The organism is Actinokineospora diospyrosa, from assembly GCF_024171925.1.
GTDB lineage: Bacteria > Actinomycetota > Actinomycetes > Mycobacteriales > Pseudonocardiaceae > Actinokineospora > Actinokineospora diospyrosa.
Genome location: NZ_JAMTCO010000002.1, coordinates 321366 through 504344, shown reverse-complemented (window position 1 = coordinate 504344; position 182979 = coordinate 321366). Strand labels below are relative to the sequence as shown.

148 protein-coding genes and 4 pseudogenes (1 of these 152 cut by a window edge) are annotated in these 182979 nt (G+C 71.5%); 56 read left to right on the top strand and 96 right to left on the bottom strand.

Features of this window, described 5'->3' with window-relative positions:
- Positions 1-320: 320 nt before the first annotated feature.
- Both LV75_RS04745 and LV75_RS04740 read right to left on the bottom strand, forming a co-directional pair.
- Entirely contained in the window at positions 321-725 is a 405-nt protein-coding gene (locus tag LV75_RS04745; protein WP_253885370.1) for a DUF6114 domain-containing protein, read from the bottom strand.
- A 57-nt stretch (positions 726-782) separates the two neighbouring features.
- Complete coding sequence (locus LV75_RS04740) at positions 783-1388, bottom strand: DUF6230 family protein (RefSeq protein WP_253885369.1); 606 nt, start codon at positions 1386-1388, stop codon at positions 783-785.
- 502 nt (positions 1389-1890) lie between these two features.
- Between LV75_RS04740 and lepB the strand changes: the two genes are divergently transcribed.
- Positions 1891-2505, top strand: coding sequence for a signal peptidase I (lepB, locus tag LV75_RS04735; protein ID WP_253885368.1), 615 nt, complete (start codon positions 1891-1893; stop codon positions 2503-2505).
- Positions 2506-2555: 50 nt separating this feature from the next.
- Here lepB and LV75_RS04730 read toward each other — a convergent pair whose 3' ends face one another.
- Complete coding sequence (locus LV75_RS04730; RefSeq protein ID WP_253885367.1) at positions 2556-3359, bottom strand: CbtA family protein; 804 nt, start codon at positions 3357-3359, stop codon at positions 2556-2558.
- Positions 3350-3553, bottom strand: coding sequence for a CbtB domain-containing protein (locus LV75_RS04725; RefSeq protein WP_253885366.1), 204 nt, complete (start codon positions 3551-3553; stop codon positions 3350-3352). The genes LV75_RS04730 and LV75_RS04725 overlap by 10 nt, the downstream gene beginning before the upstream one ends.
- Before the next feature lie 226 nt (positions 3554-3779).
- Here LV75_RS04725 and LV75_RS04720 point away from each other — a divergent pair, with 226 nt between their 5' ends.
- The 6 genes from LV75_RS04720 (at position 3780) to LV75_RS04695 (ending at position 12142) form a co-directional block, all read left to right on the top strand.
- Entirely contained in the window at positions 3780-4355 is a 576-nt protein-coding gene (locus LV75_RS04720; protein WP_253885365.1) for a histidine phosphatase family protein, read from the top strand.
- A 359-nt stretch (positions 4356-4714) separates the two neighbouring features.
- On the top strand, positions 4715-6613 hold the full coding sequence (locus tag LV75_RS04715; RefSeq protein WP_253885364.1) for a sensor histidine kinase: 1899 nt from the start codon (positions 4715-4717) through the stop codon (positions 6611-6613).
- Complete coding sequence (locus LV75_RS04710) at positions 6610-7257, top strand: response regulator (protein ID WP_253885363.1); 648 nt, start codon at positions 6610-6612, stop codon at positions 7255-7257. Before LV75_RS04715 ends, LV75_RS04710 begins: the two co-directional genes overlap by 4 nt.
- A 167-nt stretch (positions 7258-7424) precedes the next feature.
- Positions 7425-8633 carry a UDP-N-acetylglucosamine 2-epimerase gene (locus tag LV75_RS04705; RefSeq protein WP_253885362.1) on the top strand — a complete coding sequence of 403 codons (1209 nt, stop codon included), beginning with the start codon at positions 7425-7427 and terminating at the stop codon, positions 8631-8633.
- Between the two features lie 1067 nt (positions 8634-9700).
- A complete protein-coding gene (locus LV75_RS04700; protein ID WP_253885361.1) occupies positions 9701-10762 on the top strand; it encodes an MFS transporter in 1062 nt (353 codons plus the stop codon).
- 9 nt (positions 10763-10771) lie between these two features.
- Positions 10772-12142, top strand: a complete 1371-nt coding sequence (locus LV75_RS04695; protein ID WP_253885360.1) for a GH1 family beta-glucosidase — start codon at positions 10772-10774, stop codon at positions 12140-12142.
- Here LV75_RS04695 and LV75_RS04690 read toward each other — a convergent pair.
- The 3 genes from LV75_RS04690 to LV75_RS04680 form a co-directional block, all read right to left on the bottom strand.
- Positions 12139-13131, bottom strand: coding sequence for a beta-ketoacyl-ACP synthase 3 (locus tag LV75_RS04690; protein ID WP_253885359.1), 993 nt, complete (start codon positions 13129-13131; stop codon positions 12139-12141). The genes LV75_RS04695 and LV75_RS04690 overlap by 4 nt on opposite strands.
- A 135-nt stretch (positions 13132-13266) precedes the next feature.
- Positions 13267-14637 carry a CoA transferase gene (locus LV75_RS04685; RefSeq protein ID WP_253885358.1) on the bottom strand — a complete coding sequence of 457 codons (1371 nt, stop codon included), beginning with the start codon at positions 14635-14637 and terminating at the stop codon, positions 13267-13269.
- A gap of 407 nt (positions 14638-15044) precedes the next feature.
- Complete coding sequence (locus LV75_RS04680; RefSeq protein ID WP_253885357.1) at positions 15045-15527, bottom strand: hypothetical protein; 483 nt, start codon at positions 15525-15527, stop codon at positions 15045-15047.
- A 138-nt stretch (positions 15528-15665) separates the two neighbouring features.
- On the opposite strand from LV75_RS04680, the gene LV75_RS04675 reads away from it, so the two are divergent.
- Together LV75_RS04675 and LV75_RS04670 are read left to right on the top strand one after the other, a co-directional pair.
- Positions 15666-16451, top strand: coding sequence for a metallophosphoesterase (locus LV75_RS04675; RefSeq protein ID WP_253885356.1), 786 nt, complete (start codon positions 15666-15668; stop codon positions 16449-16451).
- Positions 16452-16458: 7 nt separating this feature from the next.
- Entirely contained in the window at positions 16459-17019 is a 561-nt protein-coding gene (locus LV75_RS04670) for a cadmium resistance transporter (protein WP_253885355.1), read from the top strand.
- Positions 17020-17365: 346 nt separating this feature from the next.
- Here LV75_RS04670 and LV75_RS04665 read toward each other — a convergent pair whose 3' ends face one another.
- On the bottom strand, positions 17366-18223 hold the full coding sequence (locus LV75_RS04665) for a 3-hydroxybutyryl-CoA dehydrogenase (RefSeq protein WP_308210854.1): 858 nt from the start codon (positions 18221-18223) through the stop codon (positions 17366-17368).
- Between the two features lie 38 nt (positions 18224-18261).
- Complete coding sequence (gene icmF / locus LV75_RS04660) at positions 18262-21498, bottom strand: fused isobutyryl-CoA mutase/GTPase IcmF (protein ID WP_253885354.1); 3237 nt, start codon at positions 21496-21498, stop codon at positions 18262-18264.
- A gap of 122 nt (positions 21499-21620) precedes the next feature.
- Here icmF and paaI point away from each other — a divergent pair, with 122 nt between their 5' ends.
- Positions 21621-21986 carry a hydroxyphenylacetyl-CoA thioesterase PaaI gene (gene paaI, locus LV75_RS04655; RefSeq protein WP_253885482.1) on the top strand — a complete coding sequence of 122 codons (366 nt, stop codon included), beginning with the start codon at positions 21621-21623 and terminating at the stop codon, positions 21984-21986.
- Positions 21983-22450, top strand: coding sequence for a nucleoside deaminase (locus LV75_RS04650; protein ID WP_253885353.1), 468 nt, complete (start codon positions 21983-21985; stop codon positions 22448-22450). The genes paaI and LV75_RS04650 overlap by 4 nt, the downstream gene beginning before the upstream one ends.
- A gap of 1 nt (position 22451) precedes the next feature.
- Here LV75_RS04650 and LV75_RS04645 read toward each other — a convergent pair whose 3' ends face one another.
- The 3 genes from LV75_RS04645 to LV75_RS04635 form a co-directional block, all read right to left on the bottom strand.
- The gene (locus LV75_RS04645; RefSeq protein WP_253885352.1) at positions 22452-25064 is read right to left on the bottom strand and encodes a P-loop NTPase fold protein; all 2613 of its coding nucleotides are present in this window, start codon (positions 25062-25064) and stop codon (positions 22452-22454) included.
- A 22-nt stretch (positions 25065-25086) separates the two neighbouring features.
- Complete coding sequence (locus tag LV75_RS04640; RefSeq protein ID WP_253885351.1) at positions 25087-27189, bottom strand: GAF domain-containing sensor histidine kinase; 2103 nt, start codon at positions 27187-27189, stop codon at positions 25087-25089.
- A gap of 81 nt (positions 27190-27270) precedes the next feature.
- Positions 27271-27888, bottom strand: coding sequence for a hypothetical protein (locus LV75_RS04635; protein WP_253885350.1), 618 nt, complete (start codon positions 27886-27888; stop codon positions 27271-27273).
- A gap of 71 nt (positions 27889-27959) precedes the next feature.
- Here LV75_RS04635 and LV75_RS04630 point away from each other — a divergent pair, with 71 nt between their 5' ends.
- The 3 genes from LV75_RS04630 to LV75_RS04620 are packed head-to-tail and all read left to right on the top strand — an operon-like array spanning position 27960 to position 30474.
- Entirely contained in the window at positions 27960-29246 is a 1287-nt protein-coding gene (locus tag LV75_RS04630; RefSeq protein WP_253885349.1) for a class I SAM-dependent methyltransferase, read from the top strand.
- Positions 29243-30013 (top strand): DUF1295 domain-containing protein, encoded by a 771-nt coding sequence (locus LV75_RS04625; protein WP_253885348.1) that lies wholly within the window; start codon positions 29243-29245, stop codon positions 30011-30013. Before LV75_RS04630 ends, LV75_RS04625 begins: the two co-directional genes overlap by 4 nt.
- On the top strand, positions 30010-30474 hold the full coding sequence (locus tag LV75_RS04620; RefSeq protein WP_253885347.1) for a peroxiredoxin: 465 nt from the start codon (positions 30010-30012) through the stop codon (positions 30472-30474). Before LV75_RS04625 ends, LV75_RS04620 begins: the two co-directional genes overlap by 4 nt.
- Here LV75_RS04620 and LV75_RS04615 read toward each other — a convergent pair.
- The 7 genes from LV75_RS04615 to LV75_RS04585 all read right to left on the bottom strand — a co-directional run bounded on the left by LV75_RS04615 (position 30471) and on the right by LV75_RS04585 (position 38174).
- The gene (locus LV75_RS04615; RefSeq protein WP_253885346.1) at positions 30471-31790 is read right to left on the bottom strand and encodes a helix-turn-helix transcriptional regulator; all 1320 of its coding nucleotides are present in this window, start codon (positions 31788-31790) and stop codon (positions 30471-30473) included. The genes LV75_RS04620 and LV75_RS04615 overlap by 4 nt on opposite strands.
- Before the next feature lie 148 nt (positions 31791-31938).
- The gene (locus tag LV75_RS04610) at positions 31939-32631 is read right to left on the bottom strand and encodes a peptidylprolyl isomerase (RefSeq protein ID WP_253885481.1); all 693 of its coding nucleotides are present in this window, start codon (positions 32629-32631) and stop codon (positions 31939-31941) included.
- A gap of 177 nt (positions 32632-32808) precedes the next feature.
- The gene (locus tag LV75_RS04605) at positions 32809-34041 is read right to left on the bottom strand and encodes an LCP family protein (RefSeq protein WP_253885345.1); all 1233 of its coding nucleotides are present in this window, start codon (positions 34039-34041) and stop codon (positions 32809-32811) included.
- A gap of 178 nt (positions 34042-34219) precedes the next feature.
- Positions 34220-35455 (bottom strand): class I SAM-dependent methyltransferase, encoded by a 1236-nt coding sequence (locus LV75_RS04600; RefSeq protein ID WP_372504133.1) that lies wholly within the window; start codon positions 35453-35455, stop codon positions 34220-34222.
- The gene (locus LV75_RS04595) at positions 35452-36174 is read right to left on the bottom strand and encodes a DUF1365 domain-containing protein (protein WP_253885344.1); all 723 of its coding nucleotides are present in this window, start codon (positions 36172-36174) and stop codon (positions 35452-35454) included. The genes LV75_RS04600 and LV75_RS04595 overlap by 4 nt, the downstream gene beginning before the upstream one ends.
- On the bottom strand, positions 36171-37445 hold the full coding sequence (locus LV75_RS04590) for an NAD(P)/FAD-dependent oxidoreductase (RefSeq protein ID WP_253885343.1): 1275 nt from the start codon (positions 37443-37445) through the stop codon (positions 36171-36173). Before LV75_RS04590 ends, LV75_RS04595 begins: the two co-directional genes overlap by 4 nt.
- Positions 37446-37469: 24 nt before the next feature.
- Entirely contained in the window at positions 37470-38174 is a 705-nt protein-coding gene (locus tag LV75_RS04585; RefSeq protein ID WP_253885342.1) for an alpha/beta hydrolase, read from the bottom strand.
- Between the two features lie 156 nt (positions 38175-38330).
- On the opposite strand from LV75_RS04585, the gene LV75_RS04580 reads away from it, so the two are divergent.
- The 3 genes from LV75_RS04580 to LV75_RS04570 are packed head-to-tail and all read left to right on the top strand — an operon-like array spanning position 38331 to position 40483.
- A complete protein-coding gene (locus LV75_RS04580) occupies positions 38331-39155 on the top strand; it encodes an alpha/beta fold hydrolase (RefSeq protein ID WP_253885341.1) in 825 nt (274 codons plus the stop codon).
- A gap of 19 nt (positions 39156-39174) precedes the next feature.
- Positions 39175-39738 (top strand): nucleotidyltransferase family protein, encoded by a 564-nt coding sequence (locus tag LV75_RS04575; protein ID WP_253885340.1) that lies wholly within the window; start codon positions 39175-39177, stop codon positions 39736-39738.
- Positions 39739-39757: 19 nt separating this feature from the next.
- A complete protein-coding gene (locus tag LV75_RS04570) occupies positions 39758-40483 on the top strand; it encodes a sugar isomerase domain-containing protein (protein ID WP_253885339.1) in 726 nt (241 codons plus the stop codon).
- A gap of 96 nt (positions 40484-40579) precedes the next feature.
- On the opposite strand, the gene LV75_RS04565 is transcribed toward LV75_RS04570, so the two are convergent.
- Positions 40580-41263, bottom strand: a complete 684-nt coding sequence (locus tag LV75_RS04565; protein ID WP_253885338.1) for a hypothetical protein — start codon at positions 41261-41263, stop codon at positions 40580-40582.
- Positions 41260-42171, bottom strand: coding sequence for an ABC transporter ATP-binding protein (locus tag LV75_RS04560; protein WP_253885337.1), 912 nt, complete (start codon positions 42169-42171; stop codon positions 41260-41262). The genes LV75_RS04565 and LV75_RS04560 overlap by 4 nt, the downstream gene beginning before the upstream one ends.
- Positions 42172-42318: 147 nt before the next feature.
- Here LV75_RS04560 and LV75_RS04555 point away from each other — a divergent pair, with 147 nt between their 5' ends.
- Both LV75_RS04555 and LV75_RS04550 read left to right on the top strand, forming a co-directional pair.
- On the top strand, positions 42319-43476 hold the full coding sequence (locus tag LV75_RS04555; RefSeq protein ID WP_253885336.1) for a sensor histidine kinase: 1158 nt from the start codon (positions 42319-42321) through the stop codon (positions 43474-43476).
- Positions 43473-44069, top strand: a complete 597-nt coding sequence (locus tag LV75_RS04550) for a response regulator transcription factor (protein WP_253885335.1) — start codon at positions 43473-43475, stop codon at positions 44067-44069. The genes LV75_RS04555 and LV75_RS04550 overlap by 4 nt, the downstream gene beginning before the upstream one ends.
- Here the strand turns inward: LV75_RS04550 and LV75_RS04545 are convergent.
- Positions 44022-45896: an ABC transporter ATP-binding protein gene (locus LV75_RS04545; protein ID WP_301318710.1), complete on the bottom strand. Its 1875-nt coding sequence runs from the start codon at positions 45894-45896 to the stop codon at positions 44022-44024. The genes LV75_RS04550 and LV75_RS04545 overlap by 48 nt on opposite strands.
- A 167-nt stretch (positions 45897-46063) precedes the next feature.
- Here LV75_RS04545 and LV75_RS04540 point away from each other — a divergent pair, with 167 nt between their 5' ends.
- The gene (locus tag LV75_RS04540) at positions 46064-47359 is read left to right on the top strand and encodes a glycosyltransferase 87 family protein (protein WP_253885333.1); all 1296 of its coding nucleotides are present in this window, start codon (positions 46064-46066) and stop codon (positions 47357-47359) included.
- 26 nt (positions 47360-47385) lie between these two features.
- Here the strand turns inward: LV75_RS04540 and LV75_RS04535 are convergent, their stop codons facing one another.
- Positions 47386-47595 carry a helix-turn-helix domain-containing protein gene (locus LV75_RS04535; RefSeq protein WP_092780245.1) on the bottom strand — a complete coding sequence of 70 codons (210 nt, stop codon included), beginning with the start codon at positions 47593-47595 and terminating at the stop codon, positions 47386-47388.
- Between the two features lie 187 nt (positions 47596-47782).
- The gene (locus LV75_RS04530; protein WP_253885332.1) at positions 47783-49411 is read right to left on the bottom strand and encodes an ABC-F family ATP-binding cassette domain-containing protein; all 1629 of its coding nucleotides are present in this window, start codon (positions 49409-49411) and stop codon (positions 47783-47785) included.
- Between the two features lie 183 nt (positions 49412-49594).
- On the opposite strand from LV75_RS04530, the gene LV75_RS04525 reads away from it, so the two are divergent.
- Positions 49595-50365: an SDR family oxidoreductase gene (locus LV75_RS04525; RefSeq protein WP_253885331.1), complete on the top strand. Its 771-nt coding sequence runs from the start codon at positions 49595-49597 to the stop codon at positions 50363-50365.
- Between the two features lie 184 nt (positions 50366-50549).
- Here LV75_RS04525 and LV75_RS04520 read toward each other — a convergent pair whose 3' ends face one another.
- From LV75_RS04520 to LV75_RS04505, 4 genes are all read right to left on the bottom strand, one after another.
- Positions 50550-50813: a hypothetical protein gene (locus tag LV75_RS04520; protein WP_253885330.1), complete on the bottom strand. Its 264-nt coding sequence runs from the start codon at positions 50811-50813 to the stop codon at positions 50550-50552.
- Between the two features lie 44 nt (positions 50814-50857).
- Positions 50858-51526 (bottom strand): acVLRF1 family peptidyl-tRNA hydrolase, encoded by a 669-nt coding sequence (locus LV75_RS04515; protein ID WP_253885329.1) that lies wholly within the window; start codon positions 51524-51526, stop codon positions 50858-50860.
- A gap of 1098 nt (positions 51527-52624) precedes the next feature.
- Complete coding sequence (locus tag LV75_RS04510) at positions 52625-55393, bottom strand: S8 family serine peptidase (protein ID WP_372504139.1); 2769 nt, start codon at positions 55391-55393, stop codon at positions 52625-52627.
- Positions 55394-55628: 235 nt separating this feature from the next.
- Positions 55629-57212 (bottom strand): deoxyguanosinetriphosphate triphosphohydrolase family protein, encoded by a 1584-nt coding sequence (locus LV75_RS04505; protein WP_253885328.1) that lies wholly within the window; start codon positions 57210-57212, stop codon positions 55629-55631.
- A 435-nt stretch (positions 57213-57647) separates the two neighbouring features.
- Between LV75_RS04505 and LV75_RS04495 the strand changes: the two genes are divergently transcribed.
- The gene (locus tag LV75_RS04495; protein WP_253885327.1) at positions 57648-58766 is read left to right on the top strand and encodes a lycopene cyclase family protein; all 1119 of its coding nucleotides are present in this window, start codon (positions 57648-57650) and stop codon (positions 58764-58766) included.
- A 108-nt stretch (positions 58767-58874) separates the two neighbouring features.
- Positions 58875-60560 carry a GGDEF domain-containing protein gene (locus tag LV75_RS04490; RefSeq protein ID WP_253885326.1) on the top strand — a complete coding sequence of 562 codons (1686 nt, stop codon included), beginning with the start codon at positions 58875-58877 and terminating at the stop codon, positions 60558-60560.
- 958 nt (positions 60561-61518) lie between these two features.
- Here LV75_RS04490 and LV75_RS04485 read toward each other — a convergent pair.
- Entirely contained in the window at positions 61519-64191 is a 2673-nt protein-coding gene (locus tag LV75_RS04485) for an AAA family ATPase (protein ID WP_253885325.1), read from the bottom strand.
- Positions 64192-64398: 207 nt separating this feature from the next.
- Here LV75_RS04485 and LV75_RS04480 point away from each other — a divergent pair, with 207 nt between their 5' ends.
- Positions 64399-67251 carry a polysaccharide lyase family 8 super-sandwich domain-containing protein gene (locus LV75_RS04480; protein WP_253885324.1) on the top strand — a complete coding sequence of 951 codons (2853 nt, stop codon included), beginning with the start codon at positions 64399-64401 and terminating at the stop codon, positions 67249-67251.
- A 68-nt stretch (positions 67252-67319) separates the two neighbouring features.
- A complete protein-coding gene (locus LV75_RS04475) occupies positions 67320-68276 on the top strand; it encodes a CE1 family esterase (RefSeq protein WP_253885323.1) in 957 nt (318 codons plus the stop codon).
- Between the two features lie 140 nt (positions 68277-68416).
- Here LV75_RS04475 and LV75_RS04470 read toward each other — a convergent pair whose 3' ends face one another.
- The 13 genes from LV75_RS04470 to LV75_RS04410 all read right to left on the bottom strand — a co-directional run bounded on the left by LV75_RS04470 (position 68417) and on the right by LV75_RS04410 (position 82201).
- Positions 68417-70594, bottom strand: coding sequence for a M4 family metallopeptidase (locus LV75_RS04470; protein WP_253885322.1), 2178 nt, complete (start codon positions 70592-70594; stop codon positions 68417-68419).
- A 165-nt stretch (positions 70595-70759) separates the two neighbouring features.
- Complete coding sequence (glmS, locus tag LV75_RS04465; protein ID WP_253885321.1) at positions 70760-72574, bottom strand: glutamine--fructose-6-phosphate transaminase (isomerizing); 1815 nt, start codon at positions 72572-72574, stop codon at positions 70760-70762.
- A gap of 13 nt (positions 72575-72587) precedes the next feature.
- On the bottom strand, positions 72588-72854 hold the full coding sequence (locus LV75_RS04460; RefSeq protein ID WP_253885320.1) for a hypothetical protein: 267 nt from the start codon (positions 72852-72854) through the stop codon (positions 72588-72590).
- Between the two features lie 61 nt (positions 72855-72915).
- Positions 72916-73458 (bottom strand): G/U mismatch-specific DNA glycosylase, encoded by a 543-nt coding sequence (gene mug, locus LV75_RS04455; protein ID WP_253885319.1) that lies wholly within the window; start codon positions 73456-73458, stop codon positions 72916-72918.
- A gap of 275 nt (positions 73459-73733) precedes the next feature.
- The gene (locus LV75_RS04450) at positions 73734-74111 is read right to left on the bottom strand and encodes a metal-sulfur cluster assembly factor (protein ID WP_253885318.1); all 378 of its coding nucleotides are present in this window, start codon (positions 74109-74111) and stop codon (positions 73734-73736) included.
- Positions 74108-74548, bottom strand: a complete 441-nt coding sequence (gene sufU, locus LV75_RS04445) for a Fe-S cluster assembly sulfur transfer protein SufU (RefSeq protein ID WP_253885317.1) — start codon at positions 74546-74548, stop codon at positions 74108-74110. The genes LV75_RS04450 and sufU overlap by 4 nt, the downstream gene beginning before the upstream one ends.
- Positions 74548-75825: a cysteine desulfurase gene (locus tag LV75_RS04440; RefSeq protein ID WP_253885316.1), complete on the bottom strand. Its 1278-nt coding sequence runs from the start codon at positions 75823-75825 to the stop codon at positions 74548-74550. Before LV75_RS04440 ends, sufU begins: the two co-directional genes overlap by 1 nt.
- A 46-nt stretch (positions 75826-75871) precedes the next feature.
- Complete coding sequence (gene sufC, locus LV75_RS04435) at positions 75872-76642, bottom strand: Fe-S cluster assembly ATPase SufC (protein WP_253885315.1); 771 nt, start codon at positions 76640-76642, stop codon at positions 75872-75874.
- Between the two features lie 36 nt (positions 76643-76678).
- On the bottom strand, positions 76679-77005 hold the full coding sequence (locus LV75_RS04430) for a non-heme iron oxygenase ferredoxin subunit (protein ID WP_253885314.1): 327 nt from the start codon (positions 77003-77005) through the stop codon (positions 76679-76681).
- A complete protein-coding gene (sufD, locus tag LV75_RS04425) occupies positions 77002-78162 on the bottom strand; it encodes a Fe-S cluster assembly protein SufD (RefSeq protein ID WP_253885313.1) in 1161 nt (386 codons plus the stop codon). Before sufD ends, LV75_RS04430 begins: the two co-directional genes overlap by 4 nt.
- Positions 78162-79610 (bottom strand): Fe-S cluster assembly protein SufB, encoded by a 1449-nt coding sequence (sufB, locus tag LV75_RS04420; protein ID WP_253885312.1) that lies wholly within the window; start codon positions 79608-79610, stop codon positions 78162-78164. The genes sufD and sufB overlap by 1 nt, the downstream gene beginning before the upstream one ends.
- Before the next feature lie 22 nt (positions 79611-79632).
- Entirely contained in the window at positions 79633-80358 is a 726-nt protein-coding gene (locus LV75_RS04415; RefSeq protein ID WP_372504132.1) for a helix-turn-helix transcriptional regulator, read from the bottom strand.
- A gap of 136 nt (positions 80359-80494) precedes the next feature.
- Positions 80495-82201 (bottom strand): hypothetical protein, encoded by a 1707-nt coding sequence (locus LV75_RS04410; RefSeq protein WP_253885311.1) that lies wholly within the window; start codon positions 82199-82201, stop codon positions 80495-80497.
- Positions 82202-82317: 116 nt separating this feature from the next.
- Between LV75_RS04410 and mptB the strand changes: the two genes are divergently transcribed.
- From mptB to LV75_RS04395, 3 genes are read left to right on the top strand one after another with little or no spacing between them, the layout of a single operon-like run.
- Positions 82318-83934 carry a polyprenol phosphomannose-dependent alpha 1,6 mannosyltransferase MptB gene (gene mptB / locus LV75_RS04405; RefSeq protein WP_253885310.1) on the top strand — a complete coding sequence of 539 codons (1617 nt, stop codon included), beginning with the start codon at positions 82318-82320 and terminating at the stop codon, positions 83932-83934.
- Positions 83935-83945: 11 nt separating this feature from the next.
- Entirely contained in the window at positions 83946-84872 is a 927-nt protein-coding gene (locus tag LV75_RS04400; protein ID WP_253885309.1) for an ABC transporter ATP-binding protein, read from the top strand.
- Positions 84869-85648 (top strand): ABC transporter permease, encoded by a 780-nt coding sequence (locus LV75_RS04395; protein WP_253885308.1) that lies wholly within the window; start codon positions 84869-84871, stop codon positions 85646-85648. The genes LV75_RS04400 and LV75_RS04395 overlap by 4 nt, the downstream gene beginning before the upstream one ends.
- A 1028-nt stretch (positions 85649-86676) precedes the next feature.
- Here LV75_RS04395 and LV75_RS04390 read toward each other — a convergent pair.
- Positions 86677-87648 carry a quinone oxidoreductase family protein gene (locus tag LV75_RS04390; RefSeq protein WP_253885307.1) on the bottom strand — a complete coding sequence of 324 codons (972 nt, stop codon included), beginning with the start codon at positions 87646-87648 and terminating at the stop codon, positions 86677-86679.
- A 134-nt stretch (positions 87649-87782) separates the two neighbouring features.
- Between LV75_RS04390 and LV75_RS04385 the strand changes: the two genes are divergently transcribed.
- The gene (locus LV75_RS04385; RefSeq protein WP_253885306.1) at positions 87783-88091 is read left to right on the top strand and encodes a hypothetical protein; all 309 of its coding nucleotides are present in this window, start codon (positions 87783-87785) and stop codon (positions 88089-88091) included.
- Here LV75_RS04385 and LV75_RS04380 read toward each other — a convergent pair.
- Both LV75_RS04380 and LV75_RS04375 read right to left on the bottom strand, forming a co-directional pair.
- Positions 88088-89038: a COX15/CtaA family protein gene (locus LV75_RS04380; protein ID WP_253885305.1), complete on the bottom strand. Its 951-nt coding sequence runs from the start codon at positions 89036-89038 to the stop codon at positions 88088-88090. The two genes, LV75_RS04385 and LV75_RS04380, sit on opposite strands and share 4 nt — an antisense overlap.
- 155 nt (positions 89039-89193) lie before the next feature.
- The gene (locus LV75_RS04375; RefSeq protein ID WP_253885304.1) at positions 89194-89637 is read right to left on the bottom strand and encodes a MarR family winged helix-turn-helix transcriptional regulator; all 444 of its coding nucleotides are present in this window, start codon (positions 89635-89637) and stop codon (positions 89194-89196) included.
- A gap of 102 nt (positions 89638-89739) precedes the next feature.
- Here LV75_RS04375 and LV75_RS04370 point away from each other — a divergent pair, with 102 nt between their 5' ends.
- Positions 89740-91788: an MMPL family transporter gene (locus tag LV75_RS04370; protein ID WP_253885303.1), complete on the top strand. Its 2049-nt coding sequence runs from the start codon at positions 89740-89742 to the stop codon at positions 91786-91788.
- Between the two features lie 60 nt (positions 91789-91848).
- Here LV75_RS04370 and LV75_RS04365 read toward each other — a convergent pair whose 3' ends face one another.
- Entirely contained in the window at positions 91849-92457 is a 609-nt protein-coding gene (locus LV75_RS04365) for an FKBP-type peptidyl-prolyl cis-trans isomerase (protein ID WP_253885302.1), read from the bottom strand.
- Between the two features lie 157 nt (positions 92458-92614).
- On the opposite strand from LV75_RS04365, the gene LV75_RS04360 reads away from it, so the two are divergent.
- From LV75_RS04360 to LV75_RS04350, 3 genes are all read left to right on the top strand, one after another.
- Entirely contained in the window at positions 92615-93619 is a 1005-nt protein-coding gene (locus LV75_RS04360; RefSeq protein WP_253885301.1) for a hypothetical protein, read from the top strand.
- Complete coding sequence (locus LV75_RS04355; protein ID WP_253885300.1) at positions 93619-94302, top strand: hypothetical protein; 684 nt, start codon at positions 93619-93621, stop codon at positions 94300-94302. The genes LV75_RS04360 and LV75_RS04355 overlap by 1 nt, the downstream gene beginning before the upstream one ends.
- A 127-nt stretch (positions 94303-94429) precedes the next feature.
- A complete protein-coding gene (locus LV75_RS04350; protein WP_253885477.1) occupies positions 94430-95086 on the top strand; it encodes an HD domain-containing protein in 657 nt (218 codons plus the stop codon).
- Positions 95087-95221: 135 nt separating this feature from the next.
- Here LV75_RS04350 and LV75_RS04345 read toward each other — a convergent pair whose 3' ends face one another.
- The gene (locus tag LV75_RS04345) at positions 95222-96205 is read right to left on the bottom strand and encodes a heme o synthase (protein WP_253885299.1); all 984 of its coding nucleotides are present in this window, start codon (positions 96203-96205) and stop codon (positions 95222-95224) included.
- 328 nt (positions 96206-96533) lie between these two features.
- On the opposite strand from LV75_RS04345, the gene tkt reads away from it, so the two are divergent.
- From tkt to pgl, 6 genes are all read left to right on the top strand, one after another.
- Positions 96534-98651, top strand: coding sequence for a transketolase (tkt, locus tag LV75_RS04340; RefSeq protein ID WP_372504131.1), 2118 nt, complete (start codon positions 96534-96536; stop codon positions 98649-98651).
- Complete coding sequence (tal, locus tag LV75_RS04335; protein WP_253885298.1) at positions 98648-99757, top strand: transaldolase; 1110 nt, start codon at positions 98648-98650, stop codon at positions 99755-99757. Before tkt ends, tal begins: the two co-directional genes overlap by 4 nt.
- A 26-nt stretch (positions 99758-99783) precedes the next feature.
- Positions 99784-101409: a phosphoglucose isomerase-related protein gene (locus tag LV75_RS04330; RefSeq protein ID WP_253885297.1), complete on the top strand. Its 1626-nt coding sequence runs from the start codon at positions 99784-99786 to the stop codon at positions 101407-101409.
- Positions 101406-102938 (top strand): glucose-6-phosphate dehydrogenase, encoded by a 1533-nt coding sequence (zwf, locus tag LV75_RS04325; protein WP_253885296.1) that lies wholly within the window; start codon positions 101406-101408, stop codon positions 102936-102938. Before LV75_RS04330 ends, zwf begins: the two co-directional genes overlap by 4 nt.
- A gap of 111 nt (positions 102939-103049) precedes the next feature.
- Positions 103050-104144 carry a glucose-6-phosphate dehydrogenase assembly protein OpcA gene (opcA, locus tag LV75_RS04320; protein WP_253885295.1) on the top strand — a complete coding sequence of 365 codons (1095 nt, stop codon included), beginning with the start codon at positions 103050-103052 and terminating at the stop codon, positions 104142-104144.
- Entirely contained in the window at positions 104141-104854 is a 714-nt protein-coding gene (pgl, locus tag LV75_RS04315) for a 6-phosphogluconolactonase (protein ID WP_253885294.1), read from the top strand. The genes opcA and pgl overlap by 4 nt, the downstream gene beginning before the upstream one ends.
- An 87-nt stretch (positions 104855-104941) precedes the next feature.
- Here the strand turns inward: pgl and LV75_RS04310 are convergent.
- The 3 genes and pseudogenes from LV75_RS04310 to pabB form a co-directional block, all read right to left on the bottom strand.
- Positions 104942-105898: pseudogene (locus LV75_RS04310) on the bottom strand (glycerophosphodiester phosphodiesterase family protein); the annotation flags it as partial.
- 36 nt (positions 105899-105934) lie between these two features.
- Positions 105935-106972, bottom strand: a pseudogene (locus LV75_RS04305) (glycerophosphodiester phosphodiesterase family protein); the annotation flags it as partial.
- Positions 106973-107023: 51 nt separating this feature from the next.
- Positions 107024-109111 carry an aminodeoxychorismate synthase component I gene (gene pabB / locus LV75_RS04300; RefSeq protein ID WP_253885293.1) on the bottom strand — a complete coding sequence of 696 codons (2088 nt, stop codon included), beginning with the start codon at positions 109109-109111 and terminating at the stop codon, positions 107024-107026.
- A gap of 155 nt (positions 109112-109266) precedes the next feature.
- On the opposite strand from pabB, the gene LV75_RS04295 reads away from it, so the two are divergent.
- Together LV75_RS04295 and LV75_RS04290 are read left to right on the top strand one after the other, a co-directional pair.
- A complete protein-coding gene (locus LV75_RS04295) occupies positions 109267-110685 on the top strand; it encodes a sensor histidine kinase (protein WP_253885292.1) in 1419 nt (472 codons plus the stop codon).
- A gap of 123 nt (positions 110686-110808) precedes the next feature.
- Entirely contained in the window at positions 110809-112422 is a 1614-nt protein-coding gene (locus LV75_RS04290) for a methyl-accepting chemotaxis protein (protein ID WP_253885291.1), read from the top strand.
- 1041 nt (positions 112423-113463) lie between these two features.
- On the opposite strand, the gene LV75_RS04285 is transcribed toward LV75_RS04290, so the two are convergent.
- The 20 genes from LV75_RS04285 to LV75_RS04190 form a co-directional block, all read right to left on the bottom strand.
- On the bottom strand, positions 113464-113805 hold the full coding sequence (locus tag LV75_RS04285; RefSeq protein ID WP_026316873.1) for an RNA polymerase-binding protein RbpA: 342 nt from the start codon (positions 113803-113805) through the stop codon (positions 113464-113466).
- A gap of 87 nt (positions 113806-113892) precedes the next feature.
- Entirely contained in the window at positions 113893-114126 is a 234-nt protein-coding gene (gene secG / locus LV75_RS04280; RefSeq protein ID WP_204454681.1) for a preprotein translocase subunit SecG, read from the bottom strand.
- Between the two features lie 200 nt (positions 114127-114326).
- On the bottom strand, positions 114327-115112 hold the full coding sequence (tpiA, locus tag LV75_RS04275; RefSeq protein ID WP_253885290.1) for a triose-phosphate isomerase: 786 nt from the start codon (positions 115110-115112) through the stop codon (positions 114327-114329).
- Positions 115112-116299 carry a phosphoglycerate kinase gene (locus LV75_RS04270; protein WP_253885289.1) on the bottom strand — a complete coding sequence of 396 codons (1188 nt, stop codon included), beginning with the start codon at positions 116297-116299 and terminating at the stop codon, positions 115112-115114. The genes tpiA and LV75_RS04270 overlap by 1 nt, the downstream gene beginning before the upstream one ends.
- An 11-nt stretch (positions 116300-116310) precedes the next feature.
- Positions 116311-117315: a type I glyceraldehyde-3-phosphate dehydrogenase gene (gene gap / locus LV75_RS04265; protein WP_253885288.1), complete on the bottom strand. Its 1005-nt coding sequence runs from the start codon at positions 117313-117315 to the stop codon at positions 116311-116313.
- 1511 nt (positions 117316-118826) lie between these two features.
- Positions 118827-119813 carry a DNA-binding protein WhiA gene (gene whiA, locus LV75_RS04260; RefSeq protein ID WP_253885287.1) on the bottom strand — a complete coding sequence of 329 codons (987 nt, stop codon included), beginning with the start codon at positions 119811-119813 and terminating at the stop codon, positions 118827-118829.
- Between the two features lie 64 nt (positions 119814-119877).
- On the bottom strand, positions 119878-120825 hold the full coding sequence (locus tag LV75_RS04255) for a gluconeogenesis factor YvcK family protein (protein WP_253885474.1): 948 nt from the start codon (positions 120823-120825) through the stop codon (positions 119878-119880).
- Positions 120826-120869: 44 nt separating this feature from the next.
- Positions 120870-121754 carry an RNase adapter RapZ gene (gene rapZ, locus LV75_RS04250; RefSeq protein WP_253885286.1) on the bottom strand — a complete coding sequence of 295 codons (885 nt, stop codon included), beginning with the start codon at positions 121752-121754 and terminating at the stop codon, positions 120870-120872.
- On the bottom strand, positions 121751-123877 hold the full coding sequence (gene uvrC / locus LV75_RS04245; protein WP_253885285.1) for an excinuclease ABC subunit UvrC: 2127 nt from the start codon (positions 123875-123877) through the stop codon (positions 121751-121753). Before uvrC ends, rapZ begins: the two co-directional genes overlap by 4 nt.
- 73 nt (positions 123878-123950) lie before the next feature.
- A complete protein-coding gene (locus tag LV75_RS04240) occupies positions 123951-124976 on the bottom strand; it encodes a GDSL-type esterase/lipase family protein (RefSeq protein WP_253885284.1) in 1026 nt (341 codons plus the stop codon).
- A 422-nt stretch (positions 124977-125398) separates the two neighbouring features.
- The gene (locus LV75_RS04235) at positions 125399-125938 is read right to left on the bottom strand and encodes a Rieske (2Fe-2S) protein (RefSeq protein ID WP_253885283.1); all 540 of its coding nucleotides are present in this window, start codon (positions 125936-125938) and stop codon (positions 125399-125401) included.
- A gap of 106 nt (positions 125939-126044) precedes the next feature.
- A complete protein-coding gene (locus LV75_RS04230) occupies positions 126045-126392 on the bottom strand; it encodes a type II toxin-antitoxin system PemK/MazF family toxin (protein WP_253885282.1) in 348 nt (115 codons plus the stop codon).
- Complete coding sequence (locus LV75_RS04225) at positions 126379-126597, bottom strand: antitoxin (protein ID WP_253885281.1); 219 nt, start codon at positions 126595-126597, stop codon at positions 126379-126381. The genes LV75_RS04230 and LV75_RS04225 overlap by 14 nt, the downstream gene beginning before the upstream one ends.
- Before the next feature lie 41 nt (positions 126598-126638).
- Positions 126639-127034, bottom strand: coding sequence for a PH domain-containing protein (locus LV75_RS04220; protein ID WP_253885280.1), 396 nt, complete (start codon positions 127032-127034; stop codon positions 126639-126641).
- 26 nt (positions 127035-127060) lie between these two features.
- Positions 127061-127558: a 6,7-dimethyl-8-ribityllumazine synthase gene (ribH, locus tag LV75_RS04215; protein ID WP_253885279.1), complete on the bottom strand. Its 498-nt coding sequence runs from the start codon at positions 127556-127558 to the stop codon at positions 127061-127063.
- On the bottom strand, positions 127555-128823 hold the full coding sequence (locus LV75_RS04210) for a bifunctional 3,4-dihydroxy-2-butanone-4-phosphate synthase/GTP cyclohydrolase II (RefSeq protein ID WP_253885278.1): 1269 nt from the start codon (positions 128821-128823) through the stop codon (positions 127555-127557). Before LV75_RS04210 ends, ribH begins: the two co-directional genes overlap by 4 nt.
- On the bottom strand, positions 128820-129437 hold the full coding sequence (locus tag LV75_RS04205) for a riboflavin synthase (RefSeq protein WP_253885277.1): 618 nt from the start codon (positions 129435-129437) through the stop codon (positions 128820-128822). The genes LV75_RS04210 and LV75_RS04205 overlap by 4 nt, the downstream gene beginning before the upstream one ends.
- A gap of 13 nt (positions 129438-129450) precedes the next feature.
- Positions 129451-130446, bottom strand: a complete 996-nt coding sequence (gene ribD / locus LV75_RS04200; protein ID WP_253885473.1) for a bifunctional diaminohydroxyphosphoribosylaminopyrimidine deaminase/5-amino-6-(5-phosphoribosylamino)uracil reductase RibD — start codon at positions 130444-130446, stop codon at positions 129451-129453.
- Positions 130447-131155: 709 nt separating this feature from the next.
- Positions 131156-131824: a ribulose-phosphate 3-epimerase gene (gene rpe, locus LV75_RS04195; protein WP_253885472.1), complete on the bottom strand. Its 669-nt coding sequence runs from the start codon at positions 131822-131824 to the stop codon at positions 131156-131158.
- Between the two features lie 31 nt (positions 131825-131855).
- The gene (locus LV75_RS04190; protein ID WP_253885276.1) at positions 131856-132776 is read right to left on the bottom strand and encodes an FAD-dependent oxidoreductase; all 921 of its coding nucleotides are present in this window, start codon (positions 132774-132776) and stop codon (positions 131856-131858) included.
- Between the two features lie 49 nt (positions 132777-132825).
- Here LV75_RS04190 and LV75_RS04185 point away from each other — a divergent pair, with 49 nt between their 5' ends.
- The 3 genes from LV75_RS04185 (at position 132826) to LV75_RS04175 (ending at position 135876) form a co-directional block, all read left to right on the top strand.
- Positions 132826-133305, top strand: coding sequence for an NUDIX hydrolase (locus LV75_RS04185; RefSeq protein WP_253885275.1), 480 nt, complete (start codon positions 132826-132828; stop codon positions 133303-133305).
- Positions 133306-133510: 205 nt separating this feature from the next.
- Positions 133511-135157: a peroxidase family protein gene (locus LV75_RS04180; protein WP_253885274.1), complete on the top strand. Its 1647-nt coding sequence runs from the start codon at positions 133511-133513 to the stop codon at positions 135155-135157.
- Positions 135158-135213: 56 nt separating this feature from the next.
- The gene (locus LV75_RS04175) at positions 135214-135876 is read left to right on the top strand and encodes a DNA alkylation repair protein (protein ID WP_253885273.1); all 663 of its coding nucleotides are present in this window, start codon (positions 135214-135216) and stop codon (positions 135874-135876) included.
- A 1155-nt stretch (positions 135877-137031) separates the two neighbouring features.
- Here LV75_RS04175 and LV75_RS04170 read toward each other — a convergent pair.
- Both LV75_RS04170 and LV75_RS04165 read right to left on the bottom strand, forming a co-directional pair.
- Positions 137032-139809 carry a tetratricopeptide repeat protein gene (locus tag LV75_RS04170; RefSeq protein ID WP_253885272.1) on the bottom strand — a complete coding sequence of 926 codons (2778 nt, stop codon included), beginning with the start codon at positions 139807-139809 and terminating at the stop codon, positions 137032-137034.
- Between the two features lie 14 nt (positions 139810-139823).
- Positions 139824-141620 carry an HSP90 family protein gene (locus tag LV75_RS04165; RefSeq protein WP_253885271.1) on the bottom strand — a complete coding sequence of 599 codons (1797 nt, stop codon included), beginning with the start codon at positions 141618-141620 and terminating at the stop codon, positions 139824-139826.
- A gap of 270 nt (positions 141621-141890) precedes the next feature.
- Between LV75_RS04165 and pheS the strand changes: the two genes are divergently transcribed.
- The 3 genes from pheS (at position 141891) to LV75_RS04150 (ending at position 147386) form a co-directional block, all read left to right on the top strand.
- Positions 141891-142958 (top strand): phenylalanine--tRNA ligase subunit alpha, encoded by a 1068-nt coding sequence (gene pheS, locus LV75_RS04160; protein ID WP_253885270.1) that lies wholly within the window; start codon positions 141891-141893, stop codon positions 142956-142958.
- Positions 142958-145489: a phenylalanine--tRNA ligase subunit beta gene (gene pheT, locus LV75_RS04155; protein WP_253885269.1), complete on the top strand. Its 2532-nt coding sequence runs from the start codon at positions 142958-142960 to the stop codon at positions 145487-145489. The genes pheS and pheT overlap by 1 nt, the downstream gene beginning before the upstream one ends.
- Positions 145490-145763: 274 nt before the next feature.
- Complete coding sequence (locus LV75_RS04150; RefSeq protein ID WP_253885268.1) at positions 145764-147386, top strand: alpha/beta hydrolase; 1623 nt, start codon at positions 145764-145766, stop codon at positions 147384-147386.
- A gap of 1500 nt (positions 147387-148886) precedes the next feature.
- Here LV75_RS04150 and LV75_RS04145 read toward each other — a convergent pair.
- The 15 genes from LV75_RS04145 to infC form a co-directional block, all read right to left on the bottom strand.
- Entirely contained in the window at positions 148887-149411 is a 525-nt protein-coding gene (locus LV75_RS04145) for a GNAT family N-acetyltransferase (RefSeq protein WP_253885267.1), read from the bottom strand.
- Positions 149408-150790, bottom strand: a complete 1383-nt coding sequence (locus tag LV75_RS04140) for an ABC transporter ATP-binding protein (protein WP_253885266.1) — start codon at positions 150788-150790, stop codon at positions 149408-149410. The genes LV75_RS04145 and LV75_RS04140 overlap by 4 nt, the downstream gene beginning before the upstream one ends.
- Positions 150787-151554, bottom strand: a complete 768-nt coding sequence (locus LV75_RS04135; protein ID WP_253885265.1) for an ABC transporter permease — start codon at positions 151552-151554, stop codon at positions 150787-150789. The genes LV75_RS04140 and LV75_RS04135 overlap by 4 nt, the downstream gene beginning before the upstream one ends.
- Entirely contained in the window at positions 151551-152504 is a 954-nt protein-coding gene (locus tag LV75_RS04130) for an ABC transporter permease (RefSeq protein WP_253885264.1), read from the bottom strand. The genes LV75_RS04135 and LV75_RS04130 overlap by 4 nt, the downstream gene beginning before the upstream one ends.
- Entirely contained in the window at positions 152492-154024 is a 1533-nt protein-coding gene (locus LV75_RS04125; protein WP_253885263.1) for an ABC transporter substrate-binding protein, read from the bottom strand. Before LV75_RS04125 ends, LV75_RS04130 begins: the two co-directional genes overlap by 13 nt.
- A gap of 17 nt (positions 154025-154041) precedes the next feature.
- Complete coding sequence (locus LV75_RS04120) at positions 154042-154821, bottom strand: class I SAM-dependent methyltransferase (RefSeq protein ID WP_253885262.1); 780 nt, start codon at positions 154819-154821, stop codon at positions 154042-154044.
- The gene (locus LV75_RS04115; protein WP_253885261.1) at positions 154806-155981 is read right to left on the bottom strand and encodes an MFS transporter; all 1176 of its coding nucleotides are present in this window, start codon (positions 155979-155981) and stop codon (positions 154806-154808) included. The genes LV75_RS04120 and LV75_RS04115 overlap by 16 nt, the downstream gene beginning before the upstream one ends.
- On the bottom strand, positions 155978-156976 hold the full coding sequence (locus LV75_RS04110; protein ID WP_253885260.1) for an enolase C-terminal domain-like protein: 999 nt from the start codon (positions 156974-156976) through the stop codon (positions 155978-155980). The genes LV75_RS04115 and LV75_RS04110 overlap by 4 nt, the downstream gene beginning before the upstream one ends.
- On the bottom strand, positions 156973-158013 hold the full coding sequence (locus LV75_RS04105) for a PLP-dependent cysteine synthase family protein (protein WP_253885259.1): 1041 nt from the start codon (positions 158011-158013) through the stop codon (positions 156973-156975). The genes LV75_RS04110 and LV75_RS04105 overlap by 4 nt, the downstream gene beginning before the upstream one ends.
- Positions 158010-158795 (bottom strand): Rossmann-like domain-containing protein, encoded by a 786-nt coding sequence (locus tag LV75_RS04100; protein ID WP_253885258.1) that lies wholly within the window; start codon positions 158793-158795, stop codon positions 158010-158012. The genes LV75_RS04105 and LV75_RS04100 overlap by 4 nt, the downstream gene beginning before the upstream one ends.
- Entirely contained in the window at positions 158792-160036 is a 1245-nt protein-coding gene (locus LV75_RS04095; RefSeq protein WP_253885257.1) for an ATP-grasp domain-containing protein, read from the bottom strand. The genes LV75_RS04100 and LV75_RS04095 overlap by 4 nt, the downstream gene beginning before the upstream one ends.
- Positions 160037-160187: 151 nt before the next feature.
- Positions 160188-160973, bottom strand: coding sequence for a TrmH family RNA methyltransferase (locus LV75_RS04090; protein ID WP_253885256.1), 786 nt, complete (start codon positions 160971-160973; stop codon positions 160188-160190).
- Between the two features lie 26 nt (positions 160974-160999).
- Entirely contained in the window at positions 161000-161377 is a 378-nt protein-coding gene (rplT, locus tag LV75_RS04085; RefSeq protein WP_253885255.1) for a 50S ribosomal protein L20, read from the bottom strand.
- Positions 161378-161441: 64 nt separating this feature from the next.
- Positions 161442-161636, bottom strand: coding sequence for a 50S ribosomal protein L35 (gene rpmI, locus LV75_RS04080; protein ID WP_204454736.1), 195 nt, complete (start codon positions 161634-161636; stop codon positions 161442-161444).
- A gap of 91 nt (positions 161637-161727) precedes the next feature.
- Entirely contained in the window at positions 161728-162405 is a 678-nt protein-coding gene (gene infC / locus LV75_RS04075; RefSeq protein WP_253885254.1) for a translation initiation factor IF-3, read from the bottom strand.
- 285 nt (positions 162406-162690) lie between these two features.
- Here infC and LV75_RS04070 point away from each other — a divergent pair, with 285 nt between their 5' ends.
- The 3 genes from LV75_RS04070 to LV75_RS04060 all read left to right on the top strand — a co-directional run bounded on the left by LV75_RS04070 (position 162691) and on the right by LV75_RS04060 (position 165901).
- Positions 162691-163065 (top strand): DUF1844 domain-containing protein, encoded by a 375-nt coding sequence (locus LV75_RS04070; RefSeq protein ID WP_253885253.1) that lies wholly within the window; start codon positions 162691-162693, stop codon positions 163063-163065.
- A gap of 81 nt (positions 163066-163146) precedes the next feature.
- On the top strand, positions 163147-164571 hold the full coding sequence (locus tag LV75_RS04065; protein WP_253885252.1) for a cation:dicarboxylate symporter family transporter: 1425 nt from the start codon (positions 163147-163149) through the stop codon (positions 164569-164571).
- A 115-nt stretch (positions 164572-164686) separates the two neighbouring features.
- Complete coding sequence (locus LV75_RS04060) at positions 164687-165901, top strand: hypothetical protein (RefSeq protein ID WP_253885251.1); 1215 nt, start codon at positions 164687-164689, stop codon at positions 165899-165901.
- A gap of 245 nt (positions 165902-166146) precedes the next feature.
- On the opposite strand, the gene LV75_RS04055 is transcribed toward LV75_RS04060, so the two are convergent.
- The 5 genes and pseudogenes from LV75_RS04055 to uvrA form a co-directional block, all read right to left on the bottom strand.
- Positions 166147-167394 (bottom strand): phytase, encoded by a 1248-nt coding sequence (locus LV75_RS04055; RefSeq protein WP_253885250.1) that lies wholly within the window; start codon positions 167392-167394, stop codon positions 166147-166149.
- A 47-nt stretch (positions 167395-167441) separates the two neighbouring features.
- Positions 167442-168539 (bottom strand): YcaO-like family protein, encoded by a 1098-nt coding sequence (locus LV75_RS35810; protein ID WP_372504138.1) that lies wholly within the window; start codon positions 168537-168539, stop codon positions 167442-167444.
- Positions 168540-168788: 249 nt separating this feature from the next.
- Positions 168789-169853 (bottom strand): annotated as a pseudogene (locus LV75_RS35805) (hypothetical protein); the annotation flags it as partial.
- 191 nt (positions 169854-170044) lie between these two features.
- Positions 170045-170260 carry a hypothetical protein gene (locus LV75_RS04045; RefSeq protein WP_253885248.1) on the bottom strand — a complete coding sequence of 72 codons (216 nt, stop codon included), beginning with the start codon at positions 170258-170260 and terminating at the stop codon, positions 170045-170047.
- 176 nt (positions 170261-170436) lie between these two features.
- Positions 170437-173289, bottom strand: coding sequence for an excinuclease ABC subunit UvrA (uvrA, locus tag LV75_RS04040; RefSeq protein ID WP_253885247.1), 2853 nt, complete (start codon positions 173287-173289; stop codon positions 170437-170439).
- A 493-nt stretch (positions 173290-173782) separates the two neighbouring features.
- Between uvrA and LV75_RS04035 the strand changes: the two are divergent.
- Positions 173783-174484, top strand: a pseudogene (locus tag LV75_RS04035) (maleylpyruvate isomerase N-terminal domain-containing protein); the annotation flags it as partial.
- Here the strand turns inward: LV75_RS04035 and LV75_RS04030 are convergent.
- A complete protein-coding gene (locus LV75_RS04030) occupies positions 174448-175674 on the bottom strand; it encodes an acyltransferase family protein (RefSeq protein ID WP_253885246.1) in 1227 nt (408 codons plus the stop codon). The pseudogene LV75_RS04035 and the gene LV75_RS04030 sit on opposite strands and share 37 nt — an antisense overlap.
- 103 nt (positions 175675-175777) lie before the next feature.
- On the opposite strand from LV75_RS04030, the gene LV75_RS04025 reads away from it, so the two are divergent.
- Together LV75_RS04025 and LV75_RS04020 are read left to right on the top strand one after the other, a co-directional pair.
- Positions 175778-176452 (top strand): MBL fold metallo-hydrolase, encoded by a 675-nt coding sequence (locus LV75_RS04025; protein WP_253885245.1) that lies wholly within the window; start codon positions 175778-175780, stop codon positions 176450-176452.
- An 89-nt stretch (positions 176453-176541) separates the two neighbouring features.
- Complete coding sequence (locus tag LV75_RS04020; protein WP_253885244.1) at positions 176542-177483, top strand: GIY-YIG nuclease family protein; 942 nt, start codon at positions 176542-176544, stop codon at positions 177481-177483.
- Here LV75_RS04020 and LV75_RS04015 read toward each other — a convergent pair.
- Complete coding sequence (locus LV75_RS04015; RefSeq protein WP_253885243.1) at positions 177445-178245, bottom strand: class I SAM-dependent methyltransferase; 801 nt, start codon at positions 178243-178245, stop codon at positions 177445-177447. The two genes, LV75_RS04020 and LV75_RS04015, sit on opposite strands and share 39 nt — an antisense overlap.
- Positions 178246-178344: 99 nt before the next feature.
- On the opposite strand from LV75_RS04015, the gene LV75_RS04010 reads away from it, so the two are divergent.
- From LV75_RS04010 to LV75_RS04000, 3 genes are read left to right on the top strand one after another with little or no spacing between them, the layout of a single operon-like run.
- Positions 178345-179373 (top strand): beta family protein, encoded by a 1029-nt coding sequence (locus tag LV75_RS04010; protein WP_253885242.1) that lies wholly within the window; start codon positions 178345-178347, stop codon positions 179371-179373.
- A 55-nt stretch (positions 179374-179428) separates the two neighbouring features.
- Entirely contained in the window at positions 179429-180265 is an 837-nt protein-coding gene (locus LV75_RS04005; protein WP_253885241.1) for a DUF4262 domain-containing protein, read from the top strand.
- Positions 180241-181521: an alpha/beta fold hydrolase gene (locus LV75_RS04000; protein WP_253885240.1), complete on the top strand. Its 1281-nt coding sequence runs from the start codon at positions 180241-180243 to the stop codon at positions 181519-181521. Before LV75_RS04005 ends, LV75_RS04000 begins: the two co-directional genes overlap by 25 nt.
- Here LV75_RS04000 and LV75_RS03995 read toward each other — a convergent pair.
- On the bottom strand, positions 181487-182542 hold the full coding sequence (locus tag LV75_RS03995; RefSeq protein WP_253885239.1) for a DUF4429 domain-containing protein: 1056 nt from the start codon (positions 182540-182542) through the stop codon (positions 181487-181489). The genes LV75_RS04000 and LV75_RS03995 overlap by 35 nt on opposite strands.
- A gap of 63 nt (positions 182543-182605) precedes the next feature.
- Positions 182606-182979, bottom strand: the 3' end of a protein-coding gene (locus tag LV75_RS03990) for an ATP-binding cassette domain-containing protein (protein WP_253885238.1). Its footprint extends 1912 nt past the window's final position; 374 of the gene's 2286 nt are visible here — the last part of the coding sequence; the start codon falls outside the window, past its right edge — the gene reads right to left on this strand; its stop codon occupies positions 182606-182608.

Here is a 182979-nt window from a genome sequence, read left to right as displayed (position 1 = left end):
CCCCCCCCCCCCCCCCCCCCCCCCCCCCCCCCCCCCCCCCCCCCCCCCCCCCCCCCCCCCCCCCCCCCCCCCCCCCCCCCCCCCCCCCCCCCCCCGCCCCCCCCCCCCCCCCGCAGGCCCCACACCCGATAGACTGGCACCGGGGACGCCCCCCGTGGCGTGGTGGGGGCTGGGGCCCCACGGGGAGGGCCTCCGGAAGGCCGTGTGGGCCGGATTCGTGGCGGGCTGCGCAGCAGCAACCTGGCGGGGCAGGGCAGGCGAGGCGGGGTGTCGTCGAGGCGTCTGCGCGACCCAGGGGCTGGTCGGGGTGTGGCCTGGGGTCAGTCGCTTGCGGTGGAGGTCGGGGGCTTGGGTTTGCGCGGGGCCCAAGAGGCCGCCATCGCGCCGCCGAGGATGCCTAGGAGGGAGCCGATGAAGAAGCCGCCCAGGTTGGTCAGGGGGAAGGCCGCGACCGAGACCAGGACGGTGATCAGGCCCGCGATCACCCTGGTGTGCGGGGTGAACCACAGGCTGAGCGCCAGGACCGCCATGATCGAGCCGAGCAGGAGGCCGGACACGCCCGCGATGCCGCTGGCCACCAGGACCTTGATCGGGGCCAGGGGCAGCACGAAGATCGGCACCGCGCCGAGCAGTACGAGGACGCCGCCCCAGAACGGGCGGGTTTTGCGCCATTCGCCAAAGGTCCGCCAGGTGCGGCGGACCGCGTTCGCCTCGACAACGCTCACACTGACCTCCTGGGAGTGGGGGCCCGGCGGCGGGTCGCCGCCGGGCCGGTGGGGGGACTAGCAGCCCGCCGCGCCGGGGACGACGCTGAGGCTGAGGTTGTCGAGCTTGAAGCTGCCCGCGATCTGCGCGGACAGGGCGTCCGCGCGCAGGTTGGCGATGTTCGCGGTGTTGGCCTGCAGGCCGAAGTCGCCAGCGCCCTTGCGCACCTCGGCGGGACCCTTGGACAGCGAGTTGCTGGCCACGCCGAGGTCGAGGCCGGTGAACTCGCCGTTGCCGGTGAGGTTCTTGGCGTCGAGCAGCAGGTTGGACGCCTGCAGCTCCTTGGTCGCCGGGTCCGCGTCACCGGCGGTGATCTTGAAGGTGACCTGGCCGACGATCGGGACGTTGGGGATCACCCCGGCGCACAGCTTGCTCAGCTGGGCCGAGCTGAAGCCCGCGTAGGCGACGCCCTGGTCGCCCGCGTTGTAGACGGTGCCCGCGAACCCGGTGCCCGCCACGCTCTCCGAGGTCAGCGTGATCGGCACCCCGGACACCGCGAACGAGGCGGCGAGCAGGCCCTGGGCCATCGCGACGGTGATGGCGCCGATCGCGCCGAGCGCCGGGACCGCGGTCAGGGCCGTGCGGCCCCACCGGGTCCGGCCCCGCTTGGCTTCCTCTGTCATGGACACGAGCCTCCCTGGATCGTCGGGACCGGACGCCGTGCGCGACCGGCCACCCCGGCGCCGCCCCGCCCGTGGCCGGGCAGCCGCCAGCCGCGTTCGTCGTGAGCGAACGCCCAGGTGGGGGCTGCCGCGCGCCGTGCCGCGGGCGGGAATCGGGTGCGCCGTACTGCGTGGGTGGGCAGATGGTGCCCGGGTGTGCGCCAGCCCACAAGCACCCGTCCGAGCCGCCGCGGCGGTCGGGTCGAGCCCGTGTGTGACGGCGGGTAACAGGTACCGTGACGCACGTTAGCGACCACCCGCAATCTGACCGATTTCGACCACCGACCGTGGCGACGACCTCACTGACACGAGTCACGCTCACGTTCATGGTCGACGGAGAGTTACCTTTGACGACAGGTAACAGTTACGCAACATCGCAGCTTCATGGTGTTCACCTGAGCCACTTGGCCGGGTTTTGTTACGGCCAACCGGCCGAAGCGGCCAGAACTTGAGGGGACGGCGCATGGACCGGACAACCCGCGCTCGGGTGATCAGGGCCGTGCTGGTCACGCTCTGCGTCGTGATCGCGCTCACCCTGACGGCCGCCGGTCTCGGGTACGGCCTGTCGATGCGGGTGGACGGCCGGAGCATGGCGCCGACGCTGGCCGACGGCGAGCGGGTGCTGACCAACCCGTTCGAGGGCGACTACACCCCCGCCCGGCTCGACGTCGTCGTGCTGGCACCGCCCGGCCGCGAGGCCCCGGTCGTCAAGCGGGTCATCGGGCTGCCCGGGGACCAGGTGCGCGCCTCGGCCGGGCGGATCATGGTGCGCCCCGGCGGCAGCGGGCCGTGGCTGGCGGTGGTGACCACCGCGACCGACCCGTGGGGCCGCCCGCCACGCGAGTGCTGCGACGCCTCCGGCCGCGGCGGGAAAGAGAACGGGACGGCAGATGGGGAGGAGACTGCAGCGACCGTCCCACCTGGACAGCTGTGGGTGGTCGGCGACAACCCGGGCGTCTCCGAGGACTCGCGCGAGTACGGCTGGGTTCCCGTCGAGCGGGTCAAGGCCCGGCTGTGGGTGCGGCTGTGGCCGCTGGGCGAGGTGAACGCGGAGCCGGAATTGCGCCCCCTGGAATGACTTCGGCCCCACCCTCCACAGTGGAGAGCGGGGCCGAGGCGACGAACGTGTTAGACCGTGCGGCCCTTGGTGAGCCCGCGGTGCAGCAGCGCCGCGAACGTCAAGCCGATGCCCGTCCACAACACCGCGGACGTGCCGAGCGAAGCGACGCGGAACTGCCAGATGAGGTCACCGGGGAAACCGTCCGGCACCTCCTGGAAACCGGGCAGCAGCTTCGCCACGACGGTCACCAGGACCGCGTAGCCGAGCCCAGCGGCCACAGTGGACCACCAGCCGCCGAGCTTCGGCGCCAGCGCCCGCGCCGCGGCGATCGCGGTGACGAGCAGCGCCAGCGAGATGACGATCATCCCGAAGAACAGCGCGGTGCGCTGGCCGATGGTGTCGGGGTTGCCCACCGCGGGCGGGTTCGCCGGGTAGGTCAAGAACGGCACCAGGACCACGGCCAGGTAGCCCAAGCCCGCGACGGCGAGCGCGGTGGCGCGCGGGCTCAGCGAACCGACCCGGCCGTAAGCGAAGGCGAAAGCGAGGCTGAACAACTCGCCGAGGCCCAGGCCGTACGCGACCGCGCCGATGCCGAGGCCGCCGGTGGACTGGAAGGCGCGGGAGACGACCTCTTCCTCCTCGGCCTCGCCGTGGCTGTGCTCGGCGGGCTGCTCACCCGCGTGCGCGTGGCCGGTGCCGGTCTCCTCGATCGAGATGGCGCGTTCGACCGCGGGCTCGCCGAACGCGTAGGCGAACCCGAACGCGAGCAGCCCGCCGACGAGGCCCGCGAGCAGGCCCCAGACGAGCAGTGAGCGCACGGTCAGGGTGGCGGCGGTCGCCGCCGGGGTGCTCTCGGTCTCGGTCAGTGGCACGGGAAGCCCAGCAGGTGCCGCGCGTCGTGGACGAACTCGTGCACGGTGGTGCCCTCGAACACCGCGAGGGCGCCCTGCTCGGCGCCGACGAAGTACAGGACGATCAGCGAGATGATCCCGGCGAACACCGCGTACGGCAGGATCTGCCGAACCGGGATGCTCACGGGTGTGGGGATCGCGACGGCATGCGTCATGAGAGCCTCCTCAGGGCTTCACGCGGCCCGGTGGGTGGAGCGGGTAGACGGCGGAGGGTCTGACTGCGGCACCCGCTTGGTCTAGCGGGACCGGTCACAGTGGCGCGGCCGTGCCGGATTCACACCGGCTTCCTCCTACCATCAGGGTCGATTCGGCAACGTAGGTCAGCGCGCGACGCGGTGTCAACGCGGTCCAAGATCAACGAGAGCTCACGGTGGGTGGGATATGTCATCGTTGCGGGTGGTGCTGCTCTGCCACGGCGCGACCACGGCGACCAGGCAAGCCGCCTTCCCCGCCGACGAACCGCTGCTCGACTCGGCGCTCGCCGCCGCGGCGGGTGCCGACCCCTCGGCGCTCGGCCGGGTCGACCGCGCCCTGCGCTCCCCCGCGGCGCGCTGCGCGCAGACCGCGGCCGCGCTCGGCCTCGACGCCGAACCGGACGAGCGGCTGCGCGAGCTCGACCACGGCTCGTGGCGCGGCCGCGCCCTCGACGAGGTGGCCGCGGCCGACCCCGAGGGCATGGCGCGCTGGCTCACCGACCCCGACGCCGCCCCGCACGGCGGCGAGTCGATCACCGACCTGACCCGGCGGGTGGGCGGCTGGCTCGACGACCGGTCCGCGGCCGAACCGCGCACCGTCGCGGTGACCCACCCGGCGGTCGTGCGGGCCGCGATCGCGCACGCGCTCGGCGCCGGGTCCGCCGCGTTCTGGCGGGTCGACATCGCGCCGTTGTCGCGAACCGTGCTGCGCGGCGGACCCGGCCGCTGGACGTTGCGCTGGATTGTCGCCGGAGCCGACTGATCCCATTTCCGCAATGCGCTGATGTGATTCGGTGGAATTGCGCGACGGGATTCCTCTGCGCCATTTGGGCCGAACAGGCCATCAGCCGCGCGTATCGGTGGTGACGCTGCGGAACCACCCGCCCCGCCGCCCGGGGGCGCGGGACTCCGTTGCCGGAGCGATATCCCCACCGGGGGTCGCCGGGCGCACACCCACGGTGATCGCGAGCCATAAGGTCACCAACAACCCCCGCGCCGCGCGAGCGGGTAACACCCGACTGGTCAATTCGGGGGCTTCGCCTGCCCGCCCTTGCGCGGTGCGCGAATGTCGTGGACGCTCAACGCACCGATCACTCCCGAGGGATTCCCCGGCGTGCCGCCGTGCGGGCGCCACCGGGTGCGGGGTATCGGGCGCACACGAAACCGGACGGGCTCGCGGAGGAGAGCGGTGACGCCGTGATGGAGGCTGGTGCGGGCCCCTCGGGCGGTCCGGACAGGGCCGCCGACGCCGCGTCGACCGGGGCGGGACTCGCCGAGATGCTGTCCTCGGCGCACCGGGACAACCTCTTCCGGGGGCTGGTCGACCGCGCCGCGGCCGCGGAGGTGTCGCAGGAGCGGGTGCGCCACCTGCTCGACGCCGTGCTGTCGGTGGCCAGCGACCTGTCGCTGCCCGATGTGCTGCGCCGCATCGTGACCGCGGGCTGCGAGCTGGCCGGTGCCCGCTACGGGGCGCTGGGCGTGCTGGGCCAGGACGGGCACCTCGTGGAGTTCACCCACACCGGGATGAGCGAGCCGGTCCAGACCGCCATCGGCGCGCCGCCGGTCGGCAAGGGCGTGCTGGGGCAGGTGATCAAGCACCCGGCGCCGCTGCGCGTGCCGGACCTGGCGCGCCACCCCGACGCGGCCGGGTTCCCGCCCAACCACCCGCCGATGAGCTCGTTCCTCGGCGTGCCGATCCGGGTGCGCGGGGAGGTGTTCGGCAACCTCTACCTCACCGAGAAGCTCGACGGCCGCGCCTTCACCCAGGAGGACGAGGACGTCGTGGTCGCGCTGGCGGCCGCTGCGGGCATGGCGGTGGAGAACGCCAGGCACTTCGACCGCAGCCACCGGCGGGAGAGCTGGCTGCGCGCGACCACCGAGGTCACGGCCGTGCTGCGGACCAGCCAGTGCAACTCGACCGGGATGGTGCTGCTGGCCAAGCGCGCCAGGGAGACCGCGGGCGCGGTGATGGCGTTCGTCGCGGTGCCCGCCGGGCCGGAGCACCTGCGGATGACCGCGGTCGACGGGCTGCTGGCCGACGAGCTCACCGGCGAGCGCCTGTGCACGCTCGACAGCATCACCGGCGACGTCTTCGTGACCGGTCGGGGCAGGCTGCTCACCGAGGTCGCCAAGGCGACGCTGACCCGCTCCCCCGCGCTGTTCCAGCAGCTGCCCGCCGGGATCAGCGATCTCGGACCCGCGATGTTCGTGCCGCTGAACGCGGGGGCGCGCCCGTGCGGGGTGCTGATGGTGGCCCGCGAGCTCGGCGGCGCCCGCTTCGACGCCGACGACCTGCGGATGATCACCGACTACGGCACGCACGCCGCGCTGGCCATCGACTTCGCCGAGGCGCAGCAGGACCGGCAGCGGCTGGCGCTCTACGAGGAGCGCGACCGCATCGCCCGCGACCTGCACGACCTGGTGATCCAGCGGCTGTTCGCGATCGGCCTCGGCCTGCAGGGGCTCAAGCGGGTGCCCGACACCGCCGACGCGCCGCAGCGGCTGGGCGGGTTCATCGCCGAGATCGACCAGACCATCCGGGAGATCCGGCGCAGCATCTTCTCCCTGCAGCAGCCCACCGGCGGCCCCTACAGCCTGCGCGGCGAGGTGTTGCGGGCGATCTCCGAGGCGACGGTGACCCTCGGGTTCGAGCCGACCGTGCGGTTGGAGGGCCCGCTGGACTCGGTGGTGCCCGCCGACGTGGCGCTGGACCTGATGGCGACGTTGCGCGAGGCGCTGTCGAACGTGGTGCGCCACGCCGGGGCGGGCAGCGTGGCGCTGACGGTGTCGGTCGACCGGCACGCGCGGCGGCTGCGGCTGCTGGTGCAGGACGACGGCGGCGGGCTGCCCGCCGACATCGCCCACCGCGGCGGGCTGGCGAACATGGTGCAGCGGGCCCGCCGCTGGGACGGGGACTGTGTGATCGACTCGCCCGCGGTGGGCGGGACCAGGGTCGACTGGGACGTGCCGCTGGCCAGGCACGCCGGGTCGGCGTCACGAGGCCAGGAGGCGCGTGGATGAGCATTTCCGTGTTCGTGCTCGACGACCACGAGGTGGTCCGGCGGGGGCTGCGGCAGCTGCTGGAGGTCGAGCCGGACATCGAGGTGGTCGGTGAGGCGGCGACCGCGGCGCAGGCGCTGGCCAGGATCCCGGCGGTGCGGCCGCGGGTGGCCATCCTGGACGTGCGGCTGCCCGACGGCGAGGGCGTGTCGGTGTGCCGCGACGTGCGGTCCTCGGTGGAGCCGCCGCCCGCGTGCCTGATGCTCACCTCGTTCTCCGACGACGAGGCCCTCTTCGGCGCGATCATGGCGGGCGCGGCGGGGTACATGCTCAAGCAGGTCAGCGGGGACGACCTGGTGTCGGCGGTGCGCACGCTGGCCGACGGCGGGTCGCTGCTCGACGCCGGGGTGACCGCGACGGTGCTGGACCGGTTGCGCGCGGGGCGGATCGAGGACCCCAGGTACGCGACGCTGAGCCCGCAGGAGCGCAAGATCCTGGACCTGATCGCCGAGGGCATGACCAACCGGCAGATCGCGGGCGCGCTGTACCTGGCGGAGAAGACCGTCAAGAACTACGTCTCCACGCTGCTGCACAAGCTCGGCTTCGACCGGCGCACCGAGGCCGCGGTCTACGCGACCCGGCTGCAGCGCGGCCTCGACCGCTGACCCCGCCAGGACCCCCGCCGCGCCCGCGAGGGGCGCGGCGGTCCCGGCGTGTCAGCGGGTCGGCGGGAACTACGGGCGGTAACGTCGCGGGGGTCCAGCGCTATACCGCATGCAGGAGACGGGGACGCGACCGGGGGTGTCCGCCGAGCAGTGGAAGGGGGCACCCCGTGCCGTACACGCTGGTGCCGCTGCCCACGCCGCCGCGGGCCGGGCGCGCTCCCGAGGTGTGCCTGGTCGCCGGGGACGCCGCCGCCGCGGTGAAGTTGGCGCCGCTGGCCGCGGCGATGCGGGCGCGCAAACAGGTCCGACCGGTGCTGCTGGCCTGCGGTGACCAGGCGCGCGCGGCCACCGAGGTGCTGTCCGGGTTCGGCCTGGCCACCGACGTGCTGGTGGAGTTGGCCCGCGACGGCCAACCGACGACCTGCGCCGCGGCGCAACTGCTCACCGGGCTCGACCACGCCTTCGCCGACCGCCCACCCGCCGCCGTGGTCGTCCAGGGCGACTCGGCGACGGCGTTCAGCGCGGCCATGGCGGCCTTCTGGCGGCAGGTGCCGGTGGTCCACTTGGACGCGGGCGTGCGCTCTTTCGACCTGACAGCACCGTTTCCGCAAGAGGGCCACCGCAGGCTGATCGCCCAGGTCTCCTCGTTGCACCTGGCCGCCACCCCCGACGCGTCGGCGAACCTGGCCCTGGAACGCCACGGCGGCCCCAAGGTCGTGACCGTCGGGTCGACCGCGGTGGACGCCGGGTTCGACGCGCTGGACCGCTACGTGCGGCACAACGACGAGCGCGTGCAGGCGGTGGAGAACGCGGTGGTGGCCGGGGAGGTCCGGCTGGCGCTGGTGGTGCTCGACGCCGCGCGGGTGCCCGACGAGCGGGCGGCGCAGGTGCTGCACGGGATCGCGGACCTGGTGCTGGCCTGCCCGGACCTGGAGGTCGTGCTCCCGGTCGCGCGGGGCGCGCTGCGCCACCTCGCCTACGACATGCTCGGGCGGCTGGTCCGGGTGACGATCACCGACCCGCTGCCGCAGCCGGAACTGGTGTGCCTGCTGTCGGTCTCCGCAGCGGTCGTCACCGACTCGGCGACCCTGGCCGAACAGGCCCCCAGCTTCGGCGTCCCGGCCCTGGTCCTCGGCGGCGAACCCGGCACCTGGACCGAACCCCCCGCCGTCGGCCACCCGTGGACCGCCGGCCCCGACCGCGCCGCGATCGCCCGCATAGCCGAGAAACTCGTCCTCACCCACGTGGAACGCCGCTGCGCCACCCCCACCGACAACCCCTTCGGCGACGGCTTCGCCGCCGTCCGCTGCGAACAAGCCGTCCAGTGGCTCCTCGGCCTGCGCGACCGCCCGTCCGAGTTCACACCGAACCCTTGACCGGTGGTGCCCCGCCCCTGATCCTCACGTGACCCGCGCTCGCGTTCCAGGAGGCCCCGTGGTCACCCCGCCCATCCCGCAGGCCCCTGTTCAAGTCTTACCGGGCCCCCTTGCTCCGCGCCCCTCTCTTGCCGCGCCCCGCCTGCTTCGCCCCCGCCTGCTTCGCGCCCGGCCACCGCGCCTCTCACTCGCCGCGACCAGCCACCGCTCCCACCCCCACACGCCCAAGCCCCTCGCGCCGCAACCACCCCTTGCCGCACCCCGCGCCCACTTACCCCGCACCCGCTCGCGTCCCCATCCACTCGACGCGAGCGGCCCCCTTTCCACCCCCCACGCACCCAAACCTCTTACGCCGCAACCACCTCTTACCGCGCACCGCCTACTTCGCCACTACCTTCTTAGCGCACGCCCACCCCGCCTCTCACTCACCCCGAGCAGCCACCGCTCCACCCCTCACACGCCCAAGCCCCTTGCCCCGACCCACTCAATTCGCACCAACGCACTTCGCACCCGACCTCTTCGCGCCCGCTCTCGTCCCCGTCCACTCATCGCGAGTGGCCCACTTTCCAGTCCCCACGCACCCAAACCTCTTACCATGCCCCGCACACTTCGCCCCTACCTTCTTGCCTCCGCTCACCACGCCCCTCGCCCGCCGCGAGCAGCCACCACCCCACACACGCTCAATCCTCTTGCCCCGCAACCACCTCTTACCCCAGACCACCCTCTTAGAGCCCACCCTCGCCGCCCTCTTCGCGCCCGCGCGACCGAGTCCAGCCCGGCCCCCACCCTCTCCGGGGGGCGGCCCCGGTGCCAGTCTACTAGGTGGGGCCGACAAAACGGCCGTTGTGGATCTTGGGGAGGGGCTGCCTGTGGATAACTCCGTCCCCCGACTAGGCGAAGATTTCTCCCACGCACCAAGGGAAACGCCAGGCCGGAACCAAGAGGGCATTACCGGTGAGGGGCCCCAGAAGCGGCCGGCCCGAAGTCATCCGGGGAGCCGGTGGATCGCTGCTTTCAGCCTCGCCACGGCGGCGACGTTCATCGGTTGGTATGGGCCGCTGCAGATCTTGCTCGCCAAGCAGGCCGATCTGGTCGATCCCACCCGCAAGGAGCACATTCTCGCGTTGGTCGCGGGCATAGGCGCCGCCTGTTCGCTGGTCGCCAATCCGCTTTGGGGCGCGCTGTCGGACCGCACCCGTCGCCGGGTTCCCTGGGTGCTCGGTGGCGCGGTGGGCGGCGCGGGCGGGCTGCTTCTGCTGGCGACCGCAACCAGCACCACCACGATGGTCTTGGGCTGGGCCGCGGTCCAGATCGCACTGAACGCGCCGTTTGCCGCACTCAGCGCGGTCATCCCCGACCAGGTCCCGACGGAGCGGCGGGGCACGGTCGGCGGGTGGTTCGGGCTCGCCCAGACCGTCGGCATCATGGGCGGTACCGGTCTCGCGCTCACCGGCGGCACTGTCCTCAGTGGATACATCGCCTGCGCGGTCGCGGTCGTCCTCGGGTCGATCCCCTTCGCCGTCGTCGCCACCGATGACGTGCCCCGGCGGCAGGCTGTGAGGTCCCGGGTGACGCCGGACTTCCGGTGGGCGTGGGTGACCCGGTTCCTGATCAACCTCGGCAACGGCCTCGCCCTGCTGTACCTGCTGTTCTACCTCAAGGACGAGGTCGGCGTCGCCGATCCCGAGGCTGGTGTGTTCGTGCTGACCGCCGTCTACGCCGTCGCGCTGCTGACCACGGTGCTCACCGGCGGCGTGCTGTCGGACCGGGTCGGCAAGCGGCGGGTCTTCGTCTGCGCGGCCGGGGTGATCATGGCGGTGGCCGCGGGGCTGCTCGCGGTGTGGCCGACCTGGCCGGGGGCGGTGACCGCGGCGGTCGTGCTGGGCATCGGGTTCGGCGCCTACACCTCGGTCGACTTCGCGCTGGTCACCGAGGTGTTGCCCGCGGCGGCCGATCGGGGGAAGGATCTCGGGGTGATCAACGTGGCGAACGCGCTCCCCCAGGTGCTGGCGCCCGTGGTCGCCGCGCCGATCGTGGCCGGCAGCGGCTACCCCGCGCTCTACTTCGTGGCCGCGGCGGTCGGGCTGGCAGGCGCGGTGCTGGTGTTCCGGATCAAGACCGTCCACTGAGGAGTGCGCATGCCGTTCCCGGGTATCCCCGACGACTTCCTGTGGGGTGTCGCCTCGGCGGCCTACCAGGTCGAGGGCGCCGTCGCCGAGGACGGGCGGGCGCCGTCGGTGTGGGACACCTTCTGCGCCGAACCCGGCCGGATCCGCGACGGCGACACCGGCGCGGTGGCGACCGACCACTACCACCGCTACCGCGAGGACGTCGCCCTCCTGCGCGACCTCGGCGTCGGTGCGTACCGCTTCTCCGTGTCCTGGCCGAGAGTCATGCCCGGCGGCGAGGTCAACCCGGCTGGCCTGGATTTCTACGACCGCCTCGTGGACGAGTTGGTCGCGGCGGGGATCGCGCCCGCCGTCACCCTCTTCCACTGGGACACCCCGCAAGCCGTCGAGGACGCGGGCGGCTGGCTCGAGCGCGACACCGCGGAGCGGTTCGCCGAGTACGCGAGCGTTGTCGCCGACCGGCTCAAGGACCGCGTGCGGCTCTGGATGCCGCTCAACGAACCCGTTGTGGTCACGATGTTCGGCTACGCGCTGGGCAACCACGCGCCCGGCAAGACGCTCGGCTTCGGCGCGTTGCCGATCGTGCACCACCTGCTGCTCGGGCACGGCCGCGCGGTGCAGGCACTACGGGCGGCGGGCTGCACCGGGATCGGGATCGCGAACAACCACGGTCCAGTGTGGCCTGCCAGTGAGTCTGAAGTGGATAGAAATGCCGCGCAAACCTACGACACCCTGGTCAATCGGCTGTTCGCCGACCCGGTCCTGCTCGGCAAGTACCCGGTTCCCGAGTTGGCGGCCGCCATGCCCGGTCCGATCCTCGAGGACCTCAAGGTGATCTCCGAGCCGCTGGACTTCTACGGGATCAACTACTACCAGTCGACCCTGGTCGGAGAGTCCACAACAGACTCCGCTCAGGTGGTCGAGGGCGCACTGCTCCCGCCAGGGCTCCCCTTCGCGCCGCAGCCGATCACCGGCTACCCGACCACCGACTTCGGCTGGCCGGTAGTCCCAGATGGACTGCGCGAGACGGTGGCGACCTTCGTCGAACGCTACGGTGACGCGCTACCGCCGATCTACATCACCGAGAGCGGGTGCTCCTACCACGACCCGGACCCCGTGGCCGGTCGCGTCGCCGACCCGGAGCGCATCGCCTACCACGAGGGCCACCTCACCGCGCTGGCAGCGGCCATCGCGGCGGGCGCGGACGTGCGCGGCTACTTCGCCTGGTCGGCGACCGACAACTTCGAGTGGGCCGCGGGCTACCGCGAGCGCTTCGGCCTCGTGCACGTCGACTACGCCACCCAGCGGCGGACCCCGAAGGACTCCTACCACTGGTACCGGCGGGTGGTGGGCCAGCGGCTCGACCCAGACAAGCCCTAGACGATCGCGGGCACCCGGGCGGGCAGCCGGACCACCTGCGCCGCGTAGGTCAACCCGGCGCCGAACCCGACGAGCAGCGCCAGCCCGCCCGGCTCGACCTGCCCCTCGGCCAGCAGCCGCTCCATGGCCATCGGGATCGAGGCCGCCGAGGTGTTGCCCGCCTCGACGACGTCGCGGGCGATCACCGCGTTCGGCGCGTCGAGCTTGCGGGCGATGGCCTCGATGATCCGCAGGTTCGCCTGGTGCGGCACGATCGCGGCGAGGTCGGCCGGGGTGATGCCCGCGCGCTCGCAGGCCAGCCGGGCGATCGGGTGGATCTCGGTGGTCGCCCAGCGGAACACCGCCTGGCCCTGCATGCGCATCCGGCCGCCGCGGGGGATCTCGATCAGCTCGGCGGCCTCCCCGGCGCCGTCGCTGCCCCACACGATCGGCCCGATGCCCGGCTCGTCGGCCGCCACGACCACCGCGGCGCCCGCGCCGTCGGCGAAGATGATCGAGGTGCCCAGGTCGGTCGGGTCCACCCAGGCGGACATCGCCTCGGTGCCGATCACCAGCACCCGGGCCGCCGACCCGGCGCGCACCACGTCGGCGGCGACCGCGAGGGCGTAGCAGAACCCGGAGCAGGCGGCGTTGAGGTCGAACGCGGCGGCGGCCGAGGACCCCAGCGCCTTGGCCACGGTCGCGGCGCGCACCGGGACCGGGCTGCCCGCGCTGCAGGTGGCCACGACGACCAGGTCGACCTCGCTCGCGTGCAGGCCAGCCTGGGTCAGCGCCCTGGTGCCCGCGGTGACCGCCATCAGCTCCAGGCCCTCGCCCTTGGCGACGCGGCGGGAGACGATGCCGGTCCGCTCGCGGATCCACTCACCGGTGCGGCCGAAGCGGGCGGCGATCTCCGCGCTGCCCACGGCGGTGCTCGGGCGGTAGGCGCCGAGGCCGACCACCCGGGCACCCGCCGCCCCCTGGCGCTGGCGCAAACCGATGACTGTCACCGGGTCACTGTGGTCAACTACCCCCGGGTAGCACGGGGCCTGTGATGGATTTCTCACCGAAAGTGTTACGTGCCAGCGAGTTCCCACCAGGACAACCGCTCAGTAGCACCCGCCGGTAACCGTCGCGTGTGGACGCTAGTGGAAGGTCCACGGGCTCACCGGGACCACACACCCGTCCCGGGTCAGCGCCTTGGCGAACCTCGGGTCGGCGGCCAGCGCGGTGAGGTCGGTGCACACCGGCACCGACAGCGGCGCGGCGCACGCGCTGCGGCGCGCGTTGAGCCGGGCGGCGGCCGCGGCCAACGAGGATTCGACCCGGTGGCCGCAACCTTGCTCCGCCCGTCGCACCAGTGCGGTGGTGATGGCCCGGGTGAGCACGACCCCGGCGTAAACGGCAACGACGGGCAGCAGGGTCGGCGGCACCCCCGCGTAGGCCTGCACGACCGGGTCGGTACCCGGCGGCGGCCACCGGCCGAGCGCGGCACCCCAGTCGGTGGCGTGCGCGTGCACGACCCCGGGGCGGACCCCGGTCACGGCCGCCGCGTCCAGCGACCACGCCTGCGCCTTGTCCGGCGGCCAGTCATGGGTGAACACGTCCGCCCCCGCGATCAACTCCCGCAGCACCCGCCGCCCGGCCGCCGACGCCGGGTCCGCTGCGACGACCGCCTTGCCCCGGTCGAGCACGCTGTCGTCCGGCACGCTGTCGTCGAGCAGGCCGTCACCGCGCGGCTCCGGCACGACCCTGGTCACGGTCGCGCCGAGGAAGCCCAGCAGGTGCCCGGCCATCACCCCGTGGTCGCGGCGGCAGCACTCGACCACCCGCAACCCCGCCAGCGGCAGCGGCCCGGCCACCGGCGGGAGCCGCGCGGCGGTCGCCCCGGTCGGCCGCGCGCTGTAGGGCGCGAGGTCGTCGATCGGCGGGTGCGCGACCCGCACCAGGCCCATCCCCGTGTCGCGCGCGCACCGCTCGGTCACCTCGATCGCCGTCCGCGCGGCAACCCACCCCAACTCCGCGGGCAACGGGCACGCCGCCGTCCGCACCCGCCGGTGGAACACCGGCCACCCCGCGGCCACGGCGTCGGCCCCCGCGCCCATCGCGACCCAGAACCGCCGCCACACCGCCGCGTCCACGGCCTCGACCTCGTACCCGATCCCCTCCACCGAGACCAGCGGCGCCCCGCCCGGCCCCGGGATGTCCTCGGGCCCCGCCGCCGTGGCCGCCGCGAGGTAGCGCGACACCGCCAGCAGCCCGGCCTGCGCGGCCGAGGTGCTCATCCCCCGCAACGCCATCCCCCGCGCCCGCCCCAAAGCGACCGCCGCGGCCCCCGTCTCCCCCAACTCGGTGGCCAACATGCAGGTGTAGTTCAGGTCCAACCGCCGCGGCCGCCCAAACCGCCGCCCGTGCACGTGCATCACCCCGCACGCCGCCTGCACATCGATCTCCCCCGCCAGCGGCAGGTCCACCGGCCCAGCCCACGACACCCCCTCCGGCAAACCAGCCGTCACCCTCGCCAGCACCCCACTTCAGCGTGAACCCCTCCGCGCAACGGCAACCACCTTCCCCACTCACCCCCCGATCCCGCGATACGAGGACCAGTAGTTCACGCGAAAGAGAAGAGAGCGCTCCCGCCACTCTCACGGAGAGTCACTGCCCGGCAGTCACCCGACAGTCGACGAACGACCCCCGCACCGACGACAACCAAGCACGGCGGCACGGTTCTCCGGTCGACAGGCCGGTTTGCTGTCAGCGGCGGCCGCGGGTCTCACCGCGTCGGTCACGGTCCCTGAACTCGTGATCAACCATCATCGGCTCCGGCCAGACGCGAGGGTCAGCCCGCGGTGGTTTGGGCGGCTCATTGGCCGACCCAGCGGGCGCCTCGGGTGACGGGGTGGTTGCCTCCTGCTCAGCCATGTCACCCATTCAACAGCACACAGGCCACGGAACACGCAAAACCCATCGAAAGCAGACCTGCAGAAAGCCGCCACAGATGTGCGCGGTCCGCGTTCTTCTCATTGTTCTCCCGATATACGACAGCCTTGCTTGCGATCAACTGCTGGACGACGTGTCCCCTACCTTTTTGCAGGTCTCGGGCGAGTTCCTCGAGGTAGCTCCCGTTCATGTCGGAGCCACGAGAGACGCGGTTCACGACTGCGGCGCATCCCACGGTCGCCACGTAGCTGGCGAACGCCAGCAAGGCGACCAGCGTGGTCAGCACCGTCTCGAAGGGCTTGATGAGGGCCAAGAACGGCATGGCCGTGAGAGCGAGAGCCCCGACACCGTTCGCCTTCGCCTCGATCCGAGCTAGCACTTGGTCTTGGCGAGTGAGCCGAGCGCTCAACTCCGCGTTGATCAGCTCCCACTTTGCTTCGTGCGAGTTGTCGTCCAGTTCAGCCACATGCGAAGCGTAATCCCGCCTGCACGTCGGAGAAGTGTGACCGCGTGGCAGCGGAGCACATGCCACCCGTGGGCGGGCGGGCAGCGGCTCGGCCGGGGCAGGACGCCGCCTTGGGTACTTTGGCGGGTGGAGGTGGTCATGGGGCGAGTTGCCATCGTGGGGGATGTTGGTGGGCACGCGGAGCAGTTGCGGTGGGCGTTGGGGTGGTTGGGGGCCCGGGAGTCGCGGTTGCCCGCGGACCTGACGGTCGTCCAGGTGGGGGATCTTGTCGACCGGGGGCCGGACAGCGTGGCCGTGTTGGACGAGGTGGAGCGGGTCGCGGGGCGGTGGGTGCAGTTGGTGGGCAACCACGAGGCGCAGTACCTGCCCGGGCGCACCGTGTTCTGGCCGGACCCGCTGGCCGCGGCCGGGGTGGCGCGGCTGCGTGAGTGGTGGTCGGTGGGGCGGTTCGGGGTGGCCTCGGCGGTACGGACGGCCGAGGGGGATGAACTGCTGGTGACGCACGCCGGGCTGACGGTGGCGGCGTGGCAGGCGTTGGGCGAGCCGGGGTCGGCTGTCGAGGCGGCGGCGTTGTTGAACGAGCGGCCCGCGCTGATCTGGGAGGTCGGCGCGCACGGCAGGGACGAGCGGGCCGGGCCGCTGTGGGCGGAGTCGGGGGCCGCGTTGCACGAGCCGTGGATGGCCTACCCCGGGGTCGTGCCGTTCGGGCAGGTCCACGGGCATTCGGCGCTCGTGCGCTACACCGACCGGCAGTGGCGCTGCGCGGGTCGGGTCCGCCAGCGCGCCACGGTCGACTGGGACGCGCGCCATGTGCGGGTCCGCGTCGGTGGTCGGGTGTTCCTCGGTGTGGACCCCTGCCACGGCAAGAGCGGGGCCGAGACGTGGGAGCCGCTCGTGTTGGAGGGCGCGACCGTCCTGGCATGATCCGGATGTGGACTTGGGCGTCGTGGGTCAGGCCTTGGTGATGTTCGCGGTGACCAATGTGGACGACATCGTGTTGTTGGCGTTGTTCTTCGGGCAGGCCAAGGGCAGGCCGCTCGGCGTGGTGGTGGGGCAGTACCTGGGGTTCGCGGGGATCCTGGTGGCGTCGGTGGTGGCCGCGTTGGGGGCGGGGTTGCTGCCGGACGGGGCGATTCCGCTGCTGGGGTTGGTCCCGCTGACCCTCGGCCTGAAAGCCGCGTGGCAGCTCAGGAAGGGGCAGGACGAGCCATCTGTCCACACCGGACCCGGGGTGCTCGCCGTCGCCGGGGTGACGCTGGCCAACGGCGGGGACAACATCGGGGTGTACGCGCCGGTGTTCGCCGCGGGCGGGGGCGGCGACATGGTCGTCTACTCGGTGGTGTTCCTGGCACTGGTCGGCGTCTGGTGCCTGCTGGGGTGGTTCGCGGCGACCAGGCCGGGGATCAGCGGCGCGCTGTCCCGATGGGGCCACGTCGTGCTGCCCGTGGTCCTCATCGGGATCGGCGTGCTGATCCTCACTAGCGCGCTCTAGTGGCTCGACTCAGAACGTCGGCCGTGTATCGGCGTGGCAGGCAATGCGCCGGAACGCCCTCGTACCGCGCGTACTCGGGCGCTCCCGGCAACAACGCCGAGCCGCCCCCCAAAGTCCGGAACAACGCCGAGCCTGCCCCCCAAGTCGGGAACGACGCCGAGCCTGCCCCCCAAGTCGGGAACGACGCCGAACCTGCCCCCAATCCGGGAACGCCACCGGGCCGCCCCCCAAGTCGGGAACGATGCCGAGCCTGCCCCCCCAAGTCGGGAACGATGCCGAACCTGCCCCCCCAAGTCGGGAACGATGCCGGGCGGGGAAGAGGGGGCGGGCGGCGGGAGAAATACAACTAGTACTGGTAGAAGCCGCGCTTGCTCTTCTTGCCGAGCAGGCCCGCGTCGACCATGCGCAGCAGCAGCGGCGGGGCCGAGTAGAGCTGCTCCTTGAACTCCGCGTACAGCGAGTCGGCGATGGCCTTGGTGGTGTCGAGGCCGATGAGGTCGGTCAGCCGCAGCGGGCCCATCGGGTGCGCGCAGCCCAGGACCATGCCGTTGTCGATGTCCTCGGCGGAGGCGAAGCCGGACTCCATCATCCGGATCGCGGAGAGCAGGTACGGGATGAGCAGGGCGTTGACCACGAACCCGGCCCGGTCCTGCGACAGGATGACCTGCTTGCCCAGCACGTCCTCGACGAACACCTTGGCCCGGTCGCGGGTCTCGTCCCCGGTCAGCAGCGACGGCACCAGCTCCACCAGCTTCAGGACCGGCACGGGGTTGAAGAAGTGCACCCCGATCACCGCCTGCGGCCGAGCGGTCGCCATGCCCAGCTTCATGATCGGGATGGACGAGGTGTTGGACGCGAAGATCGCGTCCGGGTCCTCGACCACCTTGTCCAGCGTGCTGAACACCTCGGTCTTGATCTGCTCGTTCTCCGCGACCGCCTCGATGGTGAGCTGGCGGTCGGCGAACTCCCCGAGGTCGGTGCTGAACCGCAACCTGCTCAGCGCGGCGTCGCGCGCGTCCTCGGCGAGCTTGCCGTTGCGCACGCCCCTGGCCAGCGACGCCTCGATGCGCGCCCGACCCGCCTCCAGCGCCCCGGCGCCGACCTCGGCGACCACCACGTCCAAGCCCGCCCGCGCGCACACCTCCGCGATGCCCGAGCCCATCAGGCCCGCCCCGACCACACCGACCCGGTTGATCTCACTCACCCGCACTACCCCTTCCCTCACCGCACCGAGCCCCAGGATCACACATTGCGCCGGTACTGCCCACCGACCTCGAAGAAGGCCTCGGTGATCTGACCCAGGGTGCACACCCGGGCGGCGGCCATCAGCACGTCGAACACGTTGCCGTCGGAGGCGGCGACCTCGCGCAGCCGCGCCAGGGCCGCGGTGGCCTCGTCGCGGTGGCGCTGCTGGTAGTCGCGGGTGCGCTCGACCTGCGAGCGCTTCTCGTCCTCGGTGGCCCTGGCCAGCTCGATCTCCACGACCTCGTCCTCCTCGCCCTTGGCGGGCAGGAAGGTGTTGACGCCGATCAGCGGGAGGGTGCCGTCGTGCTTGCGGTGCTCGTAGAGCATCGACTCGTCCTGGATGCGGCCGCGCTGGTAGCCGGTCTCCATCGCACCCAGCACGCCACCGCGGTCGGAGATGCGGTCGAACTCGGTGAGCACCGCCTCTTCTACCAGGTCGGTCAGCTCGTCGATGACGAAGGAACCCTGCAGCGGGTTCTCGTTCATCGACAGGCCCCACTCCTTGTTGATGATGAGCTGGATCGCCATCGCGCGGCGCACCGAGGACTCCGTCGGCGTGGTGATCGCCTCGTCGAAAGCGTTGGTGTGCAACGAGTTCGCGTTGTCGTAGAGCGCGCACAGGGCCTGCAGCGTGGTGCGGATGTCGTTGAAGTTCATCTCCTGCGCGTGCAGCGAGCGCCCGGAGGTCTGCACGTGGTACTTGAGCTTCTGCGACCGCTCGGCGGCGCCGTAGCGCTGCTTCATCGCCACCGCCCAGATCCGGCGGGCGACCCGGCCGATCACCGAGTACTCGGCGTCCATGCCGTTGGAGAAGAAGAACGACAGGTTCGGCGCGAAGTCGTCGATGTCCATGCCGCGGGCCAGGTACGACTCGACGTAGGTGAACCCGTTGGCCAGCGTGAAGGCGAGCTGGCTGATCGGGTTCGCCCCGGCCTCGGCGATGTGGTAGCCGGAGATGGACACCGAGTAGAAGTTGCGGACCTTGTTGCGGATGAACCACTCCTGGATGTCGGCCATCATCCGCAGGCTGAACTCGGTGGAGAAGATGCAGGTGTTCTGGCCCTGGTCCTCCTTGAGGATGTCGGCCTGCACCGTGCCGCGCACGTTGGCCAGCGCCCACGCGGTCAGCGCGGCGCGCTCGTCCTCGGTTGGCTGCCTGCCCTCGGCCGCGACGAAGGTGTCGATCCGCTTGTCGATGGCGGTGTTGAGGAAGTAGGCCAGGATCGTCGGCGCCGGGCCGTTGATCGTCATCGACACCGAGGTGGTCGGCGCGGTGAGGTCGAAGCCGTCGTAGAGGGCCTTCATGTCCTCGAGCGAGGCGATCGAGACGCCGGAGGTGCCGATCTTGCCGTAGACGTCCGGCGGGGTGTCGGGGTCGCGGCCGTAGAGGGTCACCGAGTCGAACGCGGTGGACAGCCGGGTGGCCGGGTTGCCCTCCGACAGCAGCTTGAACCGCCGGTTGGTGCGGAACGCGTCGCCCTCGCCGGCGAACATGCGGGCCGGGTCCTCGCCCTCGCGCTTGAACGGGAACACCCCGGCGGTGAACGGGAACGAGCCGGGCAGGTTCTCCTTGCGCAGGAACCGGGTCAGCGACGCCTGGTCGTCGAAGCGGGGCAGCGCGACGCGCGGGACCTTGTTGCCGGACAGGGTCTCCCGCCACAGCTGGGTGTGCAGCTCCTTGTCGCGGACCTTGACCACGAGCTCCTCGGCCCGGTACTGCTCCACTGTGGACGGCCACTGGGCGAGCAGGTCCTCGGTGTCGCGCTCCACCCGGCGGGCGGCCTCGGCGGCGAGCTTCTCGATGTCCTCTGTGGACGCGCCTGCTGACTCGAGGGCCTTGTGCGCCAGGGTGAGCGCCGAGTGCTCGCGGACGGCATCGACCTGCTGGTCGGTCTTGCGGTGGTAGCCGCGGACGGTGTCGGCGATGTCGGACAGGTAGCGGGCGCGCTGGGCCGGGACGACGGTGGCGGCCGAGGTGGAGACCTTGCCGTCCACGTGCGGCAGGACGCCCTCGGTGAACTGGACGCCCTTGTCGGCCAACAGGGTGCGCAGCAGCTGGTAGAGGGCGGTGACGCCGTCGTCGTTGAAGGTGGCGGCGCTGGTGCCGTAGACCGGCATGTCCTCCCAGGACTTGCCGAACGCCTCCCGGTTGCGCACCAGCTGGCGGGCCACGTCGCGGCGGGCGTCCTCGGCGCCGCGGCGCTCGAACTTGTTGATCGCCACCACGTCGGCGAAGTCGAGCATGTCGATCTTCTCCAGCTGCGAGGCGGCGCCGAACTCCGGCGTCATCACGTACAGCGAGACGTCGACGTAGGGCACGATCGCGGCGTCGCCCTGGCCGATGCCGGGGGTCTCGACGATGACCAGGTCGTTGCCCGCGGCCTTGGCGGCGGCGATCGAGTCGGCGAGGCCCTCGGGGACCTCGGACCCGGCACCGCGGGTGGCCAGCGAGCGGAAGAACACCCGGTCGCCCTCCAGCGAGTTCATCCGGATGCGGTCGCCGAGCAGCGCGCCACCGCCGCGGCGGCGGGTCGGGTCGACGGCGATGACCGCGATCCGCAGCTTGTCCTGCTGGTCCAGCCGCAGCCTGCGGACGATCTCGTCGGTCAGCGAGGACTTGCCGGAGCCGCCGGTGCCGGTGATGCCCAGCACGGGGACGGCCCTGGCGGCCTGCGCGCCGGGGTCCAGGGCGGCGCGGACGTCCGCGGGGAGGGTGCCCGCCTCGATCCGGGTGATGGCCTTGGCGAGGGCGGCGTGGTCGCCTGCCAGCAGCGCCTCGCGGGTGAGCTCGCCGGGCGGGGTGAAGTCGCAGGCCTCGACCATCGAGTTGATCATCTTGGCCAGGCCGAGCCGCTGGCCGTCCTCCGGGGAGAAGATGCGCGCCACGCCGCGCGAGTGCAGCAGCCGGATCTCCTCGGGGACGATGACGCCGCCGCCCCCGCCGAAGACCTTGACGTGGCCGGCGCCGCTCTCGGCGAGCAGTTCGACCAGGTAGCTGAAGTACTCGACGTGCCCGCCCTGGTAGGCGCTGATGGCCACGCCCTGCGCATCCTCCTGGACGGCGGCGGCGACCACCTCCCGCACCGAGCGGTTGTGCCCGAGGTGGATGACCTCGGCGCCCTGCGACTGCAGGATCCGGCGCATGATGTTGATGGCCGCGTCGTGGCCGTCGAACAGGCTGGCCGCGGTGACGAACCGGACCGGGTTGGCCGGTCGGTACAGCTCGGCGGACATGGGGCCTCCCGGGTGTGGGACGTACCAGAATAGTTTGACGTCCTACTTTCGGACGGGCAAGTACCGTGTGGCTGAGCTTACGGTCATAGGATGGTTCGGTGATACCTGAGTCGGTGGTCCGGATGCTCGCGGACGACCTCGCCTCGACCGCGGCGGGGATCCGGCTGCTCAGCGCGGGGCCGGGTCGGGCGAGCGCGGCCATGCGGATCACCGAGACCATGGTCAACGGGCACGGCATCGGCCACGGCGGGTACGTGTTCCTGCTGGCCGACACCGCGTTCGCCTGCGCGTGCAACAGCCACGGGCCGGTGACCGTCGCCGCGGGCGCCGACATCACCTTCGTCGCCGCGGTCCGCCTCGGTGACGAACTGGTGGCCACCGCGACCGAACGCACGGTGTACGGCCGAAGCGGCGTCTACGACGTCACCGTCACCCGGGAGGATGAAGTCGTGGCCGAGTTCCGCGGGCGCAGCCGGACGCTGCGATGAGCACCGAGCGCTGGCTGGCCGAGGCCATCGACCTCGCCACCGCCAACGTCGCCACCGGCGGCGGCCCGTTCGGCGCCCTGGTCGTGCGCGGCGACGAGGTCATCGCCCGGGGCGTGAACCGGGTGACCGCCGACACCGACCCCACCGCGCACGCCGAGGTCGTCGCCATCCGCGCCGCCTGCCAGGCCCTTGGCGACTTCCGGCTGCACGGGTGCCTGCTGGTCTCCTCCTGCGAACCGTGCCCGCTGTGCCTCTCGGCCTCCCTGTGGGCCCGCCTGGACCAGGTCATCTACGCCGCCGACCGCGACGACGCCGAGAAAGCGGGCTTCGCCGACCGCGAGTTCTACGACGTCCTCAGCCGCCCCCGCGACACCTGGCCGCTGAAGATCGACCAACTCCGCCCCGGCACCGAATCGGACCCGTTCACCGCCTGGACCACCCGGCTGGACCGCACGGACTACTAGGTCAGGCGTAGCTGAACCGCCGCACGTGCGGTGCCCAGACGTGGAACCTCTCCACCGTGGGCAGGGTGACCAGTTCGGTCACCAGGCGGAGGCCGGTGTGCAGGCGCGTCCACAGCTCCACCCGTTCGGGCGGCAGAACACCGGCGACCGCGCAGACACCGTCCACCGGGCGCAGGTCAGCGACGAAGTCGCGCCACCGGCTCGTCGGATCGCGGTGCAGCAGCCCGCCCCCGCCGGGCCCTGGTGGCCGCGCGGACAACACCTCGTCGACCAGGGACGGGACGGCGGCGACTATGCCGAGCAGCACGATGACCGCCTGGTGGTCACCTGGTGCCGCCTCGTCCCCGAGGAAGGTCGCCGCGTCGGCGAGGTCCCTGGTCGCGCGGACCATCCGGTAGGTGTTGAGCAGCCGCTTGGCCGCCCGCGGGGTGGTGATCAGCGGGTCGAGCGCGGTGAGCAGGACCAGTTCACGCTCGGTGAGGGCCAGCGCAGGGCTGCCGGGGTCGTCCGCGCCGAGCTCGGACCCCGGCTCCGCGGTGAGCTCGGCCGCGGTCACCGACGGGGTGGGCTCGACATCGGTGCGCGCTCCGCTGGCCGCGCCCCCGGCGGGTGCCGCCTCGACGGGGACCATGGAGCGCAGCAGGGTGCCCAGGCTGCCGTCGGGCATCGGCGGCAGGGTGAACGGGATGTTGATGATCTTCTCGAGGTAGTCGGCCGGGGTGGCCGCGCCGAGCACATCGGCGTAGTGCGTTTCGACGCAGCGCCGCAGCCACCCGGGGTCGACACCGATCACGACGGCGAACAGGTCCATGGCGAGCAGGATGTGCACGGCTTCGAGCACCTGGACGACCTGCCGCGGCGGACACCGGTCCAGGTCGTCGATGTAGAGCACGACCCGGTCGACCGGCCGCTGCGCACCCACCGGGGTGGCCCGCCACTGGGCGAGCAGCGCCACCAACTGCTCGAAGTCCTTGCGCAGCGTGGAAACGACGCCGAGACCGCGGGTGTAGGTGTCGCCGTCCGCCCGGTCGGCGACGAACGCCGCCACCCGCCGCCCCGGGTCGGTGTCGACCAGGTGCCTGCCCAGCTCGCCGATCCGCGCGACCACCTCGTCGAGGCGGGCGGTGGCGACCTCCTGCTCCGCCTCGGCCACGCGCAGGTTGTCCATCAGCGCCGTGGATTCGGGCGTGGCCAGACCCGCCCGGAGGTCCTCGCCGAGCCTGCGCAGTTCGCTGAGCCCCTTCCGGGCTCGGGCCAGCGCACCGATGCCGAAGGCCGCGATCACGGCGCTGACCGCACCGCCGAGCATCGTCGCGACCGGGACGAGCAGCGCCGCGCCCGCGCTGACACCGAGGACGACGGCGGCCACCCACAACGCCGTCCTGCCCCGACGGGTGCGGGCGAGTTCGCGCACCGCCGTCACATCGCCGTGAACGTCGCGCAGTTGCGCCGACAGCAGCCGGGCCCGCTCGACCTCGTCGGCGACCCCGAGGTGCCGCCAGGTGGCGTCGGCCCTCTCCTTCACGAGCTCGGATCGGCCCAACGCGGCCAGCACCTCGCGGGCGCCCACCACGTGGTCGGCGTCCGCCCGGTCTATCTCGGCCTTCAACCGGGCCACCTCGGCCTGCGCCCGGCTGCTCGTGGCCGCCAAGCCCTCGCGCAGGCGATCGGCTTTGGCGAGCTCCCGGCTCAACTCGTCCCGGTGTGGTCCGGTGCCCGCGAGACCCGCGAAGATGACGTCGGCAAGGCTCGCCCAGAGGTTGGCCTCCGCGTAGTGCCAGGCGTTGAAGCCGATCTGCGCGACGGTGGCGCAGTAGCGGTCCGAACCGTCCCGCGACAGCGCGACGATCCGGCCGTGCACGAGCCCCATGAGGAAGCTCTTGCCGCTGCCCCAAGGCCCGAACACCCCTACCGACAGCGGGGTCTCGGTGGCGCGGTCGGCGATCACGGCGGCGAGCATGGCCGCGTAGGTGCCGACGCCGAGGCGGTCGCGCTCGAGCGGGATCGGCTGGTTCGGGTCGACCAGGTCGGTGCTGGCCCCTCCGGCCAGGTCGGCGGGCACCGGACCCGGCTCGGCCGGGTAGTCGGCGCCCGCGCGGTAGGCGAACTCGTCGACCCAGTGCTCCCGGCCGAACAACACCACCTCGAGCAGCCGTCCGGTGAGCTTGGTCGACACGGCTTCGCGCACCGCCCGCACCACGGCGTCGGTGACGTCCTCCGGTGCCATGCCCACATCACCGGTCGCCATGAACGGCAGCGCGACCTCCAGCGCGTCGTTCAGGGCGGCCTCGCGGATCGCGGCCCGGGTGGCCAACGCGACCGACTTCACCGACACCCGCCCGGAAGGGCCGTGCGGCGTCGCCAAGATCACCATCCGGACGCGCCCCAAGGTCCGCACCCGGAGGGTGATCGGCTGGTCCACCTCGACGGCCTCCAGGACGACCGGCCGCACCAGCCGTTCGAACTCCTGGCTGTGCCCGGCGAGCGCGACGCCCACTTGCCCGAGCCCGCTGCCGACCGAGACGACCAGCGCGTCCACGTCGAGGTCCCACGGTCGCTCGGTGCGCTCCACCGAGATCGTCACCTGCCCGACCGAGGAGATCCGCCTGCGCACGACGGAACCGTACACCAGACGGTCAGGAGCGGTGGGCCGCCTGGCGGTCGCCGCCTGCGCGTTGTGGTGGGGCCGAGTGGCTGCGCGACGGGATGGTGAAGCAGACCGAGGTGCCGCCGCCGGGGGCTGGTTCTATCCAGATGCGGCCGCCGTGGCGGTCGATGATGCGTTTGCAGGTGCTGAGGCCGATTCCGGTGCCCTGGTAGCCCGCGCCCGCGTGTTCGCGGTGGAAGAGGGCGAACACCTTGTCCCTGGCGTCCTGGCTGATGCCGATCCCGTTGTCGGTGGTGCGGATGGTGACCCACCCGTCGGTCGTCTCGGCGCTGACGTGCACGCGCGGGTCGACGCCGGGGGCGACGTACTTCACCGCGTTGCCCAGCAGGTTGGCCATGACCTGGCGCAGCAGGGTCGACTGGGCGGGGACGGCGGGCAGCCGGTCGCGGGTGATGGTGACGTGGTCGCGCGCGGCGCGCAGCTCACCGGCCAGGTCGTCGACGACGGTGTCCAGGTCGAGCGACTGCAGGCGCAGCGGCTCGTGGCAGGCGCGGGCGTGGTCGAGCAGGTCGTCGATCATGGACGTCATGCGGTGCGCGGCGCGGGTGATCGCGGCGATCGCCTTGGTCTCGCCGGGGCCGCGCTCGCCGGAGTCGGCGAACACCTCGGCGTAGGCGGAGATCGCGGTCAGCGGGCTCTTGAGGTCGTGGGCGACCATCGCGGTGAACCGGTCGAGCTCGTCGTTGGCGGCGGCCAGTTCGCTGTTGGCCATCGCCAGCCGCTCGCGGGCCGCCTCGCGCTCGGTGACGTCGCGCAGGAACGCGTGGAAGCGCTTCTCGCCCTGCCAGGTGAACGGGGCCAGGCTCAGCTCGACCAGCAGCCCGGTGCCGTCGCGGCGGCGGGCCGGGACGCGGACCAGGCGGGTGCTGCCCAGGGCCGCGCGGGCGAGCAGGCTCTCGCCGTCGGTGCGCTGCGGGAAGACCAGTTCCTCCAGCCGCCTGCCGACCGCCTCGATCGAGGACCAGCCGAACATCGCCTCGGCCGCCGGGTTCCAGCGGGTGACCACCCCGTCGGGGTCGGTGACCACGAACGCGTCCTGGGCGGTGTCGAGCACGGTGGTGAGCAGCCGCTCGCGGTCGGCCAGTTCGCGGCGCTGGGCGCGTTCCACCGTCACGTCGCTCATCGCCACGACCGCGCCGAGCAGGCCGCCGTCGTGGCGGCGCATCGCGCGGCCGGTGCACACCACCCGCACCGGCGGGCGGCCGACCCGGGCGATGACGATCTCCTGATCGACGACCTTGCCCTCGTGCAGCGCGCGGAACAGCGGGATCTCCGGCACGGCGAGCGGGGTGCGGCCGTCGCGGGCGAAGAGGCTGTAGCGGCCCGCCCAGTCCGCCGAGTCCAGGCCAGCGTCCGGGTCGAGGCCGTGCCACTCGCGCGCGGCGCGGTTGAACATGCTCAGCCGCCCGGACTCGTCGCAGACCACGATCGCCACGTCGATCGACTCGTGCACGGCGTCGGTCAGCTGCTGGCGGGCCTCAACCTGTCGGGCGTAGCCCTCGGCGAGGGCCCGCGCCGACTCGGCCTCGGCGGCGAACGCGGCGGTGACCCTGGCCTGCTTGCGCCGCTCGAACAGGGCGAGCACGACGGTGGCCAGCTCCTCCAGCGCGGTGATCTGGGTGTCGGTGAACTCGCGGGTGGCGCTGTCGAACGCGCACAGGGTGCCCAGCACGTGCCCGTCGGGGGTGGTCAGCGGGACCGAGGCGTAGCCGCGCACCCTGGCCAACTGCCCGGTGACCCACGGGTTGGCGGCGAACCGGTGGTCGAGGCTGGCGTCGGCGACGTGCACCGGCGCACCGGTGGCGACCACGACCTCGCACATCGAGTCCGAGCGGGCGGAGTCGGCGCCCTCGAAGCCGACGGTGGTCAACTGGCACTGGCGGTGCTCGTCGAGCAGGTTCAGCGTCGCCGTCGGCACCCCGGCCAGCACCGCCGCGACCCGCACGACCGCGGCCAGTTCCGCGTCCGCCGGGGTGTCGAGCACCCCGTACTCGTGCAACGCGGCCAGCCGCGCGGACTCGTCACCCAAGAACGCCTCCCGGATCCGCCGAGACCCCCACTGGTATCCCATCGACCACTCCGGCGGAACCTGAAGCTTCCTCAGCCGATACCCGCCATTCGAGTGAGGGCGGCCCGGTCACTCCACTCAGCGTCACGTGATGGCGAGGAACACCAGCCCGCCCACCAGCGGCCCCAGCAGGGCACCGACCACGACCTGCGCGACGGTGTGGTCGCCGAGCACCACCCTCGACCAGCAGACGAGGGCGACGAGCGCGGCCAGCAGCAGCGACCACGGCCCGTGCAGCAGAGCCACCATGGCGACCGCTCCCCCGGCCACGGCGGCGTGCAGCGAGACCTTCCAGCGCTGGGTGATCGCCACGCACACGGCGAGGGTCGCGAACATCGCCACGGACAGCGCGAGCACCTGGCGCGGCGCGTCGGCGAGGACGAGGATCCCGATGCCCACCGCGGTGGAGGCCAGCCCGACGGCGAGCGGGACGAGGCGGTGCTCGCGGTCGCGCACGTGGTGGGTGTCCCAGCGGCCGGAGCGGGCGCCGCGGATGATGAAGACCATCGGCAGCACGCTCGAGAACAGCGCGACCTCCAGGCCCCACAGCAGCGTCAGCGCCGGGTCGTGCGCGGTGGCCGTCCAGGCCACCACCAGCGGGAGGACGAGCACGACCACCGCGGGCGAGAGCACCTCGGTGATCACCTTGGCGAGCCGGTTCCCCCGGGCGGCGGCGGTGTCCACGCCACCGGATGCTGCCACGCCGACCCATCCCCGGCGTCGCCGAGTCCGAATGACCCGTGGTCGGTTTCACCTGAAGATGGGAGTCGCGCGTGGCCACATCCCCAGTCGCCCCGGTGCTCGTTGAGGTCGCCGAGCGGGTGCTCGGCGGGGCGCTGCCGATCCGGTTGCGCGCGTGGGACGGCAGCGAGGCCGGTCCCTCGGGCGGCCCGGTCGCCGTGGTGCGGGACCGGCGGGCGCTGCGGCGGTTGCTGTGGAACCCCGACGAGCTGGGGCTGGCGCGGGCGTACGTGTCCGGCGAGCTGGACGTCGAGGGCGACCTCGGCGAGGCGCTGGGCCGGTTCTGGGCGCTGACCCGCGAGGGCGCGCTGCGGAAGCTGTCCACCAAGGACAAGGTGGCGCTGGTCGCGGCCGGGTTCCGGTTGGGGCTGGTCGGGCCGCGACCCAAGCCGCCCGCGGAGGAGGCCCGGCTGTCGGGCCGCAAGCACACCCGCGACCGCGATCAAGCGGCGATCGCCCACCACTACGACATGTCCAACGCGTTCTACGAGCGCATCCTCGACCCCAACATGGCCTACTCGTGCGGCTACTGGACCTCGGACGCCCCCGACTACACCGTTGAGGATGCCCAGCGCGACAAGCTGGAGCTGGTCTGCGTGAAGCTGGGGTTGCGGCGGGGGACGCGGATGCTGGACGTGGGGTGCGGGTGGGGCTCCTTGGCGATCCACGCCGCTAAGCACCACGGCGCGCACGTCACCGCGATCACGCTGTCGAAGGAGCAGCGGGAGTTCGTGCTGGCGCGGATCGCGGCCGAGGGGCTCGCGGACCAGGTCGAGGTGCGGCTGCAGGACTACCGCGAGCTGGCTGACGAGCCGTTCGACGCGATCGGGACCCTGGAGATGGGCGAGCACGTCGGCGCCGAGAACTACCCGCTGTATGCGGCGACGCTGTTCCGGATGCTTAAGCCGCAGGGGCGGTTGCTGCTCCAGCAGATGTCGCGGGGCGCCGTGGAGCAGGGTGGCGGTTCGTTCATCGAGACCTATATCGCGCCGGACATGAACATGCGCCCGGTAGGGCAGACTGTGGATCTGCTGGAGCAGGCGGGTCTGGAGGTCCGCGACGTGGAGGCGTTCCGCGAGCACTACGTGTGGACGTGCCAGGCGTGGGGCAGGACGCTGGAGTCGAAGTGGGACGAGTTGGTCGCGTTGGCCGGTGAGACCACCGCGCGGGTGTGGCGGCTCTATATGGCCGGTAGCGCTCTTGCGTTCGCTGAGAACCGGGTCGGGGTGCATCAGGTGTTGGCGGTAAGGCCAACGGTGTCGGGTATCGCGGGGGTACCTCGGACGCGCTCGGAGCTGCTTGCGTCGGAGTCGGTGTGATCCTGCTTCTTACGCTGGCGACCGTCGTGGTCGTCGTTGGCGCTACCTTTGCTGTCAGCGCTGCCCGAGGGCGGTACGACACGATCGACTCTATTTGGGGCCTGGGTTTCGCCGCGATCGCGGTCGTGACGTTCTTTGTGTCCACAGGGGACTTGGCTCTGCGGTTGACGGTAACGGCCATGGTCGTGGTCTGGGGTGTTCGGCTTTCAGCGCACATCCACCGGCGCAATCGCGGCAAGCCTGAGGACCGCCGGTACGTCAAGATCCTCAGCGACGCCAAGGGCGATCCGCGACTGCACATGCTGCGGCGGGTCTTCCTTCCGCAGGCAGCCATCATGTGGTTCGTGTCGTTGCCTTTGCAGGCGGCGCAGTACGGCACCTTTACCCTCTTGAGCTACCTGGGCGTGGTGGTGTGGCTGATCGGCTTCGGTTTCGAGGCCGTGGGAGACTGGCAGCTGGCCCGCTTCGCCGCCGACCCGGCGAACAAGGGGACCGTTCTCGACACCGGGCTCTGGCGCTACACCCGCCACCCCAACTACTTCGGCGACGCGTGCGTGTGGTGGGGCGTGTACCTCACCGCGTGCCACTCGTGGCTCGGCGCCGCCACCCTGGCGTCACCGGTGCTCATGACCTACCTGCTCGCCAAGGGCACCGGCAAACCCCTGACCGAACAACACCTGTCGTCGAGTCGGCCCGGTTACGCCGACTACGTGGCACGCACCAGCGGGTTCTTCCCGCTACCGCCGAAGAGAGGACCCCGCACATGAAGACGGGCGACACCGCACCGGATTTCACCCTGTCCGACGAGACCGGCACCGCGCGCACGCTGAGCGAGTGGCTGGAGACGGGCCCGGTCGTCCTCTTCTTCTACCCGGCCGCGATGACCGGTGGCTGCACCGCCGAGAGCTGCCACTTCCGGGACTTGGCGGCCGAATTCGCGGAGGTGGGCGCCCACCGGGTGGGGATCAGCCCGGACAGCATCGCCAAGCAGGCCCAGTTCTCGGAGATCAACTCCTTCGACTTCCCGCTCCTGGCCGACCCGGACGGCACGGTAGCCACCGAGTTCGGCGTCCGGCGCCGCTTCGGCCCCCTGCTGACCAAGCGGATGACCTTCGTCATCGACACCGACCGCACGGTGCTGGCCGCTATTAAGAGCGAACTGCGAATGGCCGTGCACGCGGACAAGGCCCTAGAAGTCCTACGCGAACGCCTCGCGCGAACGGCCTAAAGCAACGTCTTGCGGTCCCGCCAGGCGAGGCGGAGCAGGGTCAGCGCGCTGCCGGACAACCGGGGCTCCAGCCGGGAGATGGTGTCCCCGGTGAAAGCGTGCCGCACGGCGGTGCCCTCATCATTGACGATCTCGCCGTGCCCGAACACCGAGTCGAACTCGTCCCCGTCGACCACGGCGACGGTCAACTGGCTCGCGCCCAGCTCCAGCGGCTCCATGATCAGCCCGTAGTGCCAGACCGTGAGATCACCCCGGTCGCGCAGCTCGGTGAGCTCGCGGAACGGTGACGCGGCGGCGTAGTCGACCGGACCCGAGGCGCTGCCGTCGTGCTCGGGGTTGCCGAGGAACTCCTCGGAGAACTCCCGCATGATGTTGCGCCACAGCGAGAAGTCCACCTCGGGATCGGACACCGGCTGGAACTCGCCCGCGGGCATGACGTGCGCGAGCCCACCGCCGTCGGCGACCTTGGCCCCGTCCCGCTCGTGGAGCACGAACTGGTGCGCCCCACGGCTGTCCCGCCGCACCGTGAGCGTCGAGATCCCGGGCGACATCAACCACCGCGCCGGGTCGAACGGATCGCCGATCCCGCTGCGGATCGGCAGTTCACCCCAGGACGGCAGGGCGCGGCCGCCGCGCGTCCACGCCGCCTTGAACTCGTGGGCCACCGCTTGTTTCGCGTCGAAAGCGGCGAAGAAGGTGGTGAGCCCGAAGTCGAGGGCGAGTCCGGCCGAGGTGTCGATCCCGGTCAACCGGTAGCTGGGGCGGTTCTCCATGAGCCGCGGCCGCACGAGGTCGCGCACCGCCCGGCTGTAGTCGCCGTAGGGCGTTCCCCGATCGGTGAGCGGCAGCACGTGCTCCACCACCGGCCCGGGCGGCGGCGGTGTCTCGGCCCACCCCAGCCGAACACCATCCAGTTCGACCGGCTCGTCGAGCAGCCAACCGGGCCCACGCAGGACGTGGCCGCCGGGGCCGCGCGCGGACTCCGGGTAGAGCCAGGCGGCCAGTTCGCTCAGTTCCCGCCCCCGAGCGCCTTCCGCTCGCCGTGTCCGCAGCCACTCCTGCTGGCTCCGGCGGATCTCCGCCGAGCCGCCGCTCGACCGCACAACTCCGTTCGCCTCGTCGGGGATGTCGGTGAGTTCGCGGCGTGAGACAGCCAGCAGGCTGCCCAGTCCCGGCCGCAGGTGCGGGGACGGTTCGTGGCTCCCCGCCTCCCAGGTGCTGACCGTGGTGCGGTCCACGCCCAGCGCCTCGGCGAGGCTCTCCTGGGTGTAGCCGGAGGCTTTTCGCAGGCGTGCCAACCGGATCCGCTTGGCCATGCGCACCCCCGAGGTCGACACTGTGACGGAAAGCGACCGTAGCAGGGGTTTCGCGTGGCGGGCTTACCTGAGCGCGCGGGCCACCCGATGCGGCAAGGGCATTCCAGCCGGGGCGGGCCGGGCCTGGAGGGACCGGCCCGCCGACGAGTTAGCAGGGGACGTGGACTCGGAGGATCTTGGTGGTTTTCACCGGGGTGCCGTCGACGGGGGTCGGGTTGTCGGGGGTGGGCTGGATGCCGCCTGCGACGACCTTGTCGAGGGTGGTGAGGCCGCGGGTGTCGACGGAGCCGAAGACCGTGTAGTTGGGCAGGAGGCGGGAGTCGCCGTAGACGAGGAAGAACTGGCTGCCGTTGGTGGCGGGGCCTGCGTTGGCCATGGCCAGGACGCCACGGGCGTAGACCTTGCGGGTGCCGGTGGTGTCACCGGGCCAGTTCGGCAGGTCGGTGGGGAGTTCGTCCTTGTACTTGTAGCCGGGGCCGCCCTCGCCGTTGCCCTTGGGGTCGCCGCACTGCAGGACCTTGAGGGTGGGGTACGTGGTGAGCCGGTGGCAGGTGGTGAAGTCGTAGAACCGGTGCTCGGCCAAGTGCAGGAAGCTCTGCACCGTGCACGGCGCCTTGGCCCGGTCCAGGGTCAGGCCGAGGTGGCCCTGGCTGGTGGGCAGGTCGACCTTGACCGTGCCGCGGTTGGGGGTGCGCTTGGGGTCCCTGGGCAGCGGCACCGGCCGCGCGGCCGGGTCCTCCGGGGTCTCGGTGTACTGGCACGGGCCTTTGGTCACCTTGGGCGGCGGCTCGGTGGCGGCCGAGGCCGCACCGGGGACCACCACGGCGGCGCAGACCGCCAGCGCCGCGGCGACGATGCCGCGGGTGAGCAGGGACTTCACAGGTTCCTCCTAGTCGGCGACCGGGTCTCGGTCGCCGACGGCGAGGGTAGGGCAGCCCTCCGTCACCAGAACAGGTGCGCGGGACGTCACCCGGACACGGCCGAACGGCCCAGTCCGGCCGTCCCGGCGCGGCGCGGACTACTTCGGCGGGGCCACGATGACGTCCGCGGGCACCTCGGCGTCGGTGCGCAGCGCCTGGAACAGCTTGGTGGACTTGGCCTTGTCCCACAGGATCGCCGACCCGACGCCCTTGACGCTCTTCGAGCCGCTGAAGGGCACCGTCGTGGTGACCAGCCCGTCGCCCGCGCCCATCGCGAACGCCAGGCTGGGCAGGTTGTGCAGGTGGTCGCCCTCGTCGAGGGTGACCGCGTCCGGGGCGCTGGACAGCAGCGGGAACAGCCGGAACGGGTTGACCAGGGTGCCGAAGCTGGTGGCCTTGTCGGTGAGCGCGCCGATGAACTCGCGCTGGCGGATCACCCGGTCCAGGTCGGCGCGCGGCCCCTTGCGGGTGCGGACGTAGCCGAGCGCGTTGGCGCCGTCCAGCTCCTGGCAGCCAGCCGGGAGGTTGATGCCCGCGAGCGGGTCCTCGATCGGCGCGGCGAGGCACATCTCGACCCCGCCGACGGCGTCGACCACGTTGGCGAAGCCGCCGAAGCCGATCTCGATGTAGTGGTCGAGGCGCAGGCCGGTCGAGAGCTCGACGGTCTTGGCCAGCAGCGGCGCGCCACCGAAGGCGAACGCGGCGTTGAGCTTGTTCTGGCCCTTGCCGGGGATCTCCACGAGCGAGTCGCGCAGCAGCGACACCAGCGTCGGCTTGGTCCCGTTGTCCGGCAGGTGCATCAGCATGATCGTGTCGGTGCGCTTGCCCTTGGCGTCACCGGTGGCCAGCCGCGCCTCGTCCTCGGCGGAGAGCTCCTCGCGGCTGTCGGACCCGACGATCAGCCAGTTGGTGCCCGCGCCCGCGGCGGGGCGGCCCTCGTAGTCGGTGAGCGCCTCCACCCGGTTCAGCGCGTTCTCCAGGTAGATCCACAGCCCGCCCAGCAGCGCGACGACGACCGCCAGCGCGATCAGCGCGATGCGGCCCTTGCGCCTGCGCCGACGCGGGGGCGGCGGGGTGCCGTACGGCTTGTGCCCGGACGAACCCGGCGGCTGGGGTGGCTGGGGCGGCTGAGGTGGCTGGGACCGACCAGCCGGGCGGGCGGGTCGCGCGGGCGGCTGGTTGCGCGGCACCTGGAAGGCCCCGGCGTGGTCGGGCTGATACTGCGGGACCGCGGGCTCCGGCCGGTAGGGCGGGGGCCTGCGGTCGGAGCCAGGCTGCTCCATCTTCCGGGTCGGGTTGTAGCGCCGCTCCGGTTGCTGCCCGTAGCTCATCGCGTCCCACCCACCAGTAGCAGCCTACGAACCTGGCCCGTCACAGACCGTCCCCCCACCGTGGGATTCTCCCACCTCGCCGACCGCACACCTAAATACCCGTACAGCTACCTGGACGCGGGACGACCACGCCGGGTTGCCACGCGCCGACAAGGTACGGGCACGGACCCGACCAAGATCACCCCGGGTCGGCGGCCAGCGACAGCTGTCGGACGCCGAGGTAGCCGGAGGCGAACCCGGCCTCGCAGTAGGCCAGGTAGAACTCCCACATCCGGCGGAACGTCGCGTCGAACCCGAGCGCGGCGACCCCGGCCCAGTTGGCCAGGAACCGCTCCCGCCACTGCCGCAGCGTCTCGGCGTAGTCGGTGCCGAAGTCGCGGTGCCGCTGGACCCGCAGCCCGGTCCCGGCCAGTGAGCGCTCGATGGCCTCGGGCGAGGGGATGATGCCGCCGGGGAAGACGTACTTGTGGATCCAGGTGTAAGTGCCCCGGGTGGCGCGCAGCCGGTCGTCGGCGATGGTGATCGACTGCAGGCCGAAGCGGCCGCCGGGGCGCAGCAACCGGGCCACCGACTGGAAGTAGGTCGGCCAGTACCGCTCCCCCACCGCCTCGATCATCTCGACGCTGACCACGGCGTCGTAGCTGCCGTGGGCCTCGCGGTAGTCGCGCAGCAGCACCTGCACCCGGTCGGACAGGCCAGCCTCGGCGACCCGCCGCTCGGCGAGGGCCTTCTGCTCGGCGGAGATGGTCAGCGAGGTGACCCGGGCCCCGCGCTGGGCGGCGCGCACGGCGAGCGCGCCCCAGCCGGTGCCGATCTCCAGCACGTGCGCGCCGGGGCGGACACCGGCGTAGTCGAGCACGCCGTCGATCTTGCGCAGCTGACCGGCGACCAGGTCGGTGCTGCCCGGCTCGAACCAGGCCGAGGAGTAGGTCATGGTCTCGTCGAGGAACAGCTCGAACAGCTCGTTGGACAGGTCGTAGTGCCGGTGGATGTTGCGCCGCGACCCGGTGAGCGTGTTCTCCTCGGCGGCGGGCTGGCTGCGGTCGACCAGGCCGCGGAACACCTGCAGCGGCTTGGGGATCAACCTGGCCATCCGCGCGGAGAACACGGTGAGCAGCTCCGCCAGCCGGGTGCTGGTCCAGTCGCCGACCATGTACGCCTCGCCGAAGCCGATCTTGGCGTCGACGCCGAGGCGGTGGAAGAACGCCGAGGGCCGGTGCACCCGCATGACCGGCGAGTCGGGGCCGCCCGCGCCGAGCCTGCGCCCGCCGGGGAAGACGACCCGGACCGGCAGCCCGCGCACGGCGTGCCGGAACAGGGCCTGGGCGATGCGCGCGCGGGTGGGGTCGCACGGCGGGGTGAACAGGTCGCCCCAGTCGTGGGCGGGGGCGGGGCGGGTCGTCAGCTCGGTCACTGGACTCCTTCTTGCCTGGCGTGGCGGGGGCGGCGGACCACCGGGATCCGGCGCAGCCACAGCGCGATGCCGTGCGCGCGGATGAGCGCGGTGACCCGCAGGGTCATCAGGGGGCGGCGGGCGACCATGCGCGCGACCTCGGCCGTGGTCGCCGGGCGGTGGGTGCCGGTGAGGGTCGCGGTGAACGGGACGGTGCCGTTCTGCCGCAACGTGACCGTGAGCGACAGGCGTTGGCCGGGTCGGGGTAACCGCATCTGGTAGTGCCCACCCATCTCGAGGAAAGGTGAGACGTAGAACTCTTTGTCGGTGTCAGCGCGGCCCGTTTCGTCTGTCCGCAGCAGATAGCAGTGCCGTTCGCCGTAGGTGTTGTGGACTTCGGCAACCACGCACTCAAGAGCACCGGCGGCGTCGTGCACCCAGTAGACGGTAAGAGGGTTGAACACGTGCCCGAGGACGCGAGCGTTGGTGAGCATCAGCACCCGGCCGGTGACGGCAACCCCTTGGCCTGCCAGCCATAGAGTCACGTTGTCCTTGATGGACCTGTTGGGGTCGCCGAGGTGATCACGGGCCTGGAAGCGCGCGAACGGTTGGAGCCACCTGGGCAACCGGGGCAGGTCGTCGAGGTCGACGTACCAGAGGTAGACGGGGTGCTCGAAGGTGTTGTCGATCCGCTCCATGCGGACGTGGCGCACCCGCGCGTCATAGAGCGCCGGGGTCATTCGTCCCAACCAGATCCGAGCGACGCCGCTGCCCGGACACCGGCAGCGCAACCGTCCTCGTGGAAGCCCCAACCGTGGTAGGCACCGGCGTAGGCGACGATGCCGTCGTTGAGACTGGGCAGCTTGCGTTGCGCCTCAAGCATTTCCGGCGTGTAGATCGGGTGGTGGTAGGTCATCCTCCGCAGCACGGCCTTGTCGGGAACAAGGTCGGCAGCGTTAAGAGTGACCACGTAGTCTTCTGGCTCTACTAGGCCCATCAGCCGGTTCATGTGGTAGCTGACCCGGACAGGCCCATCGTCGGAGGCGCAGGCGGGCTTGAGGTAGTTCCACGAGGCCCTTGCCCTCTCCGAGCGCGGTAGCACTGACGGGTCGGTGTGCAGGATCGTCTCGTTCGTCGAGTACTCGATCGCGCCGAGCACCTCGCGTTCGGCCGTGGTGGGGGCGGCGAGGATGCGCAGCGCCTGGTCGGGGTGGGTCGCGATCACGGCGCGGTCGAACCGGTGGCCCTGGTCGGCGTCGTCGCGGACCTCGACGTGGTCGCTGTGGCGGCGCAACACGCGGACCGGGGTGCCGGTGAGCACCGTGGTCAGCTGCTTGGCCACCAGGTCCACATAGGTCCGCGACCCGCCGACGACCGTGCGCCAGGTCGGCGACCCGCTCACCGACAGCAGCCCGTGGTGGTCGAGGAAGCGGAACAGGTACTTGGCCGGGTAGCGCATGCTCAGCTCGGGACCGGCCGACCAGACGGCCGACACCAGCGGCACCAGGAAGTGGTCGACGAAGTACCGGGAGTAACCGCCGACCACGACGAACCCGCGCAGCGTGATCTCGTCCAGGTCGGCGCGCAGGACCCGGCGGGCGTGCAGGTGGAACCGCTTGACCTCGGCGAGCATCGCCAGGTACCGGGGGCGCGCCAGGTTGCGCGGCTGGGCGAACACGCCCGCCAAGCCGCGGGCGCCCGCGTACTCCAGGCCGCAGCCGTCGCAGCGCACGCTCATCGACATCTCGGTGTCGCGGGTGGCCACGCCGAGCTCGCCGAACAGCCGCAGCAGGTTCGGGTAGGTGCGCTCGTTGTGCACGATGAACCCGCTGTCGACCTGGGTGATCCCGCCGTCGGGCGTGGTCAGCTCGTGGGTGTGCGCGTGCCCGCCGAGGCGCTCGTCGGCCTCGAACAGGGTCACGTCGTAGCGGCGTTGGAGCAGGTGGGCGGCGGTGAGCCCCGCGACACCGCTCCCGATGACCGCCACCCGCCGTCTGTCGCCACCGGTCACTGCGCTCCTCCTCCCGGCAGCCGCCTAGAGCGGCACCCGCAGCCCTTCCGGTGAGGGCTGACGCATGGCATTCGTAATCCGGGGGTCCCCCGGTTGGGTGGTGAAGGCACCGAGCACGAAGCCCGTCACCAGCCGGGTCCACTGGTCGGCGCGGCGGAGCATGGCGTGCCGTTCACCGTGCACGTCGAAGCGGGCGACCCGGTCGGTGACGGCCTTGGCGCGGCGCGCGTAGTCGTAGGACAGTCGAGGGTCGGTCATCCGGTCGAGCACCCCGTGCGCGATAAGCACCTCACGGTCGGCGAGCTGCTCGACCGGTTCCCCCTGGGGAGTCCACGGGGCCAGCGCGCAGACCGCGATCACCGACGGGTCGTCGGCCACCCGTAGCGCGACCCGCCCGCCCATGGAATGCCCGACCAGCACCACCGGGACGTCACCGTGGACCCGGCGGACCTCGTCGAGGGCCCACCGGGCGTCGTGGACCGGGTCGAGATCGGGGGCGTTCCAGCCGCGGAGGCGGTCGCGCAGCAACCAGGTCGCGATGCCGTGCCCGGCGCCGCGGCGGGCGATGGCCTTAGCGAAGGGCACCATCCGCAGGTAGGCGAGCTGGAAGCGGGACGTCGGGGCGTGGCTGTGCTCGCGGCCGCCGTGCAGCACGAGGGCCACGGCACGCGCGGGGCTGGGTTCGCCGTACACCGAGATCGTCGGCCGCGGCCCGGTCGATGGGGTCACACCACAATCTTCGCGCAAACGGCCGATTCGGCTTGGTGGAGTGATGTCCGTCGCCGGTCCGGTGCTGCCGGTCATCCGGCTGCGCGGAAGGCTGGATGAGGCGAGGACACGGCTTCCTGCGCGTCCCGCCGCGAGGGGCCTCGGTAACCTGCCGCGGTGAGCGAGTACCGGCAGATCAGCACCGAGGCGGGCACCTTCGACGCGGTGAGCGCGGGTCCGCCGGACGGGCAACCGGTGCTGTTGTTGCACGGGTTCCCGCAGGCGGCCGTGGCGTGGGAGCACCAGGTGGACGTGCTGGGGCACGCCGGGCTGCACGCGGTGGCCTTCGACCAGCGCGGCTACTCGCCGTCGGTGCGGCCGGACGAGGTGGCCGACTACCAGGTGGACGCCCTGGTCGGCGACGTGCTCGCGGTGGCGGACGCGCTGGGGTGGACCGAGTTCGACCTCGTCGGGCACGACTGGGGCGCCGTGGTCGCCTGGCACACCGCGGCCGCGCACCCGGGGCGGCTGCGCACGCTGACCGCGGTGTCCACCCCGCACCCCTCGGCGCTGGCCGCCGCGCTGCGCGAGGACGAGGACCAGCGGTTGCGCTCGCAGCACGTGCCGGTGCTCAAGGAGCGCTCGGCGGAGCGGCGGCTGCTGGCCGACGGCGCCGCCGCGCTGCGGCAGATGTTCGAGTACCGGATCCCCCAGTCCGCCGTGGACGAGTACGTGTCCCGGCTCGCCGAGCCGGGCGCGCTGACCGCCGCGCTCAACTGGTTCCGGGCCGAACGGTGGAATGTGGCACCGGACCCGGTGACCGTGCCGACGATGTACGTGTGGGGTGGCGAGGACGTCGCGATCGGGTCGACAGCGGCCCTGAGCTGCGGCAAATGGGTTAATGGTCCATACCGGTTCGAGCTGGTCGACGAGGTGTCGCACTGGGTGCCGCAGGAGGCTCCGGACCTGATGACGGGCTTGCTACTCGATCATCTGCGGTAGCTGCCTCTAGGCTGCCGCCATGGCGGTTCCCGACGGCGTGCGCACGGCGGGCCTGCTGCTCGCGGCGGGCGGCGGCAGGCGCTTCGGCATGCCCAAGGCGCTGGTGCCCTACCGCGGCGGGCTGCTCGTCGAGCACGCGCTCGCCGCGCTGGCGGATTGTCACCCCAGGGTCGTGGTGCTCGGCGCCGGGGCCGAGCGGGTGCCGCCGCTGCCCGCGGTCGTCGTGCGCAACGAGGTCTGGACCACCGGGATGGGCTCGTCGCTGCGGGTCGGGCTCGGCGCGCTGGTGGACAGCGACGCCGAGGCCGTGGTCGTGCTGCCGGTCGACACCCCCGGGGTCACCGCGGCCGCGGTCGCCCGCCTCTCCGCCCTCGCCGCGCCGGACGCGCTGGCCAGGGCCTCCTACGCCGGGGTGCCCGGGCACCCCGTCCTGCTCGGGCGCGCGCACTGGGCGGGGGTCGCCGAGCTGGCCGTCGGCGACACCGGCGCGCGGCCCTACCTGGCCAGGCACCCGGTCACCGACGTCCCGTGCGGGGACGTGGCCGACGGCGCCGACGCGGACCGTCCCGAGGAACTCAGCTGATTCAGACAAAGGAGGCACCATGCCGGTAGACGTCTACGGCGACCAGGTCCTGTCGCACCTGGCCAGGGTCGGCGAGCACAACGCGGACGCCCTCGACGACGTGTCCGACCTCGTGCTCGCGGGCATCCGGGCCGACGGGCTGGTGCTGACCGCCGGGGCGGGGCACTCGCTGGCCGCGGTGGCCGAGACGTTCTTCCGCGCGGGCGGGCTCGCCAACGTGCGGCCGCTGTTCACCGAGGACCTGCAGGTCTTCGGTGGGGCGCGCCGGGCGACGGCGGCGGAGCGGCGGCCCGGTCTGGCCCGCTCGGTGTTCGGGCTGGTCACCCGCTCCGGGCACGAGGTGCTGTTCATCTTCTCCAACTCCGGGATCAACCACTACCCGGTGGAGTTGGCGCTGACCGCCCTGGAGGCCGGGGTCCCGGTGGTGGCGGTGACCTCGCCCGCGGCGTCGGCCGACACCCCGCCGCGGGCGGGCACCAAGTTGTCGCTCAACGCCACGATCATCCTGGACACGCTGACCGGCCCGGGGGACGTGAGCTACCCGGCGGAGTCCCCGGTCACCGCGTCGCTGTCCACTTTGAGCAACGCGTTCCTGTGGAACCAGGTGCTGGCCCGGGTGTTCGACAAGGCCACCGCGGCGGGGGTGGAGCTACCGCTGTGGCGCAGCTCCAACGTCGAGGGCGGCGACGCGGCGAACGCCGGTCTGCTGGAGCGCTTCGGCGACCGGGTCCCCCAGCTGGGTTAGCGGCGGTCAGGTGCTGTCCTTCGCGGGACAGCACCTGACCGGACAGCACCTGAACAGGACGGCGCTTGAGCAGGACGGCGCTTGATCGGACAGCGCCTAGTTCCGGCGGTCCCACTTGGCGTACCGCAGGCCGAGCAGTGCGGCCACGACGGTCCAGAGCACCATCGACGCGAGTGGCGGCAGCACCTCGCCGCCGCGGACCAACGTGGTGACGGCGCCGCCGGGGAGCGCGGCCACCCAGGGGCTCTGCGCCGACAGGGCCCAGATGGAGCCGCCGAGGGCGAGGAAGAAGAACGGCGCGGTGGTGATCTGGGCCGCCTCGGCCGAAGCGGTGAACGCGGCGGTGAGCAACCCGACCGCCGCGTTCACCGCCACACCCCCGGTGATGGCGATGACCAGCCCGGCCGGGTTCGCCGGAGCCGGGGCACCCGCGGCGAACGCGATGCCGGTCAGCAGCAGGCACTGGGCCAGCCCCAACAGCAGGCAGGGCGCCAGCACGCCCACGATGATCGCCAAGTCGGACAGCTCACCGGAGCGCAGCCGCTTGAGGGAGAGGTCCTGCCGCCGCGCGGCGAAGGTCGCGGTCGTGCTGACGTAGACGGTCAACCCTTGTGCTGTGACCAACTGCAACGACAACGCGAACGTCCAGTCGGGCTCACCGGTCGCGAAGAGGAACATGGCGCCTAGTGCCAACGGCAGCACCAACGCCATGGCGGCAGTGGTCTTGTTCCGCAGCAACTGGTTCAGCTCGGCGCGCGATAGGGCCAACACCGGGTTCATGCCGCCACCCCCTGGGCGTTGTGGAAAACCTCGGCGAGCGAGGCGTGACTCGCCCGCAGCCGGGCCAGTTGCAGATCACGGGCCGCTGCCCAACTGAGCAGGGCCGCTAGATCGTCCTGGAGAGCCCTAGTGCGGATCTCGACGCGACCCGCCGCGAACGCGGCAGGGTCAAGGGTGCCGACGAGCACCGGTAGATCTGCCGCGACAACCCCGGGCGGGACAACGAACGCGATGCGGGATGCCTCGCGTTCGAGCACGTCGACCAGGGTCCCGGTGACCGCGACCGCCCCGTCGTGCAGGATCGCGAGCCGGTGCGCGAGGTGTTCGGCTTCCTCGAGGTAGTGCGTGGTCAGCAGCACGGTGGTGCCGCGGGCGACCATGCCGCGCAGCAGGTCCCAGGTTCGCCGCCGCGACTCGGGGTCGAGGCCGGTGGTCGGTTCGTCGAGGAACAGCAGTTCCGGCTCACCCAGGGTGGCGACAGCGAGGTCGAGGCGCCTGCGCTCACCCCCGGAGAGCTTGCTCGTGCGGACGTCGGCGCGGCGCTCGAGACCGGCCTGGGCGAGCGCGGCGTCCACTTCGGATGGTCGGGAGGTGAGCGACCGCCACAGCCGCAGGGTCTCCAGCACGGTCAGCTCGGCACCCGGGCCGCTGTCCTGCAGCAGGACCCCGGTGCGCGGGCGGATCCGGGCCCGGTCGGCGTCCGGGCGCAAGCCGAACACCCGGACCGTGCCCTCGCTCGGCGCGCGGTGCCCCTCGAGGACCTCCAGCGCCGTCGTCTTCCCGGCGCCGTTGGTGCCCAGCAACGCGAACAGCTCCCCCTGAGCCACGTCGAGGTCGATGCCCCGCACGGCCTCGAACGCGCCGTGCCGGTAGCGCAGCCCGCGCACCTCGATGATTGGTTCCCTCATGGACCGAAGTGTGCGCCGGCATGGGTGCGCCCGGTAGGACTACCGGTCAGCGCTCGTCGGGTGATCCGCACGGCCACGGCGTGACAAATGTCAGCAGTCCGCCGCGCCCCCACCACGCTCGCCGCGCTTTCCCCCTACATTCACCCCGTGGACCGACTGGCGCACAACCTCCTCGACCGGGTCCGGCGCTACATCGTGGTCACCCTGGTGTTCACCGCGTCGATGACCGCGCTGGTCCTGTTGCTGGACCTGATGAGCCTGCGCTACGGCGGCACCACGACCGCGGTGCTGGTCCCGGCGGGGGTGCTCGGGCTCGTCCAGTACGTGCGGATCAGCGGGTTCAGCATGCCGGACCTGCGCACGGCCACCCGGCGGCGCGGGGAGGTCGCGGCGACGGTGGTGATCACGACGGCCGCGTGGTGGCTGGCGCAGTGGCAGGCACCGCTGGGCATCGGCTGGGCGCTGCCGTGCAGCATGGTGATCGGCGCGTACCTGCCGGTGGTCAGCGGCTGGTGGCGGTGGCCGCTGGCGGTGGCCAGCGGGCTGGCGGTCGGGCTGTCCGGCTACGGGGTGGAGCAGCTGTCGGGGCAACCGAGCGGCGCCGCTTCGGAGGCTTGGGTGCTGGTGCTGGCGTTGCTGGTGCCGTTCGTCTTGTTCTGCAACGTCCTGCAGGTGTGGCTGTGGTCCATGGTTCGCCAACTCGACAGCGCCCGTCGGGTCGCGGGCGAGCTCGCCGTGGCCGAGGAGCGCTTGCGGTTCGCCGCGGAACTACACGACATCCAGGGCCACCACCTCCAGGCGATCGCGCTTAAAGGCGAGCTGGCGGCGCGATTGATCGGGCACGACGACGAGGCTGCCCGAGTGCAGGCGACCGAGGTGGGCGAGTTGGCCAGGACCGCACTTAAAGAGACCCGCGCAGTCGTTCATGGCTACCGCAGGTCGAGTCTCTCCACGGAGATAGGCAACGCGGTCGACATCCTGCGCGCGGCAGGCATCAACGCGACTGTGCGCGGTAGCGCTACCGAGGTCCCGCCGCCGCTGCAGCCTTTGTTCGGGATCCTCGTGCGAGAAGGGACGACGAACATCCTCCGGCACAGTGCTGCGGCGGAGTGCTCATTGACCGTCGAGGTCGACGCGGGCCGGGTGCGGGTCGAGTTGACCAACGACGGCGTGGAGGAGCGCGACACCGAACCCGGGAGCGGCTTGCAGGGGCTGCGGGAGCGGTTCGCCGTGGTCGGCGGTTCCGTGCGGACCCACCGCGAGCCGGGCGGCTTCCACCTGGTCGGCGAGGCGGGGATCCCGTGATCCGGGTGGTACTGGCCGACGACGAGGACCTCATCCGCGGCGCGCTGGCGGCCCTGCTGGAGCTGGAACCGGACATCTCGGTCGTCGCCCAGGCCAGCGACGGGAACGCGGCGGTGGCCGCGGTCGCCACCCACCGCCCCGACATCGCCCTGCTGGACCTGGAGATGCCCGGCCGGGACGGGATCGCGGCCGCGGGGGCGATCGGCCCGGGCACCGCCGTGGTGATCGTGACCCGGCACGCCCGCCCCGGGGTGCTGCGCCGCGCGCTCGCCGCCGGGGTGCGCGGGTTCGTCCCCAAGACGACCCCGGCCGCCCGGCTCGCCGCGATCCTGCGCGACGTGCACGCGGGTGCCCGCTACGTCGACTCCGAGATCGCCGCGAGCGCGCTCACCGAGGACGCCTGCCCGTTGACCGCCCGCGAACTGGAGGTCTTGCGGCACACCAGGGCGGGCGGTTCGGTGCTCGACATCGCCACCGCCGTGCACCTGGCCCACGGGACGGTCCGCAACTACCTGTCCTCGGCGATGACGAAGCTGGGCGTCACCTCACGCCACGACGCCGCCCGCATCGCCTGGGAGGAGGGCTGGATCTGAGCGGGTGAACTGGGTGCGGTGCAGGTCGGCGTACCGGCCACCGGCGGCCAGCAGCGCGTCGTGGGTCCCGCGCTCGGTGATCTCGCCGTCCTCGACGACCAGGATCAGGTCAGCCGCGCGGATCGTCGACAGCCGGTGCGCGATCACCAGGGCCGTCCGGCCGCGCAGCGCGTCGGCGAGGGCCTCTTGGACCGCGACCTCCGACTCGGAGTCGAGGTGCGCGGTGGCCTCGTCGAGGATCACCACCGCGGGCTGGGCCAGCAGCAGCCGGGCGATGGTCAGCCGTTGGCGTTCACCGCCGGAGAGCCGGTAACCGCGCTCGCCGACCACGGTGTCCAGGCCGTCGGGCAGCGAGTCCACCACAGTGGACAGTCGGGACTGCTCGATCGCGGTCCGCACCTCGGCGTCGGTCGCGTCGGGCCGGGCGTAGCGCAGGTTGGCGAGGATGGTGTCGTGGAACAGGTGCCCGTCCTGGGTGACGACGCCGACCGCGGTACGCAAGTCGGCGAACGAGAGATCCCGCACGTCCACACCAGACAACTTCACTGCGCCGGACTCGACGTCGTAGAGCCGTGGGACCAAGCTGGCGATGGTGGACTTACCGGCGCCTGATGGCCCTACCAGCGCGATCATCTGCCCGGGTTCTGCACGGAAAGACACCCCGTGCAGCACCTCATGCCCACCGCGCCTATCGAGCACAGCGACGTCCTCCAGCGAGGCCAGCGACACCTTGTCCGCCGCCGGGTAACCGAACCGCACGTCGGCGAACTCAACCGACACCGGCCCCGTGGGGAGCGGCGTCGGATCCGCCTTCTGCGCGACCATTGGTTCCAGGTCGAGCACCTCGAAGACCCGTTCGAACGACACCAACGCCGTCATCACGTCCACCCGGACGTTCGCCAACGCGGTCAGCGGCGAGTAGAGCCGGGTCAGCAGCAGCGCCAGCGCCACGACCGTGCCCGGCGCGATGCGCCCCGTCAGCGCCAGATAGCCGCCCAGGCCGTAGACCAGCGCCTGCGCCAAGGCCGACACCAACTGCAGCCCGGTCATGAACCAACGGCTCGCCATGGCCGTGCGCACCCCGATGTCGCGCACCCGGGCGGCCCGCGCGCCGAACTCGGCCGACTCGGCGTCCGGCCGCCCGAACAGCTTCACCAGGGTCGCCCCCGGCGCGGAGAACCGCTCGGTCATCTGCGTGGTCATCGACGCGCTCAGCCCCGCCGACTCGCGCTGCAGGTCCGCCATCCGCCGCCCCATCCGCCGGGTCGGCAGCACGAACACCGGCAGCAGGACCAGCGCGAGCACGGTCACCTGCCAGGACAGCGTCAACATCACCCCGAGCGAGAGGATCAGCTGGATGAGGTTGCCGACCAGCCCGGACAGTGTCGAGGTGAAGGTCCGCTGGGCACCGATCACGTCGTTGTTGAGCCTGCTGACCAGCGCGCCAGTCCTGGTCCGGGTGAAGAACGCCACCGGCATCCGCTGCACGTGCGCGTAGACCGCGCACCGCAGGTCGTAGATCAGGCCCTCGCCCACGACCGACGACTGGGCGCGCTCGGCCAGCCCCAGCGCGGCGCCCACCACGGCGAGCGCCGCGATCAGCACGGCCAACCACACCACCGTGCCCACCGGCGCCCGGCCCACGATCGCGTCGACCACCCGACCGGCCAGCAGCGGGGTCGTCACGCCGAGCGCGGCGATCGCCACGGTCAACGCCAGGAACAGCGCCAGCCGGGGCCGGTGCCGCGCGCTGAACCGCCACACCCGCCGCACGGTCCCGCGGCGCACCCCCTTGGGCGCGTCGGCCGCCCGCACCGCCCCGGCCATCAACCTGCGCGGACTGTCCACGGTTCCCCCTCCCCACCATCCAGCACACCCAGCCGAGGACATCCAACGCCGTGGGTGGTCCAGACGTTCCCACCACGCCCCCGCGGCAGGGCCAATCGGGGGATCGGTAGCCTGGGTCCGACGCGAACTAGGAGGACGGCGGAGGAATGCAGGGCGCTCCCGCACGTCGTTCGCTCTCGCTGGACCTCGCCGTCTACGGCGGTTTCCTCGCCTTCGCCCTCGTCTCCGCGTTCGGCTCGGAGTTCTACGGCTACCGCGTGTGGGGCAACTTCGCCACCGCCGGTTACCTCGCCGCCCTGCTGCTCACCACGCGGATCGCGCTCACCGGGCGCGGTTCCCGCTGGCTGCCGGTGTGGGTGGTGACCGTGGTCGCGACCGTGGCGCCCTTGCTCTACCTGGCGTGGCGCCGCTCGCCGACGTTCACCTGGGGTCCGTGGCCGTGGTCGTTCCCGGCGCAGCCCGAGGTGTGGGTAATTGAGCGGTCGGCGCGGGCGCTGGTCACGCACGGCACCCCGTACCTGGACCTCAGCACGCTGGGCCGGGCACCGCACCCCGACGACTACACCCCTTACGGCCCGTCGATGACCGTCTTCGGGTTCCCGCGCGCGCTGCTGGGCGAGCACCCGCTGACCGACTCCCGGGTGGCGTTCCTGGTGGTCACCGCGGTCGCCCTGCTGCTGGCCTGGCGCGCGCTGGGCAGGCCGGACGTGCCGGTGCGGGCCGCGCACCTGGTGCTGGCCTGCCCGTTGACCGCGCTCACCCTCGCCGTGGCCGGGGACGACGTCGCGGTGATCGCGCTGGTCGTGCTGGCCACCGCGCTCGCCTACCGCGCCGGTCCCGCCACGCCGCTGTGGGCTGGCGCGCTCGGCGCGGTGGTGGTGACGATGAAGTTGACCGCGTTGCCCGCGGTGGCGGTGCTCGCCGTCGGGATCGCCGCCACCCGGGGGTGGCGGGCGCTGGGCGCGTTCACCGCCGCGCTCGCCGCGGTCGGTTCGGCCCTGGTGCTACCCGTGCTGCTGGCCGACCCGACGTCGTTCGTCGAGCACGTCATCAAGTTCCCGGTCGGCCTCGGCCAGGCGTCCTCGCCCGCGTCCAGTCCCCTGCCCGGGCACCTGGTCGCGGGGTTGGGTCCCGCCGGTCACGCCGCCGCTCTGGTCCTGTTGGGACTGGCCGCCGCCGCCACGACGACCTGGGTCCTGGTCCGTCCACCGAGGACGGCACGGGACGCGCTGACGCGCACCGCGGTCGGCCTCGGCCTGGCCATCCTGCTCGCGCCCGCGACCCGCTGGGGCTACTTGGTGTACCCCGTGGTGTTGGCGGGCGCCGCGATCGCCCTCGGCCTGGGCGGCCGGGGTGGACAGGTCCTGGTGGGAACCGGGGTGTCCGCACCGGCCGATGACTCCGGTGTGGACAGCCCGCCGGGCGGACCGCGCGCGGCCTGAGCCGCCGCCGCCGCGCCCCGGCGGGGTTACTTCTTCTTCGTCCGGGTCGCCCCGCCCCGCCCGCGCAGCGTCACACCCGACTCGGAGAGCACTCTGTGCACGAATCCATAGGAACGGCCGGTGCTTTCCGCGAGCGCCCTGATGCTGGCGCCCTTCTCGTACTTCTTCTTCAAGTCGGTGGCGAGCTTGTCGCGCAGGGCGCCGGTGATCCTGGCGCCTTTCTTGAGGTCAGCCACGTTGTCCGCCTTCCATCGCGAGTGGCTGGGGCCACGGGTGGCCCCCACCGCCGCAATGATCGAACACCGCCGCGCGAAATGCCAGACGAGACGAGCAAATGGTTGCCCGAACCGGTGATCACCGCCGATGCCGAAGGCGGGACTCAGCGTGATCTCTGAATACAAGATCCCAGCAAAACGGCCAATTTCAGGCGAGCTGAACGAGTTCGAGGTACTCCGCGGACCAGTGGTCCTCCGACCCGTCTGGGAGCAGGATCACCCGCTCGGGTTCCAACGCCTCGACCGCGCCGGGGTCGTGGGTGACCAGCACGACCGCCCCGCTGTAGCGGCGCAGCGCGTCGAGCACCTGCTCGCGGCTGGCCGGGTCGAGGTTGTTGGTCGGCTCGTCGAGCAGCAGCACGTTGGCGGCGCTGGAGACCAGCCCGGCCAGCGCGAGCCGGGTCTTCTCGCCGCCCGAGAGAGTTCCGGCGGGCTGGTCGAGCTGCTCACCGCTGAACAGGAACGTGCCGAGCAGCGACCGCAACTGCTGCTCACCGGTGTCGGGCGCGGCGTGCCGGATGTTGGACCACACGCTGGCGGCGTGGTCCAGCGTCTCGTGTTCCTGGGCGTAGTAGCCCAGCCGCAGCCCGTGCCCGGCGATGACCTCGCCCGAGTCGGCGGTCTCCATGCCGCCGAGCAACCGCAGCAGGGTGGTCTTGCCCGCGCCGTTGAGGCCGAGGATGACGACCCGCGACCCCTTGTCGATGGCCAGGTCGACGCCGGTGAAGATCTCCAGCGAGCCGTAGGACTTGCTCAACCCCTCGGCCAGCAGCGGGGTCTTGCCGCACGGGGCCGGTTCCGGGAAGCGGATCTTGGCGACCCGGTCGGACTGGCGGACCTCGTCCAGGCCCGCGACCAGCTTCTCGGCCCGCTTGATCATGTTCTGCGCGGCGACCGCCTTGGTGGCCTTGGCGCGCATCTTGTTGGCCTGGTCCATCAGGACCCCGGCCTTCTTCTCGGCGTTGGCCCGCTCGCGGCGGCGGCGCTTCTCGTCGGCGGCGCGCGCGTCGAGGTAGCGCTTCCAGCCCATGTTGTAGATGTCGACCTCGCCGCGCATGGCGTCGAGGAACCAGACCTTGTTGACCACGTCGCCGAGCAGCTCCACGTCGTGGCTGATGACCACCAGGCCGCCGCTGTGGCCCTTGAGGAACCCGCGCAGCCAGGTGATGGAGTCCGCGTCGAGGTGGTTGGTCGGCTCGTCGAGCAGCAGGATCGTGCCGGAGCCGCCGCCTGCGCCCGCCTCGGAGGCGGCGAACAGGATCCTGGCCAGCTCGACCCGGCGGCGCTGACCACCGGAGAGGGTGCTCAGCGGCTGGGTGAGGACCCGGTCGGCCAGGCCCAGGTTGGAGCAGATCCGCGCGGCCTCGCTCTCGGCGGCGTACCCGCCGAGCCCGGCGAAGCGCTCCTCCAGCCGCCCGTACTTGCGGACCGCCTTGTCCCGGACGGAGTCGTCGGCGTGCTCGGCCATGGCCGTCTGCGCCTTCTCCATCTCGCGCAGCAGCTCGTCGAGCCCGCGCGCGGAGAGCACCCGGTCCTTCGCGGTGACCGACAGGTCGCCCTCGCGCGGGTCCTGCGGCAGGTAGCCGAGCTCGCCGGTGCGGCGCAGGTCGCCGCCGTAGGGCTCGCCCTCGCCCGCCAGCACGCGCAGGGTGGTGGTCTTGCCCGCGCCGTTGCGGCCGACGAGCCCGATCCGGTCCCCCGCCTGGATGCGCAACGAGGCGTCGGAGAGCAGGATGCGCGAGCCCGCGCGCAGTTCGAGGTCAGTTGCGGTGATCAAGGCGAAGCTCCGTGGGTGGGGTGGTCGTGGGCAGGGGTGATCCGCTCGCGTGCCGTGACCCGCGAGCCCGCCTGCCCATCAGTCGATGAGCACAGCCCAGACTTCCTGCAACCCTGCGGCGAGAACCACGGGTCCAGTCTAACCGTGGCGCGCCACCCCGATTCCGCCGGCTACAGTCGGGTCATGGAGACCGCGGAGTTCACCGGCAAGGCCGCACTGGTCACCGGCGCGAGCAGGGGGATCGGCCTGGCCATCGCCACCGAGCTCGCCAGGCGGGGGGCGGCGGTGGCGATCAGCTCGCGCACCCAGGCCGACCTGGACCGGGCCGCCGAGTCGATCGCGGCCGAGGTGCCCGGCGCGCGGGTGCTGGCCGTGGCGGGCAACACCGGGGTGGGCGAGGACCGCGCCGAGGTCGTGGCCAGGACCGTGGCCGAGCTGGGCGGGCTGGACGTGCTGGTGAACAACACCGGCATCAACCCGGTGTACGGCCCGCTGATGGACGCCGACCTGGACGCGGTGCGCAAGGTCTTCGACACCAACGTGGTCGCGGCCCTGGGGTTCACCCAGCTGGCCTACCACGCGTGGCTGGCCGAGCACGGCGGCTCCGTGATCAACATCGCCTCGGTGGCCGGGCTGCGCTCGACCGGGGTGATCGGGGCGTACGGGGCGAGCAAGGCGGCCCTGGTGCGGCTCACCGAGGAGCTGGCGTGGCAACTGGGCCCGGGGATCCGGGTGAACGCGATCGCGCCGGGCGTGGTCAAGACGAGGTTCGCCACGGCCCTGTACGCCACCCGCGAAGAAGAAGCCGCGGCCGTCTACCCGATGAAACGCCTCGGCACCCCCCAGGACGTCGCCGACCTGGTCGCCTTCCTGGCCTCGCCGAACGCGTCCTGGATCACCGGCGAGACCATCCGCGTGGACGGCGGCCTGCTCGCGACCGGAACCCTGGGCTAGCCGCCCGGCGCCTGACTGCCGGGGTCTGACCACTCGGCGCCCAGCTGGATGGATCCAGCCCAAGGCAGGCCCGCCGGATCAAGACTCCGGGCACTCGGAGTCCAGCTGGCGGGTCTGCTGGGTGTGGCCCGCCGGGTCAGGCCCTGAAGGGCTGGGCGATGGTCTGGAACTGGTCCCCGGGGGTCTAGCTGGTGGGGGTCTGGGTGGTCGGCGTCGGCAGCGGGACGCTGGTCGGGGTTTGGCTGGGTGGGCTGTGCGGGCGCTGGCCGCGCGGCTGTGCGTCTCGCGGCATGGGCGGGCGGTCGTGCCGTGAGTGTCCGGGCCGGTCCGGCCCCGCGTCGTGGCCGATCGCGTACCCGACGATGCCACCGACGAGCAGCAGGACGGCCCCCGCGAGCCCCGCCACCACCAAGCTGACGCTCCGACCCGTCGCAGGTGTCTCTGTCACGCCCCCACTGTGCGCCACGAACCTGTGCGTCCGCTGTGAGCCCCTCAGGCGTCCCACACCACGATCTCCACCGCGAACACCCGCTCCCCCGCATCCTCCAAAACGGATCGGCGGGGTTCGGCCACATCCAACACCCGCTCCTGCGCGATCGCGAAGACCGCCTCAAGCCGCCGATCACCCCGCAACACCTCTACCGCCTGCCGATCACCCCCCACCACAACCGCGTCAAGCTCACCAATGCGCGGCAACAACACCTCCACAATGTCCTTCGCCGCCGCCTCTAGCGCCTGCCGCGCTTGCCCTTCCCTCCGCCTGGCGAACCGCTGCTGAGACCAGCCCCCTGCCGCACTACGCCCTTGCACGTGGTGACGGTCGGTTCGGGACAACAGGACCTTGCCAGGCTCCACCACTCCCAAGCTGTGGCCGCCGCGCCTTACGAGGATCAACCCAACCTTGCGTGGAACGGCGAGATGCTCGAGCAGAGGCTCTATGGCAAGCCCCGGCAGCTGTCCTGTTGCCACTAGAGGCGGAAAGGGCACCTTGACGCTCGCAGTCGCCCCATCGGCGGCGGTGCACACAACCTCAGTCTCCCCAAGCCGCGTCCCCACAACCCCACCATGCCGATCACCGAAGCGAGCGAACCACCCACCAACCCGCCCCACCTCAACCTCAACCGCCCGCCCTCCCCCCGGGACGGTCCAAGTCCTACTCATCGCCCACCTCCCCAACCTCTCCGTTTGTCCTCATCCCACCACGCCCCAGCCCCTGGACACTCAGACCCAGCGGTGCCACTGACCTTCCGTCAGGTCCGCCCCAACCCACAGTGCCAACCACTGGACACTCGGACCCGCCGGTGCCATCCCGTCCCCCGTCAGGTCCGCCCCAACCCACAGTGCCAACCACTGGACAGTCGGACCCGTCGGTGCCATCTCAGCCCGCTCTCGGCTGCCCTGCCAACCCAGCGCCTGGACAGTCGGACTCGCTGGTGCCAAATGCTCGATGGGGTGGACCTGTTTTGCGTGGGGGGACAACACCCGTAGCCTCGTTGGCGGCTGGCTGGGCCGGCTCTTTGGCCCCCAGCTTTTAGGCCCAGCACGGGTGTTGTAGGGGCCCCGCGCAAAACAGGTCCACCCCATCGAGCTCTTCGCATTGTCGCGGATCGGGCCCGAGGTTGCCGCCAGGCAACGAGGCGTCCGATCCCGGTGGCCGAGCTCGCCGCCAGGCGACGAGGCCGACCACCGGAGCCGAAGGCGGAGGCCCGAATCCCTTGCCCCGCACTCCCAACCACGGCTGACGTCAAGATCAACCTGATCGAAAGCCCCCAAATACACAGCCTACCGCCGCACCCCGACACACCGGCAGCAGCGAACGACGCCCTGTGGACAACAGAAGACGTTGTGGACAAACAACAACCAGCCCCGCAAGATCATCTGACGCAAGAGCCCCCGATACACAGCCTACCGGCGGGCACCTACAGAACGGCAGCAGCGACGGAAGCCTGTGGACAACCAGAACCGTTGTAGACAAACAACCCCCGCAGCCGACAACTCAAGATCAACCGTGCGAAAGACCCCCCAATACACAGCTTACCGAGACACACCAACAGAACAACAGCGCCGACCAGCGTCTGTGGACAACCAGGCCCATTGTGGATAACCAGAGCTCAGCAGCGATAGATCCGACACGAACACCGCCAACCGCAGCCACCACAAGCAACAACCCAAAGCAGCGGCAACGGCAAGAACACCATGAGGCACAACGGGCACGGCCGCCCGGCACATAGTGCCGAGCGGCCGTTCCACCCCCCTTGATCAGCCGCCAGGCGGCGGCGTCAAGTATCCGTTCACGTGCAGCGACACCGCCCGAATCGCACCGGCGTCACCGCCTGCGGCGTCTACTACCTTGTACGTCCACACGCCATCCGCTGCCACAGCTGCGAATCCGCTTAGCGCCGTCACCGGGCGCCAGGCTCCTGTGAACGGTGCGTTGGCCGAGGTCACCGTTGAGAACGCGGCGGTGGCGGAGTCGGCGAACACGACCTGGCAGAAGTTGTTGCCGCCGCCACCACTGCGGCTGTGCAGGGTCGCTACCGCACCGTTGGGCGCGGTTAGTGTCCCCACCAGGTCACCCACGAACGTGTGGTCCAGGCCCACGGTCGTGGCCCCGGTAGCGGTGCTGCAAGTGGCCCCGTCCACCGAGAACGTCACCCGTGACGCGCGGCCAACCCCGCTGACCGGGATCGAGACGCTGGCGCCGAGTGGGTTGTTGTCCGGGATGGCGACCGGCGCGCCGGAGTACGCGAAGTCCTGTGCCACCGGCGAAGGACGTCCGACGGAGAAGCTGAACGACGCTCGGGTCGGGGACGCGGCGGCCGCGAAGGTGACTCGGGCGTCGAGGACGACCGGGGTGCCGACCGGGTGGCTCAGCGGGACGCGGACGGTGAAGACGCGGCTGACGGTCTGTCCCTTCGGGATGGTGCCGTAGTTCTGCGACCGCGGGGTCACCACGACGTTGGCCGTCGGGGAGGTGAGGACCACGCTGGTCGAGACCGCGTCGGCGTCGCCGGTGTTGGCGACCGGGAGGGTCACCGAGACGGTGTCGCCCGGGTCGACCAGGTCGCCGCCGTCGGTGGGGGCGATGGTCGGGTTCTGGGCCAGGGCCCGCGGTTGCGGGCTGGCGCCGGTGTAGGCGAGCACCCGGTCGGCGAGGATGATCCCGGCGCCGGTGCGGCCGTCGAAGCCCGCCGGACCGAGGTCGAGCGCGGTGTTGACCAGCGCCTCCCGCACCTCCGCCGGGGCGATGCCCGGGTTGCCGGAGAGCACGAGGCCCGCGATCGCGGCGGCGTGCGGGGCCGCGGCCGAGGTGCCGAAGAACGGGTCGAAGCCGTCGACGCTGGTGAGGACGCCGTCGGCGGCGGTGATGTCGGGCTTGGCGCGGACCTCGCCGCCGGTGGAGCCGACGTTGCCGGGGGTGATCGGGGTGCCGTTGGCGTGGTAGAAGACCCGGCGGGGGCCGTCGGAGGAGAAGCGCTCCAGCGCGGAGCTCGCGCTGAACGAGCCCGGGTACGGGCCGCGCGGGTTGGCCGGGTCGCCCGGCTCCAGGTCGAAGGGCAGCGGACCGGCCGCGGGCGCGGCGGCGACGCTGAAGGCCTGCTTGGCCGCGGAGTGCCCGACGGTCACACCGGGGGTGTTGAACGCCTTGAGGCCGTCGGCGGAGTCGGTGAACCGGCCGCGCAGCGCCGAGAGCGACAGGTAGCGGTTCTCGCCGTGGAACTTCACGACCGCCAGCCGCAGGCCGGTGCCGCCGAAGGTCGGCGTCTGCAGGATCTCGTACGGGTCCTGCTCGCCGTCCTGCACGTCCTGGCTGAAGGTCACGACGTTGCCGGTGCGGTCGAACAGGTACAGGTCGTAGTCGTTGGCCGAGGCGCCCAACGGGTCCGACCAGTGCAGCGTCACCGGCACCTGCGCCGAGGACGCGTTGGAGATCGGCTGGAACACCTGCGTGGTGGCCGAGGGGTCCCAGTCGTGCGCGGTGCCCGCGAACTTGCCGACGATGCGGCCGGAGTCGCGGAAGTCGCCCTCCCAGTGGCCCGCGGTGCCGTCGGCGACGTTGCCCTCGTTGCCCGCGGAGGAGAAGTAGAGCGCGCCGTCGGCGGTGACGTCGTTGACCGCGCGGGCGATCAGGCCGTCCTGGAACGGCGACTCGACGAAGTAGAGCACGTCGTCGACGATGATGTCGCAGTGCAACTGCTGGCGCAGGGCGCGGATGTTGTCGGCGAAGCTGGCCTCGCTGTTGAACGCCGACGCGAAACCGAGCGCGGCGCCGGGGGCGAGGTCGTGCAGGATCTCCAGCATCGCGGTGCCCTCGTCGCCGTCGCCCTCCTGGGTGGGCAGCACGTCGACGGCGGGCAGCTCACCCGCGGCCTGGGAGGCGGCGAGGGAGTCGACACCGTCGGACAGGGCGCAGATCTTCACCCCGACGCCGGTGACCCCGAACTCGGCCCGGGCGGTGTCGGCGTTGTGCGCGCGGTCGCCCTCGCTGGTGACCAGCGCGGCCGAACCGCGCTGCGCGACGGCGGACTGGACGGCCGCGGCGACCCTGGCCTCCTTCTGCTCCTTGGTTTCCTGCCGCGCCGGGGCCTTGCTCGACCGGGCGGAGGCGGTGATGGCGCCGCTCGCGGTGTCGACCCGGCGCACGTCGGCGCGGCCGGAGATGCCGGTGAGGGCGGCGAAGGGCACGTCGGCGCGGATCTCGCCCAGACCGGTGGACACCGCGCGGATGCCCGCGCCGGACTTGGTCAGCGCGCCGAGCAGGTCGTCAGTGACCTTGTCGACACTGATGTCGACCAAGACGCTGCCGGTCGCGGAGAGCTTGACGCCGCTGCGCAGCTGCGGGAGGGCAGCCGCTGCGGCGCGGTCGGTGCGCAGCCGCTGCTCAACGGCGAGCTTGCTGTCCAATTTGGACTCGGCCTTGCTCTGGTTCTGCTTGAGCCGCTGCAGTGCGCTGATCTGGCGGGCCGCGGTGTCCTGCGCGGCGGGTTGCCCCGCGGGCAGGGCCTGCGCCGCGGCGGGCGTGGTCATGCCCGCGACGAGCGCGAGCGCCGACATCCCCGCGATCAAGCCGGTCGAGGCGCGTTTGGATAAGAACGAGCGATCGGACGAACGCACGGGTCCTCCCCCGCTAGTGCGTGCCCCGACCCACGCCGCCCAACGCCGGGAGTACTCCCGACCTGGTGAACGTATGGTTCACACCAACGAGGTGACATCTACCGTTCGAGTGATAGTCACCGTCCAGTTGTAACGCTCGGTATTTTTCTTACAGCACAAAAGCGTCCGACCAGAACTGTCCGGTCCGGCCGGACAACGCCTCCAGCAGGCTCGCCGCCTGGCCGTCGCCGAGCGAGGCGGCGAAGTCGATGACGGCCCGGCCGCGGGCGAGCGCGAGCACCGTCGCGGCGCCCTCGGGCCACTCCCCGGTCGCGCCGACCAGCGCCGCCGGGTTGTCCTGGGCCAACCGCCCGTACTCGACGCGGGCCAACTCGACCAGGTCGTGCAGCCTGCGCGGCAACCGGTCCGCCTCGTAGCGGTCGCCGAGCCACTGCTCCAGCGCCTCGACCAGTTTGGTCAGCAGCCGGGCCTGGCCGCGCTGGTGCAGCGCCAGGTCCGGGCGCAGCAGCACGAACCGGCGGTGCACGAACTTGAGCACCTGCACCTCGTGCCACTGCTGGGGTCCGAGCAGCACGTGCCCCGAGCGGGTCGGCGGGTCGGCCACCACGTGCACGCCCGCGACCAGTCGCGCGGTCCACCCGGAGGAGAACCGGCCGAAGGCCTGCTCGGCGGCGACGGACCCGTCGAAGGGCATGGACAGCAGGTCGTCCACCAGTTCCGCGCGCACCCGCGACACCGCGGCGGCGAACGCGTCGTCGTCGACCACCCAGGAGTCGCGCGCGTGCAGCCGCCTGCGCAGCCGCTCCAGCGACTGCCCCGGGCGGCGGCTCGCGTCCAGCTCATCGGCGTCGAGCTTGGCGAACTCGGCGCGGTCGGCCTCCCACAGGCCCAACTCGGCCGACACCGGCGCGTGCTGCAGGACGCCGATGCGGTGGAAGTCCTCCAGGTCGTGGATCGCGTAGGCGATGTCGTCGGCGTTGTCCATCACGGACGCCTCCACGGTCTGCTGCCACGGCGGCACCAGCCCGTCGAACACCGCGCGCGCCTGCCACAGGTCGTCGAGTTCGGTGACGTAGGCGGAGAACTTGCTCGACCCGGTCGCGGGCGAGTCCGGCGGCTCGGCGGCGCCGCGCGGCGGGTCGGCCATGTGCCGGGGGTGCTCGGCGGGGTGCGACAGCCTGGTCCACGGGTACTTCAGGGTCGCGGCGCGCACCGCGGCGGTGAGGTCGAGCCCGGCGGCGGCGGGCCCCCTGGTGTCGGTGGTGGTGATGATCCGGAAGCTCTGCGCGTTGCCCTCGAACCCGTCCGGCAGGCCGAACCGGTGCCGGGCGAGCCGGTCGAGGACCTGCTCGCCGAGGTGGCCGAACGGCGGGTGGCCCAGGTCGTGCGCGAGCGCGGCCGCCTCCACCACGTCGGGGTCGCACCCGCCGAGCCGGTCGAGCAGACCGGCCGAGGTGGCGTCGGCGGTCAGCCGCTCGGCGATCGCGCGGGCGATCTGGGCCACCTTGAGGCTGTGCGTGAGCCGGTTGTGCAGGACCCCGGACCCACCCGCGCTGACCACCTGGGTGACCCCGCCGAGCCGGGCGAAGAACGGCGAGGCGACGATCCGGTCCCGGTCGGCGCGGAACGGGTTGGTGGTCAGATCCCCGCTGCCCTTGACCCCGACACCCTGGCCCCCGACACCCTGGACCCCGTCGCGCCGCTCGACCCGGCGCCGGTGAAGATCGGACATGCCAGCGAGCCTAGGCCACCCGGCCCACCCCGACCCACTCCCCCGATGCGCCCCGGAAATGCCCCGCCACCAGCACAAACCCGACCGCGCGCTCCGCGCCCCGCCGGACCCCAGCCCCCACCCTCTCCGGGGGGCGTCCCCAGGCCCAGTCTACCAGCGGGGGCGGACAGTTGATCTTGACCGGGGAAGCGGGGAGGGTCTTCTGTGGATAACTTCTGTCGCTGGACCGGGTGAATCGGCAGCCGATCAAGATAACGGTGCCGGTCGGCGGAGAGGACCCGGAGCGGGCTGGACGGGGAGCCGGTGACCGGAGCAGCTCGCGCAGATGGGCAGGCACAGCGGCAGCCGTGCCAGGTCGAGCAGGTGGCCGCAGGTGATGGGCACGATCTCGTAGAAGTAGGTCGCCCGCGACGGCGAGCGGCGGAGAGGAGGGCCATGCGGCGGGTTGACGTGGTGGTCGTCGGGGGTGGGCCTGCGGGGTGGGCGATTGGGGACGCTTGCGCACGGGTCGGGCTGAGCACGGCGGTGGTCGCACCGGGCGGGAAGCGGGTGTGGCCCGCGACGTACGGGGTGTGGGTCGATCAATTGCCGGGGCGGTTCCCCGGGGCGGTGAGCACCCGGGTGTTCGGGAGCGGTCACGAGTTGGGCCGGGACTACGCGGTCTTGGACAACGCGGCGGTGTGCGCCGAGCTGTGGGCCGGGCCCGCGGTCGCGGTGGACGACGAGGCGGTGGGGGCCGAGTTCGGCCGACGCGGGGCGACGGTGCGGCTGGGCTCCGGTCGGCGGGTGGCGTGCGCGGTGGTGGTGGACGCGAGCGGGCCGCGGCGGGTGGTGTCCGGAGGACCCCTCCGGAGGATGTGCGTGGAGCAGACGGCCTACGGGGTTGTGGTGCCTTCGGCCGCCGCCGACGGGATTGTCCGATCGGGTGACGCGGTGCTGATGGACTGGGGGCGCCCGCCGACGTTCCTCTACGCCGTCGGGGTGTCGGCCGACCGGGTGTTGCTCGAGGAGACGTCGTTGGCGGCGCGCCCCGGGGTCGGGTGGGACGTTCTGCGGCGGCGGTTGCACCAGCGGTTGGGACGCGAGCCGGAGGCATTGGCCGTCGAGCGGGTGCGGTTCCCGGTAGACCTACCCGCGACCCCGTTGTGGCACCGGGGATCGATCCCGTTCGGCGCGGCGGCCGGGATGGTCCACCCGGCGACGGGCTACAGCGTGGGCGACGCGCTGACTCTCGCACCCGTTGTGGCCGAGGCGATCAGCGACGCGTGGCCGCGCGGCCCGGTCGCAGCGGCGGCGGCGGGGCGGGCGGCGGTGTGGTCGCCCCGCGCACGGGTGGTGCACAGCATGCGGATGCACGGCCTGCACGCACTGTTGGCTCTACCGCCAGATCGACTGCCGGAGTTCTTCGAGGCGTTCTTTACCCTGCCCCCTGACCTGCGGTGGGCTTACCTGAGCGGCCGGGAGGACGTCGCGGGGACGGCGGCCGCGATGGCCCGGGTGTTCCGCGGCGCCTCGTGGGAGATTCGCCGGAAATTGGTCCTATCGCGGTATTGACCACCGGGATGACCGGTGCTGAGCCAGGTTTCATTCTTCCGGGTACAGCTGGGTGAACAGATGGTGACCAACTATCACCTGAGCTGGTGGACCAGGCACGATGTCAGGGTGACCGTCGCGCCGGACGTCAGGTTCGCTTTCCAGCCGTTGCTCAGCACCCGTACCGGTGAGCCAATAGCCGTCGAGGCCCTGGCCCGACCGCGCACCGGCGACATCTACGACCTGCTCCGCGCCGCAGGCAAGGCGGGAAGGCTGGTGCAGACCGACATCTCGCTGGCCAGCCGCGCCGTGTTGGCGTCCGTGCGGCAGGACCCGCCACTGCCGTTGCACGTCAACATCGTCGCCGCCACCGCGACGGCCCCCGAGGAACTGCTGCGGTTCCTGCGCCCCGCGCTCAACCAGACCGGGCGCAAGCCGCGCGACATCGTCCTGGAGATCACCCCGCCGTTCAGCCGGGTGCACCGGGCCGAGCTGATCAACGGCCTCGGGGTGCTGCGGGAGGCGGGCTACGGGATCGCCTTCGACGCCATCGGGGACGGGGACCTGCCGCTGTCGCTGCTGACCGACGTCGGCCCGGACCTGATCAAGCTGGACGCGCACCTGATCGCCGGGCTGCCCGAGGACGCCGCGTGCCTGGCGGTGGTCGAGTGCCTGGCCCAGTACTGCACCCGCACCGGGACCCGGCTCGCCGCGGTGGGCGTGGAGTCCGAGGAGCAGCTGCTGTGCCTCAACCGCGTCGGGGTGCGGTTGGCGCAGGGGAACCTGCTCGCCGGGGCGAGCCAGGAGGGCGGGATAGCGCTGCCGCTGCCCCGGCCGGTCGCCGAGATCATCGAGCTCAACGCGACCACCGGCGCGGCGCCGATCCCGGTGGTGTCGGACTACCTGCGGCCCGCGACGACGATGGCGCAGGACGCGATCGCCGAGGAGGTCCGCGACACCTTCGCCGAGAGCCCGACGATCAGCGGCGTGGTGCTGGTCGACGTCGAGGGCAGACCGGTGAGCACGTTGCCGCGCAGCCGTTTCCTGCTCGCCGTCACCGGTCCCTACGGCCACGCCCTCAACGCCAAGAAGCCCGCGGTCCGCCACGGCGACATCCCGCGCACCATCCGCGCCGACGCGACCTGCCTGCAGCTGCTCGACCTGGTCGGCGACACCGACTGGGACCGCCACGGCGACGAGGTGGTCGTCGTCGACGCCGACCGCGTCTGCATCGGCGTCGTCCGCCTCTCCGAGGTCGTCCGCGGCGTCGCCGAGGCCAAGATCGAGCAGGCCGCCGCCCTCAACCCGCTGACCCGCCTGCCCGGCAGCGACGTCGTCGACCGCGACATCGACCGCCGCATCCACAACGCCGAGATGTTCGTCGTCGCCTGGCTCGACGTCGACTCGTTCAAACTCGTCAACGACACCGTGGGTTTCGCCGCGGGCGACGACCTGATCCGCCACATCGGGCGCGAACTCGCTGACGCTGAACGGGATCTGCCTAGCACGCGGGTAGCGCACGTTGGTGGGGACGACTTCCTGGTGGTCACCGATCTGGATGAGGTCAGCGCGCTGGCCGCGCGGCTGGTCGACCGGCAGTGGGTGACCGAGGGGATGTCGGTGAGCGTGTCACTGGCGTCGCTGGTGTGCGCGGTGGGATCGGTGGGGTCGTACCGGGAGGCATCGCGGTTGTTGGCGCCGTTGAAGAAGCGGGCCAAGGGGGTGCCTGGGTCGAGCTGGGTGCTGGGGCGGCCGGGGAGTGATCGGGTGGAGGTGTTGAGGGGGGTTCGGGGGGCTCATGCGCGGGTTGGGTGAGTTTCGCGCGTTGGGTGAGCTTGGCGCTGGTGTGGTGAGTTGTCCACAATGCTGTTGGTTGTCCACAGGCTCTGGTTGCTGCTGCCGGTTTGTCGGTGCGCATCGGTAGGCTGTATATCGGGGGCTCTTGTGGCAGATGATCTTGTGGGGCTGGTTGTTGGTTGTCCACAACGGTTCTGGGTGTCCACAGGGCGTTGGTCGCTGCTGCCGGATTGTCGGGGTGCGGCGGTAGGCTGTGTATTTGGGGGCTTTCGATCAGGTTGATCTTGGCGTAGGCCGTTGCTGGGAGTGCGGGGCAAGGGATTCGGGCCTCCGCCTTCGGCTCCGGTGGTCGGCCTCGTCGCCTGGCGGCGACCTCGGGCCCGATCCGCGACAATGCGAAAAGCTCGATGCGGTGGACCTGTTTTGCGCGGGGCCCCTACGACACCCGTGGCAGAACCGCAAAGCAGGGGCCCAAAAGCAGGCCCTGCCGCTGAACGACGCTACGGCTGCCGTCCCCCCACACAAAACAGGTCCACCCCATCGAGCATTTGGCACCAGCGAGTCCGACTGTCCAGGCGCTGGATTGGCAGGGCAGCCGAGAGCGGGGCTGGGTTGGCACCGGCCGTTCCGAGTGTCCAGGTGCTGGGTGGGTGAGTTGGGGCGGACCTGACGGCAGCCGAGTTGGCACCGCTAAGTCCGAATGTCCACGAGCTAGGCAGGTGGATTGGGGCGAACCCGACGGGGGCAGGCTGACACCGCCGGGTTCGAGTGTCCAGGGGTTGGCAGGGGTGGGTCGGCGGGTTGGGATGGCGGCGACTGGTCCGAGTGTCCAGGGGCCGGGTGGGTTGGGGCGGGAGCTGGCGGAAGTCCAGTTGGCACTGCTGGGGTTCGAGTGTTTAATGGTCGGCCGGGCAGGTGGGGCGGACCTGACGGGAGCCGGGGAGTTCCGGGGGCCAGTGGTCACCGGGCGAAGTGGCTATGTGGACAGTTCGGCGCGGTTGCGGATGCCTAGTTTGCGGTAGATGCGAGTCAAGTTGGCCTCCACCGCCTTCACCGACAAGTGCAGAGCCGTGGCGATCTGCCGGTTTGTGGCGCCCTCGCGCAGTTGTGCGACGATCTGGTGTTCCAGGTCGGTGAGTGGCGCGTCCTGGGTGTCCAGTTTGGACAGCTCGATCTCTGCTCGGTCGGACCAGGGGACGCAGCCCGCGGTGCTGAAGCGGCGGAGGGATTCGGTTAGGGCTTCTCGGGCGGCGGCTTTGCGGCGGGCGCGGCGTTCCAGGAGGCCTAGGGTGAACCAGGATTTGGCCAGTTCCAGGGGGTACGGGTGGGTTGGGGGCAGGCTGGAGCGCAGGGTGTCGGCGGCGCCCCTGGGGTCGCCTGCGGTGGCGGCGATCACGGCGGCGGCGCGGTCGAGGCCGAGCGTCACCACGGGTCTGCCCTGGGCGACTACGCGGGTGCGGGCGTCGCGCAGGACGGCTTCCGCTTGGTCGGGTTGTCCTGCCCAGGCAAGGGATTCCGCCAAGTCGGCGTCCACTAGGAACATTGCCGGGTCGGTGTAGCCGACTTCGCGCAGGGTGGCCAGGCAGCTGCCGAACAGGCGGGCGGCGGCCCGGTGTTCGCCGCGCAGGGCGGCGACGCGGGCTCGCAGGCCGCTGGCGTAGGCGGCCCATTCGGCGTCCCTGGCTTGTTCGTCGGCGCGTTCGGCCTGTTCGAGCAGGGTGGTCGCCTCGGTGAGGCTGCCGGTGTTGAGTTCGGCCACCGCGCGCAGGGTCAGGCCGATACCGGGGTTCTGGTCGACGTCCACGCGCAGGTGGGCGCCGCGCAGGGCGGTGCGGCGGGCGTCGGCGCAGCGGCCCGCGCGTTCGTAGGCGGAGGTGAGCGAGTACAGGACCATGATCAGGTCGCGGATGCGGCCCGCCGCCTCGGTTTCGTGGCGCAGGCGGTCGAGCATGTCGACGGCCTCGGTGGTGTCGCCGCGGCGCAGGCTGATCACCGCGAGGTAGACGCGGGCGTAGACCACCGGTTCCGACAGCGGCAGGCCCGCGGCGTGCCGGGTCAGCCTGCGGCACAGGTCGGTCTCGGTGTCGGGTCCGGACGCCGCGGCGAACGGGATGCGCATGATCAGCGACCGGATCAGCAGGGTCGGGTCGTCGGCGCGGGCGGCGAGCGCGTCGGCCTGGTCGAGGTGGACCAGGGCCTCGGCGGTGCGGCCGAGGTGGGTGGCGAGTTCGGCGCGGCGCAGCACCAGCGCGCAGCGCAGCCCCGGGTCCTCCCCCGCGTCGGCGGCGACCTCGTCGAGCAGCCCGGCGAAGGCCACGATGTCGCGCCCGGCCAGGTCGAACAGCAGCAGCCTGGCCCACGCCCTGGTCGGACCGACGGCGATGCGCACGACGGCGCGGCACAGGTCGGCGGCCGAAGCCGTCAACCCGGCCTCCGCAGCGGCGCGGGCGGCGCCGAGCAGGCGTTCGGCGCGGATGCTCGGCGCGGGCGTGCGGTGCGCGGCCAGCCGCAGCAGGTCGGCCGCGGTCGCGGGGGCGCCTCGGGTGGTGGCCAGCCGGGCCGCCTCCACCAGCTCCGCGGCGATCGACGCGTCCGGTCGGGGGGTGGCCAGCGCGCGGTGCCGCGCGCGTTCGATCGGGTCGGTGACCAGGGCGGCCATCCTGGCGTGCGCCGCGGTCCACTGCGCGGCCGTCGCCTCGGCGGCGACCACCTCGGCGACCAGCGCGTGGCTGAAGCGCAGCGCCCCGTCCTCGTCGGCGACCAGTACCCCCGCGGCCACCGCGGGGTCGAGCCCGGGGTCGCCCAGGGGCAGCAGGTCCAGCCCCGGTCGGACCGCGACGGTCACCAGCCTGAGCACGTCCCAGGCGGCCGCGGGCAGCGGCGCGAGCCGGGCGAGCACCAGGCCGCGCAGCTTGTCCGGCACCGGCAGCGGTTCGTCCACACCGACCGAACCGCCGTGCCGGGCCAGCGCGCGCCCCAGCTCCAGCGCGTAGAACGGGTTCCCGCCGCTGGCGGCGACGACGCGGCCGACCGTCGCCGACGACAGCGGGCGGACCAACCGGGTGCGCAGCAGCTCCGCGACCGACTCGGCGTCGATCCCGGTGACCTCCACCTCGACCACCGACGGGGCGAGGCCCGCGCAGGTGGGTGGCCCGTCGGTCCGCTCGGCGATCAGCACCCGCACCCGGTGCCCGGTCATCCTGCGCGCCGCGAACGCCAGCACCTCGGCGCTGGCCGGGTCGACCCACTGCGCGTCGTCGAGCACCAGCAGCACCGAGTGCCGTTCGGCGAGGCCGCGCAGCAGTTCGACCACCGCCAGCCGCAGCGCGAGCGGGTCGACCGGGTGCTCGGGCGCGGCGCGCAGCAGCGCGGTGTCCAGCGCGGCCCGCAGGTGCGCTGGCAGCTCGACCAGCGGCAGCACCTTGGCGAACAGGTCGTAGAGCGCGACGTGCGGCAGGTTCCGGTCGGCCGAGGCCGGTCCGGTCCGCAGCACCTGCTCGGCCCCGGCCTCGGCGACCAGCGAGTCGAGCAACAGGGATTTGCCGATCCCGGCGGGCCCGTGCAGCAGCACGCCACCGCCGTCGGCGAGCGCGCCCCGGCACCGGGCGATCACCTGTGCCCGGCCCAGTACCGGGGGGACGGTCGCCATACACAGAACTTACCCAACCCCGCGACGATCCGGCGAGACCGAAGTACGTCATCGGCGGAACTGGGACATGGCGCTCGCGCCGCGGAGCGGCTGGAGCACCAGCTCGGCGGCGGTGGTGGTGGTCACAAACAAGATCCTTATGTGCTGCAACCCCGGCCGGGGGACCCCGCGTGTTAGCGGTGGCAGGCGTTGATCATGGGCGCGGCGGTGGGTGAGCGTGAGGCGGAGCGCATGGCGGTGTCCCGACGGGATTTCCTGGTCATCGGATCGGCAGCAATGGGATCAGCAGCAGTGCTCGCGGTGGGATTCGAACTGCCCGCTGGGGCCGCGGCGCCCTACGACGCGATGCGCGGGCGGTGGCGGGACCTGCTCACCGGCGTCGGGTACGACCCGGGTGCCGCTCCCTTCACCGGCGCGCTGGCCGCGACCGGCGCCTCGGCGACGAGGTACCTCGACGACATGACGCCCGGGGGCGACGCGCTCTGGGACGACCACCCGATCGACGGGGATTCGGGCAACGTGACGGCTTGCTTCACGCGGTTGCGCACGATGGCGCTGGCCTGGGCGCAGCCGGGGACGGGGCACACCGGCTCGTCGACCACGGCCACCGCGGTGCTCGACGGGCTGCGGTGGATGCTGGACAACGCGTACAGCGCGACCGGGGAACCGTACGACAACTGGTGGGACTGGGAGATCGGCTCACCGCAGCGGTTGCTCGACATCTGCTGCTTGGTGACCGTGCCCGCCGCGGAGTTGTCGGACGCCCTCGCCGCGGTGGACAACCACGTGCCGCTCTCGCGATTGGCGGCGTACAAGGACACGAGCACCGGCGCGAACCGGGTGGACCTGTGCCAGGTGATCGCGCTGCGCGGGGTGCTGGGCGCTCAGTCCGCGAGCATCGCCGCCGCCCGCGACGGGCTGTCGCCGGTGTTCCCCCCGGTCCTCACCGGGGACGGGCTCTACGCCGACGGCTCGTTCCTGCAGCACACCTGCGTGCCCTACGCGGGCGGCTACGGCGCCGTGCTGCTCGGCGGGTTGGCCGAGGTGTTGCACCTGCTGTCCGGGTCGGCGTGGGCGGTGACCGACCCGAACCGTCAGGTGCTCTTCGACTCGGTCGACACGGCGTTCGCCCCGTTCCTCCACAACGGACTGGTGGTGGACGCCGTCTCGGGGCGCGGGATCGCCCGCGAGGACCAGGACGACCACCAGCGCGGGCACAACATCATGGCCTCGACCCTGCTGCTGGCGACCACCGGGCTGGCCACGGCGACCGAGGCGGACCGCTGGCGCGGGCTGGTGAAGGGCTGGATCACCCGCGACACCCACGCGCCGTACCTGGCCGACATGCCGGTACCGGACCTGGCGCGCGCGGTGGCGCTGCTCGCCGACGCGGGAGTGCCCGCTGCGGCGCAATCGCCGACGAGCCGGGTGTTCGCGGCGATGGACCGGTCCGTGCACAGACGTCCACTGTGGACGATGGCGGTGGCGATGCACTCCGCGCGGACCACGTTCTACGAGACCGGCAACGGCGAGAACCTGCGCGGCTGGCACACCGGCAGCGGCATGACGTACTGGTGGGGCGGCGACTACGGCCTCGACCAGTACACCGACGGGTTCTGGCCCACGGTCGACCCCTACCGGCTGCCGGGGGTCACCGCTTCGCGCAAGCCGCTGGCCGACGCGGCGGGCGGCACCTGGAACGCGACCCGGCCGACCAGCACCTGGGCGGGCGGCGCCTGCGACGGCGTCGCGTCCGCCGTCGGCCAGCACGTCACCGGGTTGCAGTCGACCCTCACCGGCCGCAAGTCGTGGTTCTTCCTCGACGACGCCGTGGTGTGCCTCGGCGCGGGCATCACCGCCACCGACGGCTCGTCCGTCGATTCCGTTGTGGACAACCGCAACCTCGGCGCGGCGGGCACGCACGCGCTGGTGGTGGACGGCACGACCCAACCCGCGTCGCTGCCCTGGTCGAAGAAGTTCGTCGGGGCGCACTGGGCGGCGATCGCCGGGTTCGGCGGGTACGTGTTCCTCGGCGGGGCGACCGTCACCGCGTCCCGCGCCGCGCGCACGGGTTCGTGGAGCGCCATCGACAGCTCCGGCTCGAGCGACGCGATCACCCGCCGCTACCTCGCGCTGTGGTACGACCACGGCACCAACCCCGTCGACGCGTCCTACGCCTACCTGCTCCTGCCCGGCGCGTCCGCGGCCACCACCTCCGCTCGAAGCGCGTCGCCCGGTGTGACGGTGGTGGCGAACACGGCAACGGTGCAGGGAGTCACAGCGGGGCAGGTGCGCGGAGCGAACTTCTTCGCCGCGGGTGCCTGCGGGGCGATCAGCGCGAACGGCCCGTGTTCGGTGCTGGCCCGCCAGGACGGACCGGTGCTGTCGGTCACCGTCGCCGACCCGACCCGATCGGCGCCGACGGTGCTCGTCACCCTGCCGGACAGCGGTTTCACCGCGGCGGCGGCCGATCCGGGTGTGACGGTGCTGCGCACCTCGCCCACCACCGCACTGCTGGTCGAGGTCGGCGGCTCGCTGGGCGGCAGTCGGACGGTCCGCCTCGGCATCGGGTCTACGGTGTCGCCGCGGACGGCCTGGGCACTGGCCCCGGTCGCCGACGCCTACGTGCGCGACGGCGCCTCCTCGAACCAGAACTTCGGCACCGGAGCGCTCACGGTCAAGACAGCGGCGACCGGGTACAACCGGCGGGCGTTCGTCCGGTTCGACCTCGCCCTGCCCAGCGCGCCGAAGCGGGCGGTGCTGTGGTTGCACGGCAGGGTCAACGACGACGACAACGTCCACTCGACGGTGACCGCGCACCGGGTCACCGGGTCGTGGACCGAGACCGGCGTGACGTGGGACAACCAGCCCACCCTCGGCTCGGCGCTGGCCACCGCCCGGATCAGCCGCACACCGGACTGGATCGGGCTCGACGTCACCGCCGCGCTGACCGCGAACCCGGCCGTGGCGACCTTCGGGCTGTCCGCGGGCCAGTTCGCCGTCCAGCTGGACAGCCGCGAGGCCGCCGCGAACCAACCGGTGCTGCAGGTCGTGACCTGACCGCACCGGTCCAACCAGGACGCTCCCGACCGGGGGCGCCCACCGCAGGTCCATTCCCATGAGGTGCCATGAGATCGCTCACCACCACGCTCGTCACCACGCTCTGCGCGGCCACCGCGCTGGCCTTTCCGCACACCGCGGCCGCTGACGCCCCGCACAACTCCGCCATCCCCTCGACGGGGTGCCAGTACACCTCGACCACCCTGCCGCTCGGCCAGTCGGTGGCGCGGACCATCGTCTCGGGTGGACTGACCCGCCAGTACCTGATCCACCTGCCCACCACCTACCAGCCGGGTCAGCTCAAGCCGCTGGTGCTGGCGTTCCACGGGCGCAAGGGGGACGGCCACGACATCGAGGCCTACTCGGAGATCGACGACCTCAACACCATCGCGGTGTACCCGGTGGGCGCCAAGGGCGAGGACGACGAGCGCGCCTGGCAGGGCGCGCCGTACGCGGCCGCGGTCGACGACGTCCAGTTCGTCCGCGACCTGCTCGACTCGCTGCAGGCGACGCTGTGCGTCGACCCGAACCGGATCTTCGCGGTCGGCAAGTCCAACGGCGGTGGGTTCGTGTCCCTGCTCGCTTGCCAACTCCCCCAGCGCATCGCGGCCTTCGGTGTCGTCGCGGGGGCCTTCTACCCGGGCACCCTCTCCGCCTGCGGCAACCCGACCGCGCCGGTGCCGATCATCGACTTCCACGGCACCGCGGACTCGGTCATCGCCTACACCGGCGACAGCAGCAACCACGGGCAGCCGCTGCCCACGGTCATGAGTTGGGCGCAGGCCTGGGCCAACCGCGCCTCGTGCGCGCCGACGCCGGTCACCGCGCAGCTCAGCAGCGAGGTCGTCGGGGTCACCTGGGGGTCGTGCCTGCCGCACAAGGACGTCCTGCACCTGAAGATCGTCACCGGTGACCACACCTGGCCGGGCGCCCCGGTGTCCAGCGGCCCCGGCAAGACCACCCAGCAGATCGGGGCGACCACCACGATCTGGAGCTTCTTGAGCAACCACCCGCTCATCCCCTGAGCGGCCCGTGTCCACAGTGGCCCACCGGCCACTGTGGACACGGCGATGACCTCGGCGACCCAGCGCAGTGGTCCTGGGTCGCCGAGGTCGGCTCCTCCCCGGCGGGGGCCAACACGCCGGGGAGGAGGTTCGCGGACGGGTCAGCTCACGCTGACGTCGTCGAGGAGGAAGTTGGTCGCGAGGTAGGCGTCCTCCACGCCGGAGAAGCGGATCGTGACGGTCTGGCCCCGGTACGCCGAGAGGTCCACCGTCCGCTGGACGTAGGCGGTGCCCGCGTTGGCGTTCGAGTAGGTGACCGCCGTGGTGCCGTTGAGCTGGACCCGCAGGACGTCGTAGGCGGTGCTGCCGGTCTCCTGGGTGGTGACCTTCAGCCAGAACCGCAGCGCGGGGGCACCGGTGCTGGGCACCCGGACCTGCTGGCTGATCGCCTCACTGGCGGCGCGCCCGTTGCCGAGCAGCCACGCGTAGTACGAGCCGGAGCGCGGCGCCTGCTGGGTGCCGTTGGTGACCACGGCGGACTCGCTCCACCCGGTCTGGCCGGACTCGAAGCCGCCGTTGGTGACCGCGTTGCCCGACGGCGGATTCGTCGTCGTGGTGGGCGGCGTCGTGGTGGGCGGCGTGGTCGTGGTCGGCCGGGTCGTGGTGGTCGGACCGGTCGGGCTGGTCGTCGTGGTGGGGCGGGTGGTGGTCGTGCTGGGCGGCGGCAGGGCGGTGCCGACGCTGACCGCGGCCCAGGCGACGCTGACCAGGTAGCGCTCCTGGCTGTTGGTGCCGTACAGGTCCGCGGCGGCCTGCAGGGTCGCGGTGCGCGCCCCGGCGTAGTTGGTCGTCGAGGTCATGTACGTGCTCAGCGCCCGGTAGAAGACCGCGGCGGCCTTGTCCCGGCCGATGCCTGCGAAGGTGGTGCTGTTGCAGGTGCCGCCGGAGTGCGCGAGGCCGCCGATGGTCTTGTTGCCGGTGCCCTCGGAAGCCAGGTAGAACCAGTGGTTGCCGATGCCCGAGGAGTAGTGCACGTCGACCTGGCCCGCGGTGGAGCGCCAGCAGCTCAGCGAGTTGCCGTCGGCGGCGGGGTTGTCCATCCGGCGGAAGTAGCCGGTGGGCATGCGCAGCTTCTCGCCGATGTAGTAGTCGGCGGGGTCGTTGGCGTTGTTCGCGGAGAACTCGACCATGGTGCCGAAGATGTCGCTCGCGGACTCGTTGAGACCGCCCGACTCCCCGGAGTAGTTGAGGTTCGCGGTGGCCGCGGTGACGCCGTGGGTCATCTCGTGGCCGACGACGTCGAGCTGGGTCAGCGGGGTGTTCTGGTTGGTGGAGCTGCCGTCGCCGAAGACCATGCAGAAGCAGCTGTCGTCGTAGAAGGCGTTGAGCAGGCCGGATCCGATGTGGACGTACATCGTGTGGCCCTGGCCGTTGTTGCGGATGCCGTTGCGGCCGTAGGCGTTCTTGTAGAAGTCCCAGGTCTTGGCCAGGCCGTAGTAGGCGTCGACGGCGATGGTCTGCCGGTTGCTGAGCTGGCCGGTGCCCCACACGTTGTCGGCGTCGGTGTAGGCGGTCGCGCGGGCGGCGGGGCTGTTCTCGGAGCCGCCGTTGCCGTCGAGCACGCGGGTGTTGCCCCGGGTGGTGTCGGTGAGGGTGTAGCCGCCGGAGGCGGAGCTGGTGGAGATGTCGACGGTGCCGACGTGGTAGCCGTTGCCGGTCGCCTTGTGCCGCTTCTCGTAGCGGTCGAGCAGGGAGCCGGTGCCCGCGTCGGTGACGACGACCTCGGCGCCGCCGCCCTCGACGGTGGTGCGGTAGGCCAGGACCGGCTTGCGGTTGATCGCGTAGATGACTAATTCCGGCTTGGCCGCGCCGTCCTTGTTCTCCGCGGTGAGCGCGGGCGCGAGCGCGGCGGCCTTGGTCGAGGCGATCGTGGGGGTGACCGACGGGACGGTGATTGCCTCGGTGGTCGCCTTGTCGACGGCGGTGATCCGGCCGTCGGCGTTGCGGTGCACCACCAGGTCGCCGCCGACGACCGGCAGCTTGTCGAACGTGCGGTCGTAGCGCACGTGGCGGCTGCCGTTGTTGTCGACGACGACGTCCTTGGCGACCAGCTTCTCCTTGGCGCCCAGGCCGAGTTCCTTGGCGGCCGAGGTGGCCTCGGCACCGGCCCGGTCGAGCTCGGCGGTGCGCTGCTGCGGGCTCAGCGCCCGGGCGCCGGGGGCGAACTGGTCCTGCGCGGCACCGGCCTGGGTGGCGGTGACCGCGATGACCGTCGCGCCGACGGCCGTCGCCGCGGCGACGGCCGCGGCGACGAGAGCCTTGCGACCCTTGCGTGACATGACGTCTCCTCCACCGGCCCGGGAGGACAGGGACCCACTGTCCACGGTGGAGTGGACGAGGGCTAGCGGACCGGTGGGCGGAAAACTAGGTGTCACATCCGCGTGAATGAATACGTGGATTGCCCGGCAAGGGGTCGGCAAGGGGTGCTCAAGGGGCCGCGGAGATCACTCCACGGTGACGCTTTTGGCCAGATTGCGCGGTTTGTCGATGTCGCGGCCGAGCGCCGACGCGGTGTGGTAGGCCAGCAGCTGCAGCGGGATGGTGAGCAGGATCGGGTCCAGCTCCGGTTCCCCGCGCGGAACCCGGATGACCTCGTCGGCCAGTCCACTCGGGAGCTCGGCGTTGGTGATCGCGATGACGGGGCCGCCGCGGGCCTTGACCTGCTCGATGGTGGCCAGGTTCTTGGCCAGCAGGTCGTCGGCCGGGACGATGACCACGCTGGGCATGTTCGCGTCGACCAGGGCGAGCGGGCCGTGCTTGAGCTCCGCGGACTGGTAGGCCTCCGCGTGCACGTAGGAGATCTCCTTGAGCTTCTGCGCGCCTTCGCGGGCCACCGGCCAGCCGCGCACCCGGCCGAGGAAGAACATGTGCTCGGCGTGCGCGAAGCGCTTGGCGATCCGGGCGATGTCGGCGTCGTCGGCCAGGACGCGCTCCACGTGCCCGGGCAGCGCGCGCAACCCGGTCACGATCCGTTGCCCGGCGGACGCGCTGAGGTCGCGCACGCGGCCCAGCAGCAGGGCGAGCATCGCGAACGAGACGGTCATGTTCGTCAGCGCCTTGGTGGAGGCCACCGACACCTCCGGGCCTGCGTGCAGGAACAGCCCGCTGCCGCACTCGCGGGCGATCGCGCTGCCGACGACGTTGACCGCGCCGATGACCCGGCCGCCCTTGCGCCTGAGCTCCTGCACGGCGGCGAGGGTGTCCAGGGTCTCGCCGGACTGGCTCACCGCGACGTAGAGCGCGTCCGGGTCCACCACCGGGTTGCGGTAGCGGAACTCCGAGGCGGGCTCGGCGTCGGCGGGGATGCGCGCCAACTCCTCGACCAGGGTCGCGCCCATCTGGCCCGCGTAGTAGGCCGAGCCGCAGCCGAGGAACTTGACCCGCTTGACCGCCCGCAGCGCCATCGGGTCCAGACCCAGCCCGCCCAGGTGCGCGGTGGCGAACCGCTCGTCGAGGCGGCCGCGCAGCGCCCTGGCGATCGCCTCGGGCTGCTCGGCCATCTCCTTGCGCATGAAGTCGGTGTGGCCGCCGAGTTCGTAGTCGTCGGCGGCGAGGTCGACGGTGGTGGGGGTCTTGTTGGTGAGCCGGGCCTCCAAAGTGGACGTCCGGAAGCCCGCGGCGGTCACCGTGGCGAGCTCGCCGTCGTCGAGGAACACGACCTGCTGGGTGTGGTGCACCAGCGCGGCGACGTCGGAGGCGATGAACATCTCGCCGTCCCCGATGCCCAGCACGATGGGGCTGCCGTTGCGGGCGACCACCAGCTCGCCGGGCCGGGCGCGGTCGAGGACGACGAGGCCGTAGGTGCCCTCCACCCCGCGCAGGGCGGCGCGGACGGCGTCCTCCAGGGTGGCGGCGTCCTGGCGGGCGATGAGGTGCGCCAGGGCCTCGGTGTCGGTCTCGGAGGCGAACTCGACCCCCTCGGCGGTGAGCTGGGCGCGCAACTGCTCGGCGTTCTCGATGATCCCGTTGTGCACCACCGCGATGCGCAGGTCCGCGTCCAGGTGCGGGTGCGCGTTGCGGTCCGACGGCTCACCGTGGGTGGCCCACCTGGTGTGCGCGATGCCGACCGTGGCCGGGTCGTCGGTGAGCTTGTCGCGCAGGTCGCGCACCCGGCCCGCGGTCTTGGTCACCGCGATCTTGCCCGCGCGCAGCACCGCGACCCCGGCGGAGTCGTACCCCCGGTACTCCAGCCGGAGCAACCCCTCCACCAGCACCGGCGTCGCCGGTCGGGCCCCCAGGTAGCCCACGATTCCGCACATAGCCCGTCTCTCCCTAGCCGTAGATGATCCGGCGCAGCTGGCGTTCGCTCAGCGCGGGCGCGCGCACCGGCCGCGCCGCGAGCTCAGCGCCGATGCGCACCCAGATGTCGGCGTTGCGCACCTGCTTGCGCCGCAACTCGCCGTGCCTGCGCCGCACGAACTCCTCGACGCTCTCGCCGAAGTACGCCACCACGTCCGCCACGAGCCTGGCCGCGACCCCGGCGGGCAACCCGGTGGTGCCCACGACGTAGCGGACCAGCTCGGCGGGTGGTTCGGTCACGCACGACCCTGGCATTGACTCGACGGCCGAGGCAACTCCTGTGCCCGATATCGGGCAGGGTTCAGCCGAGCGAGGCCCGGAGGTGGCCGAACTCGGCGGCGAGGTCGTCGAGTTGGTAGTGCGCGTTGAGGCCGCTGGGGTTGGGCAGCACCCAGACCCGCACCGACTCGACCAGCTCCGCCTGGGGGCCGACCACCGCCTTCGGCGCGGTGAACGCGGTCCGGTAGGCGGTGATCCCGACGACCGCGACCACCTTCGGCGCGTACTCGGCCACCAGCCCGCGCAACCGGTCGCCGCCGACCTTGAGCTCGTGGTCGTCGAGCTCGTCGGCCCGGGCGGTGGCCCTGGCGACCAGGTTGGTGATGCCGAGCCCGTGGTCGGGCAGCAGGTGCTGCTCGTGCGGGGCGAGCAGCCGGGGGGTGAACCCGGACAGGTGCAGGGCGGGCCAGAAACGGTTGCCCGGGCGGGCGAAGTGGTGGCCGGTGGCACCGGAGTACAGGCTGGGGTTGATCCCGCAGAACAGGACCTCGAGGCCGGGGCCGAGGACATCGGCGATGGTCCGGTCGTTGGCCGCCGCGAGCTCGGCGCGAGTGGGTCGGGGCACGCGACCATGGGAACAGAAGTCGATCACCGCCGCCACCGACGAACGTCGATGTGCCCGCAGCACACCACCGGGACTTTCGGCCCGGATCCGTTGCCCACCAGGCATTCCCCGCCGCCCGAGCGGCCTGACCCGGTCCCGGTCGCGGTGCTCGGCGGTGCTCGGGCCACCCCGCTAACCACCAGTTGCCGACCGCCCCCACCGGGCGCGACCGCCGTGCCCGCACAGCACGGCGGCCCGCCCCCGGAGTGGGGGCGGGCCGCCGGGAAAACGCGGGGTCAGACGGTGAAACCGAGGGCGCGCAACTGCTCGCGCCCGTCCTCGGTGATCTTCTCCGGACCCCAGGGCGGCATCCACACCCAGTTGATCCGGAAGTCGTCCACCAGTCCGCCGCCGGTCAGCGCGGCGCGCGTCTGGTCCTCGATCACATCGGTCAGCGGGCACGCCGCCGACGTCAGGGTCATGTCCAGCGTCGCGGTGTTGTCCGCCTCCACCCGGATGTCGTAGACCAGGCCCAGGTCCACGACGTTGATGCCGAGTTCCGGGTCGACCACGTCGCGCATGGCCTCCTCGAGGTCGTCCAAGGAGGCGACATCGGCGCGGGGGGCCTGGGTGGGCATCCCGGCGGCGCCGCGCTGGATTTCTGGCTCGGTCATGTCGATCCTCCGGTGCGGGCGACGGCGTCCTTGAAAGCCATCCAGCCGAGTAGGGCGCACTTCACTCTAGCGGGGTACTTGGCCACGCCCGCGAAAGCGATGCCGTCCTCCAGGACGTCCTCGTCCGGCTCGACGGTGCCGCGGCCGTGCATCAGCTCCACGAAGGCCTCGAACTTGGTCAGCGCCTCGGCCAGCGGGCGGCCGACCACCAGGTCGGTCAGCACCGAGGTGGACGCCTGGCTGATGGAGCAGCCCTGCCCGTCGTAGGAGACGTCGGCGACCTGGTCGCCGTCGAGCTTGACCCGCAGGGTCACCTCGTCGCCGCAGGTCGGGTTGACCTGGAAGGACTCGGCGTCGAACGGGTCGCGCAAGCCGCGCCCGTGCGGGTTCTTGTAGTGGTCCAGGATGATCTCCTGGTACATCTGCTGCAGCTGCATCAGGCCACCCCGAAGAAGCGCTTCGTCTCCCGCACCCCGGCCAGGAACGCGTCCACGTCCGCGAGGTCGTTGTACAGGTAGAAGCTGGCCCGCACCGACGCCGGGACACCGAGCCTGCGGTGCAGCGGCCACGCGCAGTGGTGCCCGACCCGCACCGCGATGCCCTGGTCGTCGAGGACCTGGCCGACGTCGTGCGGGTGGATGCCCGCCACCACGAACGACACCGCGCCGCCGCGGGCGTGGCCGTCGGCCGGGCCGATGACCCGGATGCCCGGGATCTCGGCGAGGCCGTCGAGCGCGGCGACGGTGAGCAGGTGCTCGTGCGCGGCGACCCGGTCCATGCCGATGGCCGACAGGTAGTCCACGGCCGCGCCGAGGGCCACCGCCTGCGAGGTCATCGGGGTGCCCGCCTCGAACCGCTGCGGCGGCGGCGCGAAGGTCGAGCGCGCCATCTCCACCATCTCGATCATCGACCCGCCGGTGAGGAACGGCGGCATGGCCGCGAGCAGCTCCTGGCGGCCGTAGAGCACACCGAGCCCGTACGGGCCGAGCATCTTGTGGCTGGAGAACACCGCGAAGTCCACGTCGAGCGCGCGCAGGTCGACCACCGAGTGCGGCACCGACTGGCACGCGTCGAGCACGACCAGCGCGCCGACCTCGCGGGCCCGCGCCACCAGCGGCTCGACCGGGTTGACCGTGCCCAACACGTTGGACTGGTGGGTGAACGCCAGCACCTTGGTGCGCGGGGTCACCACGGAGTCCAAGTTGGACAGGTCGAGCCTGCCGTCGTCGGTCACCCCGAGCCAGCGCAGGGTCGCCCCGGTGCGCTGCGCCAATTGCTGCCAGGGCACCAGGTTCGCGTGGTGCTCCATCTCGGTGGTGACGATCTCGTCGCCCGGGCCGAGGACGAACCGGGCCGCCTCGGGACCCGCGGTGGACGCGTTGCCCATGGCGTAGGCGATGAGGTTGATGCCCTCGGTGGCGTTCTTGGTGAACACCAGCTCACCCGGCGTCGCGCCGACGAACGCCGCGATGCGGGCGCGCGCCGACTCGTAGGCGTCGGTGGCCTCCTCGGCGAGCTGGTGCGCGCCGCGGTGCACGGCGGCGTTGTGCTCGGTGAGGAAGGCCCGCTCGGCCTCGATCACCTGGACCGGGTGCTGCGCGGTGGCCCCGGAGTCCAGGTACACCAACCGCTTGCCGTCGCGCACGGTGCGGCCGAGGATGGGGAAGTCGGCGCGCAGGGCGTCGACGTCCAGTGCTGCGGTCACTGCGGTCACCTGACCGGTACCCCCTTCTTGCTTGCCTCTACCGGGTGCAACGCCCTCAGACGCCCGCTGCTTCCTGGGCGCCGGTGTACTTCACGTAACCCTCGGCCTCCAGCACGTTCGCCAGCTCCGAACCGCCGGACTCGACGATGCGCCCGCCCGCGAAGACGTGCACGAAGTCCGGGGTGATGTGGCGCAGGATCCGGGTGTAGTGCGTGATCAGCAGGACGCCGGTCTCCCCGGAGGCCTTGAACCGGTTCACCCCGTCGGACACCACGCGCAGCGCGTCCACGTCGAGGCCGGAGTCGGTCTCGTCCAGGATGGCGATCTTCGGGCTGAGCAGGGCCAGCTGCAGGATCTCGTGCCGCTTCTTCTCGCCGCCGGAGAAGCCCTCGTTCACGCTGCGCTCGGCGAAGGCGGGGTCGATCTCCAGCTCGGACATCGCCGCCTTCACCTCCTTGACCCAGGTGCGCAGCTTCGGCGCCTCACCGCGCACGGCGGTGGCCGCGGTGCGCAGGAAGTTCGACATCGACACGCCGGGGACCTCGACCGGGTACTGCATGGCCAGGAACAGGCCCGCGCGGGCCCGCTCGTCCACGCTCATCTCGAGGACGTTCTCGCCGTCGAGGGTGACCGAGCCGGAGGTCACCTCGTACTTGGGGTGACCGGCGACGGCGTAGGACAGGGTGGACTTGCCGGACCCGTTGGGGCCCATGATCGCGTGGGTCTCGCCTGCCTTCACGGTCAGGTCGACGCCCTTGAGGATCTCCTTGGCGCCGTCGTCGGTCGCGACCGAGACGTGCAGGTCCTTGATCTCCAGGGTGGCCATGGTGGTTCTTCTTCTCCTGTGCGGGAAAGAGCTCAGTCAGTTCGGGGGGTGGTTCACGGCGCGGGTGACGTCGACGAGCACGTCGTCACCGGTGATGGTCACCGCGTACACGTCGACCGGTTCGGTGGCCGGTGGCGCGGAGGGGGCGCCGGTGCGCAGGTCGAAGCACGACCCGTGCAGCCAGCACTCCAGCCCCTTGCGGGACAGTTCGCCCTCCGACAGCGCCACCGCGGCGTGCGAGCACTCGTCGCGCAGCGCGTGGACCTCGTCGCCGCGGCGCACCAGCACCACGGCGACGTCGTCGACCTCGACGGCGAACGGCTTGTCGTCGTCCAAATCGGACAGCGCACAAGCCCGTCTCATACGCCTACGGCTTCCAGTTCGGCCTCGATGGCCGCCTCGAGGCGCTCGCGCACCTCGGGGACCTGGATCTTCATCAGCAGCTCGTGGAAGAAGCCGCGCACCACCAAGCGGCGGGCCTGGTCCTCGGGGATCCCGCGGGCCTGCAAGTAGAACAGCTGCTCGTCGTCGAAGCGGCCCGTCGCGCTGGCGTGACCGGCACCGGCGATCTCGCCGGTCTCGATCTCCAGGTTCGGCACCGAGTCGGCGCGGGCGCCGTCGGTCAGCAGCAGGTTCCGGTTCAGCTCGTAGGTCTGCGTTCCCTCGGCCGCCGCGCGGATCAGCACATCGCCGATCCACACCGTGTGCGCGTCGTTCCCCTGCAGCGCACCCTTGTAGACCACATTGGACGTACAGTTCGCCTGCGAGTGGTCGACGAAGGTGCGGTGCTCGAAGTGCTGCCCCGCGTCGGCGAAGTAGAGCCCGTTGAGCTCGACCTCACCGCCCTTGTCGGCGAACGCCGCCGTCGGCGACACCCGGACCAGGTCGCCGCCGAGGGTGACCACCGTGTGCCGCAACAGCGCGTCGCGACCGATGCTGGCGTGCTGCGCGGAGACGTGCACCGCGTCGTCCGCCCAGTCCTGGATGGACACCACGGTCAGCTTCGCGCCGTCGGCCAGCACGAACTCCACGTTGTCGGCGTACACGCCGGACCCGCGGTGGTCGAGCACGACGACGGCCTCGGCGAACCGCTCGGCGCGGACCTGCAGGTGCCCGTAGGCGACCTGCCCCGCGCCCGGCCCGGTCACGGTGACCAGGACCGGCGCGGACGCCTGGGTCTCCTTGGCCACGGTGAGGACCGTGGCCGCGGTGAACGAGCTGTACGCCTGGGCCGCGACCCGGTCGGCGGGCGTGCCCGCCGCGCCGAGCCGGGCATCCCCGCGCTCGACGGTCTCCACGGTGACCTCGGCGGGCGCGTCGACCTCGACGGTCGCCGAGCCGGTCGCCTCGACCCCGGTGTGCAGACCGGCGAGCCGCTTCATCGGGGTGAAGCGCCAGATCTCCTCGCGCCCGGACGGCACCTCGAACGCGTTCACGTCGAAGGACGTGAACCACTCCGCTCGAGACGACTCGGGCACCACAGCCCCGTGCGAGTGGGGCTTGTCAACAGCCGCGGTCATTAACCGACCGCTCCTTCCATCTGAAGCTCGATCAGCCGGTTGAGTTCAAGCGCGTACTCCATGGGCAGCTCACGCGCGATGGGTTCGACGAACCCGCGCACGATCATGGCCATGGCCTCGTCCTCGGTCAGGCCGCGCGACATCAGGTAGAACAGCTGGTCGTCGCTGACCTTGGACACCGTCGCCTCGTGGCCCATCGCCACGTCGTCCTCGCGGACGTCGACGTAGGGGTAGGTGTCGGACCGGCTGATCTGGTCGACCAGCAGCGCGTCGCACTTCACCGTGGACTTCGAGTGGTGCGCCCGCTTGTTGACCTGCACGAGACCGCGGTAGGAGGTGCGGCCACCGCCGCGCGCCACCGACTTGGAGATGATCGTCGAGGAGGTGTGCGGTGCCATGTGGACCATCTTGGCGCCCGCGTCCTGGTGCTGGCCCTCACCGGCGAAGGCGATGGAGAGCACCTCCCCCTTGGCGTGCTCGCCCATCAGGAACACCGCCGGGTACTTCATGGTCACCTTGGAGCCGATGTTGCCGTCGACCCACTCCATGGTCGCGCCCGCCTCGGCCTTGGCCCGCTTGGTGACCAGGTTGTACACGTTGTTCGACCAGTTCTGGATGGTCGTGTACCGGCAGCGCGCGCCCTTCTTGACCACGATCTCCACGACCGCCGAGTGCAGCGAGTCCGAGGAGTAGATCGGGGCGGTGCAGCCCTCGACGTAGTGCACGTAGGCGTCTTCGTCGACGATGATCAGGGTGCGCTCGAACTGGCCCATGTTCTCGGTGTTGATCCGGAAGTAGGCCTGCAGCGGGATCTCGACGTGCACGCCCTTGGGGACGTAGATGAACGAGCCACCCGACCACACCGCGCCGTTGAGCGCGGAGAACTTGTTGTCCCCGTGCGGGATCACCGAGCCGTAGTACTCCTCGAACAGCTCCGGGTGCTCCTTGAGCGCGGTGTCGGTGTCGAGGAAGATGACACCCTGCTTCTCGAGCTCCTCGTTGATCTTGTGGTAGACCACTTCGGACTCGTACTGCGCGGCGACCCCGGCGACCAGGCGGGCCTTCTCCGCCTCCGGGATGCCCAGCCGGTCGTAGGTGTTCTTGATGTCCTCCGGCAGGTCCTCCCAGGACTGGGCCTGCTTCTCGGTGGAGCGCACGAAGTACTTGATGTTGTCGAAGTCGATGCCGGAGAGGTCGGCGCCCCAGCTGGGCATCGGCTTGCGGTCGAACAGGCGCAGCGCCTTGAGCCGGGACTCGAGCATCCAGGCGGGCTCGTTCTTCTTGGCCGAGATGTCCCGGACCACGGCCTCCGACAAACCGCGCTGGGCGCTGGCGCCCGCGCTGTCGGAGTCGGCCCAGCCGTACTCGTACCGCCCGAGCGTCGCCAGGGTCTCGTCCTGGGTGAGCGGCTGGGGTGTGGTGGTGCGCTGCTGCGCAGCGGCAGTCATGGGGACTTCCCTCCGTCCGGATCTAACTCGTCTTGGTGCCGGGTGCGTGGGGCTGGTGCGGGACGTGCGTGGTGCACGCCGCGTCGCCCCTGGCGATCGTGGCCAGCCGCTGCACGTGGGTGCCGAGCAGGTCGGCGAACGCCGCCGTCTCGACCTCGCACAGCTGGGGGAACTCCGCCGCGACGTGCGCCACCGGGCAGTGGTGCTGGCACAGCTGCTCCCCCGCCCCGACGCTGCGCGTCGAGGAGGCGTAGCCCTCCCTGGTCAGCGCCGCGGCCAGGGCCTCGGCTCGACCGGCGGGATCCACCGGCGCGGTGACCGCGTCGCGGTGCCGGTCGACCAGGGTGGCCACCCGGCGCTCGGCGAACGCGCGCACCGCCTGCTCCCCCCCGCTCTCAGCGAGGAAGCGCAGAGCGGAGATCGCGAGGTCGTCGTAGGCGTGCCCGAACCGCGACCGCCCGGTCTCGGTGAGCAGGAAGAGCTTCGCCGGTCGGCCGCGGCCCCGGGCACCGAGGCGGGGCGCGTCACGGGTGTACGCCTCCCCGTCGGCGACCAGTGCGTCCAAGTGCCTGCGGACGGCGGTCGAGCTCAACCCCAGCGCCTCGGCGATCGCGACCGCCGCGACCGGTCCCCGTTCCAGCAGCAGCCTGGCCACACCCTCGCGGGTGCGGCGCTCGGCCTGCTGCCCGGCCGAGGCGGGGGCGTCGGCCTCCGCAGCGGCCCGCGGAGCGGGAGCGGTCTTTTTCACAACACAAGTGTGTCTTATTTCCCGGCGCCTGGCAAAGACGGGGGTCAGTAGCGGTGAGCCGAGTCACAAGACCCGTTCGAGTGACCCTCGACCGGACTACGCCGATCGGCAGCGCCACCGCGATCGGCCCGCCCGGCTAACCGGGCGGCAGGGCGAGCGCGACCCGGCGCTCGACCATGATCATCATGCCGCACAGCTCGCGCGGGGTGGCGCCGAAGTGCACCCGGTCGGCGCGCATGGCCGACGTGACGGCGGCGACACCACCGGCCAGGGCGACCGCGCGCTGCAGGTGGTCGCGGGCCGAGGCCGGGTCGGCCCGGTCGAGCGCGGCCCTGGCCGCGGACCCGAGCACGTGCCGGTGGGCGGCGGTGGGCAGCTCGTGCGCGGCGATCCAGCCGTCGATCTCGGCCACCGGGTCGAGGTCGGGGTCGGCCCCCGCATGGTCGACGATGGCCGACCAGGCCAGCGCCGTGGCGAACGGCGCGCCGAGGGACTCGAAGGCGGCCAGCGCGTCCTTGGCCGCCGCGAGCGCCGCCGCCGGGTCGTCCCGCTCGCCGCTGATCTTGGCCTGCCACAGGGCGAGGTCGCCGCGGGCGGCGCGGCGGGCCCGGTCGAGCCGCTCGTCGGTGACCGCCGCGGCGACGACCCGCCGGTCGACCGCGTCGAGCAGGACCTCGGCGACGCCGAGCGCCCCGGCGGTGTTCGGCCGCCAGGGCGGGGCGGGCTGCTCCTTGTGCAGCGTCTGGTAGGCCAGCGCGCCCGCCACGTCCGACAGGGACAGGTCCGGCGGCGAGGCGGTCGCGGTGTCGGTGACCCAGTCGTCGATCAGCCGGTTCCTGGTCGCGTCGTCGAGCGCGACCAGCATGCCGACGTCGCCGAACTGGCGGTTGATCAGGCCGAGCCGGGTGGACCGGGTGGCGACCAGCGCCGCCGGGAGCCCACCGACGGCCGCCATGACCAGCAGGTCGTGGTGCGGGTGGAACAGGGAGACGCACGCGGTGAGCAGCAGCGCGGCGAGCATCACGAGCCTGGTGGCGAAGGCACCGATGACCGCGAGCGCCATCAGCGGACCCCGCACGACCTGGTTGGCGATCAACCAGGCCAGCGCCACGAACACCACGGCGGCGCCCAGGACGACCCGGTAGTACCCCCACCCGGCCAAGCCGGGGGTCTCCGCCCACCACAGCGCGGCCCGCTCCCCCGCCGGGCTCGCCGCGAACGCGGTGTAGGCGAGGACCATCGAGATCTCCGCCGCCCTGGTGGTCCACCGGCGCGGCCGCAGCAGCGCGTACCTGGTCCGCTCGGCGTCCACCAGGTAGGTGGTGACCATGGCGGCGCCCATGATCCGCACCGCGGTGTCGCCGTAGTCGCCGCCGGGCAGCGGGACGGCCAGCACGCAGACCATGGGCAGGTAGGGCAGCACCACGGCGGCGAGGCCCCAGCGCTTGTCCGGCCGCCGGCCGTCCTTGGCCGCCGCCGCGACCGGCAGGTCGCTGCCCCGGGTGGTCCGCAGGAAGTAGCCGAAGGCGAACCCGATCAGCAGCGGCACGACGACCCAGGACAGGAACCCGGGGTCGGGCAGCCGCAGGACGGTCAGCGCGGCGGCGCCCGCCAGGAAGCCGAACCCGCAGAACCCGAGCACGAGCGCGGCCGCGACGACCCACCAGCCCGCCTCGTCGAGGGTGTCGGCCAGCGCGTCGGCGAAGATCCCCAGCACCACGGCCGCGGCGAGGTCGAGCCAGGGCGGCAGGCCGGTCCAGTCCGCGCGCCAGAGCCTGCGGCCGATCGAGAGCAGACCCGCGGCGGCGGCCAGGACGATCGACAACGTTGTGGGCTCAGGCATCGGTGCCCCTAGGAGCGGTCGCCGGCCCCGGTGGCACGGTTGATCATGACGGTAGCGCTAGCGCCCCGCGCCCAGGTCCGGTTCCGCCGGATCGGCCTGCCGCTACCCTTCCCGACGTGGTGGCGGGAGACACGACGCGGGTGACGCGCGCGCGGGACGAGCCGGGTCGGGCTGAGTCCGGCCCGCTCGACGAGCGCGAGCGGCGGCAACTGGACGTGGTGCGCCGGTTCGGCACGGTCGGGTCGCTGCTGCTGACCATCGGCTCGCTCGGCGCGGGCGCGGCGCCGGTGTTCAACCCGGTGTTCCGCATCCCGGTGCTCGGGCTGTTCAGCCGGATGACCACGGTGGCGCTGGCGTTCGCGTTCACCGGCGTCTTCATGATCGTGCTGGCCTGGCTGGCGCTGGGCAGGCTGTCGCGGCCGGGCCGGGCGCGCGCGGTGTCGGTGCCGCAGATGGCCCGCACGCTGGTGATGTGGATCGCGCCGCTGGTGTTCACCGTGCCCAGCTTCAGCCGCGACGTCTACAGCTACCTGGCGCAGAGCGAGATCGTGGCGATGGGCCAGGACCCGTACACGGTCGGCCCGGCGCAGGCGCTGGGGGTCAACCACCCGCTCACCCAGGGCGTGCCGACGATGTGGCGGGAGACGCCGTCGCCGTACGGGCCGCTGTTCCTCACCCTGGGCAAGGCGATCAACTGGCTCACCGGCGACCACGTGGTGCTCGGCGTGGCCGCGCACCGGGCGCTGGCGCTGCTGGGCCTGGCGATGGTCATCTGGGCGCTGCCGCGGCTGGCGCGCCGCTTCGGGGTGAGCCCGGTCAGCGCGCTGTGGCTGGGCGCGGCGAACCCGCTGGTGCTGTTCCACCTGGTCGTCGGCGTGCACAACGAGGCGCTGGCGATCGGGCTGATGCTGGTCGGGTTCGAGTTGGCGCTGCGCGGGATGCCGCGGGTCACCCCGGACGGGCCGTTCCCGCCGTGGCAGCGCGGTGAGCTGCTCTGGTACGCCACCGGCGCCGCGGTGATCACCCTGGGCGCGGCGGTGAAGATCCCGGCCGCGCTGGCGCTGGGCTTCCTCGGGGTGATGATCGCGCGCCGGATGGGCGGGTCCTACAAGCACCTGTTCCTGGTGGCGGGCGGGCTCGGCGTGGTCTTCGGCGTCGTGCTGACCGCGACCTCGCTGGGCAGCGGCCTGGGCTACGGCTGGGTGGCGACGCTGAACACGGCGGCGACCATCAAGAGCTGGATGGCGCCGATGACCGCGCTCGGTTTCGGCGCGGGCTGGCTGGGCATCGTGCTCGGCCTGGGCAACCACATCGAGGCGGCGATCACCGCCGGTCGGCTGGTCGGCGCGGTGATCGGCCCGCTGATCGCGGCGAAGCTGCTGATGGACAGCTTCCGCTGGAAGCTGCGGCCGCTGACCGGGCTCGGGGTCGGCCTGGGCGCGGTGCTGGTGTTCGGCGCGACGGTGCAGCCGTGGTACCTGCTGTGGGCCGCCGTCCCGCTGGCCGCGGGCGCCGGGAACACCCGGTTCCGCACCGCGGCGATGGTCGTCAGCGCGGCGCTGGCGGTGGCACTCGGCCCCACCGGCGCGACCTTCGACGGCCGGGTGTTCGTGCTGCCCTACGCCTACATCGGGGCGATCACGGTGACCCTGGTCGCGGTGACCCTGGTCCGCAAGCACATCCCGCGTACCGAGTGGACGCCCGCCGGGGCCGTGACGGCGCCCACGCCCTAGGCTTGGCCGCTGTGAACACGCCCGCCGTCGAGGTGTCCGACCTGGTCAAGACCTACGGGTCCAGCACGGCCGTCGACGGCATCGGCTTCGCGATGGCGCCCGGCTCGGTGCTGGCGCTGCTCGGCCCCAACGGCGCGGGCAAGACGACCACGGTCGAGATCTGCGAGGGCTTCCGGCGCGCGGACGCCGGGACGGTGCGGGTGCTGGGGCTCGACCCGCACACCGACGGCGCCCGGCTGCGACCCCGGATCGGCGTGATGCCCCAGGGCGGCGGCGCCTACCCCGGCGTGCGCGCTGGCGAGATGCTGCGGCTGGTAGCGGCCTGCGCGGCGAACCCGCTGGACCCGGCGTGGCTGATCGACACCCTGGGGTTGGGCTCGTGCGCGCGGACCCCGTACAAGCGGCTCTCCGGCGGCCAGCAGCAGCGGCTGTCGCTGGCCTGCGCCCTGGTCGGCCGCCCGGAGCTGGTGTTCCTCGACGAACCGACCGCGGGCATGGACCCGCAGGCGCGGCGGCTGGTGTGGGAACTGGTGGCCGCGCTGCGCGCCGACGGCGTCGCGGTGCTGCTGACCACGCACCTGATGGAGGAGGCCGAGGCGCTGGCCGACCAGGTGGTGATCGTCGACGGCGGTCGGGTGGTGGCCGAGGGCACCCCGGCGCAGCTGACCGAGGAGCGCCCGGAGACGCAGGCGCTGCGGTTCCGGGCCAAGTCGGGCATGGACACGGGTTTACTGGTCGCGGCGCTGCCCGAGGGCTGCGCGGTGTCGGAGCCCTCCCCCGGCGGCTACCTGGTGACCGGGACGGTGGACCCGCAGGTGGTGTCCACGGTGACGGCGTGGTGCGCGCAGCAGGGCGTGCTCGCCGAGGAGCTGCGGGTGGGTCGACGCAGCCTCGAAGACGTCTTCCTCGACCTGACCGGACGGGAGTTGCGCTCATGAGCGGGCGGTTCGCCCCCGGCACGTTCACCCCGGCACCCGGCGCGGGCGCCCCGGCGCGGATGCTGCTGACCCACGCGCGCACCGAGGCGATGCTGACGCTGCGCAACGGCGAGCAGGTGCTGCTCACCCTGTTGATCCCGTTGGCCCTGCTGATCGGCCTGACCTACGTGACGGTCGTCGACCTGCCGGAGCCGAGGGTCGACTCGCTGGTACCGCGGGTGTTCGCGCTCGCGGTGATGTCGACGGCGTTCACCGGGCAGGCGATCGCCCTCGGGTTCGACCGCCGCTACGGGGTGCTCAAGCGGCTGGCCGCCACGGCACTGCCCCGGTGGCTGCTGGTCGCCGGCCGGGTCGTGGGCTGCCTCGCGGTGGTGGCGCTGCAACTGGTCGTGCTCGGCGTGACCGGAGCGCTGCTGGGGTGGACCCCCACCGTGGGCGCTCTGGTGTGGACGGTCGTGCTGGTGGTGCTCGGCACACTGGTGTTCGGGGCGCTCGGCGTGCTGCTCGGCGGGTCGCTCAAGGCCGAGGTCGTGCTGGCGCTGGCGAACGTCATCTGGCTGGTACTGCTGCTCGCCGGTGGCGTCGTGTTGACCGTGGACGCGCTGCCCGCCGGGATGGCCGAAGTGGTGCGACTGCTGCCCTCGGCGGCGCTGACCGAGGGGCTCACCGACGCGCTGGTGCGCGGGACGGCACCCGCACTGTCCACAGTGGTCACACTGCTCGGCTGGGGCGCGGCGGCGGGACTGCTCGCGACGCGAACCACGAAACTCGTCTGACGCTGGCCTTCGTCCTCTCGGCTGGCGGGGGGCTCGTCTGATGCGGTCCCTGGTCTGACGCGGTCCCTGCTCTGCCCCCGCCATCGACGTCTGGCGCGGGCGGGGGTGGCTGCCGCCGGACGGTCGTGGGGGATTAACCGGTCCGACGGCAGCCGGGAAGGCGGTGGGGGAGTCCACCTTCCGCGACGGAGTGTAGTTCGCCGTGATCACTGCGTGGGGTCCTTTCGCGAGCATGCCCACACTTTCGCCGATTGGGCATCGGTGGGGGGCGGGGCGCGATAGGGCTCGGGTGGTGGGTCGGGGGCTCGCCTGCGGCATCGCGACCCAGAACGGTCGGCCTCGTCGCCTGGCGGCGAGCTCGGCGACCCCGGGATCGGACGCCTCGTTGCCTGGCGGCAACATCGGGCCCGATCCGCGATTTTCGAGCTTTGCTCGATGGGGTGGACCTGTTTTGCGCGGGGCCCCTACGACACCCGTGGCAGAACCGCAAAGCAGGGGCCCAAAAGCAGGCCCTGCCGCGTGAACAACGCTACGGGTGCCGTCCCCCCACGCAAAACAGGTCCACCCCATCGAGCACTTGGCACCAGCGACTCCGACGGCCGCCGGGCTGGGTTGGCAGGGCAGCCGAGAGCGGGCTGGGATGGCACCGGACCTTCCGACTGTCCACGGGCTGGGAAGGTGGGCTGAGGCGGACCTGACGGCAGCCGGGTTGGCACCGGCGGGTCCGACTGTCGAGGGGCTGGCACTGTGGGTCGGGGCGGACCTGACGGGGGGCAGGTTGGCACCGCCAGCTTCCGAGTGTCCACGGGCTGGCGCTGTGGGTTGGGGCGAGCCTGACGGGGGGCGGGTTGGCACCGCCGGGCCGGGTGGGTCGGCGGGTGGTTGTCCACAACGTGTTCTGTTGTCCACAGGCCCTGATCGCTGCCCCGGATCTGTCGGGATCCGTCAATAGGCTGTATATCGGGGGCTCTTGCGGCAGATGATCTTGCCCGGGGGGTGGAGCTGGGGGATCCAGCGGCGGGTAAGGGCTAGGGAAGTAGGAGGAGCTTTCCTGTGGTCTTCCGGCTTTCCAGGTCCTCATGCGCCTGCCGAGCGTCTGATAGGGCGTAGCGGCCGGTGATGCTCACTCGCAGATCACCGCTGGCTACTGCCCCGAATACCTCGTCCACTCGCCACCGGTTTTCCTCCGGTGTGGCCAGGTGGTGGGCCAGCGTCGGTCGGGTTAGGAACACCGATCCCGCTGCGTTCAGTCGTTGTGGGTCGACCGGGGGTACGGGGCCGCTGGAGCCGCCGAAGAGGGCTAGGACGCCTCGGGGTTTGAGGACGGCGAGGCTTCCGTCGAAGGTGGTGGCTCCTACGCCGTCGTACACGGCTGCTACGCCGGTGCCGTCGGTGAGGGCTTTGGTGCGGGTGACGAAGTCTTCCTCGGTGTAGCGGATCACCTCGTCGGCGCCTGCCTCGCGGGCCAGGCGTTCCTTGTCCGGTGTGGACACCGTGCCGATCACCCGGGCGCCGCGGGACTTCGCCAGTTGGACCAGGAGCAGACCGACGCCGCCTGCCGCGGCGTGCACCAAGACCGTGTCGCCTTCGCGGACGGGGTGGGTGGAGGTCACGAGGTAGTGGGCGGTGAGGCCCTGCAGGAGGGTGGCCGCCGCGGTTTCGTCGGTCACGGCGGCGGGGACGGGGACCGCCCACGCGGCTGGGACGATGACCTGGTCGGCGTAGCTGCCGATCGACTGGGCCCAGGCGACGCGGTCGCCGACGGCGAGGGTGGTGACCTCCGGGCCGACGGCCTCGACGGTGCCCGCGCCCTCCAGGCCGGGGGTGAACGGCAGCGGGACCTTGTAGACGCCGCCGCGCTGGTAGGTGTCGATGAAGTTGACGCCTGCCGCGGCGACGCGGACCAGGACCTCGCCCGCGCCGGGTTCGCGCGAGGGGACTTCGGTGGGCACGAGTACCTCGGGTCCACCGTTCACCGAGACCACGATCGCCTGGGGCACGGGCGTTCTCCTTACTGCGTCGAGAGTCCTGTCTTATCACCCGCGAGCCTGCCCGGGCCGCCCGCTCCCGTCATCCGGGAGTGCGCCCGCTCACCGCCAGCGGGTGTGCTACCCGGCCCACTAGGCTCCTGCCCATGGCGAACTCTGAGGAGAACCCGCAGGTCCCGGCCGCCGCGCTGCGTGCGGCCACGGCCTTCGTCGCGGCGCACGGGCAGCCCTCGCGCGCCGTGGTCGAGGCTATCGGTCGGGCGGGGGCCCGGGTGGTGCTCGTCGGCGAGGACGGCTCGATGGGGGACGTGGTCGTCCCCAGCACCGAGGTCGGCGCGGCCTTGGTCGAGCAGGTCGAGGGCTTGGAGCAGACCGAGTGGGACCGCGAGACCGTGGCGGCCACCCGCATCGGCGCCGGTCACCGGGCCAAGATGGCGGCCAGGGCCCGGGGCTAGGCGGACACGCGCTCACCCGGGGCGGCGACCAGCGCGCGGTCCCGGGTGCCGCACCACAAAGCCGACGTCGCCACGATCACGGCGGTGGCGCCGAGGACGTGCAGCGACACCAGCAGTTCCGGGACCCCGGTCCAGAACTGCACGAACCCGAGCGCGCCCTGCGCCAGCACGACGGCGACCAGCACCCAGTACCGCCGCCACAGCCGCCGGTCGACGCCGCCGGTGCGCAGCAGGACACCGGCCGCCAGCACCATCCCCAGGTACACGAACAGGAACGCCGCGTGCACGTGCGCCAACGTCTCCACCGGTAGGGCCAACCGCGGCGTCTCCGGGTCGCCCGCGTGCGGACCGGCGCCGGTCACCATCGTCCCGGCGACCAGCAGGCCCACGAGCACGACCACCGACCCGGTCAGCAGCCCGGGCAGCGCCGCCGGGACCAGGCTCCCGGGCTCCGGCTCCGGGTCCACCGCGTCGACCAGCATCACCGACAGCCAGATCATCACCGCCGACACCATGAAGTGCACCGCGACGGTCCACCACAGCAGGTCCAGCCGGACCGTGATGCCGCCGAGGACCGCCTGCACGACCACCCCGAGCGGCATGGCCAGCGCCAATCGCACGTAGTGCCGCCGCCGGGGCCGGGCCAGGTAGGCCAAGGCGAACGCGGCGACCGCGGCGATGCCCACCACGCCGGTCAGCAGCCGGTTGCCGAACTCGATCCACTGGTTGAGCGCCGCGAACTCCGGGTGCGACACCGGCACCAGACTTCCCGGCTGGCACTGCGGCCACGTCGTGCAGCCCAGCCCGGACCCGGTCACCCGCACGACCGACCCGGTGACCGCGATCAGCGCCTGCGTCACCACGACCGCGATCGCGACCGCCCGCTGCAACCGGATCCCCGGGGTCGGCAGGGCGTCAATACGGGCTCTCAGCGTCTCCAGCGGCACCCGCCGATGGTAGGCCCGCGTCACTGAGAGTCGTGACCACCCCTCGACTACCGGCTCGCCCCAGAACCCCGCTCGCCCTTGGCTGCACTGCTAGCCCACCCAACTGGTCGCCAGCGGTGTCGCAGTCCACGATCGCCCGCTCCGGGGGACCAAGCTCACCGCTCGGGTCGTACCGCCCGGTCGATCCCCAACGTCGTCACCAGTTCCACCAACTGCAACCGGAACCCCTCGTAATCCCGCACCGCCCCCAACACCCCCGGCGCTTCCCGCTCCGCCCGCAACGCCTCCCCGTGCACGCCCCGCCCGGCTTCCGTCAGCGTGACCAGCGTCCGGCGCCGGTCCGACGGATCCGTGCCGCGCTCGACGAACCCAGCGCGGTGCAACCGCTCCACCGTTCGGCTCATCGTCTGGTCGGTGACCTTCGCGCCGTGCGCGAGTGCCCGCTGGGTGCGCGGGCCGTCCAGCAGCAGGTGCAGCGCGATCAGCCCGGCGTGGGTGAGGCCCCGGGTGGCGAGGAACTCCTGCCAGGAGTGCTCGACCAACCGCGCCGCGACCGAGAGCAGGCGGCCGGTCGGCCAGGAGGCCACCGGGTCGGGCATGTCCATCCTCCTCAGCGGGTCTGACCACCCGAGTTGCGTTGTTCAGCGTGCTGAACAATCATGTGTCGCGACCCCACTCCGGTACCCGTAACTAGGGACGCGATGACAGACAACCGTACCCGCGCCACGGCGGCGCGCTGGATCCTGCCCGCCCTGCTCATCGTCGCCTGGTTGGTGGTCGGCGGGATAGGCGGGCCCCTGCAGGGGCAGCTGAGCACCGTCCAGCGCAACGACAACGCCGCCTTCCTGCCCGAGTCGGCGGAGTCGACCAGGGTGGCCGAGCTGCAGAAGGGGTTCGCCGAGCAGAGCTCGCTGCCCGCGGTGCTGGTGTTCGAACGCCCCGGCGGGCTGACCGGCGAGGACCAGCGGGCCATCACGGCCGCGCTCGCCGAGGTGGCGAAGGTGCCCGGGGTCGGCCCGGTGACCCCGCTGAAGCTCTCCACACAGGACAAGGACGCCGCCCAGTCGGTCGCGCTGCTGCCGACCGGCGGGGAGAAGCCGCGCGAGGTGGTCGCCGACATCCGGGCGGAGCTCGCCGGGTTGCCCGCCGGGCTGGCCGCGCACGTGACCGGTCCCGGGGGCCTGATCGCGGACTTCACGGCGGCCTTCGGCGGGATCGACGGGCTGCTGCTCGGGGTGACCGCGGCGGTCGTCGCGCTGATCCTGGTGGTGGTCTACCGCAGTCCGCTGCTGCCGTTCGTGGTGCTGCTGACCGCCGGGCTCGCGCTGTGCCTGGCGGTGGCGGTCGTGTACGCGCTGGCCAAGGCCGAGGTGCTGACGCTCAACGGGCAGAGCCAGGGCATCCTGTTCATCCTGGTTTTCGGCGCGGCCACCGATTACGCGCTGCTGCTCATCGCCCGCCTGCGCGAGGAATTGCGCCGCCACGAGTCCAAGGTGGCGGCGACCAAGGCCGCGTTGCGGGCGGCGGCGGGGCCGATCGCCGCGTCGGCGGGGACGGTGATCGCCGGGTTGCTCTGCCTGCTGATCTCCGACCTGCGGTCCAACTCGAGCCTGGGTCCGGTCGCCGCGATCGGTATCGCAGCCTCGCTGGCGGCGGCGCTGACGTTCCTGCCCGCGGTGCTGGTGTTGTTGGGGCGGGCCGCTTTCTGGCCGTCGCGCCCCCGGTACGGGACGGCCGACGAGGAGCAGCCCGAGCGCGGGGTGTGGCCGAAGGTCGCCGGTCTGGTCGGCAGGCGCCCGCGCGCGGTCTGGCTGCTGAGCACGCTGCTGCTCGCGATCGGCGTCGGGTTCCTGCCGCAGCTGCGCTCCGAGGGGGTGGCGCAGAGCGAGCTGTTCCTCACCGAGGTCGACTCGGTGACCGGTCAGCAGGTGCTGGCCCGCCACTTCCCGGCGGGCACCGGCTCCCCCGCCATCCTGATCACCGCGGCGGACTCGGCGGAGGAGGTCGTGCGGCTGGCCAAGGGCACCGAGGGGGTGGCCGACGCGGGACCGCGCACGGCCCGCATCGTGGACGGCCGGATCGAGATCACCGCGCTGCTCAAGGACGCGGCCGACAGCCCCACCGCGCTCGACACCGTGCAGCGGCTGCGCGAGCGGACCCACGGGGTCGGCGGCACCCTGGTCGGCGGGCCGAGCGCCAGCCAGCTCGACGTGCGCACCAGCTCGCTGCACGACCGCAAGATCATCATCCCGGTGGTGCTCGCGGTGATCTTCGCCATCCTGGCGCTGCTGCTGCGCGCGCTGCTGGCCCCGCTGCTGCTGATCGCCACCGTGGTGCTCTCGTTCGCCGCGACGCTGGGGGTGAGCGCGCTGGTGTTCAACAACCTGTTCGACTTCCCCGGCGCGGACCCGAGCGTGCCGCTGTTCGCGTTCGTGTTCCTGGTGGCCCTGGGCATCGACTACAACATCTTCCTGATGACCCGGGTCCGCGAGGAGGCGCTGGCGCACGGCACCCGCGACGGCGCGTTGCGCGGGCTCACCGTCACCGGCGGCGTGATCACCTCGGCGGGGGTGGTGCTGGCGGCCACCTTCGCCGCGCTCGCGGTGCTGCCGATCCTGTTCCTGGCGCAGATCGCGTTCCTGGTCGCCTTCGGGGTCCTGCTCGACACGCTGCTGGTGCGGTCGCTGCTGGTGCCCGCGCTGACCGTCGACATAGGACGCAAGATCTGGTGGCCTAGCAAGGTGGGCTAGCGGCCAGGAAAGCACGAGGGGCGCGCCCGGATCGGGCGCGCCCCTGGGGAAGTCGAGTTGTCAGGAGACCTTCACCGCGTCGATGACGAACACCAGGGTCTCGTTGGGCACGATGCCGGAGTTGCCCTGCGCGCCGTAGCCCTTCTCCGGCGGGACGATGAGCAGCCTGCGGCCACCCTGCTTCATCCCGAGCAGGCCCTCGTTCCAGCCGTCGATGACCTGGGCCTTGCCCACGTTCTCCAGCGGGTACGGCTCACCGCGGTCCCACGAGGAGTCCTTCTGCTGCTTGTCCGACCAGGCCACCAGCACGTAGTGGGTGTCGAGGGTGACCCCGGCCTTGACGTCCGGGCCGGTGCCCTCGATGAGGTCCTTGCTCTGCAGGCCCTTGGGTGCCCCGCACGCGGGCGGGATGGTGATCTTCGGCTTGCTGCCAGCGGCACCCTCGACCAGCACGTCGTCGACCGAGCACTCCTGGCCGCCGCCACCCTGGGGCTGGGTCGCCGAGGGGGCGACCGTGGTGGTGGGTGCGGCGCTGCTGCTGGTGGGGCGCGCTTTGGCGCTCACAGTGGCGTCACCGGGGCCCTGGGTCGAGGCCTGCTCGGAGTTGGCGCAGGCGGTGAGGCTGACCCCCACGGCTACCGCGATCATGAACTTGCCGACGTTGCGCATGGCCGGCAGCTTAGGTGGGGCTGGCGCACCCGGCGCGAGGCACCTCCCTCACCCGATGTTCGCAATCCACTTACCGGCCGGTAGGCGTAAAGTGACCGTGAGCGCCCGTTCGGATACCCATCGCGGCCGTGCGGGTACGCCTAGGAGGTGACCTGCCGTGCCCGCGGACGCCAAGGGCATCCGCACCCATCCCATCCAGGACCTGTTCTGGACCCGCACCGGCCTGCTGCTGCTCGTGCTGCTCGTCGTGTCCGGGCTATCGATGTGGGTGTCCAGCGAGCTAGACCCCGGCCTGGCCAAGAACCTGCTCACCGCCCTGGGCACCGGAACCCTGGTCTCCTCGGTGGTCGGCTTCGGCCAGACCCTGATCACCGCCTCCGCCGCCCAGCGCGCCATGGTCACCCCGGTGATCGAGGAGAGCCGCAAGGCCCTGCGCGAGCTGTCCGCGGAGTACCGGTCGCTGAACCAGGAGTTCTTCCCCACGCACGTGTTCGAGGCGAGCACCGAGCCCGATCCCGCGTTCAACGCGCTGATCATGTCGGACCTGCGGCAGACCAGGCAGCTGTGGTTCCGCGGCTTCTCCGGCCGCTACGCCGCGGCCAGGATGCTGCTCTCCCCCGCCCAGTGGGAGGTGCGCGCGGTGCTGGCCGACCCGCGCGAGCGCGGCGCGATCAGCGGCCGGGCCCGGCACCTGGCCCGCCACCAGGGCGCGAGCGCGGACTACGAGGAGATCCAGCGGACCCTGCACCAGGAGATCCGGATCGGCCTGGTGGGGCTGTACCTGGCGCGCGGGCGCTGCGCGGGCATCGACGTCACCGTCATCGCCGACCCGCCGCTGGACCGGGTGGAGCTGTTCGACGACTGCGTGTGGATCACCCTCTACAGCGCGGTCGCGGGCGCGCCGTCGCTGTACCCGCGCACGCTGCGCTTCTCCGAGGGGTCCTTCATCTACGACATGCAGCGCGCCGAGTTCGCCAGGGTGCACGCCGCCCGCGACGCGCACCGCTTCACCCTCACCCCCGACACCAGCCGCGCCGAGTTCCGCGAGCACGTCGGCGCGATCACCGGCTCCGCGCTGTCGGACACCGAGTTCGCCGAACTGGAAGCCGGGTTCCACCGCTTCCGCCACGAGTTCTCCACCAAAGCCGAGCTTGGGAGCTGATGCCCGTGTCCCCCGCGGTGCCCGCGCTGTCGCAACTGGCACAGCGCATGCGCGCGATCGATCTCCGCCCCCCGACCGCCCACCCCCCGAGATCCGACGCCCTCGCGCGGCCGCTCGGCTGGGCCCAGGTGCACTCCGGCGTCAAGTCCTGGGTGGACGGAGCAGCACTGCGCACCGTGCTGCGCCGCCACTTCGCCGACCTCGACCCGGTCCGCGCCGACGCGCTGGTCGCCCGGTCGCGGGAGACCACCACGCACTTCGCCTGGTGCCTGCGCGACGACCCCGGCGAGCCGTTCACCTTCTGGCTGCACGAGTACAAGCCCCGGCACGAGTGGCGGCCGGGCTACGCGGACTCGGTGCACAACCACCGCTACCACTTCTGCACGGTGATCCTGCAGGGCGGCTACCGGCACGAGCGCTACCGCACCAGCACCGACCCGGAGACCGGGTTGATCACCGCGGTGCGGCTCACCCGGCGCACCGAGTGCCGCGCGGGCGACTCCGGTTTCCTCACCGCGGCGGACTTCCACCGGATCCCGCGCGCGGCGGACGGCACGATGACCTTCCTGGTCAAGTCGCGCCCGGTGCGGCGGTCGAGCCTGTCCTGGGACCCGGCGACCGGGACCGGGCACCGGCACGTGCCGGTCGAGTCGCGGCTGGAGGAGCTCACCCGGCGACTGTGACGAAGGCGACCGCGTCCGCTCGCGGCGGCCACTACCATCGCCCCACCCGTTTGTCCAACGGAAGGGGAAGGTCGCCATGTCCACGCCCACCAGGCCCACCAGGCCCACCACGTCCGCCATGTCCGCAATGTCCACGCCCGGGCTGCCCAGCACGGTCGAGCGGTCCGCGGTCACCTACGTCGAGCACCGGGTGCGCACCCTGTGCGAGCGGCACGCGAAGCGGTTGCAGTTCCACGGCTGGCACCACGTCAGCTTCGTGCGCGACAAGGCGGTGGAGTTCGCCGCGGTGAACGGCTCCGACGTGTCCGTGGTGGAGGTCGCCGCCCTGGTGCACGACGTCAACTACCTGGTGCGGCGCAACTCCACCGCGGCGGCGGGCAGCGGTCTGCGGATGGCGATCCTGGCCGACGCCGGCGTGCCGGACCCGGTGGCCGAGTGGGTCGACGCGCTCGTCGACGAGGCCGAGATGCGCACCCGCCACCGCGACATCTCCCGCGAGGCGCAGGCGCTCAGCGACGCGGACACCCTGTTCAAGGCGCTGCCGGTGACCCCGGTGGTGCTGGCGCACCGCTACCTGGCGGAGAACGGGGTGAGCCTGCGCGAACTGGCCGACAAGATCGTCGGCGAGCAGCGCGACCCGCACGACGAGGGCTTCTACTTCTACTCCCCCGCCGCGGCCGCCGCCTACTCCCGCTGGGCGACGGCGAACCTGGAGCTGTGGCAGTGCATCAAGGAGTCCCTCGACGACCCCACGGTGGAACGGCTGCTCACCGCGGTCGCCTAGCGGTCACCCGCCGAACGCCACCCTCGCGGCGCCAAGCCCGCCGAGTTGTCCACAGGCCGCCTTTGGCGGCACCAGAAACGTCCGCCCCGCTCGGTAAGCTGTATATCGGGGGCTGCTCGGTTCGGTTTGATCTTGTTAGAACGGCCAGCCGGTGACCGGCAGGGACAGGGCCGAGTCGACCGCGAGCGCCACGAACACGGCGGTGAGGTACGTGTTGGACATGTGGAACAACTTCATCGGGTTCGCGGGTTCGTCGCGGCGCACCGAGCCGTACAGCCGGTGGGCGAACACCAGGAACCAGCCACCCGCCAGGAGGGCGAACGCGGTGTAGACCCACCCGGTCGCCGGGATCAGCAGGGCGGTCCAGACGACCATGACCCAGGAGTAGACGACGATCTGCTTGGCCACGTGCGCCGCGGTGGCCACCACGGGCAGCATCGGCACGCCCGCCTTGGCGTAGTCGTCGCGGAACTTCATGGCCAGCGCCCAGAAGTGCGGCGGGGTCCAGAAGAAGATCACCCCGAACATGACCAGCGCCTGCCAGCCGACGTCGCCGGTGACCGCGGACCAGCCGATGACCACCGGCATGCAGCCAGCCGCGCCGCCCCACACGATGTTCTGCGACGTCCGTCGCTTGAGGAGCATCGTGTAGACCAGCACGTAGAACAGGATCGCGCCGACGGCCATGGCCGCGGCGAGCAGGTTCGTGGTGGCGTAGAGCCAGCCGAAGGACAGGATCCCGAGCACCACCCCGAACACCAGGGCGTTGCGGGTGGGCACGGCGTGGCGGGCCAGCGGGCGGGCCGAGGTGCGCTTCATCACCGCGTCGATGTCGGCGTCGACCACGCAGTTGAGCGCGTTGGCGCTGCCCGCGGCCATGGTGCCGCCGATGAGGGTGTTGAGCACCAGCCACGGCGACGGGATCCCGCGCGCGGCCAGCAGCATCGCGGGCACGGTGGTGACCAGCAGGAGCTCGATGATGCGCGGCTTGGTCAGCGCCACGTAGGCCCGGACCACCGCGCCCGCGTCGCGGCGCGGGGAGGTGCGGGTGGACGTGCCGCCGGAGGGCGTGGGGTCGGCGGGTACGGCGTCGGCGGGCACGGGGGTCACCGACGACATCTCGCTCCTCTTGGTCCGCGGGACCCGGCCGGACCTGGTGTTACCCGGGTCACGGCGGTCACCGCTGCCGCTCGTCCGCCGCCGCGGGACGGCCGCGGCACCGAGGGAAATGTTAACCGCGCGGGATCGGGGTACCCGTATCGGGTGGCCGGGTGTCGACGGGAGGCCCTCGGAGATCACACCGCCGTGCCACGCCGACTAGGCTGGTCACCGGACCAGGGATGACACGCGGACCCGCCACGTCGCCGGTTTCCGGGATCGATCCAGCCCGGGAGCGGGAGACCGTGGGTGCGGAGTCCGCCAGACGTGGAAGTGGGAGCCTAAGTCCGTGTCCGCCAGTAGTGAACTACCCGCCGACCTGACCGAACTGACCCGAGCGACGCTGCCGGAGGACTGGACGGACCTCGACCGCCGCGCCGTCGACACGCTCCGGGTGCTGGCCGCGGACGCGGTGCAGAACGTCGGCAACGGCCACCCGGGTACGGCCATGAGCCTCGCCCCGGTCGCGTACGCGCTCTACCAGCGCGTCCTGCGGCACGACCCGACCGACCCGCACTGGATCGGCCGCGACCGGTTCGTGCTCTCCGCCGGGCACTCGAGCCTCACCCAGTACCTGCAGCTGTTCTTCTCCGGCTACGGCCTGGAGATCGAGGACATCAAGGCGCTGCGCACCTGGGGCTCCAAGACCCCGGGTCACCCGGAGGTGAACCACACCAAGGGGGTGGAGATCACCACCGGCCCGCTCGGCCAGGGCCTGGCCTCGGCGGTGGGCATGGCGATGGCGGCGCGGCGCGAGCGCGGCCTGTTCGACCCGGACACCGCGCCGGGCGAGAGCGTGTTCGACCACCACGTCTTCGTGATCGCCTCCGACGGCGACATCGAGGAGGGCGTCACCTCCGAGGCCTCGTCGCTGGCGGGCCGCCAGGAGCTGGGCAACCTCACGGTCATCTACGACGACAACAAGATCTCGATCGAGGACGACACGGCCGTCGCCCTGTCGGAGGACACCGCCAAGCGGTACGAGTCCTACGGCTGGCACGTGCAGGTCGTCGTGGGCGGCGAGAACGTCACCGGGATCCTGGCCGCGCTGGAGGCCGCGAAGGCCGAGACCGAGCGGCCGTCGTTCATCCTGCTGCGCACGGTGATCGGCTTCCCGGCGCCCACGCTGCAGAACACCGGCAAGGCGCACGGCGCCGCGCTGGGTGTCGACGAGGTCGCCGCGGTCAAGAAGATCCTGGGCTTCGACCCGGAGCAGAACTTCGCGGTGGAGCCCGAGGTGCTCGCGCACGCCCGCGAGGTCGTCAAGCGCGGCGAGGCGGCGCACGGCGAGTGGCAGAAGGCGTTCGACGCCTGGAAGGCGGCCAACCCGGAGCGCAACGCGCTGCTGGAGCGGGCCCAGGCCTACCGGCTGCCGGAGGGCTTCGACGAGGCGCTGCCCAGCTGGGACCCGGACCCCAAGGGCGTCGCGACCCGCAAGGCCTCCGGCGACGTGCTCAACGCCATCGGCGCTCTGCTGCCGGAGCTGTGGGGCGGCTCGGCCGACCTGGCCGAGAGCAACAACACCACGATCAAGGGCGCCGACTCGTTCGGCCCGCCCTCGGCCAAGACCGCGCACTGGAACACCACCCCGTACGGCCGCACGCTGCACTTCGGGGTCCGCGAGCACGCGATGGGCTCGATCCTCAACGGCATCGTGCTGCACGGCCCGACCCGGCCCTACGGCGGCACGTTCCTGGTGTTCAGCGACTACATGCGACCCGCGGTCCGGTTGGCCGCGCTGAGCAAGCTGCCGGTCACCTACGTGTGGACGCACGACTCGATCGGGCTCGGCGAGGACGGTCCGACCCACCAGCCGGTGGAGCACCTGGCCGCGCTGCGCGCGATCCCGGGTCTGGTCGTCCTGCGCCCGGGTGACGCGAACGAGACCGCCGCGGCGTGGCGCGCGACCCTGTCGCAGCACGACGCCCCGGTCGGCCTGGCGCTGACCCGCCAGAACCTGCCGGTGCTGGAAGGCACCAAGGAGAAGGCCCGCGAGGGCGTCGCCAAGGGTGCCTACGTGCTGTACGACACCGAGGGCACTCCGGACATCGTGCTGATCGGCACCGGCTCCGAGTTGCAGATCGCGGCCGAGGCGCGCGAGGTGCTGGCCAAGGACGGCGTGGCCGCCCGGGTGGTCTCGGTTCCCTCGATCGAGCTGTTCGACGCGCAGGACCAGTCCTACCGGGACTCGGTGCTGCCGCCGTCGGTCAAGGCGCGCGTGGTCGTCGAGGCCGGGATCGCCCAGCCGTGGCACCGGTTCACCGGCGACGCGGGCGAGATCGTGTCCCTGGAGCACTTCGGCGCCTCGGCGGACTACCAGACCCTGTACCGCGAGTTCGGCATCACCACCGAGGCCGTCGTGGCCGCGGCCAAGCGCTCCATCGACAAGGCTGGAGGCGACAAGTGACCGATCCCCTCAAGCAGCTCTCCGACGCCGGGGTGTCCGTCTGGCTGGACGACCTGTCCCGCGAGCGGCTGACCTCCGGCAACCTCGCCGAGCTGATCCGCGACAAGCACGTGGTGGGCGTCACCACCAACCCGACGATCTTCGCGGGCGCGCTGTCGGACGGGCAGGCCTACGACGCGCAGGTCCGCGAGCTCGCCGCGCGCGGGGCGTCGCTCTCGGAGGTGGTCCGCGAGCTGACCACCACCGACGTGCGCAACGCGTGCGACCTGTTCCGCGAGGTGCACCAGCGCAGCGGGGGCGTCGACGGCCGGGTGTCCATCGAGGTCGACCCGGGCCTGGCCCGCGACACCGACGCCACCACGGCCGAGGCGCTGGACCTGTGGAAGACCGTGGACCGGCCGAACCTGCTGGTGAAGATCCCGGCGACCGAGGAGGGCCTGCCCTCGATCACCAGCACCCTCGCCGAGGGGGTCAGCGTGAACGTGACGCTGATCTTCTCCGTCGAGCGGTACCGGGCGGTCATGGACGCCTACCTGGCCGGGTTGGAGCAGGCGAAGGCCAACGGGCACGACCTGCGCTCGATCCACTCGGTCGCGTCCTTCTTCGTGTCCCGTGTGGACTCCGAGGTGGACGGGCGGCTGGACGCGATCGGCACCGATGAGGCGAAGGCGCTGCGCGGCCAGGCGGCCGTGGCCAACGCCCGGCTCGCCTACGCGGCGTTCCTGGAGGTCTTCCGGGGCCCCCGCTGGGACGCCCTCGCCGCGGACGGCGCCAACCGGCAGCGTCCACTGTGGGCGTCCACCGGGGTGAAGAACCCGGACTACTCCCCCACCCTGTACGTCGACGAGCTGGTGGTGGCCGACACGGTCAACACGATGCCCGAGAAGACGCTGCACGCGGTGGCCGAACACGGCAAGATCACCGGTGACACGGTCACGGGCACCGCCGACGCTGCCCAGTCCGTCTACGACCGCCTCAGCGCGGTCGGGATCGACATCGACGATGTCTACCGCGTCCTCGAGACCGAGGGCGTGGAGAAGTTCGACAAGTCGTGGGCCGAACTGCTTGAGACGGTCCAGGGCCAGATAGACGCAGCGAAGAGCTAGGGACCCAGGAGAGGCTGACGCCGCAGATGGCAGCGCACCCCGGAGAAGTCGCAATTTCCATCGTTGACGAGCGGCTCGCCGAGGAGGCGTCGCCGCTCGTGCACCAACTGGTCGAGGACCGGGTGGCGTCCCGGCTCGCCGCTCAAGACCCCGCGCTGTGGGGACCTGAGGCCGAGTCGGAGGCGCGCGTCCGCCTCTCCTGGACCGCCCTCGCGACCACGTCGCGCCCGCTGCTCGCCGAGATCGATGCCCTCCGCGCGGAATTGGCCGCCGAGGGCATCGATCGGGTGGTGCTGGCGGGCATGGGCGGGTCGTCGCTGGCCCCGGAGGTCATCACCGCCACCGCCGGGGTCCCCCTGGTCGTGCTGGACACGACCGATCCCGGTCAGGTCGCCGACGCGCTGGCGGGCGAGCTTGCCCGTACCGTGCTGGTGGTGTCGTCCAAGTCCGGGTCCACTGTGGAGACCGACAGCCACCGGCGGGTCTTCGCGGCGGCGTTCGCCGAGGAGGGCTTGGACCCGGCCGCGCACATCGTCGTGGTCACCGACCCGGGCTCACCCCTGGAGCGGACCGCCGTCGAGGCGGGCTACCGCAGGGTGTTCCAGGCCGACCCCGACGTGGGTGGCCGCTACTCCGCGCTGACCGCGTTCGGCCTGGTGCCCGCCGGGTTGGCCGGTGCCGACGTGGCCGCGCTGCTCGACGACGCCGAGAGCGCCGCCGCGGTGCTGGGCGCGGACTCCCCCGACAACCCGGCCCTGCTGCTGGCGTCCGCCCTGGGCGCGGCGCACGCGCGGGGCGCGGAGAAGGTCGTGCTGGCCGACACCGGTTCGGGCATCAAGGGGTTCGGCGACTGGGCCGAGCAGTTGGTGGCCGAGTCGACCGGCAAGAACGGCACCGGTCTGCTGCCGGTGGTCGTGGAGAGCCCGCAGTCGCCCGGTTTCGCGAACGCCGGTGACGACGCGACCGCGGTGTCCATCGGCCCGCCGTCCGACGGCGCGAAGCTGGGCACCACGGGTCCGCTGGGCGGGCTGATCCTGCTGTGGGAGTACGCCACGGCGGTGGCGGGCCGGTTGCTCGCGATCAACCCGTTCGACCAGCCCGACGTGGAGGCGGCGAAGAAGGCGGCGCGGGCGCTGCTGGATTCCACCGACGCGCCGGTGCCGGTGCCCGCGTTCGTGTCCGGCCCGATCGAGGTTCACCCGTCCGAGGGTTTCTTGCCGGAGGGGACGGACTCGGTGGCGGGCGCGGTGCACGCGCTGCTGGCCGCGGCCCCGGCGGCCGGGTACCTCTCGATCCAGGTCTACCTCGACCGGCTCGACGACGCGTCCGCGGTGCTGCTGCGGACCGGGTTGGCCCGGGTGTCCGGGCTGCAGACCACGTTCGGCTGGGGGCCGCGGTTCCTGCACTCCACCGGGCAGTACCACAAGGGCGGCCACCAGAACGGCGTGTTCCTGCAGATCACCGGCGCGGTGGAGCAGGACCTCGCGGTACCGGACCGCCCGTACACCCTGGGCGGGTTGCAGGTCGCGCAGGCGCTGGGCGACGGGCAGGTGCTCGTCGAGCACGGCAGGCCCGTGCTGCGGCTGCACTTCACCGACCGCGCCGCCGGGTTGGCCCGGTTGGTCGAGGCCCTCGCCGAGGTGGGCTCGTGACCAGGTCCTGGGCGAACCCGCTGCGCGACGAGCGGGACAAGCGGCTGCCGCGCATCGCGGGGCCGTGCGGGCTGGTGATCTTCGGCGTGACCGGTGACCTGTCGCGCAAGAAGCTGATGCCCGCGATCTACGACCTGGCCAACCGGGGGCTGCTGCCGCCGGGCTTCTCGCTGGTCGGGTTCGCCCGCCGGGAGTGGGAGGACCAGGACTTCGGCCAGGTCGTCTACGAGGCGGTCAAGCAGCACGCCCGCACCCCGTTCCGGGAGCAGGTGTGGGACCGCCTCGCCGAGGGTTTCCGGTTCGTGCAGGGCACTTTCGACGACGACACCGCGTTCGACAAGCTGGCCGAGACGGTGGCCGAGCTCGACGAGCTGCGCGGCACCAGCGGCAACCACGCGTTCTACCTGTCGATCCCGCCCGGCGCGTTCCCGGTGGTGACCCAGCAGCTGGCCCGCTCCGGGCTGGCCAAGCCGACGCACCCGGACCAGTGGCGGCGGGTGGTGATCGAGAAGCCGTTCGGCCACGACCTGGCCAGCGCGCGGCAGCTGAACAAGGTCCTCAACGACGTGTTCCCCGAGGACTCGGTGTTCCGCATCGACCACTACCTGGGCAAGGAGACGGTGCAGAACCTGTTGGCGCTGCGCTTCGCCAACCAGCTGTTCGAGCCGATCTGGAACGCCAACTACGTCGACCACGTGCAGATCACCATGGCCGAGGACATCGGCCTCGGCGGCCGCGCGGGCTACTACGACGGCATCGGCGCCGCGCGCGACGTCATCCAGAACCACCTGCTGCAGTTGCTGGCGCTGACGGCGATGGAGGAGCCGGTCTCCTTCCGCCCCAAGGCGTTGCGCACCGAGAAGATCAAGGTGCTGGAGGCGACCAAGGTGATCGGGCCGTGCGCCGAGACCACCGCGCGCGGGCAGTACCTGGGCGGCTGGCAGGGCGGGCAGAAGGTGCCGGGTCTGCTGGAGGAGGCCGGGTTCGACAAGAACTCGACCACCGAGACCTACGCGGCGATCACCCTGGAGGTGAACACCCGCCGCTGGGCCGGGGTGCCGTTCTTCCTGCGCACCGGCAAGCGGTTGGGGCGGCGGGTCACCGAGATCGCGGTGGTGTTCAAGCGGGCGCCGCACCTGCCCTTCGACGACACCGCGACCGAGGAGCTGGGGCAGAACGCCCTGGTGGTGCGGGTGCAGCCGGACGAGGGCGTGACGCTGCGGTTCGGCTCGAAGGTGCCCGGCAACCAGATGGAGGTCCGGGACGTGTCCATGGACTTCAGCTACGGGCACGCGTTCACCGAGTCCTCGCCGGAGGCCTACGAGCGGCTGCTGCTGGACGTGCTGCTCGGCGAGCCGTCGCTGTTCCCGGTGAACGAGGAGGTCGAGCTGTCGTGGGAGATCCTCGACCCGGTGCTCAAGCACTGGCAGACCGCGGGCAAGCCCGAAGGCTACCCGGCCGGGACCTGGGGTCCTGAAGCCGCTGACAAGATGCTGTCCCGGACCGGTCGGCATTGGCGGCGCCCGTGAGCGCCGCCCACGCCCCCCACCACGGCTGCCGACCGGGTGCGGGTGCCCCGCAAGCGCACAGGAGGCGCCCGTGAGCGCCGCTCGAACCCCGCGATCGCACAGGAGGCGACCGTGATCATCGACCTGCCCTCGACCACCACCTCGCAGGTCAACTCGAAGTTGGTGCACCTGCGCGAGCAGGGCGGCGCGACCGCCCTTGGCCGGGTGCTCACGCTGGTGATCGTCACCGACGACGGCGCCAAGACCGAGGACGCGATAGACGCCGCGAACGACGCGAGCCGCGAGCACCCGTGCCGGGTGATCGTGGTCGCCCGGGGGGCGCGCAAGGCGGCTGCCCGGTTGGACGCGCAGATCCGGGTCGGCGGCGACGCCGGCGCCAGCGAGGTCGTGGTGCTGCGGCTCTACGGCCCGCTCGCCGACGAGGGTGCCAGCTGCGTGATCCCGCTGCTGCTGCCCGACGCCCCGGTCGTGGCGTGGTGGCCCTTCGAGGCGCCCGCCAAGCCCGCGGACGACCCGATCGGCCGCCTCGCCCAGCGCCGCATCACCGACTCCGCCGCCGAGCGCAACCCGATCAAGGCGCTGGAGGTGCGCCAGAAGCACTACGCGGCAGGCGACACCGACCTCGCCTGGACCCGGTTGACGCTGTGGCGCGCGGTGCTGGCCGCGTCCCTGGACCTGCCCCCGTACGAGAAGATCACCGACGCCACCGTCACCGGCGAGGGCGACTCCCCGTCGACCGACCTGCTGGCAGGCTGGCTCGCCGCCCGGCTGAAGATCCCGGTCCGGCGGGCGAAGGCGGTCAACGGCCAGGGGATCATCTCGGTCGTGCTGGAGCGCAAGTCCGGCCCGGTGGAGCTGCTGCGCCCGGACGGCAAGGTGGGCACCCTGACCCAACCCGGTCAGCCCGCCCGCCGGGTGGCGCTGCAGCGCCGCGCGAACCGGGACTGCCTGGCCGAGGAGCTGCGCAGGCTGGACCCGGACGAGCCGTTCGAGGAGACCCTCAAGGGCCTCACCAAGATCGTGCGCGGCCGCACCCCGGTCAAGACCCCGACCAAGGCCCCCGCCGCCCCCGACGACACCCCGGTGGTCTCGGCGGCCGAGGCGGAGGCCGTGCTGTCCAAGAAGGACGGTCCGAAGGCCAAGACCGCGGCCACCGCGAAGAAACCCCGTGCGACATCGCGGCAACCAGCCAAGGGGAAGTCATGAAGCGGGTCATCGTCTACACCGATCCCCCACTGCTGGCCAGCGCCACCGCGGCCAGGTTGGTCACGGCCATCACCGACCTGCAGGCGACCCAGCCCAGGGTCGCCATCGCGCTGACCGGCGGCCGCACCGGCACCGCGGTGCTGGAGCACCTGCGGGTCAACACCGCGGCCACCGCCATCGACTGGTCCACAGTGGACGTCTTCTGGGGCGACGAGCGGTTCCTGCCGGGCAAGCACCCGGACCGCAACGAGACCCAGGCCAGGGCGGCGCTGCTCGACCACATCACCATCCCCAAGGCCAACATCCACGCCATCCCCCCGTCCGACGGCCCCTTCGGTGACGACCCGGAACTGGCCGCCGCGGCGTACGCCAAGGAGCTGTTCGGCACGACCTTGGACATCCTGCTGGCCGGGGTGGGGGAAGAGGGCCACACCCTGTCGGTGTTCCCGGACTCCCCCGCCGTCCACGAGGTGGAGGCGACGGTGGTCGCGGTGCACGACTGCCCCAAGCCGCCGCCCACCCGGATCAGCCTGACCCTGCCCGCGGCCCGCGAGGCCCGGCAGGTCTGGCTGCTGACCACCGGCGCCGCCAAAGCGGAAGCCGTCACCACAGCCCTGTCCGGCGCGTCCGAAGTGGACCTCCCGGCGGCCGGGGCACGGGGGTCGGAGTTGACGTTGTGGCTGCTCGACAAGGCGGCCGCCGGGCGATAGCCCGACAAGGTGAATAGCGATAAGCCCGTAAGGCAGCTTCGGCCGCGTCCCGTTCCCGGGACGCGGCCGAAGTCGTTGCGGGGAGACCTACCGGAGGCCGTTGCGCTTGGCCACGGCGATCAGCAGGTCCGGGTCGTCGGAGATGATGCCGTCGACGCCCAAGGCGATGACGCGCTCGAGGGTCGGCTCGTCGTTCACGGTGTAGGGGACGACCTTGAGGCCCTTGCGGTGCAGACCCGCGACGTCGGGGCCGTGGAAGTAGGTCGGGTCTTGGCGGAGGTACCAGTCCGGGTTGGACACCGTCGTCTGGGCCGGGTCGTGGACCTGCCAGTTGGCGGACACGGTCGAGGCGCCGGACTGGCGGACGAGGCGGGCCAGGTCGCGGGTCTTCCACCAGTCCAGGCCGCCGGTCCACGGGGACTTGACCGACGGGTTGCCGTAGACGGCTTGTAGCGAGCACTCGTCGGCGACGGTGGCGCACTCGGCCGGGCCGTACTGCCACACCAGGGCGACCGTCTCCAGGCGGGGCTGGATGCGCTTGGACAGCTGGATGGTGCGCCAGTCGAAGGACTGCAGGGTGGTGCGCCCGACGACGCCCGCGCGGGTGATCTCGGACACGACCTCGCGGGTGAACACCTCGTACGGCGCGGTGTCCGCGGCGGTGGGGCTGATCTTGGTCTCGATGTTGAAGCGGATGTCCTTGCGGACCCGGGCCGCGGCGAACACCTCGGCCAGCGTGGGGATGCGCTCGCCGGGAACGGCCACCTGGCGCGGGAACTCGGCCAGCGTCTTCGAGCCGCAGTCGAGCGTCTTCACCTGCGCCAGCGTCAGGTCGCGCACCCGCTTGCCCACGTACGGGAACTCCGGGTCACCGGGGCGCACCGGCGCGGTGTCGACGCAGTGCGAGCCGTTGATCGTGCGGTCGTGGATCACCACGACCGCGCCGTCCTCGGTGATCCCGGTGTCCAATTCCAAAGTGGACACCGCGGGAACCGAGAGCGCGTAGCGGAAAGCGGCCAGGGTGTTCTCCGGCCGGACCGCGCGGGCGCCGCGGTGGCCCTGGACGTCGAACGGGGACGCGTACGCGCGGGGCAGCCGGTAGCCGCGCTGGGCCAGCAGTGCGCGCAACCGGTCCGGGTAGTCGGTGATCAGGCCGTCCACACCGTCGTCGATCAGCTTGGCCATGGTCGCGACGTCGTCCACGGTCCACGGGATGACCTTGACGCCGTTGCGGTGGGCGTGGCGCACGAGCTCGGCGGTGACGTACGGGCGGTAGCCGGGGTCGTTGACCGTGCCGCCCTGGGGGAAGCCGTGCACCGGGGAGAACGCGGTGGCGCCGAAGGTCTTGATGGCCTTGATCGGGTCGCCGCCGAAGTCGTCGATGTCGAGGCCGCCCAGCCAGGGGGACTTGCCGGGCTGGCCGGTCTGCAGGAAGTCGTAGTTGGTCAGCGCGACGACCGGCAGCCGGGGCGCGACCTGGCGCATCCGGATCAGCGCGCCCCAGTCGAAGCTCTGGATGCTCACCCGGCGGCCGACCCCGGCCGCGTCGATCTCGCGCGCGGTGATCTGGACGAACTCCTCCCGGGGCGCGGTCTCCTGCGGTGCGCCCGCCTCGACCTTGGTCTCGATGTTGAACCGGACGTCGTCGGCCCGGTACCGCTTGGCCAGGGCGAAGACCTCGCGCAGCAGCGGGATCCGGGACCCGGGGGTGATCTCCTGCCGCGGGTACCCGGCGAGCTGGGTCGAGCCGCAGTCCAGGGTGCGGACCTGGGCGAGGGTCAGCGTGTGCACGTACTTGCCGACGTATGGGAACTCGGGGTCGCCCGGGGTGGCCGCGCCGGTGTCGCGGCACTTGCGGCCGTCCACGCGGCGGTCGTGGGTGACCACGGCCTGGTCGTCCTCGGTGATCTGGACGTCGAGCTCCAGCGTGGAGACACCCAGGCGCAGGGCGTTGCCGAAGGAGCTGAGGCTGCTCTCCACGCGCAGGCCGAGGCCGCCGCGGTGGGCCTGCAGGTCGAACTCGCGCGAGTGCGCGGTCGCCGTACCCGGCACCGCCACCAGGCAGGCCAAGACGGCGACGGCGATGCCACCGGCGCGATAAGACGGGGATCGGGTCATGGCCGGATGGTGGCCCCCCGAGGGGGACGGCCAGTGACGACCGGGTGACCCTCAGCCGAACGACCGACCGCCGCTGGCCCGGACCCGGCCGGGGAAGCTGGCGCCGAGCAGGTCGACCATCGTCTTGGCCTTCACCGCGGTCTCCTCGAACTCCTCGGCCGGGTCCGACAGCGCGATCACCGCGCCGCCGACCCCGAAGGACACCGCGCCCGGTCGCGCCACCAGGGTCCGGATGACCACGCTCAGGTCGGCGGCGCCGGTGAGCGAGAAGTAGCCGATCGCCCCGGAGTAGACCCCGCGCGGGCCGCCCTCGAGCCGGTCGATGATCCGCATGGTCCGCTCCTTGGGCGCCCCGGTCATCGAGCCGCCGGGGAACGCCGCCCGCACGCAGCGCACCGCGGACACGCCCTCGGCCAGTCGGGCGCGGACGGTGCTGACCAGCTGGTGCACCGTCGGGTAGGTCTCCACCTCGAACAGGCCGGGCACCTCGACCGAGCCGACCTCGGCGTACACCCCGAGGTCGTTGCGGACCAGGTCGACGATCATCAGGTTCTCCGCGCGGTCCTTCTCCCCGGTGGCCAGCTCGTGGCGCAGCCGCCGGTCCTCCTCGGGAGTCGCGCCGCGCGGTCGGGTGCCCTTGATCGGCCGGGACTCGGCGACGCCGTCCGCGGTGATCGCGAGGAACCGCTCCGGCGAGGTGCTCAGCACCGACAGGCCACCCAGGCGCAGCAGCGCGCCGTAGCGGGCGGGGTTCGCGCGGCGCAGGACCCGGTAGGTGCTCCAGACGTCGACCTCGGCGGTGGCGGTCAGCTCGTTGGTCAGGCACACCTCGTAGGTCTCGCCGTCGCCGATCGCGCGCTGGCACTGGGCGATCATCGCGAGGTACTCGTCGCGGTCGTGCCGGGCGACCAGCGGTCCGGCGGAGACGCCTGCGGGGCCGGGTGGGGCGAGCGGGGGCACCTCGGCGAGGGTCTCGGCGGTCGCGGCCAGCCAGGCGAGCGCTCCGGGCCCGTCGAGGGCCAGCAGGTAGACCTCGCCGGTCTCGTGGTCGAAGGCGATCGCGCGGTCGGCGAACACCAACTGGGCGTCCGGGTCGACCGCGCGGTGCGCCTGGTCCCCGCCGCACTCGGCCTTGAGCTCGTAGCCCAGGTACCCGACCCAGCCCAGGGCGAAGTCGAACGGCAGCGGGGGCACCGACACCGGGTGCGCGGCGAGGTCGTCGTCGAGCCAGGCCAGGAACTCGCTGTCGACCACGGACACGCCGTCCGCGGAGGTGACCGTCACGGTTCCCGCAGCCACGTCGGCGGTGGCGACTCTGGCGCGTGGGCCACTCGCGTCGCCCAGGAAGGAGAACCGGCCGTCGGCTGCGCTGTCCAACCAGAACGCGTGCGTCGAGTCCCCGTAGAGGGCGGCGAAAGCCTCTTCCGCGGTGACGGCTACGGTGATCTTCTCGACCAGCACCCCGGCACCCGGTCCGGGGCGGGCGGGTGGCGCGGGCACCGGTACCGCGTGGGCCCCGGTCGGGGCGGGGAACGAGGAGACCCGCTCCCTGGGATGGCGCGACCACCAGTCCCGGGTCAGCGCCTCGAAGTTCGCCAACAGCGCGACACCGTGTTCGGTCGCGATCGACTCCGGGTGGAACTGCACACCCCAAGCCGGGCGCTCGCGGTGCCGCACACCCATGAGGACACCGTCCTCACTCCACGCGGTGGCCTCAAGGGTCTCCGGTAGGTCTACCGCCGCCAGCGAGTGGTAACGCACTACCCGCATCGGGGAAGGCAATTCACTGAATAGATCCCGACCGTCGTGGTGAACCTCGGAAAGCCTGCCGTGGCGCACTTCGGGCGCGTGCTCCACCCGGGCACCGGCCAACAGGCACAGTCCCTGGTGGCCCAAGCACACCCCGAGCAGCGGCTGCCTGGCCGCGGCGAGGACGGCCCGGCTGAGACCGAAGTCACCCGGCACGCCAGGGTGACCGGGGCCCGGGGAGATCACCACGTTGTCGAAGTCCACGAGCCCGCCGAGGTCCCAGTCCTCGTCGTTGCGCACCACCACCGGGCGGGCGCCGTCGAGGCGGGCGAGCGCCTGGTAGAGGTTGTAGGTGAAGGAGTCGTGGTTGTCGACGATGAGCGTGCGCACCCGGGTGGCTCCTCCCCTCTGCTCCGAACGGGCACCGTGCGTTTGCTCCCGCACAGTTGTTGGGCGGGCGCCGTCCCGGGGCCGGTGTTGTCTGTCTTGATGGGTGACGACACCACCAGGCAGCGTGCGGCGGGTCGTCGCAGGAAGGGCGTTCCATGCCACAGCGCCAGCGCGGGCAGGCCCAGGACCGGGAGAATGGTAGCGCCCGCGAGCGCGTGCCGACCCAGCGCGCGGCCGGGCACGACAGCCATCCGCGTGGAGCGCCGCGCCCCGAGCCGGGGGACGTGGCTGGAGCGGACCCCAGTCCCGGCCCGGGAGGAGGTGCGGCGCTGGTCACCCCCATGCTGACACCGGAGGGTGTCGGCCGCGACGAGGCGGCCGAGGTGGGCGCGCGGCCGGTCCCGCCGAGGTCGCGGCGCGCGGTGTCCACGCTGTTCCGGTTGCCCGGGTTGCGGCTGCCGCGCAGGCTGGCCGCGCTGCGCGAGCGCAGGCGGGTCCGCGAGCTGGGTTCCGACGCGCTGGCCCTGCTGGTGGCCTCGCTGGACGTGTGGCTGGTCGTGCCGCCGGACGTGCAGACCTACTCGCTGTGGCTGTCCTGGTTGGCGGTGCCCGCGGTGCTGCTGCGCAGGCACCTGCCCTTCGTCGCGGTGCTGATCACCATCCCCGGGTTCTTCGCGGGCTGGGCCCAGCTGGCGGCGATGATCACCCTCTGCGCGCTGGCCAGGCGGAACCTGGTGAGCTGGCGGACGGCGGCTGGCGCGGTGCTGGTCGGGCTGAGCAGGTTCGTGCTGTGGCCGTGGGCGGAGTTCCTGACGCTGACCTGGCGCCAGCACCTCTCCGACGCGATCTACGGCGTGCTGGTGGCCGGTATGCCGGTGGCGATCGGGCTGCTGATCGCGGTGCGCCACGAGCTGTCCAGCCGGATCCGGGAGCTGGCCCGCAGCCGGGAGCGGGAGAAGCTGCTGCACGCGGCGACGGTGCGCTCGGCGGAGCGGGCGAAGCTGGCCAGGGAGATGCACGACGTGGTCTCCCACCAGGTGACGCTGATCGCGATGCAGGCGGGCGCGATGCAGGTCGACGTGCGCGACCAGGCGACCAGGGAGGCGGCGGAGACGATCCGGTCGCTGAGCACCCGCACCCTGGAGGAGCTGCGCGAGCTGGTCGGGGTGCTGCGCTCGGGGGTGGACGACGACGAGGCCCAGCCGGGGCTGGAGGACCTCGCCGACCTGGTCCAGGACCCGGACGTGCGGTTGCTGGTGGACGCCTGCCCGGCCGGGCTGCCCGGCGCGGTGTCGCGGGCGGCGTACCGGACGGTGCAGGAGGCGCTGACCAACGTGCGCAAGCACGCCGCGGGCTCACGGGCCTCGGTTCGCATCTTGGCCGAGCCGCACGCGCTGGTCGTCGAGATCACCAACGACCCGCCGCGGCGGCGGCAGCTGGGCACCCTGCCCTCGGGCGGTCACGGGCTGCTCGGCCTGCGCGAACGCGCCGGTCTGCTGGGTGGCAGCCTCGACGCGGGGCCGACCGCGGACGGCGGGTTCGAGGTTCGCGCGCGGTACCCGCTGGCGGGCTGACCCGGCCCGATAGCGCAATCGGGGCATCCCGGTTGTTTCGCCTCAAGTGTGCCGAGCACCCGCCGAAGGGCCGGTCGATCTCGACCTGACCCGCGGGTGACCGCGTGAGTGGAACGGTGGCACATGCTGAAGCGAATCTCGGACCTGCGGGTCGGTGTGCGGGTCGGCGCGGCGATGGCCGTGTTGCTGGTACTGCTGTGCGCGCTGGCGACGGTGGCGGTGTCCGGTCTGGAGCGCGAGCGCGCCTCGGCCGAGGAGATCGCCCGGTCCCGGCAGCTCACCCAGCTGGCGATGCAGGTGAAGTTCCGCTCCGGCGACTTCAACGGCTGGCAGACCGCCTACGCCTTCGACGTCATGCGCGGGGTGGAGGGCGCGACCGCGGACACCGCGAGCGCCCGCGCCGCGTTCCTGGCCTCGGCCGCCTCCTTCCGCAAGGAGCTCGCCGCGCTCGCCGCGCTCGGCCTCGACGGCGAACAGGCGACCGAGGTCAAGGCCATCACCGACCTGTTCGGCACCTTCATGGACCTCGACGAGGAGATCGTCACCGACTACCGCTCCGCCGACCCGGCGCTGGTCGCCAAGGCCAACGAGCTGGTCGCGGTGCAGGAGATCGAGAACTTCAACAAGATCGCCGAGAAGATCGACCTGCTGGTCGAGGACGTGGAGGCCGAGTCCGCCGCCGCGATCGCCCTCGCCGAGACCCGCGCCGACGAGGCCACGCTGACCACGATCCTGCTCGCCGCCGCCGCGTTCCTCGCCGGTTTCGGGTTGACCGTGCTGCTGGTCCGCTCGATCACCAAGCCGCTGAGCAGGCTGCGCGCGGGCCTGGCCGGGATCGCCGGTGGCGACCTGACCCAGCGCATCGAGCAGGGCCGCGCCGACGAGCTCGGCGAGGTCGCCCAGGGCTTCAACCTGCTGGCCGAGCGCACCCAGGAGCTCATCGGCCGGGTCGCCGCCCGCGCCGAGGAGGTCGCCGGGGCGTCCAACGAGCTGTCCACGGTCAGCGGCATGCTCGCCGAGACCGCCGGGGACACCAGCACCGAGGCCAACTCGATCAACGAGACCGCCACCGAGGTGTCCACCATGGTCACCGCGATGGCCAGCGCCTCGGAGCAGATGCGCGCCGCGATCGACGAGATCACCCAGAACGCCAGCCGCGCCGCCGACGTCGCCACCGACGGCGTCCGCGACACCGAGACCGCCAACCAGGCCGTCGCCGCCCTCGGCGAGGCCACCGCCGAGATCGGCACCGTGGTGAAGCTGATCAGCTCCATCGCCGAGCAGACCAACCTGCTGGCCCTCAACGCCACCATCGAGGCCGCCCGAGCGGGCGAGTCCGGCAAGGGCTTCGCCGTCGTGGCGGGCGAGGTCAAGGAACTGGCCCAGCAGACCGCGACCGCCACCGAGGACATCACCCGCCGGATCAAGGCCATCGAGCAGGGCAGCGCGGAGGCCACCTCCGCCATCCACCAGATCGGCCAGGTCGTCAGCTCGATCTGCGACACCCAGACGGTCATCGCGGCAGCGGTGGAGGAGCAGACCGCCACCACCGCGGAGATGAGCCGCAACGTGCACGAGACGGCCAACGCCGTGGTCCAGATCGGCACCGGCATCGCGGGCCTGGCCAGCGCCACCGAGGACACCAGCTCGGCCGCCACCGCGGCCAAGCGCACCGCGGAGACGCTGAGCGAGGCTTCGGCAGACCTGCGGACCTTGATCAGCGCGTTCCGGTACTGAGGTTTGTGGCAGCGGCTCCGCGTCCTTGGGCGCGGGGCCGCTGTTCTTTTTGGGGTTATCCACAACTGGGCTGCTTGTCCACAGGGCGCTTTTTCTGCTGCTGCTCTGTCGTTCTCCGTCGGTAAGCTGTATATCGGGGGGTCTTTGTGGTGGATGATCTTGCTTTGGCGAGTTATCCACAACCGGTTTGGTTGTCCACTGGGCGTGTTTGTTGGTTCTGTTCGGTCGGGCTCCGTCGGTAGGCTGTAATATCGGGGGCTCTTGATTCAGCTGATCTTGGCGGGGGCTGTTGCGGTGGCTCGGTTCCGGTTGTCCACAGGCTGCTGCTTGGCGCTCCCGGTTTGTCGGTGCCGCGCGGTAAGCTGTGTATTTGGGGGCTTTCGATCAGGTTGATCTTGACGTAGGCCGGGGTTGGGAGTGCGGAGCAAGGGATTCGGGCCTCCGCCTTCGGCTCCGGTAAACGGCTCGCCTTCGGCATTGCATCTGATCCGCGACAATGCGGAAAGCTCGATGGGGCGAACTTGTTTTGCGCGGGGCCCCTACGACACCCGTGGCAGGACCGCACAGCAGGGGCCGAAAAGCCTGGCCCTGTCGGTTACCGACGCTACGGGTGCCGTCCCCCCACGCAAAACAAGTCCGCCCCATCGAGCCGGCCTGGCACCAGCGACTCCGACTGTCCAGGCGCTGGGTAGGTGGGCTGGGGCGGACCTGACGGAAGGCCAGTTGGCACCGCCGGGTCCGAGTGTCCGGGGGCTGGCACTGTGGGTCGGGGCGGACCTGGCGGGAAGTGGGATGGCACCGTTGGGTCCGCTCGCTCTGTACTGATCCCACTCATGCCGGTCACCTCTGCCCAGACCGCCCGGGCGACCCCGCGCTCCTGGAGGTTGCTGGCGCTGGCGACCAGCGTCTAGGGAGTGGTGCTGCGGCCGGGAGTAGAGGGATGGGTCGCCAGGGGCGTTTGTGGGGTGAAACTGGGCTGCGAAAGACTGCGACCCCACGTCCGGGTGGACGTGGGGTCGCAGGGGGTCTTGCTGGGGTACCTCAGCCTTCGCGCTTGGCGCGCAGCTTGGCGAGCGCTTCGGCGAGGATGGCCTCGCCGTCGGCGTCGGAGCGGCGTTCCTTGACGTAGGCGAGGTGGGTTTTGTAGGGCTCGTTGCGGGGCGCCTTGGGGGGCGCCTGCTCGTCGAGACCGGCGGGGAGACCGCAGCGCGGGCAGTCCCAGGACTCTGGCTTCTCCGCGTCCAGCGCGAACGACGGACGTGACTCGTGTCCGTTGGCGCACCAGTAGGACACTCGCTGCCGAGGCGCGGATTCCCCGCGCTCGGACTCTCCCATAGGACCAGCACCGACCCGGGTACCCCGGATCGCGTTACCACCGGCCATTGATGTTCACACCCCCACCACGTGGTCGGACGCGGGGCTCGGCCGCGTCCTTTTTGTCCTGATGGCCTGCGACCAGCACCGGGCGGATCAGCTGATCTTCACCAGCAGGCCGAGGCCGATGACGCAGATGATCCACACCGCGCCGACGAACAGCGTGACCCGGTCGAGGTTCTTCTCCACCACACTCGAGCCGGACAGACTGGACTGCATACCACCGCCGAACAGCGAGGACAGACCGCCACCGCGGCCCCGGTGCAGCAGCACCAGCAAGATCAGCAGAAGGCTGGAGACGATCAGAGCGATCTGCAGCGTCAGAATCATCGGGTCCTCGCGGTCGTGTGGTTGAGGCCTCAGATTACCCGGTGACTCCCCCGGGTTCGACCACCGCCCCGACGTGGCGTGCCGACGTCGTTACCAGAATAGCCGAAGATCGCATCCGCACGTGCACGTGCACGGCCGCCGGGAATGCGCCAGGGCGCCGGGAAACACGGTTCCCGGCGCCCTGACCTGGTAGAACACCGCTACGGGAGTGGTCCGCCCGCGGCCATGGCGCACAGTTTCGTGAACTCGTCGGCCTGCAGGCTCGCGCCGCCGACCAGGGCACCATCGATGTCGTCCTGCGCCACCAGCTCGCCGATGTTGCCGGATTTCACCGAACCGCCGTAGAGCACGCGGACGGTTCCGGCGACCTCGTCGCCGTACTTCTCGGTGAGGGCGGCGCGCAGCGCGGCGCAGACCTCCTGCGCGTCCGCCGCGGTGGCGACCTTGCCGGTGCCGATCGCCCAGACGGGTTCGTAGGCGATGACGACCTTGGCCACCTGCTCGGCCTTGAGGCCCTTGAGGCCCGCGATGAGCTGGGCGACGCAGTGCTCGACGTGGCCGCCTTCCTCGCGGACCGCCAACTGCTCGCCCAGGCACAGGATCGGCGTGATGCCGTGCTTGAGCGCCGCCTTGACCTTGGTGTTGACCAGCTCGTCGGTCTCGGCGTGGTACTCGCGCCGCTCGGAGTGCCCCACGGTGACGTAGGTGCAGCCCAGCTTGGCCAGCATCGGGCCGGACACCTCGCCGGTGTAGGCGCCGGAGTCGTAGCGGGAGATGTCCTGGGCGCCGTAGCGCAGCAGGAGCTTGTCGCCGTCGACCATGGTCTGGATCGACCGGATGTCGGTGAACGGCGGCAGCACCGCCACCTCGACCTTGGCGTAGTACTTCTCCGGGAGGGAGAAGGCGATCTTCTGCACCAGGGCGATGGCCTCGAGGTGGTTGAGGTTCATCTTCCAGTTGCCCGCGATCAGCACCTGCCTGGCCATCAGCCCTCCAAGACGGAAACGCCGGGCAGGTCCTTGCCCTCGAGGAACTCCAAGGACGCACCCCCGCCGGTGGAGATGTGCGAGAAGCCGTCCTCGGGGAGCCCGAGCAGCCGGACCGCTGCGGCCGAGTCGCCGCCGCCGACCACGGAGAACGCCGACGAGTCCACGATCGCCTGGGCGACGCCGCGGGTGCCCTCGGCGAACGGGGCGAGCTCGAAGACGCCCATCGGGCCGTTCCAGAACACCGTGCCCGCGCCCGCGATGACCTCGCTGTAGCGCTCGACGGTGATCGGGCCGACGTCCAGGCCCTTCCAGCCCTCGCGGATGTTGGCCGCGAGCACGGTGTGGGTGTTCGCCTCGGCGGAGAACGCGTCGGCGATGACCACGTCGGCGGGCAGCAGGATCTTCTCCGGGTGCTCGGCGAGCAGCCGCTTGCAGGTGTCGATCATCTCGGCCTCCAGCAGCGAGTCGCCGACCCCGAGGCCCTCGGCCGCGAGGAAGGTGAAGCACATGCCGCCGCCGACCAGGATCGCGTCGACCTTGGGCAGCAGGGACTCGATGACGGCGAGCTTGTCGGAGACCTTCGAGCCGCCGAGCGCCACCACGTACGGGCGGGCGGGGTCGCCGGTGAGCTTGCGCAGCACCTCGACCTCGGCGAGCACCAGGCCACCGGCGTAGGCCGGGAGCTTGGTGGCGACCTCGTAGACCGAGGCCTGCTTGCGGTGCACCACGCCGAAGCCGTCGGAGACGAAGGCATCGGCCAGGGCGGCGAACTCGCCTGCGAGCGCGTCCCGCTCGGCGGCGTCCTTGCTGGTCTCGCGCGGGTCGAACCGCACGTTCTCCAGCAGGGCGACCTCGCCGTCGGCCAGACCGGCGACGGTGGCCTTGGCGGACTCGCCGACCACGTCCGCGGCCAGCGCGACCGGGCGGCCGAGCAGCTCACCGAGGCGCGCGGCGACCGGGGCGAGGGAGAACTTGGCCTCGGGGGCGCCCTTGGGGCGACCCAGGTGCGCGGCCACGACCACCCGGGCGCCCGCCTCGGCGAGGCGGGTGAGGGTGGGCAGCGACGCGCGGACCCGGCCGTCGTCGGTGATCGTCTCGCCGTCGAGCGGGACGTTGAGGTCGGCGCGCACGAGCACGCGCCGACCGGTCACGCCCTCGGCGAGCAGGTCGTCGAGAGTCTTCAAGCCGGGACCCCTCAGAGCTTCGAGGCGACGAGCGCGGTCAGGTCGGCGAGGCGGTTGGAGTAGCCCCACTCGTTGTCGTACCAGCCGACGACCTTGACCAGGTTGCCGCTGACCTTGGTCAGCGGCGCGTCGTAGATGCACGACGCCGGGTCGGTGACGATGTCGGCGGAGACGATCGGGTCGGTGTTGTAGCGCAGGATGCCCTTGAGCGGGCCCTCGGCCGCGGCCTGGTAGGCGGCCTGGACCTCGTCGAGGGTGACCTCGCGGCCCAGGGTGACGGTCAGGTCGGTCGCCGAGCCGGTCGGCACCGGGACGCGCAGCGCGTAGCCGTCGAGCTTGCCGTTGAGGTCGGGCAGCACCAGGCCGATCGCCTTCGCGGCGCCGGTCGAGGTGGGCACTATGTTGAGCGCGGCGGCCCGGGCCCTGCGCAGGTCGCTGTGCGGGGCGTCCTGCAGGTTCTGGTCCTGGGTGTAGGCGTGGATGGTGGTCATCAGACCGCGCTCGATGGTGAACGCGTCGTGCAGCACCTTGGCCAGCGGGGCCAGGCAGTTGGTGGTGCAGGAGGCGTTGGAGATCACCGTCTGCGAGCCGTCGTACTGGCCCTCGTTCGCGCCGAGCACGACGGTGAGGTCCTCACCCTTGGCTGGCGCGGAGATGATGACCTTCTTGGCGCCACCCTCGTCGACGTGCTTGCGGGCGTCGGCGGCCTTGGTGAAGAACCCGGTGGACTCGACGACGACGTCGACGCCCAGGTCCTTCCAGGGCAGCTTGCCCGGGTCGCGCTCGGCGAGCGCCTTGATGGTGGTGTCGCCGACCTTGATGCCCTCGGCCGTCACCGACACGTCCTGCGGCAACCGGCCCAGGATGCTGTCGTACTTGAGCAGGTGGGCCATGGTCGCGACGTCACCGAGGTCGTTGAAGGCCACGATCTCGATGTCGTGGTCGCTCGCCTGCACGGCGCGCCAGAAGTTGCGACCGATCCGACCGAAACCATTGACACCTACGCGAACCGTCACCTGGGTCTCCTCGTTTCTGCGACTGGTTGGCCGAGCCGAAGCGGGCCCGGCGGAAACATCCGCCCTCCCTGGGAACCCTAGCGTTCACCTGGACGCGCGCAGGTCAGGAGGTCAGCGGTCTCTCTTTATCGAATCAGACCACGCGGCCTGGGACAACTGTTCGACGAACGGATAGTTGGACGGCACAGCAGTGCGGGGCTGTGACCGAATCGCCTGTATCGGAACCGGTTCCGATGGGGGTGGGGTGGTCTGCGGGGGCGCTGTGCGGCTTGAGGAGCTGTCTGGTCTGGGGTGCTGTCTGGTCTGGGGTGCTGTCTGGTCTGGGGTGCCGTTCTGTCTGGAGCGCTGTTCGGCCTGGAGCGCTGTTCGGCATGAGGGGCTGCTGGCTGGTCTGGGTGCCGCCTGGCCTCGGCGGGGGCTGCGGGCTGGGCAGTTGGTGAGGCGCCTCTGGGTGAGGTGTCTGGGTGAACTGACTGCGGATGAGTTGTCCACAATGCCTTTGACTGTCCACAGGCTCCGTTCGCTGCTCCTGTTTTGTCGGCGCCGCTCGGTAGGCTGTATATCGGGGGCTCTCGTGGTAGATGATCTTGGCAGGGGCGGTTGTTGTTGTTGTTTGTCCCCAACGGTTCCAGCTGTCCACAGGCTCCGGTTGCTGGCCCTGTTTTGTCGGCGCTGCGCGGTAAGCTGTGTATTTGGGGGCTTTCGATCAGGTTGATCTTGACGTCAGCCGTTGCCGGGAGTGCGGGGCAAGGGATTCGGGCCTCCGCCTTCGGCTCCGGTAGCCGCCTCGTCGCCTGGCGGCAACATCGGCGGAGATCCGCGACAATGCGACGAGCTCGATGGGGCGAACTTGTTGTGCGTGGGGCCCCTACAACACCCGAGGCAGAACCGCAAAGCAGGGGCCCAAAAGCAGGCCCTGCCGCGCGGAAACGCTACGGGTGTTGTCCCCCCACGCAAAACAAGTCCGCCCCATCGAGCAGTTGGCACCAGCGAGTCCGACTGTCCAGGCGCTGAGCAGGTGGGTCGGGGCGGACCTGACGGGGGGCGAGTTGGCACCGACGGGTCCGAGTGTCCAGTGGCTGGCACTGTGGGTTGGGGCGGACCTGACGGGGCGCAGGCTGGCACCGACGGGTCCGAGTGTCCACGGGCTGGCACTGTGGGGCAGAGCGGGCCTGACGGAGGGCGGCCTGGCATCGCTGGGTCCGAGTGTCCAGGTGCTGATCAGGTGGGGTTGGGGCGGGACCTGACGGAAGGCTGGCTGGCACCGGCGACTCCGAGGAGCGCGGGGTGCTCAAGCGAGCGGCTTCCGGATGTCCGGGGCTGGTGGGTAAAGCAGTGGCGTGGAGTCCGCCAGCCCCCACGCCGGGCGGACTCCACGCCACTTCCCCCCACGGGTGCCCCTCCCCCAAGCGGCACCCGCGCTCCCGGGAGTCAGGAGGCGGGGGGAAGCGGTTCAGATACGGGGCGAGACCCAGATCACAACGGTTGTTGGTGGGTTGTCCACAGGCCGGTCAGGCGTCGGCTTCGAGCATGTCGGGGGTGACGGCCGATTCGGTGTCGGGCAGGCCGAGGTCCTTGGCGCGTTTGTCGGCCATGGCCAGGAGGCGGCGGATGCGGCCCGCGACGGCGTCCTTGGTCATGGGGGGGTCGGAGAGTTGGCCGAGTTCCTCGAGGGACGCCTGCTTGTTCTGGAGGCGGAGTTCACCCGCGGCGGTGAGGTGTTCGGGGGCGTCCGGGCCGAGGATCTCCATGGCTCGTTGGACGCGGGCGGCGGCGGCGACCGCGGCGCGGGCGGAGCGGCGGAGGTTGGCGTCGTCGAAGTTGGCCAGGCGGTTGGCAGTGGCGCGGACCTCGCGGCGCATGCGGCGCTCTTCCCAGGCGAGCACGCTGGAGTGCGCGCCGAGGCGGGTCAGCAGGGCGCCGATGGCGTCGCCGTCGCGCACGACCACGCGGTCGGCGCCGCGGACCTCGCGGGACTTCGCGGCGATGCCCATCCGGCGGGCGGCGCCGACGATGGCGAGGGCGGCCTCGGGGCCGGGGCAGGTGATCTCCAGCGCCGAGGAGCGGCCGGGCTCGGTGAGCGAGCCGTGCGCCAGGAACGCGCCGCGCCAGGCGGCCTCGGCGTCGCACACGCCGCCGGAGACGACGGGGGCGGGCAGGCCGCGGACCGGGCGGCCGCGGGGGTCGAGCAGGCCGGTCTGGCGGGCCAGGCCGTCGCCGTCCTTGACCACCCGGACCACGTACCTGGTGCCCTTGCGCAGGCCGCCGGAGGTGATCACGTGGATGTCGGCGTGGTGGCCGTAGAGCTCGTGGATCTCCTTGCGCAGGCGCCGCGCGGCGGAGCCGGTGTCCAGTTCGGCCTCCACCACGACCCGGCCCGCCACGATGTGCAGGCCCCCGGCGAAGCGCAGCAGCGAGGAGACCTCGGCGCGGCGGCAACAGGTCTTGGCCACGGCCAGCCTGCTGAGCTCGTCCTTGACAGCGGCGGTCATCGCCACGGGGTCCTCCTCTCCCGGCCCCGGTTCGGGCGCCGGTACATCCCACCACGAGCGCCGGGCGGGTTCAGCGCGCCCTCACCGAGGTGATCGCCCGGCGCAGGCTGGCGGCCAGGGCCACCGGGTCGTGCCGGTCGGGGCGGGCCGGGGCGGCGACCGAGTCCAGCCACATGTCCGCGCCGAGCACCGAGGCCGCACGTCGGAGCCGGTCCGGGGTGGGCACGGAGTCGGCGTCGGCGATGACCGCGTCGACCCGCAGCCGGGGCGCGTGCTCGCAGAGTACGTCGAGGTGGCGCTCCGGGGAGAACCCCGCGGTTTCCCCCGGTTGGGGGACCAGGTTCAGCACAACGACCCTGGCGGCGGCCGTGTCGACCAGCGCCTCGTGCAGTTCGGGCACCAGCAGGTGCGGCAGCACGCTGGTGAACCAGGACCCCGGGCCGAGCAGCACCACGTCGGCGCCGCGCACGGCGGCGACGGCCTGCGGGCAGGCGGCGGGCGGCTCGGTCTTGCGGTTGGTGTTGTGCAGCCGGATCCGGCGGACCCGCCCCGGCGTGGTGGCCACGGCGACCTGGCCGCGGATGCGCCGGACCGTGTCCGGGTCCTCCTCCAGGCCGGTGACCTCGGCCTCGATGTCGAGCGGGTCGGTCGACATGGGCAGCACCCGACCGGTGACGCCCATCAGCTTGGCGGCCTGGGCGAGCACCTCGACCGGGTCGCCGATGACCTCCAGCAGCCCGGCGAGCACCAGGTTGCCGATCGCGTGCCCGGCCAGGGCGCCGGTGCCGCCGAAGCGGTGCTCGAACACCCGTGGCCACGGGCCGTCGTCCCCGGCGAGCGCGGTCAGGGCCTTGCGCAGGTCGCCGGGCGGGAGCAGGCCGAGCTCGCGGCGCAGCCGACCGGAGGACCCGCCGTCGTCGGCGACGGTGACCACGGCGGTGACGTCGTCGGTGATCAGCCGCAGCGCGCTGAGCGTGACGTGCAGGCCGCGGCCGCCGCCGAGGGCGACCACGCGCAGCGGCCTGCCCGCTGCCCCGGTGACCTCGCTGTGGGGCGCCGCCGTCACTCGCGCCCCAGATCGCGGTGCACGACCTTGACCGCCATGCCGTCCTCGTCGGCCAGCCGCCTGGCCAGCTCCTCGGAGATCGCCACGCTGCGGTGCTTGCCGCCGGTGCAGCCGATGGCCAGCGTCAGGTACCGCTTGCCCTCGCGCCGGTAGCCCGCGCCGATGAGCCGCAGCAGCTCGTGGTAGCGGTCGAGGAACTCGTCGGCGCCCTCCTGGCTGAGCACGTAGTTGCGCACGTCGGAGTCGCGGCCGGTCTGGTCCTTGAGCTCCGGGATCCAGAACGGGTTGGGCAGGAACCGCACGTCCATCACCAGGTCGGCGTCCATCGGCAGGCCGTACTTGTAGCCGAAGGACAGCACGGTGACCCGGGTGGTCGCCGCGGCGTCGGAGCCGAACGCGTCCTCGATCTTGGCCCGCAGCTGGTGCACCGACAGGGTGGAGGTGTCCAGGACCAGGTCGGCCTCCTCGCGCAGCGGGCGCAGCAGCTCGCGCTCGGCGCCGATGCCGTCGATGAGCCTGCCCTCGCCCTGCATCGGGTGGCCGCGGCGGACGTGCTCGAACCGGCGGACCAGCACGTCGGTGGTGGCCTCCAGGAACAGCACCCGGGGTCGGTAGCCCTTCGCGTCGAGGTCCTTGATGATCGCCGAGAGGTCCTCGGTGAAGGCGCGGCTGCGCACGTCCATCACCACCGCGACCTTGGTGATCACGCCGCGGGCCTGGGCGCCGAGCTCGACCATGGTGGAGATCAGTTCCGGCGGCAGGTTGTCCACGACGAACCAGCCGAGGTCCTCGAGGCACTTGGCCGCGGTGCTGCGGCCCGCCCCGGACAGGCCGGTGACGACGGCGACCTCGATGCCGGGGCCGGGGGTTTCGGTGCTCACTGCTGTTGGTCCTCTGCCTTCGTGGGCGCGGCGGTCTCGCCCGCCAGCGCGCTGTGCACTGCCTTGGCGGTGGCCACCCCGATACCGGGCACCCCGCTGATCTCGTCGATGCTGGCCGCCCGCAGCCGCTTCAGCGAGCCGAAGTGCTTGATCAGCACCGCCTTGCGGCCCTGACCGAGGCCGGGGATGTCGTCGAGCGCGGAGGCGCTGAGCTTCTTGGACCGCTTCTGCCGGTGGTAGCCGATGGCGAACCGGTGCGCCTCGTCGCGCACCCGCTGCAGCAGGTACAGCGCCTCGCTGGTGCGCGGCAGGATGGCGGGCTCGGGGTCGGCGGGCAGCCAGACCTCCTCCAGCCGCTTGGCCAGGCCGATCACCGCGACGTCGGTGACGCCCAGGTCGGCGAGCACGTCGGCGGCGGCGTTGGCCTGCGGGCCCGCGCCGTCGACGACCAGCAGGTTGGGCGGGTAGGCGAACCGCTTGGGCCTGCCGGTCTCCGGGTCGATCCCGGGCCGGGGGTTGGGGACCTCGACCCGCGGGACCCCGTCCTCGGCGGCGGGCTCAACCGTGCCGTCCACGGCAACACCGTCCGGTGCCGGGCTGTCCTGGGCCGTGTCGTCCGAGGTCGTGTGATCCGAGATCGGGGTGTCCGGGAGCAGGGCGTCCGGGGTCGGGTCGAGCGGGCCGGGGTCGTCGTCGGGGCGGTCGGCGCGGTGCTTGGCGAACCGGCGGCGGACGACCTCGGCGATCGAGGCGACGTCGCCCTCGGTGGCCGCCTCGCGGATGGCGAACCGGCGGTACTCGGACTTGCGGGCCAGCCCGTCCTCGAAGACGACCAGCGAGGCGACCACGTCGCTGCCCTGGATGTGGGAGATGTCGACGCACTCGATGCGCAGCGGCGCGGTGTCCAGGCCCAGCGCGTCCTGCAGCTCCTGCAGCGCGGCCGAGCGGGCGGTCAGGTCACCGGCGCGGCGCAGCTTGTGCTGGGTGAACGCCTCCTTGGCGTTGCGCTCGACGGTCTCCATCAGCGCCCGCTTGTCGCCGCGCTGCGGCACCCGCAGCGCCACCTTGGACCCGCGGGTGCCGCTGAGCCAGTCGGTGATCGCCTCGGCGTCCTCGGGCAGCTCGGGGACCAGGATCTCGCGCGGGACGGGGTTGCTCTCGTCGGCCAGCTCGGCCTGGTCGCCGTAGAACTGGGACAGGAACCGGTCGACCAGGTTCGCCACCGGGGACTGCTGGTCGCCGTCGTCGAGCCGGTCGATCACCCAGCCGCGCTGGCCGCGGACCCGGCCGCCGCGCACGTGGAAGACCTGGACGGCGGCCTCGAGCTCGTCGAAGGCGAAGGCGACCACGTCGGCGTCGGTGCCGTCGCCGAGGACCACGGCCTGCTTCTCCAGCGCCCGCCGCAGCGCCCCGATGTCGTCGCGCAACCGGGCGGCCCGCTCGAACTCCAGCTCCTGGGAGGCGGCGGCCATGTCCTTCTCCAGCCGCTTGACCATGGCGTCGGTCTTGCCGGAGAGGAAGTCGCAGAAGTCGCCGACGATCACCCGGTGCTCGGCCTCGTCGACCTTGCCGACGCAGGGGGCCGAGCACTTGTCGATGTAGCCGAGCAGGCAGGGGCGCCCGATCTGGCCGTGCCGCTTGAACACGCCCTTGGAGCAGGTGCGCGCGGGGAACACGCGCAGCAGCAGGTCCAGGGTCTCGCGGATCGCCCAGGCGTGCGCGTACGGGCCGAAGTAGCGCACGCCCTTGCGCCGGGGGCCGCGGTAGACGTGCAGCCGGGGGTACTCCTCGTTGAGGGTGACCGCCAGCACGGGGTAGGACTTGTCGTCGCGGTAGCGGACGTTGAACCGCGGGTCGAACTCCTTGATCCAGTTGTACTCGAGCTGCAGCGCCTCGACCTCGGTGGACACCACGGTCCACTCGACGCCGCCCGCGGTGGTCACCATCTGCCTGGTGCGCGGGTGCAGCGAGGCGATGTCGGCGAAGTAGGAGTTCAGCCTGCTGCGCAGGCTCTTCGCCTTGCCGACGTAGATGACCCGGCCGCCGGGATCGCGGAACTTGTAGACCCCGGGCGCGTCCGGGATCGTCCCGGGCGACGGTCGGTAGGTGGTCGGGTCAGGCACGGGACAACCCTACGGCTGCCCACCGACAGTCGGCTCACCCGCCCGACGGGTGAGCCGACCGCAGGCCGGTGGTTCAGGCCACGGCGTGCAGGTTGCCGTCGGACCCCGCGAGGCAGCGCGCGCTGCTGGTACCGGCGTTGACGAACTCGGTGACGCAGCGGCCGAGTTGGGCGTGGCCGCGGGCGTTGGGGTGGAAGGATTGCTGCGCCATGTGGATCCCGACCGAGTCGAGGCCGCCGAAGACCCAGGCGTACGGGTCGACCAGGACGCGGTTCTGCCACTCGGTGGCGGAGTTCTCGCCGCCGCTGCAGGCCTCGCGGTTCTCGGTGGCCCGCGACAGGTCCAAGTAGGACAGTCCGGTTCGGGCGGCGATGCCGCGGTAGGTCTCGGCGAACTGCGGCACGGCCTCGGTCCGACCGTAAGCGGCGTCGGCGAGGCGGAGCGGACAGCCCTGGGGACCGTGATTGACCGCGTCCATCTTCTCGGTCACCGGGGAAGCGTAAGAGGTGATGACGAACTTGTAGCTGCCGTCGGCGTAACCGGCCTGGCGCATCGCGGACTTGACGTCGGCGACGGCGCGCTCGACCTTCGGCGCCATCGCGCTTAAGCGGGCTGGCCACTGCGTGCGCAGGTCCTTGGCGCACCCGGAACCGAACGGGTTGAACCACTTCTTGATGCACCCGACGAGGGTGTCGGCGAAGGCCGGGTCGTCGTTCGCGCCGACCTGCAGCACGACGGCCAGCACGCGGTTGGCCTTGGCGACGTCGATGAGCCTGCGCGCCTGGGAGCCCTCGGTGTAGTGGGTCGTGTCGGCGAGCGAGACGTTGGCGGCGTCGGCACCGGAGCAGGCGAGGTTGATGGTGCGCTGGGCGAGCTGGGTCTTGTGGATCAGCGCGTTGGCCGAGCGGTGGCACCAGTTGCCGTTCTCGCCGCGGGTGCCCGGCTCGTAGTCGCCCGCGCCCTCCCCGGAGATGGCGCTGTCCCCGAGGGACACGACGGCGGTCGGACGCTCGTCAGTGGCGGCGGCCTGCGGCGCGGCGATCAAGCCCGCCGCCAGCACCACCCCCGCGACGACGCCGAGAACACGGATGGCTGGCATGGGTGGCCCCCCGGGTCAGGTGATGGTCACCTTTGACCCAACCACTGCGGATCCGGTGAATCCATAACCCGAACGGACCTGGGTCCGGACGCCGTCCGGCTTACCCCTACCGTCCACTGTGGAGCGAGTGGCCGGTAGGGGTCCGCCCGGGTTCCGGCCTGCTCTGCCCACTACCAGCCGACCACCGCAAGCCGCCGCCAGCCGACCGGGACCGACCGGGACCGACCGGGACCGACCGGGACCGACCGGGACCGACCGGGACCGACCGGGACCGACCGGCCAAGGATCAGTCAGCCACGACCGGCCCACCCAGGACCAGTTGGCCCAGGACCTGCTGGCTCACGACCACCAGCCCAGGGTTGGCCTGCCCAAGCCAGGTCAGCCCAAGTCTGATCAGCCAGGACTGGTCAGCCCAAGACCGGTCAGCCCAGGACGACGTTGTCGCCGTCGACCTTGACGGCGATGGTCTTGAGGCCGGTCTGCGCCTGTCCCGCGGTGCGCGCGCCGGTGCTCGCGTCGAAGGTGCTGAAGTGCCGGGGGCAGGTGATCACGCCGTCCTTGGGCGGGTCGACGGTCGCGCCCTGGTGCGGGCAGGACGGGTCGAAGCCCTTGACGGTGCTGCCCGAGCGCACCAGCAGGATCTTGCCGCCGGACGGGTTGGCGACCAGCACACCACCGCCGTCGGGGATCGCCGCCACGGTGCTCAGCGCCCCGGTCGAACCGCCACCGGTGGTGGCACCTCCGGTAGCACCACCCGTGGCGCCTCCCGTGGCGCCGCCGCCCGCGGTGGTGGTGGCCGGGGAGCTGGTATCGCTGGTGCCGCACGCGGCCAGGACACCGGGCGCCACCAGGGCGACCATCAGGCCGCACAGGACCTGCCTGCGATTGCGTTCCGGCTGGGTAGCGCTCCTCTCGGCGTGCTGGGTGGCGGGTTCGGTGGTGGTGGGATCGACAACGGTCACGCTGGCCTCCTCGGGAAATCAGTCCAGGGATACACCGAGGGCAACGCGGGCGCGCGGTGACGGGTTCACCATCGCGGGGTATTCACAGTGGGCGCACAGGAACCGATCAGAGGCCGAGGTGCACCCGCAGCGCGTCGTCGACCGCGCCGAGCAGGCGCGGCGGGACCCGGCCGAGGCGGCGACCGAGGCGGCCCACGGCGATGGACCGGACCTGCTCGGCCTGCGCCTTGGAGTCGGCGACCAGCCCGCAGTCGGTGCCGGGCAGCAGCACCTGGAACGGGAAGACGCGCGCGGTGTTGGAGGTGATCGGGATGACGGTGACCACGCCCCGACCGGTGCGCTGGGCGGCCTGGTTGGCCGCGTCGTTGCTGACGATCACCGCGGGCCGGACCTTGTTGGCCTCCGAGCCCCGGCTGGGGTCCAGGTCGACCAGGTGGATGTCACCTCGCCGCATCGGCGACCGTCGCCTCCCACAGCGCCGCGTCGTCCCCGGCATCCCACTCGGCGAAGGCCTCGGCGTACTCGTCGCGCATGGCCGTCTCGCGCAATAAGCCGATCGCGAGCTGGATCACCGAGGACCTGGTCGTCGCGTCGAAGCGGGCCAGGTACTCGTCGATGAACTGCACGTCGACGTCCGGGAGGCTCACACTCAGTTTCACACCGGCAATGCTACCCCGGTTCCCACCGGGATGGCCACTTGTCACCCGTTGGTGGCGACCCGGTGCAGTCGGCGCAGTTCGCGGATGGCCTCGACCGCGCGCGCCCCGTCGATCGACTGCACGGCCATGACCGGCACGTACTCGTCGTCGGGCAGTTCCAGCCTGGCCCACGCCGCGCCGTCGGGGAAGCTGATCGCGACCACGGCGGTCCACGGGTAGTTGGTGCGGCCGAGCAGGTTGCGCACGGTGATCCCGGCCTCGTCGGCAGTCACCTTCGGCCAGGTCAGCCACAGCACGCCCGCGGCGAGCAGCACCCCGATGCCGACCATGGCCACCTGGTCGGACACCTGGAAGTACACCCCGGTGCCGCTACCGCGCAGCAGGACCGCGACGACCACGAACACCCCGATGAACACGACCGCGATCGGCACGGTCACGAACCACACCTTGCGCGGGCGGGCGGTCACTCGAAGCCCCGCTCGGTCCACGGCTGGCGCAGCCCGCGCAGCACAAGGGCGGTCTCCAGGGCCGCCGCGCACGCCTCGTAGCCCTTGTCCTCGGCCGAGCCGGGCAGCCCGGCCCGGTCCAGGGCCTGGTCCTCGGTGTTGACCGTCAGCACGCCGTTGCCGACCGGGGTCGACTCGTCGAGCGCGACCCTGGTCAGGCCCGCGGTCACCGCGTCGCAGACGTACTCGAAGTGCGGGGTGCCGCCGCGCACGACCACCCCGAGCGCGACGACGGCGTCGTGGTGGCGGGCCAGTTCCTGGCACACGACCGGCAGCTCCACCGCCCCCGGCACGCGCACGACGGTCGGTTCCTCGACGCCCGCCTCCTCGGCGGCGGCGAGCGCGCGGGCGAGCAGCTGGTCGGTGATGCCCGCGTGCCAGCGGGTCGCCACGATGCCCAGCCGCAGGCCCGTGCCGTCGGGTACGGCCTGCTCCGGCCTGCCCTCGCCGCTCACGCGTCCTCCCCGGTCGAGCCCGCGGCGCCGACGGCCCCGATCTCGTACTGCTCCAGGTTGCCCAGCTCGTGGCCCATCCGGTCGCGCTTGGTGCGCAGGTACCGCAGGTTCTCCGGGTTCGGCCACACCGACAGCGGCACCCGGTCGACCACGGTCAGCCCGTAGCCCTCCAGGCCGACCCGCTTGGCCGGGTTGTTGGTGAGCAGCCGCATCGACTTCACCCCGAGGTCGACCAGGATCTGCGCGCCGGTGCCGTAGTCGCGGGCGTCGGCGGGCACGCCGAGCGCGAGGTTCGCGTCCACGGTGTCGGCGCCGTCGTCCTGCAGCTGGTAGGCCTGCAGCTTGTGCATGAGGCCGATGCCGCGGCCCTCGTGCCCGCGCATGTAGAGCACCACGCCCCTGCCCTCGGCCGCGACGGCCTCCAGCGCGGCGTCCAGCTGCGGGCCGCAGTCGCAGCGCAGCGAGCCGAACACGTCTCCGGTGAGGCACTCGGAGTGCACCCGGACCAGCACGCTCTCGCCGTCGCCGATGTCGCCGTAGACCAGCGCGACGTGCTCGATGCCGTCGAGGCGGCTGTCGTAGCCGACCGCGCGGAAGGCGCCGTGCGCGGTCGGGATGCGGGCCTCGGCGACCCGGTCGACCTGCTTCTCGGTGCGGCGGCGGTAGGCGATCAGGTCGGCGATGGTGATGATCGCCAGGTCGTGCTCGGCGGCGAAGACCCGCAGCTCGTCGTAGCGGGCCATCTCGCCCTCGTCCTTCTGCGACACGATCTCGCAGAGGACCCCGGCAGGCCGCAGCCCGGCCATCCTGGCCAGGTCGATCGCGGCCTCGGTGTGGCCGGGGCGGCGCAGCACGCCGCCCTCCTTGGCGCGCAGCGGCACCACGTGGCCGGGCCGGTTGAAGTCCTTGGGGGTCGAGGCCTCGTCGGCGAGCAGCCGGATCGTGTAGGCGCGGTCGGCGGCGGAGATGCCGGTGGACACGCCCTCGGCGGCGTCGACGGTGACCGTGTAGGCGGTGCCCCGCACGTCCTGGTTGGTGTGGAACATCGGCGGCAGGTCGAGCCGGGCGCAGTCGGCCTCGGTCAGCGGGACGCAGATGTAGCCCGAGGTGTAGCGGACCATGAAGGCCAGCAGCTCCGGCGTGCACTTCTCGGCCGCGAAGATGAGGTCGCCCTCGTTCTCCCGGTCCTCGTCGTCGACCACCACGACGGCCTTGCCGTCGGCGATGTCGGCGATTGCTCGCTCGATGGCGGCGAAATCGCTCACCGGTGGTCCCCCTCCTCGGCGGCCAGGTGTGGCCCGGCCAGCTTTTCCACGTACTTCGCGATGACGTCCACCTCGAGGTTCACCCGGTCCCCCGGTTCGCGGAGACCCAGGGTGGTGGCGCGCAACGTCTCCGGGATCAGGCTCACGGTGAACCAGTCCGGCCCCACCTCGACCACGGTCAGCGAGACGCCGTCGACGGTGATCGAGCCCTTCTCCACCACGTAGCGGGCCAAGTGCGCGGGCAGGCTGAAGCGCACCAGGTCCCAGTGCGGCGACGGCGAGCGGGAGACCAGCTCACCGGTGCCGTCGACGTGGCCCTGCACGATGTGCCCGCCGAAGCGCTGCCCCACCGCGGCGGCGCGCTCCAGGTTCACCGCGTGCCCGGCGGTGACGCCGTCGAGGCTGCTGCGGACCAGCGTCTCGTGCATGACGTCGGCGGTGAACGAACCGCCGGAGTGCTCGACCACGGTCAGGCAGACCCCGTTGACGGCGATCGAGTCGCCCCGCTTGGCGTCGCTGGTGACCAGCGGCCCGGCGATGGTGACCCGCGCGGCGTCGGCCAACTGTTCGACCGCGACGACCTCGCCGCGCTCCTCGACGATCCCGGTGAACACCGGCAGCTCCTCCTCAGTTCCGAACCGGGACCGCGGAGATCCGCACGTCCGGTCCGCTCATGGTGACCTCTTCGACGGCCAGCCGGTGTGCCTCGGTGATGGTCGACACGCCGGATGCGCCCAACGCCACAGGTCCGCCGCCGAGCAGGCTGGGCGCGAGGTAGACCAGCACCCGGTCCACCAGCCCCGCCGCCACGAACGCGCCAGCCAGCGTCGGCCCGCCTTCGAGCAGGACGTCGACCACCCCGCGGGCGTGCAGCGCGGCCAGCACCTCGGCCGGTTCGCGCGTGCGCACCAGCAGCGTCTCGGCGGTGTCGTCGAGCACCCTGGCGCCCTCGGGCAGATCGGAACGTCCCACGACAACCCGCAACGGCTGCCGGGCCCCAGGTGTTCCATCGGCGGCGCGCGCGGTCAACGCGGGATCGTCGACCCGGACGGTGCCGGTCCCCACCACGATGGCGTCGACCCTGGTTCGCAGCTCGTGCACCTCGGCCCGTGAGACCGCCGAACTGACCCACCGGCTGCTGCCATCAGCAGCGGCGACCCTGCCGTCGAGGGAGGCGGCGTACTTCCAGGTCACGTGCGGCCTACCGTGCTTCACCGCGTGCAACCAGGCTCTTAGCGGCCCCTTGCTGACCTCGTCGGCGAGCAGCCCGGCTTGAGTCTCGATGCCCCCGCTTTGGAGGGTCCTTGCACCGCCGGCCGCGACGGGGTTTGGGTCGGCGACTGCATAGACGACCTTGGAGACCCCGGCGGCGATAAGAGCGTCGGTGCAGGGTGGGGTGCGGCCGTGGTGCGCACAGGGCTCGAGCGTGACAACGGCGGTCCCACCTCTTGCCCGCTCCCCCGCGGCACGCAGCGCCACCACCTCAGCGTGCGCCCCGCCCGGCGGCTGTGTGGCCCCCTCCCCCACGGGTAGCCCTGCGGCGTCCAACACCACACACCCAACGGGCGGGTTGGGGCTCGTCGACCCGCGCACCTGCTCGGCAAGCGCCACCGCGGACCGCATCGCCGCGGCCAGGCTGTCCTCCACGCCGGACAGTCTCGCAGCTCGGGCGTGCCTGTTGGCATCGGGTGGCCTGGGACCTATAGGTCCATAGTGGACTTCGGTGGTGGTCTTCGTGGGGGCATTCGAGGACGCTTGGACGCGATTCCTGGCTGGGTGTTCGTCCCGCGCCGGTTCGTTGGTTCGGTTGTCGCTTCGAGTCGTCGCTTCGAGTCGTCGCTTCGAGTCGTTGCCTCGAGTGTTGCTGCGGTCGTTGCTTCGAGTTGTTGCGCCGGTTATCGCCCCGAGTTGTCCACAACCTCCTCCGCCATCCACAGCAAACGCGGAACCCCCTTGACAGACCACGAAAAACGGTAGGCTGGAAGCGGGTGGCCCCCGGGTGGGTGGGGCTCTGCCGTCCGGGCGGTGGGGATTTGCCATCCGGGCGGTGGGGGTTTTGCGGCTTGGATTCGCCAAGCGGGCGGTAGGGGTTCGCGGCTTGGATTCGCCGATCGGGCGGTGGGATCGTGCGGGTGACGCGGAGGCGGTCAGGCGCGAACGGAACCGACTGGCAGGTGGGGGCCGGCTGGTGGCAGAAGCTCAGTCACCGCAAGCAGACTGCCCGTTGGGTGGAGATGCCATCGGCGGGCGAGACGCGGCTTGAGTGGGTGGCCGCGCGAAACGGGGGTGTGCCGCCGAGGCTGGGCCCCGGCGGCACGGAGGGTCAGGCGGGTCAGGCGGGGATGAAGCGGTGGTTGGCGGAGCGGGCCTGCTCGCGCAGCGCCGTGATGGCGCGGGCCGGGTCGGCGGCGCCGTAGACGGCGGAGCCTGCGACGAAGCAGTCGACGCCCGCTTCGGCCGCTTGTTCGATCGTGTCGGCGTTGATGCCGCCGTCGATCTCGACCAGGAGGTTGAGGTGGCCGGTGTCGATGAGGCCGCGCAGGGTCCTGACCTTGTCGAGCACCTCGGGGATGAAGCTCTGGCCGCCGAAGCCGGGCTCGACGGACATGATCAGGAGGGTGTCGTACTCGGGCAGTATGTCCAGGTACGGCTCCAGCGGCGTGCCCGGCTTGATCGACAGCCCCGCCTTGGCCCCCGCCGCGCGCAGGTCGCGGGCGATGCGGACCGGGTCGGTCGCGGCCTCGACGTGCACGGTGACGTTGTGCGCGCCCGCCTGCGCGTAGCCGACCGCCCAGCGGTCCGGGTCGGAGATCATCAGGTGGCAGTCCATCGGGATGTCGGTCACCTTGAGCAGCGATTCGACGATCGGCAGGCCGAGGGTCAGGTTCGGCACGAAGTGCGCGTCCATCACGTCGACGTGGACCCAGTCGGACCCCTCGATGGCGGCGAGTTCCTCGGCGAGCCGGGAGAAGTCTGCGGACAGGATGCTGGGGGCGATCATCGGCGTGGTCGACACAGGGGCCCAGTCTAAGTCAGAGCAGGCCGAGCACCGCCGCCGCGCTCCCCCACGAGTGGCTGACCCCCATGCCGCCGTGCCCGTAGTTGTGCACGACCAGCGCCGCGCCGACCCGCTCGGTCGCCAGCCGGGGCTTGGCCCGCCACGGGCGCAGCCCGACCCGGTGCTCGACGACGCGGGCGTCGGCCAGCCGGGGGTCGACGGCCGAGCAGCGGGCGACGATACCCGCCGCGACCAGGGCGTCCGGGGTGCGGTCCCACACGTCCGGGCGGGTCACGCCGCCGAGCACGACGTGGTCGCCGTGCGGGAAGAACCCGGCCCACTCGGCGCCGAGGACGGCCTCGATGTAGAACTCGTCGAGCCCGGGGTTCTCCACGACGACGTGCTGACCCCAGAACGGCCGCACCCCCTCGTCCCCCGCCAGCTCCCGGGCGCCGACGCCGGTGCAGTTGAGCACCACCGGCGCCTCGGCGGCCGGTTCGGCCAGGGAGGCGATCCGCCGGATCTCGATCTCGACGTCCAAGCGGGCGGTCAGGTAGTCGAGGTAGCGGGGCATGTCCACCACGGGGGCCGTGGTCTTCAGCCCGACGCGCATGCCGGGCATCAGCTCGTCGGGTTCGAGCATCCGCACGTCGGTCAGCCGTTCCACCCACGGCGGCGGCTCGTCCTGGATGTCGGAAGCCTGGGTGCCCCGGCACAGGTGCACGCCGGTCGCGGGGTCGGCGGCGAGCCGGGTCAGCTCCGGTTCGGTGTCGTAGGCCCAGGCGCGCCCCGGGTCGGCGAAGTCGGGTCCCCACAGGGCGGCCGCGACGGCCGAGGTGGTGTCGGCGGGCGGTTCGGCCGACCACACCCGCACCCGCGCGCCGGACTCGGCGAGGCGGATGGCGGTGCTGAGCCCGATGACCCCCGCGCCGATGACGATCGCGTCCGCTGCCATGGCCGCACGCTACCCCGGCTGGCCACCCGTTTGGGTAGGTTGACCTCCCGTGAAGCAGTCCCTGCGGGTGGCGGCCTACGCCGTGTGCGTCGAGGCGGACAAGATCCTGCTCGCCAGGTGGGTGGGGCGCACCGAGAAGAAGTGGACACTGCCCGGGGGCGGCATCGACCACGGCGAGGACCCGCTGGACGCGGTGGTGCGCGAGGTCGCCGAGGAGACCGGGTACGCGGTGCGGGTGGACGCGCTGCTGGGCATCGACTCGGTGCGCCGCCGGTTCGAGCGCACCGGGCTGCGGCGGGCGCTGAGCGGGGCGGGCAACGCGACGGACTGGCACGGGCTGCGGGTGGTGTACGCGGCGACCATCACCGGCGGGGAGCTGCGGTTCGAGGAGAACGGGTCGACCGACATGGCGGCCTGGTTCGACCTCGCCGAGGTGCCCACAGTGGACCGGACCGACCTGGTGGACGTCGCGCTGGACCTGTCGACGCGGAAACCGCCGACCGGTCGTGCCGATTTGGCAGGAAGCTGAACCCCATTTCCGCCGCCGCGCGGAAATGGGCCGTGCCCGCATTCCCGAGGAGGCCGGGCGCCGTTTTCCGGTAGCCTGGCGACGGGGAGGAGTTCGGTGCCCGCGCTGGTTCTCTGGGGAGGGAACTCGGTACGGCGCGGTGCCGCTCGCCCCTTTCTCCCGGGGACGTCGTGTGGTTCCCCGGCCGGACAGTGGGGGTTCACCAATGGCTCGACGCCATGCCAGAGACAGTTTCCTCGTCGTCGGCGAAGGGGTGGTGGAGTCGGGCGCGGACGGCGCGCCGGTCACCCGCGAGCCGTCCACCGAGGAGGAACTGCGCCGATTCCGCTTCTCCCGCCTCGGACCGAAGGGCAACCGGACCGACGAGGCGCTGCGCACCGCCCTGGCCACCGCCATCACCGACGCCACCGCGGCGCAGCCCGACGGGTCCATCCCGGCGGGGTACACCTACCTGGGCCAGTTCGTCGACCACGACCTGACCATCGACCGGACCGCGACCCAACTCGGGTCCGAGGTCACCGTGGACGAGTTGGTGCAGGGCCGCTCGCCCGCGCTGGACCTGGACTCGCTCTACGGGCGCGGCCCGCACGACCGGCACGACCGCCGCTTCTACGCCGAGGACCAGGTCAAGCTGAAGGTCGGCACCACGTCGGCGACCGACTTCCCGGACGACCGGGTGCGCGTCGACCTGGAGGGCTTCGACCTGCCCAGGGCGGGCGGCACCGCGGGGACCGGGGCGGACCGGCGCGAGCCGCTGATCCCGGACCTGCGCAACGACGAGAACCTGGCCGTCGCGCAAACGCACCTGGCGTTCATCCGCTTCCACAACCGCGTGGTGGAGGACCTGGCGATGTCCGGGATGAACGAGCGGCGGTTGTTCGAGGCGGCGCGCGAACAGGTGGTCAAGCACTACCAGTGGATGCTGCGCACCGATTTCCTGCCGCGCGTGGTGGACCCGTCGATCGTGCACGACGTGTTCACCAACGGCCGCCGGTTCTTCGAGGCCCGCGGACACGGCCGCACCCGGCGGCCGACGATGCCGGTCGAGTTCTCCGTCGCCGCGTACCGCATGGGGCACAGCATGGTGCGCGGCGCCTACGAGTGGAACCGGGTGTTCAACAGCGGTGGCCCCGGTCCGCTCGGCACGTTGTTGCTGCTGTTCACCTTCACCGGTGTGAGCGGCAACTTCACCGGCGGTCCGCTGTCCGAGTTGGACGATCCGAACTCCGGCTCGGTCGACCGGTTGCCGACCAACTGGATCGCTGATTTCCGCCGCCTGTACGACTTCACCGAGGCGGGCCGCCCCGACCTCGCCCCGCCGACCAACGGCGGCAACGTCGCGAAGCGGCTGGACACGGTGCTGGTCGACCCGCTCGACCAACTCCCGGCAGGCACGTTCGGCGGCCGTGGCACCGCGTTCCCGGCGATCCACCGGAATCTTGCGTTCCGCAACCTGACCCGGGCGAGCATGGTGGAACTCGCCAGCGGCCAGCAACTGGCCGCGTTGTTCGGTGTGGCCCCGCTCACCGCGGCCGAGGTCCTCGACGGCGCGGGCGGTGCCTCGCTGAGCGGTTTGACGCCGCACCAGCGGGCCGCGGTGTCGTCGGACACCCCGCTGTGGTTCTACATCTTGCGCGAGGCCGAGCTCAACAACGGTGTCCTGGGCCAGGTCGGCGGCCGCATCGTCGCGGAGGTCTTCCACCGCGCGATGGAGGCCAGCCGCACCTCGATCGTCCGCGAACCGTGGTGGCGCCCGGCGCTGGGCCCGGACTCGTCCACCTTCCGGATGACCGACCTGCTGCTGTTCGCCTTCGAGGGCAAGGCGGACCTGCTCAACCCGCTGGGCGACTGACACCCGCGACCGGGGTGTCCCGAGTGGGGCACCCCGGTCCCGGGTAACTTGCCACTGTGGACTTGGCATCCGACATACGCACCCGCCTCGCCTCAGCCGGGGACCCCGGCCGAGCGCCGGACATGCAGCGCTACATGAAGTCCGACATGCCCTTCCACGGCGTCGCCAAACCAGCCCGCGACGTCCTGGTCCGCCAACTCCCCGCCCTCACCTCCCGCACCGAGTGGCTCGACGTCATCCGCCGCCTGTGGCGAGAAGCCCAGTACCGCGAGGAACGCTACGTCGCCCTGGACCTCTTGCGACGGTACCCGCGCTGGCAAGAACTCGACTTGTTGCCGCTGTACGAGGAGTTCGTGGTCACCGGGGCCTGGTGGGACTATGTGGACGAACTCGCGAGCAGGCACGTGGGGTCCCTGCTGATGGCCCAACGGTCCGCGGTGACACCGGTGATGCGCGAGTGGGCAGTGGACGAGGACCGCTGGAAGCGACGAGTGGCAGTGATCTGCCAACTAGGCGCGAAGGGCGAGACAGACCTGAGGTTGTTGTCGTTCGCGATCGAGGCAAACGTGACAGACACGGACTTCTTCCTACGAAAGGGAATCGGCTGGGCGTTGCGGCAATACGCGCGGGTGGACGCGGAGTGGGTGCGCGCCTTCGTGGCTGACCATCCGGAGCTATCGGGGCTGTCTCGCCGGGAGGCGTTGAAGCACATCTCGTAGCTGGCGCTGCTTCTGTCTACAGCGGTTCCGGCTGTCCACAATGCGCTCGGTTGTCCACAGGCCGTGGTCGCTGCTGCTGGTTTGTCGGTGCTGCTCGGTAGGCTGTGCATTGGGGGCTCTTGTGACAGATGATCTTGCGGGTGGGTTCTGTGGCGGGTGGTTGTCCACAACGCCTTCCGCTATCCACAGGGCGATGTTCGCTACTCCTGTTTGTCGGTGCTGCTCGGTAGGCTGTGTATTTGGGGGCTTTCGATCAGGTTGATCTTGACGTAGGCCTGGGCTGGGGATGCGGGGCAAGGGATGGGGTCGGCCTCGTCGCCTGGCGGCGAGCTCGGCGACCCGGGATCGGACGCCTCGTTGCCTGGCGGCAACCTCGGGCCCGATCCGCGATTTTCGAGCTTTGCTCGATGCGGTGGACCTGTTTTGCGCGGGGCCCCTACGACACCCGACGCAGAACCGCAAAGCAGGGGCCCAAAAGCAGGCCCTGCCGCGCGGAAACGCTACGGGTGCCGTCCCCCCACACAAAACAGGTCCACCCCATCGAGCACCTGGCACCAGCGACTCCGACTGTCCAGGCGCTGGGAAGGTGGGCTGGGGCGGACCTGACGGAGGGCGAGATGGCACCGCAGGGTCCGAGTGTCCAGGCGCTGGGCTGGCAGGGCAGCCGAGAGCGGGCTGAGATGGCACCGGCCGTTCCGACTGTCCACGCGCTGGCACTGTGGGTTGCGGCCGGTCCTGACGGCAGCCGGGATGGCACCGTAGGGTCCGAGGGCTGGCGGGTGGTTGTCCACAACGTGTTCTGTTGTCCGCAGGCCCTGGTCGCTGACCTGGATCTGTCGGGATCCGTCAATAGGCTGTATATCGGGGGCTCTTGTGGCAGATGATCTTTGCGCGGGGTGGGTGGCGCCAGCGAGTTCCGGGTGTCTGGGAGCTGGGTGGGCTCCATTGCTTCCGAGAAGCTTGTGGTCGGCTAGGTGATCTGGGTAGGGGTGTTGGGCTAGCGGCAGGTGTTCCGAGGCCGATGATTGGCACTGTGTCGGGATGGGGTTGCTGGCATCTGTGTAGATGAGTGCGCGCAGCTTCGGGCCCGGTCTGCGGCGAAGCGCTCGTCGGCACGCCAATGCTTGCCGAGGAGCCTGCCGCCGCGATCGGGGGTTAGCTGTTGTCCAGGCGGTCGGTCAGGGACTTGACCAGGGGGTCGGACTCCACTGGTTTGCCCTGTTCCTCAAGGGTCCGGGCCAAGGTTCCCAGCACCACACCCAAGGTCTGGGGGTCTGGTTCTTCGCTAAGCAACGCCGTTGCGCGTCGGGCTTCTGACTCCGCCATGGTGGGGTTGTCCAGGTCCAAGTGCAGGCGGGCGGCTCGGCAGGCCAAGAAGGCGTGCCAGTCTTGGTTGCCTAGGCGGACGGCTAGTTTCTCGGCGGCGGCGTTGGCTTCTAGGGCTTGTTCGTAGTGTTCGTGGTGTGCCAAGAGGGCGGCGCGGAAACCTGCGGCGTCGGCTAGGTGGTCTAGGGCATCGTCGGAGTTGGTGGCTAGGGATTCGGCTTCGTCTAGGTAGGAGAGGCCTGCTTCTAGGTCCACTAGGCCTCGGGCGTGCGCTAGCTGCACCAACGACTCGCTAGCCGCCACCGGGTTGTCTGCCTTACGCCAGTGGGCGGCGGAATCTTCAAACGCCAGCCCGGCATCGGGTAGGGCGCCTAGGTTCATGCGGACTTCGCCGAGTTGGTAGAAGAGGTGGCCGAGGAACGCGTCGTCCGTTGGTGAGGTGGCGATGACGGCGGACAGGTGGGTTTCGGCGGGGGTGTGTTCGCCTAGTGCTCGGCAGGCCATAGCGAGCCGGTAGTGGATTTCGGTGCGCATCTCGGTTGCCGAAGAGGGCACGAGACGGAGGGCTTCCTCGAGGGTCTCGGCGGCCTCTAGGGCTCGTCCGGTGGCCAAGTACCCGGCCGACAGGTGGAGGCAAGCCTGGGCGGCACCTATAGGCGGCAGGTACGTCCGAGCAGCAGAGGCCGCGTCCAGCAGGGTCGGCAGGTTGTCCGCAGCGACACCGCCCTGGTCGATAAGGACCGCGTACTGCAGCAGCGAATCGGCCAGCCACGGGCCAGGGCTGGTCCGGCACCGGGCCACCAACCGGTCGAACCATTCGGCGGACTCCTCGAGCCGACCCAGGTTGGCCAGCAGCCGCGCGCGGTGGCCCGTCAACCGCAACAGCGTCGACTCCGGCCACGTGCTGACCCCATCGAGCAAACCCTCGACGATCGCCAGCGCCGCAGCGACGTCCCCGCCGGATGCCACCATCTCCGCGCGGGCATCCCTTGCCGCACCGAGGAACTCAGGTGCCGCAGCCGTCGCGACCTCCTCTGCGGCGTCGAGTGAGGCACCAGCGGCGGCAGGGTCATCAGCCGACAACAGGTCTACCGACGCAAGGTGGCCATAGACGACCGTGATTGCGTCGCCGAGAGTCGTGCCTTCGGCGATCGCGAGTTGCGCGTGGCTCATGGCACGGTCGGGTTGTCCCGCCATCCGCCAAAGGCCAGCCAGCAGGTGGTGGACCCGGGCAGCGACGACAGGCTCACCGGCCTCAGTAAGCCTTACCTGGTGCTGGAGCATCTGCTCAGCGGCAACCGTCGGATCGTCAACGCGCTGGAACCTCTGGCGGTGCGCTGCGACCCGTGCGGCCAATCCCTCCGGCAGGCCCGCCTCCGAACCCACCTCACCCAGGAGTCGCACCCCGGTAAGAACCTGCCCAGACTCCACAGCCGCACACGCCAGTTCCGCAGCCGCCACCTGGTCGACAGCACGCGACTCGACAGGCACCGCCACAGCAGCCCCTGGAACGGCCACCAGCACCGGCCCGACGTCATTCAACTCCAGCGTCGTGCGCACACGCTCGCTCACTGCGTCCGTTCCGTTGCGCTTATCGAAAGCTGCCGCCGTCGCAGTGGCCTCCTCCGCGCAGAACACGCGCAGCGCCTCGCCGTCGAGCTCGACCTCGCCGACGGTGAACCGGCGGTCCGCCCGGTCCGGTACCCGGCTCAGCAGCAGCGCCGCAGCAGCAGCGAACTCCTGCAGCACCTTCGGGCTCGGCGGGTCGGCGAGCACGTCGAGGTTGTCCGCCAAGATCTCCATACCGCGCTCGGCGTTGTCGGTGATCGCGCAGAACCGCAGGTGCGCGTGCAGCGCCGAGCGCCCCTGCGGCGTTCCGCGCACCACCCGGTAGGACACCAGGTGCGCCCGCGCCGCGTCGTCGAGCCGACCGGTCGCCAGGTAGGCCTCGATCAGCGACGCCAACACCCCGTGCGGCTGCTCGGCGCAGTCCGACGGCTCGTCGAGCACCGAGCGCGCCACCGCGATGGCCTCGGGGAAGCGCTCGCGGGAGACGAAGTAGCCCACCTGGCTGTCCACCACGCACGCCGGGCAGTCGCTCATGTCGTCGGGCTCGGCACCCCGCCACGCCGCGAAGTGCGCGTCGGCCGCCGCGGTGTCGCCGATGTGGTGCGCCACCGCGCGCCGCTTGTCGTGCACCGGGTGCGGCGAGTAGCCGTGCAGCCGGTAGCGCTGCTCGAGCTGGTCGACCAGCGCGGTGATCTGCTCCAGGGTGAACCGCGGGTCGCCGAGCAGCCCGGTCGGCAGCCACTTGTGCATCCAGGTGAACTGGTGCACCGCCCACTCGTCGAACGCCTCCGGGTGCCGCGCCTCGGTCGCCCGCAGCCACGCGAACGGCGTCAGCATCAGGTCGTAGCGGCGGATCTCCCGGTAGGCGTTGACCAGCACCAGCCGCGCGGCGACGCCCAGGTCGACCAGCCCGGCGGCGTCGGCCGAGCGCGCGACCCGTTCCAGCGCCTCGCACTTGGCCGGACCCGCGGGCAGGTCGTCTGACTCGTGCAGCCGGTGCGCCAGGTGCTCGCGCGGGTCCTGCTCGGGCTCGGGCACGGTCGGTCCTCCGGTCAGCGTCCGATGGCGCGGTCGAGCAGGTCGAGGAACGACCCGGTCAACGCGGCGGTGTCCTTGGGGCGCAACGGCCGGTGCGACTGCAGCAGCGCGTTGACGTACAGGGCGCGCACCGCGGACTCCAGCAGCGCGGTGTCGTCGACCTCCGCGAGCCGGGCGACCAGCGGGTTGCGGGTGTTGAGCACGAGCCGCTGGGCCGCGCCCGACCCGGCGTCGATCAGGTGCCCGAGCAGGTCGCTCCACAGCGGATCGGCCTCGGCGCGGGCGGCGGCCGCGTCCTGCCTGCGCGCCCCGTCGGCGTCGGCGATCAGCAGCGCGGGCAGCGACACCGGGTCGAACTCGCGCAGCGTCGGCTCGCAGTCGTGGTCGAGCAGCACCACCGAGGCGACCCGCACCGTGTCGGCCAGCGCGGCCTCGGTCTCGGCGTCCGGGCGGCCCAGCGCGGCCAGCAGCTCCCTCGGGTCCACCCGGCGCGCGGTGTCCGGGCCGTCCCGCTCGGCGATGCGCCGCAGCAGGTCGGTGTCGTAGGCGTACCCGGCGTTGACCAGGCCGATGTCCTGGGCCGCGGCGACCGGGGCGAGCTGGCGGAACTCGTCGACGTCCGGCGTGTAGAGCACAGTCGGGTGACTACGGCGGAACTGGCGCAGTGGCATCGCGCCCCGCGTCGTCTCGTAAGGCAGCCAGCGCTCGGCCAGCCCGAGCAGCTCGTCGTCGACTAGAGCCAGCGACTTGATGCCCATGTGGTGCGCGGCCAGCAGTGCCCCCGCGCGATCCGGCTCCGTCGCCGCCAAGCGCACCAACCAGTCGCGGACCCGCCCACCCAACGCGTCCCGCACTGCCAAGAGCGTCTCGTCCTCATAGAGGGCCTCACGGCTCGCGGTAGGCCGCAACGCCGAGGTATCCACCACGCACCGCACGAAGTAGGCCCAGTCCGGCAGCAAGCCCTCCACCGCCGTGCCGACCAGCATCCGCTTCAGGTAGACCCGGTGAGCCTGCCGCGCCCCAGGATGCGCGCCCTCCGGCAGCACAAACGCCACCCCGGTAAGCCCAACAGCGCCGAACTCCAAAGGAAGCGTGTCGAACGGCTCGAAGCCAAACACCGAGCGGCAGTATTCGGCCAGCCGCTCGTGGTGCGCCAAGGTGGTCTCGTCGTCGCTGCGCACCCACGGGAATCCACCCGATGTGATCACCGTGCTGTCGGTGTCGCCGACGACGCGCACCTCGTAAGGAAGCAGCGAGCCGAACTCCGCCGCGAGCGGTGCCACGGTGGCGAACTCGGTCCAGTGATCGCAGTCACGCCGCGGCAGCAGCGTCAGCGTTGTGCCGACCTCTGCGCGCGCCGTGTCGTCAACCTCGACGGTGTACGTGCCGTCGTTGCGGCCGGTCCAGCGCACCGCGGGCCCCCCGCGCGCCGAGCGGCTGACCAGCCGGACCTCGTCGGCGACCAGGAAGCACGACAGCAGCCCGACGCCGAACTGGCCGAGGAAGTCGCGCCTGGCGAAGCCCAGTTCGTCGCGTTTGGACGTCCCGCCCAGCGTGGACAGCAGCGTGTGCACCTCGTCCTCGGCCAGCCCGACGCCCGAGTCGCGGATCCGCAGCGTGCCGTCACCGGTGTGCTCGGGGCACTCCAGGCTGATCCGGCCGGGCGCGGTCGGGTCCAGCAGCCTGCGCGCGGTGACCGCGTCCACGGCGTTCTGCAGCACCTCGCGCACGTACACCCGGGGGCTGCTGTACAGGTGGTGCGAGAGCAGGTCGATGACCCCGCGAAGGTTGACACCGAATGTCTGAGCCAAGGTGGACCTCTGCGGGTGTGGGGGCGGGCGAACCGGGCGCGGCGGGGGGCGCCCGGCCCAGGTCACAGTACAGGCGTCCGGTGACAGGGGCCCGGGCTTCACCCGGCCGCGCGATCGCGCACCGCCACCCGGGGCAACCCGACCGGGCGGGCCGGGGCCAAGTCGGTGTCGGGCCCCTCGGGCGATCACCTAGGATCGAGCCTGCTCACCCGTCGTCATGGGGTGCGCGCCCGTCCCACGCCAGGACCCCCGGGGAGCTGTCCAGAAACCATGTCCGGAGCCAACGACCCGTACGACCCCAAGGAGGTCGCGGCGCTGACGCCCGACGTCCTCCAGGCCGCCGTGGAGAAGGCCCGCGAGGAGTTCGGCTCCGCGGCCGACCTCGACGCCCTCGCCTCGGTCAAGCCAGCCCACCTGGGGGACCGCTCGCCGCTGCTGCAGGCCCGCCGCGAGATCGGCGCGCTGCCGCCGAAGGCGCGCGCCGAGGCGGGCAAGCGGGTCAACGAGGCGCAGGCGCTGGTGAAGGCCGCCTACGACGAGCGGCTCGCCCGGCTCAAGGTGGAGCGCGACGAGCGGGTGCTGCGCGAGGAGGGCGTCGACGTCACCCTCCCGTGGGACAAGCTGCCGCGCGGCGCCCGGCACCCGATCACCACGCTGGCCGAGCGCGTCGGTGACGTGTTCACCGGCATGGGCTACGAGATCGCCGAGGGCCCCGAGCTCGAGGCCGAGTGGTTCAACTTCGACGCGCTGAACTTCAAGAAGGACCACCCCGCGCGCACCATGCAGGACACCTTCTACGTCGGCGCGCCCGACTCCGGGCTGGTGCTGCGCACGCACACCTCGCCGGTGCAGATCCGCTCGCTGGTCGAGCGGGAACTGCCGGTCTACGTGGTCTGCCCCGGCCGCACCTTCCGCACCGACGAGCTCGACGCCACGCACACCCCGGTGTTCCACCAGGTGGAGGGCCTCGCCGTCGACAAGGGCCTGACCATGGCCCACCTCAAGGGCACCCTCGACGCGTTCGCCAAGGCCATGTTCGGCGCCGAGGCGCACGTGCGGCTGCGCCCGTCGTTCTTCCCGTTCACCGAGCCCTCCGCCGAGCTGGACGTCTGGTTCACCGCCAAGAAGGGCGGCCCCGGCTGGGTCGAGTGGGGCGGCTGCGGGATGGTGAACCCGAACGTGCTGCGCGCCTGCGGCGTGGATCCCGAGGTCTACTCCGGGTTCGCCTTCGGCATGGGCCTGGAGCGGACCCTGCAGTTCCGCGACGGCATCCCCGACATGCGCGACATGGTCGAGGGCGACGTCCGGTTCACCCTTCCTTTCGGCACGGAGGCGTAGTGCGGATCCCCGTCAGCTGGCTCGTCCAGCAGCTCGAACTCACCGAGGACCACCGCGACATCGGGGCCAACGAGATCGCCGAGGCGTTCATCCGGGTCGGCATCGAGGTCGAGTCGGTCGACCCGCTGGGCCCGGTCACCGGCCCGGTCGTGGTGGGCAGGGTCGCCCAGATCGAGGAGCTCACCGAGTTCAAGAAGCCGATCCGGTACTGCACGGTGGAGATCGGCGACTCGGAGGATGTCGACGACACCGATGACGCCGAGGACGGCGCGCCGCTGACCACCCAGGTCGTCTGCGGCGCCACCAACTTCGTCGAGGGCGACCTGGTCATCGTCGCGCTGCCCGGCGCGGTCCTGCCCGGCGACTTCGTGATCAGCGAGCGCAAGACCTACGGCAAGGTCAGCCGCGGCATGATCTGCGCCGCCGACGAGCTCGGCCTCGGTGACGACCACTCCGGCATCCTCGTGCTGCCGGTGGACGACGAGATCGCCCCCGGTGACGACGCCATCGAGCTGCTCGGCCTCGGCGACTCGGTCATCGAGCTCGCGCCGACCCCCGACCGCGGCTACTGCCTGTCCATGCGCGGCCTGGCCAGGGAGCTGGCCTGCGCGCTGGACCTGGGCTTCGCCGACCCCGCTGCGATCGAGGTCCCGGCGGCCGAGGCGCGCGCCATCGCGGTCACCCTGCCCGAGGACGACGCCTGCTCGCGGTTCGCGGTCCGCCGCGTCACCGGGGTCGACCCGACCGCGCCGACGCCGTGGTTCATCCGCCGCACGCTGATGCTCGCCGGGGTCCGGTCGATCTCGCTCGCGGTCGACATCACCAACTTCGTGATGCTCGAGCTCGGCCAGCCGATGCACGCCTTCGACACCAGCCGGGTCCGCGGCGGGCTGACCGTGCGCCGGGCCAGGGCGGGCGAGAAGCTGGTCACCCTCGACGACGTCGAGCGCAAGCTCGACCCGGACGACGTGATCATCAGCGACGACTCCGGTCCGATCTCGCTGGCCGGTGTCATGGGCGGGGCGAGCACCGAGGTGCGCGCCGACAGCACCGACATCCTGCTCGAGGCCGCGGTCTGGGACCCGGCGTCCATCGCGCGGACCGTGCGCAGGCACAAGCTGCCCAGCGAGGCGTCCCGCCGCTACGAGCGGGTCGTCGACCCCGCGCTGCCGCCGGTCGCGCTGGAGCGGGCCGCGCGGCTGCTGCGCCAGTACGGCGAGGGCAGCATCCAGCCCGGTCGCACCGACGAGGGCACCCCGCAGGCGTCCGCGCCGGTGACCATGGCGATGAACCTGCCGGACAAGGTCGCGGGCATCGGCTACGCGCGCGGCGTCACGGCCGCCCGGCTGCAGCAGATCGGCTGCCGGGTCGAGGTCGGCGCGGCCGCGGACGGCACACCGGAGGTCACCGCGTACCCGCCGAGCTGGCGCGCGGACCTGAGCCAGCCCGCCGACCTGGTCGAGGAGGTCCTGCGGCTGCAGGGCTACGAGACCATCCCGTCGAAGCTGCCAGCGGCCCCCGCCGGGCGCGGCCTGAGCCCGGCCCAGCGCCGCCGCAGGCACGTGTCGCGGGCGCTGGCCGAGCAGGGCCACGTCGAGGTGCTGCCGTTCCCGTTCGTCGCCCCGTCGGTGTGGGACGCCTTCGGCCTCGCCGCCGACGACGTGCGCCGCCGCACGGTCGCGGTGCGCAACCCGCTGGAGGCCGACCGCGACCAGCTCGCCACCACGCTGCTGCCCGGTCTGCTGGACACCTTGGCGCGCAACGTCTCCCGCGGCGCCCGCGACGTGTCGCTGTTCCACATCGGACAGGTCGTGCTGCCGCGCGCGGACGCCGCAGCGGTGCCGGACGTGCCGGTCACCGGTCGGCCGACCGAGGAGCAGTTCGCCGCGCTGGCGGCCGCGCTGCCCGCGCAGCCGACGCACGTGGCCGTGGTGCTGGCGGGCAACCACCAGCGCACCGGTTGGTGGGGTCAGGGCGAACCGGCGTCGTGGGCCGACGCGGTGCAGGCGGCGCGGGTGGTCGCCGAGGTCGCCGGGGTCGAGCTGACCGTCAGCGCCGACGTGCTGGCGCCGTGGCACCCGGGGCGGTGCGCGCGGTTGAGCGTGGGCGGCTTCCCGGTCGGGCACGCGGGTGAGCTGCACCCGAACGTCGTCGAGGCGCTCGGGCTGCCCAAGCGGACCTGCGCGATGGAGCTCGACCTGGACCTGCTGCCGCTGCGCGAGCGCAAGGTGGTGCCGGTCGTGTCGCCGTACCCGCCGGTGCTGCTCGACGTCGCGCTGGTCGTCGACGACGAGGTGCCCGCGGCCGAGCTCACCGAGACGCTGCGCGGTGGCGGCGGCGCGCTGCTGGAGGGGCTGAACCTGTTCGACGTGTTCAGCGGCACCCAGGTCGGCGAGGGCAAGCGGTCGCTGGCGTACTCGTTGCGCTTCCGCGCGCCGGACCGCACGTTGACCGTAGAAGAGGCAACGACCGCTCGCGACGCCGCGGTGGCGGCCGCGACCGAGCGGCACGGGGCAACGTTGCGCGGCTGAGCGCGCGCTGTGCGTCACGGGGGCGGACCTTGCGGTCCGCCCCCGTTTTCGTCGGCACCGCGCGCGCCGGGCGGCAATCGGTCCACGACGGAGCGCGGCCGTCCGATGTGGAGAGTCCGGTTTTCCCGCATCGCCCGGTATTGTCGATCGACAATACTTTCGCGTTAGCAAAAATCGGTGGTCCGCTATTCCCAACCGGACGCCGCTGGGGCAGCATCGGGCGGTCCGCCAACCACAACCCGGGTGCGGACGGATCATGATGAAATGGGGCAATGTGAAGAAAATCGTGGCGGTGCTCGCCGCGGCGGGCTTCGTGGTGGGCGGTGCGGTGCTCGCGCCGGTTGTCTCCGCGGCCCCGCAGGCCAAGCCCGCGCCCAACCAGGTGAACTACGACCCCGCGCCGATCGCGTGGGGCACCTGCGCCAGCCCCGGCCTGGCCAGGCGCGGCGCGCAGTGCGGTTTCCTGGAGGTACCGCTCGACTACGCCAAGCCCGCGGGCACGAAGATCAAGCTGGCCGTGTCGCGGATCGCGGCGAAGGCGCCAGCCGAGCAGTACCAGGGCGTCATGATCACCAACCCCGGTGGCCCCGGCGGCTCCGGGCTGACCCTCTCGGTGCTCGGTGAGTACGTGCCCAACGGCGCGGGCGAGTTCTACGACTGGATCGGCTTCGACCCGCGCGGTGTGGGGTCCAGCCAGCCCGCGCTGGCCTGCGACGGCACCTACTTCGCCTACAACCGGCCGTTCTACGTGCCCGCGACCAGCAAGCTGGAGCAGACCTGGCTGACCAGGTCTAAGAACTACGCCAAGGCCTGCGACACCGCTGGCGGCGACCTGCTCGACAACGTCAAGACCACCGACACGGTCAACGACATCGACGTGCTGCGCAAGGCGCTCAAGCAGGACAAGATCAACTACTACGGCTTCTCCTACGGCACCTACCTGGGGCAGGTGTACGCCACGCTCTACCCCGAGCGCGTGCGCCGCATGGTCCTCGACGGCAACGTCGACCCGCGCAAGGTCTGGTACCAGGCCAACCTCGACCAGGACGTCGCGTTCGACCGCAACATCAAGATCTACTTCGACTGGATCGCCAAGAACGACGCGGTCTACCACCTGGGCAAGACCGGTCGCCAGGTCGAGGCCAAGTTCTACGGCGAGCAGCTGAAGTTCATCGGCAAGCCCGCGGGCGGCATCATCGGCCCCGACGAGTGGACCGACATCTTCCTGCAGGCCGGGTACTACGTGTTCGGCTGGGAGGACGTCGCCAACGCCTTCTCCGCGTGGGTCAACGACGGCGACTACTCCGGCCTGAAGGCGCTCTACGACGCCTCCAACGGCCAGGGCCCCGGCACCGACAACGGCTTCGCGATGTACCTGGCCACCCAGTGCACCGACGTCCAGTGGCCCACCTCGTGGACCAAGTGGCAGATCGACAACTGGATCACCCACATCCGGGCGCCGTTCGAGACCTGGGGCAACGCCTGGTTCAACGCCCCCTGCCTCTACTGGGGCGGCAAGACCGGCAAGCCGGTCACCGTCGACGGCTCCAAGGCCCCGCCGGTCCTGCTGCTGAGCGAGACCCTCGACGCCGCCACCCCGTACGAGGGCAGCCTCGAGGTCCGCTCCCGCTTCCCCAACTCCGCCCTCATCGAAGGCGTCGGCGGCACCACCCACTCCGGCTCCCTCAACGGCATCCCCTGCGTCGACGACAAGATCGCCGAGTACCTCACCACGGGCAAGCTCCCCGCCCGCAAGCCCGGCAAGCGCTCCGACGCCCAGTGCGACCCGCTCCCCCAGCCGGTCCCCGCTGCCGCCACTCAGCGCAAGGCCTCCATCGCGGGTAGCGACATCACCCGCGCCGACATCCAAAAGCTCATCCTGGGTGTTCGCGGCTAGACCTGAGTTCAGCACCTCGTGAGGGCGGATGCGGCTTTTGCCGCATCCGCCCTCACTCATTCCACGCCACATATCGACCAGGCCTCTCCGACCTGCAGGTGCCCCGAACTCAGGTCTAACCGCAGTGGCAAGCCCCGAATCGAGACCCGCCCTGGCGATGCCATCGACCAGCCACTGTCGCCTCGCAGGCCGGGCCACCCCTCCACCCCTGACAGCAGGGTCGACCACTAGACACCCGAACGTCACTGGTGCCAGGCAAGTCCTCCACTCCGCCCGCCTGAGCAACCCCGCACTCCTCCCTAGCCGCCAGCGCCACCCCGGCCCTCGTCAAGTCCGCCCCACCTCACCTGGCCGACCCCTGGACACTCAGACCGAGCGGTGCCAACCGGACTTCCGCCAGGTCCGCCCCGTCCCACCTGATCAGCCCCTGCACACTCGGAACGACCGGTGCCCCCCAACCCCGCCGAGTTAGCCCTTGAACTCTCGGACCCAGCGGTACCAGCCCAGCTTCCGTCAGCTCCGCCCCAGCCCACAGTGCCACCCCAGCCCCCGCCAGGTCCGTCTCAGCCCACCTACTCAGCCGTGGACACTCGGAACGGCCGGTGTCATCCCGCCCCCCATCAGGTCCGCCCCAGCCCACCAACCCAGCCCCTGGACACTCGGACCCAGCGGTGCCAGCCCGACTGCCGTCAGGACCGGCCCCAACCCACAGTGCCAGCCCCTGGACACTCGGACCCTGCGGTGCCAGCCCGGCTGCCGTCAGGTCCGCCCCAGCCCACCTTCCCAGCGCCTGGACAGTCGGACCCGGCGGTGCCATCTCAGCCCGTTCTCGGCTGTCCCGCCAGCCCAGCGCCTGGACAGTCGGACTCGCTGGTGCCAAATGCTCGATGGGGTGGACCTGTTTTGTGTGGGGGGACGGCACCCGTAGCGTCGGTAGCGGACAGGGCCATGCTTTTCGGCCCCTGCTGTGCGGTCCTGCCACGGGTGTCGTAGGGGCCCCACACAAAACAGGTCCACCCCATCGAGCAAAGCTCGAAAATCGCGGATCGGGCGCCGAGCTCGCCGCCAGGCGACGAGGCCGTCCACCGGAGCCGAAGGCGGAGGCCCCGAAGTTCTTGCCCCGCACCCCCAGCCCGGGCATACGTCAAGATCAACCTGATCGAAAGCCCCCAAATACACAGCTTACCGACGCGCACCGACGAACAGGGGCAGCAAGCAAAGGCCTGTGGACAGCGGAAGCCGTTGTGGACAAACACAACCAGCCCCGCAAGATCATCTGCCACAAGAGCCCCCGATATACAGCCTACTAAGGCGCAACGACACAACGGGAGCTGCAAGCAAAGGCCTGTGGACAACCGCCCACGCAACCAGGCTCGCAAGATCGCCTGCCGCAAGAGGCTTCTACCATCGTCTGGCGACGGCGGGGGCGCGATGGACCGCAGCGCTGCCATCGGCATCGCCTGGTTCAGCGGTGGGGTCTCGGAGCAGCGGCCAGGTGGCCTAGAAGGGGATCTCGTAGTGCACCGTCTGGAAGCGCTCCAGATCGCCGTCTCGGGCGTCGTGTACTTGCTTCGCTACTGAGTTCCAGAATGCCTCTGCGCCAGCTACTCGGGCGTCCGTGTGCAAGTACAGGACCTCGTACCCGCCAACCCCCGCCACGAAGCGCACCGCTTCCCCCACCAAGCGACGCGCGAGGCCGTGGCGGCGGTGGTTCTCGCGGACGTACACCCGGAATAGCTGGGCGGTCTGATCGCGCGGGTACCGTGCCACCAACCAGTCTGGGTGGGGCGGGCTCAAGGGTGCCACAGCGCGAACTCCGGTAGTGGCAACGACCTCATCCCCCAGGACAGCCACGAAGAGAGCGTGGCGCGGGTTGTCCAAGTAGACGGTGCCCGGGTCGATCACGTCTTCGTGCCAGGGTGGGTTGTAGCCGTAGCCGAGGTCTCGGTACAGGGTGTCGAGCATGACGGAGCGGGCGCCGGGGAGGTCGGTGGGGGTGGCTGGGCGGATGGTGTAGTCGGTCACGGGGCGGTCCTTGGTCGTTGGGTGACTCGGCCTTTGTGGAGGGTCGTCACGCGGTCGGCGAGGTGGTCGGCGACGGTGTGGTCGTGGGTGATGAGGACCAGGGTGACGGCGTGGGTGTCGCGGAGCTCGGCGAGGTGGGTGAGGACGCTCAGCCGGGTGACGGTGTCGAGGCCGGTGGTGATCTCGTCGCACACCAGGACCCGGGGGTTCGCCAGCAGGGCCCTGGCCAGGGCGGCCCGGTGCAGTTCGCCGCCGGAGAGGGTGGGGGGTGGGCGGCGGGTGGTGGGCTCGTCCAGGCGGAAGGAAGCCAGGACGGACAGGGCGGCGGCCGTGCTGTCGGCGGCGGACATGCCGCGCAGGAGTACGGCGGTGCGGGCCACCTGGTCGAGCACGGGGCGGCGGTGGTCGAAGGAGGCGCGGGCGTCCTGGAAGACGTACTGGATCGCGGCGAGGTCGGTGCGGGGGCGGGATCGCAGGGTGCGGGCCAGGGGGCGGCCGTCGAGGGTGACGGTGCCGGATGTGGGTGGGTGGAGGCCGACGACGCAGCGGGCCAAGGTGGTTTTGCCGCTGCCGGACGGTCCCATCACGGCGAGGCACTCCCCCGCTGACACGGTCAGGTCGACGTCGTGGAGGGCCGTGGTGCGACCGTGGTGGGCGACGAGGTTCTCGACTCGGAGGCGTTCGGCGCCGGTAGCGTCATCAGCTCCGGCACGGATGGGGTCCACCAGAAGCGCGCGGGTGTAAGGATGCTGCGGGTTGGTGAGCACGTTCGTTGCGGAGCCGGACTCGATAACCCTGCCTGCGCGCAGCACCACTATGTGATCGGCGAGCGCGCGCACGACCTCCATATCGTGGCTAAGCACTACTAGAGCCACCCCACGCTCGGTCAGCCGGGCAAACTCGCCGACCACCTCGTCGCGGGTAGCCCTGTCGAGGCCGGTGGTCGGTTCGTCGGCAACCACCACGGCAGGATCACCGAGCAGTGCTTGCGCTAGCACGAGCCGTTGCTGCTGCCCGCCGGAGAGTTGGTGCGGGTAGCGATCAAGCAGAGAACGAGGAAAACGGGCCGCATCCACCGCCTGCTCCACGGCAGATACGGAGGCGAGTTCTCGTAGCACCGAGCCCACCCGGCGGACGGGGTTCAAGACCGCCCCGGGGTGCTGCGGCACGAAGCCTGCCCTGCCCCGCACTCTTACCTCCCCGGACACCTCGGCGCCCGCCGGGTACTCCCCCAGCAGCGCCAGCCCGGTCGTGGTCTTCCCGCTCCCCGACGCCCCGACGATCGCCAGGACGGCACCCGCGGGGACCTCGAACGACACGCCGTCAACCAGGGGCCGCCCGACGGTCACCCGCAGGTCGGTCACCGAGACCACGCTCATCGGCGCACCGCCCGGTCGAACACCAGGTTGACCCCGACCGACCAGGCGATGATCAGCGCGGCGGGCACCACCACCGCCGAGGGCACCAGGAACAGCCCGGCCTGGTTGCGGTCCACCATGACCGCCCAGTCCGCCGCGTCCGGTGCCACGCCGACACCGAGGAAACTCGCCGAGGCCACCAGGTACAGCGCCGCGGTGATCCGCACGCCCAGGTCGGCGACCAGGGTCGGCGCGACCGTGGGCACCACGTACCCGAACGCCAGCCGCCACCGGCTCTCGCCTTGCAGTCTCATCGCCTCCAACGCCGGTCTGCTCGACACCTCCAAAGCTGCTGCCCGCGCCACCCGGGCGATATCGGGCACGGTCACCACGGCCACGACGAGAACCACGGTGGTGTAACCGCGCGGTGCGACCCCGGCCACCAGGATCAGCACCAATAGCGATGGCACCGCCAACACGATGTCCAGCGGCCGCATCAGCAACTCATCCAGCCACCGCCGTCGAGCCATCGCCGCGACGAGCGCTAGAGGCACCCCCACCGCGTACGACAAGCCCGTCGCGATTAGCGCTACCAGCACCACGGTGCGCCCGCCGAGCAGCACTTGGTGCAAGACGTCTCGCCCGACGAAGTCCGTGCCGAGGATGCCGGTCTCGACAAAGGCCCTACCCCGGGTCACTTCGTCCGGCACAAAGAACGGCCCGAAGATCGCGATAAGCAGCGGCACCACGAGCAGCACCACACCGAAACCAAGCCGCCCCTTCACGCGGCACTCCCCGCGCGAGGCGCGAGCCGGAAGGCGACAACGTCCGCGAGCAGGTTCACCAGCACGGTCGTCACCCCGAACAACACCGCGAGCCCTTGGACAACCGGCATGTCCCTACCGGCGACCGCGTCCACGAGCGAGGTCCCCAGCCCGGGGATCACGAACACCGCCTCCACCACGATCACCCCACCGAGCAGCCAGTCCGTCGTTCGCGCCAACTGCTGCACGGCAGGCGCTAGCGCGTTAGGCAACGCGTGCGCGTAGTCCACCCGTGCCCGCGATAGGCCCAACCGTCGCGCGTGTCGCACGTAGTCCGACGCCAACGCGTCCACCATTGCCGCGCGCACCAACCTCGTCACCGCGCACAACGGGCGCGCCAGCAGCACGATCACCGGTAGCACCAACACCGCCGGGTCGGCCAATGGGTCGGCCCCCAGCGCGGTCGGCGGCAGCCACCCCAACTCGACGCCGAACAAAGCCACCAGCACGATCGCCAGCGCGAACTCGGGCACCGCGTGCAAGCCGATGGTCAACGCTGTGACGACCCGATCCACCCGCCCCCCGGCGCGACGGGCCACGAACACGCCGAGCACCACCGACGACGGCACCAGCAGCAGCATGGTCAGCCCCGCGAGCAGCAGGGTGGTGGGCAACCCGTCGGCGAGGAAGTCCGCCACCGGCCTGCCCGACACCAACGACTCCCCGAGATCGCCCCGCACGAGCGCGTGCAACCACTCGCCGAACCGGGTCACCAGCGGCTGGTCGAGCCCCATGGCGGCGCGGATCGCGGCGACCCGCGCCGGGTCCGGGTTGTCCCCGGCCAGCGCGACCGCCGCGTCGCCGGGCAGGGCCTCGACCAGCAGGAACACCGCCACCAGCACGGCCAGCACCTGCACCAGGCCCAACAGCAGCCTGCGGCAGGCGTACCGGCCGAGGCTCACCGCAGCCACACGCGGTCGAACCTCGCCCAGTCGAGGCTGTTGGCGGGCGCGGTGAGCACGCCGTCGACCGCGGTGGTGGTGCCGATCACCCAGTCCGCGAAGCCCCACACCAGGTAGCCGCCCTCGGCGTGCAGGGTGCGCTGCATCTCCCGGTACACCGCGTCGCGCGCCTTCTCGTCCACAGTGGACACGGCCTTGTCGTAGAGCGCGTCGAACTCGGGGCGGGCCCACTTGGTGACGTTGGTGGTCGACTTCGACAGCAGCCGCTGCGAGACGTGCGACTCGATCGGCATGGCGCCCGAGCGGAAGCTGGACAGGGAACCGTTCTTCAGCGTGTCGGCCCAGAAGGTGTCCTTGTCGCCCACCGCGACCTCGATGGTGATGCCCGCCTGCTTGGCCTGCTCGGCGAACACGGTCGCGGCCTCGACGAAGCCGGTTGCCGCCTCCGAGGTGTTCAGCGTGACCTTGAGGCCCTCCGCGCCCGCGCGCTTGACCAGGAACCGGGCCTTGTCGAGGTCGCGGGTGCGCTGCGGGATGTCGTCGGCGTAGTGCAGGTACCCCTTGCCGTACAGGTCGTTGGCGACCTGCCCGGAGCCCGACAGCACCGACTCGACCAGCTGCGGCCGGTCGGCCAGCAGGAACATCGCCTCGCGCAGGTCGCGGTTGTCGAACGGCGGCCGGTCGACCTTCATCGCGAAGGCCTGGATGCCGCTGTTGGGCGAGCGCAGGATCTTCACCCGGCCACCCGCCTCGTGGGCGCGCGCGGTCACCGGGGACAGGTCGTGCGCGTACTCGACCTGCCCGGCCAGCAGCGCGTTCACCCGCGCTGATTTCTCGTTGGCCAGCACGAACTCCAGCTCGTCCAGGTGCGCGGCGCCCTCCCAGTGGTCCGGGTGGCGCTTGAGCAGGGTCGACCGGCCCGGGGCGAAGGAGACGAAGGAGAACGGGCCGGACCCCACCGGTTTGGTGAAGTCCTCTGTGGACTCCGGGATGATGTACGCGGAGAAGGTAGCCAGCACGTTGGGGAACTCGACGTAGGGACGGCTGAGGGTGAACTCGATGGTCCGGTCGTCGACCGCGCGGCTGGCCTTGAGGTCGATCACGGCGAGGCTGGCCTTGGCGCGGAAAGCCCGTTTCGGGTCGAGGATCCGGGCGTAGCTGGCGAGGACGTCGGCGGCGCGCACCGGTCTGCCGTCGTGGAAGGCGGCCTGGCGCAGGGTGACCCGCCACACGGACGCGTCGGCGTTGGGCTCCCACTTCTCCGCGAGCCGCGGCACCGGCGTCAGGTCGGCGCCGAAGTCGGCCAGCTTGTCGTAAAGCGCCTTGGAGCGGGCCGCTTCCACGAACAGACTCGCCATGTGCGGGTCCAGGACCTCCTTGGCCCCACCGCCCGCGAACGCGGCCCGCAGCCTGCCGCCGGTGCGCGGGCCGGACGCGGCGGGGGTGTTGGACGCGCAGCCCGCGAGGGCCAAGCCACCCGCGAGGGCGAGGAAACCACGACGGCGCAGGGTGGGGAACGGGTCGGACACGGGGACCTCCGGTGCGACTAGCGGGGACGGGACCGGGCGACCAGGTGCAGGCGGTCGCCGGAGAGGGCGGTGGACAGGCGGGCATCGGCCGTCCACGGCGCGTCGGTGCGCGGGCCTGGTTCGTCGAACAGGGCGAGCACCTCGAACCCGGCGGACTCCAGGTGGGCGCGCAGCTCGAGCGGGAACAGCAGTCGCCACGCGGTTTCCTCGACCAGCGGCCCGGTCTCGCCCGACCAGGTCCACTCGCGACAGCGGCGCAGCAGCTGGTTGGCGTGGTCGATCCACAGCCGGGTCCGGGCGGTGTAGGCGGTGCCCTCCCAGCAGACGGTGCGGGTGGTGACCTCGTTCAGCAGTTCGGTGTTGCCCAAGAAGAACGCGCCATTGCGCATCTCGGCGACCAGGAGCCCACCGGGTTCGAGGTGCGTGTGGCAGCGGTCGAGGAATGCCCGTAAGTCCGCGTTGGTGTGGCAATAAAGCAAAGCGCTGTCCAAGCACGTGATCACGTCCACGACGCGGCCGATGTCCATCGCGCGCATGTCGGCGTGCCGGAAGTCCACGCCGGGGTGGCGGGCGGCGGCGAACTCCAGCATCGCGGGAGACAGGTCGACGCCGGTGACCTTGTAGCCCAGCCCGGCCAGGTAGCCCGCATCGCGGCCGGTGCCGCAGCCCACGTCCAACAACCGGGTGCCGCCGCCGAAGCGGGCGATGAGGTCGTGGACGAACCGGGCGGCGAGGTGGTCCGGGTCGGGGAAGCGCCGCTCGTAGAGCTCGGGGTTGTCGGTCAGGAAGTTGCGCATGTCGCCGTCCTCTCCGGAATCCGCGTTGTCACCGCGCAAAGCACGCCGACGGCCGCGCACACCAGGCACGCCCACCAGCCGCCCACGTCACTCACCCACCCCACCAGCACCGTCGTCACCGCGGCGGCGGCACCGGAGACGAGGTAGAAGACTCCGAAGTACGTACCGGTGACCCGTTCCGCGCCGAAAGCGGGCACCAGCTCGTAGACGAACGGCTGCGCGATCATCGTCCCGACGGCCAACCCCAGCACGGCGACGGCCACCGCGGGGACCGACAGCGCGGGCCACAGGTAGGACAAGGCCGGGGCGAGGAACCCGAGGCCCATCACCAGCAACCCGCAAGCGATGGTCCGTTGCCGGGACGCGTCCTTGAGCGCCCTGGTGACGCGCACCTGTCCGATCAAGGTGACCACAGTGGACAACACGAACACGCCCGCCACGCTGCCCGCCCAGCCGGTCGCCCGGTTCGCCTCGAACGGGAGCACCAGGTACAGCTGGTTCTGCAGCGTGAAAACACCCGCGGCGGACAGCGTGAACACCATGAACGGCCGGTTCGTCAGGCACGCCTTGATGTCGGCGAACACCGAGCTCGGCGCGGGGGGCACGGCGCGCGCGGGCAGCACGAGGGCCTGCACGACGGTCAGCAGCGCGAAGATGCCCGCCGCCACGGTCGCCGACAGCCGGAAGTCGACCAGCAGCAGGACACTGCCGAGCACGGGACCGACGAGCGCACCGGTCTGGGCGTAGACGGAGAACAGCGCGAACGCCTCAGCGCGGCGCTCCGGCGGTGTCTCCACCGCGATGTAGGCGCGGACGGCCGGGTTGAACAGCGCGCCCGCCACCCCGCTGAGCACAGCGGCGGCCAGCAGAACCCCAGCCGAGTCACCAAGAGCGAAAAGCCCGAACCCGACAGCGCGCACACCACACCCGGCGATGATGACGCCGCGCACGCCGAGCCGGTCGGCTGCGGTGCCACCGAGCAGGAAAAGGCCCTGCTGGCTGAGGTTGCGCACCCCGAGCACCACCCCGACCAGCGCCGCGGACAGCCCCAGGTCCTCGGTCATGTGCGTGGCCAGGTACGGGATGAGCAGGTAGAAACCGGTGTTGACGCCGAACTGGTTGACCAACAGCACGCGCACCGGGAGGGGGAATGTCCTCACCGACGCACCAGCCCCCACCCGGGCCCCCCGCGCAACCGCAGGACGCCGTCGTCACCGCCGAGTCCGGTCCACGGGTCCTCGGCGAGCAAGAGGTGGCCGTCGAGGTCGACCCACCGCGCGTGACCGCTCAGGTGCACGGCGGGGGCGAGGCCCAGCGAACTGGAGACCAGGCACCCCAGCAGCACGTCCAGGCCCGCGACCTCGGCGGCCTCGATCGCCGCGAGCGCTTCGGTGGGGCCGCCGAACTTGGCGAGCTTGATGTTGACCCCGTCGACAACGCCTTCTAACGCCGAGATGTCCTCGACGGTCGCCACGTCCTCGTCGGCGACCACCGGGATCGGCGACCTGGCGGTGACCCAGGCCAGCCGGTCGCGCTGCCCCGGTGCGATCGGCTGCTCGACCAGCTCCACACGCGACTCGGCCATCGCCTCAAGCGCGCGAACAGCCTCGTCCGCCGTCCAGCCGCCGTTGGGGTCGAGCAGGATCTGGGCTTCGGGCGCCGCTTCGCGCACCTGCGCGACCCTGGCCACGTCGTCCGGCGCACCCGCCTTGACCTTGATCACCCGAAAACCCTTGGCCACCAAGGCAGCCGCGGCCGCACCCGCCGGTACACCAAGCCCGACCGTGCGGGCGGTGGGCTTGTCCGTCCACTGGGGAAGGCCGAACAGCTCGTGCACCGGGACCCCGCTGCGCACCGCGGCGAGCTCCCAGAGAGCGGCGTCCACCCCCGCCCGCACACCCGGGTGCAGCGTCTCCCAGAGCCGCTCGTCGGGCGTCCAGTCCTCGTCGGTGAGCGTCGCCGCGACCGCGGCGAGCTGGCTGGTGATCGCCGCCTTGTCGAGTCCGTAGTAGACACTGGTGATGATCTCGCCGCGCCCCACCGAACCGCGGTGCGACAAGCTCACCTCGATCGCGTCGCGTTCGGACATGACCGAGCGGGAGATGCGCAGCGGTTCGGCGAGCCGCAACGTCGCGCGGGTCCAGTCGAGCCTCATGCCGGGACCCCCAGCGGGTCGGCCACGACCGCGCACCGCGACCAGCGGCTCAACGGCGCCGCCGCCGGGTCGGCGACCTCGACCGGGTGCCCGCACGGGCGGCCGAGCAGACCCCTTGCCTGGCAGAACTGGTCGTCGAAGATGGAGTCCAGGTAGCGGTGCACCCCGTCGGGGAACACGGTGACCACCACCGCCGCCGGGTCGACCCTGGCCACCCAGGCCGCCACCAGGGCGACCGCGCCGGTGCTCCAGCCACCGCTGACGAACCCGTCGCGGGCGAGCCTGCGGCAGGCGTCGACGACCTCGACCGGCCCGAGCCAGTGCACCTCGTCGAACTCGTGGTACGCCACGTTGCGCGGGTGGATGCTGCTGCCGAGCCCGCGCATCACCCTGGGCAGCGCGGGCTGGCCGAAGATCGTCGACCCCACCGCGTCGACCCCGATCAACCGCACGCCCGGCCGGTGCCTGCGCAGCTCACCGGCGATCCCCGCGCTGTGCCCGCCGGTGCCGACGCTGCACACCAGGACGTCGATGTGGTCGAGGTCGTCGATCAGCTCCCGGGCGAGGGCGGCGTACCCGGCCGGGTTCGCCGGGTTGTTGTACTGGTCGGGCCAGTACGCGCCGGGGGTGGCGGCCAGCACGGCGTGCAGGCGGTCGAGCCGGGCCCGCTGCCAGCCGCCGCTGGGGTGCGGGTGGGTGACGACCTCCAAGCGAGCGCCGTGGGCGGCGAGCAATGCCCGCATCCCGGGCTCCAACTCGTCGTCGACGACGAGGATCACCGGGTGCCCCAACGCTTGTCCGGCGAACGCCAGCCCGAGGCCGAGGGTCCCGCTGGTGGATTCCACGACCGGCGCACCCGCGGCGAGGCTGCCGTCGGCCCGCGCGGCCAGCAGCATCGATGTCGCGGCGCGGGCCTTCATCCCGCCCGCGCCCAGGCTTTCCAGCTTGGCCCAGAACCCGCCGTGCGCGTGCGGCAGCGGGGTGGTGACCCGTGCGAGCGGCGTGTCACCGACGAGGTCGAGCAGTTCCGGCCTCACCTGGGGCTCCGATACCGGTGCAGCACGGTCGGACCGCCGTCGAGCCAGAAGAACGGGTACGGCTCGGCGCAGACCCCGGCCACGCCGTCGAGCCGCGGCAACACCGCGCTGCCGGTCTGCGCGAACATCACCAGCGGAACTCCCCGCGCGGCCGCGGCGTCCCGCAGGACCTCGAAAGTCCCGTTCCCCAGCGTCATCCCGGTGGCGAGCACCGCATCGCACCCCTCGACGTCAGCGTCGTCGGTGATCGGCTCGCCCCATTCGGTTGTGCCGCCGCGCAAGTCGCACGGCCGGTAGCGGACGCCGCGTTCGCGCAGGTGGTGCAGCAACGAGTTCACCACGCCGACGACGAGCACGCGTTGCCCGCGGTCCACACCGAGCAGGTCGACCACGTGACCCGCCCGGGCCAACGACTTCTCGAGCGAGGTCCCCGCCGGAACCCGCACGCTGTCGGTCGCGTGCTCCTCGTGCGGCATCGCCGCCATCAGGAACGCGTCCAGCGCGGCCACCCGGACGGCGAGCTCCGGATGACCGAGCATGGAGTCCACAGTGGATCCAACGCAGTCGTGCACCAGGTCGTCGTCGACCGCGCCCGGCTCCACCGCGCACGACCCGACCGCCTTGCCGACCCGCAGGCTCAGCACGTGGTTGCGGTAGCCGGTTCCCCTTGTGCTGTGCCGAACCCCTTGGCGGGTGACGAACCCGACGCTGACCTCGGCGTCCGCCGGAGCACCGAACCGCCCTCGGCGCACCTGACCGATGAGCTCCTCGACCGCGCTCACTGCGCGTACCGGACCTTGAGGCCCGCGACCAACTCCTCGACCCGCGCCCTCGCCCCGAGTGCCACCCGGTCGACGACCATCACGTGCCCCAGGTACGCGTTGTTGCTGGTCGGCTCCCCTGCCGCGTGCCCGGCGGGCTTCACCGCCCACTCCACGACATCCGGCGCCGCAAGCGCTTCGACGCCGTCGATCTCCGCCACCACACCCCGGTGCGGCGGCAGGAGGAACGCCACCGCGGCACTGCGCGCCCCGGTCGTGGCGGCCACCACCTCCGGTGTCTCCCCGAGTGCGAGGCGGGCGTGCAGCATCGGCAGGTCCACACCGGTGGTGCGCCGGACGAGCTCGGTGATCCTGTTGCCCGCGGGGCGCGGATTGACCTCGACAACCCTGGGGCCACGCGAAGTCAGCTTGATCTCGGTGTGCCCGACGACCCGGTCCAGCCCCAGCGCCTCGATCGCCGCCACCGCGGTGTCGGTCACCAGCAGCGTTTCCTCGGCCGTGAGTTCCGCCGGGAACATGTGTCCACTCTCGACGAACCACGGCGCGCCGACGATGGACTTGTCCGTGATGCCAACGACTGTGGTCACACCGTTGACCGTGACCGTCTCGACGCTGACCTCCGGGCCGTCGAGCAACTCCTCCACCAGGACGGCCGGGTCGCGCACCTGCTGCCTGGCGTTGACCGGGAACCCCTGGAGCGCGCGGACCGCCTCACCCAGTTCGGTCTCGTTGCCGACCACCCGCACGAACATCCCGGCGCACAGGTCGACCGGCTTCACCACCACCGGGAACCCGATCCCCCGGGCCGCCCGCACGACCTCGTCCCACCCGTTGGCCACCACGAACTCCGGCCCGGGAACACCGGCCGCGCCCAGGACCTCCCGCGTGCGGTCCTTCCGGCAGGCCCGCTCGACCGCCTCCGGCGCCGCACCCGGCAGTCCCAGCCGCTCGGCGATCCGCGCCACGGTCGGCAAGTAGTAGTCGCAGGAGCTGAACACGCCGTCGAACCCCAAGGCGCCGTGCAGCTTCTCGACGTGCGCGAGGAGCGGGTCGAGCTCGTTGGTCTCGGCCGTGAGCACGTTGTCCGCGCCGAGCAGCGGGTGCGGGCCGGGGCTCGAGCGCAGGTAGTGCTGCATGTCCCTGGTCAGGAAGCTGAACCGGTGACCGGCCTCGCGCACCGCCCTGGGCAGCAGCGTGCTCATCGCCCCGACCCAGCTCTCCACCATCAACAGGTGCCCCACGACACTCCTCAGCAGCCGACCCCAACACCGGCCGCCAACGATAACCATTGTCGACAACCGCGTATAGATCAGATCCGTGCATATGTCGCGTGTGGACTCCGCGCGCGCGGCGCGGCGAAAGAGGGTCGATCAACTCACCCGGGCGGGGTGATCAGCGCCGCTGTTCCCGGGCGCTCGCGTACAGGCACACCGCAGCCGCGGTGGCGAGGTTGAGGCTTTCCGCTCGGCCGTACAGCGGCACCTTGGCCACCTCGTCCACAAGCGACAGCACGTCCTCATCCAGGCCGTGCGCTTCACTGCCGAAGACCCAGGCAGTGGGCGGTGCGAGGTCGACCCCGTCGAGGTCGATCGAAGCGTGGCCGTCCGCGGCCACCAACCGCAGGCCCGCGTCCCGGCAGGCCCCCAACACCCCGGCCACGTCCCGGGACCGGGCGACCGGCAGGTGGAAGACACTCCCGGTCGACGCGCGAACGCACTTGCCGTTGTGCGGATCCACAGTGTCCCCGGCGAACAGCACGGCCCCGGCCCCGGCCGCGTCGGCCACCCGCGTCACCGTCCCGGCGTTACCGGGATCGGACACCCCCACCAGCACCGCCACCAACGGCGGCCGTCCGGCCAACGCGGACTCGACGGACTGGTCCACCAACGAGCACACCGCCACCAACCCCTGCGGTGACACCGTCTCCGACAGGCCGTCAGCGGCCTTGTCGGTGACCTCCGAGACCGGGATCCCCAGCCCGGCGGCCCGGTCGAGCAAGTCCGCGTTGCGCGCGGCGGCGACCGCGGTCACGAACAGCTCGTGCACCTCACCGAACGCCAAAGCCTCGCGGACGGCTTGGGAGCCCTCGGCGAGGAAGCGGCCCGCCTTGTCGCGGCCCTGGCGGCGGGTGAGGGCCCGAGCGGCAGCGACCCGGGGCGTGCGTTCGGTGAACGGCACTGCCCCGGGTCGCTGGACGCGCGTGCTCAGGAAGCGGCCTTGCCCTGGGTGCCCGCGTTCGCGCGGGCGATCTCGACCAGGGCGGTGAAGGCGGTGGGGTCGCTGACCGCGAGCTCGGCGAGGATCTTGCGGTCCACGTCGACGCCCGCGACGCGCAGACCCTCGATGAAGCGGTTGTAGCTCAGGTTGTTCTGGCGGGCCGCGGCGTTGATCCGCTGGATCCACAGCTTGCGGAAGTCGCCCTTGCGGGCACGACGGTCCCGGTAGGCGTAGTTGAGCGAGTGGAGCACCTGCTCCTTGGCCTTGCGGTACAACCGCGAGCGCTGACCGCGGTAGCCGCTGGCGAGCTCGAGAGTCGTGCGGCGCTTCTTTTGGGCGTTGACCGCCCGCTTGACGCGTGCCACGGGGTCCGTCCTGTCGATCTAGTGGGCGCGCGGGCGCCCGGTGGTCAAGGGGATGGGGTGGCCTCTAGCGGCCGAGCAGCCGGTTGAGGCGGGGCGCGTCGACCTTGGCGACCTCTTCGGTGCCCGAGAGCCTGCGGGTGACCACGCTGGACTTCTTCTCCAGCTTGTGGCGCAGCCCGGCCTGCTGGCGGCGAAGCTTGCCCTTGCCGGTGATCCGCACGCGCTTGGCGGTACCGGAGTGGGTCTTCATCTTCGGCATGTTCGATCCTCGTCGTCGTGCCGCCCGCGAGCGCGGTGGCGCGCGGGCGGCATTCGGGGGGTTGAGCGCTGACCGGGGCGACCCGGTCGGGTCACTCCTCGGAGCTGACCTCGGCGGTGTTCGCCTCGACGGTGCTGACCTCGGCGGTGCCCACCTCGGTCGGTTCCTCGGAGCCTGCTTCTTCGGAGTTCGCCGAGGTCGACTTCGGCTTCGGCTTGATGTTCTTGTGCGGCGCCAGGACCATGATCATGTTTCGGCCGTCCTGCTTGGCCGAGGACTCGACGAAGCCCAGCTCCTGCACGTCCTCGGCGAGCCGCTTGAGCAGGCGGAAGCCCAGCTCGGGGCGGGACTGCTCGCGGCCGCGGAACATGATGGTGACCTTGACCTTGTTCCCGTGCTCGAGGAAGCGCACCACATTGCGCTTCTTGGTCTCGTAGTCGTGGGAGTCGATCTTCGGCCGGAGCTTCTGCTCCTTGATGACGGTGAGCACCTGGTTGCGCCGGGACTCGCGGGCCTTCTGCGCGCTCTCGTACTTGAACTTGCCGAAGTCCATGAGCTTGCACACCGGCGGGCGCGCCTGGGGGGCGACCTCGACGAGATCAAGATCCGCTTCCTGCGCCAGCCGGAGGGCGTCCTCGACGCGGACGATCCCGACCTGCTCGCCGTTGGGTCCGACGAGTCGAACCTCCGGCACGCGGATGCGGTCGTTGATGCGTGTCTCCGTGCTGATGGGGCCTCCTTGGTCCGTTTGCTGCGTTCCGGCGCCCACCCCAGGGAGGGTGGGACGACGGCACACGTCCAGCTCGCGACGTGCTCGGCACGTGAGGTCCCCAAAAACAACTCGAGCCCCACTGCCAGGTGGCAGACGGGGCCCGCTTCCGACCGATTGCCCGACGGCACGCGTCGGGACACACCACAGAAACCACCAGGTCAGACCCGGTGGATCGCGGCAACCGGACCCAGCCTCCGCGAGATGGCCTGGGTGGGAGCGGGGGCTCCACTTTGCCGCCCCCGAACTAACGGGGGCTGGTCGCACGTGCAAGGGTAGCAGACCGTGAACGACGCTTCCGCCGCGCCCGGCCCGGCCACCTCGGACGACCTCGACGACAGCCCGCGCGAACTGGGTGACATCCCCAGCGTGGAGGTGATCTCCCGGGCCGCGGTCATGCTGATGTCGGCCTCGGCCGAGCGGCTCGGCCTGGCCGACCCCGACCCGCACACCAGCCCGCGCCGCGACCTGGACGAGGCGCGCAGGCTGATCACCGCGCTGGCCGGGTTGGTGACCGCCTCGGTGGAGTACCTCGGCCCGCACGCCGCGCCGATCCGCGACGGGCTGCAGTCGCTGCAGAAGGCCTTCCGCGAGTACTCCGCGTTCCCGGACGAGCCCGGCCAGGGCCCCGGTGAGAAGTTCACCGGACCGGTCTACTGATCGCGAACTCTATGACCACAAGGGTGACCGCGGGCACACCCGGGAGGAAGGTGGAGCGACCGGATCCCCAGGGAGGCACCCGTGTCGCAATCCCAGCCCGCGAACCCCGACCCGCCCGCTCCCCCGCGTTCCCCCTCGCCCCGGCGGGACCGGACGCACCTGCTCTACGTGGCCGTGATCGCCGCCGTCGTGCTCGGCGTGGCGGTGGGCCTGCTGTTCCCGGCCACGGCGAAGTCATTGGCGCCGCTGGGGACCGGGTTCGTCGCCCTGGTCAAGATGATGATCAGCCCGATCATCTTCTGCACGATCGTGCTCGGCGTCGGCTCGGTGGCCAAGGCGAGCAGCGTCGGCCGGGTCGGCGGCCTGGCGCTGGGCTACTTCCTGGTGATGTCGACCGTCGCGCTGGCGGTCGGGTTGCTGGTCGGCAACCTGCTGCACCCCGGCGACGGGCTGCAGCTGACCGACGCGCTGCGCAGCACCGGTGAGGCGCAGGCCAAGGGCGGCGAGTCGACCACCGAGTTCCTGCTGGGGCTGATCCCGACGACGCTGCTGTCGTCGCTCACCGAGGGCGAGGTGCTGCAGACCCTCGTGGTGGCGCTGCTGGTCGGGTTCGCGCTGCAGCTGATGGGCCGCTCGGGCGAGCCGGTCCTGCGCGGGGTCGGCCACGTGCAGCGACTGGTGTTCCGGATCCTGGCCATGATCATGTGGGCGGCACCGGTCGGTGCGTTCGGCGCGATCGCGGCGGTGGTGGGCGCCACCGGGGTCGGGGCGCTCAAGAGCCTGGCCGTGATCATGTTGGGCTTCTACGCCACCTGCGTGTTGTTCGTGGTTGTCGTACTGGGGTCGTTGCTGTGGGCTGTTGTGCGGCTGAACCTGTTCTCGCTCTTGCGCTACCTGGGACGAGAGTTCTTGTTGATCCTGTCGACGTCATCGTCGGAGGTAGCGCTACCGCGGCTGATCGCGAAGATGGAACACCTTGGTGTCAGCAAGCCCGTGGTCGGTATCGCCGTGCCGACCGGGTACTCGTTCAACCTCGACGGCACCGCTATCTACCTGACGATGGCGACGTTGTTCGTGGCCAACGCGACCGGGGCGCCGCTGTCGGTCGGCGAGCAGTTCTCCTTGCTGGCGTTCATGATCGTGGCCGCCAAGGGCGCGGCGGGGGTCAGCGGGGCCGGGCTGGCGACGCTGGCTGGCGGGTTGCAGTCGCACCGACCGGACCTGGTCGACGGGGTCGGCCTGATCGTCGGGATCGACCGGTTCATGTCCGAGGCGCGGGCGCTGACCAACTTCGCGGGCAACGCGGTGGCGACGGTGCTCATCGGGGCCTGGACCCGGGAACTGGACCGGGATCGCGCCGTCGCGGTGCTCTCCGGCCGCCAACCGTTTGACGAGGCGACCCAATTGGACGCCGCGACCGGTGACGCTACGCGGGGGTCACCGCCAGCGGTTGGCGCGGATTCGTCCGCACGGGCGAACGCACGGGAAGATGACCGTGAGGCGTAGCCTGGCCGCGCTGTCGTTCGTTGTACCGCGTGAGCCGCCCGCGTCCGATGCCCCCGGTGCGGGCGGTTCGGCGTAGCGGGCCGCGACCCCGTTCGTGCGCTGTACGGTTGCGATCATGACCTCTCGGTGGGCCTTCGTCGCCGCCCTCGCCACAACGGGCGCGTTGTTGCTGCGGCACCCCGCTCCGCCTTCGCGACTGGAGGGCTGGACGGGGCCTGCCGGTGGGTGGGGTTGGCTGGTCACAGGGGTCGCCGTGGTCGCGCTGGTCGCGTTGTGGCGCTACCCCGGCCGCGCGTGGCCGTGGGTGTTGGTCGTCGGTGGCGCGCTGAGCATGGCGGACGCGGTGCTGTGGGTGGACAACTGGCCGCTGCCACCGGGGACAAGCGCCGCAGTGCGGCTGCAGGTGGTGTCGGTGGTGACCTCATCGGCCGCGGTGTTGTTGCTGCTAGGCGCGTTGGGCGGGGCCGCGCGGCTGCTCTCGGTCGGACACCGGGCGCACGGCGCGGCACTCGCCGGGACCGCGGTGGGGGCGTTCGCCGTGGGCGGACCGCTGGCGACGTCGCGGTTCGAGCCGTCGATCTGGGACCTGGTGCCGTTCGTGGCAGCCGGTGTCGCGGTGGTGGGCGCGGCGGGCGCGGTGTTGGTGAGCAGGCGGGATGGCCGTGCTGCCATGGGACCGCCGTGGGTTCTCGCCGCCGGGCTCCTCGCGATAGTGCTAGGGGCGCTACCTGAGCTTGATAGGCGTTTGACGCTGGTGTCGCTGATCGCGTTGTTGGGGCTGGCAGCGCTAACTGCGGTCAGAGCAACTTTGGAGACAACGGCTCTGATTGTGGTTGCTGTTGTAGGGATCGCGTTGGTGCGGGCGGGGGTGCGGCTGGATGGACATCCCGTAGGTGCGCGGCCCGCTCTCCTGGCGTGGGTGGCGTTGGTCGGCGGAGTGTTGCTATTCGCGGCGTTCGGGCTGAGTTCGGCGCGCGCGGTGGTGTTCGCGGTCGTGGCCGCCGCTGCGGGGTTGACGCTGCCGGTGTTCGTTGACGACGGCGCGGCCTACGCGTCCGCTCTGCTCTCGATCGGCGTGGGGTTGATCGTTCTGGTGAGCTCGGTCGCGGCGGATCGGTGTGGCGAGGCGTCGGTGGGGCTGGTTGTGGTGCTCGGGCTGGTCGGGGCGCCAGCGGGCCCGATGGCGGATCTGGACCTGGACAGTGCCTTGCTGCTCGACAACAACCATCCGACGTGGTGGGTGACCCTGGCGTTAGTCGTGGCAGCGGCACTTGTGGCTGTTGGCGCTGTCGTGGACAGGTATACAACCCGATCACTCGTCGCGGGCTAGTCGCACCTCGCGAAGGACGCGGTGTAAGAGGAGTTCACCGTCTTCAGGCGGCCCGTGGATGAAGAACTCCGGTGGTACCTCACCCAACATCTCCAAAGCCGATGCCACGCCTTCGAGAAGCCTCGCGCAGTCGGGACAACCGGCGATGTGATGCAAGGTCGCCACCTGCCCTCCCGTGTGCGTGGCTCTACACCACACACACGGGTAGGCGGACCTGCTGGTTCAGGGTCTAGCCACTTCAGGGGCTAACGGAGAACTCCGGCGACCTTCTCCCAGCGGACGAACTTGAAGTTCGTGCTCTCGCGATCTCCAGGGGCGTTCTCGCCATCGTGGAGGACGAGCAGCCCGTGGGGGTAGTCCCGCCCGAGCGGGGTAGTGACAACCGCGGCGCCGTCGCTGTGCTGGACCCCATCCACAGTGGAGCCATCGGAGACCACGAACCCACCGGTGTGGCGGGGGTACCCACGGCTGATGTCGTAAGCGACGAAGGTGCTGTCACCCTGGCTCGACGCGAGCAACTGCTTCGCGCCGTTCTTGCCATAAGCGATGGTCAGACCCTCTGCGTCCGCAGTGAGGTAGCGACCCGCGGCAGGCGAAGGCGGCCCGGTGAAGGCGCATTCCTCCGTGGCCTCGTCGTACACGGCGGGCCTACCGAACTCGCGGACCTTGTCGACCAGGGTCGCCCGGCCGAAGCGCCCGTCGCGCACCGGCACCCGCCACACACCGACGTCTTCCTGGGCCGCGTAGAGCACGCCGTCGGTCGGGTCGAAGACCATGCCCTCCACCTGCGGCCCCTCCCCCGGCTCGGCGCACGGCGCCCACGTGCCGCCCGGGACGGCGAAGGTCGCGGGCAGGTCGACGGTGTCCACCCGGCGGTAGGTGACCCGACCGGCGCCGTCGTCGGCGAGGCGGAACACGCCGAGGCGGGTGTCGTGCCGCCTGCTCACGACCACCCACGGCGCGCCGCCGTCGGGGTCGGGCGCGACGGTCAGGCCGTAGGCGGTGCGCTGCTCGTCGACCTCGGCCTCGGTGGCGCTGAACGCGCGCGGCGGGGCGGCGGTGGTGATGTCGGTGAGCACGCCGTCGCGGATCGCGTAGACCCGGATCCGGTCGCGGCCCCGGTCGGAGACCACGGCGAGGTCGAGGGTGCGGCGGCCGATCCGGGCGCCCTGCACGATGTCGACGTTGTTGAAGCGGCCAGCCTCGGCGTCCGGGGTCGGCGCCTGCGGGGTCGGGATGTGCTGGACCTGCCTGCCGCGCAGGTCGAACACGGCGAGGCCGCCGTTCTTCAGCGTGCCGACGACGCGGCTGCGCTCCGGGCGTGCCCGGTCGATCCAGATGGCGGGGTCGTCGGCGTCGGCGTTGCCACCCGCGTCGTCGTCGAAGTTGGGTGGCGTCTCCACGGCGGCCGTGACCCGTGGGAGTTCAGCGGCCGCGGGTAGCGCCAGGAGCGGGAGCAGGACCAGGGAACCGAGGAGGGCTGCGGTGCGCATGGGCGGTCATCCTGCCCACCGGCCTTGGCCGTACGGTGAACGCGCGATCACCAGATCGGGTGCACCAGCCTGCGGATCGGGGTGCCGCGGTGGCGCAGCCGGGCCACCGGCACCCGGTCGACGCCGTGGCCGTAGCTGATCGGCTGCAGGTCCGGGCTGACCGCGCGGACCACCCGGAACGGGCTGGTGGCCACGTCCGCGCTGGTCACGTCGACCACCGCGACCCGGATGCCCGCGCTGCCCAGGTGCCCGGCCAGGTCGGTGACCGAGGTGTCGAAGGCGGGCTCGGGCAGATCGGCCAGGTGCGAGGTGCCGCCGCAGCGGAGCCGGTCGAAGGCCTCCATGCGGCTGGTCGGGAAGTAGTAGGCGGCGTGGTCGAGCATCTCCCGGACCTCACCGGCGTGCCGCGGCGGCCGGTGGCCGTCGCGGACCAGAGCGGCCAAGTGCGGGGCGGTCTGGGCGAGTTCGAGGACGGCGGCGCGGATGGCGGCCCGGGGTGAGCGGTCGGCGCCGAGGCCGACCGCGATGGCGGGCCACCGCCTGCCGTCGCCGACCGCGAGCGCGACCGCGGTGGTGCCGTAAGCGGAGGTCGGCAGCACGTACACCTCGACGGCCGGGCCTGCCGCGCGCAGCGCCTCGATGACGTCGGTGACCTCGATGTCGAGGGTGTCATCCAGTTCGACGTAGCGCCCCTTGGCACCGGTGAGCCACGCGGACATCATCGCGTCGCGCTCGATCAGCTCGAGTGTCGCGCACACGGCAGCGCCATCTGCGTCGGTGCTGGCCGCGAGACCGTTGGAGGTGCCTTGGCAGATCAGGTGTTCCTGCAAGAGGCCCATCGAGAGATAGCTGAACACGGCAGGCACCCAGACGGGCTTGTCCGTGCCGAGCCAGGTACCGCGCACCCACGGGTGATCGATGCGCCGGTCGTAAGGCACGTACGGGAATCCGCGGCTCGTGTACTGGTCGGGCTCGTATAGCGGGAACTCGCGCGGGTCCAGGACCTCGCCCTCTAGATCCGCGGCCCGCGCCCACACGATCCGGTCTGGATCTGGCAGCGACGCCGAGTACCGCTCAATGGCCTCCCCCACCGCGGACACGAGCGCGGCGTGCCGGGTCATGCCCTTACCCCAGCCGATCGGCATCGCGCGGACCTCACGGCCAACCATCACGTGCGGCGGCGCTGCCGTGCCGACGTAAGGGCCACCGGGCAAAGGTTCACTTACCGACACCCACGGGATGACGCCGGTAAGAGGGTCGACCCACCCCGCTAGCGCCTGCAGCAGCGCCTCGGGATCGTCGTCGTCCTCGGGCAGGCCAACGGTGGCGATACCGTCGGCTCCGCCGCACGAAGCGCAATCGGGCAACGGGATCACCTTGTGCCACAGCGGTTCCTCGGCACCGATCTCGACCACGTACCCGGCCAACGCCTTGTCACCTTCGAAGGCGGCGCGCAGCATCTGCTCGAAGACCGCGATCGCGGCCGCCGGGACCTTCCGGGACCGCACGACCTCCGTCGCGTCGGGATCGCCGGTGCGCGGTTTCGCCGCCACGGCCGCCGTCCGGCGGGCCCGCGCGCACGCGGCGCACCCCGGCTGCCCCGGGACCACCAGGGGGCCGAGCTCGATCACGCCGTCGTCGACGGTGACCGTCACCGCCCGCAGTTTCGCCGTGCGCGCCAAGCGCTCGAACGCGGAGTCCTCGCCCCGCACCACGGCGAACCGCACGCCCGTCCCCAGCGGCGCGCCGGACACCGCGACCCGGGACCCGAACTCGCGGCGCAGGCAGTCGCGCAGGTGGCGGTCCCAGTCGCGGGAGTCGACCGCGGCGCGCTCGACCTTGGGCACGACCAGCAACCGGGTCGTCTCGTCCCCGCGCGCCCCGCGCACGATCTGGGTCTCGTCGGCCCGCGTCTCGTCGATCCTGGCTTGGTTGATCCGGGCCTTGTCAGCCCGGGGCTCCGCTGCCGGGGTCCCCGCTGCGGAGTCCGCCACCGCGGCCGCGGTCAGACCGGCAGCTTCGTCCACACCGGCGGCTTCGGCCACGACCTCGGTCGCACTCGAACCCAGCGCGCTGTCGGGCTCCGGTGCCACGACCGGCTCCGCGGCCAGATCACCGCGAACCGCGGGACAACCAGCCTCGGTGTCATCGGGGACGGCAGTGTCCTCGGGAACGGCGGTGTCCTCGGGGACGGCAGCGCCACCAGAACCCGCGGCGTCGGCCAAGACCTCGGCACCTTCGGCCACCGCGTCAGCCACAACCGCGGTGTCGTCCGCTCCCACGGGTGCGGCCAGGTCGGCGGCGTCGTCCGAGCCAGCCGTGTCCGAGCCAGTGGTGTCATCCCGGTCAGCCTGACCAGCGGTGTCTTCCTGACCAGCGGTGTCGGCCGGGCGCACCGGGTCACCGGCACCCGCTGGACCGCCGGACGGCACCGGATCTTCGGGGGGGCACTGGATCATCGGACCGCAGGGCGGCCGAACCCGCTACCCCAGTCGCCGGATCGGACCCCGTGATCACCGGGCCGGGGGTCACCTGGGTCGGCTCGTCCACCGCGGCCGCCACGACCTCGGCCGGGGTCACCGTCGTGGTCTCGTCGACCCCCGCCGCGGGCGCGGCAACGGCACGCGGGGGCGCGGCGGGACCGGCGCTCTCACCCCGCACGCACGGGCCCCCTCGGTCCGGGATCCAGCCGCGGCCCCCGGTGGTGCCTGCCGCGCGTCACCAACCGGAACTCGGCTGGCGCGGTGATCCCCTTGAGACCGTCCCAGGCGCGCACGGCCGCGCCGCCATCGATGAGGGCGAGCGAGGCTGCGGTGACCCGGTGCGGCTTCACGACTCTGGCCTCGAGTTCCGTTGGCTCGATCAACTGACGTCCTCCTCGCGCGACCCGCGAACGTGTCGCGGCTACGAGGTAGGAGTCAGCATCCGCGACCGGGATACACCATGTCCAGATGTCGTTTGCGCTGGTTACAGCATGTTTATGAGCAATCTCCGGCGGTAGTCGCCGCCGGTGACCCAGGCCACCGGCGGCACCCCCGACGATCACATCACGTGCGCGAGGAACTCCCCGGTGTAGCTGCCGTCGGCCTTCACCACGTCCTCGGGCGTGCCCTCCGCCACAACCGTGCCGCCGCCGGAGCCACCCTCGGGGCCCATGTCGACGATCCAGTCGGAGCCCTTGATGACGTCCAGGTTGTGCTCGATGACGATCACCGTGTTGCCCTTGTCGACCAGGCCGTTGATCACCCCGAGCAGCTTGCGGATGTCCTCGAAGTGCAGGCCGGTGGTCGGCTCGTCGAGGATGTAGACGGTGCGGCCGGTGGAGCGCTTCTGCAGCTCGCTGGCCAGTTTCACCCGCTGCGCCTCGCCGCCGGACAGCGTCGGCGCTGGCTGGCCGAGCCGCACGTAGCCCAGTCCCACGTCGACCAGGGTCGCCAGGTGCCGGTGGATGGCCTTGATCGGCTCGAAGAACCCGGCGGCCTCCTCGATCGGCATGTCCAGGATCTCGGCGATCGTCTTGCCCTTGTAGTGCACCTCCAGGGTCTCCCGGTTGTACCGGGCGCCCTTGCACACCTCGCACGGCACGTACACGTCCGGCAGGAAGTTCATCTCGATCTTGATGGTGCCGTCGCCAGCGCACGCCTCGCAGCGGCCGCCCTTGACGTTGAAGGAGAACCGGCCGGGCTGGTAGCCGCGCACCTTCGCCTCGGTGGTGGAGGCGAACAGCTTGCGCATGTGGTCGAACACGCCGGTGTAGGTGGCCGCGTTGGACCGGGGCGTGCGGCCGATGGGCGACTGGTCCACCTGCACCAGCTTGTCGACGTGCTCGAGGCCCTTGATCCGGGTGTGCCGACCGGGGACCTGGCGGGCGCCGTTGAGCTTGTTCGCCAGCACGGTGGCCAGGATGTCGTTGACCAGGGTGCTCTTGCCCGACCCGGACACGCCGGTGACCGCCACCAGCGCCCCTAGCGGGAACGACACGTCGATGCCGCGCAGGTTGTGCTCGCGCGCGCCGACCACGGTCAGCTGCCGCTTCTTGTCGATCGCGCGGCGCAGCGCGGGCATCGGGATCTCGCTGCGGCCGGACAGGTACGCCCCGGTGAGCGACTCCTTGTTCTTCAGCAGCTCCTTGAAGGTGCCGCTGTGCACGACCTTGCCGCCGTGCTCGCCCGCGCCGGGTCCGATGTCGACGACCCAGTCCGAGGCGCGGATGGTGTCCTCGTCGTGCTCGACCACGATGAGCGTGTTGCCCAGGTCGCGCAGCCGGGTCAGCGTCTCGATGAGCCGGTGGTTGTCGCGCTGGTGCAGGCCGATCGAGGGCTCGTCGAGCACGTAGAGCACGCCGACCAGGCCGGAGCCGATCTGCGTCGCCAGCCGGATGCGCTGCGCCTCGCCGCCGGAGAGGGTGCCGGACGCGCGGTCCAGCGACAGGTAGTCGAGGCCGACGTCGAGCAGGAACCGCAGCCGCGCCTGGATCTCCTTGAGCACCGCGCCCGCGATCATCGTCTCGCGCCTGCCCAGCTTGAGTCCGTCGAGGAACGCCGAGCACTCCCCGATGGACATGTTGGACACCTCGGCGATGGACTTGTCGCCCTCCTTGCCGTGGGCGAGGGTGACCGCGAGGATCTCCGGCTTGAGCCGGGTGCCCCGGCACGACGGGCAGGGCACCTCCCGCATGTAGCCCTCGTACTTCTCCCGCATGTACTCGGAGTCGGTCTGCTCTTGGCGCCGTTCCAGGAACGGGATCACGCCCTCGTAGGCGGCGTAGTAGGAGCGCTCGCGGCCGTAGCGGTTCTTGTAGCGGACGTGCACCTGGTCGCTGACGCCGTGCAGCACCGCCTTCTGCGCCTTCGCGGTCAGCCGCCGCCACGGGGTGTCCATCCGGAACCCGATGGTCTCGGCCAGCGAGGTGAGCAGCCGCACGAAGTACTCCGCGGTCTGCCCGCCCGCCCAGGGGGCGATGGCGCCGTCGGCCAGCGACAGCTCGTCGTCGGGGACGACCAGCTCCGGGTCGACCTCCTTCTTCACGCCGATGCCGGTGCACTCCGGGCACGCGCCGTAGGGCGAGTTGAACGAGAACGACCTGGGTTCCAGGTCCTCGACGCCGAGCGGGTGGCCGTTGGGGCAGGCCAGGTGCTCGGAGAAGCCGCGGATCCGGTGCGGGTCGTTGTCGGCCAGGTCGACGAACTCCAGCTCGACCAGGCCGTCGGCCAGCCGCAGCGCGGTCTCGACCGAGTCGGTGAGCCGCTGCTTGGAGCTGGCCTTCACCGCCAGCCGGTCGATGATCACCGAGATGTGGTGCTTCTCCTGCTTCTTGAGCTTCGGCGGGTCGGTCAGCTGGTGGACCGCCCCGTCGACCAGGGCGCGCGAGTAGCCCTGGGTCTGCAGGTTCGCGAAGAGGTCGACGTACTCGCCCTTGCGGCCGCGCACGACCGGGGCGAGCACCTGGAACCGGACCCCGGACTCCATCGCCAGCACCTGGTCGACGATCTGCTGCGGGGTCTGCTTGCTGATGGCCTCACCGCAGGTCGGGCAGTGCGGCTTGCCCGCGCGCGCGTAGAGCAGGCGCAGGTAGTCGTAGACCTCGGTGATGGTGCCGACGGTGGAGCGCGGGTTGCGGCTGGTGGACTTCTGGTCGATCGACACCGCGGGCGAGAGGCCCTCGATGAAGTCGACGTCGGGCTTGTCCATCTGGCCGAGGAACTGCCTGGCGTAGGCCGACAGCGACTCGACGTAGCGGCGTTGCCCCTCGGCGAAGATCGTGTCGAAGGCGAGGCTGGACTTCCCGGAGCCGGAGAGCCCGGTGAACACCACGAGGCTGTCGCGGGGCAGGTCGATGTCCACGCCGCGCAGGTTGTGCTCCCGGGCGCCGCGAACGACGAGGCGATCGGCCACTGAGGTCCCTTCGGTAGTGCGGAACACCGGCGCATGGCACCAACGGTGTTCGTGGTGGTTCGAGCTCTTGGGTGTGCGGCCCCGGCGGCCACCGGCGCGGATACCCGCGGCTGCCGTGGTCGACGCCACCCGGCGGTGTGGTGTGCACCGGGCCGACCCGCCGGTCCCGGGACGGCGGTCGAACCGGGACAGCGGTCGGTCCGGGACGGCTGTCGACTCAAGACGACAACCGGCCCAGGGCGACAACCGGCCCAGGGCGAACATACGGCGCCGCGCGGGACCCGTTCGCGTGACATCCACAGGCGGGTCCACAGGCACGTCGGAGGCCACAGGGGTGGCGTGGGGCATGGTAGATCGGGGCACCGACAATTCTGGCCGACCGGTTCCGGGCGTGCACTCGCGGAGCGGTACCCACCGGTAGGCGCAGCGGCCTACGCTGGAGGCGGGAGCGCGTTGCTCCGATCACCGCAGCAACTCCAGTCCGGGGGTGGGTATGAGCGTGTCGAACACGTCCACGAACACGACCGAGACCGCCGACGCGGCGGCCGCGCGGCCGGAGCTGCCTGGTCAGCGCCGCGCCGACGGCGCGAGCCGGGCCGAGTCGGCCCACCAGGCCGTGCGCGAGGCGTGGGTGGTGCTGCACCGGGTGGTCGGCGACCTGCCGGACGCGGCCTACCGGGAGCCGAGCGGGCTACCCGGCTGGTCGCGCGGGCACGTGGTGAGCCACCTGGCGCGCAACGCCGACGCGCTGGTCAACCTGCTGACCTGGGCGCGGACCGGGGTCGAGCACCCGGCGTACACCAGCAGGGCCGACCGCGACGCCGACATCGCCGACGGGGCGGCGCGGCTGCCGCAGGTGATCCGCGAGGACCTCTACGCCGCGTGTGACCGATTCCACACCGCCATCGCCCGGATGGGGGAGGCCGACTGGACCGCGACGGTGCTGCACCCGTCCGGTCGGGCGCTGCCCGCCGCGGAGGTCCCGGAGCTCGCGCTGTTCGAGGCGTGGAACCACCTGGTCGACCTCGACCGCGGCGTCGGCTACGCCGAGATCCCCGCCGCGCACCTGGACCGGCTGCTGGACCTGGCGGTCCGCCCGTACCGGTCGCGCGCCGACGGCGCGCCGCTGCGGCTGGTCGCGGACCTGCCGGACGGGCGTCAGCGCACCTGGGAGCTGGCCATCGCGGACCAGTCGTCGAGCTCGCGCGAGGTCGCCGGGGACGCGGCGGCGGTGCTGGGGTGGTTGACCGGCAGGACGGCCGGGACCGGCCTGACCGGGGCGCTGCCGGAGCTGGGTGCCTGGGGCTGAACCCTGGCCCGCAGCCAGGCCCACGCGGTCGGGCCGCGCGCGGTCAGCCAGCGGTGCGCGGGGCGTTCGACGAGCTTGGTGATGGCCCAGCCGAGCAGCACGGCCATGGCGGCGCAGGCGAACAACCTGCCCCAGGGCCCGATGCCCTTGTCGAGCAGGTACCTGGCCAGGACGAAGCCGAGTTCCTGGTGCACGAGGTAGACGCCGAAGGAGATCCCCGCCAGCCAGCGGATGGGGCGGGTGAGGCCGCGTAAGACGCCCCAGTCGGGTCCGCCCGCGGCGGCGACGATGCCGACCAGGATGACGCCGAAGGCGATGGTCGACGGGGTGTCGACGAAGTAGGAGTGCGCGTCCTGGGCGACCAGCACGGCGACCAGGTAGACCGCCAGGTGCGCGCCGGAGAGCCGGTGCCTGGTCCACAGCCAGATCGCCACGCCGACGCCGAAGAGCGCGACCCGGTGCAGCGCCAGCCCGTCGAACGCGGACTTGATCCACTGCGCCGCGTCGTCGTGCCGCCAGGCGAACCGGATCACCAGCGGGACCACGACCAGGGCCCACAGGGTGACAGGCAGCGCCTTGCCGCGCAGCCAGCCGCGCGGCCACAGCAGGGCGGCGAGCAGGAAGGACATGATCTGCACCGGCAGCGTCCAGTAGGACGCGTCGACCCAGTGGAACTCCGGTGACCACGCCTGCACGAGGAACAGGTTGGCCACCAGGTCGGTGTGCGTCGGCAGGTACCACCCGAACTGGGCGGCGACCGCGCGCGAGACCGCGTATGTGATGACGACCGCGACCACGTACGCCGGGAGCAACCGGGCGACCCGGCTGAACAACCAGCGCTTGGTGGCGCCGCGGCGCACGGTCACGCAGACGAAGAAGGCGGAGATCACCAACAGGGTGCTCGCGCCGAACTGCAGCGGGAGCACGAACGGGTAAGGCCCGAGTTCCGCGTGGTTGATCGGCGACTGGTGGGTGATGTGCTGGATCACGACCGAGTACACGGCCACGACGCGCAGCACGTCCCAGCTGATCTTGCGCGGGGACCGCTTCTGGTTCGCTGTCTCTGAGGTCAGCACGAGCTCACAGGTGTCGGCGACAGGGGGCGAGTTTCAGGTCACGCTCTGGTAACAGGATAAGGGGCGGGACCGGGGTCCGCTGGAGGAGGTACCGTCGGCCCCCGTGGACCTCGTCGACTACACCGGGCACGTCGAACCCGGCGGTGCCGCTGCCCGCCGCACCCTCCCCGCGCTGACCATCACCAAGGTGTCGGTCGGCCCGATGGACAACAACGCCTACCTGCTCACCTGTCTGGCCACCCGCGAGGCGCTGCTGGTGGACGCCGCGAACGACCCCGAGCGCCTCTCCGACCTGATCGGCTACGGCCAGGACCGGCCGACCCTGCGCACCATCGTCACCACCCACCAGCACGGCGACCACTGGCAAGCCCTCGGCGCCACAGCGGGCGCGTTCGGCGCCAACACCATCGCACACGCCCTGGACGCCGACCCCCTCCCGGTCCCCCCGGACCGCTTGGTGGAGCACGGAGAGGTGATCAAGGTCGGTGAGGCCGACCTGGAGGTCATCCACCTCCGCGGCCACACCCCAGGCTCCATCGCCCTGCTCTACCGCGACCCAACCGGCACACCCCACCTCTTCACGGGCGACTCGCTCTTCCCCGGGGGCGTGGGCAAGACGTGGTCCCCCGAAACCTTCACCTCTTTGCTAGACGACGTAACCACCCGACTCTTCGACGTCCTCCCCGACAACACCTGGTTCTACCCAGGCCACGGCGACGACTCGACTTTGGGTGAGCAACGCCCACACCTCGCCGAATGGCGCGAGCGCGGCTGGTAGCGAGAGGGTTGGTCTGTTCGGTCGCTCGAACAGGCCAACTCCCCGCTGTTGCCGCCTATAGGGAGCAGCACGCCTGGTTCAATCGGGCCATGAGTCAAGCTGGGCCGCGTGGTGCCACGATTCGCCTGTTCCTCGCCGATGGCGTGCCGCAGGGAATCCGGCTCGTGGAGCGAAGCCAGTGGACGGGCATGTGCCTCGCGTTCTCCCGCGCGGACTACGCCCGAGCGCGGTCTCGCAAGGAGTTCCAGCAGACCGGGGTCTACCTGCTGACCGGACCCGACACCGAGGGCAAAGGGACCGATGTCCTCTACATCGGCGAGGGTGATGTGGTCGACATCCGGCTGGACGCGCACCAGCGGTCCAAGGACTTCTGGACCAACGCCTACGTGCTCACCACGACCGACGACTCGCTCAACAAGGCGCACGTCCGCTACCTGGAAGCACGGCTGATCGACATGGCCGCAAAGGCCAACTCCGTGCAACTCGACAACGGGACAGCCCCCAAGGTGCCGTGGCTCAGCGAGCCCGAGATCGCCGACATGGAGACCTTTCTCGCCAACATGTTGCTGATCCTGCCCATTGTCGGCGTGCACGCGTTCGAGACGCCCGCGGTCTCCAGCACGGCCGTGGGCGCTCCTGCCGCAGCCAGGTCGGCGCCCCCAGTCAACCAGTACTTCCTGAAGACCCAGCTCACCGTTGCGGAGGGCGCGGACGACCCACGTGGCTTCACCGTGTTCGAAGGCGCAGTGGGAAGGCGTGACGTCAAGACGATGTCGTCGGGGTACTTGGCGCTTCGGGAGAAGTTGCTGCGCGAGGGCGTGTTGGTCGACCACGGCAATGACCAGATCCGCCTCACCAGGACTTACGTCTTCGACAGTCCCTCGAGCGCCGCGAGTGTGCTCGCGGGGGGCGCCAAGAACGGCCGGACCGAGTGGAAAGACGCTCGCGGTAGAACGTTGAAGGAGAACCAGCAGCATTCCGTGGATGAGAGCTCACGGCCGCCAGAGGTCGATGACGGTCTTGTGGGTTAGTTCGCTGAAGGTGCCGGTTGGGCTGGTGTTCTCTAGTAGGTGGCGTAGGTCGGCCTCGAAGGCGGCTTGGTTGGTGCCTAACAGGTGTGGGGTTGAGCTAGAGAGGGAGAACACGGCTGCGACTACGTCGTCCGCCGTGCGGGTCATGAGGATGCCGGGGATCTCTACGCGGCGGGACTTGGTGAAACCGGCAGCCCGGTAGATCTCATCCTCACCGGACGCTGTGCCGTTGGGGAGGAGTTTGTTGCCTGCGCGGCGGACTGGGCCGAGGTACTTACGCACCAGCTCAGCGATTGCAGCGTGTGGCGGCTGTGGGTGGGGTAGCTCGGCGTCCGTCTCGATGCCTTGGTGGGTGGTGGCGTGGATGTGGGCGCATACTCCCCCGGCCGCCAGCATCCCGTGCACCGCCTGGGCAACTCTCGGCCGGTCCATCCAGTGAAACGACTGGGCGAATGTCACGAGCCGGAACGCACCTAGACCGGCGGGCAGGTCTTCGGCGCGCAGGTGCAGCCAGCGGGTGTTGGTCAGCCCATCCGAGGCAAGGGCGGCTTGGTCGACCATCCCCCGATCGGCATCGATCCCCACGACCTCTTCGCACAACCGGGCCAGTGGCAGGCTCAACGACCCCGGTCCGCAACCAACGTCGAGAACTCGGCCATAGCCAGCCTCTGCTGCGAGCACTTCGACAACGGCTTGCGGGTACGGCATTCGGCCTCGCGTGTAGTACTCAGCACTCCCCGCATAGAGCGACGCCTGGCTCACGCTGACCACCTTAAGCACACCTTCACTCGTCTGGCGGGCGCCACAGCAAGAGCCGCTGCCCATGATCGAAGTAAGGCCTACCGGCGGGGAGGCGTGCTCATGGGGGCTGTGGTCGTGCTGCGGACCAAGGCGGGCGAGCTGGAGGCCGCGGGGCGGGAGGATTGGGGGCGCGAGAACGGGCCGACCGCGGTGGTGGAGTTGCTCGACTCGTTGTCCGCCGAGGGCGGGCGGGTGCTGCCGATGCTGGTCAAGGCCGGGACGCTCATGGTCGAGCGGGGGCGGCCGCCGTGGGTCGACGCCCGGTTGTTGGGGGCCGGGAACTCGGTGGCGCGCCACCCCGGCGGTCCGCTGGTGTTGCTGGACGAGCTGATCGAGGCTGAGTTGGGGCTGTTGGCCCCGGACGTGCCGTGCCTGGTCCCGGTGCTGTCGGACTCCCCCAGCGAACGGGACCTGCGCGGGGTGGCGCTGCTGCGCGGGCGCCGGGACCGCGAGGTGGCCGTGCGGGTGCGGGGCCTCGACCGGCCGCCGGGTCACATCCGCGATCGGGTGCGGCGGGTGGTGGCCGCGGTCGGTGGGGCGGTGCACGTCGTGCTGGACGTCGGGTTCGTGGACGCCGCGCGGCCGGTGCGGGCCGAGCGGGTGGTCGACCTGGTGTCGGCGCTGGAGGTGGGGCAGGTCTCGACCACGCTGCTGGCCGGGTCGATCCCGGCCAAGCGGACCGACTACGCCACGAGCGTGCGCGACCGCGCCGAGGTCGAGCTGTGGGAACGGGTCAGCGCGGAGGTCGACGTCCGCTACGGGGACTACGGGGTGGTCCACCCCAACCCGCCCGCGGTGGGCGCTTCGCACGGCCGGAATCCCTTTCCCTTCCTGCATTACACCGTCGAGCGCCGCACGGTCAGCCTCCGCCGGAAGCCGCGGTCGGACACGGCGGGCGCGGCGGCGGAGGCGTTCGGTGAGCTCGCCGAGGAGTTGCTCGCCCGCCAGGACTTCGCCGGGGCGGAGTTCTCGTGGGGTGATCGGGAGTTGCGCGAGTGCGGGCAGGGGCGCGCGGCGGGCGCGGTGCCGCGGTGGGTCGCCATGGCGACCTCGCACCACCTCGCGCACGTGGCGGGTGGTCGGCTGTGACCGTGGCAACCGGGAACGATCACGGGGGGCGGTGGCGGGTCGGTACAGTCCGGACGTGAGATGCCGCTGCCAGTTGTGCGTGGGGGACCGGGACGAGGGGTTCGCCGAGATGCTCGAGGCGATCACCGACTACGGGGCGGGGGTTGTCGAGGTCACCGGGGCGCAGTTCGACTTCGCGCACACCGTGGGGCTGTGGCACAGCGCCGGGGTGCCGGATGTCGTGATGTTCGGGCTGGACACCGACGACATGATCGGGTGGTTGAGCCGGTTCGTCGAAGTGGGGCGCGCGCAGGGGTGGCCGGGGCCGGACGAGGAGTTCGGTGGGGTGGTCGACGGGGCGGTGACCCGGTTGCGGCCGGTGCACGAGTCGTGGTTCGGGGGGTTGCTCGACTCGGTGCTGCACTTCTACCGCGAGCCGGTGCCGATGTCGGTGCTGCTGTGGCCGGACGGGGACGGGCGGTGGCCGTGGGATGCCGACGCGGACGAGGATTGCCGGGTGTCGCAGCCGTGGGCTTGGGGACCGGTTTCGGAGCAGCAGGCGGGGCCGTGGCGGTTGCTCGGTGAGCTGGGCGCGGAGTTCCCCTTCCCCACCAGCCCGGACGTGTGGGCGTTGACCAGCAAATCCATTGTGGACGGCGATAGGGCGCCGGTGTGGCTCGCGCGCAGCGAGGGGCTCTATGACGTCCTCGACGAGCGTGGCTACGGCGCGGATGACCTCGCCTTGGCCTACTTGGGTGACATTACGACTCGGCACCCGGTCCTCTATAAGGCGGCAGACCTGCCGGATGACGCCGCGGTCGTGGTCCACGAAGGCATCTGGACGCCCGCTGAGCGCGGACCCGAGCACCTGGAGGCCAGCATCGCCGCGTGGCAGAGCGCGGGCACGGTATGACCATCACCACCCTCGACCGCACCTTCCGCGTCCCGCTGGACCACGCCAAGCCGGACGGCGAGACCATTGAGGTCTATGCGCGAGAGGTCACAAGAGGACGAACGGACCTCCCTTACCTCCTCTATCTCAACGGCGGCCCCGGCTTCCCGTCGCCAAGGCCGCTGGGTGGCGAAGGCTGGCTCCGCCGCGCCCTTACCGACTATCGCCTCCTACTCCTAGACCAGCGCGGCACCGGTAGGTCTACCCCGGTCACCCGGCACTCCCTTGCCAAGCAAGGAACTCCGCAGCAGCAGGCCGACTACCTGAAGCACTTCCGCGCCGACTCCATCGTGCGCGACGCGGAGCTCATCCGGCAGCAGATGACCAGTGACAAGTGGACGCTCCTTGGCCAGAGCTTTGGCGGTTACTGCGCCGTCACCTACCTGTCTTTCGCGCCGCACGGGCTCAGCGAGGTCTTCATCACGGGTGGCCTCCCCGGCCTAGAGTCCACAGCGGACGATGTCTACCGACTCCTCTATAGGACAGTCGTCGGCAAGAACGCCGCACACTACGAGCGCTACCCACAAGACATCGAACGCGCGCACAACGTCGCCCGGTTCCTCAAGGACAACGCAGTCCACCTCCCCAACGGCCGCCCACTCACTGTGGAAGCGTTTCAGGCCCTGGGAAACCTGCTGGGCTCAGCGACCGGCAGCACCCGCTTGCACTACCTGCTTGAAGCCCCCTTCGACGGCACCCACCTCGCGGACGCGTTCTTGGCTGACGTCGAGCGTGAGCTGTCCTGGGCTTCCAGCGCTCCCTTGTACTTCCTGCTGCACGAGGCCTCTTACGCACGGGGAGAAGGCGCCACCGGGTGGTCCGCTCAGCGGGTCCGCAGTGAGTTCCCCGAGTTCGACAAGGACGACCCGCTGCTGTTCACCGGCGAGATGGTCTACCCGGCCCTGTTCGACACCGACCCCGCGCTCGCCCCGTTCCGGGAGACCGCGCACCTGCTGGCCCACGAGCGGACCTGGCCCGAGCTCTACGACGTCGACCGGTTGCGGGCCAACGAGGTCCCGGTCGCGGCGGCGGTCTACCACGACGACATGTACGTGGCCCGGGAGCTGTCGCTGGAGACCGCGCGCACGATCGCCGGGGCGCGGCCGTGGCTGACCGCCGAGTACGAGCACGACGGGCTGCGGGTCAGCGACGGCGCGGTGCTGGACCGGCTGATCTCGATGCTCAGGCTCGGAGAAGGCCCCGGACACGCTGGATGAACTCGTCCGGCAGCTCCTCCGGCGGGGTGAGCAGGACCCGGCCCTCGACGGCGATGGCGTTGCCCACCAGCGCCACGTCGGCGAAGCACGGCACCCCGGCTTCCTCCAGCGGCCCGACCAGCGACCGGAACCGCCCCGAGGTCTGCCGCCCGAGTTCCCCGATCTCCTGCCCGTCCACCCTCAGCGCCACGACCACACTGGTCGACCGGGGCCCGGCGCGTTCGACCAGGTGCAGGCTGGCCAGCACCAGCGCCTTACCCGGCAGGTAGGCCCGGTCCATCAGCGGCACGAGCGCGTCGAGGTGGTCGTTCTCGTTGGTCAGCTGGAAGGACCGACCCGGCGGGATGTAGAGCTCCAGCGGGTCGATCGAGTTGAGCGGGACGGCGAATTCCGGCTCGGCGAGGTCCAGCGCGACCGCGCAAGCGAACTCGGTGTGCTCCCGAGTCCACCACAACCGAACACGACATCGACCAGACCCGCCCACCCGCTCTAGCGGCGCTCGGTACGCGCGGGCGGCATCCTCTGGCAACACTCCCACGGCGTAACCCTCGACAAGCACCTGCACCGAGCCCTCACGCAACCGCAACTCCGCCTGGGTCACCCGCTCCCCTATAGGCGCTGGACCGGATAACGCGCGCACCACGGCGGTTTCCTCCACGACCGCCTGGCAGAACACCCCCCGTCCGCGCAGCGGGGTCGCGAGGTCCGCAGCACGAGGCAGCGGTACCTGTGGACCTCGCCGCGCGGCGAGGATGCCTTGCAGGCGAGCGAAGTCGTCTTGGTGAGCGCGGGTGAAGGCGAGCTGGTAACTACGGCCATCCCGCAGGCGTAAGTCCAGCCTGCCGTTGCGCAGCGGCCCGGCGTCGTGCACGGTGACCGTCGCGATCTCGCGCAAGTCGACCGTCAGCGGGCCACCGCCCAAGGCGAGCCTGCCGACCGCGTTGGTCGGTGTGACCCACAAGTGGCCGCCGTCGAGCGTCACGGAGATGCCGATGCCGTCCACGCGCGCCTCCTCGCCCACGACCCTGCCCGTGATGTTACGCAGTAAGTACCTGGTCAGGTGCGGGCTGTCACAAAGCCGCCGTCAGGAGGTCACGTACTCCCGCAGGTGCCGGGCCGTCACCGTGTCGCCGCGCCGCACCAGCTCCGCGGGCGTGCCGGTGAACACGACGCGGCCGCCGTCGTGCCCGGCGCCCGGTCCCAAGTCGATGATCCAGTCGGCGTGCGCCATCACGGCCTGGTGGTGCTCGATGACCACGACCGTGTTCCCGTCGTCCACCAACCGGTCCAGCAGCCCGAGGAGCTGGTCGACGTCGGCGAGGTGCAGGCCGGTGGTCGGCTCGTCGAGGATGTAGGTGGACCCCTTCTCCGCCATCCGGATGGCCAGCTTGAGCCGCTGCCGCTCGCCGCCGGACAGCGTGGTCAGCGGCTGGCCGAGGCTGAGGTAGCCGAGGCCGA

Excerpts from the sequence above, each read along its gene's own strand:
- LV75_RS04180 (WP_253885274.1), top strand. The coding sequence starts at position 133,511 with ATGGCTCGACGCCATGCCAGAGACAGTTTCCTCGTCGTCGGCGAAGGG.
- LV75_RS04120 (WP_253885262.1), bottom strand. The coding sequence starts at position 154,821 with ATGCGCAACTTCCTGACCGACAACCCCGAGCTCTACGAGCGGCGCTTC.
- LV75_RS04615 (WP_253885346.1), bottom strand. The coding sequence starts at position 31,790 with ATGGCCAAGCGGATCCGGTTGGCACGCCTGCGAAAAGCCTCCGGCTAC.
- lepB (WP_253885368.1), top strand. The coding sequence starts at position 1,891 with ATGGACCGGACAACCCGCGCTCGGGTGATCAGGGCCGTGCTGGTCACG.
- sufB (WP_253885312.1), bottom strand. The coding sequence starts at position 79,610 with ATGACTGCCGCTGCGCAGCAGCGCACCACCACACCCCAGCCGCTCACC.
- LV75_RS04595 (WP_253885344.1), bottom strand. The coding sequence starts at position 36,174 with ATGACCCCGGCGCTCTATGACGCGCGGGTGCGCCACGTCCGCATGGAG.
- LV75_RS04525 (WP_253885331.1), top strand. The coding sequence starts at position 49,595 with ATGGAGACCGCGGAGTTCACCGGCAAGGCCGCACTGGTCACCGGCGCG.
- LV75_RS04295 (WP_253885292.1), top strand. The coding sequence starts at position 109,267 with ATGCCACAGCGCCAGCGCGGGCAGGCCCAGGACCGGGAGAATGGTAGC.
- LV75_RS04370 (WP_253885303.1), top strand. The coding sequence starts at position 89,740 with ATGACAGACAACCGTACCCGCGCCACGGCGGCGCGCTGGATCCTGCCC.
- sufC (WP_253885315.1), bottom strand. The coding sequence starts at position 76,642 with ATGGCCACCCTGGAGATCAAGGACCTGCACGTCTCGGTCGCGACCGAC.
- LV75_RS04240 (WP_253885284.1), bottom strand. The coding sequence starts at position 124,976 with ATGCCAGCCATCCGTGTTCTCGGCGTCGTCGCGGGGGTGGTGCTGGCG.
- LV75_RS04230 (WP_253885282.1), bottom strand. The coding sequence starts at position 126,392 with ATGCGGCGAGGTGACATCCACCTGGTCGACCTGGACCCCAGCCGGGGC.
- pgl (WP_253885294.1), top strand. The coding sequence starts at position 104,141 with ATGAAGCGGGTCATCGTCTACACCGATCCCCCACTGCTGGCCAGCGCC.
- LV75_RS04545 (WP_301318710.1), bottom strand. The coding sequence starts at position 45,896 with ATGGCCGGGGCGGTGCGGGCGGCCGACGCGCCCAAGGGGGTGCGCCGC.
- LV75_RS04540 (WP_253885333.1), top strand. The coding sequence starts at position 46,064 with ATGCAGGGCGCTCCCGCACGTCGTTCGCTCTCGCTGGACCTCGCCGTC.
- LV75_RS04410 (WP_253885311.1), bottom strand. The coding sequence starts at position 82,201 with ATGCCTGAGCCCACAACGTTGTCGATCGTCCTGGCCGCCGCCGCGGGT.
- LV75_RS04020 (WP_253885244.1), top strand. The coding sequence starts at position 176,542 with ATGAGTCAAGCTGGGCCGCGTGGTGCCACGATTCGCCTGTTCCTCGCC.
- LV75_RS04710 (WP_253885363.1), top strand. The coding sequence starts at position 6,610 with ATGAGCATTTCCGTGTTCGTGCTCGACGACCACGAGGTGGTCCGGCGG.
- LV75_RS04725 (WP_253885366.1), bottom strand. The coding sequence starts at position 3,553 with ATGACGCATGCCGTCGCGATCCCCACACCCGTGAGCATCCCGGTTCGG.
- LV75_RS04350 (WP_253885477.1), top strand. The coding sequence starts at position 94,430 with ATGTCCACGCCCGGGCTGCCCAGCACGGTCGAGCGGTCCGCGGTCACC.
- sufU (WP_253885317.1), bottom strand. The coding sequence starts at position 74,548 with ATGCAGCTGCAGCAGATGTACCAGGAGATCATCCTGGACCACTACAAG.
- LV75_RS04675 (WP_253885356.1), top strand. The coding sequence starts at position 15,666 with ATGGGGCGAGTTGCCATCGTGGGGGATGTTGGTGGGCACGCGGAGCAG.
- LV75_RS04650 (WP_253885353.1), top strand. The coding sequence starts at position 21,983 with ATGAGCACCGAGCGCTGGCTGGCCGAGGCCATCGACCTCGCCACCGCC.
- LV75_RS04190 (WP_253885276.1), bottom strand. The coding sequence starts at position 132,776 with ATGGCAGCGGACGCGATCGTCATCGGCGCGGGGGTCATCGGGCTCAGC.
- LV75_RS04495 (WP_253885327.1), top strand. The coding sequence starts at position 57,648 with ATGCGGCGGGTTGACGTGGTGGTCGTCGGGGGTGGGCCTGCGGGGTGG.
- LV75_RS04470 (WP_253885322.1), bottom strand. The coding sequence starts at position 70,594 with ATGTCACGCAAGGGTCGCAAGGCTCTCGTCGCCGCGGCCGTCGCCGCG.
- LV75_RS04430 (WP_253885314.1), bottom strand. The coding sequence starts at position 77,005 with ATGAGACGGGCTTGTGCGCTGTCCGATTTGGACGACGACAAGCCGTTC.
- LV75_RS04695 (WP_253885360.1), top strand. The coding sequence starts at position 10,772 with ATGCCGTTCCCGGGTATCCCCGACGACTTCCTGTGGGGTGTCGCCTCG.
- secG (WP_204454681.1), bottom strand. The coding sequence starts at position 114,126 with ATGATTCTGACGCTGCAGATCGCTCTGATCGTCTCCAGCCTTCTGCTG.
- rpe (WP_253885472.1), bottom strand. The coding sequence starts at position 131,824 with ATGATCGCCCCCAGCATCCTGTCCGCAGACTTCTCCCGGCTCGCCGAG.
- LV75_RS04140 (WP_253885266.1), bottom strand. The coding sequence starts at position 150,790 with ATGAGCGTGGTCTCGGTGACCGACCTGCGGGTGACCGTCGGGCGGCCC.
- LV75_RS04640 (WP_253885351.1), bottom strand. The coding sequence starts at position 27,189 with ATGGGATACCAGTGGGGGTCTCGGCGGATCCGGGAGGCGTTCTTGGGT.
- LV75_RS04060 (WP_253885251.1), top strand. The coding sequence starts at position 164,687 with ATGACCTCTCGGTGGGCCTTCGTCGCCGCCCTCGCCACAACGGGCGCG.
- LV75_RS04570 (WP_253885339.1), top strand. The coding sequence starts at position 39,758 with ATGCCGGTAGACGTCTACGGCGACCAGGTCCTGTCGCACCTGGCCAGG.
- LV75_RS04345 (WP_253885299.1), bottom strand. The coding sequence starts at position 96,205 with ATGTCGTCGGTGACCCCCGTGCCCGCCGACGCCGTACCCGCCGACCCC.
- LV75_RS04285 (WP_026316873.1), bottom strand. The coding sequence starts at position 113,805 with ATGGCCGGTGGTAACGCGATCCGGGGTACCCGGGTCGGTGCTGGTCCT.
- LV75_RS04110 (WP_253885260.1), bottom strand. The coding sequence starts at position 156,976 with ATGAGGCTCGACTGGACCCGCGCGACGTTGCGGCTCGCCGAACCGCTG.
- LV75_RS04010 (WP_253885242.1), top strand. The coding sequence starts at position 178,345 with ATGGGGGCTGTGGTCGTGCTGCGGACCAAGGCGGGCGAGCTGGAGGCC.
- LV75_RS04055 (WP_253885250.1), bottom strand. The coding sequence starts at position 167,394 with ATGCGCACCGCAGCCCTCCTCGGTTCCCTGGTCCTGCTCCCGCTCCTG.
- LV75_RS04515 (WP_253885329.1), bottom strand. The coding sequence starts at position 51,526 with ATGAGTAGGACTTGGACCGTCCCGGGGGGAGGGCGGGCGGTTGAGGTT.
- LV75_RS04740 (WP_253885369.1), bottom strand. The coding sequence starts at position 1,388 with ATGACAGAGGAAGCCAAGCGGGGCCGGACCCGGTGGGGCCGCACGGCC.
- LV75_RS04720 (WP_253885365.1), top strand. The coding sequence starts at position 3,780 with ATGTCATCGTTGCGGGTGGTGCTGCTCTGCCACGGCGCGACCACGGCG.
- LV75_RS04395 (WP_253885308.1), top strand. The coding sequence starts at position 84,869 with ATGAGCGGGCGGTTCGCCCCCGGCACGTTCACCCCGGCACCCGGCGCG.
- icmF (WP_253885354.1), bottom strand. The coding sequence starts at position 21,498 with ATGTCCGCCGAGCTGTACCGACCGGCCAACCCGGTCCGGTTCGTCACC.
- LV75_RS35810 (WP_372504138.1), bottom strand. The coding sequence starts at position 168,539 with ATGCCGATCGGCTGGGGTAAGGGCATGACCCGGCACGCCGCGCTCGTG.
- LV75_RS04290 (WP_253885291.1), top strand. The coding sequence starts at position 110,809 with ATGCTGAAGCGAATCTCGGACCTGCGGGTCGGTGTGCGGGTCGGCGCG.
- pheS (WP_253885270.1), top strand. The coding sequence starts at position 141,891 with ATGTCCGGAGCCAACGACCCGTACGACCCCAAGGAGGTCGCGGCGCTG.
- glmS (WP_253885321.1), bottom strand. The coding sequence starts at position 72,574 with ATGTGCGGAATCGTGGGCTACCTGGGGGCCCGACCGGCGACGCCGGTG.
- LV75_RS04355 (WP_253885300.1), top strand. The coding sequence starts at position 93,619 with ATGCCCGTGTCCCCCGCGGTGCCCGCGCTGTCGCAACTGGCACAGCGC.
- LV75_RS04375 (WP_253885304.1), bottom strand. The coding sequence starts at position 89,637 with ATGCCCGACCCGGTGGCCTCCTGGCCGACCGGCCGCCTGCTCTCGGTC.
- LV75_RS04475 (WP_253885323.1), top strand. The coding sequence starts at position 67,320 with ATGAGATCGCTCACCACCACGCTCGTCACCACGCTCTGCGCGGCCACC.
- LV75_RS04450 (WP_253885318.1), bottom strand. The coding sequence starts at position 74,111 with ATGACCGAGCCAGAAATCCAGCGCGGCGCCGCCGGGATGCCCACCCAG.
- LV75_RS04330 (WP_253885297.1), top strand. The coding sequence starts at position 99,784 with ATGGCAGCGCACCCCGGAGAAGTCGCAATTTCCATCGTTGACGAGCGG.
- rpmI (WP_204454736.1), bottom strand. The coding sequence starts at position 161,636 with ATGCCGAAGATGAAGACCCACTCCGGTACCGCCAAGCGCGTGCGGATC.
- tpiA (WP_253885290.1), bottom strand. The coding sequence starts at position 115,112 with ATGGCCAGGCAGGTGCTGATCGCGGGCAACTGGAAGATGAACCTCAAC.
- LV75_RS04575 (WP_253885340.1), top strand. The coding sequence starts at position 39,175 with ATGGCGGTTCCCGACGGCGTGCGCACGGCGGGCCTGCTGCTCGCGGCG.
- LV75_RS04385 (WP_253885306.1), top strand. The coding sequence starts at position 87,783 with ATGGCGAACTCTGAGGAGAACCCGCAGGTCCCGGCCGCCGCGCTGCGT.
- LV75_RS04565 (WP_253885338.1), bottom strand. The coding sequence starts at position 41,263 with ATGAACCCGGTGTTGGCCCTATCGCGCGCCGAGCTGAACCAGTTGCTG.
- LV75_RS04365 (WP_253885302.1), bottom strand. The coding sequence starts at position 92,457 with ATGCGCAACGTCGGCAAGTTCATGATCGCGGTAGCCGTGGGGGTCAGC.
- LV75_RS04485 (WP_253885325.1), bottom strand. The coding sequence starts at position 64,191 with ATGGCGACCGTCCCCCCGGTACTGGGCCGGGCACAGGTGATCGCCCGG.
- LV75_RS04560 (WP_253885337.1), bottom strand. The coding sequence starts at position 42,171 with ATGAGGGAACCAATCATCGAGGTGCGCGGGCTGCGCTACCGGCACGGC.
- LV75_RS04510 (WP_372504139.1), bottom strand. The coding sequence starts at position 55,393 with ATGACCACGCCCGCCGCGGCGCAGGCCCTGCCCGCGGGGCAACCCGCC.
- sufD (WP_253885313.1), bottom strand. The coding sequence starts at position 78,162 with ATGACCGCGGCTGTTGACAAGCCCCACTCGCACGGGGCTGTGGTGCCC.
- LV75_RS04605 (WP_253885345.1), bottom strand. The coding sequence starts at position 34,041 with ATGAGCTACGGGCAGCAACCGGAGCGGCGCTACAACCCGACCCGGAAG.
- paaI (WP_253885482.1), top strand. The coding sequence starts at position 21,621 with ATGCTCGCGGACGACCTCGCCTCGACCGCGGCGGGGATCCGGCTGCTC.
- ribD (WP_253885473.1), bottom strand. The coding sequence starts at position 130,446 with ATGCGGTCCGCGGTGGCGCTTGCCGAGCAGGTGCGCGGGTCGACGAGC.
- LV75_RS04620 (WP_253885347.1), top strand. The coding sequence starts at position 30,010 with ATGAAGACGGGCGACACCGCACCGGATTTCACCCTGTCCGACGAGACC.
- LV75_RS04505 (WP_253885328.1), bottom strand. The coding sequence starts at position 57,212 with ATGTCCGATCTTCACCGGCGCCGGGTCGAGCGGCGCGACGGGGTCCAG.